This is a genomic window from Microbulbifer variabilis (assembly GCF_023716485.1).
Lineage (GTDB): Bacteria > Pseudomonadota > Gammaproteobacteria > Pseudomonadales > Cellvibrionaceae > Microbulbifer > Microbulbifer variabilis_B.
Window position 1 is genome coordinate 2507593 of sequence record NZ_CP092418.1, and the last position, 230686, is coordinate 2738278.

The 230686-nt window shown below is 49.3% G+C and carries 222 protein-coding genes, 1 tRNA gene and 3 pseudogenes (1 of these 226 cut by a window edge); 71 read left to right on the plus strand and 155 right to left on the minus strand.

Annotation, left to right across the window (positions count from 1 at the left end; all coding sequences use genetic code 11):
• Window positions 1–1019 carry the 3' portion of an alkene reductase gene (locus MJO52_RS11110; protein ID WP_252081730.1) on the plus strand. It extends 70 nt beyond the left edge of the window, so only the last 1019 of its 1089 coding nucleotides appear in the window; its start codon lies beyond the left edge, outside the window; the stop codon is at window positions 1017–1019.
• A gap of 34 nt (window positions 1020–1053) precedes the next feature.
• Window positions 1054–1938, plus strand: a complete 885-nt coding sequence (locus tag MJO52_RS11115; RefSeq protein WP_252081731.1) for an SDR family oxidoreductase — start codon at window positions 1054–1056, stop codon at window positions 1936–1938.
• Between the two features lie 153 nt (window positions 1939–2091).
• On the opposite strand, the gene MJO52_RS11120 is transcribed toward MJO52_RS11115, so the two are convergent.
• The 4 genes from MJO52_RS11120 to MJO52_RS11135 form a co-directional block, all read right to left on the minus strand.
• Window positions 2092–2292: a hypothetical protein gene (locus MJO52_RS11120; protein ID WP_252081732.1), complete on the minus strand. Its 201-nt coding sequence runs from the start codon at window positions 2290–2292 to the stop codon at window positions 2092–2094.
• 89 nt (window positions 2293–2381) lie between these two features.
• Entirely contained in the window at window positions 2382–3593 is a 1212-nt protein-coding gene (locus tag MJO52_RS11125) for a serine hydrolase domain-containing protein (RefSeq protein ID WP_252081733.1), read from the minus strand.
• A 454-nt stretch (window positions 3594–4047) separates the two neighbouring features.
• Window positions 4048–5541 (minus strand): aldehyde dehydrogenase family protein, encoded by a 1494-nt coding sequence (locus MJO52_RS11130; protein ID WP_252081734.1) that lies wholly within the window; start codon window positions 5539–5541, stop codon window positions 4048–4050.
• Window positions 5542–5720: 179 nt separating this feature from the next.
• Window positions 5721–7430, minus strand: coding sequence for an alkaline phosphatase D family protein (locus tag MJO52_RS11135; RefSeq protein WP_252081735.1), 1710 nt, complete (start codon window positions 7428–7430; stop codon window positions 5721–5723).
• Window positions 7431–7741: 311 nt separating this feature from the next.
• Between MJO52_RS11135 and MJO52_RS11140 the strand changes: the two genes are divergently transcribed.
• The 5 genes from MJO52_RS11140 to MJO52_RS11160 all read left to right on the plus strand — a co-directional run bounded on the left by MJO52_RS11140 (window position 7742) and on the right by MJO52_RS11160 (window position 14387).
• Window positions 7742–8917, plus strand: coding sequence for a thiolase family protein (locus MJO52_RS11140; protein WP_252081736.1), 1176 nt, complete (start codon window positions 7742–7744; stop codon window positions 8915–8917).
• Between the two features lie 376 nt (window positions 8918–9293).
• A complete protein-coding gene (locus tag MJO52_RS11145) occupies window positions 9294–10559 on the plus strand; it encodes a glycosyltransferase family 2 protein (protein ID WP_252081737.1) in 1266 nt (421 codons plus the stop codon).
• Window positions 10560–10861: 302 nt separating this feature from the next.
• Window positions 10862–12091, plus strand: coding sequence for a hypothetical protein (locus tag MJO52_RS11150; protein WP_252081738.1), 1230 nt, complete (start codon window positions 10862–10864; stop codon window positions 12089–12091).
• A complete protein-coding gene (locus MJO52_RS11155; protein ID WP_252081739.1) occupies window positions 12091–13356 on the plus strand; it encodes a glycosyltransferase family 2 protein in 1266 nt (421 codons plus the stop codon). Before MJO52_RS11150 ends, MJO52_RS11155 begins: the two co-directional genes overlap by 1 nt.
• Before the next feature lie 5 nt (window positions 13357–13361).
• Window positions 13362–14387 carry an HlyD family secretion protein gene (locus MJO52_RS11160; RefSeq protein ID WP_252081740.1) on the plus strand — a complete coding sequence of 342 codons (1026 nt, stop codon included), beginning with the start codon at window positions 13362–13364 and terminating at the stop codon, window positions 14385–14387.
• On the opposite strand, the gene MJO52_RS11165 is transcribed toward MJO52_RS11160, so the two are convergent.
• From MJO52_RS11165 to MJO52_RS11175, 3 genes are all read right to left on the minus strand, one after another.
• The gene (locus tag MJO52_RS11165; protein ID WP_252081741.1) at window positions 14377–14802 is read right to left on the minus strand and encodes an acyl-CoA thioesterase; all 426 of its coding nucleotides are present in this window, start codon (window positions 14800–14802) and stop codon (window positions 14377–14379) included. The genes MJO52_RS11160 and MJO52_RS11165 overlap by 11 nt on opposite strands.
• Window positions 14803–14902: 100 nt before the next feature.
• On the minus strand, window positions 14903–15793 hold the full coding sequence (locus MJO52_RS11170) for a metallophosphoesterase (RefSeq protein WP_252081742.1): 891 nt from the start codon (window positions 15791–15793) through the stop codon (window positions 14903–14905).
• A 28-nt stretch (window positions 15794–15821) separates the two neighbouring features.
• Complete coding sequence (locus MJO52_RS11175; protein ID WP_252081743.1) at window positions 15822–16247, minus strand: Cd(II)/Pb(II)-responsive transcriptional regulator; 426 nt, start codon at window positions 16245–16247, stop codon at window positions 15822–15824.
• A 78-nt stretch (window positions 16248–16325) separates the two neighbouring features.
• Between MJO52_RS11175 and MJO52_RS11180 the strand changes: the two genes are divergently transcribed.
• The 3 genes from MJO52_RS11180 (at window position 16326) to MJO52_RS11190 (ending at window position 23224) form a co-directional block, all read left to right on the plus strand.
• Window positions 16326–18503 (plus strand): heavy metal translocating P-type ATPase, encoded by a 2178-nt coding sequence (locus MJO52_RS11180; RefSeq protein ID WP_252081744.1) that lies wholly within the window; start codon window positions 16326–16328, stop codon window positions 18501–18503.
• 543 nt (window positions 18504–19046) lie between these two features.
• Window positions 19047–20126 carry an efflux RND transporter periplasmic adaptor subunit gene (locus MJO52_RS11185; RefSeq protein ID WP_252081745.1) on the plus strand — a complete coding sequence of 360 codons (1080 nt, stop codon included), beginning with the start codon at window positions 19047–19049 and terminating at the stop codon, window positions 20124–20126.
• A complete protein-coding gene (locus MJO52_RS11190; protein WP_252081746.1) occupies window positions 20123–23224 on the plus strand; it encodes an efflux RND transporter permease subunit in 3102 nt (1033 codons plus the stop codon). The genes MJO52_RS11185 and MJO52_RS11190 overlap by 4 nt, the downstream gene beginning before the upstream one ends.
• Window positions 23225–23420: 196 nt before the next feature.
• Here MJO52_RS11190 and norR read toward each other — a convergent pair whose 3' ends face one another.
• Window positions 23421–24992 (minus strand): nitric oxide reductase transcriptional regulator NorR, encoded by a 1572-nt coding sequence (gene norR, locus MJO52_RS11195; RefSeq protein WP_252081747.1) that lies wholly within the window; start codon window positions 24990–24992, stop codon window positions 23421–23423.
• A 176-nt stretch (window positions 24993–25168) separates the two neighbouring features.
• Here norR and MJO52_RS11200 point away from each other — a divergent pair, with 176 nt between their 5' ends.
• Together MJO52_RS11200 and MJO52_RS11205 are read left to right on the plus strand one after the other, a co-directional pair.
• On the plus strand, window positions 25169–25420 hold the full coding sequence (locus tag MJO52_RS11200) for a hypothetical protein (protein WP_252081748.1): 252 nt from the start codon (window positions 25169–25171) through the stop codon (window positions 25418–25420).
• Between the two features lie 172 nt (window positions 25421–25592).
• Window positions 25593–26837: an MFS transporter gene (locus tag MJO52_RS11205; RefSeq protein WP_252081749.1), complete on the plus strand. Its 1245-nt coding sequence runs from the start codon at window positions 25593–25595 to the stop codon at window positions 26835–26837.
• An 89-nt stretch (window positions 26838–26926) separates the two neighbouring features.
• On the opposite strand, the gene MJO52_RS11210 is transcribed toward MJO52_RS11205, so the two are convergent.
• Entirely contained in the window at window positions 26927–28567 is a 1641-nt protein-coding gene (locus tag MJO52_RS11210) for an acetolactate synthase large subunit (RefSeq protein WP_252081750.1), read from the minus strand.
• A 436-nt stretch (window positions 28568–29003) separates the two neighbouring features.
• On the opposite strand from MJO52_RS11210, the gene MJO52_RS11215 reads away from it, so the two are divergent.
• The gene (locus MJO52_RS11215; RefSeq protein ID WP_252081751.1) at window positions 29004–30893 is read left to right on the plus strand and encodes a potassium transporter Kup; all 1890 of its coding nucleotides are present in this window, start codon (window positions 29004–29006) and stop codon (window positions 30891–30893) included.
• Window positions 30894–30976: 83 nt separating this feature from the next.
• Here the strand turns inward: MJO52_RS11215 and MJO52_RS11220 are convergent, their stop codons facing one another.
• Together MJO52_RS11220 and MJO52_RS11225 are read right to left on the minus strand one after the other, a co-directional pair.
• Window positions 30977–31750 carry a penicillin-binding transpeptidase domain-containing protein gene (locus MJO52_RS11220; protein WP_252081752.1) on the minus strand — a complete coding sequence of 258 codons (774 nt, stop codon included), beginning with the start codon at window positions 31748–31750 and terminating at the stop codon, window positions 30977–30979.
• A gap of 155 nt (window positions 31751–31905) precedes the next feature.
• The gene (locus tag MJO52_RS11225) at window positions 31906–33216 is read right to left on the minus strand and encodes a hypothetical protein (RefSeq protein WP_252081753.1); all 1311 of its coding nucleotides are present in this window, start codon (window positions 33214–33216) and stop codon (window positions 31906–31908) included.
• Window positions 33217–34523: 1307 nt separating this feature from the next.
• Between MJO52_RS11225 and MJO52_RS11230 the strand changes: the two genes are divergently transcribed.
• Complete coding sequence (locus MJO52_RS11230) at window positions 34524–37196, plus strand: S8 family serine peptidase (RefSeq protein ID WP_252081754.1); 2673 nt, start codon at window positions 34524–34526, stop codon at window positions 37194–37196.
• Window positions 37197–37209: 13 nt separating this feature from the next.
• Window positions 37210–37761 carry a hypothetical protein gene (locus tag MJO52_RS11235; RefSeq protein WP_252081755.1) on the plus strand — a complete coding sequence of 184 codons (552 nt, stop codon included), beginning with the start codon at window positions 37210–37212 and terminating at the stop codon, window positions 37759–37761.
• A gap of 212 nt (window positions 37762–37973) precedes the next feature.
• Here MJO52_RS11235 and MJO52_RS11240 read toward each other — a convergent pair.
• From MJO52_RS11240 to MJO52_RS11280, 9 genes and pseudogenes are all read right to left on the minus strand, one after another.
• Window positions 37974–38402, minus strand: a pseudogene (locus tag MJO52_RS11240) (IS5 family transposase); the annotation flags it as partial.
• Complete coding sequence (locus MJO52_RS21440) at window positions 38303–38752, minus strand: transposase (RefSeq protein WP_353505425.1); 450 nt, start codon at window positions 38750–38752, stop codon at window positions 38303–38305. The gene MJO52_RS21440 and the pseudogene MJO52_RS11240, both read right to left, overlap by 100 nt.
• A gap of 660 nt (window positions 38753–39412) precedes the next feature.
• A complete protein-coding gene (locus tag MJO52_RS11250; RefSeq protein ID WP_252081758.1) occupies window positions 39413–40219 on the minus strand; it encodes a matrixin family metalloprotease in 807 nt (268 codons plus the stop codon).
• 127 nt (window positions 40220–40346) lie between these two features.
• On the minus strand, window positions 40347–40580 hold the full coding sequence (locus MJO52_RS11255; protein WP_252081759.1) for a hypothetical protein: 234 nt from the start codon (window positions 40578–40580) through the stop codon (window positions 40347–40349).
• Window positions 40581–41119: 539 nt separating this feature from the next.
• Complete coding sequence (locus MJO52_RS11260) at window positions 41120–41560, minus strand: hypothetical protein (protein WP_252081760.1); 441 nt, start codon at window positions 41558–41560, stop codon at window positions 41120–41122.
• A 227-nt stretch (window positions 41561–41787) separates the two neighbouring features.
• Complete coding sequence (locus tag MJO52_RS11265) at window positions 41788–44934, minus strand: efflux RND transporter permease subunit (RefSeq protein ID WP_252081761.1); 3147 nt, start codon at window positions 44932–44934, stop codon at window positions 41788–41790.
• Window positions 44935–44947: 13 nt separating this feature from the next.
• Entirely contained in the window at window positions 44948–46201 is a 1254-nt protein-coding gene (locus MJO52_RS11270; RefSeq protein WP_252081762.1) for an efflux RND transporter periplasmic adaptor subunit, read from the minus strand.
• A gap of 14 nt (window positions 46202–46215) precedes the next feature.
• Window positions 46216–47547 carry a TolC family protein gene (locus MJO52_RS11275; RefSeq protein WP_252081763.1) on the minus strand — a complete coding sequence of 444 codons (1332 nt, stop codon included), beginning with the start codon at window positions 47545–47547 and terminating at the stop codon, window positions 46216–46218.
• 76 nt (window positions 47548–47623) lie between these two features.
• A complete protein-coding gene (locus MJO52_RS11280; protein WP_252081764.1) occupies window positions 47624–48019 on the minus strand; it encodes a hypothetical protein in 396 nt (131 codons plus the stop codon).
• A 217-nt stretch (window positions 48020–48236) separates the two neighbouring features.
• Here MJO52_RS11280 and MJO52_RS11285 point away from each other — a divergent pair, with 217 nt between their 5' ends.
• On the plus strand, window positions 48237–49241 hold the full coding sequence (locus MJO52_RS11285; RefSeq protein WP_252081765.1) for a DUF2092 domain-containing protein: 1005 nt from the start codon (window positions 48237–48239) through the stop codon (window positions 49239–49241).
• Complete coding sequence (locus tag MJO52_RS11290; RefSeq protein WP_252081766.1) at window positions 49238–49753, plus strand: hypothetical protein; 516 nt, start codon at window positions 49238–49240, stop codon at window positions 49751–49753. Before MJO52_RS11285 ends, MJO52_RS11290 begins: the two co-directional genes overlap by 4 nt.
• A gap of 71 nt (window positions 49754–49824) precedes the next feature.
• Here the strand turns inward: MJO52_RS11290 and MJO52_RS11295 are convergent, their stop codons facing one another.
• Together MJO52_RS11295 and MJO52_RS11300 are read right to left on the minus strand one after the other, a co-directional pair.
• Window positions 49825–50019, minus strand: a complete 195-nt coding sequence (locus tag MJO52_RS11295) for a zf-HC2 domain-containing protein (protein WP_252081767.1) — start codon at window positions 50017–50019, stop codon at window positions 49825–49827.
• A 4-nt stretch (window positions 50020–50023) separates the two neighbouring features.
• Entirely contained in the window at window positions 50024–50644 is a 621-nt protein-coding gene (locus MJO52_RS11300; protein ID WP_252081768.1) for an RNA polymerase factor sigma-70, read from the minus strand.
• Between the two features lie 248 nt (window positions 50645–50892).
• Here MJO52_RS11300 and MJO52_RS11305 point away from each other — a divergent pair, with 248 nt between their 5' ends.
• Window positions 50893–51951, plus strand: coding sequence for a methyltransferase domain-containing protein (locus MJO52_RS11305; protein WP_252081769.1), 1059 nt, complete (start codon window positions 50893–50895; stop codon window positions 51949–51951).
• A gap of 45 nt (window positions 51952–51996) precedes the next feature.
• Here MJO52_RS11305 and MJO52_RS11310 read toward each other — a convergent pair whose 3' ends face one another.
• On the minus strand, window positions 51997–52983 hold the full coding sequence (locus MJO52_RS11310) for a hydrolase (protein ID WP_252081770.1): 987 nt from the start codon (window positions 52981–52983) through the stop codon (window positions 51997–51999).
• 189 nt (window positions 52984–53172) lie between these two features.
• Complete coding sequence (locus MJO52_RS11315) at window positions 53173–54387, minus strand: MFS transporter (RefSeq protein ID WP_252081771.1); 1215 nt, start codon at window positions 54385–54387, stop codon at window positions 53173–53175.
• 117 nt (window positions 54388–54504) lie between these two features.
• Between MJO52_RS11315 and MJO52_RS11320 the strand changes: the two genes are divergently transcribed.
• Window positions 54505–55752 carry an SLC13 family permease gene (locus MJO52_RS11320; protein WP_252081772.1) on the plus strand — a complete coding sequence of 416 codons (1248 nt, stop codon included), beginning with the start codon at window positions 54505–54507 and terminating at the stop codon, window positions 55750–55752.
• A 51-nt stretch (window positions 55753–55803) separates the two neighbouring features.
• Here the strand turns inward: MJO52_RS11320 and MJO52_RS11325 are convergent, their stop codons facing one another.
• From MJO52_RS11325 to MJO52_RS11340, 4 genes are all read right to left on the minus strand, one after another.
• Entirely contained in the window at window positions 55804–56274 is a 471-nt protein-coding gene (locus MJO52_RS11325; RefSeq protein WP_252081773.1) for a DUF411 domain-containing protein, read from the minus strand.
• Window positions 56275–56296: 22 nt separating this feature from the next.
• A complete protein-coding gene (egtD, locus tag MJO52_RS11330) occupies window positions 56297–57265 on the minus strand; it encodes an L-histidine N(alpha)-methyltransferase (protein WP_252081774.1) in 969 nt (322 codons plus the stop codon).
• A 1-nt stretch (window position 57266) separates the two neighbouring features.
• Complete coding sequence (gene egtB, locus MJO52_RS11335) at window positions 57267–58550, minus strand: ergothioneine biosynthesis protein EgtB (RefSeq protein WP_252081775.1); 1284 nt, start codon at window positions 58548–58550, stop codon at window positions 57267–57269.
• Window positions 58551–58739: 189 nt separating this feature from the next.
• On the minus strand, window positions 58740–61286 hold the full coding sequence (locus MJO52_RS11340) for a TonB-dependent receptor (RefSeq protein ID WP_252081776.1): 2547 nt from the start codon (window positions 61284–61286) through the stop codon (window positions 58740–58742).
• Window positions 61287–61580: 294 nt separating this feature from the next.
• Here MJO52_RS11340 and MJO52_RS11345 point away from each other — a divergent pair, with 294 nt between their 5' ends.
• Window positions 61581–63938, plus strand: coding sequence for a penicillin acylase family protein (locus MJO52_RS11345; protein WP_252081777.1), 2358 nt, complete (start codon window positions 61581–61583; stop codon window positions 63936–63938).
• A gap of 488 nt (window positions 63939–64426) precedes the next feature.
• Here MJO52_RS11345 and cysG read toward each other — a convergent pair whose 3' ends face one another.
• From cysG to MJO52_RS11380, 7 genes are all read right to left on the minus strand, one after another.
• The gene (gene cysG / locus MJO52_RS11350) at window positions 64427–65818 is read right to left on the minus strand and encodes a siroheme synthase CysG (protein ID WP_252081778.1); all 1392 of its coding nucleotides are present in this window, start codon (window positions 65816–65818) and stop codon (window positions 64427–64429) included.
• A 90-nt stretch (window positions 65819–65908) separates the two neighbouring features.
• Window positions 65909–67192: a serine--tRNA ligase gene (serS, locus tag MJO52_RS11355; RefSeq protein ID WP_252081779.1), complete on the minus strand. Its 1284-nt coding sequence runs from the start codon at window positions 67190–67192 to the stop codon at window positions 65909–65911.
• Between the two features lie 55 nt (window positions 67193–67247).
• The gene (crcB, locus tag MJO52_RS11360) at window positions 67248–67622 is read right to left on the minus strand and encodes a fluoride efflux transporter CrcB (protein ID WP_252081780.1); all 375 of its coding nucleotides are present in this window, start codon (window positions 67620–67622) and stop codon (window positions 67248–67250) included.
• A gap of 19 nt (window positions 67623–67641) precedes the next feature.
• Window positions 67642–68985 carry a replication-associated recombination protein A gene (locus tag MJO52_RS11365; RefSeq protein ID WP_252081781.1) on the minus strand — a complete coding sequence of 448 codons (1344 nt, stop codon included), beginning with the start codon at window positions 68983–68985 and terminating at the stop codon, window positions 67642–67644.
• On the minus strand, window positions 68978–69589 hold the full coding sequence (lolA, locus tag MJO52_RS11370; RefSeq protein ID WP_252081782.1) for an outer membrane lipoprotein chaperone LolA: 612 nt from the start codon (window positions 69587–69589) through the stop codon (window positions 68978–68980). The genes MJO52_RS11365 and lolA overlap by 8 nt, the downstream gene beginning before the upstream one ends.
• 89 nt (window positions 69590–69678) lie before the next feature.
• Complete coding sequence (locus MJO52_RS11375) at window positions 69679–72021, minus strand: DNA translocase FtsK (RefSeq protein WP_435583613.1); 2343 nt, start codon at window positions 72019–72021, stop codon at window positions 69679–69681.
• A 98-nt stretch (window positions 72022–72119) separates the two neighbouring features.
• A complete protein-coding gene (locus MJO52_RS11380) occupies window positions 72120–73157 on the minus strand; it encodes a class I SAM-dependent methyltransferase (RefSeq protein WP_252081784.1) in 1038 nt (345 codons plus the stop codon).
• Between the two features lie 401 nt (window positions 73158–73558).
• On the opposite strand from MJO52_RS11380, the gene trxB reads away from it, so the two are divergent.
• The 4 genes from trxB (at window position 73559) to infA (ending at window position 76346) form a co-directional block, all read left to right on the plus strand.
• Window positions 73559–74500: a thioredoxin-disulfide reductase gene (gene trxB / locus MJO52_RS11385; protein ID WP_252081785.1), complete on the plus strand. Its 942-nt coding sequence runs from the start codon at window positions 73559–73561 to the stop codon at window positions 74498–74500.
• A 69-nt stretch (window positions 74501–74569) separates the two neighbouring features.
• Entirely contained in the window at window positions 74570–75289 is a 720-nt protein-coding gene (gene aat, locus MJO52_RS11390) for a leucyl/phenylalanyl-tRNA--protein transferase (RefSeq protein WP_252081786.1), read from the plus strand.
• A complete protein-coding gene (locus MJO52_RS11395) occupies window positions 75282–76001 on the plus strand; it encodes an arginyltransferase (RefSeq protein WP_252081787.1) in 720 nt (239 codons plus the stop codon). Before aat ends, MJO52_RS11395 begins: the two co-directional genes overlap by 8 nt.
• Window positions 76002–76127: 126 nt before the next feature.
• Window positions 76128–76346 carry a translation initiation factor IF-1 gene (infA, locus tag MJO52_RS11400; RefSeq protein ID WP_010130378.1) on the plus strand — a complete coding sequence of 73 codons (219 nt, stop codon included), beginning with the start codon at window positions 76128–76130 and terminating at the stop codon, window positions 76344–76346.
• Window positions 76347–76437: 91 nt separating this feature from the next.
• Here infA and clpA read toward each other — a convergent pair whose 3' ends face one another.
• Together clpA and clpS are read right to left on the minus strand one after the other, a co-directional pair.
• On the minus strand, window positions 76438–78723 hold the full coding sequence (clpA, locus tag MJO52_RS11405; RefSeq protein WP_252081788.1) for an ATP-dependent Clp protease ATP-binding subunit ClpA: 2286 nt from the start codon (window positions 78721–78723) through the stop codon (window positions 76438–76440).
• 134 nt (window positions 78724–78857) lie between these two features.
• Complete coding sequence (gene clpS / locus MJO52_RS11410) at window positions 78858–79238, minus strand: ATP-dependent Clp protease adapter ClpS (protein WP_252081789.1); 381 nt, start codon at window positions 79236–79238, stop codon at window positions 78858–78860.
• 280 nt (window positions 79239–79518) lie between these two features.
• Between clpS and cspD the strand changes: the two genes are divergently transcribed.
• Window positions 79519–79827 carry a cold shock domain-containing protein CspD gene (gene cspD / locus MJO52_RS21295; protein WP_286036961.1) on the plus strand — a complete coding sequence of 103 codons (309 nt, stop codon included), beginning with the start codon at window positions 79519–79521 and terminating at the stop codon, window positions 79825–79827.
• A gap of 115 nt (window positions 79828–79942) precedes the next feature.
• Here the strand turns inward: cspD and icd are convergent, their stop codons facing one another.
• Window positions 79943–81193: an NADP-dependent isocitrate dehydrogenase gene (gene icd / locus MJO52_RS11420; protein WP_252081790.1), complete on the minus strand. Its 1251-nt coding sequence runs from the start codon at window positions 81191–81193 to the stop codon at window positions 79943–79945.
• 149 nt (window positions 81194–81342) lie between these two features.
• On the opposite strand from icd, the gene MJO52_RS11425 reads away from it, so the two are divergent.
• The 7 genes from MJO52_RS11425 to MJO52_RS11455 all read left to right on the plus strand — a co-directional run bounded on the left by MJO52_RS11425 (window position 81343) and on the right by MJO52_RS11455 (window position 88738).
• Window positions 81343–81957, plus strand: a complete 615-nt coding sequence (locus tag MJO52_RS11425; protein WP_252081791.1) for a pseudouridine synthase — start codon at window positions 81343–81345, stop codon at window positions 81955–81957.
• Between the two features lie 97 nt (window positions 81958–82054).
• Complete coding sequence (gene mnmA, locus MJO52_RS11430) at window positions 82055–83200, plus strand: tRNA 2-thiouridine(34) synthase MnmA (protein WP_252081792.1); 1146 nt, start codon at window positions 82055–82057, stop codon at window positions 83198–83200.
• A gap of 9 nt (window positions 83201–83209) precedes the next feature.
• A complete protein-coding gene (gene hflD, locus MJO52_RS11435; RefSeq protein WP_152453442.1) occupies window positions 83210–83845 on the plus strand; it encodes a high frequency lysogenization protein HflD in 636 nt (211 codons plus the stop codon).
• A 15-nt stretch (window positions 83846–83860) separates the two neighbouring features.
• Window positions 83861–85234 carry an adenylosuccinate lyase gene (purB, locus tag MJO52_RS11440; RefSeq protein ID WP_252081793.1) on the plus strand — a complete coding sequence of 458 codons (1374 nt, stop codon included), beginning with the start codon at window positions 83861–83863 and terminating at the stop codon, window positions 85232–85234.
• A 157-nt stretch (window positions 85235–85391) separates the two neighbouring features.
• Window positions 85392–86546, plus strand: coding sequence for a cupin domain-containing protein (locus tag MJO52_RS11445; protein ID WP_252081794.1), 1155 nt, complete (start codon window positions 85392–85394; stop codon window positions 86544–86546).
• Between the two features lies 1 nt (window position 86547).
• The gene (locus MJO52_RS11450; RefSeq protein WP_252081795.1) at window positions 86548–86970 is read left to right on the plus strand and encodes a GNAT family N-acetyltransferase; all 423 of its coding nucleotides are present in this window, start codon (window positions 86548–86550) and stop codon (window positions 86968–86970) included.
• Window positions 86971–87316: 346 nt separating this feature from the next.
• On the plus strand, window positions 87317–88738 hold the full coding sequence (locus MJO52_RS11455) for an 8-oxoguanine deaminase (RefSeq protein ID WP_252081796.1): 1422 nt from the start codon (window positions 87317–87319) through the stop codon (window positions 88736–88738).
• Between the two features lie 943 nt (window positions 88739–89681).
• Here the strand turns inward: MJO52_RS11455 and MJO52_RS11460 are convergent.
• The 8 genes from MJO52_RS11460 to MJO52_RS11490 all read right to left on the minus strand — a co-directional run bounded on the left by MJO52_RS11460 (window position 89682) and on the right by MJO52_RS11490 (window position 100577).
• Window positions 89682–90260, minus strand: a complete 579-nt coding sequence (locus MJO52_RS11460) for a flavodoxin family protein (protein WP_252081797.1) — start codon at window positions 90258–90260, stop codon at window positions 89682–89684.
• Window positions 90257–91141 carry an arylamine N-acetyltransferase family protein gene (locus tag MJO52_RS11465; protein ID WP_252081798.1) on the minus strand — a complete coding sequence of 295 codons (885 nt, stop codon included), beginning with the start codon at window positions 91139–91141 and terminating at the stop codon, window positions 90257–90259. The genes MJO52_RS11460 and MJO52_RS11465 overlap by 4 nt, the downstream gene beginning before the upstream one ends.
• Window positions 91142–91332: 191 nt before the next feature.
• A complete protein-coding gene (locus MJO52_RS11470; protein ID WP_252081799.1) occupies window positions 91333–92859 on the minus strand; it encodes an efflux transporter outer membrane subunit in 1527 nt (508 codons plus the stop codon).
• Window positions 92837–93958 (minus strand): HlyD family secretion protein, encoded by a 1122-nt coding sequence (locus tag MJO52_RS11475; protein WP_252081800.1) that lies wholly within the window; start codon window positions 93956–93958, stop codon window positions 92837–92839. The genes MJO52_RS11470 and MJO52_RS11475 overlap by 23 nt, the downstream gene beginning before the upstream one ends.
• A gap of 2 nt (window positions 93959–93960) precedes the next feature.
• Complete coding sequence (locus MJO52_RS21445; RefSeq protein ID WP_353505426.1) at window positions 93961–94173, minus strand: DUF1656 domain-containing protein; 213 nt, start codon at window positions 94171–94173, stop codon at window positions 93961–93963.
• Window positions 94174–94190: 17 nt separating this feature from the next.
• Window positions 94191–96374, minus strand: coding sequence for an FUSC family protein (locus MJO52_RS11480; RefSeq protein WP_252081801.1), 2184 nt, complete (start codon window positions 96372–96374; stop codon window positions 94191–94193).
• Window positions 96375–97277: 903 nt separating this feature from the next.
• Entirely contained in the window at window positions 97278–99452 is a 2175-nt protein-coding gene (locus tag MJO52_RS11485) for a malate synthase G (RefSeq protein WP_252081802.1), read from the minus strand.
• Between the two features lie 189 nt (window positions 99453–99641).
• On the minus strand, window positions 99642–100577 hold the full coding sequence (locus tag MJO52_RS11490) for a LysR family transcriptional regulator (protein WP_252081803.1): 936 nt from the start codon (window positions 100575–100577) through the stop codon (window positions 99642–99644).
• A gap of 114 nt (window positions 100578–100691) precedes the next feature.
• On the opposite strand from MJO52_RS11490, the gene MJO52_RS11495 reads away from it, so the two are divergent.
• From MJO52_RS11495 to pta, 3 genes are all read left to right on the plus strand, one after another.
• Entirely contained in the window at window positions 100692–102290 is a 1599-nt protein-coding gene (locus MJO52_RS11495; protein ID WP_252081804.1) for an isocitrate lyase, read from the plus strand.
• A gap of 259 nt (window positions 102291–102549) precedes the next feature.
• On the plus strand, window positions 102550–103758 hold the full coding sequence (locus MJO52_RS11500; RefSeq protein WP_252081805.1) for an acetate kinase: 1209 nt from the start codon (window positions 102550–102552) through the stop codon (window positions 103756–103758).
• Between the two features lie 2 nt (window positions 103759–103760).
• Entirely contained in the window at window positions 103761–105926 is a 2166-nt protein-coding gene (pta, locus tag MJO52_RS11505; protein WP_252081806.1) for a phosphate acetyltransferase, read from the plus strand.
• 7 nt (window positions 105927–105933) lie between these two features.
• On the opposite strand, the gene MJO52_RS11510 is transcribed toward pta, so the two are convergent.
• Together MJO52_RS11510 and MJO52_RS11515 are read right to left on the minus strand one after the other, a co-directional pair.
• The gene (locus tag MJO52_RS11510; protein WP_252081807.1) at window positions 105934–108138 is read right to left on the minus strand and encodes an acetyl-CoA hydrolase/transferase C-terminal domain-containing protein; all 2205 of its coding nucleotides are present in this window, start codon (window positions 108136–108138) and stop codon (window positions 105934–105936) included.
• 24 nt (window positions 108139–108162) lie between these two features.
• Entirely contained in the window at window positions 108163–110397 is a 2235-nt protein-coding gene (locus tag MJO52_RS11515; protein WP_252081808.1) for an acyl-CoA dehydrogenase, read from the minus strand.
• A gap of 360 nt (window positions 110398–110757) precedes the next feature.
• On the opposite strand from MJO52_RS11515, the gene MJO52_RS11520 reads away from it, so the two are divergent.
• Window positions 110758–112194: a di-heme oxidoredictase family protein gene (locus tag MJO52_RS11520; protein WP_252081809.1), complete on the plus strand. Its 1437-nt coding sequence runs from the start codon at window positions 110758–110760 to the stop codon at window positions 112192–112194.
• A gap of 96 nt (window positions 112195–112290) precedes the next feature.
• On the opposite strand, the gene rraA is transcribed toward MJO52_RS11520, so the two are convergent.
• From rraA to ppsA, 3 genes are all read right to left on the minus strand, one after another.
• Window positions 112291–112770 (minus strand): ribonuclease E activity regulator RraA, encoded by a 480-nt coding sequence (gene rraA, locus MJO52_RS11525; RefSeq protein ID WP_252081810.1) that lies wholly within the window; start codon window positions 112768–112770, stop codon window positions 112291–112293.
• Window positions 112771–112911: 141 nt separating this feature from the next.
• On the minus strand, window positions 112912–113481 hold the full coding sequence (locus MJO52_RS11530) for a L,D-transpeptidase (protein ID WP_252081811.1): 570 nt from the start codon (window positions 113479–113481) through the stop codon (window positions 112912–112914).
• A 429-nt stretch (window positions 113482–113910) separates the two neighbouring features.
• On the minus strand, window positions 113911–116274 hold the full coding sequence (ppsA, locus tag MJO52_RS11535; RefSeq protein ID WP_252081812.1) for a phosphoenolpyruvate synthase: 2364 nt from the start codon (window positions 116272–116274) through the stop codon (window positions 113911–113913).
• Window positions 116275–116470: 196 nt separating this feature from the next.
• Between ppsA and ppsR the strand changes: the two genes are divergently transcribed.
• The 3 genes from ppsR to MJO52_RS11550 all read left to right on the plus strand — a co-directional run bounded on the left by ppsR (window position 116471) and on the right by MJO52_RS11550 (window position 119179).
• Window positions 116471–117298 (plus strand): posphoenolpyruvate synthetase regulatory kinase/phosphorylase PpsR, encoded by an 828-nt coding sequence (ppsR, locus tag MJO52_RS11540; RefSeq protein WP_252081813.1) that lies wholly within the window; start codon window positions 116471–116473, stop codon window positions 117296–117298.
• An 84-nt stretch (window positions 117299–117382) separates the two neighbouring features.
• Window positions 117383–118714, plus strand: a complete 1332-nt coding sequence (gene pabB / locus MJO52_RS11545) for an aminodeoxychorismate synthase component I (RefSeq protein ID WP_252081814.1) — start codon at window positions 117383–117385, stop codon at window positions 118712–118714.
• Window positions 118715–118882: 168 nt separating this feature from the next.
• Window positions 118883–119179 carry a hypothetical protein gene (locus MJO52_RS11550; protein WP_252081815.1) on the plus strand — a complete coding sequence of 99 codons (297 nt, stop codon included), beginning with the start codon at window positions 118883–118885 and terminating at the stop codon, window positions 119177–119179.
• Between the two features lie 27 nt (window positions 119180–119206).
• On the opposite strand, the gene cysB is transcribed toward MJO52_RS11550, so the two are convergent.
• The 4 genes from cysB to MJO52_RS11570 form a co-directional block, all read right to left on the minus strand.
• Complete coding sequence (cysB, locus tag MJO52_RS11555) at window positions 119207–120178, minus strand: HTH-type transcriptional regulator CysB (RefSeq protein ID WP_252081816.1); 972 nt, start codon at window positions 120176–120178, stop codon at window positions 119207–119209.
• Window positions 120179–120387: 209 nt separating this feature from the next.
• Window positions 120388–121299 carry a 5'-nucleotidase gene (locus tag MJO52_RS11560; RefSeq protein WP_252081817.1) on the minus strand — a complete coding sequence of 304 codons (912 nt, stop codon included), beginning with the start codon at window positions 121297–121299 and terminating at the stop codon, window positions 120388–120390.
• Window positions 121299–121979, minus strand: a complete 681-nt coding sequence (locus MJO52_RS11565; RefSeq protein WP_252081818.1) for a TetR/AcrR family transcriptional regulator — start codon at window positions 121977–121979, stop codon at window positions 121299–121301. The genes MJO52_RS11560 and MJO52_RS11565 overlap by 1 nt, the downstream gene beginning before the upstream one ends.
• Before the next feature lie 87 nt (window positions 121980–122066).
• Window positions 122067–123356 carry an NAD(P)/FAD-dependent oxidoreductase gene (locus MJO52_RS11570; protein ID WP_252081819.1) on the minus strand — a complete coding sequence of 430 codons (1290 nt, stop codon included), beginning with the start codon at window positions 123354–123356 and terminating at the stop codon, window positions 122067–122069.
• A gap of 229 nt (window positions 123357–123585) precedes the next feature.
• Between MJO52_RS11570 and MJO52_RS11575 the strand changes: the two genes are divergently transcribed.
• Both MJO52_RS11575 and MJO52_RS11580 read left to right on the plus strand, forming a co-directional pair.
• Entirely contained in the window at window positions 123586–124920 is a 1335-nt protein-coding gene (locus MJO52_RS11575; protein ID WP_252081820.1) for a glutamine synthetase family protein, read from the plus strand.
• A gap of 434 nt (window positions 124921–125354) precedes the next feature.
• On the plus strand, window positions 125355–127478 hold the full coding sequence (locus MJO52_RS11580; protein WP_252081821.1) for a M4 family metallopeptidase: 2124 nt from the start codon (window positions 125355–125357) through the stop codon (window positions 127476–127478).
• A gap of 111 nt (window positions 127479–127589) precedes the next feature.
• On the opposite strand, the gene MJO52_RS11585 is transcribed toward MJO52_RS11580, so the two are convergent.
• From MJO52_RS11585 to MJO52_RS11605, 5 genes are all read right to left on the minus strand, one after another.
• The gene (locus MJO52_RS11585; RefSeq protein ID WP_252081822.1) at window positions 127590–129248 is read right to left on the minus strand and encodes an alanine/glycine:cation symporter family protein; all 1659 of its coding nucleotides are present in this window, start codon (window positions 129246–129248) and stop codon (window positions 127590–127592) included.
• Between the two features lie 108 nt (window positions 129249–129356).
• A complete protein-coding gene (locus tag MJO52_RS11590; protein WP_252081823.1) occupies window positions 129357–130382 on the minus strand; it encodes a D-cysteine desulfhydrase family protein in 1026 nt (341 codons plus the stop codon).
• A gap of 87 nt (window positions 130383–130469) precedes the next feature.
• On the minus strand, window positions 130470–131060 hold the full coding sequence (locus MJO52_RS11595) for an OsmC family protein (RefSeq protein ID WP_252081824.1): 591 nt from the start codon (window positions 131058–131060) through the stop codon (window positions 130470–130472).
• Window positions 131061–131196: 136 nt separating this feature from the next.
• On the minus strand, window positions 131197–131529 hold the full coding sequence (gene yajC / locus MJO52_RS11600; protein WP_020415218.1) for a preprotein translocase subunit YajC: 333 nt from the start codon (window positions 131527–131529) through the stop codon (window positions 131197–131199).
• Between the two features lie 115 nt (window positions 131530–131644).
• On the minus strand, window positions 131645–132091 hold the full coding sequence (locus MJO52_RS11605) for a helix-turn-helix domain-containing protein (RefSeq protein ID WP_252081825.1): 447 nt from the start codon (window positions 132089–132091) through the stop codon (window positions 131645–131647).
• Here MJO52_RS11605 and MJO52_RS11610 point away from each other — a divergent pair.
• Window positions 132083–132265: a hypothetical protein gene (locus tag MJO52_RS11610; protein ID WP_252081826.1), complete on the plus strand. Its 183-nt coding sequence runs from the start codon at window positions 132083–132085 to the stop codon at window positions 132263–132265. The two genes, MJO52_RS11605 and MJO52_RS11610, sit on opposite strands and share 9 nt — an antisense overlap.
• 248 nt (window positions 132266–132513) lie before the next feature.
• Here the strand turns inward: MJO52_RS11610 and bcp are convergent, their stop codons facing one another.
• The 17 genes from bcp to MJO52_RS11695 form a co-directional block, all read right to left on the minus strand.
• Window positions 132514–132990, minus strand: coding sequence for a thioredoxin-dependent thiol peroxidase (gene bcp / locus MJO52_RS11615; RefSeq protein WP_252081827.1), 477 nt, complete (start codon window positions 132988–132990; stop codon window positions 132514–132516).
• Window positions 132991–133072: 82 nt separating this feature from the next.
• Window positions 133073–133594: a DUF2244 domain-containing protein gene (locus MJO52_RS11620; protein ID WP_252081828.1), complete on the minus strand. Its 522-nt coding sequence runs from the start codon at window positions 133592–133594 to the stop codon at window positions 133073–133075.
• Between the two features lie 394 nt (window positions 133595–133988).
• Window positions 133989–134969 carry a malate dehydrogenase gene (locus MJO52_RS11625; protein WP_252081829.1) on the minus strand — a complete coding sequence of 327 codons (981 nt, stop codon included), beginning with the start codon at window positions 134967–134969 and terminating at the stop codon, window positions 133989–133991.
• A 131-nt stretch (window positions 134970–135100) separates the two neighbouring features.
• Window positions 135101–135724 (minus strand): dUTP diphosphatase, encoded by a 624-nt coding sequence (locus MJO52_RS11630; RefSeq protein WP_252085995.1) that lies wholly within the window; start codon window positions 135722–135724, stop codon window positions 135101–135103.
• Window positions 135725–135752: 28 nt separating this feature from the next.
• The gene (locus tag MJO52_RS11635; protein ID WP_252081830.1) at window positions 135753–136529 is read right to left on the minus strand and encodes a TatD family hydrolase; all 777 of its coding nucleotides are present in this window, start codon (window positions 136527–136529) and stop codon (window positions 135753–135755) included.
• Between the two features lie 7 nt (window positions 136530–136536).
• Window positions 136537–136890: a PilZ domain-containing protein gene (locus tag MJO52_RS11640; RefSeq protein WP_020415211.1), complete on the minus strand. Its 354-nt coding sequence runs from the start codon at window positions 136888–136890 to the stop codon at window positions 136537–136539.
• 129 nt (window positions 136891–137019) lie between these two features.
• A complete protein-coding gene (locus tag MJO52_RS11645) occupies window positions 137020–138039 on the minus strand; it encodes a DNA polymerase III subunit delta' (RefSeq protein ID WP_252081831.1) in 1020 nt (339 codons plus the stop codon).
• Window positions 138040–138106: 67 nt separating this feature from the next.
• The gene (gene tmk, locus MJO52_RS11650; RefSeq protein ID WP_252081832.1) at window positions 138107–138727 is read right to left on the minus strand and encodes a dTMP kinase; all 621 of its coding nucleotides are present in this window, start codon (window positions 138725–138727) and stop codon (window positions 138107–138109) included.
• A 5-nt stretch (window positions 138728–138732) separates the two neighbouring features.
• Complete coding sequence (gene mltG, locus MJO52_RS11655) at window positions 138733–139797, minus strand: endolytic transglycosylase MltG (RefSeq protein WP_286036962.1); 1065 nt, start codon at window positions 139795–139797, stop codon at window positions 138733–138735.
• Entirely contained in the window at window positions 139791–140522 is a 732-nt protein-coding gene (locus MJO52_RS11660) for an aminotransferase class IV (protein ID WP_252081833.1), read from the minus strand. Before MJO52_RS11660 ends, mltG begins: the two co-directional genes overlap by 7 nt.
• A gap of 79 nt (window positions 140523–140601) precedes the next feature.
• Entirely contained in the window at window positions 140602–141843 is a 1242-nt protein-coding gene (gene fabF / locus MJO52_RS11665) for a beta-ketoacyl-ACP synthase II (protein WP_252081834.1), read from the minus strand.
• A 195-nt stretch (window positions 141844–142038) separates the two neighbouring features.
• A complete protein-coding gene (gene acpP, locus MJO52_RS11670; RefSeq protein WP_152453358.1) occupies window positions 142039–142275 on the minus strand; it encodes an acyl carrier protein in 237 nt (78 codons plus the stop codon).
• Between the two features lie 222 nt (window positions 142276–142497).
• A complete protein-coding gene (gene fabG / locus MJO52_RS11675) occupies window positions 142498–143253 on the minus strand; it encodes a 3-oxoacyl-ACP reductase FabG (protein WP_252081835.1) in 756 nt (251 codons plus the stop codon).
• A gap of 45 nt (window positions 143254–143298) precedes the next feature.
• Window positions 143299–144243, minus strand: coding sequence for an ACP S-malonyltransferase (fabD, locus tag MJO52_RS11680; protein ID WP_252081836.1), 945 nt, complete (start codon window positions 144241–144243; stop codon window positions 143299–143301).
• A 52-nt stretch (window positions 144244–144295) separates the two neighbouring features.
• Window positions 144296–145342, minus strand: coding sequence for a phosphate acyltransferase PlsX (plsX, locus tag MJO52_RS11685; protein WP_252081837.1), 1047 nt, complete (start codon window positions 145340–145342; stop codon window positions 144296–144298).
• A gap of 3 nt (window positions 145343–145345) precedes the next feature.
• On the minus strand, window positions 145346–145540 hold the full coding sequence (gene rpmF / locus MJO52_RS11690; RefSeq protein WP_252081838.1) for a 50S ribosomal protein L32: 195 nt from the start codon (window positions 145538–145540) through the stop codon (window positions 145346–145348).
• A gap of 74 nt (window positions 145541–145614) precedes the next feature.
• Complete coding sequence (locus MJO52_RS11695; RefSeq protein ID WP_252081839.1) at window positions 145615–146157, minus strand: YceD family protein; 543 nt, start codon at window positions 146155–146157, stop codon at window positions 145615–145617.
• Between the two features lie 107 nt (window positions 146158–146264).
• Here MJO52_RS11695 and MJO52_RS11700 point away from each other — a divergent pair, with 107 nt between their 5' ends.
• Window positions 146265–146864, plus strand: a complete 600-nt coding sequence (locus MJO52_RS11700; RefSeq protein WP_252081840.1) for a Maf family protein — start codon at window positions 146265–146267, stop codon at window positions 146862–146864.
• Here MJO52_RS11700 and MJO52_RS11705 read toward each other — a convergent pair.
• Window positions 146854–147498: an HAD-IA family hydrolase gene (locus MJO52_RS11705; RefSeq protein WP_252081841.1), complete on the minus strand. Its 645-nt coding sequence runs from the start codon at window positions 147496–147498 to the stop codon at window positions 146854–146856. The genes MJO52_RS11700 and MJO52_RS11705 overlap by 11 nt on opposite strands.
• Window positions 147499–147510: 12 nt before the next feature.
• Complete coding sequence (gene rluC, locus MJO52_RS11710; RefSeq protein ID WP_252081842.1) at window positions 147511–148506, minus strand: 23S rRNA pseudouridine(955/2504/2580) synthase RluC; 996 nt, start codon at window positions 148504–148506, stop codon at window positions 147511–147513.
• Here rluC and MJO52_RS11715 point away from each other — a divergent pair.
• Window positions 148505–148696 (plus strand): hypothetical protein, encoded by a 192-nt coding sequence (locus MJO52_RS11715; protein ID WP_252081843.1) that lies wholly within the window; start codon window positions 148505–148507, stop codon window positions 148694–148696. The two genes, rluC and MJO52_RS11715, sit on opposite strands and share 2 nt — an antisense overlap.
• 123 nt (window positions 148697–148819) lie before the next feature.
• Here the strand turns inward: MJO52_RS11715 and MJO52_RS11720 are convergent, their stop codons facing one another.
• Window positions 148820–149305, minus strand: a complete 486-nt coding sequence (locus MJO52_RS11720) for a hypothetical protein (RefSeq protein WP_252081844.1) — start codon at window positions 149303–149305, stop codon at window positions 148820–148822.
• On the opposite strand from MJO52_RS11720, the gene MJO52_RS11725 reads away from it, so the two are divergent.
• From MJO52_RS11725 to MJO52_RS11755, 7 genes are all read left to right on the plus strand, one after another.
• Window positions 149304–152246, plus strand: coding sequence for an Rne/Rng family ribonuclease (locus MJO52_RS11725; protein ID WP_252081845.1), 2943 nt, complete (start codon window positions 149304–149306; stop codon window positions 152244–152246). The genes MJO52_RS11720 and MJO52_RS11725 overlap by 2 nt on opposite strands.
• Before the next feature lie 163 nt (window positions 152247–152409).
• Window positions 152410–152497, plus strand: a tRNA-Ser gene (locus MJO52_RS11730).
• Between the two features lie 245 nt (window positions 152498–152742).
• Complete coding sequence (locus MJO52_RS11735) at window positions 152743–153261, plus strand: hypothetical protein (protein WP_252081846.1); 519 nt, start codon at window positions 152743–152745, stop codon at window positions 153259–153261.
• Entirely contained in the window at window positions 153261–153479 is a 219-nt protein-coding gene (locus tag MJO52_RS11740) for a hypothetical protein (RefSeq protein WP_252081847.1), read from the plus strand. The genes MJO52_RS11735 and MJO52_RS11740 overlap by 1 nt, the downstream gene beginning before the upstream one ends.
• 455 nt (window positions 153480–153934) lie before the next feature.
• Window positions 153935–154408, plus strand: a complete 474-nt coding sequence (locus MJO52_RS11745; RefSeq protein WP_252081848.1) for a hypothetical protein — start codon at window positions 153935–153937, stop codon at window positions 154406–154408.
• Between the two features lies 1 nt (window position 154409).
• Window positions 154410–155210 (plus strand): DUF2971 domain-containing protein, encoded by an 801-nt coding sequence (locus MJO52_RS11750; protein ID WP_252081849.1) that lies wholly within the window; start codon window positions 154410–154412, stop codon window positions 155208–155210.
• A 971-nt stretch (window positions 155211–156181) separates the two neighbouring features.
• The gene (locus MJO52_RS11755) at window positions 156182–156823 is read left to right on the plus strand and encodes a hypothetical protein (protein WP_252081850.1); all 642 of its coding nucleotides are present in this window, start codon (window positions 156182–156184) and stop codon (window positions 156821–156823) included.
• A 417-nt stretch (window positions 156824–157240) separates the two neighbouring features.
• Here MJO52_RS11755 and MJO52_RS11760 read toward each other — a convergent pair whose 3' ends face one another.
• The 22 genes from MJO52_RS11760 to MJO52_RS11860 form a co-directional block, all read right to left on the minus strand.
• Window positions 157241–157969, minus strand: coding sequence for a hypothetical protein (locus tag MJO52_RS11760; protein WP_252081851.1), 729 nt, complete (start codon window positions 157967–157969; stop codon window positions 157241–157243).
• 2 nt (window positions 157970–157971) lie between these two features.
• Window positions 157972–158679, minus strand: coding sequence for a hypothetical protein (locus MJO52_RS11765; RefSeq protein WP_252081852.1), 708 nt, complete (start codon window positions 158677–158679; stop codon window positions 157972–157974).
• Window positions 158676–159191, minus strand: coding sequence for a hypothetical protein (locus tag MJO52_RS11770; protein WP_252081853.1), 516 nt, complete (start codon window positions 159189–159191; stop codon window positions 158676–158678). The genes MJO52_RS11765 and MJO52_RS11770 overlap by 4 nt, the downstream gene beginning before the upstream one ends.
• A gap of 37 nt (window positions 159192–159228) precedes the next feature.
• Entirely contained in the window at window positions 159229–161937 is a 2709-nt protein-coding gene (locus tag MJO52_RS11775; RefSeq protein ID WP_252081854.1) for a phage tail-collar fiber domain-containing protein, read from the minus strand.
• Window positions 161897–162415 (minus strand): phage tail protein, encoded by a 519-nt coding sequence (locus tag MJO52_RS11780; protein ID WP_252081855.1) that lies wholly within the window; start codon window positions 162413–162415, stop codon window positions 161897–161899. Before MJO52_RS11780 ends, MJO52_RS11775 begins: the two co-directional genes overlap by 41 nt.
• Window positions 162412–163590, minus strand: a complete 1179-nt coding sequence (locus tag MJO52_RS11785) for a baseplate J/gp47 family protein (protein WP_252081856.1) — start codon at window positions 163588–163590, stop codon at window positions 162412–162414. The genes MJO52_RS11780 and MJO52_RS11785 overlap by 4 nt, the downstream gene beginning before the upstream one ends.
• A complete protein-coding gene (locus MJO52_RS11790) occupies window positions 163587–163913 on the minus strand; it encodes a DUF2590 family protein (RefSeq protein ID WP_252081857.1) in 327 nt (108 codons plus the stop codon). Before MJO52_RS11790 ends, MJO52_RS11785 begins: the two co-directional genes overlap by 4 nt.
• A complete protein-coding gene (locus MJO52_RS11795; RefSeq protein ID WP_252081858.1) occupies window positions 163913–165760 on the minus strand; it encodes a phage tail tape measure protein in 1848 nt (615 codons plus the stop codon). The genes MJO52_RS11790 and MJO52_RS11795 overlap by 1 nt, the downstream gene beginning before the upstream one ends.
• A gap of 10 nt (window positions 165761–165770) precedes the next feature.
• Window positions 165771–165941 (minus strand): DUF6890 family protein, encoded by a 171-nt coding sequence (locus MJO52_RS21565; protein WP_435583644.1) that lies wholly within the window; start codon window positions 165939–165941, stop codon window positions 165771–165773.
• A complete protein-coding gene (locus tag MJO52_RS11800; RefSeq protein ID WP_252081859.1) occupies window positions 165938–166270 on the minus strand; it encodes a putative phage tail assembly chaperone in 333 nt (110 codons plus the stop codon). Before MJO52_RS11800 ends, MJO52_RS21565 begins: the two co-directional genes overlap by 4 nt.
• A gap of 85 nt (window positions 166271–166355) precedes the next feature.
• Window positions 166356–166547 (minus strand): hypothetical protein, encoded by a 192-nt coding sequence (locus MJO52_RS11805; RefSeq protein ID WP_252081860.1) that lies wholly within the window; start codon window positions 166545–166547, stop codon window positions 166356–166358.
• Complete coding sequence (locus MJO52_RS11810; protein WP_252081861.1) at window positions 166547–167092, minus strand: hypothetical protein; 546 nt, start codon at window positions 167090–167092, stop codon at window positions 166547–166549. Before MJO52_RS11810 ends, MJO52_RS11805 begins: the two co-directional genes overlap by 1 nt.
• A complete protein-coding gene (locus MJO52_RS11815) occupies window positions 167089–167676 on the minus strand; it encodes a hypothetical protein (RefSeq protein ID WP_252081862.1) in 588 nt (195 codons plus the stop codon). Before MJO52_RS11815 ends, MJO52_RS11810 begins: the two co-directional genes overlap by 4 nt.
• Window positions 167676–167885, minus strand: a complete 210-nt coding sequence (locus MJO52_RS11820; RefSeq protein ID WP_252081863.1) for a TraR/DksA C4-type zinc finger protein — start codon at window positions 167883–167885, stop codon at window positions 167676–167678. Before MJO52_RS11820 ends, MJO52_RS11815 begins: the two co-directional genes overlap by 1 nt.
• Before the next feature lie 16 nt (window positions 167886–167901).
• A complete protein-coding gene (locus MJO52_RS11825) occupies window positions 167902–168354 on the minus strand; it encodes a phage protein (RefSeq protein WP_252081864.1) in 453 nt (150 codons plus the stop codon).
• Window positions 168355–168399: 45 nt separating this feature from the next.
• Window positions 168400–169506, minus strand: coding sequence for a DUF2586 domain-containing protein (locus MJO52_RS11830; protein ID WP_252081865.1), 1107 nt, complete (start codon window positions 169504–169506; stop codon window positions 168400–168402).
• A 21-nt stretch (window positions 169507–169527) separates the two neighbouring features.
• Window positions 169528–170172 (minus strand): phage virion morphogenesis protein, encoded by a 645-nt coding sequence (locus tag MJO52_RS11835; RefSeq protein WP_252081866.1) that lies wholly within the window; start codon window positions 170170–170172, stop codon window positions 169528–169530.
• A complete protein-coding gene (locus MJO52_RS11840) occupies window positions 170156–170644 on the minus strand; it encodes a phage tail protein (protein WP_252081867.1) in 489 nt (162 codons plus the stop codon). Before MJO52_RS11840 ends, MJO52_RS11835 begins: the two co-directional genes overlap by 17 nt.
• Window positions 170644–171108 carry a head completion/stabilization protein gene (locus tag MJO52_RS11845; RefSeq protein WP_252081868.1) on the minus strand — a complete coding sequence of 155 codons (465 nt, stop codon included), beginning with the start codon at window positions 171106–171108 and terminating at the stop codon, window positions 170644–170646. The genes MJO52_RS11840 and MJO52_RS11845 overlap by 1 nt, the downstream gene beginning before the upstream one ends.
• 159 nt (window positions 171109–171267) lie before the next feature.
• The gene (gpM, locus tag MJO52_RS11850) at window positions 171268–171888 is read right to left on the minus strand and encodes a phage terminase small subunit (RefSeq protein ID WP_252081869.1); all 621 of its coding nucleotides are present in this window, start codon (window positions 171886–171888) and stop codon (window positions 171268–171270) included.
• Between the two features lie 131 nt (window positions 171889–172019).
• A complete protein-coding gene (locus MJO52_RS11855; protein WP_252081870.1) occupies window positions 172020–173054 on the minus strand; it encodes a phage major capsid protein, P2 family in 1035 nt (344 codons plus the stop codon).
• A 55-nt stretch (window positions 173055–173109) separates the two neighbouring features.
• Window positions 173110–173961, minus strand: a complete 852-nt coding sequence (locus MJO52_RS11860) for a GPO family capsid scaffolding protein (RefSeq protein ID WP_252081871.1) — start codon at window positions 173959–173961, stop codon at window positions 173110–173112.
• Between the two features lie 189 nt (window positions 173962–174150).
• Between MJO52_RS11860 and MJO52_RS11865 the strand changes: the two genes are divergently transcribed.
• From MJO52_RS11865 to MJO52_RS11875, 3 genes are read left to right on the plus strand one after another with little or no spacing between them, the layout of a single operon-like run.
• Window positions 174151–175896: a terminase large subunit domain-containing protein gene (locus MJO52_RS11865; RefSeq protein ID WP_252081872.1), complete on the plus strand. Its 1746-nt coding sequence runs from the start codon at window positions 174151–174153 to the stop codon at window positions 175894–175896.
• 12 nt (window positions 175897–175908) lie between these two features.
• On the plus strand, window positions 175909–176970 hold the full coding sequence (locus MJO52_RS11870; protein WP_252081873.1) for a phage portal protein: 1062 nt from the start codon (window positions 175909–175911) through the stop codon (window positions 176968–176970).
• A 56-nt stretch (window positions 176971–177026) separates the two neighbouring features.
• Window positions 177027–177317: an ogr/Delta-like zinc finger family protein gene (locus tag MJO52_RS11875; RefSeq protein ID WP_252081874.1), complete on the plus strand. Its 291-nt coding sequence runs from the start codon at window positions 177027–177029 to the stop codon at window positions 177315–177317.
• Here the strand turns inward: MJO52_RS11875 and MJO52_RS11880 are convergent.
• The gene (locus tag MJO52_RS11880; protein WP_252081875.1) at window positions 177314–177559 is read right to left on the minus strand and encodes a hypothetical protein; all 246 of its coding nucleotides are present in this window, start codon (window positions 177557–177559) and stop codon (window positions 177314–177316) included. The genes MJO52_RS11875 and MJO52_RS11880 overlap by 4 nt on opposite strands.
• Before the next feature lie 223 nt (window positions 177560–177782).
• On the opposite strand from MJO52_RS11880, the gene MJO52_RS11885 reads away from it, so the two are divergent.
• Entirely contained in the window at window positions 177783–178139 is a 357-nt protein-coding gene (locus MJO52_RS11885; RefSeq protein ID WP_252081876.1) for a helix-turn-helix domain-containing protein, read from the plus strand.
• A gap of 44 nt (window positions 178140–178183) precedes the next feature.
• On the opposite strand, the gene MJO52_RS11890 is transcribed toward MJO52_RS11885, so the two are convergent.
• The 8 genes from MJO52_RS11890 to MJO52_RS11925 all read right to left on the minus strand — a co-directional run bounded on the left by MJO52_RS11890 (window position 178184) and on the right by MJO52_RS11925 (window position 183864).
• Window positions 178184–178777: a putative adhesin gene (locus MJO52_RS11890; protein WP_252081877.1), complete on the minus strand. Its 594-nt coding sequence runs from the start codon at window positions 178775–178777 to the stop codon at window positions 178184–178186.
• Window positions 178778–179072: 295 nt separating this feature from the next.
• Window positions 179073–179309, minus strand: coding sequence for a hypothetical protein (locus MJO52_RS11895; RefSeq protein WP_252081878.1), 237 nt, complete (start codon window positions 179307–179309; stop codon window positions 179073–179075).
• A 15-nt stretch (window positions 179310–179324) separates the two neighbouring features.
• On the minus strand, window positions 179325–179573 hold the full coding sequence (locus MJO52_RS11900) for a hypothetical protein (RefSeq protein WP_252081879.1): 249 nt from the start codon (window positions 179571–179573) through the stop codon (window positions 179325–179327).
• A complete protein-coding gene (locus MJO52_RS11905) occupies window positions 179566–180003 on the minus strand; it encodes a hypothetical protein (RefSeq protein ID WP_252081880.1) in 438 nt (145 codons plus the stop codon). Before MJO52_RS11905 ends, MJO52_RS11900 begins: the two co-directional genes overlap by 8 nt.
• The gene (locus MJO52_RS11910; protein ID WP_252081881.1) at window positions 180000–180251 is read right to left on the minus strand and encodes a hypothetical protein; all 252 of its coding nucleotides are present in this window, start codon (window positions 180249–180251) and stop codon (window positions 180000–180002) included. Before MJO52_RS11910 ends, MJO52_RS11905 begins: the two co-directional genes overlap by 4 nt.
• A complete protein-coding gene (locus MJO52_RS11915; RefSeq protein WP_252081882.1) occupies window positions 180244–180588 on the minus strand; it encodes a hypothetical protein in 345 nt (114 codons plus the stop codon). Before MJO52_RS11915 ends, MJO52_RS11910 begins: the two co-directional genes overlap by 8 nt.
• Window positions 180589–180986: 398 nt before the next feature.
• Entirely contained in the window at window positions 180987–183641 is a 2655-nt protein-coding gene (locus MJO52_RS11920) for a hypothetical protein (protein ID WP_252081883.1), read from the minus strand.
• A gap of 10 nt (window positions 183642–183651) precedes the next feature.
• Entirely contained in the window at window positions 183652–183864 is a 213-nt protein-coding gene (locus MJO52_RS11925) for a hypothetical protein (protein WP_252081884.1), read from the minus strand.
• A gap of 236 nt (window positions 183865–184100) precedes the next feature.
• Here MJO52_RS11925 and MJO52_RS11930 point away from each other — a divergent pair, with 236 nt between their 5' ends.
• The 3 genes from MJO52_RS11930 to MJO52_RS11940 all read left to right on the plus strand — a co-directional run bounded on the left by MJO52_RS11930 (window position 184101) and on the right by MJO52_RS11940 (window position 186732).
• Window positions 184101–184451 carry a helix-turn-helix domain-containing protein gene (locus MJO52_RS11930; protein ID WP_252081885.1) on the plus strand — a complete coding sequence of 117 codons (351 nt, stop codon included), beginning with the start codon at window positions 184101–184103 and terminating at the stop codon, window positions 184449–184451.
• Complete coding sequence (locus MJO52_RS11935) at window positions 184429–185448, plus strand: phage integrase (protein WP_252081886.1); 1020 nt, start codon at window positions 184429–184431, stop codon at window positions 185446–185448. The genes MJO52_RS11930 and MJO52_RS11935 overlap by 23 nt, the downstream gene beginning before the upstream one ends.
• A gap of 507 nt (window positions 185449–185955) precedes the next feature.
• Complete coding sequence (locus MJO52_RS11940; RefSeq protein WP_252081887.1) at window positions 185956–186732, plus strand: hypothetical protein; 777 nt, start codon at window positions 185956–185958, stop codon at window positions 186730–186732.
• Window positions 186733–187149: 417 nt separating this feature from the next.
• Here the strand turns inward: MJO52_RS11940 and MJO52_RS11945 are convergent, their stop codons facing one another.
• From MJO52_RS11945 to MJO52_RS12005, 12 genes and pseudogenes are all read right to left on the minus strand, one after another.
• Complete coding sequence (locus tag MJO52_RS11945; protein ID WP_252081888.1) at window positions 187150–187539, minus strand: LexA family protein; 390 nt, start codon at window positions 187537–187539, stop codon at window positions 187150–187152.
• 89 nt (window positions 187540–187628) lie between these two features.
• Window positions 187629–188363: an SOS response-associated peptidase family protein gene (locus tag MJO52_RS11950; RefSeq protein ID WP_252081889.1), complete on the minus strand. Its 735-nt coding sequence runs from the start codon at window positions 188361–188363 to the stop codon at window positions 187629–187631.
• A gap of 174 nt (window positions 188364–188537) precedes the next feature.
• Window positions 188538–189080 carry a CbrC family protein gene (locus MJO52_RS11955; protein ID WP_252081890.1) on the minus strand — a complete coding sequence of 181 codons (543 nt, stop codon included), beginning with the start codon at window positions 189078–189080 and terminating at the stop codon, window positions 188538–188540.
• 86 nt (window positions 189081–189166) lie between these two features.
• A protein-coding gene (locus tag MJO52_RS11960; RefSeq protein WP_252081891.1) for an IS3 family transposase occupies window positions 189167–190350 on the minus strand; the annotation gives its coding sequence in 2 pieces (ribosomal slippage) (window positions 189167–190068 and window positions 190068–190350; 1185 coding nt in all).
• Window positions 190328–190489 carry a hypothetical protein gene (locus MJO52_RS11965; protein WP_252081892.1) on the minus strand — a complete coding sequence of 54 codons (162 nt, stop codon included), beginning with the start codon at window positions 190487–190489 and terminating at the stop codon, window positions 190328–190330. The genes MJO52_RS11960 and MJO52_RS11965 overlap by 23 nt, the downstream gene beginning before the upstream one ends.
• A gap of 3 nt (window positions 190490–190492) precedes the next feature.
• Window positions 190493–192432, minus strand: a pseudogene (locus tag MJO52_RS11975) (phage terminase large subunit family protein).
• A complete protein-coding gene (locus MJO52_RS11980) occupies window positions 192401–193009 on the minus strand; it encodes a terminase small subunit (RefSeq protein WP_252081893.1) in 609 nt (202 codons plus the stop codon). Before MJO52_RS11980 ends, MJO52_RS11975 begins: the two are co-directional and overlap by 32 nt.
• Window positions 193010–193141: 132 nt before the next feature.
• Window positions 193142–193726 (minus strand): phage tail protein, encoded by a 585-nt coding sequence (locus MJO52_RS11985; protein WP_252081894.1) that lies wholly within the window; start codon window positions 193724–193726, stop codon window positions 193142–193144.
• On the minus strand, window positions 193710–194150 hold the full coding sequence (locus tag MJO52_RS11990) for a hypothetical protein (RefSeq protein ID WP_252081895.1): 441 nt from the start codon (window positions 194148–194150) through the stop codon (window positions 193710–193712). Before MJO52_RS11990 ends, MJO52_RS11985 begins: the two co-directional genes overlap by 17 nt.
• Before the next feature lie 80 nt (window positions 194151–194230).
• Entirely contained in the window at window positions 194231–194437 is a 207-nt protein-coding gene (locus MJO52_RS11995; RefSeq protein ID WP_252081896.1) for a hypothetical protein, read from the minus strand.
• Between the two features lie 219 nt (window positions 194438–194656).
• Window positions 194657–194989: a hypothetical protein gene (locus tag MJO52_RS12000; protein WP_252081897.1), complete on the minus strand. Its 333-nt coding sequence runs from the start codon at window positions 194987–194989 to the stop codon at window positions 194657–194659.
• An 83-nt stretch (window positions 194990–195072) separates the two neighbouring features.
• Complete coding sequence (locus MJO52_RS12005) at window positions 195073–195498, minus strand: hypothetical protein (RefSeq protein ID WP_252081898.1); 426 nt, start codon at window positions 195496–195498, stop codon at window positions 195073–195075.
• Between the two features lie 256 nt (window positions 195499–195754).
• Here MJO52_RS12005 and MJO52_RS12010 point away from each other — a divergent pair, with 256 nt between their 5' ends.
• Window positions 195755–196084 (plus strand): hypothetical protein, encoded by a 330-nt coding sequence (locus MJO52_RS12010; RefSeq protein WP_252081899.1) that lies wholly within the window; start codon window positions 195755–195757, stop codon window positions 196082–196084.
• Between the two features lie 133 nt (window positions 196085–196217).
• Here MJO52_RS12010 and MJO52_RS12015 read toward each other — a convergent pair whose 3' ends face one another.
• The 11 genes and pseudogenes from MJO52_RS12015 to MJO52_RS12065 form a co-directional block, all read right to left on the minus strand.
• The gene (locus tag MJO52_RS12015) at window positions 196218–196568 is read right to left on the minus strand and encodes a hypothetical protein (protein WP_252081900.1); all 351 of its coding nucleotides are present in this window, start codon (window positions 196566–196568) and stop codon (window positions 196218–196220) included.
• Window positions 196565–196804 (minus strand): hypothetical protein, encoded by a 240-nt coding sequence (locus tag MJO52_RS12020; protein ID WP_252081901.1) that lies wholly within the window; start codon window positions 196802–196804, stop codon window positions 196565–196567. Before MJO52_RS12020 ends, MJO52_RS12015 begins: the two co-directional genes overlap by 4 nt.
• 10 nt (window positions 196805–196814) lie before the next feature.
• A pseudogene (gene ssb, locus MJO52_RS12025) lies at window positions 196815–197248 on the minus strand (single-stranded DNA-binding protein).
• Window positions 197248–197487 (minus strand): hypothetical protein, encoded by a 240-nt coding sequence (locus MJO52_RS12030; protein ID WP_252081902.1) that lies wholly within the window; start codon window positions 197485–197487, stop codon window positions 197248–197250. Before MJO52_RS12030 ends, ssb begins: the two are co-directional and overlap by 1 nt.
• A 2-nt stretch (window positions 197488–197489) precedes the next feature.
• Entirely contained in the window at window positions 197490–197657 is a 168-nt protein-coding gene (locus MJO52_RS12035; RefSeq protein WP_252081903.1) for a hypothetical protein, read from the minus strand.
• Window positions 197658–197707: 50 nt separating this feature from the next.
• On the minus strand, window positions 197708–197947 hold the full coding sequence (locus MJO52_RS12040; RefSeq protein ID WP_252081904.1) for a hypothetical protein: 240 nt from the start codon (window positions 197945–197947) through the stop codon (window positions 197708–197710).
• Between the two features lie 31 nt (window positions 197948–197978).
• Window positions 197979–198203, minus strand: coding sequence for a hypothetical protein (locus MJO52_RS12045; RefSeq protein ID WP_252081905.1), 225 nt, complete (start codon window positions 198201–198203; stop codon window positions 197979–197981).
• Window positions 198204–198207: 4 nt separating this feature from the next.
• On the minus strand, window positions 198208–198597 hold the full coding sequence (locus MJO52_RS12050; RefSeq protein ID WP_252081906.1) for a hypothetical protein: 390 nt from the start codon (window positions 198595–198597) through the stop codon (window positions 198208–198210).
• Window positions 198598–198705: 108 nt separating this feature from the next.
• Window positions 198706–199203 (minus strand): hypothetical protein, encoded by a 498-nt coding sequence (locus tag MJO52_RS12055; RefSeq protein WP_252081907.1) that lies wholly within the window; start codon window positions 199201–199203, stop codon window positions 198706–198708.
• Window positions 199200–199376 carry a hypothetical protein gene (locus tag MJO52_RS12060; RefSeq protein WP_252081908.1) on the minus strand — a complete coding sequence of 59 codons (177 nt, stop codon included), beginning with the start codon at window positions 199374–199376 and terminating at the stop codon, window positions 199200–199202. The genes MJO52_RS12055 and MJO52_RS12060 overlap by 4 nt, the downstream gene beginning before the upstream one ends.
• Window positions 199377–199379: 3 nt before the next feature.
• Entirely contained in the window at window positions 199380–199634 is a 255-nt protein-coding gene (locus MJO52_RS12065; protein WP_252081909.1) for a hypothetical protein, read from the minus strand.
• Between the two features lie 118 nt (window positions 199635–199752).
• Here MJO52_RS12065 and MJO52_RS12070 point away from each other — a divergent pair, with 118 nt between their 5' ends.
• Entirely contained in the window at window positions 199753–199956 is a 204-nt protein-coding gene (locus tag MJO52_RS12070) for a hypothetical protein (RefSeq protein WP_252081910.1), read from the plus strand.
• A 46-nt stretch (window positions 199957–200002) separates the two neighbouring features.
• Here MJO52_RS12070 and MJO52_RS21450 read toward each other — a convergent pair whose 3' ends face one another.
• The 3 genes from MJO52_RS21450 to MJO52_RS12075 all read right to left on the minus strand — a co-directional run bounded on the left by MJO52_RS21450 (window position 200003) and on the right by MJO52_RS12075 (window position 201965).
• Window positions 200003–200224 (minus strand): helix-turn-helix domain-containing protein, encoded by a 222-nt coding sequence (locus tag MJO52_RS21450; protein ID WP_353505428.1) that lies wholly within the window; start codon window positions 200222–200224, stop codon window positions 200003–200005.
• Window positions 200181–200720 carry an SOS response-associated peptidase family protein gene (locus MJO52_RS21455; RefSeq protein WP_353505429.1) on the minus strand — a complete coding sequence of 180 codons (540 nt, stop codon included), beginning with the start codon at window positions 200718–200720 and terminating at the stop codon, window positions 200181–200183. The genes MJO52_RS21450 and MJO52_RS21455 overlap by 44 nt, the downstream gene beginning before the upstream one ends.
• Window positions 200721–200798: 78 nt before the next feature.
• Window positions 200799–201965 (minus strand): patatin-like phospholipase family protein, encoded by a 1167-nt coding sequence (locus MJO52_RS12075; RefSeq protein ID WP_252081911.1) that lies wholly within the window; start codon window positions 201963–201965, stop codon window positions 200799–200801.
• A 540-nt stretch (window positions 201966–202505) separates the two neighbouring features.
• On the opposite strand from MJO52_RS12075, the gene MJO52_RS12080 reads away from it, so the two are divergent.
• Window positions 202506–203057: a hypothetical protein gene (locus MJO52_RS12080; RefSeq protein ID WP_252081912.1), complete on the plus strand. Its 552-nt coding sequence runs from the start codon at window positions 202506–202508 to the stop codon at window positions 203055–203057.
• Between the two features lie 217 nt (window positions 203058–203274).
• Here MJO52_RS12080 and MJO52_RS12085 read toward each other — a convergent pair whose 3' ends face one another.
• The 5 genes from MJO52_RS12085 to MJO52_RS12105 form a co-directional block, all read right to left on the minus strand.
• Window positions 203275–204213: a UDP-glucose 4-epimerase family protein gene (locus MJO52_RS12085; RefSeq protein ID WP_252081913.1), complete on the minus strand. Its 939-nt coding sequence runs from the start codon at window positions 204211–204213 to the stop codon at window positions 203275–203277.
• A gap of 1038 nt (window positions 204214–205251) precedes the next feature.
• Window positions 205252–205530 carry a hypothetical protein gene (locus tag MJO52_RS12090; RefSeq protein WP_252081914.1) on the minus strand — a complete coding sequence of 93 codons (279 nt, stop codon included), beginning with the start codon at window positions 205528–205530 and terminating at the stop codon, window positions 205252–205254.
• 117 nt (window positions 205531–205647) lie between these two features.
• The gene (locus MJO52_RS12095) at window positions 205648–209337 is read right to left on the minus strand and encodes an efflux RND transporter permease subunit (protein WP_252081915.1); all 3690 of its coding nucleotides are present in this window, start codon (window positions 209335–209337) and stop codon (window positions 205648–205650) included.
• 18 nt (window positions 209338–209355) lie between these two features.
• Window positions 209356–210462: an efflux RND transporter periplasmic adaptor subunit gene (locus MJO52_RS12100; RefSeq protein WP_252081916.1), complete on the minus strand. Its 1107-nt coding sequence runs from the start codon at window positions 210460–210462 to the stop codon at window positions 209356–209358.
• Window positions 210463–210464: 2 nt separating this feature from the next.
• Window positions 210465–211787, minus strand: a complete 1323-nt coding sequence (locus MJO52_RS12105; protein WP_252081917.1) for a TolC family protein — start codon at window positions 211785–211787, stop codon at window positions 210465–210467.
• A gap of 304 nt (window positions 211788–212091) precedes the next feature.
• Here MJO52_RS12105 and MJO52_RS12110 point away from each other — a divergent pair, with 304 nt between their 5' ends.
• The 9 genes from MJO52_RS12110 (at window position 212092) to MJO52_RS12150 (ending at window position 221091) form a co-directional block, all read left to right on the plus strand.
• Entirely contained in the window at window positions 212092–212799 is a 708-nt protein-coding gene (locus MJO52_RS12110; RefSeq protein ID WP_252081918.1) for a TVP38/TMEM64 family protein, read from the plus strand.
• Window positions 212799–215042 (plus strand): hypothetical protein, encoded by a 2244-nt coding sequence (locus tag MJO52_RS12115; RefSeq protein ID WP_252081919.1) that lies wholly within the window; start codon window positions 212799–212801, stop codon window positions 215040–215042. Before MJO52_RS12110 ends, MJO52_RS12115 begins: the two co-directional genes overlap by 1 nt.
• Window positions 215039–216313 (plus strand): glycosyltransferase, encoded by a 1275-nt coding sequence (locus MJO52_RS12120; protein WP_252081920.1) that lies wholly within the window; start codon window positions 215039–215041, stop codon window positions 216311–216313. The genes MJO52_RS12115 and MJO52_RS12120 overlap by 4 nt, the downstream gene beginning before the upstream one ends.
• Before the next feature lie 9 nt (window positions 216314–216322).
• Complete coding sequence (locus MJO52_RS12125) at window positions 216323–218770, plus strand: endonuclease/exonuclease/phosphatase family protein (protein ID WP_252081921.1); 2448 nt, start codon at window positions 216323–216325, stop codon at window positions 218768–218770.
• A gap of 178 nt (window positions 218771–218948) precedes the next feature.
• On the plus strand, window positions 218949–219632 hold the full coding sequence (locus tag MJO52_RS12130) for a Bax inhibitor-1/YccA family protein (protein WP_152453311.1): 684 nt from the start codon (window positions 218949–218951) through the stop codon (window positions 219630–219632).
• Between the two features lie 65 nt (window positions 219633–219697).
• Window positions 219698–220090, plus strand: a complete 393-nt coding sequence (tusD, locus tag MJO52_RS12135; RefSeq protein ID WP_252081922.1) for a sulfurtransferase complex subunit TusD — start codon at window positions 219698–219700, stop codon at window positions 220088–220090.
• A gap of 2 nt (window positions 220091–220092) precedes the next feature.
• Window positions 220093–220455, plus strand: coding sequence for a sulfurtransferase complex subunit TusC (gene tusC, locus MJO52_RS12140; protein WP_252081923.1), 363 nt, complete (start codon window positions 220093–220095; stop codon window positions 220453–220455).
• Between the two features lies 1 nt (window position 220456).
• Window positions 220457–220747: a sulfurtransferase complex subunit TusB gene (gene tusB, locus MJO52_RS12145; RefSeq protein ID WP_252081924.1), complete on the plus strand. Its 291-nt coding sequence runs from the start codon at window positions 220457–220459 to the stop codon at window positions 220745–220747.
• Between the two features lie 8 nt (window positions 220748–220755).
• Complete coding sequence (locus MJO52_RS12150; RefSeq protein ID WP_252081925.1) at window positions 220756–221091, plus strand: TusE/DsrC/DsvC family sulfur relay protein; 336 nt, start codon at window positions 220756–220758, stop codon at window positions 221089–221091.
• Between the two features lie 8 nt (window positions 221092–221099).
• On the opposite strand, the gene MJO52_RS12155 is transcribed toward MJO52_RS12150, so the two are convergent.
• Window positions 221100–221504 carry a secondary thiamine-phosphate synthase enzyme YjbQ gene (locus MJO52_RS12155; RefSeq protein ID WP_252081926.1) on the minus strand — a complete coding sequence of 135 codons (405 nt, stop codon included), beginning with the start codon at window positions 221502–221504 and terminating at the stop codon, window positions 221100–221102.
• Window positions 221505–221559: 55 nt separating this feature from the next.
• Between MJO52_RS12155 and trmA the strand changes: the two genes are divergently transcribed.
• Complete coding sequence (gene trmA, locus MJO52_RS12160; protein ID WP_252081927.1) at window positions 221560–222648, plus strand: tRNA (uridine(54)-C5)-methyltransferase TrmA; 1089 nt, start codon at window positions 221560–221562, stop codon at window positions 222646–222648.
• A 333-nt stretch (window positions 222649–222981) separates the two neighbouring features.
• On the opposite strand, the gene MJO52_RS12165 is transcribed toward trmA, so the two are convergent.
• From MJO52_RS12165 to MJO52_RS12215, 12 genes are all read right to left on the minus strand, one after another.
• Complete coding sequence (locus tag MJO52_RS12165; protein WP_252081928.1) at window positions 222982–223302, minus strand: hypothetical protein; 321 nt, start codon at window positions 223300–223302, stop codon at window positions 222982–222984.
• A 34-nt stretch (window positions 223303–223336) separates the two neighbouring features.
• Window positions 223337–223663, minus strand: coding sequence for a helix-turn-helix transcriptional regulator (locus tag MJO52_RS21460; protein ID WP_353505430.1), 327 nt, complete (start codon window positions 223661–223663; stop codon window positions 223337–223339).
• Window positions 223664–223786: 123 nt separating this feature from the next.
• Window positions 223787–224053, minus strand: coding sequence for a helix-turn-helix transcriptional regulator (locus tag MJO52_RS12170; RefSeq protein ID WP_252081929.1), 267 nt, complete (start codon window positions 224051–224053; stop codon window positions 223787–223789).
• Between the two features lie 203 nt (window positions 224054–224256).
• Window positions 224257–225756 (minus strand): vanadium-dependent haloperoxidase, encoded by a 1500-nt coding sequence (locus tag MJO52_RS12175; protein ID WP_252081930.1) that lies wholly within the window; start codon window positions 225754–225756, stop codon window positions 224257–224259.
• 717 nt (window positions 225757–226473) lie between these two features.
• Entirely contained in the window at window positions 226474–227091 is a 618-nt protein-coding gene (locus MJO52_RS12180) for a LysE family translocator (protein ID WP_252081931.1), read from the minus strand.
• A 79-nt stretch (window positions 227092–227170) separates the two neighbouring features.
• Window positions 227171–227470: a hypothetical protein gene (locus tag MJO52_RS12185; protein ID WP_252081932.1), complete on the minus strand. Its 300-nt coding sequence runs from the start codon at window positions 227468–227470 to the stop codon at window positions 227171–227173.
• A gap of 99 nt (window positions 227471–227569) precedes the next feature.
• Window positions 227570–227956, minus strand: a complete 387-nt coding sequence (locus tag MJO52_RS12190; RefSeq protein ID WP_252081933.1) for a hypothetical protein — start codon at window positions 227954–227956, stop codon at window positions 227570–227572.
• Between the two features lie 149 nt (window positions 227957–228105).
• Window positions 228106–228489, minus strand: coding sequence for a hypothetical protein (locus MJO52_RS12195; protein ID WP_252081934.1), 384 nt, complete (start codon window positions 228487–228489; stop codon window positions 228106–228108).
• A 14-nt stretch (window positions 228490–228503) separates the two neighbouring features.
• Complete coding sequence (locus tag MJO52_RS12200) at window positions 228504–229100, minus strand: hypothetical protein (protein WP_252081935.1); 597 nt, start codon at window positions 229098–229100, stop codon at window positions 228504–228506.
• Window positions 229100–229360: a hypothetical protein gene (locus MJO52_RS12205; protein WP_252081936.1), complete on the minus strand. Its 261-nt coding sequence runs from the start codon at window positions 229358–229360 to the stop codon at window positions 229100–229102. Before MJO52_RS12205 ends, MJO52_RS12200 begins: the two co-directional genes overlap by 1 nt.
• Window positions 229361–229821: 461 nt before the next feature.
• Entirely contained in the window at window positions 229822–230277 is a 456-nt protein-coding gene (locus MJO52_RS12210; protein ID WP_252081937.1) for a hypothetical protein, read from the minus strand.
• Window positions 230278–230356: 79 nt separating this feature from the next.
• A complete protein-coding gene (locus tag MJO52_RS12215; RefSeq protein WP_252081938.1) occupies window positions 230357–230686 on the minus strand; it encodes a hypothetical protein in 330 nt (109 codons plus the stop codon).

The following is a 230686-nucleotide window of genomic DNA, read 5'->3' on the forward strand; positions in this document are numbered from 1 at the left end:
GTGTCATCATGGCTGCGTTGACACGTGCTCGAGTTGGAAGGGATGGCGTACCTACAGACATCAATGCCAAGTATTACGCTCAACGAGCCGGTGCAGCGATGATCATCTCTGAAGCCACAGCGATTTCAGCTCAAGGGCTCGGATGGGTAGATACCCCAGGTATTTTTACGCAAGAACAAATCAAAGGCTGGCAAAAGGTTACCGATGCTGTACATCGCCGTGGCGGGAAGATTTTCATCCAACTTTGGCATATGGGCCGAGAAGTGCACCCCGATCTTATCGGAGGCCAGGCTCCCGTAGCGCCTTCACCAATCGCTGCAGAAGGCGCAGCACATACTTATGAAGGAAAGAAACCTTACGCAATGCCCAGAGCCCTAACTCACAATGAGATTCAAGGCATTATCGCGGATTACAAACAGGCAGCTAAGAATGCTCTCAAAGCCGATTTTGATGGAGTCGAGCTCCACGCTGCAGGGCCTTACCTGCCGGCTCAATTTCTTCATGACAGCAGTAATCAGCGCACCGATGCTTACGGAGGGAGTATAGAAAACAGAGCTCGCTTCACCTTTGAAGTTCTATCGGCACTCTGTGAAGTCTGGGGGTCTGACAGAGTCGGTATCAAGCTATCACCAGAGATTAGCTTGGTAGACAGCCGCGCTCAAGAAACCTACTTATATATTGTCAGTCAACTCAGTAGATATAACCTGGCTTACTTACAGATGATGGAGCGGGCATGGGATAGAAATGAGCAACCATCCATTGACCATACCCAGCTGCGTGATGCTTACAAAGGTTGCTACGTTGCCAATGGTATGTATGACTCGGAATCTGCAAACAACGCTATTGCCGATGGCACTGCCGATTACATTTCATTTGGACGCCTCTTTATATCAAATCCTGATCTAGTAGCGCGCCTGGCAAGTAATGGGCCCTATAACGAAGAAGATATGTCTTCATTTTTTTCCGGTGATGCACGGGGATATGTGGACTACCCATCTTTATCCGAGCAAAGCGCTTAAGCATCAATTTATTATTTGTATTTTGGACACAGCTATGGAAAAAATTCTGATTACCGGCGGAACTGGAAACAACGGCAAAGCCATTCTTGAGAATCTCGCCAACACCAATATGCCTGTTAGAGCTATGTTACGTGATATTTCGAAAGCGCCAATAAGAGCTAAGAATATCAGCTACGTAAAGGGGGACTATGAAGATGAACACTCTCTATTAGAGGCGCTGAATGGTATTGAATCAGCCTTTTTGGTTACCGCGTTCGAATCCTCATTCACCAAGAAACATGCCGCTTTTATCCGTGTAGCTGAGCAAGCCGGTGTCAAGCATATAGTGCAACTCTCCGGTTTAGGGGCCGATGCAAGTTCGCCTATAGATATAGCAAGATGGTTAGGAGAGGCAGAAGACTACCTTTTTCAATCCACTTTAAACTGGACGATACTACAACCCGCCAGCTTTAACAGCAATTTCTTCGCTTCGGCCGATGAAGTTGCCAACTTAAGTACTATTAGTGCGCCTTTTGGCTCCGAACCGGGCGCAACCGTTGTGACGGTCGATCATCAAGACATTGCCGATGTGGCAACAAAAATCTTAATGGAACCAAATTTACATAAAGGAAAGAAATATATTCTCACTGGTCCGGAAAAATTAACTTATAGCGATATAGCACAGATCCTATCTGAGGAGTTAGACAGAGAAATTAAATACATGCCCATCAGCGATGAAACTGCAAGGCTGGGATTACTCAATTCTGGAATTCCAGAGAGCGATATTGATGCCTTAGCACAACTTTGGCCAGTAACTCGCGAATGGGGCCATACCTTTGAGCTTTCAAACCATACAGAAAAACTCCTGGGTAGAGGGGCAACCTCAATTAGAGCCTTTTTCCGCAGTGAGATACATCAATTTAAGAAAAAAGAAGTCTAGATAAGTAGTTACCCCATTGGAAAGTTAGTGTTTAACAATGAGCACTAACTTTCCAACGATGCCAATAATCTTTGATAAGTAGAAATGAAAGGTATCCTTCAACATGGCGCTTCCTACGGTTGTGTCTTTTTTCAGCACCGATGGCTGTAGACCTCAGCATAAGAGTTGAACCGCAGCGGTAATGCCGATAGGACCGGCATCGATAACAATCACATCATGGATGTTTTTCATTACCTGTGGCAGTGCCCCGCTAAGAAACACCCCCACCCATCGCAGGCTGGGCGTCACTGTTCTTAGAGCCCAAGTTACAACATTTAGACTCCAGGTAGGCTTCATCATGAACAAACCGTTCAAAGCCTGATTTCTCCAATAGGAACCCAGCCAATCTCCCCAAGACCAACATTAACTAACATGTAAAGAATTTCTACAACACTGATCTTGCACTATGAACCTTTTTGTTTTCCAAGATTATTAATAATGAATTTTGCACGCTCTACTGTTTCAACTAATTTCTTGGGTACAGCATTGTCTTCCCAATCCTGCATAAAGACCACAGACAAACCGCTATTGAGATCACTAAACCCATATTGCCCATAGGAACCAGCTGTGTAGATAACGTTGTATTCTGGCAAGTACCAGGCTTGAGACCCATATGCCACAGGAGTACCCAACGCAGTGGCAAGTGCCTTGCCACTTTCAGATTTAGCAAGAAGGTCTTTATCAAGATTTTTTACTGAATCATAAAAGCTCTTTGGAGCCTTGCCCTGGGCAATCCACTGATGAAAAAGTGCATAGTCGCGTAGGGTAGTACTGATACCATAGGAAGGGCTAGCAGTACCATCAACGGTCAAGGCAATGGAGCCAGAACTATTTGCCCCAAAATCATTAAAGAGATCTGAAAGAAGCTTGTTGAATGGGTGCCCTGAAACTTCTTCTGCAAGTATGGCTAATAGATCAGTATTTTTATCATTATATGTATATACTTTGCCCGATTCATTCTGGACTTTAGCATTCTTGATGGCATTGCGATGTCCAGTTGGTTTACCCGGCTTTAAGCCTTGCTCAACCTCAAATAAATAGGCTTCACCCCCTGGCACATGATAATCTGTCGCAGGTAATAAGCCAGAGGTCATATCAAGTACCTCTTGCACCTTGGCTTTTCCAATTTTTGAACCAGCAAAATCAGAGAGATAATCTCCAATCGACAAATTAGGATCTATCTTACCCTTATCAATCAGCTTTGAGATAACGACTCCTGCATAAGTTTTGGAAGCGGATTGCAAAAGCTGAGTTTGATTGTGATCAAGTCCATTATCATAAAACTCCGCGATAATTTTATTATCTTTCATAACCAGAAAACCTTTTGTTTGAGTGGCATTTAGCGACTCAACAAAAGGCCAGCCTTTGTGGATATTCAGACTTATATTAAAGGGCTCTTCAACAACCTCCAGATTGGATGGTTTATCAGCACCCATTATATGCACCGTGCCAAAGATGCCATAGTCATCCCAGTGCATGGATGTATATCTGTAATATGGCCAAGTTTGCATGTTATTTTGATTAATATCAGATAGATCAAACGGCCGATAAAAATCATTGAGCGTAACTTTTTCTTTGGCTAGAGCAGATGGAAAAGAACTAATCGCCAAGATCATTGCTACACACCCATACTTCAAACATATTCCACCATTTCTCATTGGATTTATCGTTGTTGACATAAAAAAGAACTCGTTGCTGTTTATCCTGACACGACCTCAATTAACACACCTTCAAAAATCGTAGCAGAATGAAAATTTAAATTTAGATGCAGAAAAATGTACTTAACATGACTTCCAATCAAGTGACCAGGAGTTGCGCAATTCTTGACTTCAGGAGGGCGCTCTCAGATGGATATCATTTCAAAGGTACTAACTTCGGCAGCTCTTCTGTCGAAGTCCTCTTCGCATGTCGCATGTCGCATGTCGCATGTCGCATGCTGTATTTTGACCTAAAGTCATTCACCAGCTGCTTATTAAGTACGCATCTAGATGGGAGGGGCAATCCCGCCATATACGCTTAAAGAGCCACTGATCGAGCCGGCATGTTTATTGAGCCCCTACAAATCTCGAGCTAGGCAGGCAGTGAGCGCACCACCATCAACCGCTCTTCGGTCATATCCTTGATCGCCCAGCGCACCCCCTCTCGGCCCAGGCCCGAATCCTTCACACCACCGTAGGGCATATTGTCTACCCGCCAACTGGGCACATCCCCTATTACCACACCACCCACCTCCAGGGTGTCCCAGGCTTTTTGGGCTCTGTACAAATCACGGGTGAAAATCCCGGCCTGCAAACCAAATGCGCTGTCATTGACCTTTTTCAGCACCTCATCGAAATCATCAAAAGGTTCCAGTATTGCTACAGGCCCAAAAGCTTCCTGCTGCACTACATTGCAATCACTGGGGACATTCTCTAATAACGTGGGTTCGAGCATGGCGCCATCGCGGTTACCACCGCAGAGAAGCGTACCTCCCTGTTCAACCCCTTCTTTAACCCAGTTATGTAGCCTTGTCGCTTCCCCCTCTGAAATCATCGGACCAATAAACGTATGTTCATTTTTAGGATCTCCTTTCTTAAGCTTCTTGGTGCGCTCCAGCAAACGCGCTTTCAGGTCCTCATATAGACTGGAATGCCCATAGATCCTCTGCACACCGATACAGCTCTGGCCCGACTGATAAAAAGCTCCAAAGATCAAGCGTTCTACCGCATCTTCCAGATCGGTATCCCGATCAATCACACAGGCGGCATTACCACCCAATTCCAGAACAACCTTCTTGCGCCCTGCCCTGGCCTTCAAGTCCCAGCCTACCGCAGGGGAGCCGGTAAAACTGAGTAGCTTAAAGCGATCATCCACAGTAAACAGGTCCGCGCCTTCGCGGTGACAGGGCAGCACAGAGAAGGCCCCCTTGGGCAGATCGGTTTCCGCCAGTACCTCTGCGATAATCAGGGCACCGATCGGGGTTCTACTCGCGGGTTTGAGCACAAAGGGGCAGCCGGCAGCAATGGCTGGAGCCACTTTATGGGCCGCAAGATTCAATGGGAAATTAAACGGTGAAATAAAAGAGCAGGCCCCTACGGGAACCCGTTTAACAAATCCCCGGTAGCCCGCGCTGCGCTTGGAAATTTCCAGATTGATAATCTCCCCATCGATACGCACCGCCTCTTCTGCGGCCACACGGAAGGTATCAATCAAACGGGAGACTTCCCCACGGGAATCATGGATCGGTTTACCTGCCTCAATACACAGGGCCACGGCCAACTCTTCAAAGCGAGTCTGAAAGCGCTGTACACAGTGATCCAAAACTTGCTGGCGTTTGTAGGGCGGAAACGCAGCCATGGGTTTTTCTGCCAGCAAGGCCCAATCTATCGCGCTATCGATCACCTTGGCATCTGCCATGGCAACCTGTGTTGCCACCTCGCCGGAGTACTTATCGGTTACATCCAGCTCGGTATTGGCATAGATGGCTTCATTGGCCAGGTAGTAGGGGTACGCTTTCTGTAACATCAATGGCTCCTGGTGGTATTCACGGTGAGCATCGACATCGGAACCCGCTCGATCTGTCACGAGGGTATAGGTTACCCAGAGACAGATAGCAACACGGATAGCTTCTATAGGCCTTAGGGGATGAGGGGCTGACCCAAATCTAGAAAGGTAGGCGTTGATACAACAGGCGCGGGAAAGCGCCACCACAGTCACTGAGGTGAGTCACTGGGTGGCGCTATTAAAGATGGTTATTGGTTTGGCTATTTCTCCGTCAGCCACATACCTTCGGGTTCGTAGTTAAACGTTTTGTAGGCCTTTTTATTGGTGGATGGGTTGTCTGACTTTTTATCGATGTCATAGACAGTCCAATTCAGCTCGCTGTGGTTGAACTCAATCACCGCATAACCATAGATATTGCTGACAAAATCCTTGATATGCGGATTGTTAACCTGCACGCCTCCATTAAGCAATGAAGTGAATACGCTACCCACGTCGACCCCTCTCTCTACCGTATCATTCAGGTTCGGTGACGAGATCGAAGGGGTCATCAGCTCAATGCCTACCAAGTTGTCATAGTCCCAGTTGCTGATCTTGTTGAAATTTACTTTCAGGTAAGAGGCAATACTGGTGTGCAGATCCCCGGTCAGCACAACAAAATTATCGACACTGTTGTCTTTCACACTGGAGAGAATTTTCTCACGCTCCCATTGATAGCCATCCCAGGCATCGTAGTTAGCGAATACCAGAGGGCGCCCCAGTGCGGTGCCTGCTAACTGGGCAAGCAGAGTCTGGTTACCCCAAACTTTCCAGCGGGCATTGGAATTGACCAAGCCATTAATCAGCCAATCCCGTTGGGTTTTACCCAGCATGGTTTGGGATTTCTCTTCGTAATCGGTGCACCAGTAGTTTTCCCAGGCACTACCGTCTTTGCAAGGCTCTTTGGTGCGATAGGTTCGGCTATCGGTCATATATAAGTCGACCAAATCGCCGAATTGGAAAGAGCGGTAAATTTGCAGGTAGTCGAAGGCGTGGCTGGCCGCCTCATCCACTTTTACACGAGCCGGCACATACTCAATCCAGGCCTGTTGCGCATCGCGGCGCAGCTGGCGCAATTGCTCGGGGTTGTTAGCCCCAGTTTGGTAGGGATGGGATGGCACACCCAGGGTATCGCGATCGTAATCCCAGTAGGCGTTATCCGCAGTTTCGTGGTCATCCCAGGTGATAATAAAGGAATGCATTTCCATCGCCCGCTGCAGGTTTTTATCCTTGCGGTATTCCCGGTAAATATGGCGATAGTCTTCGAGATCCATAGCCACATTACCGCCGGAAGGCAGGCTCATTGGGTGAACAATCGCATCCTCAAAACCTTCGTACTGCGCGTACTCATAGATGAAGTCTCCCAAGTGCAATACGCAATGCACATCTTCATCGGCCAAATGGCTGTAGGCGTTGTAATAGCCCGTGGTGTAATCCTGACAGGTCACCACCGCCATTTTGATACTTTCCAGCCCACCAGTTGGCAGGGTATGGCAGCGCCCGGTGCGGCTGCACAGTGCGCCGTATTTAAAGCGGTAGTAGTAACGCTGATTGGGAGACAGATAGCCTTCCAGGTCGATGTTTACGGTGTAGTCGCGATCCGCACTAATATCCTCAGCATTGACCTCAGCACTCAACACCGGCTGGGTAAATGAATCGTCCAAAGCCACATCCACATACAGGATTTGACCGGGTACAAAGGCAGCGGGGTTGATATGGGTCCAGAGCACCACACCAGTTTGGCTGGGATCACCCGAGGCCACAGACAAATCGAAGATCAACCCATCCTGATCGATATCGTAGCCCGATGGGCTGCCACTCAGATTAAAGCGCGCATAGGTTTCGCTATTGCTAGCCGCTAATGAGCGAACGGTAAATGGTGTAAGCAGCGCAAGCCCCATGGCTTGCACAAATGTACGGCGAGAAACAGTCATAAACCCCAACTTCCTGTTTGTTATTTAGAATTCGAATAATGTGAATTGGCGCGCATTTTATAGAAATGCGTACCAACAAAGAAGTCGGTTTATTCTACGAAGTATTAATTTTTGATGAAGGTTTAACCGAAAAAAGTCGATATACGCTATATTAGTCACACCTGACAGCTTGGTGGGACAGTAGATACCAGGGAAGTGGCAGGTCAATAAACTATCTTTACCCCCCCTAACCCTCCAGATAATGCTTCCAGTACAAAGCAATATCAGCTGTTCTACTGTTTACAAAAGCCTCAAAACTCAGGGCATACCCCATGCGAGACGTTGCCGTTGTTGCCTACTGTAGAACCGCAATCGCCAAAGCAAGGCGCGGTGCCTTAAACCAAACCCACGGTATCCCCATGGCCGCGCATGTCATCAAGGAAGCGCTGCACAGAGCTACTTTGGATCCCGAGGAAGTGGAAGACGTTGTACTGGGCTGTGGATTACCTGAGGGGGCAACCGGCCACAATATCGCTCGCAACGCCGCCCTATTTGCAGGTTGTGGCGTCAAAGTGCCCGGTATGACGATTAACCGCTACTGCGGCTCAGGTCTCAATGCCGCATCGATCGTAGCGCATCGGATCGCCAGCGGGGAAATGCAGGTCGGCGTTGCCGGTGGCGTAGAAAGTATTAGTCTCGTGCAGTTCAACCTGAACCTAAATCACTTTGTCTATGAGCCCCTGCAACAACAAATCCCCGCGGTTTGGTGGACCATGATCCAAACAGCGGATTTCGTCGCTGACACCTTTTCCATCAGCCGGCAGGCACAGGATGCCTATGTGGTGGAGTCGCAAAAACGCGTGGCGGAAGCGCACAGAGCAGGCAAATTTGCCGAAGAAATCGTTCCTTTTGAGACAGTCATGTCGATAAAAGATAAAGAGACTGGGCAGATCTCAGAAAAGACAGTGTTGCTGAAAGAAGATGAAGGCCCACGCCCCGGTACCACCCTGGAAGGATTATCGGCTTTAGAACCAGTGAATGATGGCGGCACGGTAACCGCGGGCAACGCTTCGCAGCTCTCTGATGGCGCTGCGGCCGTCGTCATGATGGATGCCGAGCTGGCCGCCAAAAGAAACCTGCCCATCCTGGGGCTATTTCGCGGTATGCAGCTTGCAGCAGTGGCCCCCGATGAAATGAGTATCGCCGTGGCGCCAGCCATCAAGCGCTTAATGAAGCATCAGGGGCTTTCTATGGGAGAGATAGACCTTTGGGAGTTACACGAAGCCTTTGCGGTTACCACCCTCTATAACCAAGCGGAACTGGACACCCCTTGGGATATTACTAATGTTAATGGTGGCGCAATTGCCCTTGGGCACCCCTATGGGATGTCCGGCATTCGTTACCTGGGTTCTTCACTGATGGAGCTCAAGCGCAGAGACGCACACAAGGCAGTTATTGGGGTCTGTACTGCTGGCGGGATGGCCACAGCAGTATTCCTTGAGCGCTAAGCCAGCTACAAAGTCTTCCCCTCTGGCCGCCCTACCCCTGGCCACTTTGTACTTGTAACAAGCAAACTGGAACACGCAAACTGGTTCAATCATCACCACCTAGAAGTTGATCCCTTCTGTTGAGGCCACCTATAGCGCCTGAGCGCCTGGTCTGCTGGACAATTTGGCGTCTCGATCCTCTCAATATATCGTATCTATGGCTTCAAAGTGCCCGGAAAGAAGCTTGCAATTGCCACCAGGTTTGCCTCGAAGCTGGAGGAATAGCCATGTCCCGGCTCAAAGAGAGCCACAGCCAAGACTCTCTCTATAAAGACGCTCTCTGTAGCTGCTCACCGAACAAGCAGCCTAAAGCCTCCATCAAAGGTGTATTGCACTGATGATGGAGACAATCCATGATGGCTTTACTTTTCTGTTCGCACAGAGCCGGGGCGCTCTGTTTATCATGTTCTGGATCGTGATCTTCCTGGAACTCCCTCGCTATATCTTCTCTTTCTTCACCGCGGTTTTCTTTTTTAGCTCAAGGATCGAGAAAGAAGTAGATTTGGAAAAAATCGGCAAAATTTCGGTGATTATTGCCGGTCATAACGAGGAGGAGTCGATCGAAAAATGTGTGCACAGTCTTTGGGCGCAAAGTGTTAAGCCCTATGAAATCATCGTGGTGAGCGATGGCTCCACCGATGGAACCAGAAAAGTGATGTCCAGCTTACTGACCCGAGGACTCATTCAGGGAGCCCATGCGACAGAACTTAGAGGCGGTAAGGCCTCCGCACTAAACTTGGGGATTCGCTTTTGCACTGGCGATATCGTTATCACCGTAGACTGTGATTGCTCCTTTGAGCACCACACCATGAAGGAAGTATTACTCCCCTTTGAAGACCCCAAAGTGGGGGTGGTTTCCGGTAATGTTTTTGTGCGCAACCCTCACGATAACCTACTCACCGCATTTCAAACCATCGAATACATTGTCAGTATCTCCCTCGGCAGGCATGCATTGGCCATGATCAGGCAAATGTGCTGTGCATCTGGCGCCTACAGCGGGTTCCGAAAAACCGCTATTGACCAGATTGGTGGCTTTGATTCCGGTGGGGGGGAAGATCTGGATATTACTTTTCGCCTGCGCAACTACGGCTGGGATATCGCCTTCGCCCCAGAGGCGATCTGCTATACGGATGTACCCACGAATATCCTGACTCTAATTCGCCAGCGGTTGCGTTGGGAGCGGGATGCTGTGCGTTTGCGTTACCGCAAGTACGCCCACTTTATCAATCCTTTTAAGCGCCGCATCAAATTCGAAGAGTTCTTTCATCAATTTGAGTTCTTGATCTTTAATGTGATCGCTGCTATCGCTTTGCCCATATACTTGGTCTGGCTGTTTGCGAGTTACGGCAGTAATGCCTGGTTTATTTTAATCGGTGCACAGATAGTGTTGATTATGCTGGATTGCCTCACTTTTGCGCTCGCCTCCTATGCCACCTACAAATTCAGTACTTTTCCACTCTGGCCCTTTCTTATTGGCTACAGCATCCTCTATGTCAACTTGATGCGTGTAGTACGGCTCTATGCCTACGTACAGGAGTGGATCTTCAGAACCTCCTATGCGGATTCCTTCGCTCCTTCAAAAGTACACAAAGTGAGGGAGTAAACTGTTCGGGATGCGTTAGAAGCCGATAGTTATCCCTTGGGTACCCCACTTTTTTGACTGAAACTCGCCTCTATAGTCAATAGCGATACCCGGCTCATAAGACCAAGCCTAACCTCCTTATCTCCTGCCAGCTGGCGCTTCAGCCCTCGTGGTCTATCGTTTTACTTAAGGCGGAATTTTACCCGCCAACCGTATCAACCAAGTACAACCGGCGTCAGTTTGCCCCTTCTGTAGGAGGGTTTGCCATCTCCTTTCTCACAGATGCATATAACTATTATCGCTGGCCCAGTGATTTTAATACGGTGCATCCAGGCATTGAGAAGTGTGATGCCCTGGTGGTTGAGGAGCCCATGACTCCTCAGTGCGTCGAAAAACTCTGGAACAGCCAGATAGGCTTGCACCTGCTACCGGTGATTGACCTAACCGGCACACTGGGAGTCAGGGCAGATCTGGATGCCTCTAACACGCTCAAGGCTGACCCCACAGAGTACGGCAAGTTGATCGACTCCTTTAACTTTCGCCGCTCTCAGTTGCACCCGGATTTCTACAACCCCCAGAACGATGACGACAAAATCCTGGCCCGCATCTTTGTCTCCGGGATAAGCCTAACCCCTAGCTACCAGCCAGACTCGCGCACCACCGTATGCTTTAACACCCTGTTAGATTCAGAAATGGTATTGCACGAATGCGAAAAAATGATGACGGCTGAATTACTGGCCGGCAGCTTTTTTGACCGCCGGCATATTTGTAACGGTTGCAGTGCCTCTCAATTTAATGTGCGCGAAGAGTGCCCGGAATGTCGATCCCCCAACTTGAGAGAATCCTTCTATCTGCACCACTTTAAGTGTGCCTACCTGGGGCCTGAAGACGACTTTCGCCAGGGCGAATATTTGATCTGCCCCAAGTGCCGAATGGAAATGAGCCATTTCGGCAGCGATTACGATAAACCGGGCACCATTTTGATATGCAATTCCTGCGGCAAATCCAGTTCAGAAACAGAAGTTGGCTTTTTATGCCTTAATTGCGATACCCATATAGATGGCGATTCGGTAAAAACCGGGGATATTTTTAAATATAGCCTCACCGAAAAAGCCGTTCATTACCTGCATGCTGGCCATGCATTCCTGGAACTCACCCAGCAAAGCCCTATCTTTGCCGGGCTTCCATTCGAACTTATCGTAGTTTTAAACAAAGAGCTGAAAGATTGGAGAAACAATGAGAGCGAATTTGCTCTGCTCTGCATCAAATATGAAAATGAATATTTGGTCGAGCAAGAGCACGGTAACCGCCAATTTTTTCACAGCCGCAATCAGTTTTTCCAGAGTTTAAGCCACTCGTTGAAAAAGGTCATGAAAGGGGAATACCCGGTTACCGCGGCCAAAGGCAGGATGGAAGATTTTATTCTGGTAAGCCATATCAGTCAGAAAGATCTGTACAAATTTAGTGAAGAAGCCGGGCAAAGAGCCGCGAGCTCTTTGCGATTGGATGTAGAACCCATCCTCCAGGTCTATGGCCCCGAGGACCTGAGCTAATGTGGGAAGAAATTCAGGACGGCTACTATTACCTTATCTCTCAAAGCTATACAACGCTTTTTTTGATGCTCTGGGTGGTGGTGATCTTCGAGATCCCCCGCTACTTATTTTCGTTCTTTACTGCGCTGGTTTTTTTTACTTCAAAACCTGAATTTGAACCCGATATTAAAAGCCTGGGAAAAGTTTCTGTCATTATTGCCGGCCATAACGAAGAAGAAAGTATTGAACAGTGCGTATTGAGTTTATGGGAGCAGAGCCGCCCTCCCGATGAGATAATTGTGGTAAATGACGGCTCCACCGATGGTATGAGACAAAAAGCCTGTGCCTTATTGAAGCAAGGCCTTATTCACGGTGTACATTCAACAGAATTACGAGGAGGTAAATCGTCAGCCCTAAATTTGGGACTACGCTTTACCACTGGAGACATTATCTTAAATGTGGATTGCGACTGTTCATTCGACTATAACGCCATTAAAAGAATGCTAGAGCAATTTGATAATCCTATGGTAGGGGCGGCATCAAGTAATATCTTTGTACGCAACTGGGATACCAATCTATTAACGACATTCCAAGCTATTGAATATATGATCGCTATTTCCCTCGGCAAGCACGCGCTCACCATGCTTGAGCAAATGTCCTGTGCCTCGGGGGCTTTCAGTGGATTCAGAAGAGAAGCGCTTATTCAGGCCGGCGGTTTTGATTCCGGCGGTGGCGAAGACCTGGATGTCACATTGCGTATACGGCACTATGGCTGGAAGGTAGAGTATGCTGCCGAATCCATCTGCTATACCGATGTACCGACCAATTTGGGCGCACTGATTCGGCAGCGATTCCGCTGGGAAAGAGATGCGGTTCGCCTGCGTTTTAGAAAGTATCGCCACTTTATCAACCCGTTTGAGCAGCGCCTTAAATTTAGGGAATTTTTTCACCAGTTTGAATTCTTGTTATTTAATGTAATCGCCATTCTGGTGCTGCCTTTTTACCTGGCTTGGTTATTTTATCATTACGGTGTGAATGGCTGGTTTATTTTAATAGGGGCACAAATTGTTCTTATTATTCTCGATATAATTACTTTTACTCTCAGTGCACTGGCCGTTAAAAAATTTAAGCCTGCCCCATTGTGGCCCTACTTGTTAGGTTACAGTATCTTTTACGTCAATCTAATGCGTATCGTACGGCTCTACTCTTATATTCAGGAGTGGGTATTTAAATCTTCCTACTATGACACTTACGCACCGTCCAAAGTGCATCGTGTCAGGGAGTGAGTAGTATGAGAACTATACGAAAACATATTCGCCCAGATACCATGGCCAGTGAGGTCCGCCCCCATCATAGTGCCATTGGGCGGCGCATCTATATCGGGGTATTGATATTATTTGCCCTGGCTATTCTGCGCTATCTATTTGGGGATTTGTTTATCCTCAAAGGAGATGGGCTGGTCCTTAGGGATTATGCCGCAGTCGAGATGGGTTATATCACCAGAGTGACCGCGGTAGAGGTTGATGAGGGGGAATCTGTTAAGGAGGGGCAGCTACTTCTCAAAATAGAATCTATGGAACTACTGGAGCGCTTGGCAGACCTCTCCAGCCGCCAGGCCAACCTGATTCAAATTTCCGCCGAGTTTACCCTGCTTTCCGAGACTGCCAAACAACTGCTGGTTCCTGCAGAACACCGCAAGCAAGAGATAGAAGAGATTCTGGCGCGAATCAATAAGCTGGCCGATAAGGGTTTTGTCAGCAAGATCACCTATCAAGAAGTGCTCAGGGATAACTTTAATGCGGGTCAGGAACTGGTCAAGATTCAGGTGGAAAGCACCACGCTAGATAAGAAGAGAAAAGCTGTCGATGCAGCAATCAAGGTAGCCGGAACGGCCTACCAGAGGCTGAAAGACCACTACGATGATGGCCAAGTGCGCAGCCCGGTAAATGGCTTGGTTGGTGCTACTGTTCCCTCTGTAGGCGATGTCTACCGTGAAGGGGAACCCCTAATGCAAGTCTATTGGGGGGAACCCTATGTACTCGCCTATATGCCGCGCCGATATATTCTTGCTCTTCGGCCGGGCATGGTTGTCACGGTCAAGAGTGGCCGCTACAAAGATAAAGGCGTGATCTCTGAGTTACTGCCCATTTCCGACCAACTGCCGGAAGAATTCCAGAATACGTTCAAACCCCAGGAGCGCAATCAGCTCGCCAAAATTGTGCTCTCCGATCCAGAGCAATTTCCCTTATCTGAAAAGGTACAAGTTACTCTGGAAATAAACTGGAAGGATCTCTTTGTAGAGAACTTTATGGATTAAAGGTTTGCTGGGCATTAAATTCTGTCAGTGCCGCCCTCAACCATTCCGGCAAGGTTATCTTCTGTTTGGTTTCAACCGAAAGGGTGACATAGGTAATTGTTGCCGTAAAAGCCAATAGGTCTGGATTAAGATAAGCCTGCACAAGAAAGGTAAACGACTGATTGCCAACCTTATGTACACTGACTTTGAGCTGTAACTCCTGGTCCCAAGTAACCGGACTTAAAAACTCCAGATTAAAGGCCCGCACCGGTGTCAGGAACCCCCGCTTCTTCATAGTGGCTATAGCCGGGCCATCAAATAAAATAGACATGGCTTCATGGGTAGCCTCCAGGGCAAAATTGGAAAACCTCGGGGTATAAACAATACCCTCGGGATCACAGTCCCCAAACAAGACCTTGCGCTTGATAGTTATCATAAGAGCTTCTCCCATTAAGCCAGGCAACCATTCTAATGCAGCGCTCTATTTACATCCTGCCAAAGCAGATAACCAATCCAACCAACCATAAACTGCTTATTTATTCACCACGGCTAAAAAGCCTCAGCAAAGTGACTTCTGGCGGCACCAGAAATCTTACCGGCAGGATACTAGTGCCTACCCCTGGGCTCACAAACAGGTGTTTGCCCTCCTCTTCGATATGCCCAATGGCATAGCGCTCCCCGTAGCGGGAGGGCACAATCGGGCGGCCAATCAAGGGTAAAAATACCTGGCCGCCATGGGTGTGGCCGGCAATCGTCAAGGCAATCCGTTGTGGAATTTGGGGAAATATATCTGGGTTGTGAGTGAAGGCTAAGACTGTCTCCGACTCTTCAATGGCAGACATTGCCCGATCTATATTGTGTGGTCCCTCCCAGAAATCACTGATGCCAACCAACTGAAAGGCACAGTGGCCGCTACTGATCTTGGTGGATGCATCTTCCAATAGCGGGATGCCTTTCTCAGTGAAAGCCCGCTCTACTCTTTTCGGGTCCAGCCACCAGTCGTGATTGCCCATTACAGCAAAAACGCCCAAGGGGGCCTTGAGGCCGGCAAGCACTTCAGCGGCACTTTCCGGTGTCACAAAAGAACCACCGACGACCCCCTGAATAACAAAGTCACCAGGGAGTAGTACTAAGTCAGGACTGCTAGCATTTACTTGGTTAACCAGTGAGCGCAGGCTTTCAATACCCTTATAGGGAGAACCCACATGTAAATCCGCCAATACCGCCACGCTTAAACCGCTACAGGAAGCTGGCCAAGATTCCAGGCTGAGCGCTTGCTCATTGATCCTGAAGCTTCTTGGCTCAGCGAAAAAGGCCCAAACGGCAAGGGTAAGAGCAACAACCAGAGCCACTAGAAAGACAACCCGGTACTTTCCCCGTGGCCAGCTCAATAATTCTCCCGATAGCTTACTCAACAACTTTTTCAATGAGTTACTCTCAACTTACAGATAGCTTTTACACGGTGCTTTGTGCCGGGTGGCAGTCACAACTGGAGAGTTCTCGTACAATCTCACAGGAATCAGTAGAATCGGGGCCGCCACACTGGCTGCGCAATGCCAGCAAACTCTTCCGCAATTGCTCGAGTAATGCCATTTGGCTGTCCACCCTATCAATATGCTCATCTACCAACGCATTGATTTCAGCACAGTGCTCTCTCGGTTGCTCCCGCAAGGTTAACAGTTTGCGTATATCCTCAATGGGCATATCGAGGGAGCGACAGTGCCGTATAAAACGCAATTGCGCCAAGTGCGCTTCTGAATACAGGCGATAATTGCCTTCGGACCTCAATGGTTGCGGCAGCAAGCCCACCTGTTCGTAGTAACGCACGGTTTCCACCTTGCAGCCTGCCTGCTTGGCCGCCTCCCCTATTCGGTAACGCATGCTGGTGCCCCCTTGACTCTATAGTTACTAGAGGGATTGTAATGCTGGCTCACTCATTGAGCTATTCGAGAGTTAACCATGGGAAAACAGGATTCCACTTGCGGCTGTGGCAGTAGCACTGAACCTCTACAACAACCGCTCGATAGTGGCGCCGGAAAAGATAGCGAAAGCTCCCTCTTCTCAATCACCAAAATGGATTGCCCTACCGAAGAAGGTTTGATCCGCGCCAAGCTCACTCCACTCGAAGGCATTTACAGCCTGGACTTTAACCTGGTGCAACGCATTTTGCGGGTTGGGCACGCTCCGGGTATGCAGCAACAGATCCTGGATATACTCGCCCCTCTGGATCTGGATGCCAGGGTCGCCTCCCCATCGGATACAGAAAATGCACCACCCGCAACCAAGGCCAATTGGTGGCTGCTGGGGGCGGCCGGCTTGGCGGCGCTCGCTTCTGAGGTGGTGTTCTGGTTACAGGGGGGAAACAGCTGGCTGGTCATGTTGCTGGCCTTAGCCGCCATTGCCGGCGGGGGGCTCTCTACTTACAAAAAAGGTTGGATCGCACTAAAGAACCGCAACCTGAATATGAATGCGCTGATGTCCATCGCGGTCACAGGCGCACTTTTGATTGGGCACTGGCCTGAGGCCGCCATGGTGATGGTACTGTTCACCCTCGCCGAACTGATTGAGGCCAAGTCTCTGGACCGGGCCAGAAACGCTATTCGCGAGTTAATGGACTTGGCCCCGGAAACCGCCACAGTACTTCAGAGTGATGGCCAGTGGCGCGAGGTGAATGCAAAAACCGTTTCCCTCGGCGCCAAGGTCAGGGTCAGGCCCGGTGAGCGCATCGCCCTGGATGGCGAAGTAATAAAAGGCAACTCTGCGGTGAACCAAGCCCCAATCACTGGGGAGAGCCTTCCGGTAGATAAAGAAGCTGGAGACAGCCTCTTTGCCGGTAGCATCAATGAGTCCGGCGCACTGGAATATAGGGTGACTGCCGTAGCCAGTGATGCCGTACTTGCCCGAATCATCCACGCGGTTGAGGAGGCGCAAGGCAGCCGCGCGCCCACCCAACGTTTCGTCGATCAGTTCGCGCACTGGTATACCCCCCTGGTATTTGTGGTTGCCCTAGCCACAGCGTTAATTCCTCCGCTATTTTTCTCCGGTGCCTGGATGGAGTGGATCTACCGCGCCCTGGTACTACTGGTTATCGCCTGCCCCTGCGCCCTGGTCATTGCCACCCCGGTCACCATCGTCAGCGGCCTCGCAGCAGCAACAAGACACGGCACGCTGATTAAAGGGGGGGCATACCTCGAAGAGGGGCGCCGGCTGCGCTGGCTGGCCCTGGATAAAACCGGCACCATCACCCACGGTGCACCGCAGGTAACAGATTTTGCCTTGATAACGGGCACAGATGAGGCGCGAGTTAAGCGCCTCGCCGCCAGCCTCGCCCACCGCTCCGATCACCCGGTTTCGAAGGCAGTGGCAGATTTTCTCAACGCCAGTGGAGCACCCTTACTAGAAGTAGAAGCCTTTGAAGCCCTGGCCGGGCGCGGGATTCGCGGAGAGATTGAAGGCACAGGCTATTACCTGGGCAATCACCGCCTGGTGGAAGAGTTGCGCGTTTGCAGTGAGGAGCTAGAGGATCGCCTCTCAAAACTGGAGTATCAGGGGAAAACAGTCGTTATGTTGGTGGATGCAAACCGTGTTCTGGCTCTGTTTGCCGTAGCCGATACGGTAAAAGAATCCAGCCGCAAAGCCATTGATGAGCTCCACCAATTGGGGGTGAAAACCCTAATGCTGACCGGTGACAATCAGCACACCGCCGATGCCATTGCTAAGGAGGTGGGTATCGATCGGGCCATGGGCAACCTGCTGCCAGAAGATAAACTCCGTGAAGTGGATTCCCTTGCCGGCCACGGCCGGGTCGGCATGGTGGGCGACGGCATCAATGATGCACCAGCCCTGGCGCGAGCCGATATTGGCTTCGCCATGGGCGCCACCGGCACCGATACCGCCATAGAAACGGCAGACGTTGCCCTGATGGATGACAACCTGGGTAAAATCGCCAGCTTTATCCGCCTCTCCCGCACGACAGCTCATATTCTCTGGCAAAACATTATCCTTGCTCTGGGTATCAAAGCGATCTTTCTGGCACTCGCCTTTGCGGGTGAAGCCACTATGTGGATGGCAGTATTCGCCGATATGGGAACCAGCCTGCTGGTGGTTTTCAATGGGTTAAGACTGATGCGGAAGTGATCTCAAAACAAGACAATAAAAAAATCTGGAAAATAGAAAAGACAGTACCAATTATTTAGTACGCAACCAGTCTATCCCGTAGAAGCTCTCGTTAAACAGGTGCTTGAATACGCAATTGTTGGTTACCTTATTAACCAGCAAAAGCAGGCACCTTCGAGAGTTTCTTTGGATAGTGCAAAATTGGCATGACAAAAAACTTTAAACATAAAGAAAGCAGAACTCAGCAACACCGATAACACGCTGCAGGCCTACAATAAAATATTTCGATTCCGCTTTAGCAAGACATGTCCAATGGCACTTAGGAAGTGTCTAGCCAAAAAATTATGCTAGCAAAAAGCCCTCTCAAAAAACCGACCAAATAGAAACAAGTTCAAAACACCGCTTATCCCCTTTAGGCCTCACCTTGTCGTAGGCCAATTGCAGGAAAATCAGCATCCCCATACCCTTTTGTCAACTACAACACTAAAGACATTAAGTCTCTTTAGCGCCAGATAGTCTCACCACAAACATTAATCTAAGAATAAAATCGACTAGAGCCTACGAATGCGAAACAGTCAATTTAGAGCATTTCTTGCCAGCTGCATCATTTCTACCACTCTATTTTCTAGCTCTAGTATTTTTGCTGATGATAGTCGTGCAGTACTCGTTGAGGCTGCACACCCGTGGCAGCAAGCCATTAATACCAGATTATTTTGTTCGGTGTTATCTCCTCCCCTACACCAAGTCTCCAGCCACACTGAAGCCGAGCTCACCCAAGTAAAACCCGTAGGTTCAATAATTAAAGCTGGCGAGTTAGTAGCCGCACAGGATGGATTTTATCTCTCTCAGGAGATTGAGATTATTCGCACAGATATTGCAATCACACAGAGCCAGCTGATTTATGCGGAAGAAGAGCTGAGCAGACTGGAGAAGCTTCGCTCAGCAGATATGGTGTCTCCGTCCCACTTAAACAGCCTTAAACTCAATGCTGATACCTACCGGCTCACAAAGCAAAGACTCGAGCACCAGCTAACAACAGCCGAATACCGTTTAGAGCGACTGCAACACTATGCAAGAACTGATAGTCAAGTTGTAAGTATAGAAGCCAACCCCGGTGAGAGACTAAATTCGGGGCAAAGAATCATGCAGTTACTGCCTCTAAAAGAAAATCAAATTGAGTGCAGCCTTCCCGAAGAAAAATTAAACAATGAGAATTTACTCAACAGAAGCTCCTTTACTTTTAGGGACCAAAATATCCCCTTAAGAAATATTAGTCATACGGTCAATCCGGAAACGCAAAATCTCAACCTCTACTTTGAAACAGAATCAGAGCAATTCCCGTCCCTATTAGTAGGACAGAGATTCGAAATAATGATGCGAACACCCCTCTCAACTAAAAAAACGCAGGAGAGGGTAACAAAAGTTCCCAGTGATGCCGTAATACTAGAGGGCGACCAATATAAAATCTGGACTCTAGACAGTGATCAAAGGGCGGTTAGTACCGAGGTTCAAATAATAGATACCTTGAAGGGACACTTTGTTGTACGTTCAACCATTAAACCTGGAGATCTTGTAGTCGTTCTGGGTTATGAAGGCCTACAACCCAATGAAACTGTCTCTCCGACAAAGAGGGAAAACACATGAAATCCCTGGAGAAATACATTTCATTTATTATAAGTTGCACTTTTGCCCTAATTGTTGCCGGTATTGTTGCGGGCCTAAACTTGCCTAATGCACTACTCCCCACTATCAATCGTCCACAAATTGCACTGGCTATTCCTTGGCCGGGAAAGACAGCGGAAGAGATAGAGCAAATATTAGTTGCACCACTTGAGCAGGAGCTATCGAGCCTAAGCTACCTGAAAGAGGTGCAGACAAATATCAACAGTGGCTTTGCCTGGGTCACGATTGACTTTCACTCTGAAGCAGATATGGAGCAAATGTATATTGAGGTACTCTCCAGAATCAATCAGGTACCCAACTGGCCCACGCAAGTCCGCACACCCCAAGTTTTCAATTTTGCCAATGGTGCGGGGGCTACGCTAGCAACCTTCTTCCTCTATTCGAAGAAGTCAGCCAGTGAGCTGGAATTAATTGATGCATTTTTAAACCACGTAAAGCCAGCCATAAGTAAAATCCCGGGAGTATCCTCTATAGAAGTTGCCGCTACGCCTATCGCCCAGCGGGTCGATATTGAGTTCGATCCAGAGAAGATGACTCAAAATTCCTTAAGTATTGCTGGGGTAACTGCACACCTTAATGATCTTGTGGACCGATCGGGCGGCAACCTGAAAATTGGCTCTAAGGACTATGCATTACATTTTAAGGGCCAAATCCCCCTAGATGAGCTCTCACGATTACCTATCGCCACACGTGGAAACCAGATTATACGGCTCTCTGACATTGCCTCTGTAAACGCACGGCCTGCATCTGACTGGGCATATTTTGCCCTTGAGGGCAATCGATCCTTTTATTTCTACTTGCTCCCCATCGAAAACATCAATGCTCTTGACACTATTGCACAGCTGAAGTCAACCATGGCGGAGCTGAATAGTGGAGAGTTAGCTCGGTTAGACATGGAATTGGCCATAAGCCGTGATGACTCCAAAGGAATCCGAGACTCCCTGAATCTGGTGTACGGGAGCCTCCTTCTTGGATCGCTGCTAGCCTGCTTGGTTTTGTACTGGTTTCTGCGTAACCTGAGAACGTTAACGTTAATATTCCTCAGTATTCCCGTATGCATCTCACTCGTCGTTGTGGGTATGTATATTGGGGGTAGAAGCTTGAATGTTATTTCATTGGCAGGCATCGCTCTTTCTATCGGATTGATGGTAGATGCGGCAATTATTGTGGTGGAAAATATTCAAAGGCTTCGCCAGCAAGGCATTGGCACCCAGGAAAGCATTGTACAGGGAACACGAGAAGTTACAGGTTCTTTGGCATCATCAACGATATCAAGCGTCATTGTGTTCCTGCCTATTATTGCCATGCAATCTGCAACAGGGCAATTATTTAGAGATCTCGCTTTTACAATTTCAAGCGCTTTACTCGCCTCACTGCTCTTTGCCTTATTAATACTACCTTCATTCGCAAGGTACATATTAGGCCATTCAAAAAAAATAAAGAAAGAATCTTCAAACACAAGAATTCTATTAATCCTAAAAAGATGGGTTGCCCTTTCCATCAAAGCTACAGCTACCCCCAGACGGTCTATTACAGCCATTATTCTTGGGCTACCCATCGCACTCATAGCTACCTATGTTTCCACACCATCCATAGATGTATTGCCAGACCCAAAACAGAATATGGTTTCCGTTTTTATCAACTTTGAGAGCGCACTAGCCACAGATGCTATTAGAACGGATTACGGGGAACGCGTGGTGAATCGAATCACCAGCAACTTTAAAGAAATAGAAGATCATGTTTCCACTTACGGCATTATCTGCAACCCAAGCAATTGCAACCTCTATATGTATACCCAAGGCGATTGGGATTTTGAATCACTGCGGGAATGGATGAATGAGAAAGTACTCTATGGACTTGTAGGTACCCGTATCCATTTCAGGCATGGGGGTCTTTTACGATTTGCAATGCCAAACAATCGAATAAGCCAACTGGATATTAAAGGGGCTGAACTTTCCAGGCTACAAATGGCTGGCACTGAGTTAATGAACCATCTGCGCGCAGAGTTTCCAGACGCACAAATCCAGGAGGGGAGCGCACTGCAAAACCGGGCTGTACGCATAGAGTTTCAACCTCGTCTGGATCAATTAACTTATTTAGGCATTACAGTTTCAGAGCTAAACCGCCAACTTATGGCTTTGACAGATGGGATATACATAGGCCATTTTTATACTGGCACTAACACGCTACCATTCTACTTCAAAGCAGAAGACCCACAGAGCCTGGAAGTACTTCTAAACACTGAAATATGGATTGATGGGCACGGCCTGATTCCTGTCCGTGAATTAGCAAGCGCAAAATTAACCCAAGCCCCAGCCAGTATTTTGCGAGTTGGGCAAGAAGTCAGTGCATCGTTAAACCTAACCCCGCCAGAAGGGGTCGCAATGAAGTCATTTGTTGAAAATGTAGACCAATCGGTACAGTCCTTTTTAGCAGAAAACTCCTATAGCGATTTGCACACTCAGTTCAGGGGCAGCGCAAATGAACTCAACCTATTTCTAGTTGAATTTCTTAAAATATTCTTGGCTGCTCTCGCAGTACTCGCCCTGTTGATGTATTTTGCCTTAAGATCTGCAAAGCTGGCCGCCGCCGTGCTTTGCGCTATACCCCTCTCATTTGCCGGCGGGATGTTAAGTTTACAGCTATTAAACCTTTTCACCCCCCAAAGCCTTGATGTAATTACAATGATTGGTTTCGTAATTCTAATGGGGCTTGTAGTCAACAACGCAATACTATTAGTGAATCAATTTCAAAAGTCATTACAGGCCGGGGCCAGTCAGCTAGAAGCTATTTATGCAGCAGCCAGCTTGCGCGCTCGTCCCATTATGCTAACAACAATCACCTGTATCTTTGGCAACCTGCCTTTGGTACTAAATCCAGGGAGCAGTGCTGCAATTTATCGAGGCCTGGCGACGGTGATTACTGGCGGGATGATATTTAGCGCTCTGTTTGTTTTAGCCTTTATGTCCGCACTACTCTCACAAAAAATGTTCCGCTCTGAGCAACAGAGTTTTGCTCAAAAGATCGACTCGGAAGCGCCCGAACCTGCTAGCGCGTAACATAAGGGTGGCGATCAATTGATCTAATCTGTGCTGGCAATAACAACCAAAATGTCAGCACAGATATGTCTCGCCAGTTTCTAATCTGCTATAGAGGTTTGTTTATTATCCTTAGTGAAAGTAACTACTCCAAACCCAATCACAAATATCCCTATTCATCCATATCCCCTAGCAACCTATATTGCGCAAAGCGCCATCAATTTACGCCCACAACCTCTTTTTTAATATAGATACCCAGACGTTTTGCAAGGCGGACCAAGTTGCCCCTATCCATTGAGAGCGATTTCGCTGCCCTACTCCAATTCCCATCGTTCTGAATTAATATATGCTTTATAAGATCCCGCTGATATTCTTCAGTGGCTGCCCTGAGATTTAACACCCCTAGCGGTGGCTGAACGGGCTTCTCAAACTCTGGTTGCGCCGCTATGTCATCCGGAATCTCTATATGTGCCGCTGTCAGCGATACGATTTCAGAGAGTGATGCGTTTTTTCTTGCCTTGAGCGCTGCGCGGCTGATGATATGCTCCAGCTCTCTCACATTTCCAGGCCAGCCATAGCGCTTTAATTTAGTGGAAGCATCTGCTGATAGCCGCAACTGACGGAAGCCTAGTTTCCTCGTGGAGCGCTCCAAAAAATAATCTGCCAGCAGGAGAACATCATTTTCTCTCTTTGATAGTGCGGGTACTTCCAGAGGGTAAACAGAGAGACGGTGGTACAAATCGGCCCTGAAACCACCTGAGTCGATTTCTTTGCGCAAATCCCGATTGGTAGCGGCCACAATACGCACATCTACATGCTGTACCGCATCCTTACCAACAGGCTGAATTTCACCACTTTGCAGTACCCGCAGCAATTTACCCTGAACTGATAAAGGCAGTTCACCCACTTCATCCAGAAAAAGTGTCCCGCCGTTTGCCAATAGAAACTTTCCCGGGCGATCCCGATCAGCGCCAGTAAAAGCCCCCTTCGCATGCCCGAATAACTCCGCTTCTGCCAGTGTTTCAGTTAAGGAGGCGCAGTTGAGATAGACAAGGGGTTTTTCCCGGCGAGATGACAGCCGATGTACCGTGCGGGCAACCAGCTCCTTACCCACCCCAGTTTCCCCAAGAATAAGCACGCTGTAGTCAGACCCTGCAACTAATTCAATGTCGCTTCGCAAGGCCCTCATCACTTGGCTTTCGCCGATTAACTCACCGCCATCGCGCAGAAAGGCTTCCTGGGTCAACTCTTTCACCAGTTGTTCGGCATGTTCAGCAGAAAGGGACAGCGCTTTTAGCTCCAAAGCCGTTTTGAGAGTAGCGGCTGAGAGTGCAGCGATTAACTCAAGCGTTCGATCGCTAATCAGGCTATAGGCGTCTGAGGTCATACTATCCAAAGTAAGCAGCCCCACTAGATGATTGTCAGAATACAGTGGCAAACCGAGACAGGAGTGCACCGGTAGGTCCCCTTCCCTATCCAGTAGTAAGCCATCAAAAGGGTCCGGCAGATTGCAATCAGAGGGGAAGCGAACGGGAGCATCAGAACTGCAGATTTGCGCTAGGCGGGGATGCTCGTTAATTAGGAAACGCCGCCCCATAGTACGCCTGGCCAAGCCCTGCACAGCCAGGGGGGTAAGCACCTCTCCATTCAGCCCCAGCAAGGCCACCGCATCACACTTAATTGCCTTGCGGATGGTAGAGAGCAGTCGTTCAAATCGGTCACTATTATTCAGGCTATTTGCGAGATCCAGAGCTACTTCAAGCAGTAGAGTAGAATTAATATCCACCATATCCCACCAAGTCAATAAGCTTCTTTTGTGTCATTATGACATGGTCACAATATAGGTCAAATTGACACAAACAAATATCATAATTCACCTAAAATATTGATTCATAAGGAATTATTAAGCTGGCATAACATTTGCCTAATAACCATTGAGGTTATTTAGTAATAGAGGCGAAGACAATGCTGGACACATACACTTTAAAAATTCGCAGGCGTTTTGAACTCTTGCTCAAGGCCGGAAATCTCACCCTGTTGCTCTCTACCCCCCTGCTATTACTCACCGTTGTCATCTGCTACCCGCTCTCCCATTATTTTTCTATCCCAGCCCAAGTGGCGGGCCATATTTTTATGATTATCAGCGCAACGTTTATCAAGATTGGCTATGTCAGCCGCTGCGTTGCGCAATACAACCTGTGCCAGGAAGTGCGCTAACTGATCACGCCGAGCTTCTCGCCTCCATCCCCTTTGGGGGCGACCTTTGTAGCTTTCAAACTTTCCACACCATCACCTCAGCAGCCGCATCTAACAACTACCTCAGTGCTATCTTCTCTTCAGGGCTGCCAACCCTGTACAGCGATCAATACAAACCCCATAAGGAAACTCGATGTCTGCAATGAGCCGTCTGGCCCTGCTGGCTGTGGTATTTATCGACTTGATGGGTCAAGGACTGCTATTCCCCATCATTAATGAACTAGTCATGTCCACCAAGTTTCAATTCCTGCCTACAGACACCGCACAATCCACCCGTCACCTCTACTATGGCATTGTTATCAGTAGCTTTTTTTTAGCTTGGTTTGTTGGGGCGGTGTATATCGCTAAGTTATCTGACAGTATCGGCCGAAAAAGCGCGATGGTACTTTGCTTGGTCGGCGCCCTGGCAGGCTATGCCATTACACTCGCTGCCTTATTTGCCAGCAGCCTGTGGTTGCTGATTCTTGGGCGCGTAGTCAGTGGATTTACTGCCGGTAACCAGCCCATTGCCCAAGCGGCAATGATTGATGCAAGCCGCGATGAACTGGATGCTTCAAAAAATCTGGGGTTACTGGTGGCGGGAATGAGCGCGGGAGCAGTTGCGGGACCAATTATCGCTGGAGTCTTAGCCGACAAGGCCCTGCTCGGTAATATTGCAAGCATTCAACTGCCTTTTTATTTTGCGCTACTTTTGGTTGCTATCACTCTCGGCCTAATTCTGCTCTTTTACCACGATAGCCGCTCCCCGACTTCGCCTATTCAATTGCGCTTTTCTGACTTGTTCAAGCAATTTGCACACCTCAAAGAGAGACCCTTAGTCATCAGGCTATGCCCAGCTTACCTAAGTTTTATGCTGGTTCACCTCAGTTTTTATATCTTTATCACCAACTATCTCAGCAGCCGCTTTGGCCTCGGCTTACTGGGAACCAGTATGGCCATGCTATTCATGGGAATCGCCGTGGCCACTTCCAGTATCTTTTTGGTTAAACCCGTGCTGTCTAAATGGGGTAAGCCACTGGTTATCAAGGTATCGGCATTGACTATGGGGGCCTGTGCGCTGGTTTTTGCTTTCAGTAACCAGGTTTGGCTTTGTTACTTGAGTGTGTTTCTCGCCTACTTGTGCTTTGGGCTAGCCTATCCGGCACTACTGAACTTGTTTGCCAATAGTGTGGATGAGAGCGAACAGGGATGGGTAATGGGTATCGCCACAGCGGGCTTCACCATTGTGGCCACCCTTATCTCACTATTGGGTGGCGGCGCTATGGAAATTAATATCCGACTACCATTTTTTATCACTGCCATTGCGGCCGCTTTCGTTTTGATACTGAGCTGGTTCAGTTGGCGTAGCAGTGCAATGAAAAAAATTGTTGATCGGTGAAGCCTCCTGAATACTACCGCGGTATCACTGCGGCCCAGAGCTTGAAATGTGGCCGCAGAAATACCGTGAACTCGCGTTGCTACCTCAAGCTATAGCTTGCTCGCCAAGTCCTTAATTTCGTGATTCAGTATTCGATCGTTATGGCTGTAATCCATGGGAACTTCTATCAAATGTACCCCACCCTCCCGGCAGCACTTCTCAATCATCGGTTTCAATTCATCTGTTGCCTGTATTCGATGCCCCTCGGCACCATAAGATTTCGCATAAGCCACAAAATCAGGATTGGTAAAATCGAGACCAAAATTCTTAAGCCCCATCATGGACTGCTTCCATTTGATCATGCCATAGGCATCATCGCGCAAAATCAACACAATTAAGTCCAGCTTCAGGCGCACAGCGGTTTCTATTTCCTGGGAGTTCATCATAAAACCCCCGTCCCCACAGATAGCCACCACCCGGCGATCGGGACAAACCAGCTTGGCCGCCATGGCCGATGGCAAACCAGCCCCCATAGTGGCCAGCGCATTATCCAAAAGTACGGTATTCGGAAAGTAAGCGGGATAATTGCGGGCAAACCAGATCTTGAACATGCCATTATCAAGGGCAATCACGCCCTTCTCTGGCATCACCTCACGCACATCCCTTACTAGTCGCTGGGGTCTGATGGGGAAAGTATCTGCGCTCGAACCCTCCTCAATATGCTTCTGCAAGGCAGCACGGATGCGGTGAGCATCACTAAAACTCCAATGCTCTTGCGGCTCTAGGTGCTCCTGCAGCTGCCATAGGCTGTTGGCGATATCACCGATCACTTCTATCTGCGGGAAATACACCGGGTCTACCTGGGCCGCATTGAAGTTAATATGTACCACTTCTGGCCCACCAGGGCGCATAAAGAACGGGGGCTTCTCTACAACATCGTGACCTACGTTAATGATCAAATCTGCCTGCTCAATAGTGCGATGAATAAAGTCACCATCGGATAAGGCCGTATTGCCAATAAAGTGCGGCCCCGATTCATCGATCACTCCCTTACCCATCTGCGTGGTAATTGCGGGGATTCCCAGCTTTTCCACAAATTTTCTCAGCATCTTCGACGTCAGCTTTCTGTTCGCGCCGGCGCCGATCAGTAGTAGAGGCTTGCGAGAGCTGGCGATAGCCTCAGCCGCCTTACGAATGGCTTTTTCTTCAGCAATGGGACGGCGCTGATAGCTGATGTCGAGCACCGGCATGGCGGAATGCTCCCGGGCGATATCCTCAGGAAACTCCAAGTGCGTAGCCCCTGGCCGCTCTTCCTCTGAGAGACGAAAGGCTTCGCGCACATACGCCGGCACATAATCCCCTCCCACAATCGTTTTTGTGTACTTGGTAAGGGGTCGCATCATGTCGACGATATTAATAATTTGAAATTGTCCCTGCTTGGAACTTTTAATAGGTTTCTGCCCAGTAATCATCACCATAGGCATCCCTCCCAGCTGAGCATAAGCTGCCGCGGTAACCAGATTAGTGGCACCCGGCCCCAGGGTTGCCAAACACACACCAGATTTACCGGTAAGGCGGCCATAAGTGGCCGCCATAAATCCAGCAGCCTGCTCGTGACGAGTAAGGATTAACTGTATTTTGGAGCCCCGCAAAGACTCCAGCATATCCAGGTTTTCCTCGCCGGGAATACCAAAAACATACTCAACTCCCTCGGCTTCCAGGGCGCGCACAAATAGGTCGGATGCTTTCATAGGAGCGTCTCTCGTCGTTGTAATCACTCATGATTTGGCCAGGTATGGGGTATTCGACACTTCTTTCTTTGCTTTTTTACTTGCTAGCCTAAAACCTGATCCAGCATTACCCACACCCATTGGGCAGAGTCAGTATTTTGCACGTACGGATGTAAAACCCCTCTGAGTTTTAGCACAGGATGACTCCTTCGGAGACCGCAAACTCCACTTTTCCTATTAGTCCAGTTTGGAATACTACTTTGCAAGGCAAATTTGCCCATGCCAGCGGCTTGCTAATATCTTTCAACGGAGAACTGGATCTGGATAGGCGGACCCCATGGACCACAAGAGTGAAAGCAGTAAATTGATATTGCCAATCCCGACTCAGCCAGCCCCGCAATCGACTCTAATGCCAGCAGATCGAGAAAGCTCGGCCGCCTTTTGATAGCAGCCCCTTATGAAAAGCAAAGAGAAGACTCACAAGGGAAAATGGTTTCTATCGCTGGCGGCGCTCGGCGTTGTTTTCGGAGACATAGGCACCAGCCCCCTGTACGCGGTTAAATTGATCTTCCACTCGAGGCTCAATATTCCTTTAACTGAGGCCAATATACTCGGTGGCGTTTCAACGATCTTCTGGGCCCTGATACTGATCGTGACAATCAAATATGTGACATTGATAATGCGGCTGGATAATCGTGGGGAAGGCGGCATCATGGCACTGATGACGCTGGCAATGGATGCCACAGAGGGACGAAAAAACCTCCAATGGTTTGTAGTTACCGCCGGTATACTTGGCGCCGCACTTTTCTTTGGGGATGCCATTATTACCCCAGCGATCTCTGTACTCTCGGCTATAGAGGGGCTTGAGGTTGGAAGTCAAACACATCAATCTTTAGTCGTACCTATCTCCATTGGAGTCTTAATTTGCCTATTCTCAGTTCAGCGCTACGGTACCTCTACCGTAGGAACACTATTTGGACCCATCACTGCTCTCTGGTTTCTCACACTTTTGGTGTCTGGAGTATCCAGCATCATCAACAACCCTCAGATTCTCCATGCGATCAACCCTGAACATGCCCTGAGATTCCTCACCAGTCATGGTTTTAGCTCATTCTTGGTATTAGGCGCTGTTCTTCTGGTTTTTACCGGGGCTGAGGCACTTTACACCGATATGGGCCACTTCGGCCGCAGCCCAATCAGAATGGCATGGTTGGGATTGGTTTTTCCCGCTCTTTTTCTGAACTACATGGGACAAGGTGCACTGTTGATGAGCCATCCCCATGCAGTCGATAACCCCTTCTACCGCATGTTTCCCAGTTGGGGGCTTTATCCGGTAATCATACTTGCCACCGCCGCCACAGTTATTGCCTCTCAAGCCTGTATTACCGGCAGCTTCTCCTTGGCCAAACAAGCAATGCAGCTAGGGCTTTTACCCCGCCTTACCCTTCGCCATACCTCAGCTCATCTTGAGGGGCAGATATTTATGCCTGGTGTTAACAGGCTGCTTATGTTTTTAGTGATAGGAGCGGTAGTGGGTTTCGGCTCATCCACCAATTTAGCCGCTGCCTACGGTGTTTCCGTAAGCGGCGCCATGTTGATAAGTACTTGCCTGGCCGCGGTTGTATACCGCATTCAATTAAAATGTCACTTACTACTTTGTCTATCAGTGGCGGCCTTCTTTATCTGCATAGATCTCGCCTTTTTCTCCTCCAGCTTGCTAAAAATTAGTCATGGTGGCTGGTTTCCTCTCGGTTTAGGTGCCATAGCCTGTATCTCAATGTTCACCTGGAGAGATGGCAGGGAAGCCTTAGCACTGCAACTTCAGCGTCAAGAATTCAAACTGGAGCCTTATCTAACCGCCCTGCTAAAGAAAAACCCTATAAGAGTGCCTGGAACTGCAGTATTCCTAACCTCCAGACAGCTATCCACTCCCCACGCACTGATTTATAACCTGAAGCACAATAAAGTATTACACGAAAACTTACTGTTCATTACTGTATCTTTTGTGAATGCTCCACGAGTAATGCCTGGCAACCGGTATATCCTCAGCGAAATCCGTGAAAACTGCCACTACTTACTTTTACGCTATGGCTACATAGAGCAGCCGGATATTTGGAAGGTTTTAAAGCGGCTACGCCTTAAGAAAGAGCTGGATATCGACCCCAATAAAGCTTCATATTTTTTAACAAGACAAACCATCACCCCAACCAAGCAGGAGGATAGCCGTATGTTCTTATGGCGAGAGCGGTTGTTTGCGGTTATGTTCCGCAATGTGAGTAGCGCTGTAGAGTATTACCGTATTCCTATGAGCCGCGTGATAGTAATGGGCGAAAAAATCCGAATTTAATTTAAACGATAAAGCAGTAGCACCAAGTGGCACCACTGCTTGCCAGTAATGGGAAATCATTAACTTATTTATAAAGCGGGAATCTAAATCACTCCGAGCCGTGACAAGTGTTGTCGGGCAAACTGAATCCTTCTCTGCTGTACTTCGGCAAAACTCTTACCATCTATATTGACTGCAAAAAAATACATATTGTTGCCAGTTTCCACTACGCCAACATACCAACCCAAGGCAAATTCATCATTAATCTGTCCACCGCCCGTTTTTGCATAGAGCTTGTACGAGTCTGTCTCCTCTACCAACATAACTTCTTTGAATAAAGAGAGAGAGTCATCAGAAATAGGTAGGGCTCCAGAAAATAGCTTTTGCAAGAAATTCACCTGCTCCTTGGCCGATATCTTCAGGCTCCCATTTAGCCAAAATTTATCCAAACCAGAGGAGATATCCCTGTTGCCATATTCGAACTGAATCAAATATTGGCTCATTCTCTTCCTGCCTATTTGAGAGGCTAATTGCCGATAAATAGGCACTGCGGAATTTTGAAAAGCCGCCCGGATGGGTAGCGGCTTGTCGTACCAAATACTGGGCCACCATCGCTGAGCCGGATACTTCAAGTGGTCATAGGTTAATTCCTGTACAAGGCTGCGGACCAAACCAGCATCTAATGCAATCAGAGTGTTAGGCACCTTAAAGGTTGAGAACGGCGTGAGCCTTACATCAGCTCTCTTTTCATTGATGATTGAGTAAGTGGCCTCTTTGTGATTTTTCAGTACAAATGTACATGATTTGCCACATTCGATATCTTCGAAAGACCAGGCGAGACTACTAAAGAGCAGAAATAAAAATACGATTGCTTTCAATTTAAACTTCCCAGAGGTACTGGTTAATAAAATATCTGATCAGGGTAGCAATCATAAACGATCCTGCCGCATTCTCACCTGCCTTCATTTAAAGAGTACTCCGACACGAAGATTGCACAGATAGCTGTTACCGGCATCGAAAACTGCGCAAAGAGCTATTCTACCCTTCGACTCGACTGAATTAGCTTTGCTAATGCCTTGTGGGCATCAACGAGGCCCAATCCGGTATTATTGGCACCTAAGTGGGATCGCCTTGCCGTACCCTGAAGCGACTGCGCTACCAATGGCACAGCCTCACCGCTGGAGTACCCATAATGATCCGCTGCATCCAATAGCAACGCGCTGATAGCCGCCAACTGTGGTGCGGCAAAAGAGCTACCGGATTCAAAGTTATGGCTTGAAACTGAGTAAACTGCATCTCCCGAAATAGCAAAGCTCCGCTTGATCGCCAAGGGGTTATAACCAGGAACCGTGGCAGTTAAAGAGACTTCGTTGGAGAATGGCTGCAAATTGATCGCAAACATCAAGTTTTGACTGCCTGGAGCACCTTGATTTTGCTGTAAAAAGGCCTTGATCAAATCCAGGTCATAGGTAAAAAAACTTCCCAGCGGAGGAAGGCCTAGACGCTTTCGAACATCCGTATTCTCACCCTCCAGGTCAGTACCTGTATTCCCAATTGACTTGATAAATATTTTGGATTGCAAAATATGGGATAGATGTTCCGAGAACTCCGGATCCAGCTGATCATTGGTGATATGAAAAGCCCGACTCATATTAATTACATCAATATCATCTCGGTTACGCATGTAAGCCATGGCTTCATTGTACGTTTTGCTTTCAGTACTTATGGGTACAATAGTAGCCTTGGGCGCAATATCGAGGATGATATCAATAACGGTATTGCCATGCAGGAAGGTGATGGGATCACCAAATTGAACTTCGCCTTCGATATTAGGGTGCCGCTCGCGCTGTTCCTGTAAACGAACAGGATCAAACAAATCAAACACCCCAATGACAATGCCCTCACCGTCAAAATGCCGTACCAAATTCTGATGCTTGAGGTTGTAGCTAGGCACATAGGGATACAGGAATTCATTAAGCTCCATCCGGAACATATCTAAATTCGCAATAGCAGCTTCAAAAGTTAACCTGTTCTCTTCTTGGTAATCTTCCGGCTGAAAGGTATATAAAAGTTCGGCGAGCACGGTAAACTCAGTGATAGACTGACCCCACTTGTGCATTTTCAATTCATCAACCATATAAAGCGATTTAGCCCACCCCTGATACTGGTCAAACTCAGCGGCCAAATAATCATCGAGTATTGGAGTAACAGGCTCCTCCCAAGGCCAGGGTGTTAGCTCTTTGACAACCTGTAAAGAGGCCCTGGCTTGATCTACGTTGGGATCTGATGCAAAGACCTTTACACTCAATACAATCAGCAACACCACAAGTACTATCTTATTCAAAACTACTTCCTTTTTATTTGAATTTATTTTGAAATGGCAACAAAAATATGCCAGAGACCTCACATGAGTATTTTATTTAACAGTCACAACCTCTCTAACTCAAATTAATAGAACCATGGCCCTGATAAAAAGGCAACCTATTAGGCTATCTCCATCCCACAGGAAGCACTCCTATAAAAAGGCTGTTTTTACAGGGCATCTGCAACTCGGAAATTAAGTATTTTATATTGCTTGATGCACTAGAAATAGACGTCACACTTTTACTACTTGTGTACATGGTTTTCACTTGAGCAAAGTAGCCACTAAAATAAGCCCCCTCCCAACCATGTGAAAATGTAGGCGCAGCCATTCTAGAAACCTCCCTTAACATTGCACTCCAAATCCTTCACATTGGCGCAAAGTCGAGAAGCCAGCAAAGCTCAAGTCAACACCGCAACTTTATTAGTAAGCTTTATGTATAAAACAGAATAAGAAAGGCGCTAGAAAGAAATACCCATATAGAACGCACTCCAAATCAGCCCAAATATAACACTCGAAAACACCTTCATTTAATTAATGCTTATAAACTTCTTCATTTAGAGGCCATGAAACGACAATGCCACTCAATTTGCATAGAAAATCAACTGTCAAGTTTCCCCCAGAACACTTGCCCTTCATACTGTACTATATTTAGATAAAAACCCATCCCAAGGTAAATTAGCTAAGGCTGGCTTCATCTCAAAAAAATTATTATTTTTATATGTTATTATTCCAAGCCCTTAAAACTACCGATAAAAGTTTTTTATTTTACTCTTTTCCTAGCCCTAATTGCTGCCATATTAAGATCAAAAGTCTCTCAAAATTTCTTGGCACTATAATTTGAAGTGTCAACTTCAAACCTTGAATTACTTTTGAACCTATTTGAAAGTTGGTCATGTAAAGTAATATTTAAAAGGGCTTTTAATCTTTCAGCTCACCTTAAATATCATACTAGCTCATGAAAGCATATCCCTTTCCGCTGTGGATACTGGTGCAACCTTCAAATTCACCAACCAATTTATTTTACCCCACCCCAATCGCTTCACACATAAAATGTTCCCAGTAGACTGAGTAACTCAATGAGTACTGGATTAGCTTAAGTCGTTTATCTCCTGCCTATGTTAATTGCACACTAAACAACCTAAATATAATGGAATGTCACAATAATACTTTTTGTCAGGTCTTATGCAGAATAAAGTTAACCTAATCTAGTTGGCTAAATATCTACTAGGTGGTTTATAATGCCAGAACCCGATAACTACTTAAAATAGGGACAATGGGGAATTTTAATGAATAAAAAGATGTTTCGACTTTCTGTAATTTCAGCAGCTGTTCTATTAACATTAACAGGCTGTGATAGTAATAGTAGCTCATCTTCTGATCCTGCAGTCACTCCTGCTGCAGCTACTCCTACACCTACACCTACACCTACACCTACACCTACTCCCGCCGATAAACCGCCAACAGCTAGCGATGTAACTATCAGCGGTGTTAAGCAAGGAATTCCGGTATCTGGAAAACTATTGGGCAGCGACCCTGATGGTGATGCTTTAACTTATAGTTTTTCAGAAAAAGATAAAGCAATTACCCCCGTTGATGACGTTTATAAATTTAGTCACGGCGAATTATCATTAAACAATGATGGCTTTGAATACATTTCAATCACAGGTCAAGACGCCACTATCACCTATACCGTAACCGCAAACGGTGCTTCGGCTTCTGCAAGAATCGAAATTATTGCTGATATTCCTCCAACAGCAAACACTGTTACTATAGATGGTGCAAAGCAGTGGATACCGATATCTATCGAGCTGCTGGGCAACGATGAAGATGGTGATGAGTTAGTCTATAGTTTTTCTGAGAATGGTGTGGCTGTTAATGAAGTAGATGGCATTTATACTTTTAGCCATGGGGAGCTTACAGAAGAAGATGGTCAATTTGAATATAGATCAATCTCTGGACAAGATGCCACAATTACTTATACCGTAACAGCAAATGATATCTCAACATCTGCAACAATTGACTTCTTGAATGTTGCAAATGACCCACTAGCTTATCAGCAGTGGCACCTTCGCAATACAGGGCAAAAATCGTATGCATTAAGTGAGCAGATGGCTCAAGGATTGGTAGATGCTGGATTTTACACTCCCGTAGAAGCTGCCGAAGCACTTGCAGAAGGTGAAGCCGAGGAGCTCCTTGCCGGCGAAGATATGAATGTTGCAGCTGCTTATGCTCAGGGTGTAACTGGTGCAGGTGTAACAGCGGTTGTCGTAGACTCTGGTTTAGAGATTCGTCATGAAGACTTAATAGATAATGTACTAGTTAATCGCTCTCTCAATTTAGCTGTATCGGCAAACGACAGAACAGACCCAACCAGTCTCTCCAATAGCGGCGATCATGGTACTAGTGTCGCGGGCTTAATTGCTGCTAAAGGCTGGAACAATATAGGTAGCCGTGGCACATCCCCAGATACTGGGTTAATCGGCATGAATTATTTGGGCGGTGATACAATAGAGCAAACCGAACTGTTAATTCATGGGTTTCCTGGAAGTGGTATTTCTACAAGCGAGGAAATCTCAGCATTTAATCGCAGCTACGGTATCACTTGGCCAGCTTTTATTGCTTACTCTGCTTTAGATGAAGCTATTGAATCTTACCCTAATCTTATGCTTCGAAGCGGCAAAGGCGCTTTGAACATTAAGTCTAATGGTAATTCTTTTATAGATGGCGGCCGCGAAGGGGCTTTCTGTAAAGATAATGGCGCTAATGAATTAGGTTTAACATGTTATAGCGCAGCGTTCGAACCCAGTCAGGCCCACCCATACTACTTGAGTGTTGCTGCAGTGAACGCCAACGGCAAACATACCAGTTACTCAACAGCCGGCGCAAGCACAATGGTATCGGCTCCTGCGGGTGAGTATGGTCGCTGGGCGCCAGCGATGGTAACAACAGATCAAATGACCTGTATTAATGGTTATTCCGGCTTCAATGGTAGAACAATCAGCGCCTGGGGCGGCGCCTATGGCGAAGACTTTGCAGCTAGCCAGTTCCCGTTCAACTACCCGGGTCACCCAGAGAATGCAAGTTGCAACTATACTTCAACTTTCAATGGGACATCTTCCGCTGCACCGAATGCATCAGGTGTTGTGTCTCTAATCTTATCCGCAAACCCAGAACTGACCTGGCGTGATGTTCGACACATTCTGGCTTCAACAAGTACTTTGATTGACGCTGAAAACGAAAAAGTTGAGCTGACAATTGGGGAAGGTTCTTTTATTGCTCATGACGGCTGGATTGAAAATGCCGCGGGCTATCACTTTAATAACCTCTATGGTTTTGGCCGTGTTGATGCCGGCGAAGCTGTTGCTAAGGCTTTAGACTACTCAGAAAATCTTGGCGAGCAAATTATCACCGAATGGAAAGGTCTAGGCTCAACTGCTGGAGAAGAAGCCTTGCAGGCAACTATTCCAGACAACAGTGCCATTGGTGTAACCCAGCAAATCGAAGTATCAGAAGATATCATTATTGAAGCTATGCAATTCGAGTTTGATATCCGCAATGATGATATGGGGTCTTTTGTAAATGATAATCTACTATCCTCTGCAGGTAACGATCTGGCGCTTGAAGTAGTCTCTCCTTCAGGTACTAGAAGCGTTTTACTCTCCTCTAAGCAGGCATTACTGGAGGCTTCTTGGAGCTCTGCGAATGGGTATAGCGAAGGTTATATCTTGGATGGTGCCGTATTCCTATCTAATGCGTTTTATGGTGAAAATGCTAGGGGAACTTGGACTATCAAGGCACTAGATACCGGTGACACCAACTTTGAATTTAGTGACACAGAAGATCTCGTTATTCTTGTAAATGAAGAGACAGAAGAGAAGCCGACAGGCATGATAAACAATCCCGTAGAAAGTGTTCTAGAGGGGGTATCATTAAGAACATTCGGTCGTGCTGCTCAATAAGAAGGATAATACAATGAAGTTAAATAAATTACTGATCTTGACTGCCGCATTATGTGTATCAGGTATGGCGCAAGCTAGCTCCATTGATAGCATGGACAAAAAAAATATCGGAACCAAACCGCTAAAAACTTTAGCTGCAGCAACAACAGACTCTGCTGAGCTTGGCATTTTTAAAGTTGAGCGATCACTGACAAGCGTTCCATCATCGATTGCTGCACCAGAACACATTGTTGCAAAAAAAGGGGAAGTAGCAATAGTGAATATCGGTGACGATTCTGCAAAAGATATTGTCGGTAAAGGTACAATAGTAAGAAACACAATAACGAAAGAATTAACAACTCTAACTGGAAACGTAACAGTTTTATTAAGTAAAAATGTTACTGCATCTGAAGTAGCTGAAGCTACCGGCATGAAAGTATTGTCGGTATTTCCTGGTACTGATATTGCCATCTTGAAAATTAAAGAAGGCAATGATTTGTTAGAAGCTTTCAATGCAATAAAACAGTCCGGCCTGACAATTGAAAGTCGAGTCGAAGTCACTGAGACTATGCATAAAGCACAATAGATAAAACAACCTATAGAAGTGAGTTTTATCTTATAAAAGCAAAAGGCATCGCTAATAAGTGATGCCTTTTCAATTGCATATAGCGAGCAACGTCCGGTTTTAACCAACAATATTTGGACTATGAATTCTGATCACTAGCTTTTCCAGCTTGCCGAAAGTGGATACTCAAGCCCGGATTGTAAAACCAAAAAATATTAACACTAGAAGCTGTTTCATAACTTATTTAACGTAATTAACATGCATGCAATATAGAAAAAAGCACGATAAGTGGACAAATATCGCTCCCATCTAACAACCAAACGGCGGTAATTTCCCAACCACGCAAAAGTCCGCTCAACTTTCCAACGGCGAGTATACCTTCTGAGCTTTCTACCATCCTGCCTTGAGGCTTTTTTCCTATTTATCCTGTGTGGACAGATAAGGTCGATTCCACGACTCAACAGACTATCTCTAAGAGGATCAGAGTCCGCCGCTTTATCATAAACTAAGCGATGAATCTTTGTATTTTTATACGTAACATCAAGCAATGGATGTAATAACTTTACTTCTGCTGGTGAGGCCGAAGTAATGGTGCCTCCCAGTGGAATACCTTCGCCATCGACCACCACCATCCACTTTGAACCCTTGCCCCGCTTGGTTTTCCCGACTTCGAAGCCCCCTTTTTTGCTGGTGCAAAGCTACCATCAGAAAAGACTTCCTCCCAGTTAAGCAAAGACTGTTGATCCAATAGCTCCAGGAATCTTCTCCATGCATGTAGCCAAGCTCCTTGCTCTTCCCAAAACTGAAGCCTTCTCCAACATGTACTCGGTGATGGATAGTGTGAAGGAAGATCTTTCCATCGCGCTCCAGAACGCAAAACCCACAGGATGCCTTCAAAACAAGCCCGATTATCAATGGGTTTTGGGCCTCCCTTTCCTCGTTTTAATTCAGGAAGACATGGTTCGATCAATTTCCATTGATCATTGGTTAACTCTGACTTGAATCGGCTCACTATTGCTGAACTTTTTTTCTATGTAATTGCGTGAGAATAACCGATTTCAAGTTATGAAACAGCCTCTAGTATCATACTGCCCCATATGAGAAGCGCCAGAACTTTTCCAGCACTCCCTATCGCCCAACTGTCGACACCTTTGCAAGGGTAACCCACTGCGAGCCGTATAGCACCAAACACCAATGACCACGGCAGACTTTCTGAAAGACATGTATTACTATTTTATGCCACGCATAACCTACCGGTACTGTGTACCCTTACTGCGGAACTGAATATTGTGGCAAGTTGAAGCAGCATGATTATCAGTTGAACTTGAGCATCAACGAGATAGAGCTTACCAAGCCAAAAGTCAAGAACCCACAAACGAACACTATCTATAAACGCTCCCATAAAACCATTTGCAGGGGCTTCAGCAGCCCTCATTGCGTCGAAAGCTCCATGGATATAGAAGATCTAAAAAAAGATCTGGGCAAATCGCTTGTATATTACGATAATGATCGCATTGACCTAGGTAAAAAGATCTGGAAGGAAAAACTCGTAAACTGAATTTGACCTGACTGAGCACCTTTTGAAAAAATCGGTAACTATCAGATCACGTCTGAACTACTACAGTTGACCACTACACTTCACTAGCCCACCAAGTTTAGAGTACCTTAGGCCTTATACAATTGAAACCTCAACGAAAACAGATGCCTGCTCAATAGCTTCATGATATGGTTTAACAAATCTAATTTGCGTCCCATCAATTTCGGTCAACTGTTTAGACCAAGCTAATTCATAAAGAGTTTTCAAGTCATTCTTATCAGCTTCGGTGAGCTCACTTTTTTCGCCATAATTCATAATGGAAAATGGCTTATGCAAACCATAGATCACGCTGGGCCAAGCTTTCTCTTTTACGTCAGCAAAGAAATGTCTCAATCCAAATATATGGCCCAGCTCGTGAATCATAGTATCAACCTGCTCCTTCCGACTTTGTTCAAACATTGTGGGAAAGAGCACCAATTCATTACGCCCCGAATTAGGAAAAAAGGCACGCGCTAATGTACAGCCTACCACACTACAACTTTCTACAGGCTCTACTCTAATTTTAAAGTCCCAAATATTTGGGTTCTCATTAAATTTGACCGGAGAAGCATCCCCCCACTTTAACAAGGCCTCCCCAAATAGAGCCCGAATATAGTTTTTCACTTCGTCTGGGTTTTTAAAATACCGCAAAGACTCTTCATCAAATTTCCACCTAAGAGTTACATCTTTCCCCCAAAGGGGGATGTACCCCTCTCCACTGTGCAACACTAAATCCAGCGGGGATCTATTTTCTAAGGCAGGATATCCCACTTTATCCGTGACACAAATCTTATTCTCACCATACTTATGAACTATAGGCTCGACGCAAGAATCACATTCTTTTTTTGACTTAAGTTCCAGATGGAGAGTTTCATTTGAATAGCTGCTATTGTCTGATGACACTGTAATCCACCAATATAAAACATTAAAGAAACATAACTAAAACGATAATACATGTTTAGTAAAACGCGGGGATATAGGTGGTTTCTCGCAACAGAATCCTTTCGAAACAATATTAGAACCTCATAATCTATGCCATAGCACTATTCTCATTGCTTAACCAAATCCCATCCGAGTGGGCTTCAACAGTCTCTACTCCAAAGTCATGGATTAAGTGGCGAAGACTTTCTTTAGCTTTGTCGGTAGTCTGCTTCTTATTGTTGTAGACGCCTTCAAGATTAATGTAATTGGCAAAAATGATAGCCCCGACCGTATCAATAGACTTCAGCTGCGCCTGGTAGGCAAGGTATACGTCCGACGACATCTGATACTGCACTTTAAGGATCGGACAGAAGATCACATGGTTATGTGATCTTAAGACTGAGCTCAACAGGAGTTTTATCCATCCATGAAAGGTAAGAAATACTCAAGTTAAAACTGGACATAGCAGTTTTCTAGTGACCACCTAAAAACAGTGCAAAGTGATACTGCCTGGGCTCAACAATCATAATGGCCTTCGCCAACAAGAGAACTAAGCCCAGCACAGTGAGCCAGAAAGTGAAACCTCCAAAAATCTGTTCAGGTATTTCGTTAACTTCCCAAAAATATCATTCTAGATTCACGGATAAAGTAGATTTCTATAAGAAAGCACAACGTAGTAGAAGAAACCCAACAAACCAGCAAAGGCGCCCCAGTAGTTTGAACCTGAATCACTCGTTCAATTTTATCTCACTTCTTTACCTACTCTTTGCTTTTGATCCCCCTTGGCAAAACCATCGTTTGATAAGCTGATATAATTGAAACAAGTGGCATCATGAGAGTATCGCCAAATAAATGACTTGATGACTAGCGACGCTTTATTTTTTAATTCTTAATTAGTGCCACCCACCTATATAGATTGAACATCACTACATCAATACAAATACCCAAGACTAACAACATGAGTGCGGCAGCTAATGCTATTAGAGGAGCCTCTACATGCTCATTAGAATTCGGCAAATGAGCCACAAAGTAAGTAAAAATTAATATAGCGAGCAAGTATAGAGTCCAGCACCTTTCGAGGTGCTGGAAACATTTATTCTGATTAATATAAAACCTTAAAACGATGAGCTCTGCTAATACAAACATTATTACTCCAGTTAAAGACAAGACTAGAGTAAATTGCATTGCTCTAGGTAAGCTTGGAAATAATGTTGCTGTGTGCGTCATCTCCCAAACTTTAAGACCAAGGACCAGGGATGTGAACCAAGCAGCGCCCAAAAACACCCCTACAAACGGTTTAAATTTCCAGTAACTTTTAGACATTTTGAAATCCCCAACTTTGTTTGGACACTCAAAATTTCAGATGCAAAGTAAATTACGTTGAAAACTATGGCTACTAAAAAATCACATACGATTCAAAGAGTCGTAGCCCCAGTATATTTAAGCCAGACAGAATAATGGCATATTTGTCAGCTATCGTATGGTTTGCAATAGGAGCCCTACTCATACTAACTCTAACTTCCTAAGGTAGTATGAGTAAGCTGATCAGTTTATTCGGCTATCCTTGTGTCCCTATTAGCCTCCTCTCTGCCATGTACAATCCGATAAAGCAGTGGCAATACAAATAACGTCAACAATGTCGAAGAAATAATTCCGCCAATCACTACCGTGGCTAGGGGTCTTTGCACTTCAGCTCCTGTACCTACATTCAAAGCCATAGGCACAAAGCCGAGGCTGGCCACCAATGCAGTCATCAACACCGGACGCAGACGGGTCATGGCGCCATCGATAATTGAGGTGAAAAGCCCGCCTCCTTGCTGGCGTAATTGACGGATAAAAGAGAGCATTACCAGGCCATTTAAGACTGCCACACCTGATAGGGCGATGAAGCCAACTCCTGCAGAGATCGACAGTGGCATACCACGCATCCATAAAGCCAGGACACCCCCAGTCAACGCTAAGGGGACTCCGGTAAAGATAATCAGGGCATCCTTAAACGATCCAAAAGCCATTACCAGTAAGCCGAGAATGATAAGCAACGTTAGCGGCACTACGATTAACAAGCGGGTACTGGCGGATTCCAGCTGTTCGAAGGTACCTCCATAGGCAAGCCAATATCCTGCTGGCAGGGATACCTGCTGCTCGATACTCGCCCGCGCCTCTTCCACAAAAGAGCCCAGATCACGGTCGCGCACGTTGGCTGTTACCACCACACGTCGCTTGCCATTTTCACGGCTTATTTGATTTGGAGCTGGCGTCATCTCCAAACTGGCGACTTCAGACAATGGCACATAGCTACCCAATGGACTACCGGCGGGTAACGGCACAGGTAAATCACCGAGGCTTTCGTAATCACGACGTAGCTCCTCCGGCAGGCGGACTACCAATTGGAAACGACGGTCTCCTTCGTAAATCAATCCGGCCTCCTCCCCACCAATCGCGGTGGATACCAAATCCTGCAGTGTTTTCAGATCAATACCGTAGCGGGCAAGTGCGATACGCTTGGGCACAACAGAGAGAACCGGCAGTCCCTCTACCTGCTCTACCCTCGCATCGGCAACCCCTTCAATACCATTGAGCACACCGAGGATTTCATTAGCGGAGGCCACCAGCTGATCCAGATCATCGCCGAATACTTTGATGCCCAGATCTGCACGCACCCCGGAAATCAGTTCGTTAAAGCGCATCTGAATTGGCTGAGTAAATTCGTAGTTGTTACCTGGCAACTGACGCACAGCTTCTTCAATCTCTGCTACCAGTTGCTCTTGAGGTAGTTTCGGATTAGGCCACTGGCTCCGGGGTTTTAGGATCACAAAATTATCGGCCACATTGGGGGGCATTGGGTCTGTGGCCACTTCTGGCGTGCCTATCTTTGCGAATACTTTGTCTACCTGGGGAAATTCTTTAATTCGCTGTTCCAACAAGCGCTGCATCTCGACCGATTGCTCCAGACCGGTGCCGGGAATCCGCAAGGCGTGTAGTGCGATATCTCCCTCATTCAATTGAGGAATAAATTCCGAGCCCAGGGTGGTTGCAAGCCAGCTACAAAAAAGTACCAGTGCAAGAGCCCCGGAAAGTACCAACCAGCGCACTTTCATCGCAGCGATTAGCAGTGGCTTATAAAGAGATTTGGTAGCAACGATCAGCTTGTTTTCTTTCTCACTGATTTTGCCTGTGAGGAAAATAGCAACCGCTGCCGGTACAACTGTCAGTGAAAGTACCAGCGCAGCCAGCAAAGCCATTACTACAGTAGCAGCCATGGGGTGGAACATCTTGCCTTCCACACCGGTTAAGGTGAACAATGGTATATACACCACCGTGATAATCAACACACCAAACAAGCTTGGGCGAATAACTTCGTTAGTGGCTTGAAAAACCAGTTCCAATCGCTCTTGCAAGGGCAACTTGCCACCTTTACGGCCCTGGGCTTCGGCAAGTCTGCGAATGGCATTCTCGACAATAATCACCGCCCCATCGACAATCAATCCGAAGTCTAGAGCACCAAGACTCATCAAGTTTGCGGAAACACCGGTTTGCACCATGCCGAAAATTGTGGCGAGCATAGAAAGCGGAATTACTGCTGCGGTGATAAAAGCTGCTCGAATATTCCCCAGTAGCAGGAACAACACTACAACAACCAGTAATGCCCCCTCGATAAGGTTTTTCTGTACCGTAGCAATGGCTTTATCTACCAGAGTGGTACGGTCATAAACCGCTTCTACCTTGATACCCTCAGGCACCGTAGACTTTACTCCCTCCAAGGCAACCGCAACATTACGGGCCACCTCTCGGGAGTTCTCCCCCACAAGCATCATGGCGGTACCCAGTACCGTTTCTACACCATCACGCGTGGCAGCGCCGGTACGCAGCTCCTTGCCGATAGCCACTTCAGCCACGTCCGAAACTTTAACCGGCGCCCCACTGCGACTGGTAATCACTACATCTTCAATTTCGGCGATACCTTGTAACTGGCCTGGTGAGCGCACTAATAATTGACGACCATTATTCTCCAGGTAGCCGGCACCTCGACTCTCGTTATTCCGACGCAGGGCTTCGGCGATATCTTCCATGGAGAGACCAAAGTTGAGCATCTGCCGAGGATTGGGAGTAACGTGATACTGTTTGTTGTAGCCACCAATGGTATTCACTTCTGTAACACCGGGCACCAAAGACAATTGCGGCTTGATAATCCAATCCTGAATTTCCCGCAGTGCCGTGGCATCGTAGGGCTGCCCGTTCGGCTGGGTAGCGCCGGGGTTTGCCTCCACTGTGTACATAAAGATCTCACCAAGACCGGTGGCAATAGGCCCCATCTCGGGCTCCAGCTCCGGGGGTAAATTGCTCTTTATGGCACCGAGGCGACTGTTAATTAAATTACGGGCAAAATAGAGATCAGTCCCCTCCTTAAAAACCACAGTGACCTGGGATAGCCCATAGCGGGAAATCGAACGGGTGTATTCCAAGTTGGGGAGACCGGCAAGAGCTGCCTCCACCGGGTAGGTAATCCGTTGCTCAGCTTCTAATGGCGAGTATCCGGGGGCCTCAGTATTAATCTGTACCTGGACATTGGTAATATCGGGGACCGCATCAATCGGTAGTTTCTGGTAACTCCAAATCCCCAGCCCCACCAATACAAAGATCAGGGACAGCACGAAAAAACGCCGCTCAATTGAGAAGCGCAGGATGCCTTCAATCATCTTCTGGCCTCAATTAGTGGTTATGTGCAGCGCCGGATTTTTCGATATCCGCTTTGATCAGATAGCTGTTCTCAGTGACATAGCGATCCCCCGCATTGAGACCACTCAGCACTTCCGTCACTTTGCCATCGGTACGCCCAAGCTTGAGCGGGCGAATTTCGTAGGCTTCGCCTACCTTGACAAATACCACTGTCCAATTGCGAAATGGCTGCAGAGCCCGATTTTCCACCACGAGAGGTACAGGACTTTCACTGGTTACCACTTGGCCCTGAACCATTAAATCGGTTGTCCAAAGATCGTTAGGATTCTCAATTACCGCTCTTGCAATCGCGAAGGGTTGGCCATTACCGCCGGGAGCGAGGCTAGTAATGGTTGAATCGAAAGTTCTCTCTCCAGCTGTAATGGACACTTTTTGGCCGCGACTGATCTGACCACGGCGAGTGGGAAATACCTGTAGTTCAGCCCACAATTGATTGTAATTGGCGATAGTAAACAGGACTCGCTCACCACTAAACTCACCACGGCTGGCTTGTTTATCGATTATCTGGCCGCTAATAGGCGCAACCAGCGGGTAAGTTTGCAGGCTGTCATTGGATTCAATCGTAGCGAGTTTTTCCCCTTTTTCTACCAAATCACCCAGTGCTTTTTCGATAGTGACCAGAGTTCCCGGGTAGCGTGCGCGCACATGGCTAAGGCTGCGGTGATCAACGGCTGTTTTACCGTATAGAGTGACACTCTCTTTTATTGTGCCGGAGCCAGCAACAGCAGTTTCAATACCGGCTTTTATTGCCATTTCCTCAGAGATTTGTACACGGCCTTCATGGGATTCGTAACTCCATTCTGCTCGCTCCCCGTTATGAAGAACAGAAACAGTAACATCGAAAGAATGCGGTTCCCCTACAGCACCTTCACCGCGGTAATACCCGTTGCGTTGTTCCCAGGTAAATGGGATACGATCCACTTTCCCACCGAGTCTCTTTAACTCTACGGCAAGGCGAGCATTTTCCTGAGGCTTATCTCCCCGAGAAATCCAAGCGCGAAATTCCGGCTGAATGCCTCGCTCATAAATAAGCAGTTCAACTGACAGATCACCCTTTTCCAATAAACGGCCTCCATTTGGGCCTTTCTCTACCTCATGCTCGCCGTGCTCATCATGGCTATCACTATGATCACCACTTGCATAGCTTTGGGGCACCAACCAATTCCCCAAGAGAAACAGGGAAAGGAACAGTATCGCCAGCTGATTCGCTTTAGTTGACTCACTCATATTTCAATCCAAAATTATTTACTGCTATCGACGCTCATGGGCCCCAAGGGTCCGGCGGTCAGCTGTTCAATTTCTGCGCCGAAAAGAAGTACGGATCGCGCCGCTTCAATGCGGGCTCGCTCGGCACTCAACAATTCATCCCGGGCAGAAATCAGGTCTACATAGGAATCCCTACCCCGGCGGTAAGCGCGATCTACTTCAGTTAAAGCCTGGCGCAGCTTGGGGATTACAGAGTCTTGCAAGGTGGAGACAGTACCCAGGGCCTGTTCGCGGCTGGTCACTGCGAGAAAAAGCTGTGGGTAGAGCTGCAAAAGTGCTGCCTCACGACGCAGCATGACTTCATCCAGCTCTGTCATTGCGGTTAGTTCAGCACCGCGATTACGTTTGGCGGTAAATAGGGGGACGCTGAAACCCGCTTGGACTGCAGTTTCATTAACTGCCGGATTCACACGAAGACCTGCATACCATCCTACATCCGGTCTGGAATTCGCCTGGGTCAGGCGTAGCCGGGAGGCTTGCAAACGCTCTTCAGAAGCAAATCGTGCTATCGCAGGGTTTGCCTGGGCTCTTTCATAAAGCGCCTCAAAACTTGCACCCGGATCAAAGCGATAAAGCTCAGCGGAGTCCACGCGATAATTTTGGGCTGGCTGCCCCCAGAGTGCCGAGAGCGCATGCTTGTAGTACACCAGCATGCTCTGATCGGTCTGTTGTGCGAGGATCGCTTTTGCCAGAGAAGACTCCGCACGCATACGCTCTGAGACGGGGCTGGCCGCAGCACTGACCCGCGCGCTTACAGCGCTCAAAGCCTCACGTGCCAGCGCGACTTTCTCTTCCGCCAAAACCACCAGCTCTTGGGCGGCCAAGACCTGGGTATAGCGGCGGATCACTTCCGCCAACAGATCCAAAGCCTTAGCCTGTTCATCGGCGATTAACAGGTCGCGCTGCGCATTGACAACATCTACACGAGCCTGGAGTTTATTGCCCATCTCCACGACTGAAGAAAGAGTTACCGTCAGCTCAAACTCATTGTCGGCATCGTCCTCTGGATCTGGAGTATTGTCCGAGTCACCTTCATTGAAGTGCTTGTACTCGGCCTCAACACCCAGCTCCATCTCCGGCTTTAGTGCCGCAGTCTGCCCGGCACCATCCAAACCCCTTTTCTGTAATGGAAAAACTGCAAGCTCCGGATTCTGCGCAAGCGTAAGCCCTATCGCATCCGGTAGTGTTAGCAAGCCCCCCTCTTGTGCAAATACAGGTTGCACAGGCAACCACAATATCGCCATCGCCAATAGCCAGGCGGCAAGGCGACGAATCACACTCGCAATGAGCGTGTGAAACAAATCCATGGATATCTCCCAAATCACATCCCATATACGTGAGCTGGGTCTTGCGACTCTCTTAACTCACGCAGTAATAGATCAATCAGACTTGGGTTATAGGTGGGCGCAGTAAGGGAGAGAAGTAACCGCTGGGTACCGCGATATTAATCACTTCACGATAAGAAATGGTACCCCAGAGAAAGGGTTGGAATGACTGTCCGAGCAGTCCGGCAACGGTACTGCCATGGCAGTGGCAACAGTGATTACAAAAGTCGAGAAGTGGTGACTGTTGCGCGGGCTCATCGACAGGGAGCGAAACTTGAACCACCTCGCCAAGTTCCGGCGAAGTGAATTCACTATTGAGATCAGATTGGTCCAGATGGTGGGGAAGTAGATGCCCGGTTACATCCTGCAGTTCTTCATGACTGTCATAGAAAGCCCCTGCGGTCTGGAAGACCAGCAGTGCGATCAATAAAAAAGACAGCCTAACTAGGTTCATATGAACAGGGGGACCACAAAATCTTATGCAGGACTCTAGCAAACATGTCAGGATAGCTCAAACAGAAAACCCTCTCAGAATTTGCGCACCGCCAACGGCTTTGAGAAATAGAAGCCCTAGTCAGCAAAGTGAGCCCCCTGTCCATTTGGTCACCCTCAACTCCTCTACACTGATTTTGATGCCATTAACTTGAGTTTGTACCGGGAGGTATCTGTATATGCTTGCCCCTCATCCACTTGGCTGCCACACCAGAGCAATGCTTCTTGCTGTGTCAATAGCCTTAATTCCGGCCGTAGTTGCACAGCCCACTCCCCCACCGCCTCAGCCAGGTAGTCCGCCGACCCAGGACCAGCAGGGGGTCTCAAACAATCCACCGCAGGGCCAACCCCCAGCTCCTAATGACAATACTACCGGTCAGGGCCAACCCCCTGCGCCACCGGGGGGCACAACCGGTCAAGGTCAACCCTCTTCACCACCAGATACCTCATCTGGACAAGGGCAAAGCTCTCAGTCCCTGGCGGGAGTTGACCAAAATGGTGAAGCTATTGATCCCAAAGCCATGGAGGCACTGAAGGCAATGGGAAAATACCTGGCGAGCATGAAGATGCTGATGTTCAAAGCCAGAATTTTTGCCGATGTAGTACTTGAGAATGAGCAAAAGTTATTGATCGGGGGCAAAGTCAGATACATGGCAATGCCACCAGATAAACTGCGCGTGGATATGACTACTGATTCAATTACTCGGAACTTTATTCACAATGGTGGCAAGTTCACCATGATTGCCCCGCGCAATGGTTATTTTGCCGAAATGGAGGCCTCTCAACCCACCTCCCAAGTACTCTCCAAGGCAGCAAAGGAATACGGCATTGAAGTACCTTTTGCAGACCTTCTGGAATGGGGGCGCAAACCGGACGCCTGGGCAGGGATCAAGGAGGGCTTTCTGGTTAACTCTCCCAAAGTTAACGGGCAACGTACCAAGCACTGGGCTTTCCGTTCGGAAAACCTGGACTGGGAGATCTGGATCCAGGTTGGCGATAAGCCCCTACCACTTCGGATATCCACCGTTAATACCCGCGATCCAGCCAAGCCGCGCTTTATCGCGACACTTAAATGGATGAAGGCCAAACCAGAAGCGGCAAAAGAGTTCACTCCAGCTACCGGGAAGCACAAACAAATCCCGTTTAAAAAGGCTGAGCCAAACAAGCAGGAGGCGCCACAATGATCCATGCTAAGCATCGTAAGTCGCGAGCCTTGTCACTATGGGCGGCACCACTATTACTCTCCGGAACTCTGCTCGCCGCAGTGTTCAGCTCTCAGGTGGAGGCGCGCGAGCATTTTGGTGGACGCGGCGCGCATTTTAATGTGGGTGGACACTTCAATGCGGTTCGCCCAGGACCCGGAGGAGGCTTCCACGGCGAATTTGCACGGGGGGACTTTGAGCGCAGGTTTCCAAACCATCCACCATTCCACCCCATTCGCCCGGGGCACCACCGTCACCCTCCTTACCCTCCACCCTGGCGCCCTCGACACTGGCCCTATCCCGGCCCTAGATATTGGGGGGTTACTGCTGTGGGTGTTGGTGGCTGGCTCTACACACTACCTCCCAGCTGTGTCAGTGTGACGGTCGGTAATGTGACCTATGAGCGATGTGGGTCTTATTGGTATCAACCCCATTTCGTGGCAGGGCATATCGCCTATCGGCATGTAGGAGCACCACGGCGGCCGCGGCGATAGCTTGAAATTCTTCCCAGCGCCTAACTGAAACTCTCTATTGGGTTTATGGCGCTGGGAGACTTATAGGAAAGTTAGTCCTCTGTTCTTTCCGGCCCACCCTCGGCATAGGATTTACTGATACCACGGAGGATGCTGAGCTGTTTGCCAAAGTTCCTACATGGGGCGCACATTGCCAAATGCAGCTTAAGGCTGGCCTGCTCCCGCAACTGCAGCCTGCGCTCCTGGGACTCCGACATCAACCGCGTAGCTTCCCGGCACGATTTCATTGACTCAGCCCTCCACGCCAAACCAGTTATCTTCCAGGCATTCACGTAATCGCAGGCGCGCCCGGTGCAGTGTCACATTTAAGTTGCTCACCGAAATCTCTGCTGCGGCACAGATCTCGTGACTCTCCAGCTCAATGAACTCTCGCATCATAAAAATTTGCGCCTGGCGGGAAGGCAGATGATTGAGGCATGCATCGAAGATTCGCCAAAAATGCTTGTCGTGAATAGCCGACTCGGGGTCTGCCCATTTCTTTGGTCGCTCATCCTTTCTCCAGTGGCCGGTTTGATCAAATAACTCGTCGTGATCGTGCTCCTCGCGATCCCCACGCACCAGCTGGTCTGCATCAACAAAGCGCTGCCGTTGTCGCAAAATGTCGGCAATCTTATTCTTCAAGATGGCAAACACCCAGGTTTTCAGGGCCGATCGCCCGGTAAAGCTGCGGGAGTTTTTCAGGGCTCCCATAAGGGCCTCTTGCACAGCATCTTCAGCCAATTGGGCATCCTGCAACTGCAAGCTGGCAAAACGAAGCATCTGCTGGCGCAGATCCACCAGAAACTGGGGGTTCTGCAAGGATTCCTCAACTCTTGGTTCAGGCGAAGCATCAGGGGCAAGGTAATCGCTCAACTACGTTCCCTCATAAAATCGAAGCGGAGACCGGCGATATTAACTAAAAAGCGAGAATTATCTAACAGCCAGCTCACCCTGACACCAAAAGGCAACTTAATTCCCTCTGCCGGTACTAACAACACAATCACAAAGTTATTAGTCGTGAAGCAGCGGGACTTGTTACAAAAAGAAAGGACAGGTAAAAAATAACCCACGAATGGCGCCCAGCGCCCGAAAGGAAAATCACTCTGCGAAAGGTATGCTCCATGCATGATATTGTTCAGGACTACTACGGACGCCAGCTAAAAAGCACATCAGATCTCAAAACTGATGCCTGCTGCGATGCCAGTGCGGTGCCAAGTTGGCTGAAGCCGCTACTAGCCAATATACATCCAGAAGTCCTATCCCGCTATTACGGTTGCGGGCTCGTTTGCCCCCCGCTTTTAGAAGGCTGCAGGGTTCTCGATCTTGGCTGTGGTTCAGGTCGCGATGTCTACCTCCTCTCCCAACTCGTGGGAGCAAGCGGTGAAGTGGTCGGTATCGACATGACCGATGAACAACTACAAGTTGCCCGCCAGCACCAGGATTATCACGCGGAAAAGTTTGGCTATGACAACGTCACCTTTCTGCATGGTTATATCGAAAAACTGGATGAACTCGGCCTGGAACCGGGTAGTTTCGATGTTATTGTCTCCAATTGTGTCGTGAACCTCTCTACCGACAAAGGGGCCGTGTTACGAGGCCTATATCAATTATTAAAGGAAGGTGGGGAGTTTTACTTTTCCGATGTGTATGCCGATAGGCGTGTCCCTGACACCCTGCGCACAGATCCGGAACTCATCGGCGAGTGCCTGGGTGGCGCTCTCTACTGGAACGATTTCCTCGAACTGGCCCAGGCCAGCGGCTTCCGCGACAGCCGCCTGGTGGAAAGTCGCCCACTGGAAGTGACCAATGCGCTTTTGCTTGCCCGCTGTGGCAGTGTTCGCTTTTACTCCGCCAGCTACCGTCTTTTCAAACTGGCAGGCTTGGAAAAGGACTGTGAAGACTACGGCCAGGCTGTGGTTTATAAGGGGAGCATTCCAGAACAACCGACTGAATTTGTATTGGATGGGCACCACCGGATTGAGAAGGGGCGTGTGTTTTCTGTCTGCGGTAATACGTGGAAAATACTGGCAGAAACGCGCTTAGCTCCCCACTTTGACTTTATCGGTGACTTCTCCCAGCACTTCGGTTTATTTCCCGGTTGCGGTCGAGAGATGCCTTTCTCTGAGGGGGCTACTAACCCTTCAATAAGCAGTAGCAACACTGGTAGCCAGTGTTGCTAACAGTCTGACCCAACTACTCAGCGTCGCAACAGCGACGCCGAGTATTCAGGCTCTATTCCGCCGAATGACACAGTCGAGAAATTTAGGGACTCTATGTTCGAGCCAATAATTCGGCCGCCACACAGAACCCCCAACAAACCCCACATGCCCCCCCTGTAAAGTGACTTCTAACTGCACCATGGAGCTCACTTCTCTCTTCTCGGGAATAGCCGATGGACAAACGAAGGGATCATCCACAGAATTTACGATCATCGTTGGCACCCCAATTTCCCGTAAAAGATGCTTGCTAGATGCCTTGGTGTAATAGTCATCAACATCCCGGAACCCATGCAAGGGCGCGGTAAAAGTGTTGTCAAAGCGCCGGAAGTTGGCAAAGACCGTAGCATCATCCACATTTGGCAGAGCTGCCGCCATACAAGGGTCTTGCGCCTTTTGTTTGAGAGTGAGGCGCAGGCAACTCAAAAGATGGCGCTGGTAAAGTCTGGAAAGGCCAGTATTAATCTTGCGACTACACGCATGGAGATCCATTGGAGAAGATATCGCCACCGCCGCAGCCACCGGGCTGCAGGTTCCATCCTCCCCCAGCATCTTAAGCAGTACATTGCCACCCAACGAGTAACCCACCACCGTAATTGGGGTCAGGGGTAACTCCCCCCTCAGCTGTTCTACCAACCAACGTGGATCCTCACTATCTCCGCTATGGTATGCCCGGGGCAACCTGTTTGGCACACCCCCACAACCGCGGAAGTGCATGACAGCAACCTGGTAGCGGCGTGCGAGTAAGGATTCCATCATACCCTGGACATAGGGAGAAGCCACCGAGCCACCTAGACCATGGAGAATCAAGACTAATGGGAGTTCAGGGTCATCAACCAAAGGGCGAGGAGTGAGTAGTGCGAGACAATCTCCGTCCGGCGTTTCATACCAACGGCACTGGGTTTCTATCCATGGAACTGGGCGATGCACACGGCCAAAGACGGTTTGAATATGACAGTTTCCAAGGCCTGTGGCGGGGATAAACTGATCAGTCATATACCGGGTTCCGCTATTGCTATTTACCTGCCCTTCTCTGCTCAATTTAGGCACTTCTAGATAGCGACCAAGCAGAGCTGGCTTCGCGAAGCATGAGGGGTAGCTGTCCCTCGAAAGTATTGCGCGAATATCATCAGTATATAACCTGTGAAGACATATGTTGGGATAGGCGACGGGTATCGTGTGTTATTACTGCGGCTGAACCCTAGCTTTGGACATGGTTTCAGGCACGAAGATCAGAAAGAAGGTTGCGGCAATAGTGGCAATTCCCGCCAGCGATAAGAACGCAGCGTTATACCCAAAGTACTGAACAACATATTCTGCCGAGAAATTACTGCAGGCAGAACCAATACCCACCAAAGCAGCCATGGCTCCCTGAGTAATATTGAAGCGTCCTGTACCCTTAGTAAGATCGGCGCACATCAGAATGATGATCACCCCAAAGATGCCGTTGGCCACACCGTCCAACGACTGTATAGCCACCAAAAAGAAAGGGTTATCTGTAGACATAAACAAGAGCGCGCGAATAGGGTTAATACAAAAACCGATCATAAAGATTACTTTACGTCCCCAGGCATCGGCTTTGGCCGCACACAATAGTGACATCAACATCATCCAGAATTGCGCAGCAATTATGCAGGCAGAGGTAAAAGCAATAGCCTGGTTCACATTCGAATTGAGTGACAGCTTTTGGCTGACCAGAGGCAACATAGCCGCATTGCCAAAATGGAATAGAAAGACACTCACAGCCAAAGCGATTAGGCGTTTATCGGTAAGCAATACAGAAAAACCGGCGGGCTCCCTTTTTCCCGAAGCATCGCGCCGTTCACCTCCCCGAGCTCGAATATGATCAATTGAATGGGCAGGAATAAAGCCAACTGAGATAGCCATTAATACGCCCATAACGGCCATCAACCAGAAAACCCCCTCCGCAGCAATCGTCAGCGCTACAATTCCTGCAATCGCCGCAGCAAATACATTGCCCGCATGATTGGCCGCCTGGTTAGCACTGGTCTGTAATGTAAAAGTCTTATCACTACAAACTCCCAGAGTAATGGCAGCAATAGAGGGAGCCACGAAAGCAATAGCCGCCCCCATTAACACCTGGGAGCCATAAATGACAGGTTTGTGATTAGCCAGTGCGACAATAGCGATAGAGACAATCGCAATAATGATACCGCAAGTTGCTATTAGCATTCGCTTTAAGCGGGTGCTATCAATAAAAGCCCCAGCGGGCGTTTGCAATAAAACCGTGGTGATACCACCAATAGCTAAAACGATGCCAATTTCCCCTGGCTGCCAGTGCATAGCTGACAACAGGTATATCGCCAAGTAGGGGCCTAAACCTGCAACCACATCTCCCGCGAAGAAGTTCGTAAAAAGAAGAGGCTTGTTTAAACTCATAAATAAGTCTTCTCGTGGGATTTATCAGCCCAGGTGGATGCCCTGACACCAAATAAAAGAAGTGGAGAATGATTTTCAGAGTAGCAGTAAGCAGAGACGACATCCGAGGCTGCACCAATGTCCCTTAGCCTGATAGTATCGGCGATCATCTTCTTAATGATTGCTGCCCGGCAGTGGCTCCCCTCCTCGATTCGCATCTGGCATATTATGACCCTTGGTGCGATCGCTTTACTGCTCATGCGTCAAATTACCTTTAGAGAGGCTTTCTGGGCCATAGATTGGGATCTGATATTATATTTATTCTCGGTCTTCTCTATTGCCTCAGCCCTGTACGACACAGGGATATCCGCACAAATCAGCCACCGGATTCTTTCAATCAAGCATCCAAGTCTTGTATTAACAAGTTATATCCTCGTAATGGCAATTTGTGCAGCCCTTCTTACCAATGATGCCGCTGCTGTAATCGGTGTACCCATTGCAATTGTACTTGCGCGGAATATGAAATGGGGACTGATTCCACTCCTGATTACACTCTGTGCAACAGTCACAATTGGCAGCATGGTATCCCCCGTAGGCAATCCCCAAAACATACTGATTGCCAACGCCGGGAACTTCGACAATATGTTTGTCGTTTTTGCTCAGTGGACTCTTGTACCCGCTATCGTCACTATGTTTCTGTCCATGCTATGGCTGAAACGTTTTTTCAAAACCAGCGATATAATCAATTACGAAGCTAGTAAAGAGTACAGGGAGTCAGAAAGGGTTACGCAAAAGTGGCCGGCACTTTTATCTGCAGCCCTATTATTAATCTTTATTGTCCTTGCCAGTATCCTACACAACGTGGATGGCATATATCACCCAAGTATTGGGCAAATCGGGCTAGCCGCTTGTTTGCCGATATATTTGGCCAGCCATGAGCGCAGAAGGATATTAAGAGAGGTAGACTGGCCCACTCTTTTCTTCTTTGTTTCTATGTTTGTAGTAACCGGTTCACTGCTACAATCTGGCTCTCTCCAGCACTTCCTGAAAATGGGCAATATTGATTTAGCAGAACCAGAGACCGTAGCTTTTGTCAGCTTCTTTGCAAGCCAGCTATTCTCCAATGTACCAGTAGTAGAGATCTACCTTAACCTTTTGCATCAACAAGACCCTCAAACCTTAATGATGCTTTCCGCCATATCAACAGTTGCCGGCAACCTGTTTATTATTAGCGCGGCCAGTAATGTTATCGTGCTACAGCAGGCGGAGAAGTTCGGGGTAAAGCCCTTTAATTTCTGGCAATTCTTTTATCTGATGCTGCCAGTCAGTTTTATAAGCGTGCTGATAAGTTATATCTGGATTCTCTGGTTTGCATCCTGGCAGTAAACAGCAACAAAACCTACAGTAGTGAGCCATAAAGAAGCAATTTAGATATGCTTAAGCTTTTTCAGGTTTCTCTATACGCGCATATAAACGGTAATCGCCATTTTGGAGCAACAGATAGATATTATAAGGTTCGAATTTTTCACCATTTTCCATTCCCGGGCTCCCAACCGGCATCCCTGAAACTATTAGCCCCACACTACCCTCTGGTGGTGAGGCCAGGAAATTCTGGATATACATAGCCGGAACATGCCCCTCAAAAACATACTGATCGCGCCATACCGCTGTGTGACAGCCTTCCATTCCTCTAGGAATACCCCATTTACGTTTAACCTCCTGCATATTCACTTTAAAAACAGAGGTGGCCGTGAAGTCCTTTTCCTTTAGGTGCGCCATCCATTTTTTACAGCAAAAACATAAAGGATGCTTATAAACAATAAGTCCCGCAGCGTCATCACCGCTTTCTGCGACAGCACCACCAACTAGTGCGATAGCAAATAAAAGCAATAAAAAAACCCTTTTCAACTGCCACCTCTTTATTCAAATTTTAAATAGCCTGAGCGTAATGAATCACATAAGTCTTAGCAGGGTCCTGCCAAAAGCAAACGGACTCAAATCCACTGCGGGTCAATAAACTCTTGAATCCAGCAATTGAATACTTGTGACTATTTTCAGTATGAATTGTTTCCCCTTCAGTAAAGTCTATGCATGTATCCGCTATAGAAATACTGTGGTTCTTTAGACAAACCAAGTGCATTTCCACTCGCTGACGTAACGGGTGGTAAAATGCTCGATGCGCGAATAGAGAAAGATCAAAGTTTGCTCCTAGCTCAACATTGATCCTTTGCAGAAGGTTCAGATTAAACCGCTCAGTAACGTGATCACTATCGTTATAGGCTCGCTCTAAAATAACAGAATCCTTAACCAGGTCTGTACCAATCAATAAGCCATCGCCAGCACCAAGATTCGAGGCAAACAACTTCAAGAGGCGCTCCGCCTCCAATGGCTCAAAATTTCCTATTGTGGACCCCGGAAAGAAGATAACTTTTTTTCTTGAGGAAACATGAATAAGCTTATTCCATACCTCAGATTGGGAAAAATCACCCACCTCACTCCACACCTGAACTTCCGGCAAACTCTTTTTGATCCGTTTTTCTGCCTCCAGTAAAATCTCGGGAGAAATATCTATTGGGCAGTAGCCCCTTGGGGAATCCATAGCATCAAGAAGCTCTTCTACCTTCTCACAATTCCCTGCGCCTGGCTCTATCAGCAGTGTTTCAGGTCCAAATTTTTGAGCAATTTCATCCCGATAGGTTGTAAATATATCCGCCTCATTTCGGGTCAGGTAGTAATCTTGTGAATCGCAGATTTCCTCAAACAGGCGTGAACCAACTTCATCGTATAAGTATTTGCAGGGCAATGTCTTTCTTTTTCTCCCTAACCCCTCCAAAACATCCCCCAGGAATTCATTATTCTGGAGTTGATTCTCAATAACTGACGATACGGCTGCTTTCACTTTAGTCTCCTGCCAATCGGACACCGGTAAATTGCCACGCTTGATGTGGATAAAAGAAATTCCTGTAACTGATTCTGATATGATCAGACGGGGTTGCGAAGGATCCTCCGCGCAAGACCTTCTGGTTACACATGAATTTGCCGTTGTACTCGCCAACTGCATCCTTGTGAGCCTTAAAACCGTGGTATGGCAAATAAGCACTAGAAGTCCATTCCCACAGATCCCCCAAGAACTGGGTATGGCCATTTTGAGCTGCTAAGGGCTTCAGATAACGTTTTTCCAACAAGTTGGCACTGGCAAGCTGATTTACTTGTCGCAAGTGACAAGCCGCTGCCTCCCACTCAAATTCTGTTGGCAGTCTTTTGCCGGCCCAGGTGGCAAAGGCGTCCGCCTCATAAAATGAAAGGTGATGCACAGGTTCAAAACCATTCAGTGGTTGTAACCCGTGTAAGGTATATTGCTGCCAACCGTCTTTCGTTTCACGCCAATACAAAGGATGTTTCTGATCGTTCTTTTGCACCAGTGACCAACCATCCGACAACCACAGGCGATGCTGTTGATAGCCTCTATCCTCAATAAACTCGAGATATTCAGCGTTACTGACTAAACGTGAAGCAATTGAAAAGTCAGGCAGAAACTGCTGGTGTACAGGCCCTTCATTATCAAAAAAGAAATCCTCCCCATCACTACCGATTCCATAGAATCCGCCGGGTATTTCCAGCCAGCAAAGTGCAGCAACTCTCTCAGCTTCTTCTTCGTGAGTATTCTCACTATAAGCAGGCGCCATTGGATTCATCGATAGAGCGTGCTTGATATCAGTCAGCAATAATTCCTGGTGTTGCTGCTCATGATTGAGGCCAAGATCCAGCAGAGCACTAATGGTTGAAGTAATGGGAACTATATCTAACAGTTGCTCTATTGCTGTATCTACAGACTGGCGATAGGCGTAGATGCGCTCAATTCCAGGCCTGGAGATTACCCCCCTTTGCGGTCTGGAGTATGGGGTACCCAAACTGTTGTAATAGGAATTAAAAAGATGGTGAAAATGCGGGTCAAAAAGCTGGTAATTGGGGAGGTAAGGTGCGAGTAAGAATGTTTCAAAAAACCAGCTGGTGTGCGCCAGGTGCCACTTGGTTGGGCTCGCATCCGGCATCGACTGCAGCTGCATATCCTCGACAGATAAAGGTGCAGCAAGACACTCTGTCTCCCCCCGCACCCTTTGATAAGCTAAAAGAACCCGCTGCTGTAACTCTTCCAGAGATACTTCACCTGCAAATATTGTCATATCAATTATCAACTACGATAGAATTCAGTTCTATTGAAATCATCATACGCAGTTTTAGGCGTATTCCTAAGAGCTTGCAGAACTACACGACCTAATCCACGCCACTTTATTCAATTAAGAAAAACTCATGCAAAAAAAAAGGGCCGGATACCCGGCCCACACTCTCGTCATGCTGACATGAATAATGAATTAAAATCGTGCAGTAAAATCTGCGCCATACATTCTCGGCATAAAACGCCATGCCGGGCTCGCCCCGATCGCAGCACCAGTGCCACCATAACCTCCAGCTATTTCTTCATCGGTTAAGTTCTGCACCCAAAGGGCTACTGAATAGTTATCCGATGCGCTATTCCAAGCAGCACGCAGATTAAATAATTGATAATCATCCACGATGCGGGTTCTATCGGTGATGGAGCCGATGCGCTCATCCGTCCAGTTATAATCTCCACGGAATACAAACTCTCCACCTGAAGCTAAATCCACTGTGTACTCCGCCATCAGGTTGAGCTTACTTTCGGGAGTGGAAACCCTGGCCTGACCAACCTTGGAGTCTTCCTCGGTTTCACCAATAGCAGTAATAATTTGATAGTCTGTGAATTCAGTGTCCAAATATGAATAATTACCGGCAATGAACAGACTATCGGTAGCGGCCCACTGCACTTCTATCTCGGCACCGGTTCCCTCAGCGTCAGCATTTCTCAGGTTGTAGCTGGGAATTGGGTAACCGACTAGGTCCAACTCCTGAAGGTTTTTATACTCATAGGTGTATACAGACGCATTTAGACGCACGCGGTTATCAAACAGGCTACTCTTAAGCCCCACTTCCAAGTTGACGACATCTTCCTGATCAAATGAGGATTCCACACCTGGACCAAAGTTAAGGCTGTTAAATCCGCCGGCCTTAAAACCATCCGCCAAGGAGATAAAGGTCATCATCTCATCAGTCCAGCGATAGTCGAGCACGATGCGGCCGGAAATATCACTCCAGCTATCACTCAGCTTGGAATTTAACTCTGTTTGACCATTGTTATAAAAGGCGATGCCAAAAAGCTGTGAGCCCAGATCAACTGTTGGTAGTGTGATGCTGCCGACTTTATTGCCATTTTCATCTAGGAGATCTACGTCTCCGCCAGACAATGACAGCGGGATACTGTTGCCATAGGCGGTTTGGATAGTGAAATCTTTCTTATCGTAGGTGTAGCGGGCACCGACCGTCAGATCCATTTTGTCGGTGATACTCCAGGTCATATCGCCATAGAGCGCTGTAGAGCGGTAATCACCAGTATTGCGCACACTCTCATTCCAAGGGGCATCAGAAGCTATCCAGGGCTGGAAGCCTGCCATCATCTGCTCTACAACCTGATCCGCCCTGAGCATACTGCCACTTACCGGCGCTCCTAGCGCATGAAGTAACGCATCCACCTGGCCACTTTGCAACATCAAGTCATAGACAAAAGTCGCACTGGCAACGCCTTCCAGCCCCATCGACTGCAATAACTGCCGATTCATAACCGCCAGGTCTTCCTGCTCTGTTTGGGTCAATTCTGGAAAACTCTCTTTGATACCTTCGTAAACGGCAAAAGATTCAACAGAACCGGTAGTGAAATAAGCGTAAGTTGTGTGGTCCAGCTCCTCTTGGGAGTATGAGGCTCCCAGAGTCCATTTAATCGAGTCGGTAGCACCGTTGAGGCGGAATTCCTGCGAGAACTGGCTTTGGTCATCTGTATTCGCAGACCCAAACATATGGTCAGGATTGGCTGTGCCATCCTCGTCCTGCTGCAGGTGCGCATCAAACTTTCGATAAGCCGTGATCGAGGTAAGGGTAAAGTTATCGAACTCTTTGCTAACGGTCAGGGAAGTGCCGAAAGAATCTCGATCTTCAATGGTTGGTGTATCCAGAGCGTAGTCCCCGAATACATCGGTTCCCTCTTTTAGGCTGGGCACAATAGTTGTGCGCAACGCACTGCCCTGATCCATTACGCCATAGTCTGCCCGCCATAGCACCTCAATATCTTCCGCAGGCTCCCACAGAACAGATGCGCGGTAGGTCTGGGTATCCTGATCACCTACTGAAAAACCACCCGCCAAATTATCCGCAAAGGGGTCTCGGCGGTTAGTGGATGCGGAGAAACGAGCGGAAAGCGTATCGGTTAGCTGGCGATTGAGAAGCAGATCGGAGGACTGGCGGCCATAATTACCAGCGGTGAGATTTAGCTCGACGGTATTATCTGCCTGGGGCTTGGTGGTAATAATATGAATGGCCCCACCCGTAGCATTACGCCCAAAAAGCGTACCTTGTGGGCCTTTCAGAACCTCCACTCTTTCTATATCCGTCAGGGGAATTTCGGCGCCCGCACCGCGACCGGTGTAGACACCGTCCACATAAACAGCAACGGCCGGATCGGATCCCACGGTCCAATCGTTGGTTTGAATACCGCGGATACTGTATGTTGGCTGCAAAGCGGTATCATTGTGCATCTCGACACCAGGCGTATACCGGCCTAGATCCGTGAGATTTTTGACACCCGACTCTTTTATATTTTCCCCAGTAAATGCGGAAATCGCGATCGGTACTTCCTGCAGGTTTTCCGCTCGCTTTTGTGCCGTAACTACAACTTCTTCAATTTCTGCAGCTTGAACATTAGCGCTCACAGCTGTAAAGAAGGCAATAGCGCCGGAGAGGATAGAGAGGTTAAATTGACGGTTTTTTACGGTGCTACCAACATCGTGCATCATCGCGTCCTCGCATTTATTGTTATACAGCGTGATGTATTGGTTTTTTATTTTTGTTATTCCACGCCATCTTACGGTCGCCTTTTTGGATTTAAAACCCCGACATGACCTTTTTCTTATGACTGGTCAGTTTTGTGAAGGATTGCGCGAAAAGACAGGTTAATCGGCGAAAATAGCTATCTATTATCGTCACGAAAAGTTACTAAGGTGTGTTCTCTAGTAACTTATATATTTACGGATTCTATAGGGTCCGATTTTACCAACGTCCATTTCATTAACCGCTATACGGGAAAAACTATGGTGCGTTCGTCTTATTTAAAAAGTCGTGTATTGCCCTTACTCGTTGTAATTTCGGCACTCATCGCAATTGCTCTTCTCGCAGTCTGGGGTTGGTGGCGACAAAGCCTGCCATCACTCGAAGGAAGTATTGTCACAGGGCAACTACTAGAACCCGCACTTATTCAGCGAGATAAACAGGGTGTAATAACAATTCAGTCCAGTGACCGCAATAGCAGCGCTTTTGCCCTGGGCTTTTTGCATGCCCAGGAGCGCTTTTTCCAGATGGACCTGTTGCGCCGAAGTTCTGCCGGTGAGCTGTCCGAATTGCTCGGCTCGGCAGTACTGAAGAAAGACAAGAAGGTCCGTAGGCATCAGTTTCGCAAGCGGGCAGAGAGGAATATTGCGACAATGCCTGAAGACCAGCGCCAACTTCTCGACCACTATGTGCGCGGGGTGAACTTTGGCCTACAGCAGCTGAACGCCACTCCCTGGGAGTATTTGCTTCTAGGGCAAGAGCCCAGGCCATGGAGCGCAGCAGACAGCCTGCTGGCAACCTTTAGCATGTACTTAACATTGCAAAGTGAAGAGGGCAAGTTTGAGCGGCGCGACACTGCCTTAGCAGATCTGTTACCTCAAGATCTCTATGCTTTCTTCTTTCCCGCCGGAGGCATTTGGGATGCGCCTCTAATTGGCGAACCGGAATCTCTCGATAGTATTCCAGAAACGCCTATTTCCTCACTACTGGATAAAAACGAACCCATTGCCTATCAAGCCATGCAGAGTGATGACAAAGTTTACGGCAGTAACAATTGGGTTGTTGGGGGAGCTTTAACAGAACATGGTAGTGCCATACTCGCAAACGACATGCACCTGGGGCTGGCTGTACCCAATATCTGGTTTCGTGCCGGCTGGAATATTCCTGGAACTGAAAGAAGTATCCGCGGTGTGACCCTGCCTGGAGGCCCAATTGTGGTAGCAGGTAGCAACGGCGCAGTTGCCTGGGGCTTTACCAATACCGGAGCGGATTGGGGTGACCTTATTCCACTGGAATTAAACTCTGATGCCACCCAGTATCTGACTCCAGACGGCTGGCGAGATCTCGCTATCGAACAGGAAACCATAAAAGTAAAAGGTGGCGAAGATGAAACGGTAATGATACAAAAAACCATCTGGGGACCTGTTATCGGTAAAGATCACCGGGGAACCCCCCTCGCCTATCGCTGGGTTGCCCACGATATTTCCGGTGGCAATATGAACTTGCTGCGGATGGAATCTATTACCTCCGCCAGCGAGGCATTAGAGCTGGGCCCGGACATCGGCATCCCCCACCAAAATTTTGTTGTAGGCGATAAAGAAGGCAATATTGGCTGGACAATCGCTGGACCCATTCCCAAGCGTATAGGCTTTGATGGCAGCCGTTCAGTAAGTTGGGCTGAGGGCACAACATATTGGGACGGCTACCTTACTGTGGTGGAACAGCCACGAATTTACAACCCAGACAACCACCGCCTTTGGAGCGCAAATGCCCGTACCTTGAGCGGCGACTGGCTTAAGATCATGGGCGACCATGGCTATGCTCTCGGTGCCCGCCAGCAGCAGATTCGCGACAGCCTACTTGCCCGCCAACAATTTGATGAACAAGCACTATTAGATATACAGCTGGATGATCGCGCTATTTTTCTTCAGCGATGGCAGCAACACCTCTCAGAACTTCTACATGACCGGGAAGGCTATGACGAAGCCTACAAACTCGTTCGAGATTGGGGCGGACGCGCCAGCGCTGACTCGGCTGGATACCGAATTGTGCGCAACTATCGCTTAAAGTTTATGGAGCTTAGTACCGCCCCTATTCTTACATTTATGCGAAAAACCCAACCGAACTTTTCCTTCGGTCAATTAAAACGCCAATTTGAGTATCCGATCTGGACTCTTGCTCAAGAAGAACCTCAACATTTACTTAACCCCGACTTTGAATCCTGGACAGCCCTGAAGCTATCTGCACTTAACCAAGTACTGGATAAGATGTCGACGGGCGGGCTCCCGCTATTAGAGCAAACCTGGGGGGAACAAAACACGGCTTCCATTCGACACCCATTGGCAAGAGCAGTCTCGGCCATAGATTGGTTTACCGCCATGCCCAAGGACCAATTGTCAGGAGACACCCACATGCCCCGCTTCCAATCACCAACCCATGGTGCCTCCGAGCGAATGGTTATCTCCCCTGGGCGCGAAGAGCAGGGTATTTTTCATATGGCTACAGGGCAAAGCAGTCACCCGTTATCCCCGTTTTTTGACAAAGGCCATGAAGATTGGGTCGAGGGAAACCCCTCCCCTTTTATTGAGGGAGAGAGCCGCTATCAGCTCAGACTGCAATAACTGCCGTAACTTTACTGAGAATACTGATAAAAAAGTTATTCAGGCCTATCCCCACCCACACTCGCTGCGGCACAAGCCTGTGCCGCTAATGCTCATGACAGGATTTTTAGATTAACCATTGGAAACAGATATCAGGCAGTCTCATCCAGAATAGCGAATGACAGGAAGGTGGTAAAAAAAGCTAGGCCAACCACTAAAGGTAAAAGTGGAAAGCACAGCATAACCAGAGAAACCACTATCCATAGCCAGCGTACCAACGCCTTCTTTTGGCGATATTGGTATCTATAGCGGCGGGAGTCGTGACTTAATAGGCCAATTTGTGGAAACTCGGGCTGTTGCGGAAGAAAGAATCGCACAAAATTAGTGCAATAAAAGCAAATTATCGTCAGCAGCATGACACAAATACCTGACGGAAAGACCTTCTCAGTATAGGTCTTACCTAGGTAGTTTCAGGCCTGCACAATAGTAATTAGCCTGCCAGAGCCCATTTAGCGCTCGCTGGATTGGTACCAGCTGAGTTTTTTATGCAGCCCCACCACACCACCAATGATGGTGAGTGTAGGCGCCCGTACAGCTTTTTCTTTGGCAAGTGTGGGAAGCGTGTTGAGATCACCGATGATCACCCTTTGTGCCTTGGTAGTGCCTTTTTCAATCAGCGCCGCTGGCGTGGCCGTCGGTAGGCCATGCTGAACCAGCTCTGTACATATTGTTTGCAGGCCCGTTAATCCCATATAAAAAACCAGGGTTTGGCTACCGGAAGCCAGCTCTTTCCATGGCAGGTCGAGACTACCTTCTTTTAAATGGCCCGTAATAAAGCGTACCGACTGTGCATGATCTCGATGAGTCAGCGGAATCCCCGCATAGCTAGCACACCCCGCTGCAGCGGTTATTCCCGGTACCACCTGAAAAGGAATTGAGGCGTCAGCCAGTTTGTCGATCTCCTCTCCACCTCGCCCAAAAATAAAGGGATCACCACCTTTCAGGCGCAGAACTTTCTTTCCCTGCATGGCCAGATCAACCAGTAACTGGTTGATATCATCCTGGGGTACGGCATGAAATGCCTTTTTTTTGCCGACATAAATACGCTCGGCATCTCTTCGGACCAAGTCCATAACTTCTGGAGAAACCAGGCGGTCGTACAGCACCACATCCGCTTGCTGCATCAGTCGCAACGCGCGGAAAGTTAATAAATCTGGATCCCCGGGGCCACCCCCAACCAAATAAACTTCTCCAATCGGGCTGGGGCTCCCCTGCCAGTCTTGCAACGCGCCCAAGAATTCCCTCTCTGCATCCGCCAGCTGGCCCGCTTCCACCCGACGGGCAACAGGCCCAGCAAAGACCCATTCCCAAAAATTCTTACGCCGCGCCTCCGGCAATGCCTGCTTCACCTGTGAGCGCATACGCGAAGCGAAATCAACCAATGATGCGAGCCCAGGGGAAAGCAATGCCTCAAGCTGGGCGCGAATCCGACGGGCAAGAACTGGGGCCGCACCACCACTACTGATCCCGATGGATAGATCGCCACGTTCGACAATTGCAGGGAAAGTAAAAGTGCACAATTCCGGGGCATCCACTGCATTTACCGGCAAGCGGCGCCTCTGCGCATCCCTGGATACACAGCCATTGACCTCAGAACTGCTCGTTGCCGCAATCACCAAGTCGGCCAGATCCAAATGCTCAACAGAATAAGTTACCCGATGCCACTTTCCATCAGAGTCAACCACAATCCGGAGTAATTCTTCCGTGATATCCGGGGATACCACCAGAATCCGAGCCCCCGCCTTTTGCAGCAAGCGGGCCTTTCGTGTGGCAATGGAGCCTCCGCCAACGATTAAGCTGGGGCGATTTTTTACATCGAATGCAAGAGGAAGATAACGCACTGATTAATCCATCAAACAAGCAGTCGGGTAGTATTTTACCCAGAAAAGAAAAAAGGCGAACATAACGTTCGCCCTTTTAAGTCACTGCGCTCAGGCAGCGGAGATTACTTCCTGACCACGCATATAAGGGCGCAGCGCTTCAGGGACCTCGATACTGCCATCCTCGCGTTGGTAGTTTTCCAGCACTGCAATCAAGGTGCGCCCTACTGCCAAGCCGGAGCCATTCAGTGTGTGTAACAATTCCGGCTTGCCGGTTTCCGGGTTGCGCCAACGCGCCTTCATACGGCGAGCCTGGAAGTCACCCACCAGGGAGCAGGAAGAGATTTCGCGGTACTTGTCCTGAGAGGGAATCCAGACTTCGATATCGTAAGTCCTGCGCGCAGCGAAACCAATATCACCACCACACAACACTACAGTGCGGTAAGGCAGGTTCAGCTTTTGCAGGATCGCCTCAGCATTTTTGGTAAGGGTCTCCAGCGCTTCCTCGGACTGGTCTGGGCGCGCCGCCCACACCAATTCCACTTTTTCAAACTGGTGCTGGCGAATCATGCCGCGAGTGTCACGGCCGTGTGAACCGGCCTCAGAACGGAAGCAGGTTGTATGCGCGACCAGCTTGTGCGGCAAAGAATCGCTGTCCTCGACAATATGATCGCGATACATATTAGTGAGAGGCACTTCTGCTGTCGGGATCAGATAGAAGCCACGCTCATCGGTCAGCTTAAACAGATCCTCCTCGAACTTTGGCAGCTGCGAGGTTCCATACAGGGAATCACCATTGACGATCACCGGTACGTTAGTTTCTTTATAACCATGCTCCTCAATGTGCGTATCGAGCATGAATTGGGCGAGAGCACGGTGTAAACACGCTACTTCACCGGACATCACAGCAAAGCGCGATCCGGTAAGTTTTACCGCCATCTCAAAATCGAGACCGCCGAGCTGGGAACCGAGATCTACATGGTCTTTGATCTCAAAATCGAAGCTACGGGGCTGACCCCAGCGACGTACTTCCACATTGTCATCTTCGCTCTCGCCTTCGGGCACCGAAGCATCCGGCAGGTTGGGAATTGCGGACAGAATCGCATCCAACTCTTCTTGCAACTCAGACAGCGCCTGCTTGGCATTTTGTAACTCGCCCCCGAGGGACTCGACTTCTTTGAGCAGCGGAGCAATATCTTCTCCGGAGGCCTTAGCTCGCCCGATATTTTTCGACTTGCTATTGCGCTCGTTTTGCAAACTCTCGGTGCGCACCTGCAGCTCTTTACGGCGCTCCTCGAGGGCTTCCAGTTTGGCAGTATCCAGTTCCACACCGCGTTTTTTCAGGGCCGCGGCCACTTGGTCCATATCCGTGCGAATCAGTTTGGGATCGAGCATCGTTTCCAGTTCGCCTGTAATCAGGCTCCTACAACAGAATTAAAATAAATATTGGTTAAAAATAACGCGTCGCTAAGGCGACCGCGGCTCCCGTGGCCGCCAGACAGCAAATAAGACTGCCGACAATATAGCCAAGGGCCATCAAAGGTTGGCCATTGTGCCACAGTATCAAGCTTTCTAGGGAGAAAGTGGAAAAGGTGGTCAGTGCACCGAACATTCCTGTCATGATTAGCAGGCGCCACTCCTCTCCGAGCATTGCTCTATGGGTGATCAAAATGTAGGCGATGCCAATCAGAAATGATCCAAGCACATTCACGATCAACGTACCCAGCGGGAACTTCCCACTGAATACCGGATAGCTCCAGATGCTTATCTGGTGACGAAGTATTGCCCCCAAGGCACCACCTATGGCGATGGCCAGCCACTGCATGGTCTTTTACCTTAAATCCTTACGGTTTCTTCTTATAGCGTTGCTGCTCACTCTCACTGTTAAGCCGGCGCAACACTTGCAACTTTTCGGAAATTTTTAACTCCAGCCCACGGGGAACCGGCTGGTAATACTCTCTATCCGCAATTTCTTCAGGGAAGTAGTTTTCCCCGGCGGCGAAAGCATCTGGCTCATCGTGGGCATAGCGGTACTCGGCCCCATGCGACAAACTTTTCGCCAACTTCGTGGGGGCATTGCGCAAATGCACCGGCACCTCGTAGCTGGGATCACGACGCACATCCGCCACTGCACGCTTATAAGCGCTATAAACTGCGTTACTTTTCGCCGCGACAGCAAGATAGGTAATTGCCTGCGCAATGGCCAGCTCTCCTTCGGGACTACCGAGACGCTCCTGTACATCCCAGGCATTAAGAGCCAATTGCAATGCTCGCGGGTCGGCATTGCCAATATCTTCACTGGCCATTCGCACTACCCGGCGGGCGACATATAAGGGATCACAACCACCATCGAGCATGCGCACAAACCAATAAAGCGCGGCATCGGGGTCGGAACCCCGTACCGATTTATGCATGGCGGAAATTTGGTCATAAAAATAATCACCGCCCTTGTCAAATCGACGCACGTCAGCGCTGAGTACTTCACTGAGCACATCCTCATCGACCAGCAACCTACCACCCTCCTCCCTGGCCAAATCGCAGGCGACTTCCAGCAGGTTCAGGGCACTGCGCGCATCCCCATCGGCCGCGTGGGCAATTTTAGCCAAAACTTCTTTTGGGATATAAACATTGCGCTCGCGCAGTTGATCATCCGTCTGCTGAGCATACCCAAGCAGCCCGATTAGATCTTCTTCGGGAATACTGCGCAGTAGATACACACGGCAGCGGGATAGGAGGGCATTGTTCAGCTCAAAAGCCGGGTTTTCGGTTGTAGCACCAACAAAAGTCACCGTGCCCTCTTCTACATAGGGCAAGAAGGCATCCTGCTGCGCCTTATTAAAACGATGTACTTCGTCGACAAAAAGAATGGTATTGCGGCCTGACTGCATGCGCTGTTGCTCGGCCTCTGCCACTGCCTGCCGAATATCCTTCACCCCCGCCAACACCGCTGAAAGGGTAGCAAAGCGCGCATCACACTCCTCGGCTAACAGCCGGGCAAATGTGGTTTTGCCGACTCCTGGTGGTCCCCACAGGATCATTGAGTGCAGCTGGCCGCGCTCAACCGCTTCCCGCAACGGCTTTCCCTTTCCCAATAAATGCGATTGGCCCACATAGTGGGCCAGAGAATTAGGCCGCATTCTTGCGGCCAGCGGCTGATGCCGTTGCGGGGCTTGAAACAGGTCACTCATCTTTGATTATGTCTGTACCAGCGGGCGGCTTGAAATTAAAGATGGACTCGGAAAGTTTCGGGTTTGCTTTCATATTGTTGAAAACAATCTCCGTTGTCTGCCCCATACTGTCGCGCACTTTCATAGCAGACGGCAGACCATCTTTAGCAAAGCGGATTTCCATAGACTTGAACGGCGCCTTTGGATTTTTTGGCGTCAGCTGATAAATACCATCTTTTAAAGCCACATCGAAAGATTTACGAATATCCTCAACCTTACCGCCGAGTAGTAAAGCTGGGGTCTCTTTCATTCGCTCATCCACCGGGCGTATAGTGACTTGCTCAAGATCCGGATCATAGAGCCAAAGGGTTTTATTATTCGTTACCAATAACTGGGCGTATGGCTCGCCGGTTTTCCAGCGCAACTTGCCTGGCCGCTGTACTGAAAAACTCCCATTGCTTTTTTGCGATACCTTACCGCGCTCATCAATCAGCGTTTGCTTAAAGTTTCCTGAAAGGGAAGACAACGGTTGCAGGAGTTTGCCGAGCTCTTCTGTAGCATCGGCCCAGACTGCACTGCTTGCAACGGTCAATACCAGCAGGAAGTTGCGCAGAATATTCTTCATCATTGATTTCCAGTATGTTGATTTCCCTAAAGATTAGTCAGCGGGAAGTGAACCGCAGCTTAACTTTGGATGGCGCCGCCCCTCCTTATTTAGGCTGGAGGCGGAGCCAGTACCTCACGGTTGCCATTATGCCCCGCCGGTGAAACAACTCCGGCAGCCTCCATGGCATCGATAATTCGCGCGGCGCGATTGTAGCCGATGCGAAGCTGGCGCTGAACTGAAGAGATGGACGCTTTGCGCGATTTGGTGACAAAGGCTACCGCTTCATCGTAAAGAGCATCAGCCTCAGGGTCATCTTCATCACCGCCCTCAGACTGCAGGCCAGGCACTGGAATACTGTTGTTGCTGTCATCAACAATGCCGTCGATATATTCAGGTTCTCCGCGCCGCGTCCAGTCCGCGACAACTTTATGCACTTCATGATCGTCCACAAAGGCGCCATGAACCCGCACTGGTACCCCACTGCCCGGAGGGAGGTAGAGCATATCGCCGTGACCGAGCAGCTGTTCGGCACCGCCCTGGTCTAGGATTGTGCGGGAATCCACCTTGGAAGAAACCTGGAAACCGATACGGGTAGGCACATTGGCCTTGATCAATCCGGTAATCACATCCACTGAGGGTCGTTGAGTAGCTAACAGCAAATGAATCCCCGCAGCACGGGCTTTCTGTGCGATACGGGCAATCAGCTGCTCCACCTTCTTGCCAACGATCATCATCATGTCGGCAAATTCATCAATAACAACCACGATTGCGGGCAGTGCCTTAAGTGCAGGAGCGGTTTGCTCTTCAGCCGGAACGCTGGAAGCAGGATCCGGTTCCCACAGTGGATCTAAAATCGGCTCACCAGCTTCCTCTGCCTCTTTTATCTTGCGATTAAAGCCCGCTAGATTGCGCACTCCCATCGCCGCCATCAATTTATAACGGCGCTCCATCTCGCCCACACACCAACGCAAACCATTGGCCGCATCGTTCATATCGGTGATCACCGGGGTGAGTAAGTGGGGAATACCCTCGTACACCGATAGCTCCAACATCTTCGGATCCACCAAGATCAGGCGAACCTCATCCGGAGTAGACTTGTACAAAAGGCTGAGCAACATCACATTGATGCCCACAGACTTACCAGATCCAGTGGTACCGGCGACCAGGAGGTGGGGCATCTTGGCGAGATCGGCCACTACCGGTTGGCCGGAAATATCGTGCCCAAGTGCCAATGTCAGGGGTGATTTGGCATTCTCATAGACATCGGCGGACAGCACTTCACTAAGACGTACCATTTGTCGATTTTCATTGGGAATTTCAATACCCACCACCGATTTCCCCGGGATCACCTCCACTACGCGGACACTGATTACCGCCAAAGATCGGGCCAGGTCTTTGGCCAAGTTTGAAATCTTACTCACCTTTACACCCGGCGCCGGTTGGATCTCAAAGCGGGTCACCACCGGACCAGGCAATACCGATACAACTTCGGCTACCACACCAAAATCTTTAAGCTTCAGCTCCAATAAGCGCGACAGGGCTTCGAGGGATTCCCGGGAAAAGCCCGGTTTCTTATTTTGATCGGAAGGATCAAGCAAGCCTAAAGGTGGCAATGTTCCTGTAACAGGCCCGCCCTTGAATAATTCGCCTTGCTTTTCTTTAGCCGCACGGGGGCTCTGCTTGGGCTTTACTGGAGCCGCTTCAATCTTAGGGGGAATTCGCTTGGCGGTGCGCTGCTTCTCTTCTTCCACTGCGGCTTTGCGCACGACTATGGCTTCCCGCGCCACGCGCTGTTCTGTGCGCTTCAGGCGCCATTGCTTGTAGTAACTGCTCAACCAGGCGATAAGCCCTAACACATTACGACCAATGGACTCGGCCAACTTGAGCCATGAAAGGCCTGTGAATACCGTGACACCAATGGCAAAAATCGCCAACAATAAAATGGTCCCACCAACATAACCAAGACTTCCCTGAAGAGAACTTGATAGCGCGTCTCCAATGATTCCGCCGTTTGTGAAAGGCAGAGGATCGTCAGCGGGAGAGAAACATAGTGTCGCCAAAGCGGCACCACTAATTAACAGAAGGAACAGACCAAAGACTCTCAGCGCAAACAGGGGAGCATGGAAACGTGCATTGCGGTCGCGTAAGATTTTATAAGCACGCAAGCCAATCAACAGGGGAAACAGATAGGCCATCCAACCCAATAGCGAAAGGCATACATCGGCAAGCCAGGCGCCTGCAGGACCGATGGCATTGTGAATTTTTCCTACCTGCCCGGTATGGGACCAACCTGGATCTTGGGAATCGTAACTGAGCAGGCTGATAGCCATTAATAGTGCCCCTGCCAGCAGGCAGATTAATGCTCCCTCACGGACCAAACGGGCGACGAGTGAATCCGGCAAAGCACCGCTCTTTTCAGAATTTTCTCCGGTTGCGCTTTCGGCCTTCAATGGCTTACCTCAATATTCTTTGTTGTTGCTTTCTGGTACTTGTAACAAACGGAAATCGCTACTTGAGCGATTTCCTCGATGGCCTAATTATCTTTGATTTATGCTGGTTTGTATGTGCGATATATACAAGCCGGGATCTTAAGGGAGATATCCTCTCCAGTATCCCGCCAACACAGCGAATCTCTTAACTCTTGGGGCACTCTGTCGCGGGCAAAGTTGTTCAGTATTTCTAGTTTGCTGGAGTCTCCACCCAGCTCGGCACCCAGGCTTGCTCGGGTGCTGTAAGTGAATTCAGCCTGAAATATTTCCTCACACCCTCTGAACCCAGCACTTTTAAACAGCCAGGATATCTGGTCCTGCCTGGGGAAGTAGCGGTTGAATGCTTGAGATTCGCAACCAGCCAACATGCTGGTTTTTCGTACGATATCTGTAAACACATCCTGTATCACACCGGAGGCCGGCAGCAATTGCCAAATAATAAAACGCCCCCCTCGCTTCAGGACCCGAAAGACATTCCTCATTACCAACGGTTGGTCCAACTGGGGCACTTCGTGCAGCCCCATTTTGAGTACCACCGCATCAAAAGATTCCTTTTCATAAGGCAATGCCCTGGCATCACCCACAGTAACATCGACAACCCTTTCACGCACTTTTGAGTTGATACGCTTGAGCTGGGAGTGGTGGGTATCGCACATACTGAGGGCGAGCCCCATTGACTTTTTATCACCATACTCCAACAGCAACTGGCTGACCGCGCCACTGCCGCTCATTAAATCCAGTACTTTATTTCCCTCTCTGAGATCCAGCGCTTCGAGTAGCTTTGCTTTCGACTCGGGTGAAGCCACGAAGGCATCTAAAGCATCATGGGAAAGGACATTGTACCCATCCGCCACAATATCGCATCTGACCTGCAGCTTCAGGGATGCGAACAACTCCACTAAATCTGGAGGGCCATGCAAACTGGCAATATGGCTACCATCAGGCCCTAAATCGACAGAAAGCCTCAAGGAGAAAGTGTCATCCAGGATTTCCGACACAAATACCTGTGCTTCATTACTGAGACTGAAGGTAAATGTGGGGTGGCCAATCAAATTGCTGCCCAGATTCAACGGTACTATTTTTCTGCCCTGCCTCATGGCTTCGCCCTTTGGCCGTTGTTATGCATCCCAAATTTGGCTAACTACCAAAAGGATGAAAACACCTCCTCCGAGCCCTCTTGTGACCAAATACAAATACTTTATAAGTCGTACCGAGCGGACTTCACATCGAATAAATCGCAATTTATTCAATAAAAACAATGAATTATTCTCAATTATTGATGTCGTTTCTGGATAGTGAGAGCCGGGTCGACTCGCTGCAGCGATCTAAATAGCACTTTCCAATGGCATAAATTGAGGCAAACTATTTCGTCGAATTGTCACTTTCGCCTATTATATCGGCCAATCTAATAGCTTTGGCTGATCAAAATATGGCCGGCTAGGTGGACTCCCAGTTCTCTGGGTAAACTTTGCACACAGACAGGTTTAAAGAGAGTTTCATGAGCAACAACCATCATCGACTGATTATTCTCGGTTCTGGCCCTGCAGGCTACACAGCAGCCATCTACGCAGCCCGCGCAAACTTGAACCCCGTTGTTATTACCGGTATGCAACAGGGTGGGCAGTTGACCACCACTACAGAAGTTGAAAACTGGCCCGGTGGCATCCCCGAGCTGCAGGGCCCCGACCTGATGGTGCAAATGCAGCAACACGCCGAGCGCTTCGACACCCAGATTATTTTTGATCACATCGAGTCTGTAGATCTGAACAATCGCCCATTCACTTTGAAGGGCAATGAAACCTATACCTGCGACGCCCTAGTCATCGCCACTGGTGCCTCCGCTCAATACCTGGGCCTGCCGTCTGAAGAAGCCTTCCAGGGTCGTGGTGTCAGTGCCTGTGCGACCTGTGACGGTTTCTTCTATCGCGATCAGAAAGTAGCCGTTGTGGGCGGTGGTAATACCGCAGTAGAAGAGGCCCTATACCTGTCCAATATCGCCAGTGAAGTTACCCTGATCCACCGCCGTGACGAGCTTCGCGCCGAGAAAATTCTTCAGGATCGTCTGATGGAGAAGGTGGAAAACGGCAATATCAAACTTTGCTTTCACCACACCCTCGACGAGGTTCTTGGTGATGACAACGGAGTAACCGGCCTGCGCGTTCGCAGCACCCAGGATGACTCCACCAAGGAATTGGAGGCCGCTGGTGTATTTATCGCGATTGGCCACAAGCCCAATACCGACATCTTTAAAGATCAGCTTGAAATGAATAACGGCTATATCATCGTGCAAAGTGGCCTGGAGGGTAACGCCACTCAGACATCTGTGCCCGGCGTGTTTGCAGCTGGCGATGTGTCTGATCACATCTACCGTCAGGCGGTCACCTCCGCTGGAACCGGCTGTATGGCAGCCCTGGACGCCGAGCGTTTCCTCGACGCCTAACAACTGCTTCTCACCCGGGTAGCCTCAAGGCTACCCGGGCCTCCTCAGACCCAGGACAGGAAACAGTTTGTGGCAAGGAATACCCAAAGCCGCCTAATGTGGCTCGACCACAATCATATAGATTTCCCTTCTACCCAGACTGCTCTAGACGATCCCAATGGACTCCTCGCAGCTGGTGGAGATCTCTCCCCGGAATGGTTGTTGGCCGCCTATCGCCGAGGTATCTTCCCCTGGTTTTCCGAAGACCAGCCTATCCTCTGGTGGAGCCCCTCACCGCGCTGTGTAGTAATACCCAGCGACTTCCGTATTGGCCGCAGTCTGCGTAAAACCCTGCGCAGAGGTATATTCTCAGTCACATTTGACCAAGCCTTCGAACAAGTAATCGAGGGTTGCCGCCTCCCCAGGAGTTCTGAAGATGGCACCTGGATTACCGATGAGATGGCCGAGGCCTATATCGACATGCACCATCTGGGCCATGCCCACTCCGTTGAGGTATGGCGTGAGGGTCGGCTGGTCGGTGGACTTTACGGTCTCTCAATCGGCCGTATTTTTTTTGGTGAGTCCATGTTTCACAGAGAGACAGATGCTTCTAAAGTCGCTTTTGTCCACCTCGTTCGCCAATTAGAATTGTGGGGGTGCCCACTGATCGACTGCCAGGTAAGCAACCCCCACCTGAGTAGTCTTGGGGCCGTTGAAATGTGTCGTAGGGACTTCGAACACCTGCTGGAGGACGGCCTTATACAGCCCGCTTTTCCGCAGCCTTGGAAACTTTCGTGGACTTATGGGTAAATATTCTCAGCTAGACTCGGTCCGGCTTTTGGCAACCCTGCCCCACCCATGTGGCTATCTACCAGATAGGGAGGCTACAACGGTATTTGTGGACCCGCAGACAGAGGTAGACCAGCGCCTTTACAACCGCCTCTCAGAGCTGGGCTTTCGTCGTAGCGGGGCCTATCTCTACCGACCTCAATGCGCAACATGCAGGGCCTGTGTGCCCGCCCGTGTACCAGTGGGCCTTTTTGTACCGGATCGCAACCAGCGCCGCTGCTGGAAACGCAATAAGGACCTGGATATCTTTCATATCGAATCCATCGACACCGATGAGCATTACGAGCTGTATGCACGCTACATTGAGCAACGTCATGCCGATGGGGAAATGTACCCTCCGAGCCGCGAGCAGTATCGCAGCTTCCTAAGCCCGGCCTGGGGAGCTACTCGCTATATTGAGCTGCGTGCACGTGGGCGCCTAGTCGCAGTGGCGGTCACCGACCTGCTTACTGCAGGCCTGTCGGCCATCTATACTTTCTTCGACCCGGATGAGGACAAGCGCAGTCTGGGCAGTTACTGCATTCTCTACCAAATTGAATGGGCCAGAAGATTAGGGCTTCCCAATCTGTATTTGGGCTATTGGATAGAGAAATGCCATAAGATGGCCTACAAAAGCCAGTTCCAACCCATTGAAATGCTCACAGAGAACCGCTGGAGCCTGAAATCTCTATAATTCCTACGCACGCGCCCTTTGCTCTATTCTGCCTTTTCGTGCAAAATGCTCGCCCGTCAAGCCACGGCTAGGCAAGATTGCCTCCGGGGTAAAGGTCTGATCAAGTTATTTGAAGGTTGCTGCCGCATGGCAAAAGACGATTATATTGAAATGGAAGGCGAGGTGATCGACACCCTGCCAAATACCACTTTCCGCGTAAAGCTGGAAAACGGACACGTGGTCATTGCGCACATCTCTGGAAAGATGCGTAAAAACTACATTCGCATCCTCACCGGCGATAAGGTCAAAGTGGAACTCACCCCCTACGACCTGAGCAAAGGTCGCATCACCTACCGCGCCCGCTAATTCGCTCGCCAGGCAAAGAGCTTAAGGTGATTTGTCCTGGACACAAAAAAGCCACCTTGCGGTGGCTTTTTTGATGTATTTTTTTGTAGAGCTAGGCAGGAACCGCCGTTTTTATGGAGAGTTCATCATTCTCTATGACGACCACCACGCGGCCCCCCTCCTCTGCCAACTCACCAAACAAGACTGACTCAGCCAATGGCTTACGCAGCTTGTCTCTTATCAAACGCGACATCGGGCGAGCCCCCATTTTTTCATCGTAACCGCGAATAGCCAGCCACTCGCGAGCCTCATCATCTACGATCAGAGTCACACGAGAGTCATCTAGCTGCGCTTGCAACTCGACAATAAACTTATCCACTACTGTTTTAACCACATCCAGTGGCAGAGAGCCAAACTGGATAATACTGTCGAGGCGGTTGCGGAACTCTGGGGCAAACATCTTTTTGATTTCCTCCATACCATCGGAGGAGTGATCCTGGCTGGAGAAGCCGATAGACCGACGACTCATCAGCTCTGCGCCCGCATTAGTGGTCATAATTAATATGACATTGCGGAAGTCCGCCTTGCGGCCGTTATTATCTGTAAGAGTTCCGTGATCCATCACCTGGAGAAGCAGATTGAAGACTTCTGGGTGAGCCTTCTCAATCTCATCGAGCAGTACCACACTATGCGGATGCTTAGTCACAGAATCAGTCAGCAAGCCGCCCTGATCGAAACCCACATATCCCGGTGGCGCACCGATCAAACGGGAAACCGTATGTCGCTCCATATACTCAGACATATCGAAGCGGATTAACTCAATTCCCATCACCTTGGCCAGCTGACGACAGAGCTCAGTCTTACCAACGCCTGTGGGGCCAGAGAATAGGAAGGATCCTATGGGCTTCTCCTCAGCACCCAACCCAGCACGGCTGAGCTTGATCGCCGTACTGAGCGCCTCAATTGCACGATCCTGGCCAAATACCACCATCTTGAGGTTGTCATCAAGCTTGGACAACTGCTCTTTATCAGAAGCAGAGACACTCTTGGCCGGGATACGGGCCATCTTGGCAATTACCGACTCGATTTCACTGATACCAATCACCTCAGTGCGCTCTTCAACCGGCAACAGCGATTGGAAAGCTCCGGCCTCATCAATTACATCTATCGCCTTGTCAGGCAGGAAGCGCTCGGTGATATGGCGACTGGAAAGTTGAGCCGCGGCATCGAGGGCGGCGTCAGTGAAACGAACTTTATGATGGTCTTCGAAACAACTCCGAAGCCCCTGTAATATTTGCACAGTCTCCTCTACCGATGGCTCACTGACATCGATCTTTTGAAAACGACGGGAAAGCGCACGATCTTTCTCAAAAATGCCGCGATATTCGGTAAAGGTGGTGGAGCCAATGCAGCGGAGCTGACCGCTGGACAGCAGCGGTTTCAACAGGTTGGAGGCGTCCATAACGCCGCCGGATGCTGCGCCGGCTCCAATAATGGTGTGAATTTCATCAATAAACAGGACTGCATGCTCGCGCTTCTTCAGCTCTGCCAGCAGCGCTTTAAAACGTTTCTCAAAATCCCCACGGTACTTGGTACCAGCGAGTAGAGAACCGAGGTCGAGGGAGTAAATAGTGCTCTCTTTTAGTGGCTCAGGGATATCCTCATCCACTATTCGTCGGGCCAACCCCTCCGCGATTGCGGTTTTACCGACTCCGGATTCTCCAACCAACAAGGGGTTGTTTTTGCGACGCCGCGCAAGAACCTGGGTGACTCTCTCTACTTCGGGGCCTCGCCCTACCAAGGGATCAATTCGCCCCAAGATAGCCTCTTGGTTCAGGTTGGTCGCGTAACTCTCCAGAGGGTCAGAACCTCCAGGCTCAGAGCCTGTGCTGATCTCCTCTTCCACCTGCTCTTGGGTGGTATCTGAACCGTGGTGGTGATTGTGATTGTTGCCGCTGGAACCGACCCTGGAAATTCCGTGGGTGATGTAATTGACTACATCGATACGCGCAACACTCTGCTGCTTCAGATAATAAACGGCTTGGCTTTCCTGCTCACAGAAAATAGCCACAAGCACATTAGCACCGGTAACCTCTTTTTTCCCCGATGACTGAACATGGAAAACGGCCCTCTGCAACACCCTCTGAAAACCCAATGTGGGCTGAGTTTCACGATCGGTGTCCGCCTCTGGGATTAACGGCGTGGTAGAGTCCACAAACTCCAATAGTTCGCGGCGCAGTGCGCTCAGGTCGGCCCCGCAGGCATGCAACACGTCAGCAGCCGACTCATTATCCAGAAGCGCCAGTAACAGGTGCTCCACAGTCATGAATTCGTGCCGCTTCGCTCGTGCACCCTTGAACGCCAGATTGAGCGTTACCTCTAAGTCCTTGCTGAGCATTTAAACCTCAAACCCTAATCGCCAATGTTCCCCGCCGACTCCGCTGGTAGGCGTGCACCCTTTGCCGGCGTCTAACTCCTGGCTGATTCCCTTCAGGTGACGGGACCCTTGTGCTAAAGCAGCTTTAATTTCAATCAATCGTCTTTACTCTCGTCCGCCTCAATCTCACACAATAGTGGATGCTCATTCTCCTGGGCGAACTGATTAACCTGAGCGGCCTTTGTCTCCGCTATATCCCGAGTATAGACACCGCACACTGCTTTTCCCCGCGTGTGTACTTGCAACATCAACTGTGTGGCGCGCTCACGGTTAACCCCAAAAAACAACTCCAGAGTCTCTACGACAAAGTCCATGGGGGTGTAGTCATCGTTCAACATGATGACCTTGTACATAGGCGGGCGTTTGAGCCGTGGCGGCGCCTCCTCCAGTGCGAGCCCACCCTCGGAACCCTCACCGTCGAAATAGTCTTCTCCAGAATCACTGGAGCCTAGTTTAATGACCTGCAAAATACTCATAACAATTATCAATGTGTTCTATCGAGCCTTGATAGTGCAGCATGCTCAACCATAAATGACCTGCCATTGTAACCTTATTTGACCAACGACACAGGGAGATCACAGCCTCAAGCGCGGTTTCTTGACATTCCTATAGCAGTTGACTACAAGAGGTAGTGCCTGCTCATTCACAGCCGTTAGTCGCAGATAGGATCGCAGCCGATTAATCCGCAGGTCAAATAAATATAAAAACTCTGTAAGGTGGCCGACTGGCCACTCAGGCAATTAGAGGGAGTTCGATATGCCTACTGGTACCGTGAAGTGGTTCAACAACGCTAAGGGATATGGGTTTATTCTTGCAGATGAAGGAGGGGAGGATCTGTTTGCGCACTATTCCGCTATTCAGATGGAAGGCTACCGAACCCTAAAGGCCGGCCAACAGGTCACCTTTGATATCGTCAGAGGCGACAAAGGCTATCACGCCGCCAATATTTCCACCGCAGTGGCGGCAGAGACCGCACCTAGCCCCCAAAGCCCCAAAGTGGCCGCTATTGCAGATCCCAACCACTCTGAAACAGAGCGGGAAAAAGAGGCAGAGATGCTCGACTAACCCTGCAAGCCCGCACAAGCAGACCCCGCCAACAAAAAAGCCCCTTGCTGCAAAGCAAAGGGCTTTTTCTAGCTAGGGCCAGGTTGATTAAAAAACCTAGCCCCAAATCAGCCAATTAGGCCATGTGCTTGATCACTTCGTCACCAAACGCAGAGCAGGATTTCAGCTCAGCACCATCCATCAGGCGCTCGAAATCGTAGGTTACGGTTTTCGCTTCGATAGCACCTTCCATACCCTTGATTACCAGGTCAGCAGCTTCGTTCCAGCCCAGGTGACGCAGCATCATCTCAGCGGAAAGAATCAGAGAGCCCGGGTTAACCTTGTCCTGGCCAGCGTACTTAGGTGCAGTACCGTGGGTTGCTTCGAACAGGGCAACGTCGTCGGACAGGTTTGCGCCCGGAGCGATACCGATACCACCAACCTGTGCAGCCAGCGCGTCAGACAGGTAGTCACCGTTTAGGTTCAGGGTAGCAATTACGTCGTACTCAGCCGGACGCAGCAGGATCTGCTGCAGCATAGCGTCAGCAATTACATCCTTAACAACGATTTCCTTGCCAGTCTTCGGGTTCTTGAAGCTGTGCCAGGGGCCGCCGTCCAGCGGCTGAGCGCCAAACTCGTCGCGAGCCAGTTCGTAACCCCAATCGGCGAAGGCACCTTCGGTGAACTTCATGATGTTGCCTTTGTGTACCAGGGTTACGGAATCGCGATCCTGGTCAACAGCGTACTGAATAGCCTTGCGCACGAGACGCTTGGTACCCTCTGCAGAAACCGGCTTAACACCGATACCACAGTTCTCAGGAAAACGGATTTTCTTAACACCCATCTCGTCCTGCAGGAACTTGATAACTTTCTTGGCTTCGTCGGTATCAGCTTTCCACTCGATACCAGCGTAGATATCTTCAGAGTTTTCACGGAAGATAACCATGTCTACCTTGTTCGGCTCTTTAACCGGAGAAGGTACACCGCTGAACCAGCGAACAGGACGCTGACATACATACAGGTCCAGCTCCTGACGCAGGGCAACGTTCAGGGAACGGAAACCGCCGCCCACTGGTGTGGTCAGAGGGCCTTTGATGCTGACAACGTAATCTTTGATCGCTTCCAGAGTTTCAGCTGGGAACCAGTCGCCAGCATAAGTCTCTGCGGCTTTCTCACCACAGTAGATTTCCATCCACTCGATTTTCTTATCGCCGCTGAAAGCTTTCTCTACCGCAGCGTCGATTACTTTGCGCATTACCGGAGTGATGTCCACACCGATGCCGTCACCCTCGATGAACGGAATTACCGGGCGATTCGGAACATTCAGCGAACCGTCGGAATTGACTGTAACTTTTTCGCCGTCTGCCGGCACTTGGATGTGACCCATATTGCGTAAACTCCCAAAATTCTATGACTTTTTAGGTCCAGCGTTGCTTGCACCGCTCCCCCGGGACCATTGGGCGGGGATAAAAATCGGCGGGATTATAGCAGCATCGGCTAATTTTTGTAGTTGGATTACAATACTCAATTTTTCTTATGCCCAAGATTATTCTCCTAAACAAACCTTTTGGCGTGTTAAGCCAATTCACAGACCCCCAGGGTCGCGCCACGCTGGCAGACTATATCCCGCATAAGGGCTTCTATGCCGCGGGTCGGCTCGACTATGACTCGGAGGGACTTCTACTACTCACAGATGATGGAGCGCTACAACATCAAATCAGCCACCCGAAGAGAAAGATGGCGAAGACTTACTGGGCTCAGGTAGAGGGGGACATTTCAGATGACGCCCTGATGTTTCTGCGCAAAGGTGTAGATTTGAAGGATGGACGCACAGCGCCCGCTAAGGCCCGCAGACTCTCCGAAGTCGACCTGTGGCCGCGCAATCCCCCAATCCGAGAGCGCAAGTCCATTCCCACCAGCTGGGTAGAACTTATCATTCACGAGGGTAGAAACCGTCAGGTGCGACGTATGACCGCAGCGGTTGGCTTCCCTACCCTGCGCTTGGTTCGAATGGCTATCGGCAATTGGAATCTCGGCACTCTGCAGCCGGGGCAGCACCGCTCGGAGGAGGTTTTTTCTGCGCCTAAGCCAAGGCCCAAAGGCAAATCGAAGCCACCTCAGAAGCGCAATCATCCTCGCCGGAGACAATAAGCAAAAACCCAAGATTAAAGCGGCCTTGGTCAGAAGCCCGATTCACAGGTAAAATTCGCCCCCTTTCCATTCCAGTGAAGTAGTGACTGTCCTTCTTATGCCTGATTCCACGCACAACAAACAGCCCAAGCGCGTCATCGTCGGTATGTCCGGCGGTGTGGATTCCTCTGTAGCCGCACTTCTGCTCATGCAGCAGGGCTACCAAGTGGAGGGCTTGTTTATGAAGAATTGGGACGAAGATGACGGCACTGAGTACTGCACCGCGAAAGCAGACTTGGTCGATGCCCAGGCGGTATGTGAAAAACTGGGCATCAAACTGCATACCGCTAATTTTGCTGCCGAGTATTGGGACCATGTCTTCGAATACTTCCTGGCAGAATACAAGGCCGGACGCACGCCTAACCCGGACATTCTGTGCAATCGGGAGATCAAGTTTAAAGTTTTCCTGGAATATGCCGAAGTTCTGGGAGCTGATGCCATTGCCACAGGACATTACACCCGCCGACGCGATATAGAAGGTCGCACCTATTTGCTCAAGGGCTTGGATGGCAACAAGGATCAAAGCTACTTCCTCCACGCTGTCGGCGAGGGTGAGTTCGCTCGCTCTCTATTTCCACTGGGCGAGTTGGAAAAACCTGAAGTACGACGTATCGCTGAGGAAAACGGCTTTATCACCCACAATAAAAAAGACAGTACGGGGATCTGCTTTATTGGCGAACGCCGCTTCAAGGACTTTCTGGAACAGTATCTGCCCGCCCAGCCGGGCGACATGGAAACTCCAGAAGGTGAAATTATGGGGCGCCACGCCGGTCTGATGTACCACACCATAGGACAAAGGCAGGGTCTTGGTATCGGAGGGGTAAAAGGCGCGGGCGAAGAACCCTGGTACGTAGTCGGAAAGAACCTAGAGCGCAACGTATTGATTGTTGCCCAGGGGGCACATCACCCCTTGCTTTACGCCACGGGTCTGGTGGCAACCCAAACACATTGGATCAATGGCGCCGCACCAGGTGAGTCTTTCCGCTGTCAAGCGAAGACCCGCTACCGACAGCCAGACCAGGACTGCACAATACGGGTACAAAAGGGTGGTAACCTGACTGTGGAATTTGACGAGCCACAGCGGGCAATTACCCCAGGACAATCCCTGGTCCTGTACGATGGCGAAATATGTCTCGGCGGCGCAGTTATCGAACAGGCTACAGGTATCGGCACTGCCGTACCGGAAAAATACAAGAAACACTAAGGAGTAACCTTGAATAACTGGCGGGATCAGGCTCTGGCATTGGCCGGAATATTTCAATCCGCAACTTTAGTGGAGCGCTTGGCCAAAACAGGCACCGCTCCCCAGGCCCAGCTGGAAACCGGGGTATACAGCCTTTTCCAGCTCAACCCAGATCGCACCGAAGATGTGTTCGCCGGCGCAGAGAAGCTGCTGCCCGGCTTGCAGGTCTCACGGCAGTTACTGCAATCGCGGCAACACCCTGAATACACAGACTGCCTGCGCTATGCATTATCTGTGCTCTATCTGCAGAGGCAATTGAGTAAGAAAGGAGAGTTGCTCTCCATCATTGGCAGCCGCCTCGAAAAAGCCAAGACTCAGGCGGAACACTTTGCCCCCACCCACGAGAATGTATTTTCCAATCTCGCCAGTATTTATAGCGATACCCTCGGCACTTTCCGCTTTCGTATCCAGGTGCTGGGAGATTTTAATTTTCTGCAGCAACAGCGCGTCGCTAACCAAATCCGCTCAATGCTGTTTGCCGGTATCCGTTCAGCCACGCTGTGGCGACAATTGGGCGGAAGGCGCCTGCATCTGCTATTTCAACGCAAAAAGCTATTGCGTGCGACCGACGAGCTAATCGCACAGATCGAATCTATAAAAAACTAATCCCGGAGATTTACTATGACAGTTGAGCTTTCCGCACTCACAGCGGTATCCCCTATTGATGGTCGCTACGAGAGCAAGACTGCCCCACTACGCGAAATTTTTAGTGAATACGGCCTGATTCGCGCCCGTGTTGAAGTGGAAGTGCGCTGGCTTCAGAAACTCTCCGCGCACTCAGAAATCACTGAGGTAGAGCAGTTCGATGAAGCTGCCAACCAGCTACTCGATAGCATTGTGGCCAACTTTTCCCTGGAAGATGCTGGGCGTATCAAAGAAATTGAGCGCACCACCAACCACGACGTGAAAGCGGTTGAATATTTCCTCAAAGAAAAAATCAGCGGCAATGCCCAGCTGGAAAAAGTAAGCGAGTTCGTGCACTTCGCTTGCACTTCTGAAGACATCAACAACCTGTCCCACGCTCTAATGCTACGCGCTGGTCGCGACAACGTTATGTTGCCCGCAATGAATAGCCTGGTAGAAAAGATCGCCCAGCTAGCCCAGGATTTCGCCGACGTGCCCATGCTGTCTCGCACCCACGGCCAAACCGCCAGCCCTACGACCGTGGGCAAGGAACTCGCCAACGTGGTTGCACGCCTTCGCCGCCAGGTAGCCCAGGTAGGGGCTGTCCCCTTGCTGGGTAAAATCAACGGTGCTGTAGGCAACTACAATGCCCACCTGTCTGCCTACCCAAATATCGACTGGGAAAAGAATGCGGAAGAATTTATTTCCTCGCTCGGCCTGACCTGGAACCCCTACACCACCCAGATCGAACCACACGACTATATTGCCGAACTGTTCGATGCTATTGCGCGCTTTAACACCATCCTGATCGACTTTGACCGCGACATCTGGGGCTATATTTCCCTCGGTTACTTCAAACAGAAAGTCGTTGCCGGAGAAGTGGGCTCCTCCACTATGCCGCACAAGGTCAATCCTATCGATTTCGAAAACTCCGAAGGAAACCTGGGCCTGGCCAACGCTGTATTCCAGCACCTGGCCGCGAAGTTACCAGTCTCCCGCTGGCAGCGCGATCTGACCGATTCCACCGTACTGCGCAACATGGGTGTGGGTGCCGGTTACTCTGCCATCGCTTATGCCGCCACCATGAAGGGGCTGGGCAAGCTGGAAATCAACCGTGAACGCCTGGCAGAAGACCTGGACAGCTCCTGGGAAGTGCTGGCAGAGCCGATCCAGACTGTGATGCGCCGCTACAACATCGAAGAGCCTTACGAGAAACTGAAGGCCCTTACTCGCGGCCAGGGCATCACCCGCGAAACCTTGAAAGTGTTTATCGAGAATCTGGAAATTCCTGCGGAAGCCAAAAGCGCACTGCTGGAAATGACTCCTGCATCCTACATCGGTAACGCCGTCGAGCAAGCTCGCAAAATCTAAGTGAGCACCGCTTCCGGCCACACCGCAGTGGCCGGAAATTTATTCAAATTTCTTTACTGCCGCTCTACTCTGCAGAGCTTTAACCTCGGGCTGAGTTACACCTATTAGTGGCAGACTAGAGAAGATTTCCCCAGCCCAACAAACAGTGAGAGTTACCGTGGCAAGCCCCCTTACCCATCTCGGCGATATGCCGATTGAAGTTTTTATGCGCGATTATTGGCAACAAAAACCCTTGCTGATCCGCAATGCTTTCCCCAACTTCGAATCGCCCATATCAGGAGAAGAGCTTGCCGGAATGGCTCTGGAGGAGACGATTGAATCTCGCCTGGTGCTTGAAAATGGCGAGAGCGGTCCCTGGGAGCTACGCAACGGCCCTTTCACTGAGGAAGACTTTCTATCCCTACCCCGCACGCACTGGACCCTACTTGTACAAGCCGTAGATCAATGGCTTTCCGAAGTGGCTGAATTAAAAGAGTATTTTCGCTTTATCCCAGACTGGCGCCTGGATGATGTGATGATTAGTTACGCGGCGGATCAGGGGAGTGTCGGACCGCACTATGACCACTACGATGTCTTTCTGCTCCAAGCCGAGGGCAAACGCCTGTGGCAGCAGGGAGCGAAAGTGGATGAGACCAATCCCCGCCTGGAAGGCACGCCCCTCAATATCCTGAAAAAATTTAATGCTGAGAACAGCTGGGTACTGGAGCCTGGCGACATGCTTTACCTCCCGCCACAATACAGTCACTGGGGTATCGCCGAGGGCGGCTGCACCACGATCTCCATTGGCTTCCGAGCACCTTCTGCCTCAGCCATATTGGAAGATCTCGCGGCCGAAGTGGCAATGGGACTGAAGGATAGCCTGCGTTATACCGATGCCGGCATGGAACCGACAAAATCCCCAGCGGAAGTTGATCCCGAGTCCGTAGCTCGCTTACAACAACAACTGGCCGAGTGGCTTAGGCAACCAGAGAAGGTCACTCAGTGGTTTGGCGCAGTGATGACTGAAGCAAAATACCCTGATACCGTCGCACTAGACGCGGATGAGGCCGCTGACTGGCGTGAGCAAATGCCAAAGGGGATGCCATTGGTGCTAAACCCCGCATCTCGAGTCGCCTTTTCCAGGGAGCCGGCCACGTTATTTGTCGACGGTGAAGCCCTAACCGCACCACTCACCTTTGCTCAACAATTTGCCGAGTCCCACGAAATTTCCTGGAGCGACATTGAAACCTATCCAGAAATTGCCAACTTCGATGGTTTAATAGACCAATTGGTAGCCCAAGGCACACTGATTTATCCCCCTGAGGATTTCTGATATGGCCGCACTGGTGCGCCCCGCTGACTGGCAAAAAGAACAAGAAAGCATTCGCACTATCCGCGAAGCTGTGTTCGTCCAGGAACAGAAAGTTCCTGCCGACTTGGAGTGGGATAACCAGGAAGAATCTTCACAACACTTCCTAGTTTTTAATGGTGATGTTGCCGTTGGAACCGGGCGGCTCAGCAAAAGTGGTAAAGTTGGGCGGATGGCGATCATGCCATCCGCCCGAGGCAAAGGTCTGGGGGCCCAGTTACTCAAGGCGATTTGTGACTTTGCCAAACTACAGGGCTTTCGCAGTGTATATCTACATGCACAACAGCATGCTGAAGGCTTCTACATTCGAAGTGGCTTTATCCCAGAGGGAGAAACCTTTTACGAGGCTAATATCCCTCATATTAAAATGATTCGTCAGTTGCACTAGGCCGTAATGAAGGCGCTGGTATGTTTACGCATACCGACGCCTTCATTTCCGTCTGCTCGTTAAAGACGAAATGTCCGCCACTAATTTTTAGGTCTCGCGAGACTACTCCCCCTCCTCTTTCTGACTAACATATTCGTCGACGTAGCTAGCGGTAAAATAAAAACAAATGATAACGGCTTTGTAAGTGTATTCTTTTAGTGCTCTGAACTGGATTCCGTATCGCAACTTGGAGTAACCGCAGGAGTACCGGCTACTTATTACTCGGGTCAAAACTCTCGCCCTGCGAAAGACTGCCCAGGCTAATATCAGAATGCCAGGAAACCCTATAAGTGAGTGCTCAGATCATATGCCCAAGACACTACTGCTTAAGAACGCTGAAGTACTGGTAACCATGGACTCAGAAAGACGTGAGATTCCCAATGGCGGTATTTTTGCCGAAGAAGGCATTATCACGGCTGTAGGCCCCACAGATAAACTACCCATGAGCGCTGACACCATTATTGACGCTAGCGGGCAGATAGTCCTACCAGGACTGGTGAACACTCATCACCATTTAAACCAGACTCTCACCCGCAACCTGCCAGCGACCCAGAACAAAAATTTATTCGCCTGGCTTCAGCTTCACTACCCTATCTGGAGCCGGATAAATCCAGAAGCCTCTCGCACAAGTGCTTTGATTGGTTTGGCTGAGCTTATTCTCTCTGGTTGCACCACGGTTTTTGACCATTCTTATTTATTTAAAAGTGGCAACAAAGTGGACTTTCATATTGAAGCAGCAAAGGACTTAGGGGTGAGGTTCCATGCAAGCCGCGGCTCCATGTCTTTGGGCAGATCACAAGGGGGCTTACCCCCAGATGAAAGTGTCGAAGATGAAGATTTTATTCTCCAAGACAGTATCCGGGTCATTGATCGCTATCACGATGCAAGCTATGGAGCCCTGACTCGAATTGTTCTGGCCCCCTGCTCTCCATTTACTGTTTCAGAAAATCTGCTCAAAGAAACTGCCCTGCTGGCCCGTGATAAAGGCGTTATGCTACACACGCATATTTGCGAAACATTTGATGAAGAGCGCCACACTTTAGAACGATTTGGCAAGCGCCCTCTGGAGTGGATGGGAGAAAGCGAGTGGTTGGGGCCCGATGTTTGGTTTGCTCACGCAATACACATCGATACACAAGAAATAAATACTTTTGCTCGTACCGGGTGTGGCATCGCTCACTGTCCAAGCTCTAATATGCGCCTTGCATCAGGGATAGCCCCCGTTAAAGACTATATTGCAGCTGGAATTAAAGTGGGACTTGGTGTGGATGGGTCAGCCAGCAATGACGCCTCCAATATGCTCTTGGAGACCCGCCAGGCAATGTTGCTCTCAAGGTTGCGCATGGGCCTTCGCCCACCGGAGGGGCCACATCGCTACGCCCAACTTCCTCAGTCCCACCCTCTACGCTCGCCGGAATGGATGACAGCCAGGGAAGCTTTAGAGCTTGCCACTATCGGTGGTGCCAGCGTTCTTAATCGTACTGATATCGGAGCATTGGAAGTTGGGCGTTGTGCTGATTTCTTTTCTCTAGAACTCAACACTATTCAATATGCCGGGGCTCTTTCAGATCCAGTTGCCGCGATAGTCTTCTGCGCCCCCCAATCAGCAAAAACTGTAGTAATTCACGGTCGACAAGTTGTGAGCAATGGAGAGATTACTTCAATAAATATGGAACCCGTTATTCGAGATCACAATCAATGGAGCCAGAGGTTATTGGCTAATGGCTAATGGCTAATGGCTAATGGCTAATGGCTAATGGCTAATGGCTAATGGCTAATGGCTAATGGCTAATGGCTAATGGCTAATGGGCACAGAATAGTAGTAAGTGTGGAAGGAAAGAAAAGGTATCTACCTAGGGCGTTGCTGTACGGTTTTTTTTCAACCAGCGCTGCATTCTCAGTTTTATTTGCCCTTCTCTAGCCCAAAACCGAAATGGGACTCCATACCGACAGCAAACCAAAAATTTCAAATGAGTCAAAGGAGTATCTGTTACCACTTGCAAGCAAGTTTAGAATTTGCAGGAATTCTACACAGTATTGGGCGGCTCTGATTTTTTATATTTATCTCTAAGACTGTACTCTTACACACTTCGATTTTTAGAATATACAAATTCAAGTAGATTTTTTTGGTAAAAATATATGGGAAGGGGCTATCAACAATACAGTGATCTTGTTCTGAATAATCACTGGACGTCTCATCATTGGATTTTTCGACCACTTTAGTCATGCCTACATATTACCAACAAGGACTTATTGCTTAATCGCAGGAGCTGGGCTCAGAGACTCCGCCCTGGCCCTTTCAATCATTCAAGTCCATATATCAAAATCAGCGCACGAGTTAGCCACAGAAATGGTACTTACTTCAGGGCTTATATTAGGTCGTATTTTGCAAATAGTCCTTGGGCCTAAGCTAGAACCCCTTCAATATTTTGATTTAACAGAAATAAAAACCAAATATCTTAATCCCTTGCCCACGAGAAGTGAAAATTCCTAAGTTACCAATCAGCCTTCCAGTTGACAGATCTAGTTATCTGTCTCGGCCTCATTAGCAGATTTTTCTTTTAAAGATAACGCAAAATAGCCTCAGTCCTTTCAATTAAAGAACATCGAGGCTATTCCTCTTGAGCTACGCCACTTTCCCTAAAGTTGTATCAAAATTTATTTGTTGGATATTAGATACTGCCGCAAGGACTAAAGCGCTTTAATAGACGCCCTATTCGCTCCCCCAAATATAAAGCCGTAAGTCGGTCAAGCTCATGCACAGCCCCTTCACTATTAACAACGGCCACAAGACCGGACTGACAACCACTTCTATTTCGCCCCTGTACGTCCAGATTTGGTAAAATGTCATTAGGCACCCACAACATCCCCATCTGCGCGGCAAATATCTGCAAAGTCGTTAGAGTATTAAGCTGATCCCCACTGAAATTACTGCCGATAGTAAAACCTGCAGATAGCTTATCAACCCAGCCGCGACTACTGTAACGTTCACTGGCCGCATCCATAAAAGCCTTAAACTGGGCTGAAACCGACCCCATAAAAGTTGGCGAGCCCAGCACAATTCCATCACACTGATCCAGACGATGCATCAAGTCAGGATTCTCATAGCGCCCGTGCTGAATATGCTTGGCCTCAACAGCAAATGTAACTCCTTCACATCCAGAGATACTATTAATTCCATCCGCAGTGGCTTCTGCCAATGTCTTTGTACTGCCGCAAACGGAGTGATAAACAACTCCTGCTTTAATCATGATGCGACCCGATCAGTGTTCACAGCAGCATGCTCTGCAACCTTTTGAGATGAGCCATTCTCAAAGAGGCCAGCTAACCTCTCAAAGGAAGATATATCCTCGGGCACCTCGATCCCAAAAATGCTTAATAGCGTTTTGCGTAACTCTTCAACATTCGCCAGCATGATGACTGTCTTTGCTCCAGTTATCGGCTGATAACTCAATTGGCGATCCAGTAAAGCATGACGCCCTTCGGGGAAAGCACGAGTAGCAATCAGGTGCTCTACAAAACGGGACTCAGGGTGAGTACTACAAAACCAATTGGCGATTTTATAGTCGCCCGCTGTACGTGGCCGTAAATCAAAGCTGTACATTGAATGCCAGGCATCATGGACCTTCACTTCTAATAGATAGTCCTCTCCCGATTGAGTTAGGCGATAAGTACCGTGGGGCGTACTCTGAGGACCTGAAACATCTAAGCGCAGAGGTGCAGTCAGTGTATTGCTGCCAAAGCCCGCATCCACCAAATACGGTACCTGCCCTACTTTTACAAGTAAGATCATATGAGACTGAGCTGGCTGGTGGCCCGGTGGAGTCTGCCAAAGAACCCGAGCGGCAAGCCCTGTAACAGCAAAGCCTATCTGCTGTAACCCAGCCCGTAATAAAGCATTTTGCTCAAAGCAATAACCACCACGCTTTTGGCTCACAAGCTTTTGCTCAATAGCGGCCATTTCAATATTCACGGGACTCCCAAGAAAGGACGTTACATTCTCAAATGGCAGAGTACGAATATGTTGTGTAAGAATATCCCTTAAGGTTTTCAAATCCAGGGCTGGCTTATTGCGGTAACCAATACGTGCTAAGTATTTTGATAAATTGATGTTATGGGTGCTTGGTGTCATTTGACTTCAATCCTCATGGCCAATCAACAATAGCAGCAGTCTAATACCTGAACCTTGGTTTAGGTCAATATCGATTGCTAATTCTCTTTACTCTTTTTGCGCCAAATGTCTCTAAACGGCTGATGGTATGCTGATCATCCTGAAGATACGGATTAATGGATTGGTGCGGGCCAGACAAGTGCAAAGAGACCTTATTCCAAGATCTTATCCCAATAGTGAGTCCTGCGAAGCATATCCTCTATTGTCTCTTCGGGTAATAACTCCAATGGTGTCAGTCCATCTTGAATCTGCCAGCCGCCCCCAAGAGAAAGATAAACCTGAACTAGATTCGCTGCTACTGCACCTTGGGCAATCACCAAGAGATCCTGCTGGGTAAAATTTGAAACCATCGTGGTGATAACAGTGTTGAACTGTATCGCTCCGTCGACATATTGCGTCATGGAGAGATTGACGGCCTCTTCAGAAGCCATAGCGGCGATATTATAAAAGTACTGTTGTTCCTGGGATTTGAGATATGCAACTATGGCATTCTCAACATCAACCTGCGCCTGTAAGACCACTTGCTGGTAGTCTGATACCAGTTGCTGGAAGGTCGCATCCTGCAAGCGCACATTGTTGCGCAACCGGCCATAATTAAACACATTCCAATCAAACTCAACGAATAAATCCCAAGCATCACTTCTGCCATTTAACTGTCCCCCCCTGATATCAATTGCTCCTATTAGCCCACCGATTGCAAAGTTTGGGTATAGCTCCGCTCGAGCAACACCAATCAGCTCCCCCTGTGCTGCGAGAAGCCGCTCAGCCTGGCGAATATCAGGACGCTGACGCAAAAGATCCTGCGGCATGCCTATCGTTATAATTGAGGGCACATGGGGCACCGTTGGAGGTACAGAAAGGAGGTCATTAAGGCTATGAGGGGGCATACCCAGTAGTATTGAAAGGGTATTTTTGAACTGCTGAAGCGTAGCTTCCAGCGCAGGAACAGCAGCCTGAGTGTTACTTAATAAGGTTTGGGCCTGTTCGGCATCCAACGCACTGACCTCTCCTGCATGAAATTTTACTTCAGCGATTCTTAGCCCTTCAGTCTGAATACGAATATTTTCCTGTGCCACCTGAATACGGCGTTTTACAGTGCGAATATTGATATATGTTTGCGCTACCTGTGCAATGATTGAGACAAGCAGCCCATCATATTCAGCCATACTGGCCTCAAAGTCAGCTGCGGCGGAATTAACCAATCGCCTCAACTGCCCCCACATATCCAACTCCCAGGTTAAATTGAAATTAAGGTAGTACTCACTCTGATAGTTTCCGGTTATACCGGAGCGAACATATTTGGAGCGATCTACGAGCCCCTCAATTTGCTGTATCTGGGGATATTGATTCCCTATTGCAATAGCGAGGAGCTGCTGCGCTTGCAGTGCTCTTAATGCGGCTGATCGCAATTCCAGGTTATTTTCTATTGCCTGCTCTACCAAATCATCCAGAACAGGATCGGCGAAGGCAGACTGCCACCAGTAAGGATTCACTGTTTCAAGGATATCTACCCGTTTACTGTTTTGATAAATCCAGGTGTCTTCAACTGTAACAGGGGGCGGTACATAATCTGGGCCCAGCATGCAACCATTACCAACAAATACAGAAAAAGCACCAAGAGCTAAGGACTTGCGTAGATATTCAAACCTAAACAGGCTAAGGATTTTGCGCCGTATCATCTTGGTCGGCGCTCGCAGTATTGCTCAATATGAGCACTGAACTGGTAAAACCAACACGAAGCTCGACAGACTCAGGCCTTTCTGTCAAATGAACTCTCACCGGAATTCTCTGAGCGAGACGAATCCACTCAAAAGTTGGATCAACTCGTGGTAAAAGGTCGTTACCCGCAGTTCCATCAGTTTGTGCAATACCCCAGCCAATGCTTTCAACATACCCTTTGAGTGGCCTATGTGGGTATGCCATTAATGTCACTATTGCCTTATCCCCTGGAGCAATTCTGCGTATAAAGGTTTCACGAAAATAACCTTCTACTCGATAAGTACTAATATCCACTATTGATAGTGCGGGCTGGTTTGCTACAGCTTGATCACCGAAGCGAAAATCCAGATTGGTAACATATCCGGATACAGGCGCCGTCACCGTTGTATATTCCAGATTAAGTTCAGCCTGACGTACTAAAGCCAGAGCTGCGCGCACACCAGGATTATCTGCCCCAAGTGCACCGAGTTGCGCACGGACCTGTGCTAATTCAGCCTGAGATTGCTCTAAAGCAGCTAAGGATTTAACGAGTGTTGCCTCTGCACCAGCCCGATACTCCACTGACGACTCAAACTCAGCTTGTGCGGCCTGAAGAGATCTCACTGAAGTGGCGCGCTGAGGAAGTAGTTCTTGCTGACGCCTATACTCCGCTCTAGCCTTGGTGATCTCTGCATCTAGTGCATTGATGTTGCTTTGCGCCAAATCTATAGCCGCGGAGGACTCCCTTATCCTAGCCTCATAAGCCAGAATATTCTCCCTCTGAGCATTATAAATATCGACTGCCTCCTCGTATTGAGCCTTGGCTTCCGCCAAAGCGGCTTCATAGGTTCTTGGGTCTATTTGAAATAGAAGTTCACCCGCATTGACAAATTGGTTATCTCTAATAGGCAGCGAAACCACTTGACCTGAAACTCTAGGAGTAACCTGGATAATATCCGCCTGCACTTTCCCATCTCTAGTCCAGGGGTTGTTGAGATACTTCCAAAACTGAAGAACCAATACAAAAATTGCCAGGAATACCATACTCGCCGTAAGTATGTACTTTCTAAACTTCTCCACCCTTAAATACCCACAAATACTGACCCAATAAAGACTGAGTAGATAATGCTCAACGATATAATTACTACTGGCGGGTTTGCGAAGTATCTAGAAAGGCGGTAACGATCCAGAAGTCTTGCGGTAAGTAATGCCGCGAGCACCCCAAGTACCCCCGCAACTAGAACTGGAGAAATAAAAAAACCTCCTACTGATACATCATGAGGTATCTTTTCCATACATTAACCTATTTGAATCATAAACATCTTTCTTCACAAAAATATTTCCAATCTACGGACTCTGATAATTTATAAAACTCATCGAGGTAATTGCTAATACAGTGGGTAACACCCAAAAAGTACAAAAAGTTGGACACCCCCTTTGCAGTCTCCTCATCATTTTCCCAGAGCTCCATCAGCCCTCCAACATCCACATTTACTCTATCAAATATACGCCTATAACCTCTTCGTAAAGACTTGATGTTTATATTTCGCTTTTCCCCTGACAAGTAAAACAATATTTTTCCTGCGAGAGATCTCCAAATAAACACCTCGCGCAGCATACTTTTGGTTGCAACAAGTTTCATTTTTGAGTGATCAATTCCATACAAAATCTTAACCTGATTAGCAATCAGCATAAGTAAATCTATTACCCTTCGCATTTGATCCCTCGACATACCTTTAATATTATTGACATCAATACCTTCTTTCCAGTAAAGGATCTTCTCATGCGAAATCACAACGATATTTAAATGATATAAAACATAAAGGCGATGAAATATTGAGCGTCTTGTTAAGGCCGGCAAATCGCCTTCAACCACTAAACGCGCAGCACTATCAAGGAGTCGATTCACATTTTTTTTGAAATTTCTTTCTGGATGAGAGGAAATCGGGATATTTCTAGATACCGCCAGTATGCAAAAAATAATCGCCAGCACAAATATATAATTTGTATAAACGACAAAACTATAAGTTTGATAATTATTAAAGTTGAAAATAATTTGCGGAAAGAGCAGAGCCAAGGTTCTTATCATTGACTGCGCACCAAACATTCGATTTGCAAAATAGGAAATAGTAAAAGTCCAGAAAAACACCATTAACCCTAACGAATAAAATCCTTGCAATTTTGGCATAACTAAAAAGTAAAGAGGTGCGGACATTAAGCATACGAGAATTGTATATATACAAGATTTAAATAAGTTAATTTGTGGGCTTACAGATGCTATGATTGCTATAATTGTAATTAAAAGTACAACAAGCAGCCCGCCTATCATATCTGGAACAAATAAATAAGCTAAATAAGATATCCAGATCCCCACTAGCACGCGAACCACATTAGCCAGCCTATCAGGATCAGGCATTAACAATCCAAACCAGTATTCTTCACGTTCACTTGAAGTACTCGAACTGGAAAATTCCAGGCTTTTTAGATCATTTACAGCATTAATTAGTGCCCGGGTTTCCACCTCCAAATCATTCAAAGAACGCCTTGTTACAGCTATTGCGGCAGTCTCTGGAGTTGACAGCTCCTTTTTTACTTTTTCAACGTCCCCCCTAACCACCCTCTCCCGAGCATCTCCAGCCACCTCATCTTCAGCAATGGCAAATCTAACTCTCTTAAATCGCCCTCTCATAACTTCCAAATAGTCATTCATATTCAAAAGAAACTTCATAATCCCCAAATCACTGGATAGGGCCAAACTCTCTTCTAATTTAAGTAATGACTGTGTTACCGCTGTTGTACGATGACCAAATGCCTCCCACTGCCTACGGCACTCCCAGATTTCATAACTATCAGAACTGGCATCATTAATAGCTGTGCGCAAGCGTGTATCTGCCCTCAACAGTTCAACTCGCTTATCTCTAAGGACTTTAACTTTCTTTCGATCTTGAATTCTTAAAAAACATCTATTTGCAAAAGCACGATGCATATCTAGCAGGGAAACCGCTGCTTCATGCAGTTCTTCGCGGCTACAATTTGGCCAGATCAAAACAGCTACAAGCCCATATACAATAATACCCAGTAAAGATTCTTGAATACGGAATATCCCTTCCTCATAAGAAAGGGATAAATCACCACCGGTCGCATCCCATAACATCAAAATAACGTAGCCACAGGTCATCCAAAAATACTGACGCTTTGACCTTTGCAGGATATAAACGCAGCCCGCAACCCATACCGATAGCGCAATCATAAAAAGCCATCGATCTTGAGGGAATGATGCGACGATTATCCAGCCGCCTAGAAGTGCAAACAGAGTGCCCAGCATCCACAAAATGGCACGATTTAACGACTGCCCCAAGTTTGCCTGACTACACACAATAACGGCAAATGCACCCCAAAAAGGTTTTTCCCAATTGATACCCATTGCAATGGCATAAACAATTACCAAAGCCAGCGCAATTTTTATTGACTCTTTCACATTGCGAGACAGGTACAATGTTATCTCCGAGTATTTTCACGATAAAGCGACAAGCTTTTGACACCCTAATGATTACAAGTCATGTAATTTTTAGGTTGGCAGGAGGAAGTATGGCATATAAGAAAGCAACTAAATCAGGGATACACTTATAGATACAGCACGCACAAAGCGTATTTTAAAGTGCCAATAAAGTATGAGTGTCAGCGAAGATCACTGAAAACTTATATCTCAACATACGACATAAGTTATAAACGAAAAAATGAAATTAGCATTTGAAAACTCATCTCACAGTCTAAGGCTCTCCGTCAGTCTCTTTTTATAGCCTGTAGTTTTGGCATAGGCAAAGAGATAACTTGTATAGGCTTTTTCATTCCTCCCAGCAAAATTGTATTATCAAATTTATTGAGCGGTATACCTTTCTTTAACCGCTTAATAAAATCAGGATCGGTTAGAAAAGCACCCTAAAGCAATCAGCCCATCATTTGCCTACTTAACATTTACTTCACTTGATTACGCGCCATCGTGTCATAACCATACACTTTGAAAATTGAATACCTGCTAAGTCAAAGAATGAGGGAAATGGGCCATACTTTACTCCCTCTGTAAGCGGCCGAAATTAAATGATACATACAGCTAGGACGACTGACCCAGTGGCGCCAACAACCTATCAATTCGAGTAGTTGCGGCGGCTAGTAGGGCGGCACTTTGCACAGCCAGAGTGACTAAATAGGAGGAGGGCACTATGACAACACTCTCCATGCCTTACTGGTTAACAGCAAAGCCATATCACTTATCACCTTCAGGTACGGACCTCTATCGGAATATTAATTCCTATCCACTGTAAGGCATGCTAAATGATACTCCACACCCCCAATAAAAAAGGCCCCTTGAGGGGCCTTTAGAAACAATCCAGCTCAGAAATCAACCATTCAAAGCCTTAAACTCACGCCTGCGACGATGCAGAACCGGCTCAGTGTAGCCGTTTGGTTGTACACAACCTTCAAATACGAGCTCACAAGCGGCCTGGAAGGCAACACTTCTATCGAAATCTGGAGCCATATTGTTGTAATTGGCATCACCGGCATTTTGGCGGTCCACAACTGCAGCCATACGCTCCATAGTTTCGCGCACTTGCTTCTCGCTGACAATGTCATGCTTGAGCCAGTTGGCAATATGCTGTGAAGAAATTCGCAAGGTGGCGCGATCTTCCATCAGACCGACATCATTAATATCCGGCACCTTGGAGCAACCTACCCCCTGCTCAACCCAGCGCACCACATAGCCAAGAATGCCCTGAGCATTGTTATCCAACTCCAATTGAATCTCTTTAGTACTCCAATTAGTGTCTTTGGCCACCGGTACGGTGAGAATATCTTCCAGCTTGGCGTGATGGCGGTGCTGAATCTCTTCCTGTCGACGGTTCACATCGACCTTGTGGTAATGCAGTGCATGTAAAGTTGCCGCCGTGGGCGATGGTACCCAAGCAGTATTCGCACCAGCCATTGGATGCGCGAGCTTGGCGTGCATCATCGCTGACATCTGATCTGGAATCGGCCACATACCTTTACCAATCTGCGCCCTACCCTTGAGACCGCTATTGAGACCCACATCCACATTCCACTCTTCGTAGGCGTTGATCCAAGTGGACTGCTTCATATCTCCCTTGCGAATCATGGGGCCGGCAAGCATAGAGGTATGAATTTCATCTCCTGTGCGATCCAGGAAGCCGGTGTTGATAAAGACCACGCGCTCTTTGGCTTCGGCAATACAGGCTTTGAGGTTTACCGTGGTACGCCGCTCCTCATCCATAATACCCATTTTCACCGTGTGGCGCGGTAGGCCGAGGGCATCCTCAATACGATTAAACAACGTGTTGGCAAAAGCCACCTCTTCCGGGCCATGCATCTTCGGCTTTACGATGTAGATGCTTCCTTCACGAGAGTTCTTGATCTCGTTATTGCCGCGTAGATCATGTAGAGCGATCAGGCTGGTAATCATTCCGTCGAGAATACCTTCCGGAATTTCCTGGCCGTCACCATATAAAACAGCATCGTTAGTCATGAGATGGCCAACATTGCGCACAAACATCAAACTGCGACCCGGCAGGGTTAGCTGATTACCATTCGGTGTAATATATTCACGGTCGACATTTAATTTGCGCTCAAAAGTCTTGCCGCCTTTATTGATGGTTTCCTTGAGGTCACCTCTCATCAGGCCGAGCCAGTTGCGGTAAACCACAACCTTGTCTTCCGCATCGACTGCCGCTACGGAGTCCTCACAGTCCATAATGGTGGTCAATGCAGATTCCATAAGGACGTCTTTAATACCCGCGTCATCGGTTTTACCGATAGGGCTTTCACGATCCACCTGAATTTCAAAGTGCAGGCCGTGCTGCTTGAGCAAAATACTCGAGGGTTCCTCGCTGTCACCGCGGTAACCGGCAAACTGAGTGCCGTCTTTCAAGGTGGCTATATCGCCATTGGCTTGGACAACTTCCAGCAGAGAGCCGTTGATACGATATTGCACGGCTTCTTTATGACTGCCGCAGGTTAATGGAGCAGACTGATCTAGGAAGCTGCGCGCATATTCAATCACTTTGGCTCCGCGCACCGGATTGTACTCACTGCCCTTTTCCGCTCCACCTTCTTCGCTGATCACATCAGTGCCGTAGAGGGCATCGTAAAGGCTGCCCCAGCGGGCATTTGCGGCATTCAGTGCATAGCGGGCGTTCATCACCGGAACCACCAGCTGAGGACCGGCGAGAGTGGCGATCTCCTCATCCACATTCTCAGTGGAAGCACTGAACTCAGCGGGCTCATCCACCAAGTAGCCAATTTCTTTCAGAAAGGTCTGGTAGCCTTCCAGATCAAGGAAGCCCTGCGGATTTTCGGTGTACCAGCGGTCCAGGGTTTCCTGTAGCTCATCGCGTTTTTCCAGCAGGGAGCGATTGACTGGCGCCAGGTCGCGGACGATCGCATCGAGTCCAGCCCAGAACTTATCGGCATCGACCCCGGTTCCTGGAATCACCTCCTCGCAGACCAGGTTGTAAAGCTCTGGTGCGATTTGTAGATCACCGATTTGGACTCGTTCCGTCATACCCTGGGCCTCTCACTGATTGTTGGAATTACGGCATTCTAAACAGCCATTTCAGCATACCGCTAATTTATAGACACAATTTCCACTATTCATAGATCAAATTTTTATGAAAATGGATGACGCATGATTCACTGCCAAGAGAACTGTATATTCACCCGCAGGGCGCATGATTCCTTACTAAGGGGTCACTCATAGAGCCCGACCAATATCCAGGATCAGGCGCCGTAACCATCGGTGCGGTGCGCTCTGCTGTAAAAGTGGGCTCCAAGCCATTTTTAGCTCAAGAGGAGGGATATCCAACGGCGGATCCCTGCGCACGACTCTGGGATTGTCGCTGGCAAGCTGTGCCAGACGGGTGGGCACAGTGACAATCAGGTCACTCTGCTCGGCCAACAGCATAGCCACTTGGTAGTGGCGTGTGAAAACCGAGATATCCCGCTTTTCCCCCAATTTACCAATAGCCTCATCTACCCAGCCCAAGCGTTGCACATCCTCTGGGTTTACTCCTACCCCCACACCCATGCCGGTCTTGCTCACCCATATATGCTGAGCCTTTAAGTAACTCTGCAGATTGTAGTCTTCGAGAATTGGGTTATCCGCTCGCATCATGCAAGAGAAACTGTCGCGCCATACGGTGGCTTGGTGGAAGCTCTGGGGCATGCTATCGAAACGGTTAATTACCATATCCACCTTACCCTGCTCCACATCGACAAAGCTCACATCGCTGGGCGTCATGATATCCAGGCTGATTCCTGGAGCACCATCCCTCAGCTGCTTAAGCAGGGGCGGTATCAACGTGGATTCAGCATAGTCACTGGCCATAATGCGAAAGGTACGCCGGGTGTTGGCGGGATCAAAATCCCTATTGGGCTGAATCACACGGTCAATGCTGGATAGCGCCTCACGAACCATCGGCTGAAGTTCAAGGGCACGCTCTGTGGGCATCATGCCCTCTCGAGTGCGTACCAGCAGAGGGTCGTCAAAGAGTTCGCGCAGGCGTTTCAGGCCATTGCTCATTGCGGGTTGGGACAGCCCTAAATAGTTGGCCGCTCGTGTCACATTGCGCTCGCGCAGCAGCACATCCAGGTATACCAGCAGGTTCAGGTCAGCTCTTTCCAGTTGCATACAACATTTGCCAGATCGATAGTGAAAATAAAATCAATAAATTAGGCAAATTATGCCACTCCTCCTAAGATACTCAACACCTAATCGCAGTCACCGTTTTAAGGAAACACTGTCATGTCCACTTACACTCAAGACATCGACGCGGTAGCTAAGCTCCGTGACAGCAAAAGCGGCACTTGGGATGCTATCAATCCCGAATCTGTTGCCCGGATGCGCGCCCAGAACAAGTTCAAGAATGGCCTGGATATTGCCAAATACACCGCCAATATCATGCGCGCTGACATGGAGAACTACGACAAAGACAGCTCCAAGTACACCCAATCCCTGGGCTGCTGGCACGGTTTCATCGGCCAACAGAAGATGATTTCTATTAAGAAGCACTTCGAAGGCAATACTGACCGTCGCTACCTGTACCTGTCCGGCTGGATGGTCGCCGCTCTGCGCAGTGAATTCGGTCCTCTGCCCGACCAGTCTATGCACGAGAAAACCTCTGTTGCGCACCTGATCAACGAACTCTACACCTTCCTGCGTCAGGCCGATGCCCGCGAGCTGAACGACCTGTTCCGCGAGCTGGATGCCGCCCGCGAAGCCGGCAATAAAGAAGCCGAGAAAGCAGTTCAAGACAAGATCGACAACCACAAAACTCACGTTGTGCCGATCATTGCCGACATCGATGCCGGTTTTGGTAACGCAGAAGCCACTTACCTGATGGCCAAGCAGATGATCGAGGCGGGTGCTTGCTGTATCCAGATCGAGAACCAGGTTTCCGACGAGAAGCAGTGTGGTCACCAGGACGGTAAAGTCACCGTTCCTCACGAAGACTTCCTGGCCAAGATCCGCGCAGTTCGCTACGCATTCCTGGAGCTGGGCGTAGACAACGGTGTTATCGTTGCCCGTACCGACTCCCTGGGTGCCGGCCTGACCAAGCAGATCGCCGTGACCAAAGAGCCGGGTGACCTGGGCGACCAGTACAACGCTTTCCTGGACTGTGAAGAAATCGCAGCTTCTGATCTGGCCAATGGTGACGTTGTAATCAACCGCGAAGGTAAGCTGCTGCGTCCTAAGCGCCTGGCTTCCAACCTGTTCCAGTTCCGCAAAGGCACCGGTGAAGCCCGCTGCATCCTGGACAGCATCACCTCTCTGCAGAACGGCGCCGATCTGATTTGGATCGAAACCGAGAAGCCCCACGTTCGCCAGATCGGCGGTATGATGGACGAAATTCGCAAAGTTGTTCCCGATGCGAAGCTGGTTTACAACAACAGCCCATCCTTCAACTGGACCCTGAACTTCCGCCAGCAGGTATTCGATGCATGGTCTGAAGAAGGCAAAGACGTATCCGCTTACGACCGCGCCAACCTGATGAGCGCCGAGTATGACGACTCCGAGCTTTCTGCAGCTGCAGATGAGAAGATCCGTACCTTCCAGGCCGACGCTGCCCGTGAAGCCGGTATCTTCCACCACCTGATCACCCTGCCGACTTACCACACTGCGGCCCTGTCTACCGACAACCTGGCCAAAGAGTACTTCGGTGAGCAAGGCATGCTGGGCTACGTAAAAGGCGTTCAGCGTAAAGAAATCCGTCAGGGTATCGCCTGCGTTAAGCACCAGAATATGGCCGGTTCCGACATCGGTGACGACCACAAAGAGTATTTTGCTGGTGAAGCGGCACTGAAAGCTTCTGGTAAAGACAACACCATGAACCAGTTCAGCTAAGACGCTCTTATACCTTTCAGGTAGATTCAAGGCGGCGCAAGCCGCCTTTTTCTTCAGGGATTCTCTCCTGTTCAAATTGATCAGGACAATGATTCCGCCGAAGAAGAACAGTTATGCAAACTGCGCTTTTATCTCTGCATTTTGAACTTGGGCCGCAATCGCGGCCCTTTTTTTGCTCCCAATCTTATTGCCTTTTCTCAAAGACTTTTGCGCCATATTAGCTAGCCTTAGGGTATACACGCTAAGGTGCGCACCGCCTATGTCTGGCCCAAGACTTGTACTGACCATCAACTGCGGCAGCTCTTCTTTAAAGTTCACCATCATTAACCCAGAAACTGGTGAGGAGCGCTTAAAAGGCCAAGCCGATGCCCTGGGATCATCCTCAGCAGCACTCTCTTGGCAGCACGATGAAAAAGAAGGAACACAGAAGCTCTCCCCTGGGGATGACTACGAAGGTGTTATCGGAGCGTTGGTAAAGCGATTCGACGGCCCCTGGTCAGCGTTGCGCGAGCAGCTTCGGGCAATCGGGCATCGGGTGGTCCATGGTGGCGAACAGTTCGCAGATTCCACGCTGATCAATGACAGCGTGGTATCAGCTATCAGAGCCTGCTGTGAACTGGCGCCACTACACAACCCTGCAGCCCTGCAAGGTATACAGGCCTCACTGCTCGCTTTCCCAGAGTTGCCGCAGGTGGCGGTCTTCGATACCGCCTTCCACCAGAGTTTGCCGGATTACGCCTACCTCTATGCACTGCCCTACAGTTTGTATCGGGATCACCAACTGCGCCGCTACGGTATGCATGGCAGCAGTCATCGCTATATCGGTGAGCGCAGCGCCGAAATATTGAAAACACCCACAGACAAAATCAATGTGATCTCCGCTCACCTCGGAAATGGCGCTTCCCTGTGCGCCATTAAAAACGGAAAGAGCGTGGATACCAGTATGGGTCTGACTCCTCTTGAAGGGCTGGTAATGGGCAGTCGCTGTGGGGACCTAGACCCTGGTTTATTACTTCATTTGGGGGAGGCACTGGACTATTCCCTAGCGGAACTCGAACAGTTATTGAATCGCAACAGCGGCCTGCTGGGGATATCCGAGCTAAGCAATGACTGTCGTGAACTGGAAGAAGCTATGGGCAAAGGCCATGCCGGTGCTAGCTTGGCATTGAAGCTATTTTGTTATCGGCTGGCCAAATATATCGCAGCCTACACAGTGCCACTAAAGCGCGTTGATTCGCTAGTATTCACCGGGGGTATTGGCGAAAACTCATCTTGGGTGCGGCGAGAAACGATAGGTTGGCTCAGCCAGCTCGGCTACCAGCTGGACAATAAGCGCAATGAAGACATTCGCTTCGGTTCTGAAGGGCAGATATCGAAAGACGGAACACCGGATATCCTTGTGATACCCACCCGTGAAGATTGGGTTATTGCTCGAGATACCATCCGCTTAGCGAACAGGGCGCTATAAACATGCCCCACAACGCGCGCGCCCTAATGCTGATTCCACTGGATGTGGGTGTGGGTATTACGTCGGTAAGCCTGGGCTTAATACGAGCACTTGAACGCAACCGCGTAGAAACCCAGTTTTTCAAACCTGTCAGCGAAGCACCTTCGCGCGACGGCGCCATCGAGAGAACCACAGAGATATTGCGGCAGACTACCAAGCTGGACATTCCCCGTTCAATCAGCGCACAAGAAGCTGAAACTATGATCTCCGCAGGTGGAACCACGGAGCTACTGGAGAAAATTTTGGCCCGCTACCGCAGCAGCGTTCAAACTGCGGATGTAATAGTCGTGGAGGGACTTTTACCCGGAAGGCAGAATCAATTTTCTGACCAATTGAACTGCCAGATGGCAAAAACCCTGGATGCGGAAGTGGTGTTGGTTGCCAGCCTGCACACAGGCGATATTCGCCAGCTTACAGAGCGCCTGCAGTATGCGATGCAACCGTTTGGTGAGGGCCCATCCAACCCGGTGGTAGGCTGCATTATCAATAAGCTGGATGCCCCTCCCCGCATAACCGACCCACCTGGCGGCCACTTTATCTCGGTGGGCGCTCAACAGGAGCCCTGTACCAAAGCTGTCAACCGAAAGGATCTGTATCGTAAAATTCCTCTACGCATCGTTGGCGCCATCCCCTGGAATGCGCAGCTGCTAGCCCCCCGGGCGCTGGATCTGGCCCGGCATTTCAATGCACAACTAATCAATCGCGGAGAACTAGAGAGCCGCCGTTTGCGCAGCGTAACCTTCTGCTCGCGATCCCTAGCCAATATGCTGCATCGCTTTAATTCAGGTGCCCTACTGGTCACTTCAGCTGACAGGCCCGATGTCATGGTAGGAGCCAGCCTGGCAGCAATGAACGGTGTAAAAATTGGCTGCATGCTGCTGACCGGGGGCTACCGACTGGATCGCGGGGTACACAAACTTTGCACACCGGCCATGGAGACTGGACTGCCGGTAATGTTAGTTAGCTCCAACACCTGGCATACCGTGATGGAGTTACAAACCTTCAACCTGCGCACCCCCGCAGATGACCGCGAGCGAGTAAACCGGGTACAGGATTTTTTTGCCAGCCACTTGGATAAAAACTGGGTGCAATCCTTAAGTCAGGTTTCCCAACGACCGCGGCGGATGTCACCCCCAGCATTTCGCTACCACCTAACAGAAATGGCCCGCCGGGTACTAAAACGCATTGTGCTTCCAGAGGGAGAAGAACCCCGCACTATACGCGCAGCTCTGGCCTGTGCAGAACGGGGAATTGCACAACCGATACTGCTGGGAAGACCTGGATCTATCCAGCGAATCGCCGAGCAACAGGGCCTCAGGCTCAGTAAAAAAGTAGAAATCATCAAGCCCGAAGATGTCTGGGAAGAGTATGTAGAGCCCATGGTAGCTCTTCGAAAAAATAAGGGCCTCACTCAGGTGGTTGCGAAAGAACAGCTGCAAGACAATGTCGTTTTGGGCACTATGATGCTGGCCCTAGACCAAGTGGATGGCCTGGTTTCAGGCGCTATTCACACTACCGCCAATACCATCCGCCCCGCCCTGCAATTGATCAAGAGCGCTCCAGGTGAAGAGCTTGTCTCCTCAATTTTCTTTATGCTTCTACCCGAGCAGGTACTGGTATACGGAGACTGCGCCATCAACCCGGACCCCAACGCCAACCAATTGGCTGCGATCGCCATCCAGTCGGCAGACTCCGCAGCGGCCTTTGGGATAGAACCCCGAGTAGCAATGATCAGTTACTCCACCGGCACCTCAGGAACCGGCTTAGACGTAGACAAAGTGCGTGAAGCTACACAAATCGCCAAGCAGAGAAGGCCCAAGCTGATTATTGATGGACCACTGCAATACGATGCGGCGCTGATAAAAAATGTGGCTGAGCAGAAAGCGCCACAGAGCCCAGTCGCGGGCCGCGCCACCGTATTTATTTTCCCTGATTTAAACACCGGCAACACCACATATAAAGCAGTACAACGCAGTGCGGACTTAGTCAGTATTGGGCCTATGTTGCAGGGGCTGCGCAAACCGGTGAATGATCTTTCCCGCGGTGCCCTGGTGGACGATATTGTCTACACCATTGCACTTACCGCTATTCAGGCCCAGCAACATCAATCACATATAATTAAAAAATAACTGGCCTCTATCCACAGAGGGGACGGCGAGGGTCAATATATTCATGCAGCGCGGCGGCAATAACATAGGCCTCCAGGCGGTGCTCATAGGTATCCGAATGGTCACAACCCATCCGCTCCAGACAGCGATGGATAAACGCGAACTGATCAGAATTGTCCCGCCACACTCTACGCCCCTTGATCACCGTTAGCAGCATTCGCCACCAGCTGCGGTCAGCCGCTCTCAACTGCTGAAGTGCGACAGCCAGCCATCCCTCTTCATCGGTAAAGTCCGTACCCAGCGGATAGTAAGGCAACATGGCGAGGGACTTTTCATCGGAAAAGACCTCGGCAATATGCTCCGGGCTATTTCGATTAAACTCGGCCGGAATAGTGAAGTCCTTTTCGATTTTGCCTGCATATTTGGCCTGTTCCAGCAACACTGCCTGAAATCGTGTATCGCAAATACTGAGCATGGAAACCATCACGTCCCGGTCTGTTTTACCCCGCAGGTCCACCGCGCCGTATTCAGTTACCACAATATCCCGCAAGTGCCGAGGTATAGTGGTGTGGGGGTATTCCCAGACAATATTACTTTCACAAATTCCGTCGCGAACGCGTATGCTCGGCAGGGCAATAATGGAGCGGGCCCCAGGCAGTGCAAAGGCCTGGGCAACAAAATTGTATTGCCCTCCAACACCACTAACTACCTGATTATCCATTAAAGCATCGGAAATAACGGCTCCGCCCAATGTCACCATCATGGCTGAATTTACAAAACGTGCGTGTTTGCGCTGGACTTGCTTCAGCATTTGTTGGCCGCGCAGATCGTTGGTGAAATCGATAGAAGTCATATCGATACCGGCCCGCTCAATGGGGGCTAGATCCCGTAACTCTCGATACATCACCTCAGGGCCAAGGTAAAAACCACCGTGCAACCAGATACCGCCTTTAAGTTTGTTGTTCAAACAACTGCCTATCAATCGTCGACGGCCGTGCTCACTGTGTAGGTCACACTCCTCCTCTTCGCCATCGGGTGTTAACAACTTGTGGCCGCGCCAACTGTAACTTGGATCCACAATACCAAAACGCTGCAAAAACGCCGTATCATCAGGGGTTAACGGGCAGTGGATACGCCCTCTCTTTTTCAGAGCGAGCAGAGTCTCTTCGTTCACTGTATGGGTGATCGCATCCGAGTCCAGCAACTCCTGCAGTGCCGCATCAGCAAACACTTCACGGATTAAAACCCCCGCCTTACGCAGATGTAAAAAGCCATGGGGAACCATTTCACTGGCACCATATAGTCCCTGTTGAAAGGGCGTCTTTTGTAGGGGGAGGTTTTTTCGGTATGCGGATGACTCTGAATCGGCTAACTTATCCAGCAGGCGAGTGAAGAGCGGATTCTCTTTGTGACGCAAGCGCAAGGCATGACACACCGCATCGCCGAGCGCCCCGATACCCACTTGTAAAGTACCACCATCAGCGATCAGGCTGGCAATATGAAAACCGATAGCATATTCGGTAAAACTCACCGGCATTGCAGGAGCGGCAAACAATGGAGTATTGAACTGGTTACCTTCTAACAAAAAATCGAAAGCGCCTTCCGCAAGCTCACTACTGCCCGGCATATAAGGTAATTGATGATTTACCTCTCCCAGTAAAAAAAGCGATTGCCCTTTGCGATCGGAGGCCAGCTTTAAAAGTGGCAGGGTCAGATCCGGATTACAGCTCAAACTGTATTTGCCACCCGCCGGTGAGGGGGACACCATTTGCGCGATCACATTGATCCCATTGCGCAAGAGATCTTCGGGCACCTCGGTATAATTAGTGCTGACATAATGTTGCTGAGCATAGCGATTACCCAGCAAAGCACCGGGCTCCATAAAAAACTCTATCACCTCAATATTATTGGGAAGCTGCCCTTGTCTCCTTGCCGTCACATAACCAAGATCCTGGTAGTGACTGTAAAGGCGATCCAGTAAAGGCTGTACAAAACGGCGCGTGATATCACTGTCCCCCCTGGGTCGCTCAAGGGTCAGGGCGGTATAAATGGTCAGAGAAATAGAAGGGTCTGCAGCGGCACGCGCGTAAAGGGCATTGGCAAAGTGATTGGCTTTTCCCAATCCGAGGGGTAACCCCAGCACAATCTTTTTACCGACCCTGCGTAACAGAGCATCGATACACTCCTCGGCGCCGGTAAACCGCTGGGGAACATTATCAGGAGAAACTTCCATGGAAATCAGGCTTTTCTCACAAGGCTATTGGATTTTTCCCACCACCCTGGCCAAATGATCAAAGTGGTCGACCTGGATAGCCTTATCCACTGCATCAGCTGCGTCACGAAGAGCATCCGCTTCTTCATCACTAATGAGATTACGTTGCAACCCCTCTTCCACCGACTCGCGACTTAGGGTGCGAATACCCCCCTTTTTTAACTTCTCTCGTGCACGCTCAGAGGCACATACCTTGTTGAAGGCCTGCTCGACAATTTCAACTCCATCGCCAGGATTGCCAAGGAAAACACCACGGGTCAAACGGTCTCGGGTTTTGGAGGGACTCAACAGCAACTCGGCACATGCTCGCGCCTGTCGATCTGAAGCAGTATGGATACTATGCCCCCAGGGCATAGTCAGAAAATGCATCAACTGTCCAAAAAATGGGCGCGGGAAATTCTGAAAAACTTCCAACAACTGAACTTCGATTTTATGCAAACCATCGCGCATGGCGAATTCCAGCAACGGTAAATCATCTTTGGGATTGCCATCATCATAGAAACGCTTAAGAGTACAGCTCAACAGATAAAGCTGGCTGAGCACATCGCCGAGCCGGGAGGATATCAGCTCTTTTCTTTTTAACTCACCGCCCAAGGTGATCAGCGAGACCTCTGTCACCAGTGTCAGCACAGCCGAGTAGCGATTGATCTGACGAAAATACTTGGCCGCGCCTCCAACATTGCGAGGGCTGCTGGCAAAGAGCCCCACGGTCCAACCATGAAATACTCCTCGCAATAGTGTCTTGAATTGGAACCACATATGCTTGGGGAGTAAATGATCCAGTTGCTCCAGCCCCTCCTCTTCATCGGGATTTTCAGCAGCGAGCATTTCATCAAGTATGTAGGGGTGGCAGCGAATAGCGCCCTGGCCAAAGATCATTAAGCTGCGGGTCAATAAATTGGCCCCTTCTACCGTTATCGCCACGGGTACCGCACGGTAGGCATTACCCAGGTAATTCAGTGGGCCATCCATGATGGCTTTACCGGCATGAATATCCATGGCGTCATCAATAGCCTGGCGCAGCCCCCCTGTTGCACTGGCTTTCATAATTGCGGTGATTACCGCCGGCTTAAGTCCATCATCCAATGCCCTGGTGGTTGTCTTATGGGCGCTATCTAGCACGAAAGCGATAGCGGCGATCTCCGCCAGCCGACTTTGCACCCCTTCAAAACGCCCTACAGGAATATTGAATTGCTCGCGGATACGCGCATAAGCACCAGTGGTCCTCGCCGCCATCTTGGCACCGCCCGTAGATAGCGAGGGAAGCGAGATGCCACGCCCGGCAGCCAAGGCACTCATCAACATTTCCCAGCCTTTGCCGACATTCTCCTGGCCACCAATAATCCACTCCATAGGGATAAAGACATCTTTTCCCCAGTTGGGACCATTTTGGAAGGCCTGCATCGCCGGAAGATGGCGTTGACCAATAGTCACGCCTTCTGTATCAGTAGGGACCAGTGCCACAGTAATTCCCAGCTCCTCTTTATCGCCGAGAATATGCTCCGGGTCGTACAACTTAAAGGCGAGCCCCAAGACCGTGGCAATAGGCCCCAGGGTGATATACCGCTTGTGCCAGTTGACACGCATCCCCAAGACCTTTTCCCCCTGATGATCACCGTAACAGACCTCTCCGCGGTCAATCATGGATGCCGCATCGGAGCCCGCCTGAGGGCTGGTGAGGCCAAAACAGGGAATATCCGTGCCATCGGCAAGCCGGGGCAAGTAATAATCTTTTTGCTCCTGGGTGCCATGAGCGAGCAGCAATTCTCCCGGCCCGAGGGAGTTGGGCACCATCACAGTGACGCCGACGGTGTTACTCCGCGTGGAAATTTTGGTGACTATTTCTGCATGCGCAGTAGGGGAAAAGCCGAGACCACCATATTTTTTGGGAATGATGATGCCGAAGAAACGATTTTTGCGTAGAAACTCCCAAACATGCTCTGGGATATCGTGATCAACAAAGCTGATCTGCCAATCATTGATCATTTTGCAGAGCTCTTCGGCAGGCCCATCGAGAAAAGCCTGTTCCTCCTCATTCAGCTCCGGCGGTCCCATATCGAGTAGTTGCTTCCAGTCCGGTTTGCCGGAGAGAAGCTGAGCATCCCACCAAACTTCTCCAGCCTCCATTGCCTCCCGTTCCGTTTGAGATATTGGCGGTAAAATCCTCTTTATGATGTTCAATAGGGGTTTGGTAAAGAATTTCTTGCGCAACTCGCTCATTTTTACCTTCCGCAGTATCCCTAGCGGTGCACTACCCCGCCAATTACCACTAGCCATGGTGCTATTTCAAAAAATAATGATAGGCAACGAATGCGGTTGAAGAGTTTCAGTAAGATCCCTTCCCAAATTGAAAACTCACAAGTATTCACTCAGTACTCCTGACACAACATTTTGTGCGGGGAGAGCCCCCTAGTAACTAGACGCCCAAGAGAACCTGAAATTTATACATCAATAAGATGTATGAAACGCCAGTTGTCGCGATATTCCTGGGAAATACTACCTATATTTAGAGAGATGGAATGGACGCCGCAAATGAAGCTCTGGATCAGTTGATAGAAAGCATTGAATTAGGATGCTCGTATGAAGCAGACTCTTGTGAACTCGCTTGCCGGTGTCGGACTTTTAACCCCCAGCCTGCTCTTCGCCAATCTGGTGGGTGAAGGCCCCCGGCTGGCCCCGGAAGACAGAATTACCCAGGGACAAATTGTTGAAGGTGAACTGAGCCTGGATGAAATTCGCCAGGCCGGGATGCTCATTTTCAGCACCCCCTTTAATCGCTACGATGGCTACGGGGATGGTGCACACGATGAATCCCAGCCTGATAACCACTCCGCGGATGGCGGGAACCGACCGACATTACAGGGCAATGGTACCTTCCTGCGAGTCAATGGACTCGACTCCCAGAACTGCCTGGAATGTCACAGTATCGTCAGCAATAGAACTGTGCCGGCCACCATGGGTATTGGCGGCGGTGGCGGTTTTAGTACCAGCGCAATGCTGCGTCCGGTAAATATCGATGTCATTGACGAAAGCTTCGATGGGACTGCGGAATACGATGGCCGCCTAATCAACCCCCTATTCTTATTTGGCTCTGGAGGGATTGAACTAGTCGCCAGAGAAATGACCGCTGACCTTCAGCGCCTCAAACAATACGCCTTAGACAACCCTGGAACTGTTGTCAGTCTGGATACTAAATCCGTTAATTTTGGCAGTATTTTTGTCGATGAGGATGGCAACCTGGACACCAGCAATGTGGAAGGCGTCGATGCCGACCTTGTGGTACGCCCGTTTGGCAGGAAAGGCGATAATGCCTCAGCCCGCGAATTCTCCTTGAACGCCCTTTCTTTTCACATGGGGATGCAGGCAACAGAAAAGTTTGGCGGGGCAGAAGCCGACGAAGACAATGACGGCGTGACCAACGAAATTTCTGTCGGTGATCTATCCGCGATCAGTATTTTCATTGCCACCCTGGACCGCCCCTTCCAAATAGAATCCGGCAAAAATAACCGGGGTCGCAAATTGTTCCACGAGGTTGGCTGTGCCGACTGCCATCGTCCCGTAATGACCACTGAGCGGAGGACCTTGCCCTTTAAGCTAACGGGCTCCCCGGAGGCCCCATTTGAAGATACTTTCTATCACGTGGATCTAAGTAAGCCCCCCACAGTTTTTAAATCCATTTTTGGAGCGGGAATTGAGGTCGAAATGTTCTCTGATCTCAAGCGCTATGACATGGGCATAGCACTAGCTGAAACCGCCTTTTTCCAGGATGAGGTGCAAAACAGGGAATTTATCACCGCACGCCTTTGGGGAGTTGCTGACACAGCGCCCTATATGCACGATGGGCGCGCACTCACCTTGGTAGAAGCCATCTTGTTACACGATAATCCTGGAAGTGATGCCGGCTACGCCGCAGAAAACTTCCAAAATCTGAGTGACGAAGACAAGAATAAGATCCTTTATTTTCTGATGTCTCTGCGCATGCCCAAGGATCCAGTTTCAGATTTACACAATCGATAGGCAGCTCTTCATGAACGATGTCCGCGGCAACAAAGTTGCCAGCGGGCATTTTTATTTACAAGCTTTTGTGGAAGCTGCGTAATTGAAAAGTGGGGCTCACACTAGTGCTTCTTGAGCAACAATGATTCCGTTGTTATCTCCATACAGATATTCTCCAGGTCGAAAAGTCACCCCTCCAAAAGTCACTGCCAGATCCCGCTCGCCAATACCTTTTTTCTCCGTTTTCATTGGGTGTGTACCCAGGGCCTGAACGCCTAAATCTAGCGCCCCAATCTGGTCAACATCGCGGATGCAGCCATACATCACTATGCCTTCCCAGCCATTGGCTACCGCTTTATCGGCGAGCATATCGCCAAGACAAGCGCGACGCATTGAACCACCCGCATCGACTACCAGAACCTTTCCTTTTCCCGGTTCCGCCACTAACTCCCGCACCAGCGAGTTATCCTCAAAACACTTAATAGTTACGATTTGACCGCCAAAGCTCTCACGGCCTCCGTAATTAATAAACATCGGCTCAACCACTTGCACTGCATCACCGTGGTCATCACACAAATCGGGGGTAGAAATTGGCATAAGCCCTCTCGCAATCATTCCGTAAAAAATGATGATAGCGATAGTGTCACTCTGGTGGCAGGCTGACAAATAAATACCGGGTATCATCCCTATAGATAATACCCGGCCAAGGCTTCGCTGCTACAAAATCGTTTTCAGGTTTTAGTGCGTAACACGCACCGGAGTACCTACACGTACATGGCGATAAAACTTTCTAGCCATGTGCGGAGGCATACGCACACAACCATGCGAGGCAGGGTGTCTGGGCACATGGCCAGAAGCATGCAGACCGATCCCGCCGTTGAAGCGAATATAGTTATTCATTTTTGCACCACGATACACAGTACCGGCGGGGCGACGATGTTTACGAGTATTTACATTGGACCTCACCACCCGTCCTGTGCGCCTATCTACATAACTACCGTAGATCGAAGAGCGATGATGCGGGTGCTTGGACAATACACGGAAGTGTCCTGGCCGCGTACTATAACCCCGCTTACCGGAGGAAATTCTGGATACCCCAACCAACTTACCGCCTTTGTAGAGGTAAGCGCGCTGTTCACTCAAGTCAATCCTGATTGAGGCGCCTCCTCCCCTAGCCGCAGCGCGATCATCAAACCAGTTACCACCGCGGGGCTTTGCCATTGCAGGGGGAACGGCGATTAGTGCCAAGAGACACAACATCAGAAAAATATGTAATATTGGGATCTGTAACTGTCTGCTCGTATGCATAGCTCACCTCAACAACTTTCTCTGCTCTGCCAAAGTGGGCGGAAAGGAAAACAGCCCAACCGATACCACTCAAACTTCTACACCGGAGGATTTACCCCTGCAGGTGAATCAGCACCAAAGCAAATTGCGCTCTGTTTTCCATCTACGCGCTGCCTCAGGACTCTTCCGATTTTATTGAGGCTGGTGGTAAGCCTTAGAATGAATTCTTATCTCTGAAGGCAAGCCATAGAGTTTTGAATTTTTTCGGTAGCGTGTGATCCGTAAATCTCACACAGAAATAGCAGGATAAATTCCGAAGTTATCGAGAGAAGCGGCAACAGAAGTCTAATTTTTGGGCAAACACGCAATGAATTAGGAAAAAAAAACCACAGTCGCTGGAGGGGCGCTTAGATAGGAAAAGCGGCCCAAAAGGGCCGCTTAGAAAGGAAATTAGGCTTCTTCGTTAGCTAGGAATAGCCAGGTATCTACAGCGGTATCCGGGTTCAGGGAAACACTGTCGATTCCCTCATCCATCAACCAGCGGGCGAAGTCTTTGTGGTCAGAAGGTCCCTGACCGCAGATGCCTACATATTTACCAGCTTTTTTGCAGGCCTGGATGGCGCGGGACAGCAGAGCCTTCACTGCCGGGTTACGCTCGTCGAACAGGTCGGCCACCAGACCGGAATCCCGATCAAGACCCAGGGTAAGCTGGGTCAAGTCATTAGAACCGATTGAGAAGCCATCAAAATGCTGCAGGAACTCTTCTGCCAGCAGGGCATTGGATGGCAGTTCGCACATCATAATGACCTTGAGACCAGCCTCGCCGCGGCGCAGACCGTTCTCGGCGAGCAGACCGACAACCTCTTCTGCCTCTTCCGGAGTTCGCACGAAGGGTACCATGATCTCCACATTGGTCAGCCCCATCTCGTCACGCACTTTCTTCAGTGCACGACATTCCAGGGCGAAACACTGGCGGAAATCTTCAGAGCGGTAGCGAGCCGCACCACGGAAGCCGAGCATCGGGTTCTCTTCGCTGGGTTCGTATAGTTGGCCACCAACCAGGTGTGCGTATTCGTTGGACTTAAAGTCTGATAGACGCACGATTACACGATTAGGTGCAAAGGCCGCGGCCAGGGTAGCGATACCTTCTACCAGTTTCTCAACAATAAAGTCTTCCGGGGAGGCGTAACCGCCTATGCGCTCGCGGATATTCTGTTGCAAGTCATCCGGGAGGCTATCCAGCTCAAGCAGGGCTTTCGGGTGAATCCCAATCATGCGATTCAGGATAAATTCCAAGCGCGCCAGGCCAACCCCCTGATTGGGCAAGTGGCTAAAGGCAAAAGCGCGATCTGGATTGCCCACATTGAGCATGATTTTGAAAGGCAGATCCGGCATTTCGGAAACTTCAGTTTCTTCACGCTGGAAGTCCAACTCGCCGGACATTACGAAGCCGGTATCGCCTTCGGCACAAGAGACGGTGACGGGAGTACCGTCTTCCAATAACTCGGTGGCGTTTCCACAGCCAACCACTGCGGGAATCCCCAATTCACGGGCAATAATCGCCGCGTGACAAGTACGGCCGCCGCGGTTGGTAACAATTGCGCTCGCCTTTTTCAACACCGGTTCCCAATCCGGGTCGGTCATATCGGTCACCAGGACCTCACCGTCCTGCATAGCTGCCATATCTTGGACGGACTTCAGCTTGCGAACGCGGCCTGCACCGATACGCTGACCAATCGCGCGCCCCTCACACAGTACTTCACCGCGTTCCTGCAGGCTGTAACGCTCAATGCTGGTACCCTGATCGCGGGAGCGTACGGTCTCCGGGCGCGCTTGTACGATAAATAGCTTACCGGTATCACCGTCTTTGGCCCACTCGATATCCATCGGACGACCGTAGTGCTCTTCGATTTTACGGGCCTGAATTGCCAGGCTGGTCAGCTCTTCATCATTGAGAGCAAAACGCTGGCGATCTTCTTCTGCAACCTCAACGGTTTTTACTGAGCGCCCGCAATCGCCGCTTTCGTCGTAAACCATTTTGATGGCTTTACTACCGCGATTGCGACGTAGGATAGCTGGGCGCCCAGCATCCAAAGCCGGCTTGTAGAGATAGAACTCGTCAGGATTCACAGCACCCTGTACAACAGTCTCACCCAGACCGAAGGCCGCAGTGATAAAGATCACATCACGGAATCCACTCTCAGTATCCAAGGTAAACATTACACCGGCCGCGCCAGTCTCACTGCGCACCATGTGCTGAATACCAGCCGACAGAGCTACACCTACATCCGCGTAGCCTGTATGTACACGGTAGGCGATGGCACGGTCGTTATAGAGAGAGGCAAATACTTCTTTAACCGCAATCAGAACCGCATCTATACCACGGATATTCAGGAAGGTCTCCTGCTGGCCTGCGAAAGAAGCATCCGGTAAATCTTCAGCAGTCGCGGAGGAACGCACAGCAACAGCTGTCTCACCACCACCCAAAGCTTCATAACCATCGCGGATCTCTTTTTCCAGCTGTGCAGGAAATGGGGTCTGTATGATCCAATTGCGAATTTCATCGCCGGCTTTGGCTAACTCAGTAACATCACCGACATCGAGTCCTTTCAGCCGCTCGGCGATACGCTGCTCTAACTGCTCATGGGCTAGGAAAGCCCGAAAAGCCTCCGCTGTGGTCGCAAAGCCGCCCGGTACACTCACACCAGCGCCGGCCAGAGATGAAATCATCTCGCCGAGCGATGCGTTTTTACCGCCGACTTTGTCGACATCATCCATTCCCAGTTTTGCAAAGTCGATGGTGAAATTCGTCAAGTGAAGGCCCTCTGAAATCAGGTTTGTTGGGCGCTGATTATAAGGATGAGTCTTGTAAAAAATAGCCCAGGAAAAACGGTCAATATGTTGTAAATTTTCTACAAGCTTGCTTAGCTCTCAGAAAATAAGACCTTTAAGCCCACCACCCCTATACTAGCGGCCACTAAAAAGTCCCGCCAACAGACAGAGACGCAGCATGGCAAAAGACAAACGCACCGCTTTTTTTATTTCCGATGGAACCGGCCTCACTGTAGAGGGCATTGGCCACAGCCTATTGGCACAGTTTCAGGACCAGCATGTCGAGCAGGTGACTCTGCCTTATATTGACTCTACCGAAAAGGTCCAGCAGGCTCTCCAGCGTATAGAGAGCGCTGCCCAGGAATCCGGTCTGCAGCCCATCATTATTACCAGCATCGTTTCTGACCAGATTCGCGATCAATTGCACCAAAGCCCCGCTTTAATGCTGGATATCTTCGAGAATTACCTGACACCTCTGGCCAATTTATTTGGGCGCGATCCTGCACAGACCGTTAATGTCTCCCACGGCATTGCCGATAATCGCCGCTATAGCGAACGCATTGATGCGGTGCATTTTGCTATCGATAACGACGACGGGCGCCGCATCAGTGAATTTGAGCAAGCGGATGTCATATTGCTCGGCGTCTCCCGCTCCGGCAAAACCCCCACCTGCCTATATTTAGCCCTGCAATTTGGACTGCGCGCGGCCAACTATCCCATCACCGAAGAGGATATGGACTCCACCACCCTGCCCAAGATTCTGCGCCCCTTCCAGCGCAAACTCTTCGGTCTCACCATAGATCCCAAACGCTTGATGCAGATTCGACAGGAAAGACGCGCCAATAGCCGCTACGCTTCTATAGGGCAGTGCGAATTTGAGGTGCGCCAAGTCGAACAGATGCTAAGGCGGGCGCAAGTGCCCTTCCTCAATGCCACCCAGCTATCCGTGGAGGAGCTCGCTACGCGCCTGATGTCCCAGGCCGGCATCGAGCGAAGAATTGACTAAGGGATGACCAAAAAGCCAGGCGCCCTTTTCACGCCGCGACAAAGTGTGTAGTGTGCGCCGTCTTCCAGACTGCCGTGTTTTGATATGCAAATAGTCTCCCTGCCCTATTCACTCAATTCTGCAGCAGCCTTCCAGGCAATTGCGGATCTACCTGTGCCGGTATGGCTCGATAGCGGCCGGCCTCTCAGCAGCGGAGGTCGCTACGATATTATCAGTGCCGACCCTCTTAACGCGCTGGAACTGGCAGCAGATAGCAGCGAGCCTTTCACTCGGGTAGATGACCTAAGTCGTGAGCTGTGCCCTCAGGAGCGGGACTCGCAACTGCCATTTTGCGGTGGAATCATCGGTTTTGCCGGTTATGAACTGGGCACCGGCGGTAACTTTTTGCCGGCGGATACCCGACCTACGGACCTACCGGCAGGCTTTTTTGGGCTCTATAGCTGGGCTTTTATTGCAGATCACCAGCTGGGCTCCTGCCATCTGGTTTTTCATCCTGCCTGCCCAGCCAGGCAGGTACAAGAGCTAATCGATCGTTTTAAATCGGTGCACTGGGAGCGAGAGCAGGATCCCGAGGGGTTTCGCCTTTTAGCACCATTTGCCCACGAACTCAGTGTTGCTGACTATGAGGAGCGCATTGCGCGAATCCTCGAATATATCGCAGCGGGAGATGTCTACCAGGCAAACTTTACCCAACGCTTCAGCGCCCCCTACGAGGGCGATCTCTTTGGTGCCTACCTGGCATTGCGTCGACGCGTGGCAGGGCCATTTTCAGCATTTATGGAAATGCCCCAGGGCAGCTTGCTGAGCCTATCGCCAGAGCGCTTTATTCGTGCCGATGGCAGTAGCTTGCGCACCGAGCCCATCAAGGGCACCGCCGCCAGAGTAGCTGATCCGGTAGAGGACCAGCGTGCGGCATTTACCCTGCAGAGAAGCCCTAAAGATCGCGCAGAAAACCTGATGATCGTGGATTTGCTGCGCAACGATTTCAGCAAGTTATGCCGCAGTGGCAGCGTGAGGGTGCCGGAGCTATTCCAGCTGGCTAGCTTTGCCAATGTTCACCACTTGGTCAGCGTAGTGACAGGAGAGATGCATGAGGACTCAGCTTACAGCGACCTGTTAGCGGCCTGTTTTCCCGGAGGCTCCATCACCGGTGCCCCCAAACGCCGCTCTATGGAGGTCATTCGCGAGCTGGAAGCCAGCCCCAGGGGTATCTATTGCGGCAGCATCGGCTATATCAGTAGCTGCGGCCGCGCCGATACCAACATCGCCATTCGTACCTTTAGCGCCAGTAATGGGCGCATTACCTGTGCTGCCGGTGGAGGCATAGTCGCCGACTCTGACCCGACAGCAGAGTACAAGGAGTGCCTGGCCAAAGTGCGCTTACTTCTTGAAACCGCAGAGCAATTCCTGAATTGATCACCCAGCCCGTCAAAAATCACTGCCTGCCGGGCTTTTCTGTAGTCTTACTACAGCATTTTGGTTATAGAACTATCTAGGATTGATATTTCAAAGTTATTAGGCCATCTGATAGATTCAATGCCAGTAGTGCCAATTTCAGCGCTTAACTGGATCAAGGAATTTATTGTGAAGATCACACTAGTCAAAAAAGTACTCGCCGATGGCTCACCCTGCGCCAAATGCCGGGATGTGCAGGAAAAACTGGAAGTGAACGAACAACTCAAATTTATCGATCAAACCTTGATAGCTGACGTGAGCGACCCGCAAAGTGCCGGGATGCAAATTGCACAGCAATTTAATGTGGATCGAGCGCCATTCTTTGTGGTCGAGCGTGAAGGGCAAGAAGCAGAGATCTATACCGTCTACTTCAAATTTGCCAAGGAAGTTTTACAACCCCTGATCCAACAGGCAGAGGCCTCTTAGCCTCTGCCAGCCAGCTACACCGCAATACTAATATACCGGCAGCTCTGTATCGGCAAATAGCGCATCTACCTCAGCTCTGGAAGTAGCATGCGCAGCTTGATCCACCAATTCCCGGGTGAGATGCGGAGCAAACTGTTGGATGAAATCATACATAAAGCCTCGCAGGAATATTCCCTTGCGAAAGCCGATCTTGGTAATACTGGACTCGAACAAATCACTGGCATCCAGGGCAACTAAATCTTCATCCTCACCATCCACCGCCATATCCGCCACTATGCCAATACCGAGACCCAGGCGCACATAGGTTTTAATAACATCCGCATCCGCGGCGGTAAACACGACCTTAGGCGAAAGCCCTTTCTCCAGGAATGCCTCATCCAATTTTGAGCGGCCGGTAAAGCCAAACACGTAAGTGACGATTGGATACTTTGCAACCTCTTCAAGATTCAGCTTGCTGACATGGCAGAGAGGATGATCTTTAGGCACCAAAATACAACGATTCCAGCGATAAACCGGCATCATCACCAAATCACTGAAAAGCTCTAGTGCCTCGGTAGCAATAGCGAAATCCGCAGTACCATCGGCTGCCATTTCCGAGATTTGCATGGGGGTTCCCTGGTGCATATGCAGCGATACATCAGGGTAACGGGAAATAAACAGCTTGATAACCGGGGGCAGCGCATACCGCGCCTGGGTATGGGTAGTGGCAACCGCCAAGCTGCCCTTCTTGTCATTGCTGAACTCCTGGGCAACCTGCTTGATATTTTCCACTTTGCGCATAATTTCGCCAGCGGTCTTGAGGATCGCCTCCCCCGCTGGCGTCACCCTGGTGAGGTGCTTGCCGCTGCGGGCAAAGATTTCCACCCCCAGCTCATCTTCCAGTAGGCGAATCTGCTTGCTGATGCCCGGCTGGGAGGTATAGAGGCTCTGCGCAGTAGCAGAAACGTTGAGATCGTGATGCGCCACTTCCCAGATATATCGCAACTGCTGCAGCTTCATAAGTCCTCCCTTTAATATCAATCACCCCGCCCCAGGACGAGTGCAACTCTGACATATAAATTGTTAGTTATAAAAAACATCTTGAGTTATGCGAGAAAAGAATAGCAGCCAATCGAAGCCGGGGCCAACGGACAGATGAATATCCAGTGAAGAGCGGCGGGTGTCAATCGACTTTCAAGCATTAATTGGCCCCGAAAGGGCTCAAATACTCAGGCATCACTATTTGCGATATTGGCAATTCCGTGCGGCACATGACCTGTAGCCACATGCTCAGCTGCGGAGGCACAGTGCGCCGGCTGGTCATCAAAGAACACATCAGCACCGAATGCCCGCAGAAACTCCCCCTTTGGAAGCCCCCCCAAAAATACCGATTCATCTACCCGGATGTCCCAAGCACGCAACGTGCGTATTACCCGCTCATGGGCTGGCGCAGACCTTGCCGTCACCAGGGCGGTGCGTATTGGACAGCTCTCTAAACCAAATTCCGCCTGCAATGTCTGTAAAGCCTCAAGAAATCCCTTGAAAGGCCCCCCACCCAGCGGCATCTGTGCAGAGGCACGCTCTGCACGGGTAAAGGCATCCAGCCCATCCCGCTTGAAAATCTGCTCAGCCTCATCAGAAAAGATTACTGCATCACCATCAAAGGCAAAGCGCAAAACATCGTCTCGCTGTTCGCGACTACCTCCGGCCACCAGAGTTGCCGCAGCAACCCCCTGATCCAGGGCGCGACGAACATCCAAGCCATCAGTCGAGAGAAACAAATTACAGCCAAATGGACCGATATAGCGATAGGGGCTTTCACCATTGCAAAAGGCAGCCCGGGTAATATCCAGACCATAGTGCTCAATTGAGTTAAACACCCTAAGTCCTGTATCAGCACTGTTACGGGAAAGCAGGATGACCTCGACCCTGGGCTCCCCCTCAAGCTGCTCGTTGATTTTTAGAAATTTCTCTACCAGGTGGAAGGCATCTCCTTTCTGCAAAACATCATTCTCCCGCTCTACTTGATAGCGCGAGAAAGCTTGCAGGCCCAGCTCCTCGAAAACCTTATGGCTATCATTCAAGTCGAACAGTGCCCGAGAAGAAATCGCGATTACCAGTTTGTCCGGACGCATGGCCATCAGGGCGCCTCCACATCACTGAGCCCCTCGGGACTATTATCGCTTCCTCTGAGGTTCAACAGAGTGAAAAGCATTTGCTGTAAATCTTCACGGGTACGGTAAGCACGCACCTCTGCTTGGTTAACCATCACCAGCAATAGCGCATGGCAGCTTTCCAGTGTGAGCCGACCCAAGCGATTCATTTCATTGGGCGGGCAGGTAAAGCCCAAGCGATGGAACATATCCACCAGGTGCCCGATCACCAGCTCGTCATGGCTCTTATCCAGCTCGTGCAACTCGGGAATTCCCCACATAGCTTGGGCCAATGGCAGCAGTCCTCGCTGCTCACGGTACACAGCTAGAAGGCGCCCAACAAACTCATCAATAAAACTCCCAAGTGTCATATGCTCGAGATCGAGCTCTGCCAGCTCAGCCATGGCCTCACTGATACTAGCGAGCCACTGCTCGCCCATAGCATAGAGAATCGCATGTTTATTGGGGAAATAATGGTAGAGGGAGCCCACTGAAATATCGAGCTTCCGCGCAATTAGGATAGTAGTGAGATCATCGAGCCCGACCTCTTCCAGGAGCCTCCCGGTGACATCGAGTATCTGCCGGGCTCGAGCCCGTGCACGGGCTTGGACCGGCTCGCGGCGAGGGGTTAATTGGCTTTTGCGCTTATGCTGTTCGGTACTGGACAAGATCGGTTTCCTAATGGCAACTCACAGCATCTTAACACCAAAGGAGTCGACAATTTCACCAGCAACAGTCCAGCCACCTCACCTCTTTCAATGCCCAAACCTATCAAGCAAACTGTGGTAAAGCATTCCCAGCACCAGGCCCGGCCAACGCAAAAGGGTTCCACCAGGAAAAGTCTCTGTTGGGATCTTCGTCATGATGTCAAAGCGCTCCTCAGTGCCAGCAATTGCTTCAGCGAGCAGTTTTCCCGCAAAGGTTGCAGTAGGCACCCCGTGGCCCGAGTAACCTTGACTGTAATAGATATTGGGCTCCAGGCGCCCCATATGCGGCATGCGATTCATAGTGATCGCCAGAGTGCCGCCCCAGCCATAATCAATTCGGGTCTGCTTTAGCTGCGGATACACCTGCAGCATTTTTTTCCGTACAAACTTGCGTATATCTGCAGGAAAGCTGGCCGTATAATTCTCACCACCACCAAAAATCAGGCGGTTATCTCCCGATAACTTCCAGTAGTTGATAACAAATAGTGTGTCCTGCACTGCATAATCATTGGCGATCAATTTTTGAGCAGCAGGCTCAGACAGAGGTTCAGTGGCCAGAACAAAATTATTGATTGGCATAATTTTGCCAGCCAGCCGCGGCTCCAAGTTTCCGAGATAGCCATTGCAGGCCAATATAACCTTAGCCGCCTTTATCTGCCCCTTGGCTGTTTCGACGGTACAGGAATTCCCTCCCCGATAGCTAGTCACTCTGCTGTGCTCATAGAGCTCGACCCCAGCTCTGACACAAGCCGCCGCTAACCCAAGCCCATAGTTCAATGGGTGAAGGTGCATGGAGCCACTGTCAATTTGCGCGCCTAAATAACGCCTTGTTCCCACAAGGCCACCCACCTCCTGCTCATCGGCATAGCGCACACCCGAGTAACCATAACGCTCCTGAAGAAGCTCGGCTTCCTTGCGCAGGTAGTTGTCATGGCTGGGTTTAGCTGCGAGATGCATAATCCCTCGCTTCAGGTCGCAATTAATTTGATGCTTATCAATCAACTGCTCTACTAGCCGCACCGCCTCAAGGCTAAATTGCCAAAACCGCTTGGCAATCTCCACACCGAACATTTCTTCCAAGTCACTTTGGCAGCGCCGTTGCCCAACCCCAACATGTCCACCATTGCGACCAGATGCGCCCCATGCCACACGCTGCGCTTCCAAGACAGACACTTTGTAGCCCCGTTCCGCTAAATGCAACGCTGTGGAGAGCCCGGTATAGCCGGCCCCAATCACACAAACATCCACCTCCCGGACACCATCCAGCTGGGGATAGGAGGTAAGCGGATTGGCACTTGCTGAGTAGTAAGAATCTGTATAACCAGAGGTGGTTTTCATCAATGCAGCCCTTCAAGGCGTTGAGTATGCGGGAAGCTCTAAAATAGTTCGGCCCCGAGAATAGCAAAATGGTAATTCCCTTTTACCTGCCGTGCCAGGCTTCCCATAAATCTCAAAACATATTCGGCAAGTCATTATTTTTGCCTGCACTGGCGGCTACCGCCAATGTGAGGGTCAGGCATATACTGGTACGACATGTAGATGGAAACACACTGGGTAACTCTAACAAATGGACAAGATTACAAGCTGGCTCGCCGAACACGATATTGCCGAGGTGGAGTGCCTGGTGCCGGATATGTCGGGTAATGCCAGAGGCAAATTTACGCCTACAGATAAATTCCTTACCCAGGACAGCCGACTTCCAGAAAGTATTCTTGTGCAAACCGTTACCGGCGACTATGTCGATGAGCACAATGAACTCGTGGACCCAGCAGATACGGATATGTTGCTGGTGCCAGATCCCGATTCCGTTCGACTTAACCCCTGGGCCAATGATCCCACTGCTCAAATTATTCACGATTGTTATACCCGGGATGGTCAACCACATCCGATTAGTACGCGGAACATCCTCAAATTCGTTTTGGAAAAATATAAAGAGAAAGGCTGGAAACCAATCGTTGCTCCGGAGGTAGAGTTTTACCTCATAAAGCGCAATCTTGATCCAGATGAAAAACTCTCAGCACCCGTTGGCAGATCTGGCCGCACGGAAAAAACCAGACAGTCTTATAGCATCGACGCTGCCAACGAATACGAACCCATTATTGAGGATATGTATAATTTCTGTGAGGCGCAGGGGCTCGATGTAGATACCTTGATTCACGAATCAGGAACCGCGCAGATGGAAATCAATTTCCTTCATGGAGACCCACTTCAACTCGCCGATCAAGTTTTCACCTTTAAACGCACCGTCAGAGAAACTGCTCTGCGCCACGGAATTTATGCCACCTTTATGGCCAAACCCATGGAGGACGAACCCGGCAGTGCATTACATCTTCACCAAAGTGTTGTTGACTTAAAAACAGAGAAGAACATATTTGTAGACGACCATGGAAATGAAAACGATAGCTTCATGTATTTTATTGGCGGTATGCAGGAGTACACTCCAGGATTCATTAGTTTTCTAGCCCCAAATGTCAATTCTTATCGACGCTTCACTCCCGAAATGGCCGCCCCGACAAGCCTGCATTGGGGCTATGACAATCGCACTACCGGCCTTAGAGTTCCCGACAGTTCACCTCAAGGAAAAAGATTGGAAAATCGTTTTCCTGGTGCCGACTGCAACCCTTATCTCGCCATTGCGGCTTCTCTCGCTTGCGGTTATCTCGGTATGATCAATAAGGTAGCGCCTAGCGCACCGTATCAGGGCGACTGCTCCAAAGAGACCATTACCTTACCCCGCACTCAAGAGCACGCCCTCAATCTTTTAACGGAATGTGAAGGCGCCGCTGAAATGTTTGGCAAAAAATTCGTAAAAGCATGGAGCGCAATAAAACGTGATGAATACGAGGAATTTAACCGAGTTATCAGTTCTTGGGAGCGGGAATATCTACTTCTCAACGTATAGATAATCCCAAAAAATATTTTTGAGACTTTTCTGAAATTTTATTCTCGGCTGGCGCACCACCCTTTTATCGGGTTTATTTAAGCGCATCAATTTGGATTCCTCGGCAGGATATTATTTGCTGATTTGTGACTAATTAAGCAAAAATATCGAAAACAATTCAAATATATGAGTTTGTCATCACCTTTTTGTTGCCACTAAGCACATGCAAGGTAATCTCAGGTTGCCCGGAATATTTGGGCAACCGGTTTGAGAAAGCGGACGTCAATGCCAATTATTGGCCCCACCCCAGATGCCCGGCCTTCTTCTGCTGTCTTACCAACCATAAAGACCGTTTGCATCAAGTTGCTGAAGCAATCAGTAATTCCTTACTGGATTGTTTTCCAGCTGCTGATGCTCGGTCGCTAATAAAAAAGTTAAATAAGGGAAAGCTAGCAATGAAGCATTTCATAGGACTTACCTGCACTTTAGCTATGGCTATTAGTGCGCAGGCTGCCGACCGTGTTCCAGCCACTCCAGATATGCTCTCGCCACAGACATTAAATACCGTTGCCGGATCTGATATGGCATTGGTAAAAATTCGTGAGCGTACTCTGGGAAATGGCAAAACCGTCGCCCGCTACCAACAAACCCACAAAGGCATACCCGTGTGGGGACAGACCGTAACCAGTTCTGGACAGGGACTCATTACCGAGATGCACGGTAATATCCTTACCGGACTCGAACTTGAAGTACCCACCGTGCGCGCGGCAATTGACGCGGGCAATGCCCTTGATCGCGCCATGAACCATCAGGTTTCACTGCGCGCACAACAGGGAGTGATGTCGGGTGCTTTATCACTGCCAGTGCTTAAACTGGAGGCCAAAAACCAGAAAAAAGAACTCTATGTTTACATCAATGAACAAGATGAGGCTCGCCTGGCCTACCTGGTGAACTGGGTCGAGTATGGAGACGACCCCAAGCGCCCCTTCTACTTTATTGATGCCATGACCGGTGAAGTGATTAAGCATTGGGATGGCCTCACCTTCCAAGATGCACAAGGTCCTGGCGGCAATGTAAAAACGGGCCGCTATGAATATGGTACCGATTTCCCCTCCATGCAGGTTGATGCCAACTGCCGTATGGATACTACCAACGTTGAAACTGTGAACCTGAATCATGGAACCAGTGGCGGCAGCGTCCATCAATTCAACTGCCCCTACAATGATCACAAAGAAATCAATGGTGCTTATTCACCGCTAAATGACGCGCACTATTTTGGTGGCGTGGTCTTCGCAATGTTCAGTGACTGGTACAACACTTCACCGCTGACTCAAAAGCTGCGCCTTCGCGTGCATTACGGTAATAACTACGAAAATGCTTTCTGGGATGGCAGCCAGATGACCTTTGGCGATGGGCAAAACACCTTCCACCCCCTAGTCAGCCTGGATGTTACGGCTCACGAAGTCAGCCACGGCTTTACCGAGCAGAACTCTGGCCTAGTTTACAGTCAACAACCAGGGGGAATTAATGAAGCCTTCTCCGATATCTCTGGTGAAGCCGCTGAATACTTTATGACTGGCAGTAACGACTGGCTGGTTGGAGCCCAGATTTTCAAAGCCAATGGCGCCTTGCGTTATTTTGAAGACCCGACACAGGATGGACGCTCCATTGGCCATGCCGATGATTATTACAGCGGTATGGACGTACACTATAGCTCCGGTGTCTACAATCGAGCTTTCTATCTGATCGCCAATACCAACGGCTGGGATACTCGCAAGGCATTTGATATTTTTGTCCTCGCTAATCAGATGTACTGGGGCTCAAACTCTGACTACGATGAGGCTGCCTGCGGTGTTGAGCAAGCTGCTGTAGACCTAGGGTACAGTAAAGCGGATGTTACAACTGCCTTCAGTACCGTAGGAGTTACCTGTGATAACACTCCACCACCTCCTCCTGGAGAGCTTGAAAATGGAGTTTCCGTTGACAACCTTGGTGGCGGCTCTGGCGATGAACTCCATTACACCTTAGATGTTCCTGCTGGCGCTACCGGCCTAAGCTTTAATATGTCTGGTGGCACCGGTGATGCGGACCTCTATGTACGTTTTGGCTCAGCACCAACCACCAGCACATACGACTGCCGCCCCTACACTACCGGCAACAATGAAACCTGTGAGATCTCCAACATACAAGCAGGCACCTACTATGTGATGGTGCGTGGTTATAGTTCCTTCTCCGGTGTCAGTCTGGTAGGTAGCTTCACCGACGGTGGCGGTGGCAACCCCGGCGGCTGGGAAAAAACCAATCTGTCTGGCTCCGCTAATGCCTGGCAGCACTTTACCCTGGATGTGGACAGCGGTATGTCATCCCTGAAAGCGGTAATGTCTGGTGGCAGTGGGGACGGTGACCTCTATGTTCGCTTTGGCTCAGCACCAACTCGAAACACCTGGGATTGTCGTCCATATAAATGGGGTAATGATGAGAACTGCAACATCAGCAACCCACAAGCAGGTACCTGGTACATTAGTATTCGCGGTTACCAGACATACTCCGGTGTAGCACTCAGCGCCCAAGCAGAATAAGCTTATCTGCTGAACAATCTGGCCCCGTTGCCATACCAACAGGGCCAGACAATAAAAAAGGCAGCCACTAGGCTGCCTTTTTTATTCTAGGAGTAACCCTTGCAAGCCAAGTTACTTATGGCTGGGGTCCTTCCAATAATCCTTCACCGTTGACTTCATCTCCTTCGCCAATATCGTAATACCAAACAGGTTCGGTAAGGTCATAATGACGATGGCTACCGCAGACAGGTTCCAAATAACGGTGGTGTCCTCAATCGCCGCCCAGAAGAAGGCAATCACATACACAATTCGGTAAGGCATTACCGCCTTGGGACCAAACAGGTAGATCATAGAGCGATCACCATAGTAGGACCAAGCGATAGCGGTCGAGAAAGCAAACATGAGAATACCCAGAGTTACAATCAAGCCACCGTATTCTCCGAAGAAACCGCGCTGGAAAGCTTTACTGGTCAATGCAACGGAATGAACCAGGGATTTACCCCAAATATCCACATCCTCATTAGCAAACTTACCATCAACAACATTAAGCACACCGCTAAACTGATCTTCACCAACACGGAAATCCAGATCTTCTGCAATTGAGCGTGCATGAATCAGGGTGAAATCCTGCAGGTTTAGAGGCTGCCCATCAGTGACAACCACTGATCCGTTATAGGGCTTCACATCACTGGGTTGACCACTTAAGTAATTAAACAGCTGTTTAACCTGCTTGGGGTCACTCTCTTCGTAGCGACCTTCGACAACATATGTGTCAGCCCCCTCAAACAGGTTTTCGTGTTTTTCAGTCCATACACCGGAAGATAAGATTACCAAGCCAGTCAGAGTACAGATAATGATGGTGTCGATAAACGGTTCCAGTAGTGAAACCATGCCTTCGGAAACAGGCTCATCGGCACGTGCGGCGGCGTGAGCAATCGGTGCAGAGCCCTGCCCCGCCTCGTTGGAGAAGAGGCCACGATTCACACCACGGTTAAAGGCATAGGCAAAACTGGCTCCGAGGAAACCACCTACAGCAGCACTTCCTGTGAAGGCATCACGGAAAACGGCCACAAATGAAGGGACGATATTTTCTATATTGTAGAAAATCACACCCAACGCACCAATTACATAGATCAGTGCCATTGCCGGAACGATAGTGGAGGTAACCTTGGCAATTCGGGTAATGCCACCGATGATCACCATCCCCAGCAGGATGGCAAGCACACCACCAGTGAGCGCTTTCTCAATACCGAAAGAATCGTGCATCGCCTGGGCAATATTATTCACCTGGGGCAAGCTTCCGGTACCGAAGGAACAAATTACTGTGGCGATGGCAAATAACACTGCCAGCCACTTCATATTGAGACGGCGCTCCATATAGAACATAGGACCACCTGCGTAGTAGCCATCTGCCGCTTTAATACGATATTTATGTGACAGTGTGACTTCGACAAACTTGGTTGTCATCCCCAGGAAGGCAGTCATCCACATCCAAAACAAAGCGGCCGGGCCGCCCAGGAAAATAGCCAAGCCAACACCACCGATATTACCGGTACCTACAGTTCCTGAAAGAGCGGTAGCCAGTGCTTGGAAGTGAGAGGTATCTCCTGGGTCACCGGGTTTATCATATTTCCCCTGGACAATCTTAATCGCATGTCCAAAGTAACGAAATTGCGGAAACCCAAGATAGATAGTAAAAAAGAAACCTACCCCGAGCAGCACCCACGGGAACCAAGGTGCCGATCCGAGCATACCGTCCAACGACAGTAGCAGCTGATTAAAGGAATCCAAACTAACCCCCCACTTCTCTGAACCAATTCTGATTGTTTTATATACAGCCACAGCTGTAATTTGTTGCGCAGGTTAGCAGCTTCCGAAGCACTAGAACAGTAAAGGGGCCTAAACCCTATTAAAAGAGAAGTTATGACGATAGGGGAACAAGGCAAACTGCCCCCCCGAATGCAGAAATACCAGGTTACTAGATCCTTTATAATGGCCTTTTCTCAATTCTTGCATCAGCCCATAAAAAGCTTTACCGGTATATATAGGGTCCAACAAGATTCCCTCTAGAGCAGCAATCTCTTCAATCATTTCGTAGATTGGAGGTTCAGCCTTGGCATACCCCGGCCCAATATAGTCGGCGTTCACATGCACTTGCAGAGATTGCAAATCCACAGGGTTTCCCGATAGCCTGCTCCAATGGCGGATATCCTCTCTCACTTTGGTTTGAAAATAAGTAGCATTATCGCAGACAGCATAACCTGTGACCTGAACACCAAGCCCCAGCAGATAGCACCCCATCGTTAAACCCGCCTGGGTACCTCCACTGCCAGTGGCACACACAATATGATCCGGCCGGAATCCTCTCATTCGACAATCTGTAATAAGTTCTTGCGATGCCGAGAGATACCCCCACAATCCCAGACCATCGCTGGCACCAATAGGGATACAGAAGGGAATGTGCCCGCGCTTCGAATATTGATCAGACCAAAAATTGAACAGCCTCTTGAGATCTTTGGCAAAATCTTCAGGCGAATGGATGCTCACTTCTGCCCCCGCCAACTGATCCAGCAGTAGGTTTCCATCTGCTTGGGCTAAGGGCTCACCACGCAATAACAGGTGCACTTTGAGTCCTAAGCGAGCACCGACAAGTGCAGTGGTGCGGCAATGATTGGACTGAATACCCCCAGCGGTGATCAAGGTATCGCTGCCCTGCTTTAAGGCCTCAGCAACAACAAACTCAAGTTTTCGCAATTTATTACCTGACATTCCAGATTCAGTCAGGTCATCCCTTTTTATCCAAATTCTAGGGCCGCCAAAAGGAAAGGAATATTGTTTACTAATCCTATCCAGCGGCTGTATTGGCGTGGGAAGATGGGCTAAACGTATCCGCCCAGGTAAAGAAATCGGCAAGCTGTCAGGCATAGCAAGTTCCACTGCAAATACCAAAAAGGCTTATCGGTAAAGGCATAAAGCCTTGTCTATACTAAATCTCCCGTAAAGGTAACAATTCTAGGACTCGTTAAAAGCCAATGTAATCCTGGCAGGAACAGCATTTACTACAGTCTGTAAACCCATGCAGGCAGCGCGGCAAACTCCCACCATTCTCTCAATCGCTTCCCTCGACTCTGCAGATTTAACAAAAACAACAGTTTCTACTCCTTCACAGACCCCCTTAGGTGGAGTATCGGTACATTCCTGCATTTTGTACACCTCAGCCTTAAAACGCATCTGTTGCTCAATCTTGACACTTTCAACATCCAGTTTGTTCTGATTAATGTAGATGCTGATATGACTGAGAAAACAAAAAGCAATACCTGCTGATAGGTAATCAAGTGGTGCCGGTGCGCTATCCGCACCTCCAATAATGGTGCCTTCGTCGCAGAGTAATTCAAAAGCACCACATCCCGGTACGTTCGCTTGTACAGTGGCAGTCTTCAGGTACCCCTCTTCCAAGGCTGCTTTAGCCGAGAGGTTAACTTGAAAGTGAAAACTTCCCCGTTCTTTAACTGGTGGATCCACTTGAATTTTGGATAACTTAGGAAGTGCCGTAACTTTTCTAACAATGGCTGCTTTCAAAGCATTTTGGCTATCGCTTTGCATATGGGGCCTCCTGAAAATTTCTAAAACAATTAACCAGAAGTATCGCCCGAGTAAATCTCACTTGCCGAAAAACGAGAAAGCCCGGCATATGCCGGGCTTTCCAATCTGAATCACTAAAAAATCTAGTAAAAAGCTATCAGATCTTCTTTATCGTGCCCTTGGGCAAAACAGCATGAACTGCTACTTTCTGGAACTTCAAAGACATATTGTCTGCAACTTCCAGCACGATGTAATCTTCGTCCACCTTGTCTACACGCCCCAGCATACCGCTGCTCATCACGACTTCGTCACCCTTTTTCAGTGCACCAACCAACTCTTGATGCTCCTTCTGGCGCTTGCGCTGAGGACGGATGATAAAAAACCACATGAAAGCGAACAGGCCCGCAAACATCAACAGGGTGATCATGGGGTTACCCTGTGGCGCCGGTGCCGCTTGCTGTGCCATGGCGGAGGGGATAAAAAAGCTCATGCAAAACCTCAAAGAGTCAGCCTATAAAATTGCCGCCAACTCTAACGGGTTTCCCCTGTTGAGGCAACGGATTGGGCCGATCAACAGGAGACCGGCCTAACCAATTCGCACTCACTTAAAAGCGTTGACGCACTTGACGGCGATAACCAGTTGGCGACATACCGGTCCAGCGCTTGAAGGCACTGGTAAAGCTGGTCCGATCAGAAAAATCCAAAATCCTTGAAATTCCGTCAACACTCAGGGCGGTATCTTTGAGGAAGTGCACCGCGTGGCGGAAGCGCACGTGGTCACGCAGTGAGGCAAAGCTCAAGTTATGCTCCTGCAAACGACGCTGCAAAGTCCGGGTGGACATGCTTAAGTCGGAAGCAACGGGGCGAATAGCGAGAGAAGCCTTACCAATGCGCTGTTCGAGCACATCGATGACTCTGGCAGCAATGCCAAAGCTGGTAGCTTCCGGTGGGGCCAGCAGCTGATCGAGAATATTCGGGTCGCCGGATATTCTGGCCTGCTGCAGGGGTTTATCTTCAGAGAGCGAAGTCTGGTCGGGCTGAGTATGGTTCATCGAGCTGCTCCTTTTGAGTTCCGTGAGCCGCAGTTATTTTTCTATGTCCGCATCCAGCGAATCCCGGTTGCCCCTGCCCACACCAACACACCTACAACTTCGGCGGACTACTACTCGATGCGGGATGCACCAAAAACAGACATCGAATCCTTCACAGAGATGTACAATTTTTAAACTAACCGCTCCGGCAATACCCAAAGAGAAACACTCTCTCGCCGGCGCACCTTTCCTTTACATCTGCCAGTATAGACCAAGAATTGAGAATGCAAGGGACGACAGTGGTTTTTTTCATCTTATTGTGCAGCAGAAGACGAAATTGAGTGGCCCCGGTACGCAATTTCAATGAAAACTCAAGGAAATTCGGGGGCCAGAGGCTACCCTACCCCCTTAAAAAGAGTTTGCAGAAGCTGTGTAACAGATAATCAATCCAGATTTTCAGCCACCCAGCCAAGCACATCATCACTGTGGGTCTTGGTTTTCACTTTGTCGATAACATGGCGTAAGCGTCCACTTTTGTCGATGATAAAAGTTGTCCGGATTAACCCCATATACTCTTTGCCCATAAACTTCTTCAGCCCCCAGCAACCGTACTTGTCCGCAATCTTGTGATCCTCATCGGACAGGAGGTCGAAGTTCAGCTCATGTTTATCAATAAATCGCTGCAACTTAGCTTCTGGGTCTGGGCTCACACCGAGAACAACAGTGTCTAGCTCCTTGAACGCATCGGCACTATCCCGGATACCACAAGCCTGTGTTGTACAACCTGGGGTCAGTGCCTTTGGGTAGAAATAAAGCACAACATTGCTTTTTTCGCGGAAATCTTTCAGTGAAACCTTCTCTCCGCTTTGGTTTGTCAGTGTGAATGCCGGTGCCAAATTGCCAATTTTGGGAAAAGACATAAGAAATCCCCTGAAGTGTTGGTTTAAGTTTTGGGGGGATTATAACGAAAAGTACTAACTGAAATGCCAAGAACTCCATCATTCAAAACTGGTGCAGGCGAAACTCCTTCTCCCTGCGCGCAAAAATGCCTATTTTCCTCAGCTTTTGCACTAACTCTGCCTTCTCTGCATCGGTCAAAAACTCACCTACCTCCAGGCATCCTTCTGGACCGCTAAAGGTCACCGAGGCAGGCTCAGCCGGACTGTTACCCATCCTCACCAGCAAGGCAAGATTTCCCCGTGAGAACTCCCGATGATAGACAGATTGCTGGCGGAACCCTTTACAACAATCGAACACAACCCGCTCATCGCTAATGCGGATTACTTCGCGACGGGTCCCCTCTAGGTAGATATAGGTGAATAAAACTGCGAGTAGTAAAATTTCCAACCCTGCAAATGGCAGGATCATCCAAGCCCCAGCAAAGGCAAAAGCCAAACTAATACCAAGGGAAACGCCAACCAGGGAAAAGAACACCCAAAGGTTTCCCGTTGCCGACAGGGATTGATTAGGCTGAAGAAGAATACAGGCGCATCGAGGGGCTTGGCGGCCGACTTCTGTGACCATGGCAAAAACTTCCAGACAATACTTACCTAATCAGTGTAGTGCCGCCGCCATCAGCCCACACTCGTATAACGACCCGCCAGTATTCAGGCTACCCCATTCTATTTTAAATACCATTAGCAAAAGTCACTTTATTAAGCTGCGGCTAAAGGAACCCTAATCTAGCCTTTCTGAATAAGCCACTGTTGGCGGGATTGAAAAAATAAGAGGAAATGCCCTCACTTGGTATCGCTTACTTCTTACTTGAAATACGCAAACTTTTTTATCTGGACTAGCTGGCGATTTTATAGCTACAGCGAAGTCAATAAATCAGCGCCGAAGAGCCAAATAAAAAAGCCCGCACACTGGTGCGGGCTTTTTAGACGAACCAGCCATCAAGGCCGATCAATCGACAGGGTTAGGGCAGCAGGTGAGCGACTGCATCACGCTCTTCCGCCAACTCCTGCTCGGTTGCAGTCATCTTCTCGCGGGAGAAGTCGTTGATGTCAACGCCTTGAACAATTTCCCAGTCGCCGTTTTTGCAAGTGCAAGGGAAAGAGTAAATCAGGCCTTCCTGAATACCGTAAGAACCATCGCTGAATACAGCCATGCTGGTCCAGTCACCTTCAGCGGTGCCCAGAGCCCAATCGCGCATATGGTCGATGGCAGCGTTGGCAGCGGAAGCCGCAGAGGAAGCGCCGCGCGCCTTGATAATAGCTGCACCACGCTGTTGAACAGTCGGGATGAAGTCGTTTTCGTACCACTCCTGCTCCACTTTATCCATCGCCGCAGCACCGGCAACCTTCACTTGGTGCAGGTCTGGGTACTGAGTCGAAGAGTGGTTGCCCCAAATAGTCATATGGGTGATGTCGTTAACGCTGGAATCAGTTTTGTTCGCCAGCTGGGACAGAGCGCGATTGTGATCCAGACGGGTCATCGCGGTGAAATTGCGCGGGTCCAGGTCTGGCGCATTGCGCTGAGCAATCAGGGCATTGGTGTTAGCCGGGTTGCCAACAACCAGTACTTTTACGTTACGAGAAGCAACGTCGTTCAGGGCTTTACCCTGTGCAGAGAAGATAGCAGCGTTAGCTTCCAGCAGGTCTTTGCGCTCCATACCCGGTCCACGGGGACGCGCGCCGACCAGCAAAGCATAATCTGCATCTTTGAACGCAATAGTAGCGTCATCGGACTGAACGATACCCGCGAGCAGCGGGAAGGCGCAGTCTTCAAGCTCCATAGCAACGCCTTTCAGCGCTTCTAGTGCCGGGGTAATTTCCAGCAGCTGCAGAATAACTGGTTGATCTTTACCCAGCATCTCGCCGGAAGCGATGCGGAACAGCAGCGAATAGCTGATCTGACCGGCAGCGCCGGTAACAGCAACACGAACAGGTGCTTTCACGATAGTTCTCCTCGTTTGTAAGCGGCCGCATTATAGGGCCTCTTGAGCAAATTTCACCTCAAGCGGAGCAATTCCCAACTCAATTTGCCTAACAAAACTTTAATTTTTTATAAGAGACGCCAAAAAAAGGCTCAAGCCGAGGCAGTTTCCCGGTAACGCTGCTGCAAAATGCGATAAACCTGCTCACTGTAATCTACTGCCGAGGCATCAAGCTCAGCAGCGATTTCCGCTAAGTGCTCATTGTCTTCACGTCCGCTCCAGTTCTTCACATAAGTTCCTTCTTTGTAACCGTTATCCTGGCGGAATCGATTGAGTACGTTCTTTCCTACATAACGTTGATACAGTTCAGTAAAAGGCATCTCTGTGTCGGCAAGAAGCTGCGCAAACCCTGGCAGATCGAATTGTTTACTTGCCAAGGTGCTCAAAGTAAAGGCCTCCAGGTCTTCACGAAAATCACCGGGCTCTCGCTGGCCAGCCTCTAATTCCCTCAGCATCTTTTCAGCAACTTGGGCCGGAGAGCCCTGTTGCAGCTCAAGACTCAGGCCAAAATGCCAGATATCCACCAGCTCCAACTTTACCTGGTCGATATCCGGTTGCTGCTTTTTCCACCACTTCCAGCCGTAATGATCCAAGAGTTCCGCGCTTTCTACCCAGATCGCGCGATACCAGGCAAAATTTTGCGCACGCCAGTTTTTGTTAACAACGGTATTAATTTCGTCCTGCAGGGTCAGCATGACCTGCAATTGTTGCTTCATCATATAGGGAACTTCTAACTAGCCGGGCTTAAGCAGCCCGAGGAAATAATCGGAGAAAGTTTTCTGTAGTGATTTCAGCTAGCTGCTCGTATGAAATTCCGCGCAACTCAGCAATAAATTCGGCTACTTCCCGCACATAAGCCGGGATATTGGGCTTGCCACGATAGGGGATCGGTGCAAGGTAGGGAGAATCTGTTTCCACCAACAGACGATCGAGAGGCAGTTTGCGCGCAACATCGCGCAGATCCTCGGCATTTTTAAATGTCACAATACCGGAGAGGGAAATATAATAGTTAAGATCTAATGCGGCCTTGGCCATCTCCCAGCTCTCAGTGAAGCAATGCAATACACCGGCTGTTTGTGGGTTTCCGTACTCTTGAATCAACTGAATTGTATCTTCACGAGCATCGCGTGTGTGCACAATAACCGGCAACCCCACCTGACCTGCGGCCTGCAAGTGAGCAATAAAGCTCTGCTGTTGGGTCTCTTTGGTGTCCGTACTGTAATAATAATCAAGACCAGTCTCCCCAAGTGCCACTACCTTGGGACGCTCAGCCATCACGATCAGTTCGTCCACCCCAGCGAGACCGGATTCAACATCCAGCGGATGTATTCCAACAGAGCAGACAACATCCTCATATTTTGAGGCGATTTCTACGACGGCATCTGCATTTTCCAGACTGATACCAACACATAGGAATTTCTCAACTCCTCGGCTGCGTGCGAACTCCAAGACTGCATCCAGATCGCCATCAAATTTATCGAGCTTCAGTCTATCCAGGTGACAATGAGAATCTACGAGCATGTGAAAATTACAACGTGTGAGTAGGTCGACTGGATTCAAGGGTGCCAGCCAGGTAAGTTTCTATCTTGTTTTGTGCAATGTTGTCCTTATCACCAAACTGAACGCCAATACCCGGCGTACGGTTTCCCTGGGCTCCATTAGGGGTTATCCAGATAACCTTGCCTGCCACCGGAATTTTTTCCGGCTCATCCATCAAGCTTAACAACAGGAATACTTCATCGCCGAGGCTGTAGGATTTATCCGTGCTGATAAACAAGCCACCATTTTTTACAAAGGGCATATAAGCGGCATAGAGAACCGACTTATCCTGGATTTTTAGCGATAGGATGCCGTTTCGGGCACCGCCTCCCATGGCTTTCATGCTCAACCTCAATGTTTTAAATGTTGCGCTAACTTATCTGAGCGTACTGTTTCTGTCCAGAACACTACACGTTCCCGGTAGAAAGAAGCTTAATGTCCCCCGCGTGTGGTTACGGCTTTACATTTCTCATTAAGCAAAAAGCCTAGACCACCGTATCATCAACTCCTCCAGCAACAAGCGACGATTGGGATTCGCTCCACTCGCAAGCCCCTTACGCGCCTGAACGAGGTGATCGTAAAAACCAAACAGTGGGCGCAAACTGCCTTGCCCTATTCCTGGGAACCTCTGAAGAAGGGTCATAACCTGAGTATCGCCAGTGGAATCACAACTGCGCACCCTAGCCATTTGGGCAACCCACTGCTGCCAAAATTGAATAAGCTGGGCCAGATCTGCAGGCTCGGGCGGAGTCTCCCAGCGACCTGCAGCTGCCACAGCCCTTGCACCACCCTGAGCTAGGGCAATTAGCTCCCCCAGAAAGCGCTCCCGAACTTCCTCGCATTTTGGCTCGGCCAATTGCGTAGCCAATAATGGCGCCCCACCGGCCAACGCCAGGGCCTTGATTGCCGCACCTTCCTTCAAACCATATCCATGCAGCCACTGCAATGCCATTTCTGCAGAAGGGGATGGAAAAGCAACAGCTTGGCAACGACTGCGAATTGTTGGCAGTAAACCTGCGGGAGAGTCACTGACCAGAAGGAAAATCACTGATGCCGCAGGCTCCTCCAGGTTTTTTAATAGCGCATTGGCCGCATTGATGTTCATAGCTTCCGCTGGCGCCAGCCATACCAAGCGCGCCCCCCCGCGCCCACTGGTGCGGGAGACAAAATCCCCCAGCTGGCGAATCTGTTCAACCTTAAGCGGACCGCCTACCTTTTCAGGCTCTACCCGAAGAAAATCCGGGTGCGACCCCGCCTGCCAAAGGTGGCAATCCTTGCAACTTCCACAGGCCTGCCCTTCTCTGGGCTGCTCGCACAATACCAGCGCAGAAAAAGCCTCAGCAAAAGCGCGTTTGCCAAGACCAGGCTGGCCACTCAGTAATAGGGCATGAGGGCATCGACCAGCGCGCCACTGGGTACCAAGCCGTTGCCACTGTTCCGTTTGCCAGGGTAGTAAAGAAGGAATAGGGGTATGTTCAGGTACTTCAGACACTGCCAATTGCCAAATTTGTAACTGGAAACTTCACCACACTCGTGGTGACCATATTTTAAAGCGTGCATCAAAGAAGCCGCTGTAACTCTTGTCCCAGCTGTTGCTGGACCTGCACTAAAGGTTGACTAGCATCGACAACGGCATAGCGTGAAGGGGCTGCCTGAGCACGTTCACGATAAGCTTCACGCACCCGGTGGAAGAAAGCCAGCTGCTCACTTTCAAACCGGTCGGCAGCTCCAGTACTGGCAGCGCGCTGTAAACCTATTTGCGGGTCCAAATCTAAAAGAAGCACCTTATCAGGCCGCAAATCTCCCTGCACATCATTTTCTAAACGCTCGATTAGAGCCCTGTCAAGCGCTCGCCCCCCACCTTGGTAGGCATAAGTGGCATCAGTAAAGCGGTCACAAATCACCCAGTCACCCCGCTCCAAGGCCGGGATAATCACTTTCGCCAGATGTTGTGCTCGAGCGGCAAAAACCATAAGCAGCTCCGCCGTGGGATCAACAGCCTCGTCACGCTTAGCCAGTAGCAACTCCCGCAGCTGCTCAGCCAGGGGAGTGCCGCCTGGCTCACGGGTTTGAATAAATGGAATATTACGATCAGCTAACCACTGGGTAATAAACTGCAGGTTGGTAGACTTGCCAACCCCCTCCCCGCCTTCCAGGGTTATAAATTTTCCGCGCGACACTATTTCTAATTTCCTTTTGCCGGACTGGAGCGGTAATCCGCTCGTCTTTTCAGCTGATACTCCCGCACCGCACGGTTGTGCTCTGTCAGAGTGGCTGAGAAATGATGGGAACCATCCCCCTTACCTACAAAATACAGGCTTTTGCCGGGCTTTGGGTTCAGTGCGGCGCGGATAGCCGCGCGTCCCGGCAGTGCAATTGGCGTAGGGGGGAGCCCATTGATTACATAAGTATTATACGGGGTTGGCTGGCGAAGGTGTGCTCGGGTGAGGTTACCATCATAGTCTTCCCCCAGCCCATAAATTACGGTGGGATCGGTTTGCAAGCGCATGCCCATATTTAGGCGCCGCACAAAAACTCCGGCAATTTGACTTCGCTCGGAAGGCTGACCAGTTTCCTTTTCAATCAACGAAGCCATAATCAAGGCCTCATAGGGTGTTGCGTAAGGGAGGCCATCCTCTTTTGCCTGCCACTCTTCATCCAGCACGCGCTGCATACGTTCATACGCTTCGCGTAAAAGCTCAATATCTGTAGTCCCAGAGCGATATACATAGGTATCTGGGAAAATCCAACCTTCCTCAGCACCCTCTTTCAGGCCAAGAGCCCTGGCCGCGGCACTGACACTACTGCCAGCCTCAGATCTAACAACCCTCTGCCCCGAGCGAATCTTTTGCAGCGCCTGCCGGAAAGTCCACCCCTCGACTAAAGTAAGTCGATAAATGGTGACGTCACCCCGGTTTAACCGGGTAATTAAATCCACTGCCGTACTTCCGCTGGGTATCAGATACTCACCAGAGTGGATATCGGTTTTGCCCTCCCAATAGGCATAGGCAAGAATCAATCGCGGCCAGCTAATCACCCCGTCACTTTTCAATTTCCGCAAGGTTCCAGATAAGCTGCTACCTTTTTGCACTTGGAATTGCAGGCCCTTTTCTCCCACAGCCAGCGGAGACGCTAGGGCCATCTGTAACATCCACAGAGAGGCTCCGCCCAATAAGGCAACGAGGAGAAAACCACTAAACAGGATTTTCCAAAACTTGAAAGGAGAGCTTGTCCGCTTTTTCTTTACCACAATGTTTCCATGATCAAATGCTGCAACCCTCGAACACCAGCCCCGATCGGCCAACGTTGATGACCGATAATCTCGACAACCGGCAATACCCCGCGCACGCTGTTACACAATGCTACTTCATCAGCCCCGCTCAGATCCCGAATTTCTAAATCTCGCTCCTGCCACTGAATCTCACTGGATAACCAGTCCCGCATGACGCCCCGGACACCACAGCGATGCAAATCAGGCGTTATCCAGGTATTACCAAAGCGAGCCAGTAAATTACAACGCAAGCTCTCGATAACCCTGCCCTCACTATCTAACATCAGGCCATCGATACGCTCCCCGTCAGGAAGCTCAGATTTCGCCTTATTATATCGATTGCGACATAGAAGTTTGCTGCCTAAGTTCCTACTTTTTGAAAGCGGTAGATAGGTCTTACAGGGGTAAAGCCGAACTCCAAGTTCAGTCTCGGCAGTCAAATTTAGCGGCAACAAGGACAGATCCCAGCACCACTCACCACCAACCGAACCCAGCCGCAATCGGGCGATCGCCATTTTCTGGTTAAGCTGCTCAACCAACCGGGGTATGCACTGATCAATCTCTTTAAGAAGCAGCTCATCAAAACCAGCATTCCGGGCCAGGCGCTCTCGGTGTAGCGGCCACAGCGGCAACCTTCTGTTGTGACAGCGCATGGTTTCGAGGATTCCATCTTCGTAACTCTCATCAGCAGGCAAGCTCTGCACAGGTCGGCTTCTGAGAAAAAATTGTGGCAATTTGCACATATCAGGAAGGGAGTTGCCCGCCCAGAGGCGGGCAGACAGATCAGGTTCGCTTGAAGATTAATGAACCATTGGTGCCACCAAACCCAAAAGAGTTAGATAGTACCGAATTAATTACTCTAGGCTGGGCCTCCTGAGGCACTAGATTGATATTTTCACAAGCCTCGTCTGGGTCATACAAATTGATTGTTGGCGGCGCCATTTGATCGCGCAGAGCGAGGACAGAGAAAACTGCTTCAAGAGCCCCTGCAGCACCGAGAAGGTGGCCAGTCATAGACTTTGTAGAACTTACCGCCAGCTCTTCTAAAGAATCTGCAAAAACCTCACGAACAGCCTGAATTTCAGCCGTATCTCCCAATGGCGTAGAGGTGCCATGAGCATTGATATACTGGATATCAGCAGCATTCATACCGGCGTCATTAAGTGCATTCTGCATGGAGAGCGCAGCTCCAGCACCATCTTCTGGAGGCGAAGTCATGTGATGGGCATCGCCACTCATACCAAAGCCTGCAAGCTCTGCGTAAATCTTTGCGCCGCGGGCTTTCGCGTGCTCGTACTCCTCCAGGACAAGTACCGCGGCTCCCTCTCCCAGCACAAAACCATCTCGACTTTTATCCCAGGGGCGGCTGGCCGTCTTGGGGTCATCATTGCGCGTAGAGAGCGCTCTGGCCGCACAGAAACCACCGAGCCCAACAGGCGTAGTGACCATTTCGGCCCCGCCACACACCATAACATCCGCATCGCCATACTGAATGGTCCGCATACCCAATCCCAGAGCATGAGTGCCAGTAGTACAGGCTGTTGTGACGGCGAGATTTGGACCTCGAAGACCAAATTTTATCGACAAATTGCCAGCGACCATATTGATGATGGCACCCGGCACAAAAAATGGTGACACTCGTCGAGGGCCCTTGTCGGCAATTAACAGGGCATTATCTTCAATAGCCAAAATGCCTCCCATACCGGAACCGATACAGGTCCCCATACGCGAAGCATTCTCTTCATTAATTTCCAGACCGCTATCTTCCATCGCCTGGTTACCCGCAACCAGGCCATATTGCAAGAAAGTGTCCATCTTGCGCGCATCTTTTGCGGCTACATAAGGAGTCGGATCAAAATCTTTCACCATAGCGGCGAAGCGGGTTGAGAACGCCGAAACATCAAATGACTCTATTGGAGCAGCTCCACTGACGCCCTTTAGGATGCCAGACCAAGTCTCCTCTACGGTGTTACCCAGCGGGCTCACTGCGCCCATTCCGGTTACAACAACTCTTCTGTGCGACACTGCGGTCCCCCCGAAACTCTTACTGCCACTGCTCTCCCTTCAATCTAAGTACGAAGGAATCAACACTAGAACAGCAGTCACAATTCCATAGTGCAAATATAAAGAGAGCCGCGCTATGTAACATAGAACGGCTCTCAGAAACGCTTGGCTACGCACAGTAATAAAACTGTTCGCGCCTAAACCACCCAGCAGGAATTAACCAAGGTTGTCCTTGATGTAATCAATTGCCAGCTGAACAGTTGTGATTTTCTCAGCTTCTTCATCGGGGATTTCGGTTTCGAATTCCTCTTCCAAAGCCATTACCAGCTCAACTGTGTCGAGTGAGTCCGCGCCCAGATCTTCAACAAAAGAGGCTTCAGGCTTAACGTCTTCTTCCTTCACGCCCAGTTGTTCAGCAACGATCTTTTTAACGCGCTCTTCAATGCTGCTCATGATTCAATTTAACTCCTAGTGGGTAAAAATCTGTTTTAGTCGCTATTGTTATTTCGCCAATCCAATTAACGGCGATAACGACCGGCTCACACAGCTTTTGGATAATTCAGAGGCCATTGTACCCCAAGTTTTTAGGGTTGTAATGCACGGCTCTGCGGCACCATCAGCAAATACAAAAAACTTTTAAAAATCAATAGGTTATTGAAATATTTTCAACGTACCTCAGGCCATATACATGCCGCCATTGACATGTATCGTCTCCCCCGTGACATAAGCTCCGGCATCACTCGCCAGGAAGGCTACAACAGAGGCAATCTCTTCGGGCTGCCCCAAACGACCCAGAGGGATCTTACCAAGAAGCGCCTCGCGCTGCGCCTCAGGCAGCACTTTGGTCATATCGGTATCAATAAAACCCGGGGCGACAGTATTCACAGTAATGCCGCGAGAGCCGATCTCTGCAGCCAGGGACCGAGCAAAACCTGCTACTCCAGCCTTGGTGGCCGCGTAATTGCTCTGACCCGCGTTGCCCATGCTACCCACCACGGAGCTGATATTGATGATACGCCCCCAGCGCGCCCGAGTCATATCTCTGAGGCAGGCTTTTGTCATACGGTAGACAGCGGATAAGTTTGTCTCGATCACCGAGTCCCACTCATCATCTTTCATGCGCATGAGCAAATTGTCTTTTGTGATTCCCGCGTTATTAACCAAAATGGTCGGCGCCGCAAAATCATTTTTCACTACTTCTAGCAGCCCAGCGATACTTTCCGCACTGGTGACATCAAGTACCATACCTGCGCCATTGAAGCCCTGCTCGGCGAAACGCGCACTAATTTTTTCGGCACCACCAGCACTAGTGGCAGTACCGATGACCACTGCGCCTTGGCTGCCCAACATATCCGCAATTGCTGCACCTATGCCGCGACTGGCACCAGTGACCAGGGCAACTTTGCCCTCAAGGGAGGTCTTCAGACTCATACTTGCTTTATCCTTATTTGACCATTGCCATCGTGCCTGAGCAACTCAGGCGGCTGTAGATCTCAGTGCTTCATTAAAGCTGCTGGGAGTGTCTATACCGTGACAAACGGCACTGCGATCAATACGCTTGATGAGACCAGCCAGCACCTTACCCGGACCACACTCGACCAGCTGGGAAGCACCATCGTTTATCAGCTTTTGCGCACAGGCAGTCCAGCGAACCGGACTATATATCTGCTCAATCATCAAAGCCTTGATCTTCGCAGGATCAGATTCAGTTTCGGCATGCACGTTGTGTACAACAGGGATTTGCGGGGCACTGAATTCCGCCGCCTCGATCTGAGGGGCAAGCTTCTCCGCTGCCGGACGCATTAACTCAGTATGAAATGGCGCACTCACCGGCAAAGGCATGGCACGCTTTGCACCGGCCGCCTTACAGGCATCTATCGCCCTTTCCACAGCAGCACTATTGCCTGCAATTACGATCTGGCCCGGAGAGTTGTAGTTCACCGCAGCCACCACTTCACCTTGAGCGGCTTTAGCACAGAGCTCTCCCACCACATCATCATCAAGCCCAATCACTGCGGCCATAGCTCCTGTACCCACGGGTACAGCTTCCTGCATCAGGCGGCCACGTTCACGAACCAGGTGGACAGCATCTTTAAAAGCCAGGACACCGGAACACACCAATGCCGACCACTCCCCAAGACTATGCCCTGCCATGCGAGCAGGCACCGCACCACCACGAGCACGCCAATGGCGATAGAGAGCAACACTGGAGGCTAAAAGAAGAGGTTGTGTACGCTGGGTAAGATTGATTGCTTCCTGCTCACCATTTTGACAGAGATCCCAGAGGTCATATCCCAGAACTTCTGAGGCTTCAGCAAAGGTGGATTGGATTTCAGGGGCCTCCTGAGCAATTTCGGAGAGCATGCCGATCTTTTGAGATCCCTGCCCCGGAAAGACGAATGCAAGCGCGGCATTGGTCATAAGATATCCTTAAACCTGTTTGGCAAATTTCAGTAGGAGGGAGGTGTAGTATCTACCCCATTTCCTTTGAGTTTCGCTCGCCAGCTTGTACCAAGGCCGCGCCAACTCTGGCAGCCAAATCGGCATCGGCACATTCTTTTGCCGTCACCATAGCCCGGTAAAAAGCTTCGCTGCTGGCACCCCCGTGACTTTTAATCACGTTGCCCTTCACCCCTACAAAGCTGGCGCCATTATAGCGAGCGGGTTCCACCTGTGTGCGCCATTTTCGCAACAGCTTTATGGCTAATTGGCCAAAAAAACGTTTGAAACACCCCTTTTTCTCAATGGTGAACGCTTTTTGACCCATCAGTCTAATCACGCCTTCGGCGGATTTCATGGCAACATTTCCCATCAAACCGTCGCACACAACTACATCGACAGCCCCGGTAAAGATGTCGTGCCCCTCCACAAAACCCACATAGTTAACCTGTGGATCCCCATCGAGGAGCTCGGCCGCCCTGCGTATTTCAGCAGTACCTTTGTGCGCCTCGGCACCAATATTCAGCAGTGCAACCTCAATGTCCGCACGCGGAACGCCAGTGTGGAGATGCTGAGCCTCAATACCCATACGCGCAAACTGCAGTAGATCTTCCGCGCTGCACCCCACATTTGCGCCGAGATCCAAAAGGTAGCAGGAACCGTGCCCTGAGGGTACAGACTTGCCCAGTGCCGGCTTGCGAACGCCCTCAATATTACCCAGAACACTGCGACTTAAGGCCAAAAGGGCGCCGGTATTTCCAGAGGTAACCATTGCCTGGGCACTACCTTCCGCCACAGCTTTTAGAGCTTGGGCCATAGTGGAGTTGCGCTTATGGCGAACCGCCTGCAAAGGGTTGCACTCTTGGGTAACAACCTGCTCACAAGGGATGATTTCAAGGCGATCGGGAATTTGAGCGTGGCGCTGCTCGAGGAGCAGAGCTTCTAATTGCGCGCGCGGGCCGAAAAGTTTCAACTGCGCTTCAGGGAAATTTTGAAGAAATCTAATACAGGCCGGAACGACAGAGCGGGGACCTAAGTCCCCGCCCATTGCATCCACGGCCAATCGCAATTGGCTGGACAAAGCTTACTCTTCTTCGGAGCCGCCGCCGATGTCGATCACCTTGCGACCACGGTAGAAACCATCTTTGGTCACGTGGTGGCGACGGTGCTTTTCACCAGTAGTCGGGTCTACGGAGAGAGTTGCACCGGCGCCTAGCGCGTCGTGTGAACGGCGCATACCGCGACGGGAACGAGTCTTCTTGTTTTGTTGAACAGCCATTGCTAGCTCCTAAAATAAACAAATTTCGCTGGAACCGGGGCGCCTACCGGCGAGCCCAAACTCTAAGAGAAAATCTAGGATTTTCCCGAAGAACCCTTCAACTGCTCCAGCACTTTAAAGGGGTTTTCCCGTTGCTCACCCGCTTCAGATGCCTTCTCACCAATATGGAAAGTCTCCTTGGAGACACACTCCTCATCGTGATAAGCCACCATCGGCAGATTGAGCAAAATTTCATCTTCGAGGATCTGGTGCAAGTCCAGCTCATCGCCATCCTGAATCACCGGATCCAAGTCTTTGGGAAGAGCCTTGCCCTGCTCTTCAGACCAAACGATACCCCAGCAAAACTGCGCCTCGAGTTGCTCGCCTACAGGATGCAGGCAACGCTGGCATAACAAATCCACCGTGCAGTGCACCTTACCGCTAACAGTGAGGTGATTTTGCAGGTCGCGGCCAAATTGGATTTCAGCCTCGACCTCCCCTTTCACAGACTCAACGGCTTCACGTAGTCGCTGCAGTGACTCCAGAGGCAAAATACCTTCCAGATACTGCTCGCGCTGCACCAATTTCCGAGCGTCAACGCTCTTAGGCAATACTGATTTAGAGGGGGCTATCGACATAAGCGCGCAATTCTATGGACTCACCCTACCCTTGTCAAAACAATTCAGTCACTGCAGTATCGCTCGGTCACAAACTTTGACCTAACAACCATGGAACCGCCCAAATAATGGCCTCCACACTGATACTAGCTTCCAGCTCCCCCTACCGCAGGGCGCTACTGAAGCAACTCCACCTCCCCTTTCAGACCGCATCTCCCCATATAAATGAAGATGCCAAGCCAGGGGAGGCCGCTGGCGCCCTTGCCTTAAGGCTCGCACAGGAAAAATCTCGCGCTTTAATGCGAGACAACCCCCAATCCCTGATCATCGGCTCCGACCAGGTTGCAGAATGCCGGGGACAAATTCTGGGCAAGCCCGGTAACCGCGACAAAGCCATTGCTCAATTACAGGCCTGCTCCGGCAACAAAGTTACCTTCCATACAGGGCTGTCTTTGCTGGAAAGCGCAAGCAACCGCCAAGTGAGCACCGTGGAAACCTTTACAGTGTATTTCCGTCCACTCAGCCTTCCGCAAATTGAAAAATATATTGAGCTGGAAGAGCCCTACGATTGTGCAGGCTCATTTAAAGTGGAGGGCCTCGGTATAGCATTATTTGAAAAGCTCGACGGCACCGACATCAACACTCTTATAGGTTTACCCCTAATTCGCCTGGTAGATCTGCTCGGCGAATTTGGTATAGATCCACTGAAATCAACTGCTAAGAGCTAAGCGGCGGCCAACCCAGCAACCCGGAAAACTCATCGATAATCGCCTGGGGATTACACTCCCGCAGGCGACTTGGGCAATGAGCGCCATAGCTAACCCCCACGGCGGGCATACCAATCGCTGCCGCCATTGCCAAGTCATAAGTGGTGTCACCAACCATCACCGCATCATCAACACCGCAATCAACTTCAGCTAGCAGTTCACTCAGCATCAATGGGTCTGGCTTGGAAGCAGTTTCATCTGCACAGCGGCTCGCTATAAATAAGTGCTCCATGCCATGCTCTTCAAACTCCCGACTGAGGCCTCGACGACTCTTCCCCGTGGCGACCGCCAACTGATGCCCCTGGCAAAGCAACGCATCCAAAGTATCTAAAACCCCATCAAATAAAGGTAGGGGTTCCACTCGCGCCGCCATCCACTCCTCTGAATAGAATTGCTTCAAGGCTTGCCGATCTTTATCAACAGCCTCAGGAAAAAGAGTGGCCACCGCCTCCGGCAAACCCAACCCAATAATATTGCTCACCGCTCCAGGAGAAAGTGCCGGCAAACCAACTCGCGCCGCCGCGCGCAACATGCAGCCAACAATCCGCGCCTCGGAATTACAAACAGTGCCATCCCAATCGAGAATAACCAGCATCGCCGCGCCCCTTTACTCGTCTCGCAACTTCTTTAATAGCGCTTGCATTTCAGTGGGTAGCGGCGCTTCAACATGCACATCGGTGCCGTCTGGAAGCGTGCAGCGCACAGAAGCCGAGTGCAGGAAAAGACGCTTAAGGCCTCGCTCACGAAACGCACGGTTATCCTCACCACCGGTGTACTTACTATCACCCGCCAGGGGACAACCAACAAACTGGGCGTGCACGCGAATCTGGTGGGTGCGCCCGGTTACCGGCTCTGCGCCCAACAGTGTTGCCGCCTTAAAACGCTCCAACACCTGGAAGCGCGTCTCGGAAGCCTTTCCATCCTGATGCACCGAGACCATCCGCTCACCACTCTTGAGGGTATTTTTACGCAACGGGGCTTCAACAACCCTCCTACCTCGAGGCCATTTACCTACCGCCAGCGCCAGATAAGACTTCCCAATCCGTCCGCCCCTCAGTTCCGCCTGCACATGCTGTAAAACATTACGCTTGCGCGCCACCATGATCGCACCGCTAGTATCCCGGTCGAGGCGATGCACAAGCTCAATAAATGGGCTCTGCGGATACATCTGCCGGAGCACTTCAATCAAGCCAAGCCGGACGCCACTACCGCCATGAACGGCAAGGCCGGCAGGCTTATTGATCACAAGTAGGCCCTTATCATCATAAAGTATGGAGTCGTGCACCAACTGGCGCAGCTGCTCTCCAGCATGGGGGGCAGGAGCCTGCTCTGCCGCACGAATTGGCGGCACACGCACCATATCGCCCGCCGCGAGCTTGTATTCTGCCTTTACCCGTCCTTTATTTACCCTTACCTCACCCTTGCGCAGGATTCGGTAAACGCGTGAACGGGGCACACCTTTTAGGCGTGCCTGAAGGAAATTGTCAATCCTCTGCCCAGCCAGCTCTTCAGGCACAGTCAAAAACTGCACGCCGCCAGAGGGGTTCCAGGTATCAGAGGGAGTGTCGGCCGCAGCCGTTTTCAGGGGAGGTGTACTTCGCATGACGCGCATCATAGCGCCGCCGCAAGGACAATTGAAGCACCTCCCTGCCCGTGCTATATTCGGCCGGCCTGAATTCGGCTGGTTTTCGGTCATCGGCGGCTTCCCACATGAAGAAATAGCCATGGCTTCGGAGAAAATACTGCTGTTCGGCCAGTGCGCGGGCATACCCGTGTTATTGATAAAAACTTAGCTGATGAGCACTCCCCAAAACGAGAATCTCAAGGGGGCCTCACCAGCACAACAGCCCACAGTTAAGTGGGTAACAATCGCGAAGGTAAGACGGGCCGCGACCCGCAGCGCTTGAAAGGACGACTCAAAACTTGCGTCCCGCTCTGTAGATAATGCCAGCGACCGAACTGGCAACCAGGAGACAACTGCTTACTTTAACCTGGTCAACAAAATATAGAAGAAGAGTAGCGGCCAAAAGCCGAGCTACAGAGCTAGAAACGATGACGCAAACCTTGCCACCCAGCTTGAAACTGACCCAAGGGTGGCGCCCAACCCGGCCATGGAAACCCACGGCCCCGGTACAGGGCAGTACTAAACGTAAGGTACTAAAGGAAGAAAGGTACTGGTAAGTGCCAACGGATAGCAGCACAGCATCGCATATCCGGAGTTTTTGCAGTGGAATGTTGGGCGAACGCTCGTCTCGAAAGGCCGCGTAGACTGAATTTGCGGAACAGACAGCCTCTCTAACTTCCCTGCCCCGCCACCAGGTCATCTCCTCTTGGCGGCCCATAAGCAAGCCTGCAATGAGCGGTGTCTCACCTTTGCGCAACGCAAGGAAATCGACACGCATGAAGAGAATGTTGATCAACGCAACCCAGCCTGAGGAGTTGCGTGTAGCACTGGTGGACGGCCAGTGGCTCTATGACCTGGATATTGAAAATCGCACCCGTCAACAGAAAAAAGCCAACATCTACAAAGGTAAAATCACCCGTGTAGAACCCTCGCTTGAAGCCGCATTCGTCGACTACGGTGAAGAGCGCCACGGCTTCCTTCCCCTGAAAGAAATTTCCCGAGAATACTTCCTCAAGCAACCCAAGGACATCGAAGGCCGCATCAAGATTAAAGATGTCGTCAAAGAGGGGATGGAGGTTGTTGTTCAGGTAGATAAGGAAGAGCGCGGCAACAAAGGCGCCGCCCTCACCACATTTATCAGTCTCGCCGGGCGCTATCTGGTACTAATGCCGAACAACCCCCGTGCCGGCGGCATCTCCCGTCGCATTGAGGGCGATGAACGCTCTGAGCTACGTGACGCCCTAGCCAGCGTGGATGTCCCCTCTGGCATGGGCATGATTGTACGCACCGCCGGTGTGGGCCGCAGTGGCGAAGAGCTGCAATGGGATCTCAACTACCTCCTGCAACTGTGGAGCTTAATCAAAGAATCAGCGGACAAAAATAGCGCGCCCGAATTCCTCTTCCAGGAAAGCAATGTAATCATCCGGGCGATTCGCGATTACATGCGCGATGATATTGGTGAAGTTATTGTTGATGATGCGGATGCCTTTAAACTAGTAAAGGGCTTTGCTGAACAAGTAATGCCCCACTACGCCCACAAGGTAAAGTTCTACGAAGATAGCATTCCGCTCTTCAACCGATACCAAATCGAAAGCCAGATTGAGACCGCCTTTGAACGCGAAGTAAAACTTCCCTCCGGCGGCTCAATCGTTATTGATGTGACTGAAGCACTGGTCTCCATTGATATCAACTCCTCCCGCGCCACCAAAGGCGGAGACATTGAGGAGACCGCGCGCAACATCAACCTGGAAGCCGCCGATGAGATTGCCCGCCAGCTGCGCCTGCGCGATATGGGCGGCCTGGTCGTGATCGACTTTATCGACATGCAAAGCAAGTCCAATCAGCGCGAAGTTGAAAAGCGCATGGAGAAAGCTCTCAGCATGGACCGCGCCCGTGTACAAGTTGGCCGCATCTCCCGCTTCGGCTTGCTGGAAATGTCACGCCAGCGCCTGCGCCCATCTCTCGGTGAAACCACCTTCCGCGTTTGCCCCCGCTGTAGCGGCCAAGGCACTATTCGCGGCACCAAATCTCTGGCCCTCTCTATCTTGCGCCTAGTAGAAGAAGAGGCCAAGAAGGAGCGCAGCGCAGAGATTCGCGCAATTACCCCGGTAAACGTTGCGACCTACCTCCTCAACGAGAAGCGCAAGGCGATCTCCCAAATTGAGTCACGCAATAAAACCCGCGTAGTGGTCGTACCTAATGCGGAAATTGAAACGCCGCACTTTGAGGTTCAGCGCCTACGCGATGACGACACATCTACCCTCGAAACCTCCTATAAAATATCTGGAAGCGTAGAGGAAACTGTCACCAAGAAAGAAGAGCAGCCAAAGCGCCCACAAGCACAGCCTGTTGTACAACCGCTCGCGCACACCGCACCGGCACCAACTCCGGAGAAAAAACCGGAGCCAGGTCTGTTTAGCCGCCTGATAAACGCTATTGCTGAGCTTTTCACCAGCAAAGAAGAAGAGCCCAAAAAGCATCAGAAGTCCCAAAACCGCGGTAAAGATTACCAGCGCAATCGCAACCGCAATCGCAATCAGCGCAGTAGCAACCGTGGCAGTCGCAATGAACGCCAGGCTCGCCGCAAAGACGATCGCCGCGAAGATAGCAAGAGCGATGACCTGCGCGAAGCCAGGCAGACCACAAAGTCGTTCGATGAGCGTGATAGCGGAGCCGACCGCGGTGAAGGACAGCGCCGTCGCCGCCGCCGCCGTAGCGGAGACAATCGCCGTAAAGATGAAAATCGCGGCAACGTCTCCGAGGGTAACACTAACGAAAACATCTCACAGGTAGATGAAAGCGCCGATCAGGATCGCCCGGCACGTCGCCCCAGCAATGTTCGGGGCCGTCCACAAGCTCGTCGTCGTGGCCGCCGTACAGAAAACACTGCCGCCACAGCCGTAGCTCAGAGCCAGGAAGAGCTAAATCGCGAAGTCAATGAAGCGATTGACGAAGCGGAAAGTGAAGCCAGGAAATCCAGGGATACCGCAACCAAAAACTTAAGCGAAGCTCCTGTGAGTGAGGCGGCGAAGCCCAAGCACAAAGAGCAAAAAGCTCCCGAGCCCACCCAGGTAACCGAGCCCAAGCCTGTAGTGAAGGCTCCTGAGCAAAAGCCTTTTGCGCCTAAGGTTTCTGAAAGCCAAGCGGAAGTAAAGCCAGTTGCAGAGGCCTCCCCAAAGGCACAGCCAGCAATCCCAAACGAGGCACCCGCTCAGCAATCAGTAACACCTGAAAAGGCTACTGCAACCAGAGAAGAGCAACCCTCTCCTACCCTGGTAACCCCCAAAGCCTCTCAAGAAGTACAAGCCACAAAAGTGTCGGCACCTGCTACTAACGTGGAGGCTACCGCAGCAACTGAAGATGCTGAAGAAACTGCCCTAAAAGAAGCCAGTGAAGCCGCAAAGGCATCGGTAGAGCAAGGCGACGCTATCGCCAGAGAGGAAATGATGGCTGCAGAAGCTAAAGCTTCTGAGGAAATCGCTACGCCGGCAACTCAGGGACGCGCCGGCAACGACCCGCGCATCAACCCCAAGCCATTGCTGGAGTTGGCAATCGTGACAGAGCATCGTGACATAGGCTCCCAGCAGCCGCTAGACACCGCTCAACCAGCGGCCATCCAGCACAGTCCTCGTGCACTTGCACGCCCAGCCAATGACCCGCGTGTGGCACGTCAAGTAACACAGGCTAATACTGACCACAATTCTGCAGAAGCAGGCTAAGCAACCATCAAAGCCGCCAGCAGTTGTACTGCTGGCGGCTTTTTACATCTGAAGAATTGCCCTTGACTGGTCAATAAATCACCTAACCCATTGAACTAATTGAAAAAATTTAAAACGGCACTTGTATGTAGCACGAAGCTATGTATAATGCACAGCACAATTTGGTGGGGTGGCTGAGTGGTCGAAAGCGGCGGTCTTGAAAACCGTTGACTGTAACAGGTCCCAGGGTTCGAATCCCTGCCCCACCGCCATATAAAGCCTTGTAAATCATAGAGTTGCAAGCACCGAAGGGCGGTACCAATCTTCTTGGTACCGCCCTTTTTCGTTTAAGTCTCAACAAAGTCTCAACGCAAAAATATCTCTTACTGCCAGGGAGGCGGAAAGTGCATATGCACACAACATCCCCTTCCCCACCTCTCAGCTGACTTATTAACGGGTAAAGCTGAAGCCGGCTGCGGTAAGAAGAAGCGGAAAAGCCATCTGAAAAGGAGTTTTTATGGCAGGCTTCAAGCTAGGTATGTGCGAGGAACTAGAGCGCAGATATGCCGAACTCAGGCGGCAATCGATCCAAATGGCCAATGAGGCACTGGATCTACCAGATACCCGCCTTGCACTTGTCGATAGTGCCTCCTATGCGGCTTTCCAGCTTTGGGAGAATCATCCCAACCGGAAGGTTGATTGGGACTGGCCTTCTTCCTGGATGAGCTGGAAACTCAAATTCCCTAAACGATTTGAATCTGCGACTTGGGTTGGGAGCCGCCTAGTAGGCTTTGCTATGGGGCGCCCTACATATCACGCTACAGGGCTAAGGCTGGACTATATCGAGAAATCACCAGAAGCTGGGGAACCACATTTAGACCTAACTTATTTGGCCCTATACGCCTATGCCACTCTTCTCGGAGCTACGCATGTAAAAATCATGCACCCTATGAATAGTGATGTCCGAGATTACTATGAACACAAAGGGTTCCAGTACGACCCCAAAAGCGACAGCTGTATCCGGAGAATTATTTGATGAATGACAAAATCAAAGACTTCAATACTGCTCATGACGCGAAGCTCAAAAAGCTTTCCAAAGAAGAGCGGGCTAAAGCCGGCCTAAAAAAACTAGCCCAACAAATGAAAGTAGGCAAAGGCAAAATCAAAGAGCCAGAAGGCTTGGCGTCTGGAAAAAGTGACAAAGATGGAAAGATGATCATTGATCTCGATGAGGACCATGACGATGAGCGATAAGCCACTAACCGACAAAGAGAAGCAGTTCACTGTTCTGCCTAATGAAGCAGACCCCAAAAGCTCATACACAAAGGCAAAGCAAGCAATCTCGAAGGCATTATCCGAAGTGAAAAGAACAAAAGGCTCAAGGTAACTGGGAGGGCAAGACTGTTACTACCGATCAAGCCGGTACAAATCATATCCAGCTTTAAAGGTGGCTTCAGACACCCATCGCCCCGGTAATAGATACCAGGATTTCGTGGTCCTGAGCAGTGAAAAATCTGTTCAAAGCGCTTCAAAACCTTTCACAGTGTGAAATCTCCATTGACTTCAGACCCCGCACCAGCTCAAGCGCTGGCCACTTGTGTCATTTCACCAGCTAAAAGAGCACCCAAAATCGGCAGGCGTGGGGAGGAGTGACCGGTGGCCCTTTTTGTCGCACAATTAATGATCAAAAAAATCAGAAGGAACTGATTATGCGAGTTTTCAAGGGGCTTTTGACCTTTAGTGCTTTCTTTCTAGCTTTGACGGGGTGCAATGACACAATGAAAGAAAGTGAAATCTACCCAACTATAGATAACCTGCTGGAAGTTGATGCTAACCAACTCAAAATTATAGAGGCCCGAAACACTGATGATGGCATCCTGATTGTAATAGGTGAGTCATCGAACAACCGCTGTGATATTCAGATCCAAAGCAAACGATTAGGGGGCAGGTTTGTTTACAACTCCTTAGAAGGTCAGCCTGAAAGTGTTAAAGTCCAGTGCCAATGGAACGACAATCATTTTAATCAGTCTCGAAAGAATTTTACTTCCTTTGCTCTAAGACTAGAAAAAGCTTCGATTACGGTTGATCTTCAGCTAGTCGACCTATATCACAATAAATATTTAGCTTTTACACTTATTGAGGCACCACTATCAAACGAATTAAAAACAACAGGACGGATGTAAAGTGGACTTAATCTATCATTACACAGACATTCAAGGGCTCTTTGGGATTCTCGATAAAGATGAGTTTTGGTTAACTGATCATAGATTTCTTAATGATCCATCAGAGGGGGCCTACGCTGATGAAATACTGAAAGACAATAAAGATAAAATTCTGGCCGACTGCAACCCGGAATCACATGAATTAATATTCTACAATCTAGAACGAACATATACAGGTAGTGAGAATTATCACTCACGCATCTATGTAGGATCATTCTCAGCAGCTCCAGACCGCTTGAGTCAATGGCGTGGATACTGCGCAGAAAATGGGGGCTACTGTATTGGCTTTAATCTCAAGAAATTACAAGAAATATCAACTGATTATGACTTCTGCAAATGTAATTATGATTATGAAAAAGTTATTTCTCGGTGGAAGGAGCTTGCCGGGTTTTATCACAACTCACTTTTAGGCGTTGACTACGCCACAGAAGAAATACACAAATCAGAGAAATTCCAGGATGCCTTTAATTTTGTAATCAACAAAACTCACATGCGATTTGAAACTAAAGATCCCGGCTATTACGAAGAAGAAGAAATACGACTTTATAGAGACCTACCAATCTCAAACAACGAGACTTGCTACAGACCATCGCAAGGCGCTCTCATACCTTTCATAAAGTTGAAAGGCATAAAAGATTGCATAGAGGAAATAATTGTTGGACCTTTAGGTGATGCAGAGAGGAATTATTTAGCCTTATCCGAATATAAAGCACAGAAGAGCGCAAATTTCGTATTAGCACCCTCTGCAATAAGATTCCGATAAGCACCACTTGTGCAAAATCTGCGGACATTGAATTTTTTTCGAGCCTTGCTGGTGTGGGTTACCAATTAATCCATACCACATAAAAATCCTCGGAGAGATCGATTAAGAATAAGTAATTATATGTAAATGTTAGCAGGACCCATCACCAAACTGTTCCACTCTGCTCAAAAGCTCATTTCCTCTTGCATGCAGAGACACCCACTGCAAACTAAAAGTGCTTCGGTCAAACTTTAACTATCTCATAATTAACACATCTTTTTCTTAAATACTTTTTCCAATGAATAGTTAATTACCCTAACAGTCCTACATACTAACTTAGCAGCATATTATGCGCAGGAACCTCCGGCCCCATCCCTTAAAAGAGCTAGAGTTGACCGTTAGGGATCAGAAACACCTCCTAGCAAGGCGATATTTTTTTGCCTCCCATATTCATCCTGGGAAAGAGAGGGGTTAATGAAAACACTAACAGCCTCACTCAACAGTAATTACAAAAGGATACCAACTTTAAAAAAGCAACAGACGAGTAGGTTCAATTTGTAATAAATTGCCTGAAGATCAGGCCTAGAGCGAACCGGGATGGTACGCCATTGAATGAGTTGCTTGTGGAGCTACAAGATAAGAGAATTGCAATTATTGCTTGAAACTTAGCATGTGAAATTAATGAGATGAAAAAATTATTTTATCTGTAAAGAAAGCTTATATCATCTCTTCTCCAGCTTATGGGTAAGAGCATTTCAGAAAAAATAGAAATTAAAGAGGCACATTAAAATCAATGTATAGCTGGTATAGTTGTAGACAGCCTCTTTACATCTCTAACAAAACTACCCGACATGTAGATAGCTACTTATTAACTTTCACATAGCTTAGCCCCTTTGAATATAAGGTTTTAATATAACTTAATGCCACTCTTTTAAACTGGGGGAGCTAAAGTTGATTTATCTGATGTATATCAAAGCTTTAGGTTTTAAAACATGTCTGATCCCAAGTGCAACCATGAGAGCTCAGAAAAAAATCATGTAGATAGCCTTGCAACTCCAGCAGCGAGCCAAACCTCATCAACTTTCATAGCCTTGCTGAATGCCTATCAAGCGTATAAAGCAGGTGTCCCAGGAGCATTAAATATAGAAAATCAAAGCCCTTATGTGTTGAAGTATGCCAATACATTTTGGCTAAATAATATTATGGGGTTGAACATACCTGGCTTCAGCATTCCTGGTAATGGGAAAGGGGCAGAAATTCCTTTCGCTGCAAGCGCATGGAGTGATGCTAAGCTTGGTGTGGCATATGACTATTGCGAAAATTTTAGCGAGGGGGGGAAGCGTAGGATATTTATATTCACCCAATGGAAGTCAGCAACATTTGCTTTTATGGGGGCATGTGCACCATTTTGGAGTAAAGATGCAAACGGAGTCCTTCAACCACCAGAATTGCCACCACTGAAAATACCAGACCCAAAAGATAAAAATAAATTAATATATAATTCAGAATGGGGTTTAAAAAGCATATGGGAAGTTGGAGTTTTTGATGCTACTCCAGATAAGCTAGAAATAAAGTATTTAACGAATGGAAATACTATTCATGTTTTGGTGCAAAAGCAATCAAGCACTCAGTGAAAGCTTGTCTTTTAGGAGGGGGGGGGGGCAAGTCACTAAACAGGTTATTTATAGGGCCGTAAGATGATCTGCTTGTAGCATAAGTAATTGCAACTATTACTTGCAATCAAGTAAGAAATCAACTCTTCTCTCTCTAAAATCCCTCCCCACCTTATTAAGCGCTCGGTATAGGCCCCTGTCACAATATCCAAAATCTGCAACCAAGAATAAAACTTTGCTTTCTTAAACTTCGCAATTTCTTCCGCTAACTCCAATGCCGCCTCTTCAGTAGGCGCAGAACCTCTTTAGCTTTTTGCACCACCATTCATTAAATGGACTCCTTCGGCAAATATTGCAAACCTGTTGATCTCTCCTCCCATAATTACCTCCAATTCAATTACATATTTATCATGGGTACGGTAATGCCTGTGAGCTCTATCAACCCACAATCGGCGCCAGCTCAGAATCCAGTTTGTCGGCGTCGCTCTTCTGCCCGCTAAATTCCCCGGCCTGGTCGGGCGCTTTGGTTTTTAGTTTTGTACCGTTATCGGTGTATTCGTGGGTATGTGTTGCGGCGGTGTTGGCAATTGCGCTGGTCACTTTGATTAGCTCATCCAGAATCCGTAGTACGTTGCTAGATTCATTCCCAAGCCATACAGTGCCGCCGTCCTTCACTACCAGGCGTTGTTTCAGTTTGGCAAAGCGCTCTGCCACTGCCTGGCATTGCTCGTTAATGTTTCCCCTGTCATCGATGCGGTAATAGTTGGCCGCATCCTGGGCCAGTAACACATCAGCGGCGCCCAGCTTCGGTAATAACTCACCCCGCGCAAATACCGAGCGGATAAACGGCCTGTGCGGCAACCCCATAACAAAACCCAGCTCCACCAGGGAGCCCGGTTGCGGGAATGCAAATAACCCCCGCTCGGCGCCGATGCCCGTTACCGGTAGCGGTACTTTCTCCATCAGTGGCATGGCCGTATCCGGTTTGCCGTCCGCACCCAGTAGCTGCACGTCTACGCAATAGCCTGGCTGCTCGTCGGTGCTCTCTACCGCCTCGCTAATGGCTACCTGGGCGTTGATTACCTGGCCCCACAACGGCAAGTGCAAGCCTCCTGTAAGCTCAGGGAACAGACGCCGCACAATCCGTTTAACAATCTTCTCCAACATCGCTAACGCTCCGCCCAAGGATTGGCCGACCAGGTGATGTTCATCTTCGCCCCGACCAGTTCAACCCCGGTCAGTATGTCGCCGTTGTACAGCGCACCAGGGCGCATGGTGGGCATCACTGGCAAGGTTGCGCCGTTGTGGCTGGTTAACTGTCGCTCCCAGGTGCGGTCCACCTGCACCGGGCTAGTGGCCCAGTTGGAATCATTCCAGCTGCCTACAAAGACTTGGCCATCCGTCTGTTGTTGCCAAAGCAGCTTAGCGATCCCGAAAACCTCCCCAAGGGAATCCATCATGTGATAACCGTTGGCAGTATTGTAGAGAGTTGCCACACGCTGTTTTAAGTAGGCCATATCACCCGCCGGCAACGTGAATCGAAGCCCAGTGGCCCCAGAGATTGTATTAAGGGCCCCTTGTAGGTCCACGCCGCGAAGCGCCAGCGGCAAGCGATAATAAAGAGCTGCCGACAGTTCACGACAGAAAATGCGCTGCTGCTTTTTATCAACCTGGGTGCAGGCCTCCACAAACCCGAGAAACCAGGGCTTGATCGCCGTTACATCATAGCCGCAGCTGAAAACCACCAGGCCCTTCAAACTCTGTTCTGCCTGTACGGTGAACAGCGCTCTACCAGGAGTGAATAAATTGACCCGCACATTACTATCCACGATCGCATAGGGAGTACCGGCCACGGTAATTGTTTTGTGCAGTTTCATCTCATGGCACTCTCTACTTTTTCTAGGACCTGCTCAAAGCCTGTCTGGATCTTCGGCTGTTGCAGAGGTCCCGGACTACCTGCGCCATCCACACCAGCAACTGCCTGCTCATTGGTTTTTGATAAACGCTGTTCCGTCTTCTCCGCTACGCTCAAATGCTCCTGCAAGCTGAAACTTAACCGCCAGGCTTTCAAGTTCACCAGTTCACGCTGCTCAATACGAACACTAAACCTAACCTGCCGAATATTGGCAGCATTTGCCGTTTGATCCGTGATGTCATAGATCAATAGATCGCCATTGGTATCAATGGCCTCAGCGACTCGATAAAAGTTTGTAAGGCGGTCGGAATCCGAGTACTTCACCAAAAAGGTGGCATTCACAGACTTAGGCTTTATTCCTCTGTGCGCCACACTTGTGCTGCTGGTTTCACCACTGAGTTCCTCACTATCAAATTCAGTAGTGACACTGACTTTTAAATCCGTATTAGGTACGGAAAAATTATTTAGGATCACTCGAACCCCCGAAAAAATAAGCTAACCGGTTTCGACATTAATGAAATAATTCAGCCATCGCAGATTTAAACTCATCTATATCTGAAGCATTAGCGATGGCATCACGCACAGATTCCGCCGTGGTTCCGGTGAGCTTTCCAACTACACTAACGCCCAATCTTTTTATACCGGCGCTGTCCTGCCACTCATGCAAATCCCGAGTGCCATTAACCGGCTGTCGAGTCAGTAAGGCGCCATACTGAAGTGAATAATTCGTGGGTGTCTCACCCTGAAGAAAGGCGGATTCATCCCGAATAATCCCAGATGATGGCGTGTTTTTCGGGTCATCAGTAAAGACAGGACCCAGGGTTAAATAGGCTTCTGCATTCCCCTCCGGAAAGGTCGCCATATCGGTAATAAAATTATTGATTGAAGGGCCTTGAACACAAGCACCAGTAGGTTTTTTTACCGTATTGGGACCCAGTGACAAACTTTGAATATCCAATCCAAAATAAATTGACCCACCAACGACCACATTGTCACTAACTGATGCACCATTAGCATAAGAACCAACCCCGATCCCGCAGCCTGTTATTTTATTATCCCTAAATACTGGGGAAAACAATATATTCGTCGGCGTTGGCGGCGAAGCAATAAAACATTTTTGCCCATTGGTTACGCTGTTATGGTAAATATCGCAAAGATTGTTATTGATTCGTGCTAACGGGTAATAGTCGGTATAGGTCAGATCCCAGCTTATAGGGAACAGATACCCTTTCACGGTGTTATCATAGACTTGTGAATTTAAGCAAGCTGCCTCTTGGATGTGTACACCAATACCAGACAGCGGATAATTCGACATCAGCACACATCCGGAAACCGTATCACCAAAAGATCTAATACGGATTCCACGATCACTACCAGTCACAATTAAATTCTTAAATATTGAAAAATAATTTCCGTCGTGACTGGTAAACCCTTCAGTGGACGCCATCGTAGATGTGCAATCTTCTGCACCACAAAATAAAGATGGTCCGCCCCTACTCTGATCCTCAAGCTCTGTCGTAACATCGACAGACTGATTGCCAAACTCAATAACAGATCTTCCCGTCACCTTGCAATTTTGGCAACTGGCCATAATTATCGGGTTTGCCGTTGAGCCAGAAGGCACCGATGTCTTTTTACCAATAATTCTTGAGCGTTCGGTAATATTGCAGTCCAGGCAGTACTCCAGCCGAATGTTATTCGCTACGCTATCCACACAATCGATAACACAATTAGATATCACCAAGTCTTTAGCAAATCGCGCCAAAACTAAGGCCCAGGAAGAGCCCGGATCTCCTGAAATTCGAAAACCATGAATTCTGCAGTTTTCTACAAAATTGACCTTCCTGACAACCGAACTATTGATGGCAAAGCTTGCACTATGTGGGCCTGGTGTTATCGCATAGGGAAAGTTAATGGGTTCATAAACTGAAAACTTGACGGCGTTGATAATGCTTTCAACTCGGGCGAATTCGGACAAGTAAGAATGATTACCAGGATTCCTGCCTAACTGAAACTGTCCCGCATCGGGGCTATTAGCATTAATAATAGAGCTAATACGTACCCAATCATTAGGACTCAGAGACATTGTGGCAGCATTAATTGTGCTCTCGCCTGGGCTTGCCTCAGAAGTCACCTCAATATCATCCTCAAGGCTCCCGGTCAGACGAATCGCAGAAATATTTAAGCCGGTAGTCTCCAAGCCGGTATTGGCATATGTGGTGAGAGATACATTCGACCTCAGCTCAAGCGACTGGCTAAGTTTCATATTGCCAGAGCTGGCAAATAATAAATTACCGCCCCCAAGGGCAAAGAGATAGTCAATACCCGCCTGTATGGACACATAGCAATCTGTCCCCGCTACGGCCCCGAACTGCTCGGCAAATACCTTGCCACCGGGGAATATTCCCATTAACTGTACATTAGAGTTTGGGTGATCGATAAATTTGCCGTTATCGTGAACCCCTGTTCCGGGCTCAACCACTTTATATGTATTTCCGCCAGAGTCCCCATCAATATTGCGGCTCAATAAAATAACTTTTTGGCCAACCTTCAGGTTTTGAACAGACAACAGTTCTGTAAGCGTGTCAAAGCTACGTGGCAATCTTTTGCTTCCGGCCAATTTGGCAGAGGTAACAAACTTCTGATCATCATCACCCACCTCCACTTCCTGCGCATTGGCAATCTGCGACATTCCTATCTTTAACTCAGTGGCTTGATCAAATGAAAGCTGCCAAGTACTTGCGTCTACCGTAACATTTGTGATCGCCTGGGCATCGGTATAAGTAACCATAAAATTGCGGGTTAGGCTATTGCCGACATTGATACCGGTTGTTTTATATTTGGAAATGGTATCGATATAACGTACAGCAATCAGCGTATCGTCTTCAGCCAAAAGGCCAACCCAGTTAAAGGAGAAATCCCCCTCTTCGGTACCCAAATACAACGAGTAAACCACCTTATCCGCTGAGACATACCCCTGCCGGGTAATAGATCGCTCTGCCTCACGGTAGGCAATATCCGGCAAATTTTCTTCTGGGTCCGGCGCTGCCGCAGAATCCAGGCCTGGTATATTCGCCAACAAAAAGCGGTCGATAGTCAGCTTCTCACCCGCAGCAGCTTTTTGCGCAAAGAGTGTGCGGCCTGCGTTGGTTAATATCCCTATACTCATTGTTATCGCCTCAACTTGCTGCGTCGAAATACCACGCATGATCAATTTCATGCACGGAAATGCCCAGACCAACCGGGGAAATCAATTTAAACTCATAGCGCCGACAGGTACGGCCATATTTTTGTAATAACAGCCTTAATAAATCTTGATTATGGCTTAACTGTGCATCACTCAGTTGCAGGATAATTACATCCCAATCCCTGTTAGGATCTCGCTCTATTACCTCTACATAACCCACACCCAAGCGATCAAATATACGTTGAATACCAGCTACGCTTCCCGCATCCACCGTATTGACATAGGCATATTTAACCCGCAACCGATAAAGCTCTATAGGCTCCCTATCAAAACGAGTGACATTACGCTGCCAGGCCAATAGATTTAACGCGGAAAGCCCACAAGTATCCGGATCCATTTCTTCAATAGGCCACTCTAACCAACTGGTGACATAGGCCCACCAGCGCTCTAACATCACTCCGAGTTTTGCAACTTCTCCGCGGTTAGCCCAAGAAGGTAAAGTGATTTTCAAGATTCAGCCTCAGCAACAGTCAAATTCCCCAAACGTGGCAAGTCCATCGTGCTAGTGATCTGCGCATGGTTAAAATATATATTACTAATCTGTGGAAACTGCTCTTGTATTTCCCGTGATAACTGCGAAAAGCCAAATAAAGACCAGGGGTATACTAGAGTTGGGGAGTAATCAATATTTTCTCGGAAGGCTGCACGAATAAAATTACCTACACTTTTGATCAGGCCTTTTTTTTCCGCCTCACTGGTGTTGGCCACAAACCACAAACTACATTCAATACTGTAGTCAGTTTCCGGCATGGCTTTAACCATCAAATCATCACCATGGCCATGGTTGCCCTTATCAGTAATTTCATACTGGATGCTGGCAATAAACTCCTCAGAGGGATTGCCAATATCTAGCATCACATAAGCATTGGCCGTACCAGGGCCACGTGGGGCATTGTGTTCAAAAAAAATATTTTCTGTATTCAGTCCAGAAAAGCCAGCGATAATAGCCGTATACGAGGCATCCGTGTGCCATTGATTAATCGCCGTATACTGATTGCGCGTGCGTAAGCGCAGCTCGTCATCGCTTTCGATATCCGCACCAGGTATCGTCAGCCAATCTTCCAGGTTGGTAACAGTCACTCCTGCCAGCGGCACCGCAAGGCGTACATAATAGCCCGCCCCCAGGTTGTACCCTTCGCCTGTCTCTAACGCTTTCACCGGTACAAGCACTACCTTCTCACCGGGACTCAATAAAACCTCTTCGGTTGTCTCCACCGAATAAGTTTTGCCATTAATCAACGTACTATGAATGACCGTACCCGCTTCAATGGTTAGCGCCACACTGGTGTCAGTACGAGAAAACTGTAGATTCCCTTTTGCATATACTGCACTTTTCTTTTCCAGGCCTACCGCCCAAGCATGCCATACTAAAAAAGGCCCAGTTGCAGTTTTAACAAAGGCCTGCGCCAGCACATGGTCAATCATAAAATTAACCAACCACAAAACCGGCTTACTAATAGCAGCTTGTACAAAACGCCAGAAAGGCGAAACATCACTGTCATTATTAATAATTAAGTTGGATTCATCAGTGATCTTTTTTAAATGAACATTTAGACTCGACTCACTGGTGGGGATACCTGCATCAATCGCCAACTGCTCAAACTGTTCGCGGTCTTTATCCGTCATAGACTGACCCCTATTTCACCGTATTTCATGGTTGTTGCCCTCAACCAGTAAGTTTCATTACTAGCATCAGAGGGCGTTAGCTTGGCCGTACCTGGGCGGATACGTTCATCCGTATCCACTAACAATAAAATCTGATTTTTAATACGAGCGATTTTGCGCGGGTCGCGTTCGCCGATTAATTGCAAGGCTAAACCGCTTTCTAAAATTCTGTGTTTAATATCCTGGCCGATACTCACACGGCCAGAACAAAACACCGGAAAACCGCCAGCGTCTAAGGTAAGGTCGCGGTCATCACTAATAAGCAGGTCTTCAAAATCGCTCATTATCCCCCCGCCATAGCCAACTCATCGGCCAGCTGATAACCGCTCACACTACCCGTGGTGTGTACGTTTATGGCTTCGACATGGGTACCGCGATTATTGGTCGTTGCCTGGTTAACCTGCTGCAACAGCCCACCAGAGGGCACAGCGCCGGGACGGCTCTGTGAAATACCAGCCGAGGCTTGGTGCATGGCCTCCCGCTCTTGCTCTATTTTTTCGGTGATTTTCACTTCACCACCACCGCCAATATTGACTCCCGGAATCATGTTGAGCTTATCGATCAGCCAGTCGAGAGACTTACCCAGTAGTTTCAGCGGTGTGGTATTGCTAAACCAGGCCATCAACTCATCCCAGTACACTATCAGGCCCACTACAGCAGCCACTAGGGCCACCACAGCCAATACTATCCAGGTGATAGGGTTTGCCAGTAATGCGGCATTAAATAGCCAGGTAGCGGCCGTAGAGGCCATAAAGGCACTTCGCAAAGCGCTAAATATTGCCACGCCACCATAGACCGCCATCTGGAAAAGAAACCAGGTGGCTTGGGCAGCCACCAAAGTAAAACGCCAGATACGCGCGCCGGCAGCGCTCACCAGCAGCGCACCATTCCAGCCGGCCATGGCGAGCGAGGCCAAGCCTTGCACCATGGCGAAGGCGCTTACAGCGGCTACCAGGCCGAATATCACTAAAGTGCCGACCGCAATCACCTTGGATAGGGTTTTGTGATTGTCCATCCAGGCCATTACGGCCTCACCGGCAGCCACCATCATCTCAAGCACTGGTAACAATACCGGCTGGATCATGCGGCCAAATTGCGTATGAACTGCGCTGGCAGACGCCCCCATCTGTTGCCAGGGATCTACCATTTTCTGGGCCATCTGCGTTGCATTGCTCATGCCCTGAACATTACCAATCAGATCTATTTTGCTGCGCAACTCGTCGGTTTTCGGCAGGAGCTGATTTATTAATCCCACCGCCTCCTGGGTGCCGAAGGCCTTCTTAAGCTCATCGCCTTGCGCTACGGTCAGTTCTCCACCGCCATAGCGGCCTTGCAACTTTTCGAGAATATCCAGCATCGGCAACATACGGCCCTGGCTGTCGGTAAATTTAAGTCCAAGCTCATCTTGGGCTTTACCAACGCCTTTTAGGAATGCCCGGTATTTAGTGCCGGATTCGCTGCCGCTCATGGTTGCTTGCAAACTGCCAAGAACTGCCATCTGTTCTGTCATAGAAATGCCAGCTGCCGTTGCATCTGCACCCAAGGTCGAAAAGGCCGAAGCCATTTTATTGCCGTCTGTTTTAAATGCCGCAACAGCAGTCGCGGTTTGCTCGGCAAGTCGTTGCACCCAATTGGCATTACCCATGCGTGTAGCATCTTTTTCAAAAATGCCGTACATGGTGCCCATATAGTCTGTAATCGTGGCTACATTCGACTTCGTAGCTTTAGCCAAGATACCGCCGGTTTCGGTAAACGTGGAAAGCTCACTGCCGTTTAAACCAGAAATTGCACTTTGAATATCGTAAGAAGCGCGCACAAACTCCGTTGCGCTCTCACCATATTTCACAGAAAAACGGAGGGCAGTTTTCTCCAATTTCTGTAAAGCCGCGTCGGCAACCCCAAGGCTTTTAACCTCACCTATTGCCCGGTCCATTTCTATAGCGGGCCCTAGAACGGACTTCAACGCATAACCCGTCGCAAACAGCCCCGCAGCCCCCACCCCTACCTGGGTAAAACCTGCCGTGGCGCGCTGGTTGAGCTGATCGATCTGTGAGGCAATTTTGCCCGCAGGGCCAGAGGCCTTATCGATCAAACTCACAGAAAATAATAATTTTTCCAGACGCGAGGACATTTGCTCTCCACTATTTGCCGTTTAATGCGTGGGCTATACCGTTGGCTACTGCCATCTCCAGGTTCTTACACTCGCGCTGCTCCAGGTAGAGCGCGCGCCCCATATTTTCCTCCGTTGCCGGAGCCCCCGGAAAATACCGGGCGACTAATAGACACAGCTGGTCGTAGCCGTTCTCTTCTATTTGTTTTGCTTCTTCTTGGGCTTTTTTACAGTAATGGCCAAGTCCGGCATATACTCTGCAAGCACTTCCCCAGTGATTGCTATTTCAGATCCTGGAGAAGAACTTAAAATATTCAGAAGCGAAGTCTTTCCTTCGTCGCTAACTGTAGCCACCAGAAAATTATGCGAGGGCGCCACCTTGCTGTTGGGAACAAGGCTATTAACATATTTGTTGTAGTCCGCACGAGTGACCAGAAAAGAAAATTCCTCTCCAGCAATGATCAATTTAATAGTTTGTGTATTACTGTCTTCTACTGAACCGTCTTCAACTGCTTTAGTAATATCCGCCATTGGTAAACCCTTTTTTAATTTGAGCCTTTTAGCCCGGAAAGAAACCCAGTCCACGCATTAGCGCAGAGCGAGGTGATAAAAATTCCTATAAAATACGCCGTGTCCAAACGCCCATTTGTTCAGTCGCTTTGCGCTGTTGGCGAATATGTGCCTGGTCTTTTTGTATTTCCAGCACATTGTCGATATCAAAACCCATTTTTTCTAAAACCTCTTCAACCGCCTGGTGTGCTGCCTTGCGTGCCAGCTCTTCCGCCTGTTGTTCGGTGAGATACCCCATTACTGGCCCCCGGCTTTCGCGCCCAATGCCCGCACAATCCCACCCACCAACCCGGCGGACGGCGACGCGCCCATGGACTCCTGCCGTTTGTTCTGCTCTCTGCGCAGTTCGCCAAAATATTTACCCAGCAGGGTTGCGGGTACGCCAGTAAGGGTGCCGAATACCGTCCATAAAACCGGGCTTTGCATTTGCTCCGGGTACACAAACGCCCACAAAGTAAATGCGAGGATTTCAAAACACAGAACCTTGGCCATCATCAGCGCAATCTGTGCACGACTGCTCTGCCCGTCTGCCTGACACATGGCCCGATAGCGACTAGTCCAGCCCTCCTCCTGGGCTATCTGTAGATCCACCTGGCGCTCCAACAGACTGGCGCGCTGTTCCGGAGGCAATGCCCGTACAGATTGTTTGGCTTCAATACCGGTGGCCGACGGCGGCAGCTGTTTGTCTCGCGGTAATACGGCGTTAATTATTTGCCGAGCACCGGGGGCGAAAATATCGAGTGTCATACCACCAGCGGCTTTGAGAATTTCTTTCAGTTTCACAAGTCCCCCTCCTCGATGAGCGTATAGGTAAAAGTGCTACCCCAGTTTTCCGCAGCCCGCTCACACAGCGCCATCAGTAGAGAAAAATCGAACGGATCGGCCAACACTTGGCAACCCGCACTCCACTTGTCGACAAGCTGGCTGGTGTGGCTTGCGCTGGCCCTATGGCAATTAATCCCGAATAGTCCGTCATCAATCGGTGCGTCCTGGTTAATCACCGCATCGCGGTTGTTATCTCGGTAAACCCGTACAGACCTGCGCTGTACCAGTGCGCGGTACTTGCCCTGGTGCAATCCCAGTTGCCACAAACCCGGATACTGCCCAGGCACTAAAATTGCGGTGCCATTCAGGTTGATGGGATTCTCTCGCCAAAAGGTGCCGGGATCGGTGGTGGCCGAAAACACCAGGCAGTGAGGTATACCGTCAAAGCGCCAGGCCACTGCTAAATAATCATTAAAAGAATTAGCGCTATGGTCCGCACTGCGAATACCGATCAAATTTAGGTTGTAATCACCCTCATCAAAAAACCGGTAGCCTTTTTTGATTAACGCACTTTGCAACTTTCCGTATCGCGGCCGTTTCATCAGCGCCCCCATTTTTCAAACTCGGTCTGACACTCCACACAGCGAGTCACGCCGCCAAACGCCTGGCGCTCCTTGGGAATATCCCCGTCGCAGTCCTCGCACTGGGTTAAGCTCGGCTGTTCAAAGTTACTGCGCTGGCGTTGTGCCTGCAGTGCTCTTTGTCGCTGCTCCTGCTCCAGTATCGAGGCGCGGTCCAAATCATCCGGCATACCCTTGCCCTATTCCTTAAATAAAGTTTTCCGTTTCGCTCGCATCGATATAGGGGATACCGTTAATCCGCACAAAGTCACGGCTGGTCACGTCGTAGGGCAATTTGTGTTTGAGTTTTTCACCACCATTGCCGGCAGCATCCAACAAATCACTAATGCGCAATTTGCAGCCGAAGGCCTCCACCTTAAATTCCATATTGGAGGTTGCTGCACTGCTGACAATATCGAACGGCTCCAGCGCACTAAAACTACCGGCACCCTTTGCCGCATCTAAAATGGTCATCAGGTTATTGGTGTCCACCTCAATTTCCCCCGAGGCTTTTTTCTCACCAGATATCCAACCATCCGGCACACCGCGCGTCATCGCTGGTCCGGTCGCATCCTCAATACTGACCGTGAACTTTTCCACATGGACTAACATGCTGCCGATCATCACATCGACATCTTTTCCGCTGAGTTTCTGACTCATAGCGAAGGCTCCCCAATTAATAAATTACGTAAAAACCCAATGGGATTAACTGCCGCTCACATCCAAAATAATATTGGCGGTGATTGCCTTGGGTGAATTGAAAGGTTGTACTTTGATGTAGATTTCAACTGCCGAATGACTGGCCCACACTATGGTGATACTGTCATCTGTTGGTGGCTTGATCTCTCCGGGGAAATGTTGGCCAGTAAAAACTGTGCTGTAACTCATCTCCCGCAGAGGGCGCATTAAATCGGTTTTATTGGCATTGATACTGGCCGGGGTAGAGTTCAGGGAGCGATTAGCAATTTTTGCAATAGCTAGGAGTCGCACCGCTCGCGCAGCCTTATCCACTACGCGCAAATGCTCTATTACCTGGTAGTCGCCACCTGGTATATCCAGCAAATTACAATCACCCCAATAGGTGCCTGGATAATCCGGGTAAGTCTGTGGTACCGAGAGCCGTGCCGCATCCAAGGTTTCCAGTGTTGCGCCCTTTAATTCAGTACCGGCGCTATCGACGGGGATGTCTCCAAGGCCAATCAAGGGGCCTGTGGCAACTCGCATAGGGCTATCGGCAATACTCACTTCGTGCCTACACAAGCGCCCCGCCAAAACACCGAGATTATTTCTGTGTAATTGCGGAACCACCCCAACACGATATGCAGCAACCCCGTTGGTAATTGCCGCTTGTGCAGCCTCGTAATCGCTCCAGGTTTGCGAGTCAGCATCGATACCGGGAGTAGCCGTTAAAACAATCACCCGACGAGCCAAGCTGGTGCGTAGGCTTTCGGCTTTGGTGTACATTGCGGTCAGTTCGGCGCTAGTGGTGGCCGGGGTACACAGGGCAATTATTTCCGGGCTAACCGTGGCCATTGCTGAATCAACCACTTCGGTCCAGTCGTAACCATTCGTCTGAGGTGCCGCCCAGGCCTGCCAGTTCTGGCCACCGTTTAACTGAGCCGCCAGCACGTTATCGCGAATTTCACTACTGTCTTCACCCAACAGGGTATCAATATCGCTTTGGCTGTTTAGGGAAATCAGTTGCCCGGTATTGGTGGCGCCTTCGCCAATAAATAGCGCCTTACGCTCAATTTCTGGCGTGCTGCCCTGGGCTTGATTGAGATTGTTTACTGCAACTTTTCCTAGCGCCATTTGATCGCCCTCTTTGGTCCGTTAAGACCTTTCCAATGTTTGGTCAATAATTGTGGTGGCCAGCTCTTCGACTTCTTTCTGAGTCACACCAAGAAAACTCCGGTCCGGCAATGGAATAACCCAGCTCGGTTTTTCTGGAGCTTTGCGCATACTGCGCAAAATAACCCCGGCTTGGCCGACCGATAAATTCTCTGTTACCCATTTGAGGCTGGTCTGTTTCCAACCGCGCCCGTTGACCCGCCGAATTTTGTAACCCTCTTTGCGCAAGGCTTTGGCCTGTGCCCGCGTTGCCGGGGCGTCGTAGTCCGGCTGGCCGTAAACCTTTTCCGCCTTTTGTGCGTTCCAGTGCTCGGTCACGCCATGCTGGTGTTTATAGGCAATACCAGCGGTCACCGAGTCTTTAAAATCAATCACCGCTTTTTCTGGCGTGGCCTTGCTGCGCATTTTTTTACTCAGGCCCCGCAGCATTTTTCGCTTACCTTTTTTACGCGCCTGCCAGGGCTGGCCATTTAAATCCCGCTGATCGCGCAAACGCTTGCGGGAGTAGGTACGCACCTTGCGCCCCACCTGCCCCAGTAGGCGGCGACGTTTGGCGGCGGGCAGCTGCAATAGTTGCAGTTGCTTTTTCACTTCCAAGTGCCCGGTAATATCAATCTTTACGGACAAAAGGCGCATCCGTTGGCTGTGACTGGCTATCCCCCACCCCTACCTGGTTAGGCTCATCAATGCCCACCGTGGCGATAGACCACTGCCGCCCGTTGTAGGGAATTACCCCGTTATCATCGGGCACTAATTGGATATCCTCATAAAAGGCGATACGAATTTCTACATCGGCCTTGTGCTCATTAATTACATCGATTTCAATTTCCGGATCGGGCAATTCCTGAATAACGCGCTCCGCGTCCTGGTCCTGTACCCAGGCAGTGACCAAGGCAAAAAGTAGTTCCGGCGATTCGGCAAAGCGCTCAATACTAATCACCGCGTCATAGCGGAGCCGGCAAATACAAATCCCATTGCCCAGGTTTTTGCTGGTGGTTTCCAGCTTGCCGTCTTCCATCCAGCTGTCTAACTGCTCGCAGGAGACTAAGTTAGCGCCCAACAAAAAGCCTGTTATTGCGCGCAGTTTTTCCAGAGCCATTACAAAAGCTCCACCGTGATATTGGTTTTTACACCGCGTAGACTGCGTAATGCGCGGTCTGCCTGTGCTTGGTACTGCTGGGCGGTGCTGTCTGATTCTTTGACCTGATGCTCACCAACTTCTCTACGATTAATCGTCGCGAACTCCTGAAAGAGACTTGCCGTAGCGCGGCAAAAAACCGCGCGGCGGTAATGCTCTACTAAAATATTTTCACCACCGATGGTTTTGTCTGAGACGTTCATCAAGTTCTCATGGCCCTCGGTTTGCCAGGCCTCTTGCTGTTCGAGTAAATCGTCGTTGACATCGAGCATGGCCAAACGCAAATGATGCTCCACCTTTTCCTGGTGATACTCCGTCGGCACCCGGTAAAGCCGTTGCAGATCCCCTAAAGAGAGATCAGGGAAAAAACCGTTGTTCTCTAAAGTGGTTTCCAGATAGCTTTCAGACTTGCCGGTAAAGCTCATGGGTAATCTCAATCAGCAGTGAATAAAAACACGGCGCCGAGTGGTTTGTCTGACCGCTCAGGGCGACAGGCGCCCCACTGGCCCGTGCCGTGGGAGGAACTGTTACAGTCTTTTTTTGGCCATTTCCAAGCGGGTTTTAACTCCGGCTTTATCATTCACCTATTCGGCCCTCTCATACCAGTACACCGCTTTGGCAAAGTCTTCTTCCTGGTCATAGAGTAAGCCCGCCAATTTATAGATTTTGCTCAATACAATAATATTGATGACCGGCCAGCGCTGAGATTGCACCGCTTCCACTACTTCAGAAAAATAAGGGAATGGGGAACGCTGAGCTTTGTATTCACGATCCGCCCAATCGTGTAACTCTTCGGCAACATAGGTGGGTAAATCTCGCTTGAATCGCTCGGGCATCGATTGCTGCTGCTCAATGGCATAGTTGGCCAGTGCCAAGGCCTGCTCTATATCGCCAACATCAATTAGCCAGATAACGCAGTACACCAGGATCGGATTCTGATAATGCGCACCGCTTTCCATATATTGACGAACACGGGGCAAATACTTAGGCAATAGTGCCCGCTTAAAGTCAATTTTTTCGGCAATATCTGTGCGCTCTGAAAGCAGTTTTAAATCATGCTCTAAACTCTGTTCGGACAGTTCGCGGGCGTATTCATCACGGTTCGATTGAGTGACCACTTCCGGTGTCTGTTCTGCTGCTTCTGCAGAAATTTTGCTTTGTGCATTAGCCAAGCATTTCTTTTTGTGACGCAACGCGAGACTCATAGCGATTCCCTTATAATTTTTCAGTGAGGCGCTGTTAAAAAGCCCCTGGCCATTCGCAAAATTACGGTGGCCAGGGGAAGCCCACTGCGCCTATTGGTGATTTAAAAATTTGATTAGTCAGTAAGAACGAATTACTGCCAACCGCCGTTGCCATCTGGCAATTTCACATTGGCAAATTCGATACCCGCCGCTTTATCCAGTGTTTCCACCACGTAGTCTTCGTTCATGGTGTTGTAATGCTCCACACGGTCGCGCTTGGCGTTATCTTCGATCTTTTGGCGTACTGCGCCGGATTGGTAATACAGGCTTAAGTTATCCCAGCTGGTAATCATTAAGCCACGCACTGGAAAGAACGGAACCGGGTGAGATAACAGACCACCGTAAGTACGCGTTACCGCGCTATTCTCGACACGTTCTTTTTCGGTCGGGTTTTGACCTTGTGCGGTATACAGCTGTGCTTTGTCCTGAGCGAGTAGATCACGGCCAATTAGGGCCACCAGGTCCTCGCCATCACGGTGCGGTTCAGCAACTAACTGCAGTACGTCATGGACCATTGCATCCAGGTTTTCGTAATCGCCACCTGGACCCAAGCGGATTTGCCCTACCGTACCGCCTTCGGTGAGCATCTGCGCACCTGCGTTATATTCACGCAATTTTTGGAACCAGCCTTTGTTAACGTCTTCACCATTGGGAGAGGTGCTGGGGTTTGTCTCTGCTGCTCTATGAGTGCCATAAAAGCCCTGTTTAATACGCGCATGGGCAATCGCCTTGCGCACATAGTCCATAAACTTGCCATTGAAGTTTTTGAATTTTGCCCAAGCATCCAGGGTCTGATACAGAATATGAACATCGTATTCCGTTTTTACGCATTCATAGCCAAACGGGTCCAGGCCCAACGGATCACTGGTTTGGCGGTCGTTATTGGTGGTGTTGGTTCGCTTACCCACTAACCCAGTCGCAGAGCCGAATATTTTCTCGCCCTTAAGTTCATCGACTCCAATAACATTGATCCGCTGCAGGAAGCTGGAGGACTCGACAATTTTGTCCTGTAGCTTCTGTTCGACGGAAGGCGATGCCGAAAATGTTTTATCAACCATTTCCACGCCATAAGTCTTTGCCATACCGCTAGCCAAAGAAGCAAATTTAAGCCGGGTATCATTACGCATAGAATTGCACTCAAAAAAAATAATAAGGTTGTTTAGGTTTACTGCGCGTGCGGGCTTAAATAATTTCTTCTTCGGTACCGCCTGTGCCCTCGGGGGTTCTAGTGCCGGGTTTCTCGGTATTGATCGCGGCTTTAAACTCTTTATCCAGCTTGTTAAACTGACTCTGAAGCGTATTAAATTCCTTTACACTCACGGTGCCCTTTTCTTCGCCGTCAGAACCTGTCTCTTCGGAATCCGTTTGGTTATCTCCAGCCGCTCCGCTGGCACTAAAGTTTTTTGCTAGCTCTTTCATGGTTTCGCCTTGGGAATTGATAGCCCCCAGCAGCTGAGAAAATTGATCGTCTTTCATGGCTTCACTGTCCTGTTCTGGTGATTTGGAATCTTTGCGACCGAAAATGCGGTTATAGAGGGTGTTATCTTTTTCTAGGTTTTCGGACAGATTGAATTGATGGCCGCCAAATACACACGCCGACTGATCGCCGTCTTTACTTGAAAAATTCAGCTCTTGAATACCTGCACTAGCAGGACTGTCAGTAACGCCCAAGCCTCTCAAATAGAACTTGTCTGTACCGCGATAATTCTTTCCGACTTCAATGGAGGGAAAGGTGTACTCTCCCGATCTATTGGCACTCACCAGCCAATCATCGGGGGAGATAATGCCGAACAGCTGGATTTCACCTTTTAGTTCCGGTTCGGTAGCGGGCTCTACCTTTAAGGCTAAAACGGTACCACCGCTATAGTAGCGACGATGTTCCGGCCAGAGTTTTGCGGTAAAGACCTTGGTGTTGTAGGTCTCTGCCATATCTTCTAGCCATTCCTTTTTTATATAGCGGCCATCATCACTGCCATCAACTACTGACCCACTTGTAGCCAGTGTTACCCAACCGGTTTTTAGGTTTCGTGCCATTTTTCGCCCACTAACTAGATTCCTATTTATTAATTTGTGGCCCTTGCCACATCGACAGCACGAAGATTAAAAGCATTCCCCACACCGAACAACGCGCTAAATTCCTGTAAATTCCGCTTTATGAAAAACAGGAATTTATAGGAATTAACCCGCGTTTTTCCTGGCAATTTCTTCCGTACACTGCGGCGCATGGCAAAGTACTCTGAAGAAATAAAAACAGCTGCAAAGCTAATGTGGTTGCGTAGACTCTCTGCGCGGGAAATTGCAGAACAGCTAAACCTGAATAATGCACGGGTGGTTTACCAGTGGGCGGAGAAAGGCCACTGGGAAGAGATGCTGCAGCATGAAACCGTAGAGCAAGCCACCACCCGCCGTCTTATTGTGCTGATAGAAAAGCCAAACAAGACTAAGGAAGATTTCACAGAAATAGACCGTCTTAGTAACCTTCTGGATAAGCTGGCGGGTATCGATGTTAAGAAAGCCCGCGCAGCCAAAGAAAAAGCGGTGGCCTCCCGTAGCGAGAGCGGAAACGGGAAAAGCAAAAAGAAGAAAGCCAAAAACGATATTAGCGAGATTACCCCAGAACAGCTGGAAAAGATCCGCAAAGAACTATTTTATGAATATCAGCACCGCTGGCACGACCACAAAAGCGAGCGCACCCGCTTTATTCTGAAATCCCGCCAGATAGGCGCTACCTACTATTTTGCCTGGGAAGCCTTCGAAGATGCAGTAATTAGTGGGGATAACCAGGTATTCCTTTCCGCAAGCCGCAACCAAGCCGAGATATTTAAAGCCTATATCATTAAATTTGCCCGCGAATATTTCGATATTGAGTTAAAAGGCGCTGATTTTATTGAATTATCCAACGGCGCAGAGTTGCGTTTTGTATCCACTAATGGCCGTACCGCACAGGGCTATCACGGCCATTTCTATGCGGATGAGGTATTTTGGATTCCCGACTTTGAGCGCACCAACGAACTAGCATCAGGTATGGCCTCCCACAAAAAGTGGCGCCGCACATATTTCTCCGTGCCGTCAATAAAAAGCCATAGTGCCTATGACATGTGGAGCGGCAAGGTTTACAACGATAACGCAAAAAAGAGAGCTGATTTTGATTTAAGCCATGCCGCTCTTAAACATGGAAAGCTAGGGCCTGACAGAATATGGCGAAATATTGTTACCGTGATCGATGCCGGGGAGCAAGGCTGTGACCTATTTGATCTTGAGGCGCTCAAGATTGAAAACAGCAAGGCGGCTTTCAATAACAAATATATGTGCGCTTTTATGGAGGCGGGGCTTTCCGTCTTTAAATTGGAGGACCTACTCTCGGCCGCTGTTGATGCTGATTCTGCCTGGAAAGATTACAAGGTAAATAACCAGCGACCCTACGGAAATCACCCGGTTTGGATTGGCTACGATCCCTCACGCAGTATCGACGGTGCCGCCATTGTGGTACTGGCGCCCCCGCTTAAAGAGGGCGGTAAATTTCGGGTGCTGGAAAAGATTGTGATGCGTAATTGCGCCTGGCAGTACCAGGCCAACCGCATTAAGGAGCTAACCGAAAAATACAATGTGCAGTTTATCGGCATCGACTGCACCGGCCCCGGCCACGGTGTCGTCGAGATGGTCAAGGAGTTTTACCCCCGCGTAACCCCGATCCACTACGGCCTAGAAACCAAAACCAACCTGGTATTAAAAACCCAGGATGTGGTTGAGAGCCAGCGCATCGAATGGGATGCGGAGCACACTGATATTCCCCAGGCCTTTTTGCAGATTCACCAAACCACCACCAGCGGCGACCACATCACCTACGCCGCCAACCGCAAGAGCGCCACCGGCCACGCGGATGTGGCCTGGGCCATTATGCACGGCCTCAGTAACGAACCCCTCAACCGCAAGCAGCGTAAATCCTCTGTGGCCTTTGCCAGTAACTAACGGGACCAATCCATGGGACGCAAACGAAAGCATTTTACTAATGGCAAATACTCGCAGGCCTCAAGCAAGGCCAAAGCCCTGTCTGCGGAACCAAACCGCAGTAGCCCTACCCTATTTAGCTTTGGCGATCCTGAGCCCGTCCTGAGTGGCAGCTGGGGGAATTACCTGGGCACCTTCCTAGAGCCCAGTGGCGACTACTATGTGCCTCCAGTGAGCCAAAGCGGTCTGGCCAACCTGTTAGGAGCCAACGCCCACCACGGCACTATCCCCTACTTTAAGCGCAATAGGTTGCGTCAGTGGTTCAAAGCCTCCAACACGCTCAAGCCCGAATGCCTGGCGAATGCAGGTTTTGATCACTCGGTATTTGGCCATGCCTACTTCCAGAAAATCTATAACCGCTTCGACCATATCCTGCGCTTGCAACACCTACCCGCGCTCAATATGCGTCGAATGAAAGAGAAAGACCGCTTCTGCATGTTGCGTCCGACCGGCGACCCCATCGTGTTTGCACCTGGTGAAGTGATCCAGCTTAAGGAATACGACCCCACCCAGCAGATATACGGCAGGCCTCAATACCTGGGCGGCGTACAGTCGGTGCTGCTCAATGAGGACAGCACCCTATTCCGGCGCAAGTACTACAACAACGGCGCGCACATGGGCTATATCTTCTACACCACCGACAGCAAGCTTTCCGAAGAGGACGAAAAAGCCATTAAGGCGAAAATCCAGGACAGCAAGGGCGTGGGCAACTTCCGTTCTATGTACCTGAATATTCCCGACGGCAAAGAGAAAGGGGTACAGATTATCCCGGTTGGAGACATCGCCACCAAAGACGAGTTCGAGCGAATCAAGAACCTCACCCGCAACGACGTACTCAGTATGTGGCGTATCCAGCCCGCCCTGGCTGGCGTGATGCCCGAAAATTCCGGCGGCTTTGGAGATATCGAAAAAATCTCTCGGGCATATTACGAGAACGAAGTGCTGCCGATGCAGGATGTTTTTATGCAGCTGAATGAGTGGCTGCCTAAGGGGAAAAGGATTGGGTTTGATAAGCCGGAGTTTGTACATAGCTAAACCAAAAAGTGCATTATTCACACCTTTTAATGTACTTATAACACCAGGATAGTAAAATGGATGCAGTTTTTATCAAAGACTTTGGGGAAGACATGCAAATTAATTGCATCAAATGCGGTAGTAAATCGGTGATCACAAGCCGTAATGAAGTGGACCCTAAACTCTCACAACTCTACTGCGCTTGTAAGAATATTAAACACTGTGGCCACACTTTCGTCATGGACCTGAGCTTTAAGCATTCAATATCGCCTTCAGCTCTGGATAGAAGCGCTCTGCTGATTAACCTCTTAAAGTCCATACCCACTGCAGAACGCGAAAAGTTATTCCAATTGGCAGATAGCTCCTAATTAGGCTCAAGGCCTAGAGATCCTGGCAAGCATTCTAAATCGCTTTCCAGCTGCTCCTGGATTCGCATCAATTCTTTATCAATTATATTTAGTGCTGCCACTCGGGCTTCTGGAGAAGCCTCTCCCCCAAAAACCTCTAACGCTAAACGAACATCAGAAATCTGATCAACAAAATTCACGCGCCCTCTTTCTAAACGCATCAAAAAGGAAGCCGGTAGATGTATCACGTTGTCCTTGGCCATGCTCTCAAACTCCATCTAAAGCTAACCAGAAAAAAATAGGATTTAATTTCCCCAAAAAGGAAATGTGAAGAACTTTTTACCACCAAAAATTTCGATCAGCAAACCGATTTATTTTGTGTTGCGAATATCGCAACTTTTAATAAAAAGATTGCGAATAACGCAACGATTCCTATAATTTGACCATTCTGTAACCAATTTGCGGTTTAAATATGGCGTACAGAAATTGAACAAAACCAAACTCTCCGACATACATCGCAGACGTATCTCCATTGCCAATCGATTGAGAGAATGCCGTATCTGTGCCGAAATCACCGGCCGCGATTTAGCAAATCGAATAGGTATCCCCGCCTATACTCTTTCCAAGATGGAAGCGGGCCAGCAGACAATCCCTGTAGAGCTACTGGCGGCTTGGTGTGATGCCTTGGGCATTTCCACCAATGAGGCTTTGGGTATTCACGAGACAGAGGGGGGATCATTGGCAGAGCTGGTCAAGCAGTTTCGGAAACTCAGCTCCCGAGGGCGGGAGCTGGTGTTGGGACATATAAAATTAGTTGAGGAGATTGAGAGGAAAAACCGATAAAAGATCGTCAGCCCAACCTAGTAATCTAACTACAGCTCTTTCTCTTATGCTGTACGAAGTCTCTCTGTACGGCAAGGATTGTCCCCTCCCTCTTCAATACCGTGTTCTCGACAACAAAGAAAGTGCAAAACTTGGGGCCCATTTAGTCTCCCTAGGATATTAAGAACATCAGCGAGATAACAACCATCATGATTTAAACCATGTAGCCGATTACCTCCATCCTTCATTCGTACCCCCATTTTAGCCCCATAGGTTGCATCTATTGCGGACAGCGAATAATTGTAAACCGTCCCACCCCCCTCCGTTTCTGTAGGAAAAGCCTGTTTAGGAGATATTTCAAACTGCACTAACTGATTAGGTTCAGTTTTACCAGAAAATGTTTTGAAATTTACAGTTTTTTGGTGCTCATCGAAAACAAACTTTCGCAATGAAGGACGACCAACCCTAGTTATTTCGTTGTAAAGAGAGACTGCTCTCTGGGCGGCCAAACTAGTTCCGATAGCCGTGTAAGTAAGGAGTAAAACGTTACCCGGTACAGTAACCATTTTTGACTGATCATCTTCTAAAGCAATGAGTCCAGGCTGAAAGCCCCCATGAAACCATGCCGTCCATTCTAATCCGCTGTATTTTTTTGACATTTCTTCTTTTTATCCTTTTTTATTAAACACAAATACGTAGACGCTTGCTCATCCTCCCCTACAAATAGCAATATGGGACATTAAAGTTTCTACTGTAACAATTTAAATGTCGCCACCTCATTTATACTATTAGCACATAAATACAGACTTTAAAATTGACCTACGAAAACCTTCTTTATCACCCACCTATTACAACGGATTACAAGTAGCCAGATAACAGATAATTACTCGAAACTTTATGATCAAAACCTGAACAAGCGATAGCAGCAGCCAGTGAAATTGCAATTAAATATTACTAAACCTTACCTATATCTTCTTTTGCCTTATCCTCTAGCCAAGACTTACCCCTTTCTATTGCTGTTAACTTTGTAGTGCCCGAAACAGGTAAACGCATATCACCAACACAGGCACGGAAAACCAGGTCCGTACCCTCAACATCTAACTCCGCTGTGACACCAATGCTTAATAAAAAATTGGCTCTCTCTGCGATGGATCTTATTTGCTCGTAGGCTTGCATTTGTTCGTCTGTCATTTTTTATCACCTTCCTTAGTGAATACTTTGTTTCCCTGGGCACATCCTGCTGTATTTGTGATCTGCGGGCTTAAGCTCCCCAAAATCAAAGGCAGTGGCCGTGAAGAAAGCCAACTCAAGAGTTATTAGTGAAAACTCCTTACCTTCTGATTCGGTTAACTTAATGCCAGCTTTGAGTTTTTCCCGAAGTTCAGAAAACCGAGGAATGATATGAGAGAACTTTTCTTCCAGAGCGGGAACAACCCCTACAACTAAACTAAGCACTGGCCACCCCTCCCAACTCCCGGTTTAAATCTTTCAATTGATCCGCACGGGCTTCATGCTCCAGAAAAATTTCCTGTGCGGCTCTCAGTTCCTGAACAGCTTCTTCCCTGCTTACCGTGGTGGTATCCGGGCAGGCGATACGCTCGCGACACAAAGCCAGTGCCAGGCGTACGCGCCGGGCTTCAGCGATATCGAGTAAAAAGACTTCTTTAGACATAGCGGTTTCCTCACTGTTGAACGGTGCAAATTGTTGCGGGCGCTGCCCGCGATAGGTGTAAGCGGCCTCACGGAAGAGACAGCCAAATATCAATTCATCGCGCACCACCTGCTTCCAGCTGCAGGCACTATTGATCTCGGCATTATTGAGCCAGGCGTTATAGACCTGGTGTTCGGTGACGGTGTGGTAGAGCTTCAAGGCGCGCTGACTCATAGCGCTTCGGCCTCCCTGCGCATTTCCCATACCTGTTGTTTCAGCCGGTTCAAACGGCTGCGCATATCCTCGGCCATCCCCCTGCTCTGCTTCTTCAACCACTGCCCTATCTCGTAGCGGGTGCGGGTACACAGCAGGTACCAGGCAAGGCAGTTGCGGCGGTGGTCCTCGCTATGGGGGTCTGTGGCGGTCGCGATTAGGTCGGGCAAACAATTTATTCCCAACTTCAACAATGACGGATTACTCATCTTCGTCACCTACGACCGGGAAGGCTCGTGTGATTTCGATATGTGGTGAGGCAAGTGCAGCTATCTCGCTGGCATTGGTATCTATGTGACTGATCACTTGGTTACAGGCGGTTTTAATACCCTCCTGCTCGTAGGCATTTAGCAGTGTCCGCAGTAGCTTCTTCGCCGCCGTACCCTGTTGTGGGTCCTGCTGAACCAAATGACAGCACAGCGCTGTAAGGTCGGCGGCAACCATGCCCAGCTTGCGAGAGTCCACCAGTGCGCGGTTACCGGTAGTCAGGCTGTAGAACAACTTCCAAATCCGGTCCTTCTCTTTGTCAGTCAGTGCGCGATTCATCGTCCTTTCCATTTTTTAAAGGGGGGGGTAGCGGAAACAGGTAACTTTTACTCCGTATCCTCTACAGGCCCCGTGGCTACTGGGTTTGAGTGGTTACTTTTTGGGGTAACTTTTGGTAACCGGAGGTAACCTAAAAAGGTAACCAGCTCTAACCCTCTGATTTATCTAACTTTTTTGTTTGCTTATTTTTTGCTCTATTGGTAACCAGAAATTACTTCTCAGTTACCTAAAAATTACCTAAAAGTTACTTTTTTCTAATGGCCTGAAAGCCTTGACACCTCTAGCTTTCCGCCGTTTTTGGCCCTGCGGTTACTTCGGTTACCCGATTCCGCACACCCCGGCCAAAATCTGCTTTACCCTCCCTATATGCGTGCGGGCGCGCACGCGAACCTGCCTGTCTAGACATTTCGTGGTTTCTTGAAAATCCAGCAATGCATGGTTTTGTTGAGGGTTGGAGACTTGACCTTGCGCATCTCCACGAAGGGGTATTGCAGGGAGTTCACGAGCAGTTTTTTCAGCCGTGCGAACTCGAGAAACTCCTGGCCGTGCTTCTTTGCCACATCCTGAAAGTGGGCAAAGTTAATTGCGATCTCATGCTGTTTGTTGATGCTGTGGTTGAGAATTTCAATAAAAACATCTTCGCTATGCGCTTTTGGATCGTGCTGCAGGTTTAGGTAGTCGTACATTTCCCAGAAACGCTCTACCAATGGATGGTCCTTGGAAATTCGGCCCTGACGGTCCAGTGCTCTTTGGTAAAGATAAGTTTCTAAGCCGCGCAGAATGTCATCTTGGATTTGGGGAATAACGTGCTTAAGTGCCACAGCACAAGCCATGATCTGTGCATGGTTTTGAATTAGGCGGCCAAGATTGGCTTTGATTCCACCCTTGTCATAGAAGCGCTCTCGGTAGTGAGCGTACGCCTTTTCATAAGTTGTAAGAATCTCACGCTCTTTACCCAGCGCAGCCGGTAAAAAGCCGGCAACTTCTTCACAAGTAACCTGGTTAAACCAGCGGGCCAGCTGTTCCGATTCACGAGAGTGGTGCTCTCGGGTACAGTGGCAGTGAACGATACGTTGAATGATGGCTTCCGATGCCTCTACCCGAGCGTTCTGCGCGATCACCAGGGCCCCCTGGAACATCGCTTCTTCAGTATCGTTACCGCGCTTGGCAACGCCGAGGGTTCCCAGGCCACGTCCATCAAACAGGGGTTTCAGCTCGTCAAACTGAAATTGCTTATGCTTTGCATCACCCCCTTCATCACCTCGGTCTGACTCAATCAGTACGATAGGCAGATTACTAACCTGAGCGAAGGCACGACGGCGACCGGCAGGAGAGCCCTTTGCTGGGTCCATACCTTCATGATTGTCTCGCCCTACCAGCTTCCAGCAAAACTCTAAAAGTGTGGACTTGCCTGCTCCCGGCTCCCCTGTGACTTCCAGAAACGGGAAGGATTTATCACGGCTGCGAATTTGCTGAACGAACAAGGAGCCCAACCAAAAAGCCAAGGTTGCCAGTCCCTGCCAGTGGAACACTGTGAGGAAGTTGTTAAACCAACCCGGTTTATGCTCGCCTCTGTGCAGGCGGAAACCACGAAAGCTAGTGCGGATACCGACGCCTGCCGCTTCCAAATAACCTTCTTTATTCAGCTTTAAATTACGGCCTTTGTGATATCCAAAGTCGCCATAGACGTAAACGCCGCTTTGAGGCTCATATCCGATATAGGGAATGGATTTCACTACAGTGATACGGCGATTTAGCCATCGATCCCGCAGAATTTTTAGATCTTTAGCAGAGCCGTCAAAAGTTCCGCCCAAGCTATTGTTCAGCATGGCTTTATGGAAACTGGAGGGGGTATCAATATGACCCCCTTCCAATTCTACGAGGCCCTGCGGATTACCGTTGGTATAGCTCACTCGAAACACGTAGCGACGCTCATCTAGGATGTCGTCTACCAGAGCGTAAAGAAATTCCGGTACGAAATTAGAAATACTCTCGATACTGGTGGCTGAAAGAAATTCTCGGCTGTGCTGATTGTGGTCAAACTCTTCACCGTCGAGGTTCTTTGCCAATACATCTGCGTTCACCTTGGCACTGTATAGACAGCTTTTATGGTCAAAAACCAGATAGTGGCGCTTTTGCCAAGCGTAAAGCATGGTAGATTTTTCAGCGGGAGACTCGGCCACAAATACACGACCCCGCCATAGGCATTGTTCTATGGTTTTATCATTGAGCTTTTTTTCTCTATAGAGGTCATCCCAGTCTTTTTTGCTACCTGTGAGTGCTACCTCAACGGTTTCGCCTTTTTCTTGCAACTCCTTACGATATTTAGCCAAGTGCTTACGCGCACCCGGTTCGTCATCGTAGGCCAAGTGCCAGATAATGCCCTGTCCGATATTTTTCTCAATTAACTCTCTCGGTAAACCGGTACAGGAAAATGCACTTACCACTTTATATCCTGCCAAGTGCATAGCGATGCAATGGAAAATTCCCTCAACAATAAACACTTTATCCATAGGCTTAATGACTTGCCCAGGTGGTGCCCAGTGTTTATCCGTAGTGCTGCCTCCCGATTTAAAGTGCGCCTTTCGTCCCGCTGTTTTCACATGGGCATTATCAATAATGCGCTCCCAGTAATTCTCCTTACTGTCGTAAAGATAGAAGCGCACTGTTTCTGCCCAGGTACCGTCCGGCAATTTGTAAAAACCTTGCTCAAACCAGTCTTCGATATCAGCAGAGGGAAAGCCACGCTTAATAGATAAGTAGGCCCTAGCTGTCGCTTTGGGGTCTTCATTCGTTGAGGGGTAACGCTTGGAGAAATTTTCAAAAATGTCGGGATAACGATCCCGCACCCTTTCTTGATACTGACATTTATCCTCGCGGTCACAACGCAGGGTGATCGGCTTATTAACTTTGATCCATAGCGTTTTCTTGTCACATTTTGGACAAACCCCCCGCAGGACCTCTTTATCACCAGTGCCATTGCGAACCAGCTTTAAGCTGTGGTCGTTTTCCAGAGCTTCTAACACGTCGCGGTTTATTGCGCTGTAGTCCATAGCGCGCACCCTACTTCTGCTTAGGCTTGGCTGGGTCAGCCTCTAGGCACATACGCGAAAGCTGCAACAGATTGATCATCCGATAGCGGCCGATCTTGATCGTTGGCAAATAGCCTCGATCAACCTGTGCACGTACTGTCTTTAGCGTGTGGCCGGCATCAACTGCGTACTGCTCCTGAGTACAAACCGGGATTTTGATTGAAGGTACTGAGTGCTCTGACATTCCCTCTACTCCTCTTTGGGGTAATATGAGTCCTTATGGGGTAATATTTACACCCAACAAGAAACTCTATGTCAACTCTTTTTTGTTCTTTATTAACACCAAATAGTTCTTTATTTACACTTTTGGCGGGTTTCTGATTAATGAAAGGGCTTGTACTACACCTTTTCTTGTAGATAGAACTTTTTTTGGTGCATTATTTGCCCAGTAAAGGGTAATAAAGAGGCACACGCCAGCTAATGGGTAAGACTTCAAAACTAAGGGCCGGTGATCGATTACGAGCGATCAGGGAGCTGACTGGATTAACGCAGAAAGAGTTCGCAGAGCTCTTAAAGCTTGAACTTGTCCATTTGAAAAATATGGAATACAAGAAAAACCGCGTTACGGAAGAGTGCTATGAGGCGGTAGGCTTTACCTTTCCCGAATTATTACCATGGTTTGTCTACGAGGGCCCTGTGAACCTACAAGGATTACGGAACAGCGACAATAAGTTGTGCAAATTTATTGCCGCTCGCATTGACGCAGGATTAGTTCCAGAGGGATATTTTTCTGAGGGTTCGATCAGGGATGGCGATACAAAAGAAGGCTAATGGCCGATGGCAAGCGGATTGCCAACCTGAAGGCCGCGGTGGCAAGAGAGTACAGCGGACCTTCAACACCAAAGGCGAAGCCCAAAGATGGCTTACCGCGCAAAAAGCCGCAGCAGATCGCGGCGAGTGGTCCCCGCCAAAGAGAGACAATCGTACCATTTCACAATTGGTTCACGAATGGTATGAACTGCATGGCCACACGCTTAAAGACCACACCGGACGCCTAAATTACCTGGAAAATACAGCAAGGTGGCTGGGTGATCCCAAAGCCATCAATTTCACTGCTGAAGACTGGATTTTGTACCGCAAGCGGCGGCTAGAATCTCCCAACGAACAAGGGAGACAACCATGTGCCAGAACCATTAACCATGAGCACACCTATCTGAATGCGGTGTTCAATCGCCTGATATCGATTAAAAAGTGGACACATCCCAACCCACTTAAAGGGGTTCCCAAACTTCGGGTGGCCGAACCACCACTTACTTTTTTAAGTGTCGAACAGCTCAAAGCCCTGGATGCAGCCCTGCTCCAGGCCCGTAACCCAAATGTCAGAACTATCACCCGTATCTGTTTGGCTACTGGTGCCCGCTGGTCTGAAGCTGAAACCCTAGAAGCGGAACGGATACACCATGGCAAGATTGAGTTTGTAGATACCAAGAATGGCAAGAACCGCAGCATCCCTATCAGCCGCGATTTGGAATCAGAAATACTGAGCGGGCGCCCCATTTCGGGCCGGCTCTTTGTAGGTACCAACTTCCGCGCCTTCCAGGAAGCCCTGGCCAGAGCAAAGCTAAAACTACCCAAAGGCCAGCTAACCCACATCCTCCGCCACACCTTCGCAAGCCATTACATGATCAACGGCGGCGACCTACTCAAGCTAAACAAGATTCTGGACCACTCCACTATAGAGATGACCATGCGCTATGCGCATTTGTCGCCGGAGCATTTGGAGGATGCGGTGGAGAGGAGTGCGCTTTATTCGCTTGAGAGATCTTAACGTGATAGAAGTATGTTTGATGAGGTACAACACTTGTTGATTTGGCGAATTTTCGACCAGCTGGCGAACATGATATAAAAAACAGCATAGAGCAAAAAATTTTCTAAACCGGCTATTAAATTCAAATTATACAGGGGAGTTTTCATGAGCTTTCAGCACCAAATACAAATGACTTTTGGAACAAGTTACCTAGAACCAACTCATGCGCAAGCACAAAAAATCGCTAGGGATTTGCTATCAGCCTATAGAGAGGGAAAACTTAATACTCGACAGGATTGCTTTGAAATAGTAAAGCGTCACTGCCCATCTGCTGGCACATATTTTCGAAGAGGCTTAGACAATTCAGATCTAAACACGCTATTACAGCTCGCACTAAGTACAATAGAGGAAACCAGTTAAGGCTTCCTCCCAGTGCGACACAGTAAGTAAAGCTTATGTTTTAGGTGTGACAATGCCAGAAGCAATCATGCACCACTTATTAAAATAGCTGTTAAAGAGGGAAACTCATTGGTAAAAACTCACGAGCAAGAGGTTGTTTCTGCAAAATTACAAATTAGCAGCCTTAAAGCCGACTACATGTCAAGCCTAACTGATTTTATAGCTACACCAAAAGAGCAGAAAATTTCAAAGCTTACTAATGTACTAGCCTCAGGAAACAAGTACTTTAATTATGTTGAAGAGTTTGTTGGGAATAGCAATCTGTTAGGCGCCCACGACAATCCCAAATGGGTCATTGGCTTTGCAGAAGATTGCGCTGAAGTTTTAAATAGCTTATTGAAGCACTTTAATTTAATTTTTAAAACCATAAGCTCATTGCAGCCAGATTTGCTAGAGTCCGCTAAGCCCGGAGCAACAGCATATGCGAACATGCAAAGGATGGTGTTGAAATATCTCACCCCAGAAATTGCCAAGAAGATTGAAAATGATTTCAAAATGTTAGGCTTACCTACATATGGTTTTGATAATTACAAACTGCCCTTTATGACTAAAGAAAAACAAATATATTTATCTTTTTCCTTTGGAGTCTCATTTCTCATAACGCTGATAATCATTGCGGTTGTAATTCCAAACCCAACAGGCTTTCAGTACACCATATTCCGTATAATTCTCTCTATAGCAGCTGGTGGTGCAGTTGCAGCATTTCCTGGGTTCATAGAAGTAAAGCTAGGCAAATGGTTACGAGCTGGTGGCGCACTAGCTGTTTTTGTGCTGGTGTACTTTTGGAGCCCTGCTGCAATTGAAATGACCAACTCAAAGTCACCAATAGCCTATGAATCTAAATAAAAGGACTTAATAAGAGGCTCTAGGTGACATCTGAAATTGACCTGAACCAAATACGAAGAGAGCTCACACCACAAAAACAATGAGAACCATAGAGTTAGTAGCCTTTAACTATGAGATGCTCTCGATTAGCACTATGAGTACCAACCTAATGTCTCAACAAAGTCTCAACGCATACGAAGGTTATAGGGCAATAAAGGGCAATTTCACGTAAGATAACGCCATTTAGCGGTATGTTGAGTATCAATGGAGAGTTAAACAGGTGTCTTGAAAACCGTTGACTGTAACAGGTCCCAGGGTTCGAATCCCTGCCCCACCGCCATTATTCATGCAGAAAGCCCTGATTTTTCAGGGCTTTTTTGTTTCTGCTTTTTGTGGTCCCCCACTTAATTTTTGAAGCGCTTCACTCGACGCCCACCATTAGTCACCCCTGTGATACCTCACTGATGCCTTAACCACCCCCTCCACTATCAATTCTTGTCCCTCCCATATGGGTATTGCTGGATAGTTAGAGTTAGCCGGAAGCAATCTTCCACGACGTCGATCCAATATCTTGCAAGTGAGCTGGCCATCCAGAGCCACAACAACCACATCGCCGTCCACTGGCGCAAGAGACCGATCGACTATGAGAAGGTCACCATCGTGGATGCCAGCATTAATCATAGAGTCACCATTAGCGCGGACCATGTACGTTGCAGCTGGCCTGGCAACTAGATGATCATCAAGGCTAAGGGCCGCTTCCAGGTGGTCATCTGCTGGAGAGGGAAAGCCGCATGGAACGCCGCTACCAAAGAAAGGGATAGATTTCATGAAACACCTGAATACTGTATTTATATACTGAATGCGGATGTAGAGTGGTGACTACCAAGCGAAATACTTGACCAGTAAGCCTGCTTTACTCATGCAGCTAAAGAGTGGCGATAAGCTACTGTCTCACGATGCCCCTTCAGAAATTCCTGCCACCCCTCTGCGCTGCCTGATTCCGCGTCAAGCCAAGCTTCCATGTAATCAGCATCAAGGAAAATTGGGCTGCGATCATGTCCTGCTGCTTCAACTTCAGGAGCAGGGTCATCAGTAATCAAGGTGCATGAGAAGTGGCCGACCTCTTTACCCGGAGACGTCCAGTAATCCCATAGAATTGGCGCCCACATTAAGCTCCTCCCCTCTGGTATGAACTGTATCTGGGTTTTCTTACCCTTCCGTTCTACCCATTCGAAGAAGCTGGTGAATGGTAAGATGCCATGCCGATGACCTATCAGGGGTCGCCAAGTCTTTGCCTCCAGCAACCTATCCAGGCGGGCGTTATAAAGGCTGTATTTGGTTGATAAGTCCCAAGCTGAATTTGATGGGCGGATCGAATATCGTAATGGCCGCAGCCAATTCTTGCCCTCATCGCACACGATACCTGGAGCAAAATATCGAGGGTATGCGCGCTGACCAGGCTCTACCACCCGGAACTGACTCGAACGGGGCTGCCCCCTCAAGCCCAGCACATGTTTAATCTCTTCCTTACTAGAAGATTTCTCCCACTCTTGATCTAAGCGCAGCTGGTCCCAAGACAACCCGTCATTCTGGAAATTAATTGGTAGCTCCGAGAGCAATCCATTACTGGGCACAGCAAAGGAGTAACACATGAGAGCCCTCCACACTGCAAAATTCAAGCTGAGTTTGAAAATCCAGCAATAATGATAGCAAGCGTTGAAATCAGCTATTCTTCCAGGAAAGCAAGAATCTGCGTTAACTCATCCGAAGAAAGCTAACGCCTCAATAACCGGAGCGCGCTTTTTGATGGCTTTGTTAGCCTTTTGTCAATCACAGTCGGAGTAGCCGCCAAGCTCACCACATTTACTACATTTGAAAACATAAGCAGTAGGAGAGCCGTCTTTTGATAAAGCACTTAAGTATGACTCCCATTGCTCATCACTATAGCCTGATTCTTGTTTAAGTTGATTAATAAGCATTGAGCCAAACTCTTTGATTTCTGCGTTTCCCGCAGCGCCCAAGAATATTGCTGCGTCTCCGCAATGCGTCCACCACCTCTCTTGCTGCCAACCACTAAACCCAGGCGTTTTGAATGCAATTACTTCTTTAACATGTTCCGGAACATTATCCCAAGACCCGTAATCCCCGATACAATCAAAATCAGTAAATTCTGCATCAAACTCCTCGTGTGCCCGCCCGTCAGCAATACACCAAGGACAGATGCAGTCATCAAGCTCTTCTTCGGAGAGAATCGGCCCGGTATAAATATACCCTTTTACTTCGCCACAGCACTCGCATTCGGTATCCGATTTTACGACTGAGCCTGTTTTTATTGGATCTGGATGATACTTAAATTCAGGTAGATTCATGATTCTCCGTAGAGGCTAACGCCTGCAACAAGGGCGAGCAATTTGTTGCGAGTGATCTTGCCCCGATAAAACGGACACACTACTTTTCATACTGCTATTCGCTCATATTCCATTGGTGATTGATAGCCTAGAGCTGAATACAGCCGCCTACGGTTGTAAAAATCATTAATATATCGAGCCAAAGCATACTTTAGATGGCTCACTGTCTGGAATCTAGTTTCTCTAATCAGTTCAGCTTTTAAGCTATGGAAGAACGACTCCATATGGGCATTATCCGTACATTTACCCGCTCTACTCAAGCTATGCTGGATTCCATATTTTCTCAACTCTTTTTGATACTCGGACCCTCTGTACTCTACACCTCTGTCCGTGTGTAATATTAATCCCGGTTGTGATCCTCTTTTCCTTACAGCATTCATCAGGGTTCTTCGGGTTAATTCTGTTGTTCTTTTCGTATCTAAACTCCAACCGATTACTCGGCGAGAATACAAATCCATCACCACTGACAAGTACTGCCATTGCCCCTTAACCTTAAGGTAGGTTATGTCAGCAACCCAAACTTGATTCTTGCTTTTAGGCACAGCTCCATCCGGTCTAAGATTCTCCCCAGAGGCTAGGAAACGCTTTATGCCTGGTGCCCTACGTGTCACTCTCGTAACTCTGGCTACGACTCCTAATTCCTGCATCAGCCGGGCTACGCGCTTACGGCTAACTTCATATCCCTTGGTCAGCAGGGCTTTCCAAATTCTTGGACTACCATAGCGCCCTGCAGAGTCATCCGAAATCTTTTGAATCTGAATCTTTAGATCATCATCTTGGTGTTTTCGATGCGATCGCTGCCTCTTCAGCCAATCATAATAGCCACTGCGCGATACTCCCAGCCACTGACAAGTTCTTTTGATACCTAGTTCTGATCCGAACCTCTGGATGAATCGATATCTTGCTGATGTTCCTCCGCAAGAAACCGTTGCCACTTTTTTAACAAATCAAGCTCCTGCTTTAATTTACGATTCTCCGCCTCTAAACGCTTTACCCTAGAAAGTTCTTTCTCTGCTTTAGAGACTACACCAGTTAGCTTTCTTCGTTTATTTGCCACAATCTTCCCCTCCTGAAACTCTTTTCGCCATCGTGACAGCATGAAAGGGTGAATGTCGAGAGTTTCGGCCACTTCCTTAACTTGAACACCCTCTATCAAGCTAAGCATTACCGCTTTCACTTTGAATTCGTTTGAATACTGCCAAGTCTTTCTAGGTTTGTTGTATTTCGGCATAAGACACCTCGCCTGTTTGACTTTGGTGTCCGTTAAAACGGGGCAAGATCAAGGTCCAGCCGTCTTCCGGCAGATAATCGTGCAGGGTGCGGCTCCAGCTGATGCTATCGCCGGCAATAAACGTGCGTGGTTCAGTCATGGATTACCTTTTGATTCCGCCCACCTTGCGGGCGCTGTTGCGCTTGCGGCGCATTTTCTTGGACGGTTCGGGCTCGGGGTTGAGCACCAGCACCTCGCGAGCTTCAGGTTCTGGCTCTGCGGGTTTTAGGCGGGCAGCGAGTGCTCGGTAATCTGGGGTTAGGATTTCCACAACGGCGAGAGCACCGACATAGCAGTCGAGCGCTTCATTACGTGGCCGCATCTTTTTGTAGATCCGCTTGGGGTAGCCGTCCTTGAATACCGTGACCCGCTTTTCGCTAGTCATCTGCTCGCAAAACTCTTCGTCGATCGAGTTGGGCAAATGGACATAACCAGGCCCTGGGCCGGAGATTTTCAGGCGCCCCATCACCAGATCCTTGCCAGTGTCGACGCCTATTGGGAACAGGTTCACGCCGCCTTTGTTGCTCTTGCTGGGGCGACCCACCAAGGGTGCAGCGCGCTGGTTTGAACCTTTGCAGGCCCATACCCGCTCACCCTCGTGGCGCTTGGCAAACTGTAAACCATTTGCGTGTAGTGACCGCCGGTATCAATGCCGGTGGCGGCAATCGGCAACATAACCCCACTTTCGTGCTCATAGCGGCTGTGCCGCCATTGGGTAAGGCGGTTCCACAACTCATGACGACCGGGGTCGCCGCGAAATACTTGGTGCTCTACCAACCAGGATTCTGTACCCCGTTCACCACCAAAGGCCCATGAACTGGCTTCCAGGCGATCGTCTTGCACATCGACAAAGCCAACAATAACTACAGCGGCCTGGGGGACTTGTGCGGGGTACTGCTCCCGCCGCATATACAGGTGATGTGCTTCCACTCTCTCGCCCTCTTCTTCCCAGGCTTCACCCTTGGTGGTGTTGACCCAGCCTTTTAGTTTGTTGGGATCACCCTTGGCCCGCAGAAAATCGCGAGCGATCTTGCCCCAGGTGGTCCAGGGGGAATAAGCAGCCCAAATATGGAAGGCAACGGATAAGGGGGCATCAACGGGCTTACCATCGCAATAAAACTTGAGGCCATCGCGCGTGGTCATGCCGGATCCGCTGCGCCACTCGCCGCGCTCGTCCATGCCTTCCAGTTCGTGCTGCCTGATCACGCAGCCGGTGTGCTTGCATTCGTAGTGAGCTTGCAGAACAGTTTCGGGGCTATCCCACTTGATCTCGTGCTTTGCTTTCTCACCTCCCCATTCCAGCACCTGATACTCATCACAATGCGGGCAAGGCAGATAGCGATAAAAGAATTCATCCGCTTCGTTAGCGGCCTTAGAGATTTGGCACTCCCCTTTAGTTTTGGGTGTGCTGCCGCGTATGGATTTTGGATAGGCGGAGCCCTCCATACGCTTGTCGCCAATAACGGTGGGCGGGCCTTCTTTTTCGATATCGTCATCGAAGCTGGATAGCTCGTCATAGATACTGGCATCAGTGGATTTTTCCCGGTAGTTCTTCGCGCTCTTGCCGCCGCGAATAAACCACTGCCGGCTATTGGTAAAGCGCTTGTAGTCGAGGGTGTTATCCCGGTGTTTGCGTCCATACCAGGGGGCCAGCTTGCGCAGCACAGGTACGTCTCGGATTGTGGGTTCCGCGTGCTGCTTCATAAAGTCTTCTGCGGCACTGTCTGTGGGTTGCCACATGATGACATTGCGCTGGCGATGTTCGGCAAAATAAGCCAGGGCAATGGTGATGCACTTGGTGCAACCAACGCGGGCGGACTTGATCCAATTGACTTCGACAATATCGTCATTGCCCATCGCATTTAGGATTGCAACCTGAAACGGACGGGTTTCCCAAACGCCTTGGGTGTAGCTGGATTCCACCGACAGATAAAAATATTCATCAGCCCACTCGGCCATGGGCAGCGGCTCGGGCCGCTTTAATACGCGCAGGGCTGCGCGGACTTCTTGCTTAATCGCCTGTCGCTGGGATGCCGAGATCATCAATTATTTCGTCCAAGTATTTGGACACGTCGGCCGCAGCATTCTGCGCTTTGACAATCTCGCGCCTGACCAAATCAAGCGACGACGCCGAGAGCCCAGGCTCTTTCCTTTTGATTTTCCCAGGGATAGCATCAAGGGCAGCGGCCATCCGATCCGCAATTTTTGACAGCACTAGCCCCTGAATTCCGATAGGCAGCTGCTTGCCACGGGCTATTTCGTTTTCAAGCTCTAGCTTATCCGCGCGCTGTTTTGACAGGCGTGCTCCTTCGTGTATCGGGTCAAGCTTGTCGCTCGACTGAGCCGGACGTTCCAGCTGCATTTTCCGTACTAGCGCCTCTTCTCTGTTATCCAGGAGACTGCGCACGGTGTAGTAATTCTTGTTCCCTTGGCGAGCTGTAGGCTCCACCTTCCACTTGTCAAAAGCTGTTGCAGTTATGCCGAGCGAATCACACACCTGCCGCTTGTTGAGCCAGTAATCAGGAACGGGGGTGGGTTGGTCATTGCTGGACTTTTTCCCTGCAGTAGAGGCAGCCGTTTGAGTCTGTTTTTTTCGGGGTTTTTGTTTGGTTTCAGCCATGCCCTAGTACCTCAATGACCAACCACCAACCCCCGCCTAAAATGCCTCATAAATAGCGAAACCTCGCGCAGCAGCGGACCCGTATGGCTCAGGGTCCAGGAAGGACCCGCGCGGGAGTGTGGTGCGATGTGTTCACTTGAGTTTGCGCAGCTGATAGTTGATTGATCGGGTGAGTTCGACGCGGAATCTTGCGCTAGCCTGGCGCTCCATAACCTGCTGCAGGCGCTGGCTAATGAATGCACCGCGAGGGCTAGGGCCGCTGATACTCTTCAGTGGTGTACGGCCAGGGCCTTTGCGTGCAAATACCAGCAGCTGGCCCTGTGGCGCCCTGCCAATAAAGGTGTGCTTATAAGTTTTAGTCTCGCCCCAGGCCTTAGCTTTAACGCCTAGCGCCTTATGTGCGCCGCGTTTGTTGCGCGCATTGAAGTGGCCCACCTTACGCTGGCTGGGGCGTACAAAGTTAATTAAGTTTTTACCGCGAGATTTCTTTGCATCAATGGCAGCACTCAGGCGATTGCGGCTAGCTAAATTGAGCTGGTGTGCCTGCCTGATTTCTTTCTGCTTGATATTCGTCTCGGCTGAGACCTCTTTGACGGCGGCGCTATTCACTGAGCGCACCGCCTTATTGATTGCCTGGCTTGCGGCTTTCGGTATCAAACCGCGCTCCATCTTGCCCAGCTTCTTTTCCAGCTTGGCTAAGTCATGCTTTATCTGCACTGACCCGCCCCTTGAAAGTGGCTATGGCCTCGCCAATCTTGTTGGGCGCGAAATAGAAAAACATAATCAAGCCCTGCACAGATGTGACCTCCACCAGCAGGCCCCAGGCCGCTGAGGCCGCCGCAGCCAATGCGTTTCCATCTTGCCCGGCCAATGCTGCCAAGATAGAGAGGGCAGCCACCAGCAAAACCAACAGCAGGTAAACTGCCGAAAAGGCTATCGCAATCAACCTGCGCGCTATGTTCTGCCCGCTGGTGGACTTGATCCACTGCAGCAAGAATTCACGCACCTGTGCGTTGCGCTGGTCGCTATCCTGGGCTTTTTCTTCAGCGGTATAAAACAGCGCATCGCCAGTTTTGATCAGGGCACCAGCGCCCTTTTCCAGGGCTTTCTCACTACCCCACAAACGGGACCAAAAGCTCATGCCGCTATCTCCAAAAATAAGGGGCCACCCGGTGCTAGGTGATATGGGGAGGGGGAGGAAGCACCGGGTGGCGAAAAAGGTTATGGGGTTTTATTTCGGTCTGACTCTTCGCGTTGCTCGCGAATAAATCGGTTGTGCTGGTTGCGGGTAATCACTGCATAAACATTCCAAACAAGACCAAGCGCGGCGAGCAGCACGCCCACCACCTGCAGCCAATTAAAAGGGGTTTGCGTGAGAACCACCCCCGTGCCGGTAACGCCGGCACTACCGGCTTCCTGTCCAGTCATGCAGTTTCTCCAGGCGAAAAAAAACCGGCCTGGGTGGGCCGGTCCAAGGGGTTGAACAATGCGTGGCATCTGGCAGAGGCAACAATCGCAAAGTGCCTTATTTATACCCCCCAAACGCAAAAGCACCAAAAGCGCGTCACCCAAAAATAGTAATGGGCACCTAACTTGGTACCCACTACTATAAATACACCACTCGCATATCGAGTGGAGGCAAGTCGCTTAGTCGCTCTGTACCACTACATAAGAGATTGGGCAACCTGCTACATTTTCGTCAACTTTCATTATTATTTTTTTCTTAGCCATTTGCGCAGCCAATATCGCAGAATATACGGCATCAGCGCTGGGATTAGTCATATCCAATTTTCCATAAACATCTGCTACTGCACCACAGCCTAAATTGCGCTCATCACCAGTAGTCCCAACATATACAGTATTGCCAACAGTTGCATAAACCCTATCAACTTCAACGTTACTACATACACCCACTGTGCACTCTGCAAACGCCATTCCACTGATTAAAGAAAGTCCCATTAAGGATATTAATTTTTTCATTTTGATTCCCATCACCCAACTTAAATTTTTAAAAAATTTAACAAATCTGCTTTGCTAAAGATTAAACCTTATCGATATACCCTTCAAAGCTTAAAGAACACATATCGATCATCATGTTTAGCACGTGCCAAAAGCTGACCATTTAATTTAACTTCTACCTGAACTGCGTTTACATGTGGCCCACTTACTACACAAGAATCAGCCCAATTTTGTAAGTAAACACTGTGAGTCCCACTTTTGAAAGTGTATGAAAATTTGTATTCTCTTGAGGAGCTAATCCTCAGTATATATTGCCCATCTATATACAGATCAGCTGCGCAGCTTCCCCAACCCTTCGCATGAAATGTTGTTTCAAATTGCTCAGGCTCAGGCTCAGGCTCAGGTGAAGCCACTACGATTGGAGTATTAATAGAGCCATTTGCCAGGATAACTACTTTGTCAGCAGCCAAAGCGTTGGCACTAAAGCATATAAGCGCGACAACTACCGCACGAAAAAAATTAGAATGCATAAAAATCCTTTCAAGAAAGCCAAAAAAACGGCACAGCAGAAATGTGTCGAAGACATTACTTTATGTAAGTCTTGAAAAACCGTACTGCAGAAATCTCAATACTCATCCCCACCCCACATAATAGACGCAAATTTTTCAGCAACAAAAAAGAAAAATCAAGCATTTTTTACTACCAAAGCTGTTTTTTTTAGATTATAGTTTCTGGATTGCCATGCCTTAATGCGTGGAGGCTTTTTGATAATTAAATGAGTTTGATATGAAAAAATTACTTTTCCTTGGTTTGTTTTTATCTATGGACACTTTAGCAAGTGGCTGGACTGGACTTCAGGATATTCAAAGAGTTATGCAAAGGGAGTGCACACCCAGCAATAAAGGGTTTGAAATCACTTTTGCAGCAGACCATAAGAACCCAGATAATTGCCCCCATTTAAGAACTGTTAATCTTGCCTGTGATCAGCCAGGTTACGACACAATGGTATCTATGGCATTGACGGCCTTAGCCGCCAACAAGAAAATTGATGCCTGGGTTGGGAGTTGTGATACTGAAGGGCATGCAAACGTAAGCACATTAGTTATTTATCAATAATATAACTAACCCTTGAAGGTGGGCGGTCCCAAGTTATTCCATGATTAAAAGCATAGCGAAGCTTGTGACTGCCACACCTAAAGAGTACCGCCTCATTGCGCCAAGCTCGAACAGCTAATCTTGCATCCTGGCGCTACCCAATGAACTCTGCAGCTTCATTTTTTGTCGCTCTCTCTTCGTAAATAACCATGCCGGCGATGTAATTGATTGCCCCTAGCAATTCAGCCACACGGCGCTCACGGGTTGGCAGGCGGCGGGCTTCTTGAATTTTTTTGATCGCCTGAAAAGCCATGCCTCCATCGGTCTTCAATAGCCCGCTAATGGTTTGCATAGGCTGGTCTTCGAAGCGCTGCCCATTAGCGTGCCGCTCCTCTCCCTTCCCCCGCGCAGCCTGATCGTATGCCCGCTCTAATACATCGGCCAAGCGCTGATAATTTGGATCATCTAGTTTATAAACCGGACCGCCATCGGAATGCCCTATCATTTCTTTGTCCTCTTCTTTTCGCTGCTTACTTTAATCTGCTGTTTGTTTTGTACTTTTGCCCAGCTGCGCCGGGTTGTGTCCGCAGTGCATGGCGCCACACGCAGGCACTCACCAGACTGGCCGCGCGGTATCTGCTTAATCACTCCACCGCTGGCCAGAAACTGCGCTATTTTGCTGTCGATATTTGCCTGAGCCTGGCGCAGGGTTTCGGGTTGGGGGCAATGGGTTACTGTCATGCACCAGCCCCTAAAACTGCACATCATCAAAGGAGTTTTCACCCCCAGGCTGATTGGGGGCCTGTTGCGAGATGGGCTGGCCTATTGCGCCCTGGGGAAAGCCACCCTGCTCTCCCCTGCCGTCTAACATCCGCATGTCACTGGCGACGATTTCGGTGGTGAAGCGGTCCTGGCCGGTTTGCCTGTCCTGCCATTTGCGCGTACGCAGTGAACCCTCTGCATAAACCTTGGCGCCCTTGCGCAGGTACTCGCCGGCGATCTCTGCTAAGCGATTAAAGAACACCATTCGGTGCGTTCCTGTTCCTGGCCGGTTTGCTTATCCTTCCAGCTTTCACTGGTGGCCAGGCTGATATTGGTTACTGCCCCACCGCTGGGCATGTACTTGGTTTCCGGATCGTTACCCAGGTTGCCAATCAAAATAACTTTATTGATCCCCCTGGCCATTACTCGCATTCCTCTTGCTTAAGCTCCCCATCGACAATGCGATAGGTGGTTGTTTGGTCTGTTACCTTGTCGAAGATTTGCACCCAGCTGGTAAAAAATTCACTCCTGGCTATCTCCTTTGTCATTTCCTCTGCGGCCTGTTTGGTGGGGAGGGACTCTTTAAAATCTTTGGCCCCACCCATCATTAGGTTGTAGGTGCCGCTAAAGACTGCGAAACGGTTTAAGTACTGCTTTCTCACTCTCAACTCCACTTTGCCCGCTTGCGCCTCGCCTGTTGGCTCAAGGTGTTGGGCTTGCTGCTATGTCGATAGTTAGCCTGCAAATTCAGACCAACCGGGGACCGCTCACCACTGCCAAACGTCAATGCTTGGGCTATTGCAGCCAGAGCCATGCTTTTCCATCTGCTCACTGTTGCTCTCCTGCGGTTAAAGTGCCGGCCTTCCACCGGCTCGGGGTTTTTCAGTCGTCCAGCTCGTACAGCTCAACACCCTTACAAGTGATGCGCTGCACCTTGGCTTTTTTGTTTTCACGCTCTGCGGTCTTTTGTGCGATGCCATGCAGTTTTTGATAATCCTTGCGATATAGCGGCATCCGTTTTGGAAGTGATCGACCAGCCTCATTGAGGCAACCCAGATACTTTTCACAGCGGCCAACAATTGCGGCAGCCCCTTTTGTCAGTGGTACGGCTGTCAGTTCCATCTTCTCCCCTCCCAGTGGGTTAAGGTTTTAATTAAAAAAACTGGTGTGTTCTGCGCTGAATCAGCGCGGTGATCTTCGATTGCCTGGCCTGGCGGGCTCGGTAAGCTCTGCGATAAGCCGCCCGACAGGACTTGCAGCGGCTGGCACGGCCGCAGCGACTTAAAGGGCTGTTATTGCGCGGGAATTCTTCCGGGGCTTTCCACTGGTAGCAGCCAGCGCAAAAGAACTCACCACGCTCAATGGTTTTACGGCTCACTGGCTCACTCCCCCATTCCGTCGATGTTTTGCGTTGCGATAGCCGGCCCAAACAACAAACCAGCGAGAAATAACCGCCCCTTGTGCAGGCGGGATTGATAGGTGCGCAGACTGATGCGCAGATAGCGGGCGCGTGCCCTTTGTTCGTCCAGGCCTTCGTGCAGCAGTAGCGCGCGGGCCTCCACTTTCAGCACCTCGTATAGCTTCGGGTTTTCGCGTTTGATCGCTGCCATAGCCCGCTCTACCGGTGCCGCCACTTCGTCGCTAATACCCAGGCCGCTGTTGCGATTGCCCTGGCTGGCGCTGGCCAGTGCGGTGCGTTGTTTTTGTCTGAGCCGTGAAGCACTGCGCGCGGCATGAACCTCGATGGAACAGAGCACGCTGCTGCCGTTCACCCCGCCCAGATCCAGGGCCACCGAGCCCCACAGATACAGCTTGTCTTCCAGCGCCTCGATTAGGCCTGGGCTGATACGCTCCCCCATGCGCCAGCCCCCTCAGTAGGTCTACAACCAGGGGCGTGGGCGCCCAGGGGCTTCAACGTTGCCGCCGATATGGATAAATCTCTCCAAGGAGGCGCCGCGCTGGTTAGGGCAGATAGCAGTGAAGGGCTGCGGCAGGCCTGCTTGGGCGTGCAACCAGTTGTAAACGTGCAGCGCCTGCATGAGGTGGTGAGCATCTTTGCCATACACATGCACATCGGCGCCCACGCCCCCAGCATGATCACCGCGCACATAGGGCTTGCCGTTAAGTTCCGCAGATTCACGCTTTGCCACTACTACGGAATGACGGCGACAGCGGAAGCCGCTGGTCACTGGCATGGAGCGGCAATAAACGCGCTCGCGCACCCGGTTTAAATGCGCTAAAAATTCGGGGTTTATATTGCGAGCATCACCTGCACACAGCTCACCCCTGCCCCGCTCTGAGGTGCAGCTATTGCACTTACACTGCAGCTCCTTATCGGTGAAATAATTCCGGCTGGCTGGCGTATGGATATCGATCATTGAGCACCCCCAAAGCGGTAAGAAAATTCGCTGTCTTCCAGTACCTCGGCGATAAAAACTCGAGTAAATCCCTGGTCACGTTTGGCCGGGGCTTGGGTTACCTTGCGCTGCACCACGCAGCGGTTGCTGTCGTTGTCGATCAAGCCCAAGCCATGGGGATTGCTGCGACTCACCTTCTACAGCACATCCACCAGCGGCTTGGTATCGCCCTGCAGGTTGTCTTCATCCAGCTCACCAAAAGAACCGCGCTCAATCTCCAGATACACCTGCGCAAGCGGCTCATTGGGGCGGCGCTGACCACTGCGCACCAGCGCGCTAGTCACTTCCAGGGCCAGTTGTTTTTTCAAAGCACGACGCTTTGCCCAATGCATGCGCAGCAGCTGGTTGTTCGAAGGGGTGGCCAGGGGAATGGTGAATTCAATGGTTCTCATAGTGTTTCCCCTGTTACCACTGGTCGTTAAGCATGTCGGGGATGGAGATATCGCGAGAGGGGCGATTGCCATTTGATCCTCTGCCTGGGGGTGCTGGCTTTCGCCGCAGTTGGTTTTCATGGTTCAGCAACCACTCAAACTGGAATCCGGTCCAACCACGCAAGCAGCTGACAGCAAGGCAGTGGTCAACGCTGTAACCGTGTTGGTTGGCCAGATGGAGCTGTTTCGCGATCTGGTTGATTGCGATTTGGGTGAGCGGTTTGCTGCGGACCTTTTTCCAGTCCTGCAAGACTTCGCTCTCTGGATTGTTTGGCCAAGATGAAAAATCTGATCCCCTATTAATATTTTTAGGTTCTTTTAGATTCCTTTTAGATTTGTGGTCCGTTTTTGGTACTGGTGATTTGGCCAAAATTTAAAGTGAATTGATTGCTGGACCCGTTCGACTTGACGCGGATAATCAGACTTGATTCTTCCAGCTGCTCCATAGCTGTGATGACAGTTTTCCGATTAAGGCCCGTTGCCTGAGCAATGTAAGCAATCGAGGGATTACATTGCCCGCTTGCCTCGTTGTGACAATTCGCAAGCGACAATTGGTGCCCACATCAAATCTTTACCCTCTGGAGTAAACTGGACCTGAGCTTTCTTACCCTTATGTTCGACCCACTCAAAGAAACTCGTGAATGGTAATATCCCATGCTGGTGGCCAATCAGGGGGCGCCAGGTTTTTGCTTCAAGCAATCTATCTAGCCGAGCGTTATATAGACTGTATTTTGCTGCTAGATCCCAAGCCGAGTTGGATGGGCGTATCGAGTAACGTAGCGGGCGCAACCAATTCTTACCTCCATCACATACTATACTCGGCGCAAAATAGCGGGGGTATACTCTTTCGCCTGCCCCTGCAAGGCGGAATTGACTGACACGAGGCAGCCCCTTCAAACCGAGAGTGTGGCGAACCTCTGCTTTAGTAGAGCAGCTCTCCCACTTCCGGTTGAAGCGGAATTGATTCCAGGCATTCACATCCGCTCTAAACCCTACAGGTAGTGATGACAGCGTCTTGTCACTAGGGGCCGTAAACGAGTAGCACATGGAAATTCACCGTAAAGTGTGACCTGAACCACACTAATAAGGTGGTTAAAAGAAGAAGGAGAATTTAAGAGGAGTGTATCAGCTGCCTTCACCCTTCAGATAATCCACTATTTTATCAATCTCCTCTTCATTTTCGTCAATAAGCCTATCTGAAAGAATCTTAAGCTTGTCAATTGATTTGTAATCAAAAGGGCCCACAAAGGGGTCAATAAGCTCAACATTAAGATAATCATATTTCACCCGCGAGGGTGCTAAAGACTCGGCAATTTCCAGAGAAAATATTTGCTGATAATCCATTGATCGTGTCATGCTAAATATTGCATCATGGAACCAGCGTAATTTCCCCCAACTCTTTAGACTTCTATAATCAAAACCCATAGTATGAACTGGGTGTATTCCGGAACCAAGAATCAGCAAGTAGTAGTTTTTGCCTGGAAAATTTTTTATTACATCATGCAAGATGACGTTAGCCGGATCATTAGCCGTGATTGCTGCATCTGCAAAGTAACGATGGGTAATCTTCTTGTCTGGCCCCACAAAATCAACAGGGGTAAAAAAAGCCTCTGCACTCGATGCAGCAGCAACAAGCTGATAAAGCGTATTAGTAGGCAAATCTAAAGCTTTTATCCCTCTATTCTTAAATAGATGCAACCTTCCATTATGTACATCCAGCGACGGGATAATTACATAGTTATTTAAGCTGGTGAAGTTCATCACAGGAGAATAATTTCTCTCCAAGACTTCTGAAAGATGGGTACCCATAAATTGCGGCGAGAGGTATCCATTTAATGTCAAGACATTATGATACCAGGGCACTGAAAATAAAAACTCGCTTTCTTTTTCATATACCTTTATTAACCTTTCACTTCTTGAGGAAATGTTGTCATGATCAAAATCAAGCCGACCCAATTGGGAAAGAGGAATATTCAAGCTGGTGGCAATAATTGCACCTGTTGAAACTCCACTAAAGACGTCGAACACTTCCTCTACAGGCTTCCCCAATTGTTTCTCAATATGCTGTATCACATAGAGAGGTATAAGCCCCCTGACGCCACCCCCTTCAATGATCAGAATATTAATTGTTTCCTTTTTCTCTAACGCCTCATTGCTTTTTATTAACTCCTCTGTAATTGGCTGGGAATCAAACTTGATACCGCGAACAAAAACATAATTGTAAGAAAAAACCAGCAAACCTAGAGCCACTACTAACAAAAAGAAAATGACTACAGAATGCTTGATTTTCATTACAGCACCTCTACCCTACATACAAAGTATAAGCACAAACCTTAAGTTTGACTCTACCATCATAAGCTAGCTGTAAATTCTATTTAGAGAGACTTGTGTCTTATCAAAAATAACATATCACAAACAAATTCCCCCAAGTAAAGTATTAAACCTATATAAAATATCACCCCCAAGACACTTATCCGAACAGACATAAAAAGAGCAAGATAATCCTTCTTTTCGAAAAAAATGAGAACGAATTACTAGTGGCTTTTCTTCTCTGTAGGCAAATACAGATATTGACTGCTCATGTCCTACTGCCATTATCCTATTCATAGCCTTACAATTACCCTTAACGAACGTTACGCCTAGCCTCTCTAAGCTTGCTCACACTATATGTTCTAACAGACTTAACTGATTCATTAGCATCCTGGTCTTTCAAATCTTATGCAAAACTTTATCGCGGGCATTTGTCAAAAAAAATGCATCAATCCCTACAATTAGCGTCAAATATGAGATACTCCCCCCATAAAAGAACCCGAATAAACTGGGAAAAGACCTATGACTAAGTTCACCACCTACCTGTCAGCTGTCTTACTAGCTGGATGTAGCGCCACCACAAGCATCACACAAAAAAGTGCTAGTGAAGTTCGTCAGGCGGTAACGATACATAATAGTTCCGAAAATAACGCAACTGGATATAGCGGCCCTCCAATGCAGGCAACCACCGATGGCTCGGATCACAACCTGTATTACTATATGCTACGTGCTCTTGCCCCCAAGAATGGCGGAAGCCCCCAATACCAACTGCGTATTGATATCACATACCGGGAAAACTGGCGCAACTATGACACAGCCACATTTAGTGGTGGAAACGAGGTTGAGCTATCCCAACTCGATCGAAAAGTCCTCAACTGTGCATCAGCATTTAAATGCATGCTTGAAGAAACTCTGGAAGTCACATTGAGTGAAAATCAGATCACCAATGCTCTCAAGAAGCGAGAAAGCCTTAGAGTGAAACTTTATGCAAAGTCAGGTCATCGCTCGGTTATCGAAGTGCCCAGCTCTTATCTGATGGGTTTTTACTCCAGTATTGTCAATAGACGGGGCTAAAAACAGGAAGGCCATCACAATTACTTATTGTGTGACCTTTAAATTGTGGGATCTCTGAGTAGCTCCGGAATACCTATACAGACTTCAGCACCTGGCTCGCTTAACAAGGCAAAGTCTTCATAACAGGTTTGTGAATAGTCTGAACACTCGCAAAAAAAATAGAGCCGAAAGCCTGGCGGGATCATTCAGATATTCCCAGGCTTCTATAATCTACAAACTATGATTTCTGCAGGCTTTCAGCAGTCTTAGCAAGCCCCTCTTCTACCGTTACCGGTGGCTGCCAATCAAGCAGGTTCATAGTTTTTCCAATATCCACTTGCAAAGAACCACATAGACGATCGGCAACAGCCCTTTTCCCCAGTAGGGAGAGAGTAAAGATCAGAACAGATACTGGCACAGGCATCAATAGAGCCCGGCACCTTAGGCTCCTTGAAAGCCGCCTCAATAAATCCGTGATAGACATATCAAGACCATCAGATACAAGGAAGACTTGATTTCTTGCGTTCGGGTGTTCAATACAAACTGTGATCAAGTCGATCAAGTTGTAGACAGAAACCAGGCTGCGCCGATTGTTAATTGAACCTAACGGCAGTGGAATACCTTTCTGCAGCCAACGCATCATGGATTGAAAGTTAGCTTTTACTCCAGGTCCATAGACTAGTGGTGGACGAATAATCACCACTTCCAGGTCAGTTTCCTCTGCCAGAGCAAGTAAGGCATCCTCAGCTTCTTTTTTTGAAATCCCATAGGGGTCTACAGGATTTGAGGGCTCCTCTGCGGTAAATGGGCCCCTGCCAGTAGTGGATTCCCCATTCACCTTAATAGAGCTTAAGAAAATAAACCTTTTTACTCCTGAAGATGCAGCTTGGCGGGCCAGTTGTAAGGTACCTTCCAAGTTGACTTTACGAAACTCTGCCAAGGGGTCGGCAGTACTTTCTTGCATCACATGAACTCTCGCGGCAGTATGGATCACCACATCAATATTGTTCAGTGTGGTACCCCAGTCAGTTTCCGCATCAATACGAGGTACATAAAGCCCCCCTTCTACCTCCTGGCGATACACGGGCAGTACCTTGACCCTTTTAGATCGCAGGGCTGATAAAAGAGCACTTCCAATAAAACCACTGGCACCGGTCAACAATACTCGCTCTTCCACAAGCCCCGCCCATATCAATTAATTTCATAAGGAAGTAGTTTACAGATGGGAAAGCATTGAGTCACTGGTGGAAGGGCTGACGATAAAGAGCCTCTAAACGGGTAGCCTGAAGATAAAAGTATCTTGGCTAAGCAATGATTAGACGACTCAAAAGTGTTCAGCAAGAGGGGATTTAATACTCTCTTATCTATTATTCGACTATTCGACCTTTAGTTTTGATCTCTAAGGCTGCAAAACCGAAGCTGAGCTTTGCCAGCATTTTTCACTCTGGCTCTGACATTCTCTAGAGCCCGCCCATGGGGTTCTGTAGTTTCTGCGGTTCCCCATTTAATCTCCCACTTTTCTCGGGCTGCCAAGCAAGCCTTGGCTTGCCGATAATGCCAGCGAGCCTCAGCGCAGGGGTTAAGATCTCTGGGAACCTTGCGGTCACAGATACGGTGGTATCTTTTACGGGCCAAATTAGCTTTAAAGTCTTTGTCTATTACCGCATCAAAGTGGCGAATAGACGAAGCTATAATCCTTTGCGGTGTCGCGCCCCCCCTAGCATTAGCCCTAGAAGGGATAGCCCAGCGTAACGTGGTTAACGCGGGCTGATCTGAGAAAAAACCAATGGGTGAAACGGCTAACAGTTTCCTCTTAGACAAACATATTACTGGAACCGGGCTAGTGCCACCCAAAGGAAGCTTCTTTAGATAGTAACTAGTCGTTAACCTATTAGGCGTTGGCCATGTCGTTAACCTATGAGACGTTGACCATTTAGAGGCACTAAAACCATTTAAAGGGTCGGTATCAAACCCCATAGTGCCGGCTGAGAATGTGGAAATGACAACTATCAATAGACCGCTTAAACCAATTAGTGACTCTCCAATCCGTTTATTACCATTTGTAGGCATAAGCAGATCCTAATAAATTTAGATGCCCGGACAGTCCGAAGCGAGAGACTTAAACTGTAAACAAACTAAAACGCTAGTCTAGTGTCGCGAAGCTTAAGCCCCAACTACGCTCTTTCGGAGAAATCAAACTTGCCTACGTCAAGACTTAAAGGTGTTTTTGTAGTTCTTTTTGATTTAGCACTGGGGTAATCCAAATTTCCGCACCCAGAGCTGAAAAAAACTTTTCGTTATAAGCCATCAGATGATCCTGCCGCTTCTCCTCAAGAATAAAAATAGCCGCGCGCTTACCATCCTCTAAAAAGAAATAGGAGGATTCAGGCTCAGCCGAAGCGATAAAATCATTGAAGGCTCTCGGCATGGACTTGTCTGCGATAGCATTATTGCCACTTTTAACGGGGATCAGGATTTTCATTAACAGGCGCATCGGGCTTCCTCTGTTGGGGAATTAAGGTTTAGGCTCCAACCATAGTCAATACCAGACCAATTAAGCGATATGAGGTGACTAATCCCGCTGAAGGACACTGGTGGTTAAGTAGAGTTCTTATGCTTCTACCATGTTTCTACTGCCGTCTTCCGCGCCTGAACCCCTCTCGTGCCAGTGAATCCACTTTAGATCCACCACCATCACGGTATAAAGCACCGGCACCAGTAGCAAAGTACCGCAGGTTGCCAATATCAAGCCTCCTATCTGGGCAAAACATAAAGGCTGCCAAAGAGGACCACCATGGAAAGCGAGAGGCACCAGGGCGCAGGTGGTAGCCGCTATTGTGATCAGGATTGGTCTTAGTCGTAGGATCCCCGCGTCCAACAATGCCTCTCTGAAAGGATCGCCTGCGGCATGACGCACTTCTATAAAATCAAACAAGACAATAATATGGCTGACAATTACCCCTACCAAGCTTACTATCCCCAGAAAAGCCATAAACCCGAATGGCTGGCCAGTAACATAAAGCGCGGCAAGGGCACCCACCATACCCAGTGGTACGGTGGCAAATACCACCAAGGGCTTCAATAAGTTACTAAACTGGAAAACCAGAGCCAAAAAAATGGCCCCCGAGGAAACACCAAGTATCATGAGTAGCTGTGCAAACCCATGTGTTGAGTTAGCCGCATCTCCAGAAGCTTGTATTTGATAACCACTGGGTAGCGTCTTTTGTAAGGCATCTAATTCATCTTTTACATCTCCCATAATATCGGAGGCAATAAATCCTGCATAAGGGTATGCAAAAACAGAAATCGTGCGAAATTTTTCCAAACGACGAATTCGCTCAGTTCTAAAGTCAATTCTTGTTGTAGCCACCTGCTCTAGGGGAACTCTTACTTCCGTATCTGATGAAAACACATAAAGGTTGTTAATATCCTGCAATTGCCCACGCTGATCCAGTCGGAGGCGAATAACGATTGGTATTTCTTTGTCCCCCTCCCGTAAGGTGGATACCTCACTACCATTAATTGCCGTTGATGAAGCCTGGGCAATATCCGCATTAGTGACTCTAGACATCGCTGCCCGGTCTTCAAGAACATTCATATAAACCGCAAGACTCCTCTCTCCCCAGTTCTGGCGAACCGTGCGAGCATATGCAGATTTCTGTACAATATTTTTCACTCTCTCGGCAACATCTCGCAAGATAATAATATCCTTACGCTCTTCCTCAGAACCGGTTGTCACACGCCCTGACACCCTTATTTCAAAGGGATAATCTACCGGGGTAGTTTGCAGTTGGCGCACATCCAGATCGGCTCCGGGGATATTCTTACTGAGTGCTTCCTGAATAAACGGCACCAACTTTGGAGTCAGATTTTTATCATTGATACGGATAATAATTTGACCATAATTAGCTTGCTGTGGCCGAGGGTTCACTGTATACCAAAAACGCGGCGCCCCTCCACCAACGGTAGTACTCAGTGCCTGTAGAATTGGTTCATCAGAATTCCCACCATTTTCTTTTTGATACTTTTCTATTGTTTGTCTAATCACCTGCTCCGCTTGTTTGGCAACATTATCTGTTGCATCAATGCTTGCATCATTCTGCAACCAGACATCCACATAGGACAAATATTGAATGTCATCTGGAAAAAAGGCATTTTTCAACTGCGTTTTCAATACCACTCCCGCAATCAGAAAAAGTAAAAATCCCAGTAGTACAAGTTTCCTGTGATCTATAGCCCAGCTAGCGGTTCGATAGTACACACCAGTAAGCCCATGTTTCCGCCTCTCCTCCAGTGTTGGCTCTGTACGCTTCGGTGGACGCAAGAGAAGATTTCCTATGAAAGGCAGAAAAGTCATAGAAACTATCCGGGAGGCGATCAATGCGCAGGCCATAACAATTGGCAAACTGTGCAAAAAATCACCTTGATTTCCGGTTAGTAGTAAGAAAGGTAAATACGCAACCACATTGGTGAGCGTCGCAAAGAAAATGGCTTTCGCGAGTAGGGTTGGACCAAGCCAGGCAGCAATAAACGATGGTTTACCCGCGGCCATCTGTCGCTTGATGGCATCCCCGGCAACAACAGGATCATCCACTAAAAGCCCAAGGGCAATAATCAATGCTGCAATAGAGACTTGCTGAATATCCACCCCCATAAACTGGATAAAGCCGAAGGTCATTGCCAAGGTAATCGGGATTGAGATCATCAGTAGGACGGCGGAACGCCAATCAGAAAACCCGATAAAAGCGACAATAACCACAAGGATAATGGCTTCAACCAGCGCCTCAATAAAAAGCCCCACACTTTCCTTTACTTGTCTGGGCTGATCAGATACTTTTTCAATAATTAAATCTGGCGGCAAGTCAGCTCTAACCTGTTCCAGTAACTTTGTGAGTACCTTGCCTAGCTCGCCGATTTGCTCACCATCACGCATCTGTACCGATAAGTTGACGCTGCGATGCCGTTGCCATGTCCCATCGTGTTTAGATTTGCTGACATAGTAATTTAATAGCTCTGGTGGCGACTCATACCCCATTGAAACATCCAGTACACCCCGTAGGTACACCGGAGTACCATCATCACTCAAAGCGATAGGCACATCCCCAATTTCTTCATAATTGCTAAAGTCCCCACTGGGAAATATTGCGACATCCATATCCTCAACAGTCAGATTGCCGCCAGGAATAGTTGTATTGCGGGCATTGAGTATTGGGCCAATCATATCCGGGCGTAGACCGTAAGAAGCAAGCCGCTCCTGGGAATAAACCAAATCGACTTGCTGTTGCAGTACCCCAGAACGCAGTACCCGCTTTACCTGCGGGAGAGTGCGAATATTCGCAGCGATGAGATCAGAGAAATCATCCAGTTGCCTATAGCTGTATTTTGCCCCGGCTACTTCGGCAAGACGCTCGCGAGTTTTAGCAATATCTCGTACAAGAAAAGGCTGCCAGGAGTCGGGAAAAAATTTCTGTGCACTAAGTCGCTCATTTAAAAAACGATATCCCGCACGCATCAACTCTTCATCACTTTTATCAGAGGTAAAATCTACGCCGATGTAACCGGGGCCCGACAGAATTTTAAATGCAGTGCCATAACCCTGTTTCTCCATCCAGCGGGAAAAGACCTTGAAGGCAGCCAAGCTATTCACCCCATGCACTGAAAGCGGCAGGGCCACCATAATACTAACCCTCTGCTCTACTCCCTGATTTTTATACTTGGCGCGAACCTCCGATAATGCTTCTCGAATGTTTTCTGCCCGGAGGCTAATTTCAGTAGCTCCGGCCCTTGGGCTGGCTACTGCCAAAAGCACGGCAGCCGTATCCCCAAATTCATCATTGAATTGAGTAGCCTGTGTCCCTGAAGGCAGTTGACTCTGCGCGTCAATAAGTTTCAGGTTTATATCATTAAATGCCTTAGTGACATCGGTGTGAGGGGCAAGCTGAGTTTGTACTACGGACACACCGTTAAGGGTCAGGGATTTTATTGCAAAGGAACGCGCATCTGGCTGGTAGAGATATTCACTCTGGGCGATGGCATCTTCTATTCGTCGTGTTACCAGCTCCTCAACTTTGATGGCACTTTGCCCTGGCCATTTGGTTGTTGCTGTGGCTATACGGACGGGAATATCTGGATCCTTACTTTTGGGCATCGCAATATATGAGATAAGCCCCCAAAACATAACCCCAACCAATAGCGCCCATGAAATGGAGGAGTTATCGACAAAAAAGCGAGCGGTATTAAAGCGGTGCTCACTTTCAGCTTCCAGAATTTCTTCTCTGGTTTTTTCGTCTTTAACCACCATTGATATTCCCTTGAGGCACTAGGGCACTATCCTTACCGCCTGACCATCCTGTAACTGTGACGCGCCATTTGACACAACCCGCTCCCCCTCCTTGAGGCCGTGTAAAACAACAATGTTGTTACCCACTACCGGCCCTGGAACCACTCTGCGCAGCTTTGCCTGTAAAACATTGTTGTCAATTTCCAATACAAAAACGGCAAAGCCTTCCGACTCATTTGATTGCGGGACCAAACATGAAAGGGGCACCACAACCCGGTTTGGCTGAGGTCGCATTTTGTCCAGTAAAAGACTCATAATCATGCCCGGTTTTAATATTGCATTGGGGTTAGGCACGGTTACGGTAATGGCAAAAACTCTGGTGCGTTCCTCTGCTTTCGGGGAAACTTCTGTGACCTGGCCAGTAAAAGTCTTGCCTGGTTGGGACTCTGTCATCATAGAGATAACACTACCCAGTTTGGCAAAGCTCAACACCACATCAGGCACATTAAAAACCACTTTGACACGAGAGATATCGGCAACCACAAAACCAACGGCATCCCTTTGCACCAGAGTGCCGACCTCTATATTGCGTTGAAGAATAATTCCGGTAAGGGGTGAACGTAATACCGTGTCATTGAGATTCTCTTTAGCGTTATCCAAGCGCGCCTTAGAACCTACAACAGAGGCCTGAGAGATCTCATACTCCTCCCGGGCGGCGTCGTAATCCGGTGCCGTGATACTTGCGGTGGCAAAAAGAGCCGAAGCTCTTTTGTAGTCCAGATCTGCTTTCCTCCGGGCAGCCTCTGCTTTACTGACATTCGCTGCCGCCTCAACCACCTTGTCTCTGTATTGCTCGTCGTTGACGATAGCCAGGGGCTCTCCCTGAATCACTCGGTCCCCGCCCTGCAATATTCTTATTTTTCTAAGCGCCCGGCGAGTTGGAATTTCATCGATATATCCCTCTGTTCTAAATGCTACATCTACCTGCGTATAGGGGTGGACCACGGCAGAGTATGGATAACCTTCAATACCACTTTCTGTACGAGCCACTGTAGCTTGCACAGGCACCGGACTTTTCTCCGGTGGCTCACTTTGGCAGGCCGATAGTAAGAGCAGAAACATCAGTAAAAGGGGTAAACGCAACATCGTTACACCTCCCCCACCGCTCTTTCGTATTCGGCTAACGCCCTCCAGACAGAAAGTACCGCTTTGTTGTAATCGCTGTTGGCGCGATCGAGCTGGGTTTCCGTTTCCAGTACGTTGGTTAATAGCGTCGTTTGCTCACGATAGCGGTTGATCATTACCCGTAACTTTTCCCGATATGCCGCTTGTAATTCTCGGGCTACAGCAACCGATTCCTGCGCAGTCCGTAACTTGCGCAAGCTGTCACGCACTTCTACTTCAATTTGACCGCGCAATTCCCCCACTCTAACTTCGGCCCCAGCAATTTTACTCGCGCGGCTGGCCAGCTCATCCCGCTTGCGCCCCCAGTCAAAAATCTCCCAGCGTAAATCTAAAGCAACGATTACCTCGGCATCAGGAACAAGGCTTACGTTAAAGAGCTTGAGATAGCTGAAGTGAAAGTCTATATCGGGAATATATTCAGATTTCTTAACATCGTAGCTGTATTCAGCCTTCTCAATGGCCAACAGTGATTCAATAAAATCAGGGCGTTGATCAAAGGCCAACACTAGGGATGCATCGGTGTCATACACGACTTGATGAGGTACAGGGAGGTGCTCGACGCTAAATGGCGTTTCTACATCGCGCCCTAATAGCGCATTGAGTCGCTCCTTGGCCGTAATCATCTCATCAATCCTGCGCTGACGTTCCAGTTGGCGCTGGGCTAAGCGGGCACGTACATCCAGCAACTCGTATTCCAGAGCCACCTGTTGGTCGACATAATTGCGCACCAGGTCACTCAGGGAACTCAAGAACAAAATAGATTCATCAATTGCCTGGAGGTCACCGATAATCCTGCCCACCTCGAAATACTGCAGCTTTACCAAAAAAGCGACATCCTGCTGCGTCCAGCGCACTTTTTGCACCGCCATCGCCGTGGTGACATAACCCTCACAGATTTCCAAGGCAATAGTGTAGAGACGGGTAAGAGGCTGGCGCGCACTGAAGGAGACGATCTCAGTTGTTCCCTGCTCGGTGGTGATCTCCACATTGTTTGGTGGGATTGGTCCTATTTCAGAATCGGGAACAAGGCTACCCTCAGGGAAGGTATAGCTCTGGGTGGTGAGGTTGTGATTGATGGCGGCATTCAGTTCCAATCGCGGGTAACGGCGTGTCTTTAGCGCCTCAACCATATCACCCGCCTCATCGACTTCTAGAGCCGCGCCCTGCACCCGCAGGTTGGTACGAATGGCCGTTTGTACTGCATCATTGAGCGGAAGCACAGGCTCAGGGGCAGAGCTCCAGGCAGCGCCGATAAAGATCCATATTGCGAACCCGCCCTTGAACAACGATCACCCCTTCCTGGCAGCAGCACACACCCGCACAATATGCAATTATTCCAGTAAGTATATGTGCTTCATGCTCACCGCTTAGTCAGCACGCCTATCCCCACGCCAACCAGTGTACTCCCCCTACATATTTCTTTTTTTTATATCTGCCTGAGCCATTTTCCCGCCAATAAATCCTTTCTAGGTGCTAGTGCCCGATAAAACCCGGGTGCGTCAAAATGAAGTTTCACCTGCCCTTTTCCATTGGCTAGGCTAATAACTGGCGGCGATCAAAACCGCTTGTTGTTGGCTCCCGAGCAGTTCTATGGCGGTGAAATTCCTACCGGTAATTGTGATTCTGATTTGCCTGATCGCCGTGGCCGGTGCGCTCAGCCTGATGATGTATTTCAACCTGGATGAGCGACTGATCGAACTGTTCCAGTGGCTCAATGAGCAGGGCTGGCAAACCAGCCTGCTATTCGTGTTAATCGTTGCCCTGGCGATCGTATTGTTGTTGCCTGGTGTTATTTTCACCATGGGCGCAGGATTTGTATTTGGAGTAATCAAAGGCACTTTGTTGGTACTGTTGGGAACCGTCCTAGGCGCAACCCTGGCCTTTCTGATTGCCCGCTACTTGCTCGGAGAGAGGCCATCACGCTGGATTATGTCCCACATAAAGCCCGCCACGGTGGGCGAAGTGATTCGTCGTGAGGGCTGGCAGATGATTATGTTAACCCGCCTGGTACCACTGTTCCCTTTCAAGCTCTCCAACTATTTCTTTGGGCTGACACCGGTTCGCTTGCGGGATTTCATACTGGGCAATGCTCTGGGGGTTATCCCCCTCACTTTGAACAATGTATATGTAGGCTCCATCGCCGCAGATCTAACGTCCCTGGGTGAGGTGGAGGAGCGCACTACAGTGCAATGGGCGCTTTACATCATGGGCTTTGTACTTGCTGTACTAGCCTTGATCGGCCTCACACGCATGGCGCGACGCGCCCTGAAGAAGATCGTGAAAGAAGAGGATCTCTGATGCCCTGGATGAAATGGCTACCGTGGCGCTTCTTCGTACGCCGATTTGCCACCGCCCACGGTTTTCTTGATCCGCTGACATTGATGGCTCGCTTGCAGCGCTTCGCCGAACCCTCAGAAGTCAGCGAGCCCATTGAGCTACTGCGTGCGGGTGCGGTATTTCACGCCCGTGCACTGATCAATAGCAAGGTAATCCAGCACAACCTGGACTGGGTCTGGCCCTATTGGATACAACGCCAGTTTGACCCACGAGATAATTCGTTTATCCCCCGGGCTTTTTCTATTACCCACTGTAACCTCAGCCACCGCAATTGGACCGCTGTGGGGTTGCCGGACTGTGAGGCTTTACCGGTGGTTGATCCCCGTGGCCTGGTCACACCTTATTACGATGGGTGGTCCATTGATGCCTGGGTAATCGGCGACGGTGGCGAGGAATTAACTCCCGCCTCCCTCACCTACTGTGAGCAACACCAGGAACTGGATGATCACCTCTCTGTGGTTACGGAATCCGCTCGCCACGGACTCAAACTGCGCAACACTGTAGCCGTAGAAGCCATTGATAGAGCCCCCCACTGCAACATCAAACTTACCGCCAGTTGCCGGGACAGCGGCTGGCTATTGGTGGTCCTGCGTCCATGTAATCCAGAGGGGGTCAGTTTTGTACACAAGGTACGCCTCAATGACCAAGGCCGGGGGTGGCTCATTGAAGACAAGCAAGCGGTTTTATTCAGTCAACCCATCGACAAGCACCTGGCCTCAGATTATCGCGGTGGGGATATTTACCTGCACTTGAAAGACGAAACTGGGCGTATGCAGGGTGAATGTGATGTGGGCATGGCCTCCGCTGCAGCCATGTTTCGATTAGAGCGTCACAAACCCCTGAAGCTGGAAGTTTCAATTCCCCTCGACAGCGAAACCCCTAAAGACACAGAGACGAAAAGCTGGGCGGAAAGCTTGGCAGGCCACTGCGCGCTCAAGATTCCAGACCGGGACTTCCAGTTCCTCTACGACTCAGCCATTCGCACCCTGATTCTGCACTCCCCCAAAGATGTATACCCAGGCCCCTACACCTACAAGCGATTCTGGTTCCGGGATGCCGCCTTTATGATCCAGTCACTCCTTTACGCAGGCTTGATAGATCGCGCAGAACGGGCTTTGGATCAGTTTCCCCACCGACAAAAACGCGATGGTTTTTTTCACTCCCAGGATGGTGAGTGGGATTCCAACGGCGAAGCTCTTTGGATATTCAACTTATTTTGCCAGCTGGCAAATAAGCCGCTTAAGCAATTCTGGTGCGAGCCCATCCTCAAGGGAGCCAGATGGATTATCAACAAGCGCCTGCCCCAGGATGGCAGCCTCTGTGCGGGCCTGTTACCAGCGGGCTTCAGTGCAGAGCACCTGGGCCCCAACGACTGTTACTACTGGGATGATTTTTGGGGAGTAGCCGGATTACACGCCGCTGCCGCCATCTGCACCAGAGAAGGCATCGACGACAATGCACACCGATTCAGCACTGCCGCCAATGATTTTCAGCGCACGATTGACGAAAGCCTCAGCAGTGCTCAAGAACGGCTCGGAAGATCCGCCATGCCGGCCTCTCCCAACCGGCGCCTGGATGCCGGAGCTATCGGGTCCGTGGTGGCAGGCTATCCACTACAGCTCTACCCCCCGGATGATCCCCGCTTGATCGACCTGGCTGACTTTTTGATCGACAACTGCTTTGTCAGCGGCGGTTTCTTTCAAGATATGATCCACTCGGGTATCAATGCCTACCTCACACTACATATTGCCCAGGTCTTACTGCGCGCCGGGGATCGGCGATGCCTGGAGTTGATGCGCAGTGTCGCCAAACTGGCCTCCCCCACCGGCCAGTGGCCTGAAGCCATCCACCCCCATTCCCTGGGCGGTTGCATGGGCGACGGGCAGCATGCCTGGGCCGCTGCAGAGTGGGTCGCCATGCAGCGCAATTGCTTTGTGCGAGAGGAACAGGACGCCTTGATACTGGTCTCAGGATTACCGCCGGAATGGCTCAAGGATACGTCTGCCAAGGTCCCCATTCGCTTCGGCCCAGCGCCGACGCGCTTTGGAGTGATTTCCCTAGAGATCACTCCCGGAGTCCGCCCAAAGGTCTCCTGGACCGCAGACTGGTACGGAAAGCCACCGGCCATTGCTGTTAACCCCATTGGCTTTCCACCCACACTGGTTGGCGAGGGGCTGCAATCTGTGGAGTTAAAATCCCAGTGAATATCGTCATGCTGACCAACACCTACTTACCCCATGTCGGTGGCGTGGCGCACTCGGTCGCTGCTTTCAGCGAGGAATATCGCAAGCGAGGGCACAGGGTTTTGATCGTGGCCCCGGAATTTCCAGAGAAAATCGCCGGGGAAAAGCACGTTGTACGTATCCACGCCATCCAAAATTTCAATGGCAGCGACTTCTCAGTAGCACTGCCTTTTTCACCGGATTTGAGTGACCGGCTAGATCAATTCAAGCCAGATATCGTTCACGCCCACCACCCTTTTCTTCTGGGTATGACTGCCCTTCGGGTAGCCCGGCAGCGGGAGCTACCGCTGGTTTTCACCCACCACACGCTCTATGAGCACTATACCCACTATGTACCCGCTGACTCTCAAGTGCTGAAACGCTTCGTGATTGAGCTGGCCACACGCTATGCCAACCTGTCCAGCCTGGTACTGGCACCCAGCCACAGCATTGTTAAATTATTGCGCGAGCGCGGCGTTCAAACCCCCATCGCCGAGGTGCCCACGGGCGTTCAACTGGAGGACTACAACAACGGCGACGGCAGCACGGTGCGTCGGCGCCTGGGTATTCCCAAGTCCGCATTTGTGGTGGGCCATCTGGGCCGTTTTGGTCAGGAAAAAAATCTGCGCTTCCTCTGCAATGCAGTGACGAGATTTATGCGGGATGAAGGCAACACTCACTTCCTGTTTGCCGGCAGCGGACCTCTTGAGGATGAGCTGCAGGCAATTTTTGCCAGCCGGGGGCTTTCCCAGCGTCTGCATATGCCCGGTGCAGTGCTCGGCGAGGCGCGCCGAGACATGTACAACGCCATGGACGCTTTTGTTTTCGCCTCTACCAGTGAAACTCAGGGGCTAGTGCTCTCTGAGGCCATGGCTGGAGGGGTACCGGTTATTGCCCTGGATGCCAACGGCTCCCGAGAAATGGTACGCGATGGTAAAAATGGGCGACTGGTGACGGAAATAAACCTGGAAAGCTTTATTGAGGCAATCCGCTGGCTTTACCAGCTACCCCCGGAACAACGCCAGGCTCTCAACCGAGAAGCCTTAAATACCGCAAGGGATTTCTCTATGCACAGCTGTGCACAGAGAGCGCTGGATCTCTATCAACCTCTGCTCAAATACGGATGGGCCCTAGATGACTCCCTCTTCGCCCAGTGGATGCGCATGCGCAATCTTATTGGTGCCCAGTGGGAGATTATCGAAGGGCTGACCGGAGCCGCCGGTGCGGCATTTGGCCAGGCACCGGAGCCATAGCCGCCCATTATGTTAAGCAGAGTCGGACTTTCCATTAGGCGCTGGCGCCGCCGCTTCAGCCGCAGCGAGTGGATCGCCAAACTGTTAGGACTCTCCACCAGCGGCCGTCAACCCCACGCACCGGGTTTGATCCTGATCCAGATTGATGGTTTGGCACATCCGGAACTCTTAAAGGCCCTTTCCGGGGGCCGGATGCCTTTCTTAAAGGGCCTGATCCGCAAAGAACACTACCGCCTGGAACACATGTTTTCCGGGATTCCCTCCACCACCCCCGCCGTACAGGCAGAGCTGTTCTACGGTGTGCGCCAGGCAGTACCGGCCTTTGGCTTTCTTATTCATGAAACCCAAAAACTCGGCCGTATGTACGACCCGGAGGTGGCCGCGCTGGTGGAAAGCAGGGATATGTTCAAACATCGTGACCCCCTTCTGCGCGATGGCAGTTGCTACCTGAGCCTGTTTCGCGCCGGTACCAAGACCGGCGAGGCACACTTTTGCCCAGCCGATCAGGGCTGGGGGCCAGCCCTGCGCAGTGCCAGCCCCTGGACCATTGCCGTTCTAATCCTAACCAACTTATGGAGTCTGATACGCACAGCTGCACTGATTGTGGTGGAGTTGCTGCTATCCCTTGTAGACTGCATACGCGGCGTGATGCAGGGGCAAAACTTGCTCAAGGAATTGATGTTTGTCCCCACCCGGGTCGGTATCACCATTCTCTCAAGAGAATTTTGCACCATGGGGGTCAAGGTGGACATCAGCCGCGGCCTACCCATTATTTATGTCAATTTGCTCGGTTATGATGAGCAGTCCCACCGACGCGGCCCGCGCTCAGCGTTCGCCCACTGGGTATTGAAGGGTATCGACGATGCCATAGCCCGCATTTGGCGTGCCGCCCATGCCTCCGATCGGCGCCACTACGATGTGTGGATTTTTTCCGATCACGGCCAGGAACAAACCAAGCCCTACGAAGAGGTCTTTGGCCGCAGCCTTGGCGATGCCCTGTCAGAAACATTGTCCGATCTCGCAAAACCGCCAGAAATTGAGCCAGGCCAAAGCAGGCACGGCGTGCAGCTGGAGCGGGCGCGCTTGTTTGGCAGCGAATGGATGGATAAAAAAGACATAGAAAAACAGGAGGAGTCTGTTGATTACAGCACCAGTAAAACCCCTCTGGCACTCACCGCCCTTGGCCCTCTGGCCATGCTCTACAACCTGGAATTGGGTAATATCAGCCGCGAACAGGTCGCTCGCAAAATAGTTGAACAGGCCCATGTGCCTCTGGTGCTCTATCGGGTGGACCCCACTTCGGCAAAGTCTCCGGTACACGGATGGTGGAAACACGGCCCGGTGAGGCTACCCGAAGACGGCCGCAAGTTGATGGGGGACGAGCACCCCTACCCCGAGCAATCCATTGCCGACATGATCAGCTTGTGCAGTCACCCCGACTCCGGCGACTTTATGATGTACGGCTGGTGCTCCAGCGAGGAACAGCCTCTGACTTTCGCCATGGAAAACGGCAGCCACGGTGCCGCCGGTCCCAGGGAAACCCACGCCTTTGCCTTAATGCCTAAAGATATACAGCCGCCAGATCCGCGGCTGGGCTACTGGCGCCCCCAGGATCTACGCACTGCTGCGAGGGCCTACCTGCGCGGCGCCCACCCGATGAAATTGGATGAGCACCAGCTGCCACAAAAAACTCTGCGAGTCATGACTTACAATGTGCATAGCTGTAAAGGAACCGATGGTACTCTGTCACCGCAGCGTATTGCCAGGGTAATCGCCCGCTACCGCCCCGATATTGTCGCCTTGCAGGAACTGGATGTGAAACGCAAACGCACCGGGGGACTTGATCAGGCTGAGCGGCTGGCACGGTTACTCTCAATGGATGTGCATTTTCAGCCAGCCATTAACCTCAATGAGGAGCGCTACGGCGACGCCATTCTCACTCACCTACCGGCAAAGCTGATCAAAAAAGGAATTTTACCGGGGCCACCCAAGGGTAAGGGGCGCTTGTTCAATCCCGCTGCAGATGAACCTCGCGGCGCCATTTGGGTAGAGGTTGAGCATAATGGCAGCAAAATTCAGGTGATCAATACGCATCTCGGACTCTCGCGCGCAGAGCGGTTACTGCAGGTGGATGCCCTGCTGGGACCAGAATGGCTGAGCAACCCTCGCTGTAAAGGGGAGCGGATTTTACTCGGTGACTTCAATGCACTGCCCACTTCCGCCGAGTGTAAACGCCTCTGCGGCTACCTGCGCGATGCCCAGGAGCAAGCACCCAGGCATAGCCCTAAAGGCACTTTTCTCAAGGTGCGAATCGATCATATTTTCTTGAGCGCCGGCATTGTGATAAAAAAAGTGCGAGTGCCACGTACCGTGCTGACCCGACAAGCTTCAGATCACCTGCCTTTGATTGTCGATATCGAGGTGCCTTTTAGGCCCGAAGCAAGCAAAATCCCTTGAAAAATCTCCAGCGGCCCCTATTAATAGCAGGAGAAGATTCGACTAAAACCCTGAAAAAACTGCGGTTTTTCGAATTCAACTCAATTTATAGCCAGCGCCTAAAAGGGATTTCCCGACTTGATGGTCCCCACCGCGAGCTATATGATTCCGGTATCGATTAAATAGCAGGAGTCGCTAAATGCAACCGCAAGCTTATACAAATACCCGTGCACTGGACCGCTCGGAATCGGCGAAGGTGTTGCGCAATACCTATGCCCTCTTGGCCATGACTGTACTTTTTAGTGCTGTCACAGCCGGTATCTCTATGGCCGTCGGCATGGGCCGCGGCATGAGCCTGATCTGCTCTCTGGGAGCCCTGGCCCTGATTTGGTTCGTTCTGCCACGCACTGCCAATTCCAGCGCCGGCGTAGGTGTTGTTTTCGCATTCACCGGCCTATTGGGCGCATCTATCGGCCCATTGCTTAACCATTACCTGGGCCTCGCTGGCGGCGGCCAGATCGTAATGCAAGCTTTAGGTACCACAGCCCTGATTTTCTTTGCCCTGTCTGCTTACGTACTGACTACCCGCAAAGACTTCAGCTTTATGGGTGGTTTCCTGGCTGTTGGCCTGATCGCTGTACTGGTCTGCTTCCTGGCAGTCATCATCGCAGGCTTCTTCGGCATTCACATGCCTCTGGTCAGCGTTGCCCTGAGTGGTGTTGTTGCCCTGCTGATGTCAGGTTTCATCCTGTATGACACCAGCCGTATCATCAACGGCGGTGAGACCAACTACCTGATGGCAACGGCTTCCCTGTACCTGAATATCTTTAACCTGTTCACCAGCCTGCTGCACATTCTTGGGTTCGCTTCCTCTGACGACTAAGCATAAGTGCTGCTGAGCTAGACCCAATGCCCCGCTCTGCGGGGCATTTTACTATTTGGCCCCCTATGAAGTTTTCCCTGGTAATTTACTCCGCTCCACACGCCTCGCAATCGGCAGCCAGCGCATTGCGCTTTGCCAAAGCACTACTGGCCGAGGGTCATGAAATCTACCGGATTTTTTTCTACTGTGATGGCATACAAAACGGCAACAATATTGCCGCGCCCCCCCAGGACGAAGCCGACCTGATCAATGAGTGGCAATCACTGCAACAGAAACACAACCTGGATTTAGTCGTCTGTATCGCCGCAGCGCAGAGACGCGGTGTCTTAAGCCAGCGGGAAGCAAACCGCCTGGAAAAGCCCGCAGCCAATCTTGCAGAAGGCTTCGAACTGGCCGGCCTCGGCCAGCTCACCGATGCCGTTACCAACTCTGAGCGCCTAATCACTTTTGGAGGTTAACAATGGGTAACCAGACCCTGGCCCTATGCAGGGCTGCACCCTATGGTAGCGCCCTGGCCAGAGAGGGGATTGAAGCTGTACTGGCCTCAGCGGCTATGGAACAGGAAGTTGATTTGTTATTCCTTGGCGATGGCGTATTCCAACTACTGGACAGCCAAGCTCCAGAGGCCATAGAACAAAAAAACCTGTACCGGAACCTTATGGCACTCCCCATATTTGGTGTCGAACAGCTCTATGTGTGCCAGCACAGCCTGGAGCAAAGAGGTATTCACCCTGACCAAATACAGATTCCCGGAGCGGAAATCTCCCTGGTTGCTAAGCCAGGGAAGCTAATCGCTGCTTACCAGTGCGTGTTGAGTTTTTGAAATGACCTTACATATTGTCAGTAAATCGCCTTTTAGCAGCCAGGCCCTATACGATTGCCTGCAGAGTCTAACCGAAGGCGATGTTCTACTCTTACTTGAAGACGGGGTCTACGCCCTGAAGCACCAAGCCTTGCACGACCTACAAGAAACAAAGGTCTACTGCCTGATAGCCGATAGCGAAGCCCGCGGCATACAGGCCAGCTCGACACTCGCCTCCGTAGAGATGATCAACGATGCTCGCTGGGTGCAATTATGTACCGAGCATAACCCCATCGTCAGTTGGTTCCGGTGATCAATACAATGAGCAACCTAACTGTAAATGGCCGGGAAATCCCTCTGGATAAAGAGGGTTACCTGCAAGACCTCGATGATTGGAGCCGCGATGTGGCCGAAGAACTAGCTCACGCCGAGAAAATCGAGCTGACCAACGCCCATTGGGAGGTCATTGAGCTGCTGCAGGAATTTTATCGCCAATTTGAACTGTCTCCCGCTATGCGCCCGTTAGTAAAGTTTATCGGCCAGCGCCTGGGCTTGGAAAAGGGTCGCAGTATCTATCTCATGCAGCTATTTCCACCCAGCCCAGCCAAGGTTGCCAGCAAAATTGCCGGGTTGCCCAAACCCACCAACTGCCTCTAACCAGGCGCTTAAATATGTAAAATGACTTTGCGCTCACCATGGTGGTGGCGATGCTCCCATAAATAGATGCCCTGCCAAGTGCCCAACATTAGCCGTCCATTCTGAACAGGGATGGAAAGACTGGTGGCGGTTAGGGCCACTTTGATATGAGCCGGCATATCGTCCGGCCCCTCAAGTGTGTGGGTGTATAGGCGATCATCCTCTGGCACCAACCGATTGAACCATTGCTCCAGATCCCTGCGCGCACTGGGATCAGCATTCTCCTGAATCAGCAGGCTCGCCGAAGTATGTTGTATAAATAGCGTACAGAGCCCCTCCCCCACATTGAGCCTCGACACCCAATCGGCCACTTGGCTGGTAAACTCCTGAAGCCCCTGCCCAGACACTCTTATTGCAATCTCACCTATTGCCATACGGATTCCTATATAATTCGCGCCCGCTCTACCATTGAGACTACCGTATTTTAATATGGCACTGCACCGCGTTAACACCGACGACTATCAAGACCAGCTCCATGCAAAGGCCAAGCGCCTGGCCGAGGCCTATCGTGAATTTACCGATCTGGAGCCTGAGCTATTTCCATCTCCGCCCATTCATTACCGGCTTCGCGCCGAGTTCAAGGTTTGGCATGAAGGTGGCGTAGCTCATTACGCCATGTATCGCCAGGGCGAGTATAAAAAGCCTTTTATCATCGATACATTTACCGTGGGCTCGGAGCTGATGAATCAGCTAATGCCCAAGGTCTTGGAGGCCGTTAACAGCAGCGAGGTACTGCGCAAGCGCCTGTTCTCCGCCGAATTCCTTACCACCTTGAGTGGTGATGCGCTCATCACGCTCATCTATCACAAAAAGCTGGATGAGAGCTGGGAGCGGGAAGCAAGGGCCTTACAAGAAAAACTGGGCTTCCCGATCCTTGGGCGCTCGCGCAAGCAGAAAATGGTGTTAGAGCGAGATTTCGTCACCGAAAAACTGGATATCGATGGCAAGAGCTATCAGTACAAACAAGTAGAAGGCAGCTTTACCCAACCCAATGGGCACATTTGCCGTTCCATGATCCAGTGGGCCAAGAATGCCTGCGGCCAAAACTCCAACGACCTGCTTGAGCTCTATTGCGGTAATGGCAATTTTACCATTCCACTCAGTGAAAATTTTGAGAAAGTACTGGCCACTGAAATCTCCAAGGTTTCAGTCAACTCTGCCCAGGAGAATATTCAGGTAAACGGCATCAATAATCTGGATATCGTGCGCTTATCCAGCGAGGAGTTTACCCAGGCTATCGACAAGGTTCGCCCATTTCGTCGCCTCGCTCATATAGACCTGGATAGTTACAGTTTTGACACTGTGCTGGTAGATCCCCCCCGCGCCGGCCTGGATGAAGATACCTGTGCAATGGTTGCGCGCTTCCCTCGCATTCTGTATATCTCCTGTAATCCGGAGACCCAGCTGGAAAACCTCAAATTCTTGAGCAGGACCCACCGCATCGAGCGCTTTGCCTTATTTGATCAATTCCCCTACACAGACCACACCGAAACCGGCTTGTTACTGGTGCGCAAATAACGACCAATGAAGGTATTACTCGGGGGCAACTTCTTACTGCCCCCGAAACAGCCTTACATCGCTCTAATCACCACTGTAAATCAATTGAAGACCTGACAGTCCCAAATCAAGAGGAAACCTTGAAAGGGAACTTTTGAGGGGAGGGGCATTACTTCCCTACTAGTTATTGCAGCAAAGCGAAACCAACACCCAAAGGAACAATTGTAGTACTTACATTTGAACAAAATGAGCACTTCTCGAAGACATCCTCTCAGTTCGGATCAAAACTATTATAAATAAGGAGCAGCACAAAGTGATACTCCTTATTACTTTCGTTCTGTGCCTAGCTATCCATCAAGCAATTTTCGACCAAAATGTCATATCAACAGATTCCGAGTCAAGGAGCTGCAAATACATTCTTGTAACTTCATTATCCAGCCACAACTGACATATCTGTTCAGCCCTTTCCTGGGTTAGGGCTAAAGAGACATCAGCGTAGATACCATTTTTACCTCGCAGAAGGAAATGAGATAACAAACCTTCTTGCTTGGATAAAAACGCATCATCAACCTCTTTCGAGAGTACTATCAAGTCTTTCTCCGAAACACCTTCCCGGAGACGAAATGTAGCAAATTCAAAACCTATAAAATCAGCCGTTCGATTGTGATATAACATGATTCACTCCTTCTGTGGAGGTCACACTATCGAGTTAGACTCCTGACAGCATTGTGTCAGTAGTGTTTTGCAAAGATGAGCTTTTCTGCACCTCAATATAATCTGACAAGCTTACATTAGTGGGAAGTTCACGCTGGGACACTTCCAGGTCAAGGCTTTCAATACGATCAATTCTAAAGTCACGATAATCTTGCTTTAAACCACACCATCCACCAAGGGTCCACTTGCCACCCCAATAGAAGAGACCCAAGGGATAAACAATTCTCTTTGACCTACTGCCTACCAGAGAAGTATATGAAAGATAAATCCACTGCTTTGAACTAATCGCTTTATGAAGCTGGTCCCACAAAATGAAGTCCACTGATCTTAAATGCTTACCTGGTACCCTAACTATTTTATGGAGGTCATACTTCCCAAGATCAGGTAAACCAGCTTCAATTTTACTTAACAGTGAAAGTGAAGATTGCTTTAACTCAGCCCCAGTCTATGAAGACAGTAAATTTAAACCAATAATAAGCGCTTCAAATTCTTCTTGTGTTAATTGCAATGGGGGAAGCTCAAACCCATTTGAAAGGCGATACCCTACACCTGCTTCACCATAAACAGGAATCCCCGATACAGAGAGATCATCCATATACCTATATATTGTCCGTTCAGAAACAGATAATTTTTCGGCAAGTTCTTTTGCAGTTATAGGCTGGTGAGCTCTTAAAATGTTCGCAAGCTGAAAAAGCCTATCTGATTTCCTCATTTTGGTTACTTCTCTCTATCCATAACTAAGGAAAAATTAATCAACATAACAAACACTTTAACAGCTCAGAAAAATCTAGTCACCTCACCCAAGTTCCGCTACGCCCTATGACAAAGCGGAAAGATTGCGCATAAGGAGCAAGACGCAGAGTGTAATCATACCATTGAATCAGCAAATACACTCTCCGCCACGATAAATCCTTATTATTCGCCTGCTACTTTTGAAAGATAAAATTGATAGGCACGGTTCGCAATTTCACGGCCTATCTTTTGGCCCGCTGGTACTGAAGGTTCAAAATGCACACCAGCCCAAACACGGCTGTTTCCGCAGTCTTCCTCAAACGATGTCCAAGTCGGGAAATGCAAATACATATCAGCTTGCGGTGTTATGCCAGGTTCGATCTGTGAGCTTCCCGCAGGAGCAGGTACGCTATACCCTAACGTATCTCCTTGAGGTAATAATAGGCGGCTTGTTTCTGCGTGAGCTGCACAAAAACTGGCAGATGCAGAGGGATATTCCGGATGATCTGCTACAGGTAAATAGCTTGTCCATTGGCTAGCTGGCAAGTCGTTCACTGTTCCTTTGCCTACGCCACCCCAAGCAGTAACTAGCTCGTCCTTATAAATATAACGAACGGCAGAAAAAGGCCGTACTGAATTATGGCGACGCTTTTCTTTCCAAATTGCAATAGCGGTATCAAAAGCGGCCATATTGGTGAGGAAGTCATAATGAATGAAGTCCATCAACGAAAGACCTTGAGATTCAGATGCAAATACAGCAGCAAAGCCCAAGCTGAATATCTTCATATCAAACAGCTCGGCTTTCATCTTCTGCTCATCTGTCAAGCTCGCTGACGTATTCAGTACATCATTAACTTGCGCAACATAACTTGGATAGTTCCAGATTTTTGACTTCAGAGGTATTGGAGAGGTGAATTCATCCGGAGACTCATAGCTATAGGGTGTTGTCAGTGCAATTTGAGGGGTTACGAATTGCTGAACCCGGAATACGCCAGGGCGTTCCATTAAAACGGCTGGTTGCCACTTCGAAGGGAAGCGTAATTTGTATGCCGTATTAGCTGGCTTGAAGTCGGTATAATCGGCATAGGGTAAACGATGGTATATCTGATCTCCCTCATTACCCAACTGGTTCATACCATCATTAGCGCGCCCTTCCAATACCTTCCGGCCGGCATAGTTACCAATACCAATCGGCGTAGTAGTATCTTCAGAAAGGTTGTAGGGATCCAAACCTAATTCAACCAGCATGTTATCCCATTCCGGTACCAAATGTGGAAACAACCCACTTAGCACTTTATGAGATGCGTAAGAAAGTGCAATATTTAATTCACTGTTATCCGATGGCTGAGGCATCCTTGCAATGTCAGAATAAACACCTTTTGCAGTAGGGTGATAAGGTGCTGTTGCATCAAACCAGGAGTTGGTTATTAATGTCGTAAAACGTAGCACTAAAGTTGCATCATTAGCAGCGGGCGAAACCTCAAAAATTGCGCAGGCCGCAGCAGGAATTATATTCTGTACTGCAGCATTGCAACTCTCTAAGTCTACAGAGCTACACTTTGGTGGCAATGTAACATCGGCCAATTGTGGGCAAGTGAAGGCTTGAGCCTGCCAGCTAGCTGAAACAACTAGAAAACCCAAAACTCCTTTTAGAGCCTGCTTATAAAATTTATTTTTTTGCATAAAATTTCCCTTTTCATTTGATTAACATTAATAACAGAACTTTCGTCCCATAAGACATTTCCGCCGTCAGCAAAAGCCACGTAGACTATTTCAAAACTTTGACACTACTACCCCCCATTACCTTTAATAGTGATCATAACGCCCGCATTACTGCAATATTGTTACTCAACGCAAGCATTCTAAATATGTAGTGTCAAGCCAAGAAGAGACTAATCACCATTAGAGTTCTTCTCTTATTAAGTACTTAGAAGGTGCTGACCGTTAAGCAAACGATACATATAAAGTTCTTATTAGATCGCACCTACTATTTACCAAGCAGCCTAACCGATGGAAGGGACACAGCCAAATACCCCAGAATACAAGAACTTACACCCCAGAAAAACACAAGAACGGAGTAAGGAAAGTGTTCCAAACAGCGAATTTAAAGCCTACCCTAGCGATATCTACATATAAATAAATAACTCGAAGGAAAGCATATTCTTCAACTTAACTTTGTTGTTTTAGTCGACATGAATTTCAATTAAAGATGAGACGATCAGATTGCCTAGCGTGTCAGAATAAAACCTAGGGAGGTGATAGAAAAACATAGATAAATTTTGAGAATTTCACCACAAGCAAGGATGCGACATCGATTAATTAGCGCCTTCAGGCACTTAGAGTGAAAAACTACTACCCACTTAACTGGAGGAGGTTTCAGGCGCGAAGTTAATTCGCTTGTTATACCCGCTCACTAAACGCCAGCCTGATGCCGAGTGCTGCAAAGCTAGTTGCAAAGAGCTTCTGAATTGCAATGCTTGCTTTCTCTGATTTAATAATGAATGCGCTAAAACTACCTGATAGAAAACCATACACAATAAAAACGCCAAACGTCATTATCATGAACACAACGCCAAGTGTAAGCATGCTATCCAATGCACCTTCTGTTGTAGCTGGAATAAACTGAGGAAGAAACGCTAGAAAGAAAATAGATAATTTTGGGTTTAGTATATTTAGCAAAAAGCCTTTTACTATGATGCCTGAGTATTTGCTGTCTGACTGCTGGTTAGAAACTGATAAAGGAGATGAGGAACGCCACATTTGATATGCCAAATAAAGCAAGTAGACAGCTCCAATGTATTTAACGATTTGAAACGCTATTACACTAGTGTGAAAAATTGCAGCCAAACCAAAAGCGCTTGCTAAGAGTGCTGGAATGATGCCTAAAGTGCATCCTAGGGCAGCAAATAAACTTGCTTTTCTACCAATAAACAATCCGGCAGCCACAGTATACAACACTCCGGTCCCCGGAATTAAAACTACAACTAACGAAGTAAGTAAAAACTCTAAAGATATCATCCGGTGTATCCTTCTCCTGCAAGGGTATAACGTCCAGCTCGCATATTTTGTGGGCAATCGTGCTGCTTTTTGTTATGCATTAGCCTCTCCGCCAGTCTTTAATAGTTTCAATAAGTAGGGCTATGGAAATTACTAGGAGGAAAAAGGCAATACCATAGCCCACGGCACCATCTACTTTTGCTCCTTTGGCCTCCCAATGCCCATAGGTTATAAGCTGGTATAGCATTGCAAAAGATATGAAGCCACTAGTAAATAGTGCTAGTAACATATGCCGCAAATTGAAAAGCTTTTTCCCAAAAGCAAGCTCCCCCCAAGAAGGAGTCTCGATTTTTCTATCGAGGCCTTTTCGACGCCATCGGCGGTCTTTGAGATTAGACATAGTTTTTATGCATAACGCCCTGGGTATGCGGCGGGCCGCGCAAAGCGTGGACCGTCCAGTGGAAGCCACGCAGTGGCTGGAACGAACATCACCCACTTGTTACATGCTGAGTAGCACACAGGATATTTCCTTTAGCTCCACAAACTTAGTGGGAATGCTGTAAAGGCTACCCATGTTTAATAACTTTGTTTTAAGTTCGTCACTCATAGCTTTAGACGGCGCACGCACTCGCTTATATGGCCCACCGGGCAGATCCCAATCGTAGACATATAGCCCCAATACAGCATAATCTGACCAAACTTCAGAACTCCCCCAATTGGGCGATTCGAGTTGTTCTGAAATATTATCATGCTCAGAGTAAGCCTCCATTACTGGGCCTGGAATCTTTCCTTCGCCAGCGGTAGAGAATAAGCCGATATTTCCTTCACTATCTATAGCGAACCAGTCGAACTCTCTGCCTTCTAATTCTTCTTCGTAGATACTCATGATTTAGGGCATGTAACGCCGCCAGCAGGGGCAGATTACCTTGTGCGCGTTTTGCGCGAAAATGGGAGCGAAGCGACCTGCGCAAAACGTGCACAAGGTAAGCTGTCCCGCGGAGGGCCGAAGGCCCGGAGCTTCACTGCCTGGCCTTGTTAACACTTTAGCCCCTCGGCACTTTCGACTGTAACATTGGCAATACGGCCGCCCCGCCACCAAGTGCCTTTTGTGCCAATTTTTATACGTTCTGCATGATATGGACGTCGCGCTTCATCAACGACCCACATATTTGCTTTGCCCCGCTTGGCAATGTTGCCAGGTGTTGTATCTATGACAACCTCGCCATTTTCATCAAGTAATTCTGGCCAAATCATATGTACTCCTTCTACTTGTGGATCATCTCCGTCGTAGAGGAAATCCACTCGCATTCCTTGCCCCGGTTTAGCCTCTTTCAATTCCTCACACAGATCTATCTCATACTCCACAATGAAATCCGGAATTCTATTTAATCTTTCTTGGTACGGAGTATGATCGTTCATAGAGTGTTAACGCCTCAAGCAGCGGCGCGCGTTAGCGCGTCCAGCCCCGCAGGGGCGATGCTGCCTTGACTTGTTAAGGGCTGCTCTACCATTTGTTCAGTTAATTCATAAGCAATTGGGCAGAGTGAAACCGTAATTATTATGGCAATCAAAATGGACTGTTCTTTATCAGCGCCAAGCTGCCAGTATAAAGCTAAAAATGAATATGCTAGCAGTAACCCTGATATTGCCATAGCTAGTGGCAGAATAGACAGCTGCTGGAAAAACAAAATAAACAGAACCGAGAGCGATTTACAGACGAGCGTTGCTATTAATGGTGCTATAGCCACTAGAAGAAAATTACGCAATTTGGGATAAATGCAAGATACGAAGCACAAGGATATAGAACCGAATATATAGAGCAGCCAGTAGAGTTCTGTGAATCCCGCGATCCAATTGCCAACGAGCAAATACGCACTGATATTTTGCGTGAAATACATAGCAAGAAAGCAGATGGCAACAAGTACCGAGATGGATAGACGTAACTTCATGTGACCCTTAACGTCCGGCGCACAGGCGAAGTACGCAGTACTGAGTCCAGGCCGATTGTGCCGCCGCTGGTTATATTTCATTACGCGATTGGCTCCAAATCAGAGGGAAAAGAACGAAACTCCTCCCATTGAGATTCACTCATTTCACCTTTGAAATCCCGGGAATTCCACGCTCGATTTAAGTGTGCATATATATGGGCTATATCTATAGAATAGCCCTCGATATCGACGCTCCCCTTAGATCCCATTTCTTTAATGAGAACACCTAGATGCTCATGTGCATCTTCTAGATCACTCATTAATTGGCTCCATTCAACTGGATTTTCCTTGCTATCTATCATGATTTCTCTGAAATATAACGTTGCCAGCAAGGGCAGCCGAAGCGAAGCGTAGGCTGTCCAGCCCAGTCCCCGGCTGGGCGATCTTGCCTGGCCTGGTTATAGCTGGCGCGTACTTAACGACCTACTTGCTCTTTGCCAGCCACCTGTGGCTGGCCACTGCCCGATAAATTTACTGGGAAAAGTACCATACTTTCCCCACCAATTAACTATCTGACTGGCACTCTACAATGCGGCAGCTAACTTGCAGAATTTGTTGGCTTAAAACGAAGGCACTTGAACGAAACTGAGGTACCAGTTTGCAGGAGAACTCTTTGGTGAAGTTTGTTCAGGTAGAGATTGTTACTTACAGCAACTACAAACTATCTAAAAATTGACCGCCACAATAACGCTTGCCGCACAGGCGAGCAACTTGTTGCGAGTCCAGCGCACTACGTGCGCGCTTGTGCCGGCGCTTGTTAGAGTTACTCCCCATCTTTTGTACCTATTTCCTTGGATAGTACAGGCTCTGCTACTCGAAAATACCAAAACGCAATTGAAGTAAACAATAAGATTACAGTTTGACCTTCAGAGGACCTAGAAGAAACACTATCCAGGCCGAACACTAACTCAATAAATAGTATTGGCGGAAGAAGTATAAACAAAGCAACTGCCATACTATGAGGCATCAATGCCGGCGACAGAAATGCTGGCTTTCGATAATTGGCACGGTGGCGATGTGCATGCCTGTGAAGCTCATAACTTAAACTCCAACTTTTAAAGATTAGTGTAATTAAATATGGTGTTACACAAAGCAACACAATAACCGATAATCTCAGTGATAAGGGACCACCTACAATTCGAAGTAGAATTTGGAACAGCAGCAATAGGGAGAACAATAACTCCCAGAAATTTTTACCCTTTATCAATGAAATAATCATCGTTAAACTCTAACGCTTGCAGCAAAGGCCGACCGTCACGGAGGCCCAGCCCGCTTGCCGGCGATTTTGCCTGCACTGGTTATGTGTTTGCATTACCTGCCCATGACTGAGGGTCTACTAATTTGACCTCTACACTAATCTCTTCAAACTCTGGAGAATAGTCTTCAATGTGGATAAAGTGAGTAGAAATTTTATTACCTGACTCATCTTGAAGGGTTAACTCTAAATCATCTCTTTTCTGATAATATTCATCATATTGCTCATTGGCGAACAGTTTAAAAACATTTTTTACTTTTTGATAATCAGGTTCTTGCGTAAAGATTCCATGAACCATGCCCATGCTTAAATCAGCATGTTCCAGTCTCGATCGACCTAAGCATAGGTCTTTTGAAAGTATGTAGTAATTCAT

Bases quoted from the DNA above. Each gene is read 5' to 3' on its own strand.
- MJO52_RS11115 (WP_252081731.1), top strand. From the start codon at position 1,054: ATGGAAAAAATTCTGATTACCGGCGGAACTGGAAACAACGGCAAAGCC.
- MJO52_RS11125 (WP_252081733.1), bottom strand. From the start codon at position 3,593: ATGATCTTGGCGATTAGTTCTTTTCCATCTGCTCTAGCCAAAGAAAAA.
- MJO52_RS11135 (WP_252081735.1), bottom strand. From the start codon at position 7,430: ATGACTGTTTCTCGCCGTACATTTGTGCAAGCCATGGGGCTTGCGCTG.
- MJO52_RS11140 (WP_252081736.1), top strand. From the start codon at position 7,742: ATGCGAGACGTTGCCGTTGTTGCCTACTGTAGAACCGCAATCGCCAAA.
- MJO52_RS11145 (WP_252081737.1), top strand. From the start codon at position 9,294: ATGATGGAGACAATCCATGATGGCTTTACTTTTCTGTTCGCACAGAGC.
- MJO52_RS11155 (WP_252081739.1), top strand. From the start codon at position 12,091: ATGTGGGAAGAAATTCAGGACGGCTACTATTACCTTATCTCTCAAAGC.
- MJO52_RS11160 (WP_252081740.1), top strand. From the start codon at position 13,362: ATGAGAACTATACGAAAACATATTCGCCCAGATACCATGGCCAGTGAG.
- MJO52_RS11165 (WP_252081741.1), bottom strand. From the start codon at position 14,802: ATGATAACTATCAAGCGCAAGGTCTTGTTTGGGGACTGTGATCCCGAG.
- MJO52_RS11175 (WP_252081743.1), bottom strand. From the start codon at position 16,247: ATGCGTTACCGAATAGGGGAGGCGGCCAAGCAGGCAGGCTGCAAGGTG.
- MJO52_RS11180 (WP_252081744.1), top strand. From the start codon at position 16,326: ATGGGAAAACAGGATTCCACTTGCGGCTGTGGCAGTAGCACTGAACCT.
- MJO52_RS11185 (WP_252081745.1), top strand. From the start codon at position 19,047: ATGCGAAACAGTCAATTTAGAGCATTTCTTGCCAGCTGCATCATTTCT.
- MJO52_RS11190 (WP_252081746.1), top strand. From the start codon at position 20,123: ATGAAATCCCTGGAGAAATACATTTCATTTATTATAAGTTGCACTTTT.
- norR (WP_252081747.1), bottom strand. From the start codon at position 24,992: ATGGTGGATATTAATTCTACTCTACTGCTTGAAGTAGCTCTGGATCTC.
- MJO52_RS11200 (WP_252081748.1), top strand. From the start codon at position 25,169: ATGCTGGACACATACACTTTAAAAATTCGCAGGCGTTTTGAACTCTTG.
- MJO52_RS11205 (WP_252081749.1), top strand. From the start codon at position 25,593: ATGTCTGCAATGAGCCGTCTGGCCCTGCTGGCTGTGGTATTTATCGAC.
- MJO52_RS11210 (WP_252081750.1), bottom strand. From the start codon at position 28,567: ATGAAAGCATCCGACCTATTTGTGCGCGCCCTGGAAGCCGAGGGAGTT.
- MJO52_RS11215 (WP_252081751.1), top strand. From the start codon at position 29,004: ATGAAAAGCAAAGAGAAGACTCACAAGGGAAAATGGTTTCTATCGCTG.
- MJO52_RS11230 (WP_252081754.1), top strand. From the start codon at position 34,524: ATGAATAAAAAGATGTTTCGACTTTCTGTAATTTCAGCAGCTGTTCTA.
- MJO52_RS11235 (WP_252081755.1), top strand. From the start codon at position 37,210: ATGAAGTTAAATAAATTACTGATCTTGACTGCCGCATTATGTGTATCA.
- MJO52_RS11255 (WP_252081759.1), bottom strand. From the start codon at position 40,580: ATGTCGTCGGACGTATACCTTGCCTACCAGGCGCAGCTGAAGTCTATT.
- MJO52_RS11260 (WP_252081760.1), bottom strand. From the start codon at position 41,560: ATGTCTAAAAGTTACTGGAAATTTAAACCGTTTGTAGGGGTGTTTTTG.
- MJO52_RS11265 (WP_252081761.1), bottom strand. From the start codon at position 44,934: ATGATTGAAGGCATCCTGCGCTTCTCAATTGAGCGGCGTTTTTTCGTG.
- MJO52_RS11270 (WP_252081762.1), bottom strand. From the start codon at position 46,201: ATGAGTGAGTCAACTAAAGCGAATCAGCTGGCGATACTGTTCCTTTCC.
- MJO52_RS11275 (WP_252081763.1), bottom strand. From the start codon at position 47,547: ATGGATTTGTTTCACACGCTCATTGCGAGTGTGATTCGTCGCCTTGCC.
- MJO52_RS11280 (WP_252081764.1), bottom strand. From the start codon at position 48,019: ATGAACCTAGTTAGGCTGTCTTTTTTATTGATCGCACTGCTGGTCTTC.
- MJO52_RS11285 (WP_252081765.1), top strand. From the start codon at position 48,237: ATGCTTGCCCCTCATCCACTTGGCTGCCACACCAGAGCAATGCTTCTT.
- MJO52_RS11290 (WP_252081766.1), top strand. From the start codon at position 49,238: ATGATCCATGCTAAGCATCGTAAGTCGCGAGCCTTGTCACTATGGGCG.
- MJO52_RS11295 (WP_252081767.1), bottom strand. From the start codon at position 50,019: ATGAAATCGTGCCGGGAAGCTACGCGGTTGATGTCGGAGTCCCAGGAG.
- MJO52_RS11305 (WP_252081769.1), top strand. From the start codon at position 50,893: ATGCATGATATTGTTCAGGACTACTACGGACGCCAGCTAAAAAGCACA.
- MJO52_RS11310 (WP_252081770.1), bottom strand. From the start codon at position 52,983: ATGACTGATCAGTTTATCCCCGCCACAGGCCTTGGAAACTGTCATATT.
- MJO52_RS11315 (WP_252081771.1), bottom strand. From the start codon at position 54,387: ATGAGTTTAAACAAGCCTCTTCTTTTTACGAACTTCTTCGCGGGAGAT.
- MJO52_RS11320 (WP_252081772.1), top strand. From the start codon at position 54,505: ATGTCCCTTAGCCTGATAGTATCGGCGATCATCTTCTTAATGATTGCT.
- egtB (WP_252081775.1), bottom strand. From the start codon at position 58,550: ATGACAATATTTGCAGGTGAAGTATCTCTGGAAGAGTTACAGCAGCGG.
- MJO52_RS11340 (WP_252081776.1), bottom strand. From the start codon at position 61,286: ATGATGCACGATGTTGGTAGCACCGTAAAAAACCGTCAATTTAACCTC.
- MJO52_RS11345 (WP_252081777.1), top strand. From the start codon at position 61,581: ATGGTGCGTTCGTCTTATTTAAAAAGTCGTGTATTGCCCTTACTCGTT.
- serS (WP_252081779.1), bottom strand. From the start codon at position 67,192: ATGCTCGATCCCAAACTGATTCGCACGGATATGGACCAAGTGGCCGCG.
- crcB (WP_252081780.1), bottom strand. From the start codon at position 67,622: ATGCAGTGGCTGGCCATCGCCATAGGTGGTGCCTTGGGGGCAATACTT.
- MJO52_RS11365 (WP_252081781.1), bottom strand. From the start codon at position 68,985: ATGAGTGACCTGTTTCAAGCCCCGCAACGGCATCAGCCGCTGGCCGCA.
- lolA (WP_252081782.1), bottom strand. From the start codon at position 69,589: ATGAAGAATATTCTGCGCAACTTCCTGCTGGTATTGACCGTTGCAAGC.
- MJO52_RS11380 (WP_252081784.1), bottom strand. From the start codon at position 73,157: ATGAGGCAGGGCAGAAAAATAGTACCGTTGAATCTGGGCAGCAATTTG.
- trxB (WP_252081785.1), top strand. From the start codon at position 73,559: ATGAGCAACAACCATCATCGACTGATTATTCTCGGTTCTGGCCCTGCA.
- MJO52_RS11395 (WP_252081787.1), top strand. From the start codon at position 75,282: ATGGGTAAATATTCTCAGCTAGACTCGGTCCGGCTTTTGGCAACCCTG.
- infA (WP_010130378.1), top strand. From the start codon at position 76,128: ATGGCAAAAGACGATTATATTGAAATGGAAGGCGAGGTGATCGACACC.
- clpA (WP_252081788.1), bottom strand. From the start codon at position 78,723: ATGCTCAGCAAGGACTTAGAGGTAACGCTCAATCTGGCGTTCAAGGGT.
- clpS (WP_252081789.1), bottom strand. From the start codon at position 79,238: ATGAGTATTTTGCAGGTCATTAAACTAGGCTCCAGTGATTCTGGAGAA.
- cspD (WP_286036961.1), top strand. From the start codon at position 79,519: ATGCCTACTGGTACCGTGAAGTGGTTCAACAACGCTAAGGGATATGGG.
- icd (WP_252081790.1), bottom strand. From the start codon at position 81,193: ATGGGTCACATCCAAGTGCCGGCAGACGGCGAAAAAGTTACAGTCAAT.
- MJO52_RS11425 (WP_252081791.1), top strand. From the start codon at position 81,343: ATGCCCAAGATTATTCTCCTAAACAAACCTTTTGGCGTGTTAAGCCAA.
- mnmA (WP_252081792.1), top strand. From the start codon at position 82,055: ATGCCTGATTCCACGCACAACAAACAGCCCAAGCGCGTCATCGTCGGT.
- purB (WP_252081793.1), top strand. From the start codon at position 83,861: ATGACAGTTGAGCTTTCCGCACTCACAGCGGTATCCCCTATTGATGGT.
- MJO52_RS11450 (WP_252081795.1), top strand. From the start codon at position 86,548: ATGGCCGCACTGGTGCGCCCCGCTGACTGGCAAAAAGAACAAGAAAGC.
- MJO52_RS11455 (WP_252081796.1), top strand. From the start codon at position 87,317: ATGCCCAAGACACTACTGCTTAAGAACGCTGAAGTACTGGTAACCATG.
- MJO52_RS11460 (WP_252081797.1), bottom strand. From the start codon at position 90,260: ATGATTAAAGCAGGAGTTGTTTATCACTCCGTTTGCGGCAGTACAAAG.
- MJO52_RS11465 (WP_252081798.1), bottom strand. From the start codon at position 91,141: ATGACACCAAGCACCCATAACATCAATTTATCAAAATACTTAGCACGT.
- MJO52_RS11470 (WP_252081799.1), bottom strand. From the start codon at position 92,859: ATGATACGGCGCAAAATCCTTAGCCTGTTTAGGTTTGAATATCTACGC.
- MJO52_RS21445 (WP_353505426.1), bottom strand. From the start codon at position 94,173: ATGGAAAAGATACCTCATGATGTATCAGTAGGAGGTTTTTTTATTTCT.
- MJO52_RS11485 (WP_252081802.1), bottom strand. From the start codon at position 99,452: ATGACGGAACGAGTCCAAATCGGTGATCTACAAATCGCACCAGAGCTT.
- MJO52_RS11490 (WP_252081803.1), bottom strand. From the start codon at position 100,577: ATGCAACTGGAAAGAGCTGACCTGAACCTGCTGGTATACCTGGATGTG.
- MJO52_RS11495 (WP_252081804.1), top strand. From the start codon at position 100,692: ATGTCCACTTACACTCAAGACATCGACGCGGTAGCTAAGCTCCGTGAC.
- MJO52_RS11500 (WP_252081805.1), top strand. From the start codon at position 102,550: ATGTCTGGCCCAAGACTTGTACTGACCATCAACTGCGGCAGCTCTTCT.
- pta (WP_252081806.1), top strand. From the start codon at position 103,761: ATGCCCCACAACGCGCGCGCCCTAATGCTGATTCCACTGGATGTGGGT.
- MJO52_RS11510 (WP_252081807.1), bottom strand. From the start codon at position 108,138: ATGGAAGTTTCTCCTGATAATGTTCCCCAGCGGTTTACCGGCGCCGAG.
- MJO52_RS11515 (WP_252081808.1), bottom strand. From the start codon at position 110,397: ATGAGCGAGTTGCGCAAGAAATTCTTTACCAAACCCCTATTGAACATC.
- MJO52_RS11520 (WP_252081809.1), top strand. From the start codon at position 110,758: ATGAAGCAGACTCTTGTGAACTCGCTTGCCGGTGTCGGACTTTTAACC.
- rraA (WP_252081810.1), bottom strand. From the start codon at position 112,770: ATGCCAATTTCTACCCCCGATTTGTGTGATGACCACGGTGATGCAGTG.
- MJO52_RS11530 (WP_252081811.1), bottom strand. From the start codon at position 113,481: ATGCATACGAGCAGACAGTTACAGATCCCAATATTACATATTTTTCTG.
- ppsR (WP_252081813.1), top strand. From the start codon at position 116,471: ATGGCAAAAGACAAACGCACCGCTTTTTTTATTTCCGATGGAACCGGC.
- pabB (WP_252081814.1), top strand. From the start codon at position 117,383: ATGCAAATAGTCTCCCTGCCCTATTCACTCAATTCTGCAGCAGCCTTC.
- cysB (WP_252081816.1), bottom strand. From the start codon at position 120,178: ATGAAGCTGCAGCAGTTGCGATATATCTGGGAAGTGGCGCATCACGAT.
- MJO52_RS11560 (WP_252081817.1), bottom strand. From the start codon at position 121,299: ATGGCCATGCGTCCGGACAAACTGGTAATCGCGATTTCTTCTCGGGCA.
- MJO52_RS11570 (WP_252081819.1), bottom strand. From the start codon at position 123,356: ATGAAAACCACCTCTGGTTATACAGATTCTTACTACTCAGCAAGTGCC.
- MJO52_RS11575 (WP_252081820.1), top strand. From the start codon at position 123,586: ATGGACAAGATTACAAGCTGGCTCGCCGAACACGATATTGCCGAGGTG.
- MJO52_RS11580 (WP_252081821.1), top strand. From the start codon at position 125,355: ATGAAGCATTTCATAGGACTTACCTGCACTTTAGCTATGGCTATTAGT.
- MJO52_RS11590 (WP_252081823.1), bottom strand. From the start codon at position 130,382: ATGCCTGACAGCTTGCCGATTTCTTTACCTGGGCGGATACGTTTAGCC.
- MJO52_RS11595 (WP_252081824.1), bottom strand. From the start codon at position 131,060: ATGCAAAGCGATAGCCAAAATGCTTTGAAAGCAGCCATTGTTAGAAAA.
- yajC (WP_020415218.1), bottom strand. From the start codon at position 131,529: ATGAGCTTTTTTATCCCCTCCGCCATGGCACAGCAAGCGGCACCGGCG.
- MJO52_RS11610 (WP_252081826.1), top strand. From the start codon at position 132,083: ATGGTTCATCGAGCTGCTCCTTTTGAGTTCCGTGAGCCGCAGTTATTT.
- MJO52_RS11605 (WP_252081825.1), bottom strand. From the start codon at position 132,091: ATGAACCATACTCAGCCCGACCAGACTTCGCTCTCTGAAGATAAACCC.
- bcp (WP_252081827.1), bottom strand. From the start codon at position 132,990: ATGTCTTTTCCCAAAATTGGCAATTTGGCACCGGCATTCACACTGACA.
- MJO52_RS11620 (WP_252081828.1), bottom strand. From the start codon at position 133,594: ATGGTCACAGAAGTCGGCCGCCAAGCCCCTCGATGCGCCTGTATTCTT.
- MJO52_RS11630 (WP_252085995.1), bottom strand. From the start codon at position 135,724: ATGAAGCAACAATTGCAGGTCATGCTGACCCTGCAGGACGAAATTAAT.
- MJO52_RS11635 (WP_252081830.1), bottom strand. From the start codon at position 136,529: ATGCTCGTAGATTCTCATTGTCACCTGGATAGACTGAAGCTCGATAAA.
- MJO52_RS11640 (WP_020415211.1), bottom strand. From the start codon at position 136,890: ATGAAAGCCATGGGAGGCGGTGCCCGAAACGGCATCCTATCGCTAAAA.
- acpP (WP_152453358.1), bottom strand. From the start codon at position 142,275: ATGAGCAGCATTGAAGAGCGCGTTAAAAAGATCGTTGCTGAACAACTG.
- fabG (WP_252081835.1), bottom strand. From the start codon at position 143,253: ATGAGTCTGAAGACCTCCCTTGAGGGCAAAGTTGCCCTGGTCACTGGT.
- fabD (WP_252081836.1), bottom strand. From the start codon at position 144,243: ATGACCAATGCCGCGCTTGCATTCGTCTTTCCGGGGCAGGGATCTCAA.
- rpmF (WP_252081838.1), bottom strand. From the start codon at position 145,540: ATGGCTGTTCAACAAAACAAGAAGACTCGTTCCCGTCGCGGTATGCGC.
- MJO52_RS11695 (WP_252081839.1), bottom strand. From the start codon at position 146,157: ATGTCGATAGCCCCCTCTAAATCAGTATTGCCTAAGAGCGTTGACGCT.
- MJO52_RS11700 (WP_252081840.1), top strand. From the start codon at position 146,265: ATGGCCTCCACACTGATACTAGCTTCCAGCTCCCCCTACCGCAGGGCG.
- MJO52_RS11705 (WP_252081841.1), bottom strand. From the start codon at position 147,498: ATGCTGGTTATTCTCGATTGGGATGGCACTGTTTGTAATTCCGAGGCG.
- MJO52_RS11715 (WP_252081843.1), top strand. From the start codon at position 148,505: ATGACGCGCATCATAGCGCCGCCGCAAGGACAATTGAAGCACCTCCCT.
- rluC (WP_252081842.1), bottom strand. From the start codon at position 148,506: ATGCGAAGTACACCTCCCCTGAAAACGGCTGCGGCCGACACTCCCTCT.
- MJO52_RS11725 (WP_252081845.1), top strand. From the start codon at position 149,304: ATGAAGAGAATGTTGATCAACGCAACCCAGCCTGAGGAGTTGCGTGTA.
- MJO52_RS11720 (WP_252081844.1), bottom strand. From the start codon at position 149,305: ATGCGTGTCGATTTCCTTGCGTTGCGCAAAGGTGAGACACCGCTCATT.
- MJO52_RS11735 (WP_252081846.1), top strand. From the start codon at position 152,743: ATGGCAGGCTTCAAGCTAGGTATGTGCGAGGAACTAGAGCGCAGATAT.
- MJO52_RS11740 (WP_252081847.1), top strand. From the start codon at position 153,261: ATGAATGACAAAATCAAAGACTTCAATACTGCTCATGACGCGAAGCTC.
- MJO52_RS11745 (WP_252081848.1), top strand. From the start codon at position 153,935: ATGCGAGTTTTCAAGGGGCTTTTGACCTTTAGTGCTTTCTTTCTAGCT.
- MJO52_RS11755 (WP_252081850.1), top strand. From the start codon at position 156,182: ATGTCTGATCCCAAGTGCAACCATGAGAGCTCAGAAAAAAATCATGTA.
- MJO52_RS11760 (WP_252081851.1), bottom strand. From the start codon at position 157,969: ATGTTGGAGAAGATTGTTAAACGGATTGTGCGGCGTCTGTTCCCTGAG.
- MJO52_RS11765 (WP_252081852.1), bottom strand. From the start codon at position 158,679: ATGAAACTGCACAAAACAATTACCGTGGCCGGTACTCCCTATGCGATC.
- MJO52_RS11775 (WP_252081854.1), bottom strand. From the start codon at position 161,937: ATGAAATTGATCATGCGTGGTATTTCGACGCAGCAAGTTGAGGCGATA.
- MJO52_RS11785 (WP_252081856.1), bottom strand. From the start codon at position 163,590: ATGACGGATAAAGACCGCGAACAGTTTGAGCAGTTGGCGATTGATGCA.
- MJO52_RS11790 (WP_252081857.1), bottom strand. From the start codon at position 163,913: ATGAGCGATTTTGAAGACCTGCTTATTAGTGATGACCGCGACCTTACC.
- MJO52_RS11795 (WP_252081858.1), bottom strand. From the start codon at position 165,760: ATGTCCTCGCGTCTGGAAAAATTATTATTTTCTGTGAGTTTGATCGAT.
- MJO52_RS11800 (WP_252081859.1), bottom strand. From the start codon at position 166,270: ATGGCGGATATTACTAAAGCAGTTGAAGACGGTTCAGTAGAAGACAGT.
- MJO52_RS11805 (WP_252081860.1), bottom strand. From the start codon at position 166,547: ATGGGGTATCTCACCGAACAACAGGCGGAAGAGCTGGCACGCAAGGCA.
- MJO52_RS11815 (WP_252081862.1), bottom strand. From the start codon at position 167,676: ATGAAACGGCCGCGATACGGAAAGTTGCAAAGTGCGTTAATCAAAAAA.
- MJO52_RS11820 (WP_252081863.1), bottom strand. From the start codon at position 167,885: ATGCCGGATGATTTGGACCGCGCCTCGATACTGGAGCAGGAGCAGCGA.
- MJO52_RS11825 (WP_252081864.1), bottom strand. From the start codon at position 168,354: ATGAGTCAGAAACTCAGCGGAAAAGATGTCGATGTGATGATCGGCAGC.
- MJO52_RS11830 (WP_252081865.1), bottom strand. From the start codon at position 169,506: ATGGCGCTAGGAAAAGTTGCAGTAAACAATCTCAATCAAGCCCAGGGC.
- MJO52_RS11840 (WP_252081867.1), bottom strand. From the start codon at position 170,644: ATGGCTCTGGAAAAACTGCGCGCAATAACAGGCTTTTTGTTGGGCGCT.
- MJO52_RS11845 (WP_252081868.1), bottom strand. From the start codon at position 171,108: ATGAGCTTTACCGGCAAGTCTGAAAGCTATCTGGAAACCACTTTAGAG.
- gpM (WP_252081869.1), bottom strand. From the start codon at position 171,888: ATGAGTCTCGCGTTGCGTCACAAAAAGAAATGCTTGGCTAATGCACAA.
- MJO52_RS11855 (WP_252081870.1), bottom strand. From the start codon at position 173,054: ATGCGTAATGATACCCGGCTTAAATTTGCTTCTTTGGCTAGCGGTATG.
- MJO52_RS11860 (WP_252081871.1), bottom strand. From the start codon at position 173,961: ATGGCACGAAACCTAAAAACCGGTTGGGTAACACTGGCTACAAGTGGG.
- MJO52_RS11865 (WP_252081872.1), top strand. From the start codon at position 174,151: ATGGCAAAGTACTCTGAAGAAATAAAAACAGCTGCAAAGCTAATGTGG.
- MJO52_RS11870 (WP_252081873.1), top strand. From the start codon at position 175,909: ATGGGACGCAAACGAAAGCATTTTACTAATGGCAAATACTCGCAGGCC.
- MJO52_RS11875 (WP_252081874.1), top strand. From the start codon at position 177,027: ATGGATGCAGTTTTTATCAAAGACTTTGGGGAAGACATGCAAATTAAT.
- MJO52_RS11880 (WP_252081875.1), bottom strand. From the start codon at position 177,559: ATGGCCAAGGACAACGTGATACATCTACCGGCTTCCTTTTTGATGCGT.
- MJO52_RS11890 (WP_252081877.1), bottom strand. From the start codon at position 178,777: ATGTCAAAAAAATACAGCGGATTAGAATGGACGGCATGGTTTCATGGG.
- MJO52_RS11895 (WP_252081878.1), bottom strand. From the start codon at position 179,309: ATGACAGACGAACAAATGCAAGCCTACGAGCAAATAAGATCCATCGCA.
- MJO52_RS11905 (WP_252081880.1), bottom strand. From the start codon at position 180,003: ATGAGTCAGCGCGCCTTGAAGCTCTACCACACCGTCACCGAACACCAG.
- MJO52_RS11910 (WP_252081881.1), bottom strand. From the start codon at position 180,251: ATGAGTAATCCGTCATTGTTGAAGTTGGGAATAAATTGTTTGCCCGAC.
- MJO52_RS11915 (WP_252081882.1), bottom strand. From the start codon at position 180,588: ATGAATCGCGCACTGACTGACAAAGAGAAGGACCGGATTTGGAAGTTG.
- MJO52_RS11920 (WP_252081883.1), bottom strand. From the start codon at position 183,641: ATGGACTACAGCGCAATAAACCGCGACGTGTTAGAAGCTCTGGAAAAC.
- MJO52_RS11925 (WP_252081884.1), bottom strand. From the start codon at position 183,864: ATGTCAGAGCACTCAGTACCTTCAATCAAAATCCCGGTTTGTACTCAG.
- MJO52_RS11930 (WP_252081885.1), top strand. From the start codon at position 184,101: ATGGGTAAGACTTCAAAACTAAGGGCCGGTGATCGATTACGAGCGATC.
- MJO52_RS11935 (WP_252081886.1), top strand. From the start codon at position 184,429: ATGGCGATACAAAAGAAGGCTAATGGCCGATGGCAAGCGGATTGCCAA.
- MJO52_RS11945 (WP_252081888.1), bottom strand. From the start codon at position 187,539: ATGAAATCTATCCCTTTCTTTGGTAGCGGCGTTCCATGCGGCTTTCCC.
- MJO52_RS11950 (WP_252081889.1), bottom strand. From the start codon at position 188,363: ATGTGTTACTCCTTTGCTGTGCCCAGTAATGGATTGCTCTCGGAGCTA.
- MJO52_RS11955 (WP_252081890.1), bottom strand. From the start codon at position 189,080: ATGAATCTACCTGAATTTAAGTATCATCCAGATCCAATAAAAACAGGC.
- MJO52_RS11965 (WP_252081892.1), bottom strand. From the start codon at position 190,489: ATGACTGAACCACGCACGTTTATTGCCGGCGATAGCATCAGCTGGAGC.
- MJO52_RS11980 (WP_252081893.1), bottom strand. From the start codon at position 193,009: ATGGCTGAAACCAAACAAAAACCCCGAAAAAAACAGACTCAAACGGCT.
- MJO52_RS11990 (WP_252081895.1), bottom strand. From the start codon at position 194,150: ATGAGCTTTTGGTCCCGTTTGTGGGGTAGTGAGAAAGCCCTGGAAAAG.
- MJO52_RS11995 (WP_252081896.1), bottom strand. From the start codon at position 194,437: ATGACTGGACAGGAAGCCGGTAGTGCCGGCGTTACCGGCACGGGGGTG.
- MJO52_RS12000 (WP_252081897.1), bottom strand. From the start codon at position 194,989: ATGAAAAAATTAATATCCTTAATGGGACTTTCTTTAATCAGTGGAATG.
- MJO52_RS12005 (WP_252081898.1), bottom strand. From the start codon at position 195,498: ATGCATTCTAATTTTTTTCGTGCGGTAGTTGTCGCGCTTATATGCTTT.
- MJO52_RS12010 (WP_252081899.1), top strand. From the start codon at position 195,755: ATGAAAAAATTACTTTTCCTTGGTTTGTTTTTATCTATGGACACTTTA.
- MJO52_RS12015 (WP_252081900.1), bottom strand. From the start codon at position 196,568: ATGATAGGGCATTCCGATGGCGGTCCGGTTTATAAACTAGATGATCCA.
- MJO52_RS12020 (WP_252081901.1), bottom strand. From the start codon at position 196,804: ATGACAGTAACCCATTGCCCCCAACCCGAAACCCTGCGCCAGGCTCAG.
- MJO52_RS12040 (WP_252081904.1), bottom strand. From the start codon at position 197,947: ATGGAACTGACAGCCGTACCACTGACAAAAGGGGCTGCCGCAATTGTT.
- MJO52_RS12055 (WP_252081907.1), bottom strand. From the start codon at position 199,203: ATGATCGATATCCATACGCCAGCCAGCCGGAATTATTTCACCGATAAG.
- MJO52_RS12065 (WP_252081909.1), bottom strand. From the start codon at position 199,634: ATGAGAACCATTGAATTCACCATTCCCCTGGCCACCCCTTCGAACAAC.
- MJO52_RS12070 (WP_252081910.1), top strand. From the start codon at position 199,753: ATGGTTCAGCAACCACTCAAACTGGAATCCGGTCCAACCACGCAAGCA.
- MJO52_RS21455 (WP_353505429.1), bottom strand. From the start codon at position 200,720: ATGTGCTACTCGTTTACGGCCCCTAGTGACAAGACGCTGTCATCACTA.
- MJO52_RS12075 (WP_252081911.1), bottom strand. From the start codon at position 201,965: ATGAAAATCAAGCATTCTGTAGTCATTTTCTTTTTGTTAGTAGTGGCT.
- MJO52_RS12080 (WP_252081912.1), top strand. From the start codon at position 202,506: ATGACTAAGTTCACCACCTACCTGTCAGCTGTCTTACTAGCTGGATGT.
- MJO52_RS12090 (WP_252081914.1), bottom strand. From the start codon at position 205,530: ATGCGCCTGTTAATGAAAATCCTGATCCCCGTTAAAAGTGGCAATAAT.
- MJO52_RS12095 (WP_252081915.1), bottom strand. From the start codon at position 209,337: ATGGTGGTTAAAGACGAAAAAACCAGAGAAGAAATTCTGGAAGCTGAA.
- MJO52_RS12100 (WP_252081916.1), bottom strand. From the start codon at position 210,462: ATGTTGCGTTTACCCCTTTTACTGATGTTTCTGCTCTTACTATCGGCC.
- MJO52_RS12110 (WP_252081918.1), top strand. From the start codon at position 212,092: ATGGCGGTGAAATTCCTACCGGTAATTGTGATTCTGATTTGCCTGATC.
- MJO52_RS12115 (WP_252081919.1), top strand. From the start codon at position 212,799: ATGCCCTGGATGAAATGGCTACCGTGGCGCTTCTTCGTACGCCGATTT.
- MJO52_RS12125 (WP_252081921.1), top strand. From the start codon at position 216,323: ATGTTAAGCAGAGTCGGACTTTCCATTAGGCGCTGGCGCCGCCGCTTC.
- MJO52_RS12130 (WP_152453311.1), top strand. From the start codon at position 218,949: ATGCAACCGCAAGCTTATACAAATACCCGTGCACTGGACCGCTCGGAA.
- tusD (WP_252081922.1), top strand. From the start codon at position 219,698: ATGAAGTTTTCCCTGGTAATTTACTCCGCTCCACACGCCTCGCAATCG.
- tusC (WP_252081923.1), top strand. From the start codon at position 220,093: ATGGGTAACCAGACCCTGGCCCTATGCAGGGCTGCACCCTATGGTAGC.
- tusB (WP_252081924.1), top strand. From the start codon at position 220,457: ATGACCTTACATATTGTCAGTAAATCGCCTTTTAGCAGCCAGGCCCTA.
- MJO52_RS12150 (WP_252081925.1), top strand. From the start codon at position 220,756: ATGAGCAACCTAACTGTAAATGGCCGGGAAATCCCTCTGGATAAAGAG.
- MJO52_RS12155 (WP_252081926.1), bottom strand. From the start codon at position 221,504: ATGGCAATAGGTGAGATTGCAATAAGAGTGTCTGGGCAGGGGCTTCAG.
- trmA (WP_252081927.1), top strand. From the start codon at position 221,560: ATGGCACTGCACCGCGTTAACACCGACGACTATCAAGACCAGCTCCAT.
- MJO52_RS12165 (WP_252081928.1), bottom strand. From the start codon at position 223,302: ATGTTATATCACAATCGAACGGCTGATTTTATAGGTTTTGAATTTGCT.
- MJO52_RS12170 (WP_252081929.1), bottom strand. From the start codon at position 224,053: ATGAGGAAATCAGATAGGCTTTTTCAGCTTGCGAACATTTTAAGAGCT.
- MJO52_RS12175 (WP_252081930.1), bottom strand. From the start codon at position 225,756: ATGCAAAAAAATAAATTTTATAAGCAGGCTCTAAAAGGAGTTTTGGGT.
- MJO52_RS12180 (WP_252081931.1), bottom strand. From the start codon at position 227,091: ATGATATCTTTAGAGTTTTTACTTACTTCGTTAGTTGTAGTTTTAATT.
- MJO52_RS12185 (WP_252081932.1), bottom strand. From the start codon at position 227,470: ATGTCTAATCTCAAAGACCGCCGATGGCGTCGAAAAGGCCTCGATAGA.
- MJO52_RS12190 (WP_252081933.1), bottom strand. From the start codon at position 227,956: ATGAGTATCTACGAAGAAGAATTAGAAGGCAGAGAGTTCGACTGGTTC.
- MJO52_RS12195 (WP_252081934.1), bottom strand. From the start codon at position 228,489: ATGAACGATCATACTCCGTACCAAGAAAGATTAAATAGAATTCCGGAT.
- MJO52_RS12200 (WP_252081935.1), bottom strand. From the start codon at position 229,100: ATGAAATATAACCAGCGGCGGCACAATCGGCCTGGACTCAGTACTGCG.
- MJO52_RS12205 (WP_252081936.1), bottom strand. From the start codon at position 229,360: ATGATAGATAGCAAGGAAAATCCAGTTGAATGGAGCCAATTAATGAGT.
- MJO52_RS12210 (WP_252081937.1), bottom strand. From the start codon at position 230,277: ATGATTATTTCATTGATAAAGGGTAAAAATTTCTGGGAGTTATTGTTC.
- MJO52_RS12215 (WP_252081938.1), bottom strand. From the start codon at position 230,686: ATGAATTACTACATACTTTCAAAAGACCTATGCTTAGGTCGATCGAGA.